Annotated in this window: 208 protein-coding genes, 4 pseudogenes and 1 other annotated feature (2 of these 213 running past the window's edge); of the genes and pseudogenes, 79 read left to right on the top strand and 133 right to left on the bottom strand. The window is 48.7% G+C overall.

The genetic code is table 11. The features are described 5' to 3' along the window. Together MKX64_RS23035 and MKX64_RS23030 are read left to right on the top strand one after the other, a co-directional pair. On the top strand, positions 1-422 hold the 3' portion of the coding sequence (locus MKX64_RS23035) for a hemolysin family protein (protein ID WP_095398453.1). The gene continues 892 nt to the left of window position 1, outside the view; the window shows 422 of its 1314 coding nt (coding positions 893-1314); the start codon falls outside the window, past its left edge; the stop codon is at positions 420-422. A gap of 169 nt (positions 423-591) precedes the next feature. Then, the gene (locus MKX64_RS23030; protein ID WP_095266529.1) at positions 592-1089 is read left to right on the top strand and encodes a hypothetical protein; all 498 of its coding nucleotides are present in this window, start codon (positions 592-594) and stop codon (positions 1087-1089) included. A 157-nt stretch (positions 1090-1246) separates the two neighbouring features. Here the strand turns inward: MKX64_RS23030 and MKX64_RS23025 are convergent, their stop codons facing one another. The 4 genes from MKX64_RS23025 to MKX64_RS23010 form a co-directional block, all read right to left on the bottom strand. Then, entirely contained in the window at positions 1247-2050 is an 804-nt protein-coding gene (locus tag MKX64_RS23025; RefSeq protein ID WP_095266528.1) for a DUF4367 domain-containing protein, read from the bottom strand. Next, positions 2031-2618, bottom strand: coding sequence for an RNA polymerase sigma factor (locus MKX64_RS23020; protein WP_095398451.1), 588 nt, complete (start codon positions 2616-2618; stop codon positions 2031-2033). Before MKX64_RS23020 ends, MKX64_RS23025 begins: the two co-directional genes overlap by 20 nt. Before the next feature lie 501 nt (positions 2619-3119). Beyond that, positions 3120-4349, bottom strand: coding sequence for an aminopeptidase (locus MKX64_RS23015; protein ID WP_341037569.1), 1230 nt, complete (start codon positions 4347-4349; stop codon positions 3120-3122). Positions 4350-4471: 122 nt separating this feature from the next. Continuing rightward, positions 4472-5704, bottom strand: a complete 1233-nt coding sequence (locus tag MKX64_RS23010; RefSeq protein WP_095398450.1) for an aminopeptidase — start codon at positions 5702-5704, stop codon at positions 4472-4474. Between the two features lie 138 nt (positions 5705-5842). Between MKX64_RS23010 and MKX64_RS23005 the strand changes: the two genes are divergently transcribed. Beyond that, entirely contained in the window at positions 5843-6112 is a 270-nt protein-coding gene (locus MKX64_RS23005) for a hypothetical protein (protein ID WP_095266524.1), read from the top strand. Positions 6113-6240: 128 nt separating this feature from the next. Here MKX64_RS23005 and MKX64_RS23000 read toward each other — a convergent pair whose 3' ends face one another. Continuing rightward, complete coding sequence (locus tag MKX64_RS23000; RefSeq protein ID WP_095266523.1) at positions 6241-7596, bottom strand: TrkH family potassium uptake protein; 1356 nt, start codon at positions 7594-7596, stop codon at positions 6241-6243. Positions 7597-7675: 79 nt separating this feature from the next. Here MKX64_RS23000 and MKX64_RS22995 point away from each other — a divergent pair, with 79 nt between their 5' ends. The 15 genes from MKX64_RS22995 to MKX64_RS22925 all read left to right on the top strand — a co-directional run bounded on the left by MKX64_RS22995 (position 7676) and on the right by MKX64_RS22925 (position 20373). Beyond that, positions 7676-8593, top strand: coding sequence for a DMT family transporter (locus MKX64_RS22995; protein ID WP_155617779.1), 918 nt, complete (start codon positions 7676-7678; stop codon positions 8591-8593). 142 nt (positions 8594-8735) lie between these two features. Continuing rightward, positions 8736-9470 (top strand): AzlC family ABC transporter permease, encoded by a 735-nt coding sequence (locus MKX64_RS22990; RefSeq protein WP_095266521.1) that lies wholly within the window; start codon positions 8736-8738, stop codon positions 9468-9470. Next, positions 9461-9787 carry an AzlD domain-containing protein gene (locus MKX64_RS22985; RefSeq protein ID WP_095266520.1) on the top strand — a complete coding sequence of 109 codons (327 nt, stop codon included), beginning with the start codon at positions 9461-9463 and terminating at the stop codon, positions 9785-9787. Before MKX64_RS22990 ends, MKX64_RS22985 begins: the two co-directional genes overlap by 10 nt. A gap of 182 nt (positions 9788-9969) precedes the next feature. Next, positions 9970-10686 carry a glycosyltransferase family 2 protein gene (locus MKX64_RS22980; RefSeq protein ID WP_095266519.1) on the top strand — a complete coding sequence of 239 codons (717 nt, stop codon included), beginning with the start codon at positions 9970-9972 and terminating at the stop codon, positions 10684-10686. 12 nt (positions 10687-10698) lie between these two features. After that, positions 10699-11922 (top strand): glycosyltransferase family 4 protein, encoded by a 1224-nt coding sequence (locus MKX64_RS22975; protein WP_095398448.1) that lies wholly within the window; start codon positions 10699-10701, stop codon positions 11920-11922. Between the two features lie 21 nt (positions 11923-11943). Beyond that, positions 11944-12108, top strand: coding sequence for a hypothetical protein (locus MKX64_RS22970; protein WP_176475565.1), 165 nt, complete (start codon positions 11944-11946; stop codon positions 12106-12108). Positions 12109-12223: 115 nt separating this feature from the next. Next, the gene (locus MKX64_RS22965) at positions 12224-12631 is read left to right on the top strand and encodes a hypothetical protein (RefSeq protein WP_095398447.1); all 408 of its coding nucleotides are present in this window, start codon (positions 12224-12226) and stop codon (positions 12629-12631) included. A 138-nt stretch (positions 12632-12769) separates the two neighbouring features. Beyond that, positions 12770-13108, top strand: a complete 339-nt coding sequence (locus MKX64_RS22960) for an antibiotic biosynthesis monooxygenase (RefSeq protein ID WP_341037565.1) — start codon at positions 12770-12772, stop codon at positions 13106-13108. Positions 13109-13347: 239 nt separating this feature from the next. After that, positions 13348-13746, top strand: coding sequence for a hypothetical protein (locus MKX64_RS22955; RefSeq protein ID WP_341037564.1), 399 nt, complete (start codon positions 13348-13350; stop codon positions 13744-13746). Positions 13747-13969: 223 nt separating this feature from the next. Beyond that, positions 13970-14443 (top strand): IS200/IS605 family transposase, encoded by a 474-nt coding sequence (tnpA, locus tag MKX64_RS22950; RefSeq protein ID WP_007128375.1) that lies wholly within the window; start codon positions 13970-13972, stop codon positions 14441-14443. Between the two features lie 223 nt (positions 14444-14666). Further along, positions 14667-15299, top strand: coding sequence for a TetR/AcrR family transcriptional regulator (locus MKX64_RS22945; protein ID WP_095397092.1), 633 nt, complete (start codon positions 14667-14669; stop codon positions 15297-15299). 25 nt (positions 15300-15324) lie between these two features. Continuing rightward, entirely contained in the window at positions 15325-16614 is a 1290-nt protein-coding gene (locus MKX64_RS22940; RefSeq protein WP_095397093.1) for an MFS transporter, read from the top strand. Next, positions 16615-18945: an ABC transporter permease gene (locus tag MKX64_RS22935; RefSeq protein ID WP_341037561.1), complete on the top strand. Its 2331-nt coding sequence runs from the start codon at positions 16615-16617 to the stop codon at positions 18943-18945. A gap of 10 nt (positions 18946-18955) precedes the next feature. Further along, complete coding sequence (locus MKX64_RS22930; protein WP_095397095.1) at positions 18956-19720, top strand: ABC transporter ATP-binding protein; 765 nt, start codon at positions 18956-18958, stop codon at positions 19718-19720. Between the two features lie 107 nt (positions 19721-19827). Next, positions 19828-20373 (top strand): hypothetical protein, encoded by a 546-nt coding sequence (locus MKX64_RS22925; protein WP_341037559.1) that lies wholly within the window; start codon positions 19828-19830, stop codon positions 20371-20373. Positions 20374-20461: 88 nt separating this feature from the next. Here the strand turns inward: MKX64_RS22925 and MKX64_RS22920 are convergent, their stop codons facing one another. Continuing rightward, the gene (locus MKX64_RS22920; RefSeq protein WP_341037557.1) at positions 20462-21394 is read right to left on the bottom strand and encodes an AraC family transcriptional regulator; all 933 of its coding nucleotides are present in this window, start codon (positions 21392-21394) and stop codon (positions 20462-20464) included. 195 nt (positions 21395-21589) lie between these two features. Between MKX64_RS22920 and MKX64_RS22915 the strand changes: the two genes are divergently transcribed. The 10 genes from MKX64_RS22915 to MKX64_RS22870 all read left to right on the top strand — a co-directional run bounded on the left by MKX64_RS22915 (position 21590) and on the right by MKX64_RS22870 (position 30362). Further along, positions 21590-22327 (top strand): SDR family oxidoreductase, encoded by a 738-nt coding sequence (locus MKX64_RS22915; RefSeq protein WP_095266508.1) that lies wholly within the window; start codon positions 21590-21592, stop codon positions 22325-22327. A gap of 168 nt (positions 22328-22495) precedes the next feature. Then, positions 22496-22819 (top strand): ArsR/SmtB family transcription factor, encoded by a 324-nt coding sequence (locus MKX64_RS22910; RefSeq protein ID WP_095266505.1) that lies wholly within the window; start codon positions 22496-22498, stop codon positions 22817-22819. Positions 22820-22916: 97 nt separating this feature from the next. Beyond that, positions 22917-24197 carry an arsenic transporter gene (locus tag MKX64_RS22905; protein WP_155617847.1) on the top strand — a complete coding sequence of 427 codons (1281 nt, stop codon included), beginning with the start codon at positions 22917-22919 and terminating at the stop codon, positions 24195-24197. Between the two features lie 32 nt (positions 24198-24229). Beyond that, positions 24230-24646: an arsenate reductase (thioredoxin) gene (arsC, locus tag MKX64_RS22900; protein WP_095266503.1), complete on the top strand. Its 417-nt coding sequence runs from the start codon at positions 24230-24232 to the stop codon at positions 24644-24646. A 110-nt stretch (positions 24647-24756) separates the two neighbouring features. Beyond that, on the top strand, positions 24757-25512 hold the full coding sequence (locus tag MKX64_RS22895) for a GNAT family N-acetyltransferase (RefSeq protein ID WP_155617773.1): 756 nt from the start codon (positions 24757-24759) through the stop codon (positions 25510-25512). A 279-nt stretch (positions 25513-25791) separates the two neighbouring features. Continuing rightward, positions 25792-27471 carry a methyl-accepting chemotaxis protein gene (locus MKX64_RS22890; protein WP_196426409.1) on the top strand — a complete coding sequence of 560 codons (1680 nt, stop codon included), beginning with the start codon at positions 25792-25794 and terminating at the stop codon, positions 27469-27471. Positions 27472-27606: 135 nt separating this feature from the next. After that, positions 27607-28209: a TetR/AcrR family transcriptional regulator gene (locus tag MKX64_RS22885; RefSeq protein WP_095266500.1), complete on the top strand. Its 603-nt coding sequence runs from the start codon at positions 27607-27609 to the stop codon at positions 28207-28209. Positions 28210-28212: 3 nt separating this feature from the next. Then, positions 28213-28959 (top strand): type I methionyl aminopeptidase, encoded by a 747-nt coding sequence (gene map, locus MKX64_RS22880; RefSeq protein ID WP_095266499.1) that lies wholly within the window; start codon positions 28213-28215, stop codon positions 28957-28959. Positions 28960-29178: 219 nt separating this feature from the next. Then, positions 29179-29466: a hypothetical protein gene (locus tag MKX64_RS22875; RefSeq protein ID WP_095397104.1), complete on the top strand. Its 288-nt coding sequence runs from the start codon at positions 29179-29181 to the stop codon at positions 29464-29466. Positions 29467-29621: 155 nt separating this feature from the next. Further along, on the top strand, positions 29622-30362 hold the full coding sequence (locus MKX64_RS22870) for a class I SAM-dependent methyltransferase (protein WP_341037552.1): 741 nt from the start codon (positions 29622-29624) through the stop codon (positions 30360-30362). A gap of 39 nt (positions 30363-30401) precedes the next feature. Here MKX64_RS22870 and MKX64_RS22865 read toward each other — a convergent pair whose 3' ends face one another. Genes MKX64_RS22865 through MKX64_RS22855 form a run of 3 tightly spaced genes read right to left on the bottom strand, consistent with a single transcriptional unit; the run spans position 30402 to position 32836 of the window. Next, positions 30402-31157 carry a hypothetical protein gene (locus MKX64_RS22865; RefSeq protein ID WP_341037549.1) on the bottom strand — a complete coding sequence of 252 codons (756 nt, stop codon included), beginning with the start codon at positions 31155-31157 and terminating at the stop codon, positions 30402-30404. Continuing rightward, positions 31141-32109, bottom strand: coding sequence for an ABC transporter ATP-binding protein (locus tag MKX64_RS22860; RefSeq protein WP_341037546.1), 969 nt, complete (start codon positions 32107-32109; stop codon positions 31141-31143). Before MKX64_RS22860 ends, MKX64_RS22865 begins: the two co-directional genes overlap by 17 nt. Continuing rightward, positions 32060-32836: a MerR family transcriptional regulator gene (locus MKX64_RS22855; RefSeq protein WP_341037544.1), complete on the bottom strand. Its 777-nt coding sequence runs from the start codon at positions 32834-32836 to the stop codon at positions 32060-32062. Before MKX64_RS22855 ends, MKX64_RS22860 begins: the two co-directional genes overlap by 50 nt. A 323-nt stretch (positions 32837-33159) precedes the next feature. Between MKX64_RS22855 and MKX64_RS22850 the strand changes: the two genes are divergently transcribed. Genes MKX64_RS22850 through MKX64_RS22840 form a run of 3 tightly spaced genes read left to right on the top strand, consistent with a single transcriptional unit; the run spans position 33160 to position 35550 of the window. Beyond that, positions 33160-34086: a DUF2268 domain-containing protein gene (locus MKX64_RS22850; RefSeq protein WP_330163952.1), complete on the top strand. Its 927-nt coding sequence runs from the start codon at positions 33160-33162 to the stop codon at positions 34084-34086. Beyond that, positions 34061-34807: a MerR family transcriptional regulator gene (locus MKX64_RS22845; RefSeq protein ID WP_155617769.1), complete on the top strand. Its 747-nt coding sequence runs from the start codon at positions 34061-34063 to the stop codon at positions 34805-34807. Before MKX64_RS22850 ends, MKX64_RS22845 begins: the two co-directional genes overlap by 26 nt. 35 nt (positions 34808-34842) lie before the next feature. Next, positions 34843-35550, top strand: coding sequence for a DNA alkylation repair protein (locus MKX64_RS22840; protein WP_330163951.1), 708 nt, complete (start codon positions 34843-34845; stop codon positions 35548-35550). Positions 35551-36840: 1290 nt separating this feature from the next. On the opposite strand, the pseudogene MKX64_RS22835 reads toward MKX64_RS22840, so the two are convergent. After that, positions 36841-36960: pseudogene (locus MKX64_RS22835) on the bottom strand (AraC family transcriptional regulator); the annotation flags it as partial. Positions 36961-37221: 261 nt separating this feature from the next. Between MKX64_RS22835 and MKX64_RS22830 the strand changes: the two are divergent. Further along, complete coding sequence (locus MKX64_RS22830) at positions 37222-37590, top strand: hypothetical protein (protein ID WP_095397110.1); 369 nt, start codon at positions 37222-37224, stop codon at positions 37588-37590. A gap of 168 nt (positions 37591-37758) precedes the next feature. Here the strand turns inward: MKX64_RS22830 and MKX64_RS22825 are convergent, their stop codons facing one another. Together MKX64_RS22825 and MKX64_RS22820 are read right to left on the bottom strand one after the other, a co-directional pair. Further along, positions 37759-38268: a hypothetical protein gene (locus MKX64_RS22825; RefSeq protein ID WP_095397111.1), complete on the bottom strand. Its 510-nt coding sequence runs from the start codon at positions 38266-38268 to the stop codon at positions 37759-37761. Beyond that, positions 38265-38552 carry an ATP-binding cassette domain-containing protein gene (locus MKX64_RS22820; RefSeq protein WP_255222916.1) on the bottom strand — a complete coding sequence of 96 codons (288 nt, stop codon included), beginning with the start codon at positions 38550-38552 and terminating at the stop codon, positions 38265-38267. The genes MKX64_RS22825 and MKX64_RS22820 overlap by 4 nt, the downstream gene beginning before the upstream one ends. 462 nt (positions 38553-39014) lie before the next feature. On the opposite strand from MKX64_RS22820, the gene MKX64_RS22815 reads away from it, so the two are divergent. Together MKX64_RS22815 and MKX64_RS22810 are read left to right on the top strand one after the other, a co-directional pair. After that, on the top strand, positions 39015-40493 hold the full coding sequence (locus tag MKX64_RS22815; protein WP_095397112.1) for an NAD(P)/FAD-dependent oxidoreductase: 1479 nt from the start codon (positions 39015-39017) through the stop codon (positions 40491-40493). A gap of 40 nt (positions 40494-40533) precedes the next feature. Continuing rightward, a complete protein-coding gene (locus tag MKX64_RS22810) occupies positions 40534-41148 on the top strand; it encodes a TetR/AcrR family transcriptional regulator (RefSeq protein ID WP_095397113.1) in 615 nt (204 codons plus the stop codon). A 375-nt stretch (positions 41149-41523) separates the two neighbouring features. Here the strand turns inward: MKX64_RS22810 and MKX64_RS24335 are convergent, their stop codons facing one another. The 5 genes from MKX64_RS24335 to MKX64_RS22790 all read right to left on the bottom strand — a co-directional run bounded on the left by MKX64_RS24335 (position 41524) and on the right by MKX64_RS22790 (position 44264). Further along, a complete protein-coding gene (locus MKX64_RS24335; protein WP_095397115.1) occupies positions 41524-41703 on the bottom strand; it encodes a DUF2197 domain-containing protein in 180 nt (59 codons plus the stop codon). A 235-nt stretch (positions 41704-41938) separates the two neighbouring features. After that, entirely contained in the window at positions 41939-42220 is a 282-nt protein-coding gene (locus MKX64_RS22805) for a hypothetical protein (RefSeq protein ID WP_341037540.1), read from the bottom strand. A gap of 225 nt (positions 42221-42445) precedes the next feature. Continuing rightward, positions 42446-42910 carry a DUF2691 family protein gene (locus tag MKX64_RS22800; RefSeq protein ID WP_341037538.1) on the bottom strand — a complete coding sequence of 155 codons (465 nt, stop codon included), beginning with the start codon at positions 42908-42910 and terminating at the stop codon, positions 42446-42448. Between the two features lie 166 nt (positions 42911-43076). Further along, the gene (locus MKX64_RS22795; RefSeq protein WP_341037536.1) at positions 43077-43640 is read right to left on the bottom strand and encodes a hypothetical protein; all 564 of its coding nucleotides are present in this window, start codon (positions 43638-43640) and stop codon (positions 43077-43079) included. Positions 43641-43796: 156 nt separating this feature from the next. After that, the gene (locus MKX64_RS22790) at positions 43797-44264 is read right to left on the bottom strand and encodes an HIT family protein (RefSeq protein WP_341037535.1); all 468 of its coding nucleotides are present in this window, start codon (positions 44262-44264) and stop codon (positions 43797-43799) included. A gap of 576 nt (positions 44265-44840) precedes the next feature. On the opposite strand from MKX64_RS22790, the gene MKX64_RS22785 reads away from it, so the two are divergent. Together MKX64_RS22785 and MKX64_RS22780 are read left to right on the top strand one after the other, a co-directional pair. Continuing rightward, positions 44841-45305, top strand: coding sequence for a VOC family protein (locus MKX64_RS22785; protein ID WP_341037533.1), 465 nt, complete (start codon positions 44841-44843; stop codon positions 45303-45305). A 342-nt stretch (positions 45306-45647) separates the two neighbouring features. Further along, positions 45648-47912, top strand: coding sequence for an alpha/beta hydrolase family protein (locus tag MKX64_RS22780; protein ID WP_341037531.1), 2265 nt, complete (start codon positions 45648-45650; stop codon positions 47910-47912). Positions 47913-48070: 158 nt separating this feature from the next. Here MKX64_RS22780 and MKX64_RS22775 read toward each other — a convergent pair whose 3' ends face one another. From MKX64_RS22775 to MKX64_RS22765, 3 genes are all read right to left on the bottom strand, one after another. After that, positions 48071-48553, bottom strand: a complete 483-nt coding sequence (locus MKX64_RS22775) for an SRPBCC family protein (protein WP_341037529.1) — start codon at positions 48551-48553, stop codon at positions 48071-48073. 103 nt (positions 48554-48656) lie between these two features. Beyond that, positions 48657-49418, bottom strand: a complete 762-nt coding sequence (locus tag MKX64_RS22770; RefSeq protein WP_095397117.1) for an SDR family NAD(P)-dependent oxidoreductase — start codon at positions 49416-49418, stop codon at positions 48657-48659. A 73-nt stretch (positions 49419-49491) separates the two neighbouring features. Further along, complete coding sequence (locus MKX64_RS22765) at positions 49492-49875, bottom strand: MerR family transcriptional regulator (RefSeq protein ID WP_095266450.1); 384 nt, start codon at positions 49873-49875, stop codon at positions 49492-49494. A gap of 235 nt (positions 49876-50110) precedes the next feature. Here MKX64_RS22765 and MKX64_RS22760 point away from each other — a divergent pair, with 235 nt between their 5' ends. After that, positions 50111-50866 carry an SDR family NAD(P)-dependent oxidoreductase gene (locus MKX64_RS22760; protein ID WP_095266449.1) on the top strand — a complete coding sequence of 252 codons (756 nt, stop codon included), beginning with the start codon at positions 50111-50113 and terminating at the stop codon, positions 50864-50866. Between the two features lie 448 nt (positions 50867-51314). Here MKX64_RS22760 and MKX64_RS22755 read toward each other — a convergent pair whose 3' ends face one another. The 4 genes from MKX64_RS22755 to MKX64_RS22740 form a co-directional block, all read right to left on the bottom strand. Then, on the bottom strand, positions 51315-51809 hold the full coding sequence (locus MKX64_RS22755; RefSeq protein ID WP_341037526.1) for a GNAT family N-acetyltransferase: 495 nt from the start codon (positions 51807-51809) through the stop codon (positions 51315-51317). Between the two features lie 308 nt (positions 51810-52117). Then, positions 52118-52912, bottom strand: coding sequence for an SDR family NAD(P)-dependent oxidoreductase (locus MKX64_RS22750; protein WP_341037525.1), 795 nt, complete (start codon positions 52910-52912; stop codon positions 52118-52120). 50 nt (positions 52913-52962) lie between these two features. Beyond that, positions 52963-53991, bottom strand: a complete 1029-nt coding sequence (locus MKX64_RS22745; protein ID WP_341037523.1) for a helix-turn-helix domain-containing protein — start codon at positions 53989-53991, stop codon at positions 52963-52965. Positions 53992-54163: 172 nt separating this feature from the next. Further along, positions 54164-54760: a TetR/AcrR family transcriptional regulator gene (locus MKX64_RS22740; protein ID WP_095266446.1), complete on the bottom strand. Its 597-nt coding sequence runs from the start codon at positions 54758-54760 to the stop codon at positions 54164-54166. A 321-nt stretch (positions 54761-55081) separates the two neighbouring features. On the opposite strand from MKX64_RS22740, the gene MKX64_RS22735 reads away from it, so the two are divergent. Then, positions 55082-55963 (top strand): ABC transporter ATP-binding protein, encoded by an 882-nt coding sequence (locus MKX64_RS22735; protein WP_341037520.1) that lies wholly within the window; start codon positions 55082-55084, stop codon positions 55961-55963. Positions 55964-55986: 23 nt separating this feature from the next. Continuing rightward, positions 55987-57600, top strand: coding sequence for an ABC transporter permease (locus MKX64_RS22730; RefSeq protein WP_341037518.1), 1614 nt, complete (start codon positions 55987-55989; stop codon positions 57598-57600). Positions 57601-57767: 167 nt separating this feature from the next. On the opposite strand, the gene MKX64_RS22725 is transcribed toward MKX64_RS22730, so the two are convergent. Next, positions 57768-58739, bottom strand: coding sequence for a LacI family DNA-binding transcriptional regulator (locus MKX64_RS22725; protein ID WP_244908233.1), 972 nt, complete (start codon positions 58737-58739; stop codon positions 57768-57770). 97 nt (positions 58740-58836) lie between these two features. Here MKX64_RS22725 and MKX64_RS22720 point away from each other — a divergent pair, with 97 nt between their 5' ends. Continuing rightward, entirely contained in the window at positions 58837-59664 is an 828-nt protein-coding gene (locus MKX64_RS22720) for an HAD-IIB family hydrolase (protein WP_095266441.1), read from the top strand. A gap of 359 nt (positions 59665-60023) precedes the next feature. On the opposite strand, the gene MKX64_RS22715 is transcribed toward MKX64_RS22720, so the two are convergent. Both MKX64_RS22715 and MKX64_RS22710 read right to left on the bottom strand, forming a co-directional pair. Then, the gene (locus MKX64_RS22715) at positions 60024-60371 is read right to left on the bottom strand and encodes an MmcQ/YjbR family DNA-binding protein (RefSeq protein ID WP_095266440.1); all 348 of its coding nucleotides are present in this window, start codon (positions 60369-60371) and stop codon (positions 60024-60026) included. A 70-nt stretch (positions 60372-60441) separates the two neighbouring features. Next, the gene (locus MKX64_RS22710; RefSeq protein WP_095266445.1) at positions 60442-60897 is read right to left on the bottom strand and encodes a DinB family protein; all 456 of its coding nucleotides are present in this window, start codon (positions 60895-60897) and stop codon (positions 60442-60444) included. Positions 60898-61774: 877 nt separating this feature from the next. On the opposite strand from MKX64_RS22710, the gene MKX64_RS22705 reads away from it, so the two are divergent. Continuing rightward, positions 61775-62176, top strand: a complete 402-nt coding sequence (locus tag MKX64_RS22705) for a tautomerase family protein (protein WP_095266438.1) — start codon at positions 61775-61777, stop codon at positions 62174-62176. Here the strand turns inward: MKX64_RS22705 and MKX64_RS22700 are convergent. The 7 genes from MKX64_RS22700 to MKX64_RS22670 form a co-directional block, all read right to left on the bottom strand. Continuing rightward, positions 62173-62955, bottom strand: coding sequence for a phosphotransferase family protein (locus MKX64_RS22700; protein ID WP_095397125.1), 783 nt, complete (start codon positions 62953-62955; stop codon positions 62173-62175). The genes MKX64_RS22705 and MKX64_RS22700 overlap by 4 nt on opposite strands. Before the next feature lie 1259 nt (positions 62956-64214). Further along, positions 64215-64688, bottom strand: coding sequence for a hypothetical protein (locus tag MKX64_RS22695; protein ID WP_095397129.1), 474 nt, complete (start codon positions 64686-64688; stop codon positions 64215-64217). 697 nt (positions 64689-65385) lie between these two features. Further along, entirely contained in the window at positions 65386-66186 is an 801-nt protein-coding gene (locus tag MKX64_RS22690) for a hypothetical protein (RefSeq protein WP_095397131.1), read from the bottom strand. 574 nt (positions 66187-66760) lie between these two features. Next, on the bottom strand, positions 66761-68587 hold the full coding sequence (locus MKX64_RS22685; RefSeq protein ID WP_155618690.1) for a UbiD family decarboxylase: 1827 nt from the start codon (positions 68585-68587) through the stop codon (positions 66761-66763). Between the two features lie 426 nt (positions 68588-69013). Continuing rightward, complete coding sequence (locus MKX64_RS22680; RefSeq protein WP_095397133.1) at positions 69014-69370, bottom strand: GNAT family N-acetyltransferase; 357 nt, start codon at positions 69368-69370, stop codon at positions 69014-69016. 215 nt (positions 69371-69585) lie between these two features. Beyond that, a complete protein-coding gene (locus MKX64_RS22675) occupies positions 69586-70095 on the bottom strand; it encodes a DinB family protein (RefSeq protein ID WP_155618691.1) in 510 nt (169 codons plus the stop codon). Positions 70096-70372: 277 nt separating this feature from the next. Then, positions 70373-70711 carry an MmcQ/YjbR family DNA-binding protein gene (locus MKX64_RS22670; protein ID WP_095397135.1) on the bottom strand — a complete coding sequence of 113 codons (339 nt, stop codon included), beginning with the start codon at positions 70709-70711 and terminating at the stop codon, positions 70373-70375. 372 nt (positions 70712-71083) lie between these two features. Between MKX64_RS22670 and MKX64_RS22665 the strand changes: the two genes are divergently transcribed. Then, positions 71084-72049, top strand: coding sequence for a tyrosine-type recombinase/integrase (locus MKX64_RS22665; RefSeq protein WP_255222918.1), 966 nt, complete (start codon positions 71084-71086; stop codon positions 72047-72049). Between the two features lie 198 nt (positions 72050-72247). On the opposite strand, the gene MKX64_RS22660 is transcribed toward MKX64_RS22665, so the two are convergent. Next, on the bottom strand, positions 72248-72823 hold the full coding sequence (locus MKX64_RS22660) for a cupin domain-containing protein (protein ID WP_155618734.1): 576 nt from the start codon (positions 72821-72823) through the stop codon (positions 72248-72250). 353 nt (positions 72824-73176) lie between these two features. On the opposite strand from MKX64_RS22660, the gene MKX64_RS22655 reads away from it, so the two are divergent. Next, entirely contained in the window at positions 73177-73821 is a 645-nt protein-coding gene (locus tag MKX64_RS22655) for a DUF421 domain-containing protein (protein ID WP_341037514.1), read from the top strand. A gap of 175 nt (positions 73822-73996) precedes the next feature. Here MKX64_RS22655 and MKX64_RS22650 read toward each other — a convergent pair whose 3' ends face one another. The 8 genes from MKX64_RS22650 to MKX64_RS22615 all read right to left on the bottom strand — a co-directional run bounded on the left by MKX64_RS22650 (position 73997) and on the right by MKX64_RS22615 (position 83425). Further along, positions 73997-75217: an IS256 family transposase gene (locus tag MKX64_RS22650; protein ID WP_341037513.1), complete on the bottom strand. Its 1221-nt coding sequence runs from the start codon at positions 75215-75217 to the stop codon at positions 73997-73999. 64 nt (positions 75218-75281) lie between these two features. Continuing rightward, complete coding sequence (locus tag MKX64_RS22645; protein ID WP_341037511.1) at positions 75282-76721, bottom strand: hypothetical protein; 1440 nt, start codon at positions 76719-76721, stop codon at positions 75282-75284. 49 nt (positions 76722-76770) lie between these two features. After that, entirely contained in the window at positions 76771-77727 is a 957-nt protein-coding gene (locus tag MKX64_RS22640) for a hypothetical protein (RefSeq protein ID WP_341037509.1), read from the bottom strand. Between the two features lie 855 nt (positions 77728-78582). Then, positions 78583-79254, bottom strand: coding sequence for an ImmA/IrrE family metallo-endopeptidase (locus MKX64_RS22635; protein ID WP_341037507.1), 672 nt, complete (start codon positions 79252-79254; stop codon positions 78583-78585). Next, on the bottom strand, positions 79191-79586 hold the full coding sequence (locus tag MKX64_RS22630; protein WP_341037505.1) for a helix-turn-helix domain-containing protein: 396 nt from the start codon (positions 79584-79586) through the stop codon (positions 79191-79193). The genes MKX64_RS22635 and MKX64_RS22630 overlap by 64 nt, the downstream gene beginning before the upstream one ends. A 668-nt stretch (positions 79587-80254) precedes the next feature. Next, entirely contained in the window at positions 80255-81385 is a 1131-nt protein-coding gene (locus MKX64_RS22625) for an NADH:flavin oxidoreductase (RefSeq protein ID WP_341037503.1), read from the bottom strand. A 27-nt stretch (positions 81386-81412) separates the two neighbouring features. Then, a complete protein-coding gene (locus MKX64_RS22620; RefSeq protein WP_212943043.1) occupies positions 81413-81796 on the bottom strand; it encodes a hypothetical protein in 384 nt (127 codons plus the stop codon). Between the two features lie 24 nt (positions 81797-81820). Continuing rightward, entirely contained in the window at positions 81821-83425 is a 1605-nt protein-coding gene (locus tag MKX64_RS22615; RefSeq protein WP_341037500.1) for an FAD-dependent oxidoreductase, read from the bottom strand. Between the two features lie 165 nt (positions 83426-83590). Here MKX64_RS22615 and MKX64_RS22610 point away from each other — a divergent pair, with 165 nt between their 5' ends. Next, on the top strand, positions 83591-84073 hold the full coding sequence (locus MKX64_RS22610; RefSeq protein ID WP_341037499.1) for a MarR family winged helix-turn-helix transcriptional regulator: 483 nt from the start codon (positions 83591-83593) through the stop codon (positions 84071-84073). A 16-nt stretch (positions 84074-84089) separates the two neighbouring features. On the opposite strand, the pseudogene MKX64_RS22605 reads toward MKX64_RS22610, so the two are convergent. The 14 genes and pseudogenes from MKX64_RS22605 to MKX64_RS22535 form a co-directional block, all read right to left on the bottom strand. Further along, positions 84090-84284, bottom strand: a pseudogene (locus MKX64_RS22605) (oxidoreductase); the annotation flags it as partial. A 437-nt stretch (positions 84285-84721) separates the two neighbouring features. After that, on the bottom strand, positions 84722-85540 hold the full coding sequence (locus MKX64_RS22600; protein WP_341037497.1) for an aminoglycoside phosphotransferase family protein: 819 nt from the start codon (positions 85538-85540) through the stop codon (positions 84722-84724). A 238-nt stretch (positions 85541-85778) separates the two neighbouring features. Next, positions 85779-86336, bottom strand: a complete 558-nt coding sequence (locus MKX64_RS22595) for a shikimate kinase (protein WP_341037826.1) — start codon at positions 86334-86336, stop codon at positions 85779-85781. 195 nt (positions 86337-86531) lie between these two features. Beyond that, the gene (locus MKX64_RS22590) at positions 86532-87161 is read right to left on the bottom strand and encodes a hypothetical protein (RefSeq protein WP_095397138.1); all 630 of its coding nucleotides are present in this window, start codon (positions 87159-87161) and stop codon (positions 86532-86534) included. Between the two features lie 350 nt (positions 87162-87511). Beyond that, complete coding sequence (locus tag MKX64_RS22585; protein ID WP_095397139.1) at positions 87512-89221, bottom strand: ABC transporter permease; 1710 nt, start codon at positions 89219-89221, stop codon at positions 87512-87514. Further along, a complete protein-coding gene (locus MKX64_RS22580) occupies positions 89218-90246 on the bottom strand; it encodes an ABC transporter ATP-binding protein (RefSeq protein ID WP_095266177.1) in 1029 nt (342 codons plus the stop codon). The genes MKX64_RS22585 and MKX64_RS22580 overlap by 4 nt, the downstream gene beginning before the upstream one ends. Positions 90247-90333: 87 nt before the next feature. Then, on the bottom strand, positions 90334-91452 hold the full coding sequence (locus MKX64_RS22575; RefSeq protein ID WP_095397140.1) for an extracellular solute-binding protein: 1119 nt from the start codon (positions 91450-91452) through the stop codon (positions 90334-90336). 42 nt (positions 91453-91494) lie between these two features. Next, positions 91495-92313, bottom strand: coding sequence for an MBL fold metallo-hydrolase (locus MKX64_RS22570; protein WP_095266175.1), 819 nt, complete (start codon positions 92311-92313; stop codon positions 91495-91497). A gap of 40 nt (positions 92314-92353) precedes the next feature. Next, positions 92354-93502, bottom strand: coding sequence for a GntR family transcriptional regulator (locus MKX64_RS22565; protein WP_155618696.1), 1149 nt, complete (start codon positions 93500-93502; stop codon positions 92354-92356). 654 nt (positions 93503-94156) lie between these two features. Beyond that, positions 94157-95035, bottom strand: a complete 879-nt coding sequence (gene rarD, locus MKX64_RS22555) for an EamA family transporter RarD (RefSeq protein WP_095397144.1) — start codon at positions 95033-95035, stop codon at positions 94157-94159. Positions 95036-95193: 158 nt separating this feature from the next. Beyond that, positions 95194-96066: a tetratricopeptide repeat protein gene (locus MKX64_RS22550; RefSeq protein WP_155618699.1), complete on the bottom strand. Its 873-nt coding sequence runs from the start codon at positions 96064-96066 to the stop codon at positions 95194-95196. 22 nt (positions 96067-96088) lie between these two features. After that, complete coding sequence (locus MKX64_RS22545) at positions 96089-97048, bottom strand: ATP-binding protein (RefSeq protein ID WP_095397146.1); 960 nt, start codon at positions 97046-97048, stop codon at positions 96089-96091. Positions 97049-97396: 348 nt separating this feature from the next. Beyond that, positions 97397-97900 (bottom strand): DUF3600 domain-containing protein, encoded by a 504-nt coding sequence (locus MKX64_RS22540; protein WP_155618700.1) that lies wholly within the window; start codon positions 97898-97900, stop codon positions 97397-97399. Then, positions 97890-98453, bottom strand: coding sequence for a sigma-70 family RNA polymerase sigma factor (locus MKX64_RS22535; RefSeq protein ID WP_095266168.1), 564 nt, complete (start codon positions 98451-98453; stop codon positions 97890-97892). The genes MKX64_RS22540 and MKX64_RS22535 overlap by 11 nt, the downstream gene beginning before the upstream one ends. A gap of 336 nt (positions 98454-98789) precedes the next feature. Between MKX64_RS22535 and MKX64_RS22530 the strand changes: the two genes are divergently transcribed. Beyond that, positions 98790-99743 carry an ABC transporter ATP-binding protein gene (locus tag MKX64_RS22530; RefSeq protein ID WP_095266167.1) on the top strand — a complete coding sequence of 318 codons (954 nt, stop codon included), beginning with the start codon at positions 98790-98792 and terminating at the stop codon, positions 99741-99743. A 1-nt stretch (position 99744) separates the two neighbouring features. After that, positions 99745-100578 carry an ABC transporter permease gene (locus tag MKX64_RS22525; RefSeq protein WP_155618701.1) on the top strand — a complete coding sequence of 278 codons (834 nt, stop codon included), beginning with the start codon at positions 99745-99747 and terminating at the stop codon, positions 100576-100578. A 105-nt stretch (positions 100579-100683) separates the two neighbouring features. On the opposite strand, the gene MKX64_RS22520 is transcribed toward MKX64_RS22525, so the two are convergent. From MKX64_RS22520 to MKX64_RS22485, 8 genes are all read right to left on the bottom strand, one after another. After that, positions 100684-101487, bottom strand: coding sequence for a nucleotidyltransferase family protein (locus MKX64_RS22520; RefSeq protein WP_341037488.1), 804 nt, complete (start codon positions 101485-101487; stop codon positions 100684-100686). A 30-nt stretch (positions 101488-101517) separates the two neighbouring features. Next, the gene (locus tag MKX64_RS22515) at positions 101518-102834 is read right to left on the bottom strand and encodes a DUF4179 domain-containing protein (protein WP_341037487.1); all 1317 of its coding nucleotides are present in this window, start codon (positions 102832-102834) and stop codon (positions 101518-101520) included. Then, on the bottom strand, positions 102785-103363 hold the full coding sequence (locus MKX64_RS22510; RefSeq protein ID WP_155618704.1) for an RNA polymerase sigma factor: 579 nt from the start codon (positions 103361-103363) through the stop codon (positions 102785-102787). The genes MKX64_RS22515 and MKX64_RS22510 overlap by 50 nt, the downstream gene beginning before the upstream one ends. A gap of 180 nt (positions 103364-103543) precedes the next feature. Then, positions 103544-104317, bottom strand: coding sequence for an ABC transporter permease (locus MKX64_RS22505; RefSeq protein ID WP_155618705.1), 774 nt, complete (start codon positions 104315-104317; stop codon positions 103544-103546). Next, on the bottom strand, positions 104318-105076 hold the full coding sequence (locus tag MKX64_RS22500; protein ID WP_155618706.1) for an ABC transporter ATP-binding protein: 759 nt from the start codon (positions 105074-105076) through the stop codon (positions 104318-104320). 13 nt (positions 105077-105089) lie between these two features. Continuing rightward, positions 105090-105440, bottom strand: a complete 351-nt coding sequence (locus MKX64_RS22495) for a DUF1048 domain-containing protein (RefSeq protein ID WP_095266160.1) — start codon at positions 105438-105440, stop codon at positions 105090-105092. 12 nt (positions 105441-105452) lie between these two features. Next, a complete protein-coding gene (locus MKX64_RS22490) occupies positions 105453-105800 on the bottom strand; it encodes a DUF1048 domain-containing protein (RefSeq protein ID WP_095266159.1) in 348 nt (115 codons plus the stop codon). Continuing rightward, a complete protein-coding gene (locus MKX64_RS22485) occupies positions 105797-106105 on the bottom strand; it encodes a PadR family transcriptional regulator (protein WP_095266158.1) in 309 nt (102 codons plus the stop codon). The genes MKX64_RS22490 and MKX64_RS22485 overlap by 4 nt, the downstream gene beginning before the upstream one ends. Before the next feature lie 409 nt (positions 106106-106514). On the opposite strand from MKX64_RS22485, the gene MKX64_RS22480 reads away from it, so the two are divergent. Further along, entirely contained in the window at positions 106515-107426 is a 912-nt protein-coding gene (locus tag MKX64_RS22480; protein ID WP_155618707.1) for an EamA family transporter, read from the top strand. A gap of 269 nt (positions 107427-107695) precedes the next feature. Here the strand turns inward: MKX64_RS22480 and MKX64_RS22475 are convergent, their stop codons facing one another. The 3 genes from MKX64_RS22475 to MKX64_RS22465 form a co-directional block, all read right to left on the bottom strand. After that, the gene (locus MKX64_RS22475; protein WP_095266155.1) at positions 107696-109147 is read right to left on the bottom strand and encodes an Msr family ABC-F type ribosomal protection protein; all 1452 of its coding nucleotides are present in this window, start codon (positions 109145-109147) and stop codon (positions 107696-107698) included. A gap of 522 nt (positions 109148-109669) precedes the next feature. After that, on the bottom strand, positions 109670-110386 hold the full coding sequence (locus MKX64_RS22470) for a class I SAM-dependent methyltransferase (protein ID WP_341037483.1): 717 nt from the start codon (positions 110384-110386) through the stop codon (positions 109670-109672). Between the two features lie 466 nt (positions 110387-110852). Further along, complete coding sequence (locus tag MKX64_RS22465) at positions 110853-111350, bottom strand: MerR family transcriptional regulator (protein WP_095266153.1); 498 nt, start codon at positions 111348-111350, stop codon at positions 110853-110855. Positions 111351-111528: 178 nt separating this feature from the next. On the opposite strand from MKX64_RS22465, the gene MKX64_RS22460 reads away from it, so the two are divergent. Further along, positions 111529-112380, top strand: coding sequence for an SDR family NAD(P)-dependent oxidoreductase (locus MKX64_RS22460; protein ID WP_341037482.1), 852 nt, complete (start codon positions 111529-111531; stop codon positions 112378-112380). Positions 112381-112416: 36 nt separating this feature from the next. On the opposite strand, the gene MKX64_RS22455 is transcribed toward MKX64_RS22460, so the two are convergent. The 5 genes from MKX64_RS22455 to MKX64_RS22435 all read right to left on the bottom strand — a co-directional run bounded on the left by MKX64_RS22455 (position 112417) and on the right by MKX64_RS22435 (position 119316). Next, entirely contained in the window at positions 112417-113025 is a 609-nt protein-coding gene (locus MKX64_RS22455; protein ID WP_341037481.1) for a WxL domain-containing protein, read from the bottom strand. A 72-nt stretch (positions 113026-113097) separates the two neighbouring features. After that, complete coding sequence (locus MKX64_RS22450; protein WP_341037480.1) at positions 113098-116367, bottom strand: hypothetical protein; 3270 nt, start codon at positions 116365-116367, stop codon at positions 113098-113100. Between the two features lie 59 nt (positions 116368-116426). Then, a complete protein-coding gene (locus tag MKX64_RS22445; protein ID WP_155618717.1) occupies positions 116427-117719 on the bottom strand; it encodes a hypothetical protein in 1293 nt (430 codons plus the stop codon). A 241-nt stretch (positions 117720-117960) separates the two neighbouring features. After that, positions 117961-118392, bottom strand: coding sequence for a hypothetical protein (locus MKX64_RS22440; protein WP_095397156.1), 432 nt, complete (start codon positions 118390-118392; stop codon positions 117961-117963). A gap of 564 nt (positions 118393-118956) precedes the next feature. Further along, complete coding sequence (locus MKX64_RS22435) at positions 118957-119316, bottom strand: GIY-YIG nuclease family protein (RefSeq protein WP_155618718.1); 360 nt, start codon at positions 119314-119316, stop codon at positions 118957-118959. Positions 119317-119550: 234 nt separating this feature from the next. Here MKX64_RS22435 and MKX64_RS22430 point away from each other — a divergent pair, with 234 nt between their 5' ends. The 4 genes from MKX64_RS22430 to MKX64_RS22415 all read left to right on the top strand — a co-directional run bounded on the left by MKX64_RS22430 (position 119551) and on the right by MKX64_RS22415 (position 123752). Further along, a complete protein-coding gene (locus MKX64_RS22430) occupies positions 119551-120432 on the top strand; it encodes a carbohydrate ABC transporter permease (RefSeq protein ID WP_095397158.1) in 882 nt (293 codons plus the stop codon). Further along, positions 120432-121271: a carbohydrate ABC transporter permease gene (locus MKX64_RS22425; protein WP_095397159.1), complete on the top strand. Its 840-nt coding sequence runs from the start codon at positions 120432-120434 to the stop codon at positions 121269-121271. The genes MKX64_RS22430 and MKX64_RS22425 overlap by 1 nt, the downstream gene beginning before the upstream one ends. 37 nt (positions 121272-121308) lie before the next feature. After that, entirely contained in the window at positions 121309-122571 is a 1263-nt protein-coding gene (locus MKX64_RS22420; RefSeq protein ID WP_255222920.1) for an ABC transporter substrate-binding protein, read from the top strand. Positions 122572-122822: 251 nt separating this feature from the next. Then, positions 122823-123752: a copper amine oxidase N-terminal domain-containing protein gene (locus MKX64_RS22415; RefSeq protein ID WP_341037474.1), complete on the top strand. Its 930-nt coding sequence runs from the start codon at positions 122823-122825 to the stop codon at positions 123750-123752. Between the two features lie 113 nt (positions 123753-123865). On the opposite strand, the gene MKX64_RS22410 is transcribed toward MKX64_RS22415, so the two are convergent. The 8 genes and pseudogenes from MKX64_RS22410 to MKX64_RS22375 all read right to left on the bottom strand — a co-directional run bounded on the left by MKX64_RS22410 (position 123866) and on the right by MKX64_RS22375 (position 135810). Next, complete coding sequence (locus MKX64_RS22410) at positions 123866-124366, bottom strand: cupin domain-containing protein (protein WP_095397162.1); 501 nt, start codon at positions 124364-124366, stop codon at positions 123866-123868. A 97-nt stretch (positions 124367-124463) separates the two neighbouring features. Beyond that, complete coding sequence (locus tag MKX64_RS22405; RefSeq protein WP_341037473.1) at positions 124464-126494, bottom strand: hypothetical protein; 2031 nt, start codon at positions 126492-126494, stop codon at positions 124464-124466. Positions 126495-126636: 142 nt separating this feature from the next. After that, positions 126637-127650, bottom strand: a complete 1014-nt coding sequence (locus tag MKX64_RS22400; RefSeq protein WP_341037472.1) for an S-layer homology domain-containing protein — start codon at positions 127648-127650, stop codon at positions 126637-126639. Between the two features lie 75 nt (positions 127651-127725). Continuing rightward, a complete protein-coding gene (locus tag MKX64_RS22395; RefSeq protein ID WP_341037471.1) occupies positions 127726-131649 on the bottom strand; it encodes an invasin domain 3-containing protein in 3924 nt (1307 codons plus the stop codon). A gap of 238 nt (positions 131650-131887) precedes the next feature. After that, positions 131888-134482, bottom strand: a complete 2595-nt coding sequence (locus tag MKX64_RS22390) for a LuxR C-terminal-related transcriptional regulator (RefSeq protein WP_341037469.1) — start codon at positions 134480-134482, stop codon at positions 131888-131890. A gap of 107 nt (positions 134483-134589) precedes the next feature. Further along, the gene (locus MKX64_RS22385; RefSeq protein WP_155618724.1) at positions 134590-134799 is read right to left on the bottom strand and encodes a hypothetical protein; all 210 of its coding nucleotides are present in this window, start codon (positions 134797-134799) and stop codon (positions 134590-134592) included. Between the two features lie 12 nt (positions 134800-134811). Continuing rightward, positions 134812-135288 (bottom strand): annotated as a pseudogene (locus MKX64_RS22380) (phage tail protein). A 42-nt stretch (positions 135289-135330) separates the two neighbouring features. Continuing rightward, a complete protein-coding gene (locus tag MKX64_RS22375) occupies positions 135331-135810 on the bottom strand; it encodes a GyrI-like domain-containing protein (RefSeq protein WP_155618725.1) in 480 nt (159 codons plus the stop codon). Between the two features lie 109 nt (positions 135811-135919). Between MKX64_RS22375 and MKX64_RS22370 the strand changes: the two genes are divergently transcribed. After that, positions 135920-136888: a helix-turn-helix transcriptional regulator gene (locus MKX64_RS22370; protein ID WP_155618726.1), complete on the top strand. Its 969-nt coding sequence runs from the start codon at positions 135920-135922 to the stop codon at positions 136886-136888. A gap of 90 nt (positions 136889-136978) precedes the next feature. On the opposite strand, the gene tyrS is transcribed toward MKX64_RS22370, so the two are convergent. Then, on the bottom strand, positions 136979-138226 hold the full coding sequence (tyrS, locus tag MKX64_RS22365; RefSeq protein WP_155618727.1) for a tyrosine--tRNA ligase: 1248 nt from the start codon (positions 138224-138226) through the stop codon (positions 136979-136981). 45 nt (positions 138227-138271) lie between these two features. After that, positions 138272-138481: a binding site (T-box leader), on the bottom strand. Positions 138482-138489: 8 nt separating this feature from the next. Beyond that, positions 138490-139029: a MarR family transcriptional regulator gene (locus tag MKX64_RS22360; RefSeq protein ID WP_155618728.1), complete on the bottom strand. Its 540-nt coding sequence runs from the start codon at positions 139027-139029 to the stop codon at positions 138490-138492. Positions 139030-139168: 139 nt separating this feature from the next. Here MKX64_RS22360 and MKX64_RS22355 point away from each other — a divergent pair, with 139 nt between their 5' ends. The 3 genes from MKX64_RS22355 to MKX64_RS22345 all read left to right on the top strand — a co-directional run bounded on the left by MKX64_RS22355 (position 139169) and on the right by MKX64_RS22345 (position 142932). Then, complete coding sequence (locus MKX64_RS22355; protein ID WP_155618729.1) at positions 139169-140305, top strand: zinc-dependent alcohol dehydrogenase; 1137 nt, start codon at positions 139169-139171, stop codon at positions 140303-140305. A 284-nt stretch (positions 140306-140589) separates the two neighbouring features. Beyond that, positions 140590-141330 carry an EcsC family protein gene (locus MKX64_RS22350; protein ID WP_155618730.1) on the top strand — a complete coding sequence of 247 codons (741 nt, stop codon included), beginning with the start codon at positions 140590-140592 and terminating at the stop codon, positions 141328-141330. 249 nt (positions 141331-141579) lie between these two features. Next, positions 141580-142932 (top strand): glycoside hydrolase family 64 protein, encoded by a 1353-nt coding sequence (locus MKX64_RS22345; protein ID WP_341037464.1) that lies wholly within the window; start codon positions 141580-141582, stop codon positions 142930-142932. Positions 142933-143001: 69 nt separating this feature from the next. On the opposite strand, the gene MKX64_RS22340 is transcribed toward MKX64_RS22345, so the two are convergent. Next, entirely contained in the window at positions 143002-144144 is a 1143-nt protein-coding gene (locus MKX64_RS22340) for an MBL fold metallo-hydrolase (protein WP_155618732.1), read from the bottom strand. Between the two features lie 278 nt (positions 144145-144422). Between MKX64_RS22340 and MKX64_RS22335 the strand changes: the two are divergent. Further along, positions 144423-145592: pseudogene (locus tag MKX64_RS22335) on the top strand (S8 family peptidase). A gap of 408 nt (positions 145593-146000) precedes the next feature. On the opposite strand, the gene MKX64_RS22330 reads toward MKX64_RS22335, so the two are convergent. From MKX64_RS22330 to MKX64_RS22320, 3 genes are all read right to left on the bottom strand, one after another. Further along, on the bottom strand, positions 146001-146645 hold the full coding sequence (locus MKX64_RS22330) for a response regulator (protein ID WP_230875707.1): 645 nt from the start codon (positions 146643-146645) through the stop codon (positions 146001-146003). A 4-nt stretch (positions 146646-146649) separates the two neighbouring features. Beyond that, positions 146650-147471, bottom strand: a complete 822-nt coding sequence (locus MKX64_RS22325; protein ID WP_341037460.1) for a sensor histidine kinase — start codon at positions 147469-147471, stop codon at positions 146650-146652. Positions 147472-147534: 63 nt separating this feature from the next. Next, positions 147535-148050 (bottom strand): redoxin domain-containing protein, encoded by a 516-nt coding sequence (locus tag MKX64_RS22320; protein WP_155618147.1) that lies wholly within the window; start codon positions 148048-148050, stop codon positions 147535-147537. Positions 148051-148191: 141 nt separating this feature from the next. Here MKX64_RS22320 and MKX64_RS22315 point away from each other — a divergent pair, with 141 nt between their 5' ends. After that, positions 148192-149607, top strand: a complete 1416-nt coding sequence (locus tag MKX64_RS22315; RefSeq protein WP_155618148.1) for a PepSY domain-containing protein — start codon at positions 148192-148194, stop codon at positions 149605-149607. A 25-nt stretch (positions 149608-149632) separates the two neighbouring features. After that, complete coding sequence (locus MKX64_RS22310; RefSeq protein ID WP_341037458.1) at positions 149633-150136, top strand: FixH family protein; 504 nt, start codon at positions 149633-149635, stop codon at positions 150134-150136. Positions 150137-150183: 47 nt separating this feature from the next. Here the strand turns inward: MKX64_RS22310 and ccmA are convergent, their stop codons facing one another. From ccmA to MKX64_RS22285, 5 genes are read right to left on the bottom strand one after another with little or no spacing between them, the layout of a single operon-like run. Further along, on the bottom strand, positions 150184-150918 hold the full coding sequence (ccmA, locus tag MKX64_RS22305) for a heme ABC exporter ATP-binding protein CcmA (RefSeq protein WP_341037456.1): 735 nt from the start codon (positions 150916-150918) through the stop codon (positions 150184-150186). Continuing rightward, complete coding sequence (locus MKX64_RS22300) at positions 150911-151732, bottom strand: ABC transporter permease (protein WP_155618151.1); 822 nt, start codon at positions 151730-151732, stop codon at positions 150911-150913. The genes ccmA and MKX64_RS22300 overlap by 8 nt, the downstream gene beginning before the upstream one ends. After that, positions 151729-152325: a nitrous oxide reductase accessory protein NosL gene (locus MKX64_RS22295; protein ID WP_155618152.1), complete on the bottom strand. Its 597-nt coding sequence runs from the start codon at positions 152323-152325 to the stop codon at positions 151729-151731. Before MKX64_RS22295 ends, MKX64_RS22300 begins: the two co-directional genes overlap by 4 nt. After that, the gene (locus tag MKX64_RS22290) at positions 152322-153653 is read right to left on the bottom strand and encodes a right-handed parallel beta-helix repeat-containing protein (protein WP_230875708.1); all 1332 of its coding nucleotides are present in this window, start codon (positions 153651-153653) and stop codon (positions 152322-152324) included. Before MKX64_RS22290 ends, MKX64_RS22295 begins: the two co-directional genes overlap by 4 nt. Beyond that, on the bottom strand, positions 153650-154021 hold the full coding sequence (locus MKX64_RS22285; protein ID WP_155618153.1) for a hypothetical protein: 372 nt from the start codon (positions 154019-154021) through the stop codon (positions 153650-153652). Before MKX64_RS22285 ends, MKX64_RS22290 begins: the two co-directional genes overlap by 4 nt. A gap of 244 nt (positions 154022-154265) precedes the next feature. Between MKX64_RS22285 and MKX64_RS22280 the strand changes: the two genes are divergently transcribed. Continuing rightward, a complete protein-coding gene (locus MKX64_RS22280) occupies positions 154266-154898 on the top strand; it encodes an SCO family protein (protein WP_230875709.1) in 633 nt (210 codons plus the stop codon). A gap of 58 nt (positions 154899-154956) precedes the next feature. Here the strand turns inward: MKX64_RS22280 and MKX64_RS22275 are convergent, their stop codons facing one another. After that, positions 154957-155388 carry a disulfide oxidoreductase gene (locus MKX64_RS22275; protein ID WP_155618154.1) on the bottom strand — a complete coding sequence of 144 codons (432 nt, stop codon included), beginning with the start codon at positions 155386-155388 and terminating at the stop codon, positions 154957-154959. Next, the gene (locus MKX64_RS22270; protein WP_330163981.1) at positions 155381-155737 is read right to left on the bottom strand and encodes a c-type cytochrome; all 357 of its coding nucleotides are present in this window, start codon (positions 155735-155737) and stop codon (positions 155381-155383) included. Before MKX64_RS22270 ends, MKX64_RS22275 begins: the two co-directional genes overlap by 8 nt. Positions 155738-155954: 217 nt before the next feature. Between MKX64_RS22270 and MKX64_RS22265 the strand changes: the two genes are divergently transcribed. Beyond that, positions 155955-156203 (top strand): LysR family transcriptional regulator substrate-binding protein, encoded by a 249-nt coding sequence (locus tag MKX64_RS22265; protein ID WP_341037824.1) that lies wholly within the window; start codon positions 155955-155957, stop codon positions 156201-156203. Between the two features lie 216 nt (positions 156204-156419). Here MKX64_RS22265 and MKX64_RS22260 read toward each other — a convergent pair whose 3' ends face one another. The 3 genes from MKX64_RS22260 to MKX64_RS22250 all read right to left on the bottom strand — a co-directional run bounded on the left by MKX64_RS22260 (position 156420) and on the right by MKX64_RS22250 (position 160239). After that, positions 156420-157508, bottom strand: coding sequence for a glycoside hydrolase family 88/105 protein (locus MKX64_RS22260; protein ID WP_155618214.1), 1089 nt, complete (start codon positions 157506-157508; stop codon positions 156420-156422). A 187-nt stretch (positions 157509-157695) separates the two neighbouring features. Then, positions 157696-158553, bottom strand: coding sequence for a formylglycine-generating enzyme family protein (locus MKX64_RS22255; RefSeq protein ID WP_445670852.1), 858 nt, complete (start codon positions 158551-158553; stop codon positions 157696-157698). 225 nt (positions 158554-158778) lie between these two features. Continuing rightward, entirely contained in the window at positions 158779-160239 is a 1461-nt protein-coding gene (locus tag MKX64_RS22250) for a sulfatase family protein (RefSeq protein WP_341037450.1), read from the bottom strand. A 265-nt stretch (positions 160240-160504) separates the two neighbouring features. On the opposite strand from MKX64_RS22250, the gene MKX64_RS22245 reads away from it, so the two are divergent. The 10 genes from MKX64_RS22245 to MKX64_RS22200 all read left to right on the top strand — a co-directional run bounded on the left by MKX64_RS22245 (position 160505) and on the right by MKX64_RS22200 (position 170111). Beyond that, positions 160505-161308 carry an AraC family transcriptional regulator gene (locus MKX64_RS22245; protein WP_341037447.1) on the top strand — a complete coding sequence of 268 codons (804 nt, stop codon included), beginning with the start codon at positions 160505-160507 and terminating at the stop codon, positions 161306-161308. 171 nt (positions 161309-161479) lie between these two features. After that, complete coding sequence (locus MKX64_RS22240) at positions 161480-162424, top strand: ABC transporter ATP-binding protein (protein WP_155618158.1); 945 nt, start codon at positions 161480-161482, stop codon at positions 162422-162424. Positions 162425-162426: 2 nt separating this feature from the next. Continuing rightward, complete coding sequence (locus tag MKX64_RS22235) at positions 162427-163164, top strand: ABC transporter permease (RefSeq protein WP_155618159.1); 738 nt, start codon at positions 162427-162429, stop codon at positions 163162-163164. Continuing rightward, positions 163161-163844, top strand: a complete 684-nt coding sequence (locus tag MKX64_RS22230) for an ABC transporter permease (protein WP_330163982.1) — start codon at positions 163161-163163, stop codon at positions 163842-163844. The genes MKX64_RS22235 and MKX64_RS22230 overlap by 4 nt, the downstream gene beginning before the upstream one ends. Positions 163845-163893: 49 nt before the next feature. Next, positions 163894-165003 (top strand): sensor histidine kinase, encoded by a 1110-nt coding sequence (locus MKX64_RS22225; protein ID WP_155618160.1) that lies wholly within the window; start codon positions 163894-163896, stop codon positions 165001-165003. Further along, positions 165000-165608, top strand: a complete 609-nt coding sequence (locus MKX64_RS22220; protein WP_341037443.1) for a response regulator transcription factor — start codon at positions 165000-165002, stop codon at positions 165606-165608. The genes MKX64_RS22225 and MKX64_RS22220 overlap by 4 nt, the downstream gene beginning before the upstream one ends. A gap of 287 nt (positions 165609-165895) precedes the next feature. Continuing rightward, positions 165896-167527 (top strand): spore germination protein, encoded by a 1632-nt coding sequence (locus MKX64_RS22215; protein ID WP_341037442.1) that lies wholly within the window; start codon positions 165896-165898, stop codon positions 167525-167527. Between the two features lie 2 nt (positions 167528-167529). Next, positions 167530-168627, top strand: a complete 1098-nt coding sequence (locus tag MKX64_RS22210) for a GerAB/ArcD/ProY family transporter (RefSeq protein ID WP_095397183.1) — start codon at positions 167530-167532, stop codon at positions 168625-168627. Further along, a complete protein-coding gene (locus MKX64_RS22205) occupies positions 168624-168833 on the top strand; it encodes a CLC_0170 family protein (RefSeq protein ID WP_095397184.1) in 210 nt (69 codons plus the stop codon). The genes MKX64_RS22210 and MKX64_RS22205 overlap by 4 nt, the downstream gene beginning before the upstream one ends. 39 nt (positions 168834-168872) lie before the next feature. Beyond that, positions 168873-170111 (top strand): Ger(x)C family spore germination protein, encoded by a 1239-nt coding sequence (locus tag MKX64_RS22200; protein ID WP_095397185.1) that lies wholly within the window; start codon positions 168873-168875, stop codon positions 170109-170111. 189 nt (positions 170112-170300) lie between these two features. On the opposite strand, the gene MKX64_RS22195 is transcribed toward MKX64_RS22200, so the two are convergent. Next, positions 170301-170684 (bottom strand): RidA family protein, encoded by a 384-nt coding sequence (locus MKX64_RS22195; protein WP_095266112.1) that lies wholly within the window; start codon positions 170682-170684, stop codon positions 170301-170303. A gap of 105 nt (positions 170685-170789) precedes the next feature. Between MKX64_RS22195 and MKX64_RS22190 the strand changes: the two genes are divergently transcribed. The 4 genes from MKX64_RS22190 to MKX64_RS22175 all read left to right on the top strand — a co-directional run bounded on the left by MKX64_RS22190 (position 170790) and on the right by MKX64_RS22175 (position 172877). Next, positions 170790-171131: a winged helix-turn-helix transcriptional regulator gene (locus MKX64_RS22190; RefSeq protein ID WP_095266111.1), complete on the top strand. Its 342-nt coding sequence runs from the start codon at positions 170790-170792 to the stop codon at positions 171129-171131. A gap of 256 nt (positions 171132-171387) precedes the next feature. Further along, complete coding sequence (locus MKX64_RS22185; RefSeq protein WP_095397186.1) at positions 171388-171861, top strand: DUF2975 domain-containing protein; 474 nt, start codon at positions 171388-171390, stop codon at positions 171859-171861. Between the two features lie 11 nt (positions 171862-171872). Beyond that, entirely contained in the window at positions 171873-172109 is a 237-nt protein-coding gene (locus MKX64_RS22180) for a helix-turn-helix domain-containing protein (RefSeq protein WP_095397187.1), read from the top strand. A gap of 3 nt (positions 172110-172112) precedes the next feature. Further along, positions 172113-172877 carry a DUF817 domain-containing protein gene (locus tag MKX64_RS22175; RefSeq protein ID WP_095397188.1) on the top strand — a complete coding sequence of 255 codons (765 nt, stop codon included), beginning with the start codon at positions 172113-172115 and terminating at the stop codon, positions 172875-172877. An 87-nt stretch (positions 172878-172964) separates the two neighbouring features. Here MKX64_RS22175 and MKX64_RS22170 read toward each other — a convergent pair whose 3' ends face one another. The 11 genes from MKX64_RS22170 to MKX64_RS22120 all read right to left on the bottom strand — a co-directional run bounded on the left by MKX64_RS22170 (position 172965) and on the right by MKX64_RS22120 (position 185985). Next, the gene (locus MKX64_RS22170) at positions 172965-173069 is read right to left on the bottom strand and encodes a DUF6254 family protein (RefSeq protein WP_230875711.1); all 105 of its coding nucleotides are present in this window, start codon (positions 173067-173069) and stop codon (positions 172965-172967) included. 103 nt (positions 173070-173172) lie between these two features. Then, positions 173173-173910, bottom strand: coding sequence for a hypothetical protein (locus tag MKX64_RS22165; RefSeq protein ID WP_095397189.1), 738 nt, complete (start codon positions 173908-173910; stop codon positions 173173-173175). Positions 173911-174176: 266 nt separating this feature from the next. After that, positions 174177-175277 (bottom strand): glycoside hydrolase family 11 protein, encoded by a 1101-nt coding sequence (locus MKX64_RS22160; RefSeq protein ID WP_095397190.1) that lies wholly within the window; start codon positions 175275-175277, stop codon positions 174177-174179. A gap of 239 nt (positions 175278-175516) precedes the next feature. Beyond that, the gene (locus MKX64_RS22155) at positions 175517-176020 is read right to left on the bottom strand and encodes a hypothetical protein (RefSeq protein ID WP_141235796.1); all 504 of its coding nucleotides are present in this window, start codon (positions 176018-176020) and stop codon (positions 175517-175519) included. A gap of 128 nt (positions 176021-176148) precedes the next feature. Beyond that, positions 176149-177243, bottom strand: coding sequence for a GerAB/ArcD/ProY family transporter (locus MKX64_RS22150; protein ID WP_155618163.1), 1095 nt, complete (start codon positions 177241-177243; stop codon positions 176149-176151). Between the two features lie 48 nt (positions 177244-177291). Next, positions 177292-178512, bottom strand: a complete 1221-nt coding sequence (locus tag MKX64_RS22145; RefSeq protein WP_196426426.1) for a Ger(x)C family spore germination protein — start codon at positions 178510-178512, stop codon at positions 177292-177294. Between the two features lie 41 nt (positions 178513-178553). Continuing rightward, positions 178554-180089, bottom strand: a complete 1536-nt coding sequence (locus MKX64_RS22140) for a spore germination protein (protein ID WP_155618165.1) — start codon at positions 180087-180089, stop codon at positions 178554-178556. A gap of 263 nt (positions 180090-180352) precedes the next feature. Continuing rightward, a complete protein-coding gene (locus MKX64_RS22135) occupies positions 180353-181492 on the bottom strand; it encodes a toxic anion resistance protein (RefSeq protein ID WP_155618166.1) in 1140 nt (379 codons plus the stop codon). A 35-nt stretch (positions 181493-181527) separates the two neighbouring features. Beyond that, positions 181528-183213, bottom strand: coding sequence for a vWA domain-containing protein (locus MKX64_RS22130; RefSeq protein WP_341037432.1), 1686 nt, complete (start codon positions 183211-183213; stop codon positions 181528-181530). A 13-nt stretch (positions 183214-183226) separates the two neighbouring features. Beyond that, a complete protein-coding gene (locus MKX64_RS22125) occupies positions 183227-183811 on the bottom strand; it encodes a hypothetical protein (protein WP_341037430.1) in 585 nt (194 codons plus the stop codon). 1271 nt (positions 183812-185082) lie between these two features. Beyond that, positions 185083-185985 (bottom strand): IS1595 family transposase, encoded by a 903-nt coding sequence (locus MKX64_RS22120; protein ID WP_341037428.1) that lies wholly within the window; start codon positions 185983-185985, stop codon positions 185083-185085. Positions 185986-186506: 521 nt separating this feature from the next. Between MKX64_RS22120 and MKX64_RS22115 the strand changes: the two genes are divergently transcribed. Beyond that, positions 186507-188825, top strand: coding sequence for a helix-turn-helix domain-containing protein (locus MKX64_RS22115; RefSeq protein WP_155618169.1), 2319 nt, complete (start codon positions 186507-186509; stop codon positions 188823-188825). 187 nt (positions 188826-189012) lie between these two features. Here the strand turns inward: MKX64_RS22115 and MKX64_RS22110 are convergent, their stop codons facing one another. From MKX64_RS22110 to MKX64_RS22090, 5 genes are all read right to left on the bottom strand, one after another. After that, complete coding sequence (locus MKX64_RS22110; RefSeq protein ID WP_341037427.1) at positions 189013-190029, bottom strand: glycoside hydrolase family 130 protein; 1017 nt, start codon at positions 190027-190029, stop codon at positions 189013-189015. A gap of 104 nt (positions 190030-190133) precedes the next feature. After that, positions 190134-192455, bottom strand: coding sequence for a glycoside hydrolase family 3 N-terminal domain-containing protein (locus MKX64_RS22105; RefSeq protein ID WP_341037426.1), 2322 nt, complete (start codon positions 192453-192455; stop codon positions 190134-190136). Between the two features lie 88 nt (positions 192456-192543). Then, on the bottom strand, positions 192544-194160 hold the full coding sequence (locus MKX64_RS22100; protein ID WP_341037425.1) for an extracellular solute-binding protein: 1617 nt from the start codon (positions 194158-194160) through the stop codon (positions 192544-192546). Between the two features lie 51 nt (positions 194161-194211). Further along, positions 194212-195123 carry a carbohydrate ABC transporter permease gene (locus MKX64_RS22095; RefSeq protein WP_095266095.1) on the bottom strand — a complete coding sequence of 304 codons (912 nt, stop codon included), beginning with the start codon at positions 195121-195123 and terminating at the stop codon, positions 194212-194214. Positions 195124-195139: 16 nt separating this feature from the next. After that, positions 195140-196129 (bottom strand): ABC transporter permease, encoded by a 990-nt coding sequence (locus MKX64_RS22090; protein ID WP_341037423.1) that lies wholly within the window; start codon positions 196127-196129, stop codon positions 195140-195142. Positions 196130-196528: 399 nt separating this feature from the next. Here MKX64_RS22090 and MKX64_RS22085 point away from each other — a divergent pair, with 399 nt between their 5' ends. Next, positions 196529-197809, top strand: a complete 1281-nt coding sequence (locus MKX64_RS22085) for a glycoside hydrolase family 125 protein (protein ID WP_095266093.1) — start codon at positions 196529-196531, stop codon at positions 197807-197809. A gap of 463 nt (positions 197810-198272) precedes the next feature. Here the strand turns inward: MKX64_RS22085 and MKX64_RS22080 are convergent, their stop codons facing one another. The 14 genes from MKX64_RS22080 to MKX64_RS22015 form a co-directional block, all read right to left on the bottom strand. Next, complete coding sequence (locus MKX64_RS22080; RefSeq protein ID WP_095397203.1) at positions 198273-199757, bottom strand: alanine/glycine:cation symporter family protein; 1485 nt, start codon at positions 199755-199757, stop codon at positions 198273-198275. 380 nt (positions 199758-200137) lie between these two features. Then, positions 200138-203269, bottom strand: coding sequence for a hybrid sensor histidine kinase/response regulator (locus tag MKX64_RS22075; protein ID WP_341037421.1), 3132 nt, complete (start codon positions 203267-203269; stop codon positions 200138-200140). Between the two features lie 190 nt (positions 203270-203459). After that, positions 203460-203855, bottom strand: coding sequence for an OsmC family protein (locus tag MKX64_RS22070; protein WP_095266090.1), 396 nt, complete (start codon positions 203853-203855; stop codon positions 203460-203462). Then, entirely contained in the window at positions 203852-204886 is a 1035-nt protein-coding gene (locus MKX64_RS22065; protein WP_095397205.1) for an ABC transporter ATP-binding protein, read from the bottom strand. The genes MKX64_RS22070 and MKX64_RS22065 overlap by 4 nt, the downstream gene beginning before the upstream one ends. Beyond that, positions 204870-205892 carry an ABC transporter ATP-binding protein gene (locus tag MKX64_RS22060; protein ID WP_095266088.1) on the bottom strand — a complete coding sequence of 341 codons (1023 nt, stop codon included), beginning with the start codon at positions 205890-205892 and terminating at the stop codon, positions 204870-204872. The genes MKX64_RS22065 and MKX64_RS22060 overlap by 17 nt, the downstream gene beginning before the upstream one ends. 27 nt (positions 205893-205919) lie before the next feature. Further along, on the bottom strand, positions 205920-206822 hold the full coding sequence (locus tag MKX64_RS22055) for an ABC transporter permease (protein WP_095266087.1): 903 nt from the start codon (positions 206820-206822) through the stop codon (positions 205920-205922). Between the two features lie 10 nt (positions 206823-206832). Then, the gene (locus MKX64_RS22050; protein WP_095397206.1) at positions 206833-207786 is read right to left on the bottom strand and encodes an ABC transporter permease; all 954 of its coding nucleotides are present in this window, start codon (positions 207784-207786) and stop codon (positions 206833-206835) included. Between the two features lie 100 nt (positions 207787-207886). Beyond that, positions 207887-209470, bottom strand: coding sequence for an ABC transporter substrate-binding protein (locus MKX64_RS22045; RefSeq protein WP_341037419.1), 1584 nt, complete (start codon positions 209468-209470; stop codon positions 207887-207889). Positions 209471-209989: 519 nt separating this feature from the next. Then, positions 209990-213304, bottom strand: a complete 3315-nt coding sequence (locus MKX64_RS22040; RefSeq protein ID WP_341037418.1) for a glycosyl hydrolase — start codon at positions 213302-213304, stop codon at positions 209990-209992. A gap of 239 nt (positions 213305-213543) precedes the next feature. After that, on the bottom strand, positions 213544-215187 hold the full coding sequence (locus tag MKX64_RS22035) for an extracellular solute-binding protein (RefSeq protein WP_095266083.1): 1644 nt from the start codon (positions 215185-215187) through the stop codon (positions 213544-213546). Between the two features lie 75 nt (positions 215188-215262). Then, positions 215263-216159: a carbohydrate ABC transporter permease gene (locus MKX64_RS22030; protein WP_095266082.1), complete on the bottom strand. Its 897-nt coding sequence runs from the start codon at positions 216157-216159 to the stop codon at positions 215263-215265. 16 nt (positions 216160-216175) lie between these two features. Further along, the gene (locus MKX64_RS22025) at positions 216176-217102 is read right to left on the bottom strand and encodes an ABC transporter permease (protein WP_095266081.1); all 927 of its coding nucleotides are present in this window, start codon (positions 217100-217102) and stop codon (positions 216176-216178) included. 44 nt (positions 217103-217146) lie between these two features. Continuing rightward, the gene (locus MKX64_RS22020; RefSeq protein ID WP_341037416.1) at positions 217147-220230 is read right to left on the bottom strand and encodes an alpha-mannosidase; all 3084 of its coding nucleotides are present in this window, start codon (positions 220228-220230) and stop codon (positions 217147-217149) included. A 232-nt stretch (positions 220231-220462) separates the two neighbouring features. After that, complete coding sequence (locus MKX64_RS22015; protein WP_341037415.1) at positions 220463-221647, bottom strand: GntR family transcriptional regulator; 1185 nt, start codon at positions 221645-221647, stop codon at positions 220463-220465. Between the two features lie 419 nt (positions 221648-222066). Between MKX64_RS22015 and MKX64_RS22010 the strand changes: the two genes are divergently transcribed. Beyond that, entirely contained in the window at positions 222067-224130 is a 2064-nt protein-coding gene (locus MKX64_RS22010; RefSeq protein WP_341037413.1) for a GxGYxYP domain-containing protein, read from the top strand. Between the two features lie 166 nt (positions 224131-224296). Here the strand turns inward: MKX64_RS22010 and MKX64_RS22005 are convergent, their stop codons facing one another. From MKX64_RS22005 to MKX64_RS21995, 3 genes are all read right to left on the bottom strand, one after another. Continuing rightward, positions 224297-224683, bottom strand: coding sequence for a rhodanese-like domain-containing protein (locus MKX64_RS22005; RefSeq protein ID WP_095266077.1), 387 nt, complete (start codon positions 224681-224683; stop codon positions 224297-224299). A 112-nt stretch (positions 224684-224795) separates the two neighbouring features. Beyond that, entirely contained in the window at positions 224796-225797 is a 1002-nt protein-coding gene (gene bioB, locus MKX64_RS22000) for a biotin synthase BioB (protein ID WP_155618180.1), read from the bottom strand. Between the two features lie 199 nt (positions 225798-225996). Continuing rightward, complete coding sequence (locus MKX64_RS21995) at positions 225997-227919, bottom strand: LTA synthase family protein (protein WP_155618181.1); 1923 nt, start codon at positions 227917-227919, stop codon at positions 225997-225999. A 201-nt stretch (positions 227920-228120) separates the two neighbouring features. On the opposite strand from MKX64_RS21995, the gene MKX64_RS21990 reads away from it, so the two are divergent. Further along, positions 228121-229035 carry an NAD-dependent epimerase/dehydratase family protein gene (locus MKX64_RS21990; protein ID WP_095266074.1) on the top strand — a complete coding sequence of 305 codons (915 nt, stop codon included), beginning with the start codon at positions 228121-228123 and terminating at the stop codon, positions 229033-229035. Positions 229036-229438: 403 nt separating this feature from the next. Here the strand turns inward: MKX64_RS21990 and MKX64_RS21985 are convergent, their stop codons facing one another. Together MKX64_RS21985 and MKX64_RS21980 are read right to left on the bottom strand one after the other, a co-directional pair. Beyond that, a complete protein-coding gene (locus tag MKX64_RS21985; RefSeq protein ID WP_095266073.1) occupies positions 229439-230500 on the bottom strand; it encodes a glycosyltransferase family 4 protein in 1062 nt (353 codons plus the stop codon). 13 nt (positions 230501-230513) lie between these two features. After that, positions 230514-230686 carry the 3' portion of a hypothetical protein gene (locus tag MKX64_RS21980; protein WP_155618183.1) on the bottom strand. 163 nt of this gene lie beyond the right edge of the window, so only the last 173 of its 336 coding nucleotides appear in the window; its start codon lies beyond the right edge, outside the window; the stop codon is at positions 230514-230516.

Here is a 230686-nt window from a genome sequence, read left to right as displayed (position 1 = left end):
GCGAGCTGCTGAGAAGAATGCAGCGCAGCAAGACGCAGATCGCCATTCTGATTGACGAATACGGCGGCACCTCCGGCCTGGTGACCCTGGAGGACATTATGGAGGAGATTGTCGGCGAGATTCAGGATGAATTTGACGAGGAGCGGGAAGGTTTCGAGCAGATTGGTGAAGACGAGTTCTCCATTGACGGATTGATGCTGATTGATGAAATTAATGACCGTCTAGGTCTCCATGTGGATACAGATGATTATGATACCATCGGAGGATGGTTGTCTTCCCGTCTTGAAGTATTATTGCCGCAGAAAGGGCAGTCCATCTTGTATGAGGATTGTCTGTTCGAGGTAGAGGAGACGGATAACAAACGTATATCCCGAATCCGGGTGACAAGACAGCAGATGCTGCAGGAAGAAGCGGGAGCATAGATTGCTGTAGATGGAATTGATGAGAAAGATTGACATTTTATGTCGATCTTTCTTTTTTATATTAAATTAGTTTCAATATTTATATCAAATAATGAAAGAATAGATACTTTTTCGTCGAATAAGGATGTTAAAATATGGATGTTCCTATTAATGAAAGAAGGGTGATGTTATGTCCAAAGTGCGGAATCATACACGCATAGTCTCATCGGTGGCTCTCAGTGTACTGTTGAGTTTATCTCTGACCGGAGGGGCGTTTGCGGATTCAGCTTCAGACTTAGCACCAGGCGCCTTGACATCTCCGCCGCCAGTAGAGGCGGAATTTGTTCCGTTCGCAGCATTGAACGCGAACCTGTATTTATCGCATGGATCTTCTACGATCCGACAAGCCGGATCCAACCAGGTTCAGGTTACTGCCAGAACCTATGCTTATCAGACGGTTAATTCAGTAGGGGTCAACTACAACCTCCAGCGCTGGACAGGCACGGAATGGATCAATATTGCCAGTTTCTCCGACAGTGTGTCCAGCAGAAGCTCTTACGATGGACTACGGACATGGAGTGTGTCCCCAGGGTACTATTACCGGGCGCATACCGTACACTGGGTGAACCATGGCGGGACTTACGAATCAGCTACATACTACACGAATTCTGTCCTTATTCCTCTATAATTTCAGATGGCATGAAGCAGCAGGGCTGCCCCTTCCGGGGCAGCCCTGTGTCTTTATATAATCCGATGCCTCTATGATTCAGGTAGCGGCAGCCTGGCTCGCTTACATATTGTCCGCTCTCGGTTCCCGATAATAGTTGGTGGCTAATGGAAGCTGCTTATTGGATATTGTTGGCGATCTTGACCAGCTCTTCCTTGCTCACATCCCCGATGATAAAGTACACCACTTCGTTCATCATGAATTTGAGGCTGTTATAACGCCCTTCGCTGAAGGCAGCCTCAATGCCGGAATCGAGCTTCAGCTGGCTCGTTACTTCACCTGGCAGTGCTACCGAAGCCGAGTTGTCCAGACTGTACAGATGCACATATAGACGTTGGTCACCATTCGCATAATGAAGCGCCAGATCATACACCGGCTCCTCCTGAGCGGAGCCAAGGGCGCTCATCTCATCCAGCACATATCCTTCAGGCATATACCCGAACTCGGGAAGCGGAAATGCCAGTCGTTCCTTGATCTGCGCTTCTGTCAGATGATGATACTCGGTTGTCAATTCCTCAACAAATACATCTTCATCCGACTGTCCGTGATGCTGAACCATATCCGGCGGCGGCGCTGTGACTGCACCGTGTTCAGGGGCCGGGCTTTGCCGTCCGAACATCATATTGACAACACCGTCCCCCCAATTCTTGATCTGCTGGTAAAAGGGAGTTACCGCCTGCGTCATAGTGGGCGGGGAGAATAGAAATGCCCCGATTGCAACGGAAGCCGCAACAATACCGGTAAGCCGAAAGCGGCGGCGGCGCTGCTTCTTACGTTTAAGCTGATCAAGTTGCTGCTTGACCTGCTGCCATGATTGCCGTTTCGATTCTTCATCTGCAGCTATTGAAGAACGAGATGCTGCGCGTTCAAATGCTTGATCAAACTGTTCGTCAAAGCTACCTTCATATTTTTCGTTGCTCATCCAATTCACCCCACTCTCTATACAGCATCTTCTTCACAGATTCCCTGGCCCGGAACAGCCGCTGCTTCACGATATCTTCCCGGATGCCGAGCAGTTCCCCGATTTCCCGGTAGGACAGGCCATGCTTCCAGCGATATTCAATCAGAATGCGATATTCCGGCTTGAGCTGGTGCAAATACTGCTCGATGGATTCCTCCAACATGTTGGACTCCACCTGTTGTTCTACATTAATGGAAGAAACAACCATTTGCTCTTCATTAATAAAAACACGCTCAACATCGATTTGGTTACGGTATTTTTTATTTTTTCTTAAATAATTCATCGTTGAGTTCTTCGCAACGACTCGAAGCCATCCCCGCATCTTGCTTTCATTCTCAAATTCCGGCTTGCTTGTAATCACTTTCAGGAATGATTCTTGAATAATATCCTCGGCCGCAGCATGATCTCGAACAATATACAGGATCTGTCCATAGACCAGATCATAAAATTCGTAATAGATTTGTTCTTGCAAAGCTTCGCTCAGATCAGCGAATTCTGCTGCGAGCAGGAGCTGTAATCGGTTGGACACTCGATAATCTCCTCTCTGGCGTTCCCATCCTATTTCTTTCATCATTTTACATCAAGTTGTGTGAAAAAGCCCACCTCATTCTTATTAGAAAGCAAAGAAGCTTATACCAACGGATATGGACAAATAGGGTGGATCATTATTGAAATTTGGTTTGGTGTTGTCAACTTGAAGAAGGAGGGAAACAGGCCGAGACAAGTCATAATGGAAGCGAGAAACCGAGTGGAGGTGAAAGGGCGTGCTAATACATCCAGAAACAGCATCATCAGATCGCCGGTTCGGGATCATAGCGGTGGATGCGTGGGGTGGAATCCATCCCGAAAGGGGAGAGGAGCGCAGCGGAACTAGGGCGGATGACCAAGCCGAGCTTGGGACAGCCCTTGCCCGAATGAGAACAAAGGGCGAAGGGCTGTCTGACGCTCATGCACGATACACGATATAGAGCGAATGTTAACGGACTCCGTCAGGCTGGACAGCAGGGCTTGCCCATGGAATAAGCGGGTTTTATGCCCAATTGCCGTCGATAAAGACAGGCTCTTCCTTGCCGTCACGGGTAATGCCGGTAATGTTCAGATCCTTCGAGCCCATCATGAAATCGACATGGGTAATGCTGGAGTTCAGGCCGTGCTCCCGCAGCTGTTCCGGCGTCATCGTTTTGCCGCCCTCCAGATTGAAGGCATAGGCGCTGCCGATCGCCAGATGACAGGAGGCATTCTCGTCGAACAGCGTATTGTAGAACAGAATGCCGCTTTCCGAGATCGGGGAGCGGTACGGCACCAGCGCCACTTCTCCCAAAAAGTGTGAGCCTTCATCCATCGAGATGAGGCGGGCCAACGTATCCTGACCTTGCTCGGCAGAGAAGTCGACAATGCGGCCTTGCTCGAACGTCAGAGTGAAATTGTCGATAATGTTGCCGCCATAGCTTAGCGGTTTCGTGCTCCGCACCGTGCCGTTTACACCAGTCTTCAGCGGAGCGGTGAACACTTCTTCGGTCGGGATGTTGGCAACAAAGCGCTCGCCTTTCTCGTTATGGCTGCCCGCCTGCGCCCAAATATGGCCTTCCGGCAGCTCGATGGTCAGATCGGTTCCCTCGGATACAAAACGAAGCTTGTGATATTTCTTCCGGTTGAGCTCATCGGATTTCTTCTGCAGCGTGTCGATATGCTTCTCCCAGGCCGCGACCGGATCATCCAGATCAGCGCGAACCGCATGGAAGATCGCATCCCACAGCTTCTCGACCTGCTGTTCCTTCGGCACATCCGGGAACACTTTGGCAGCCCAATCCGGGGATGCAAAGGCGATGCCGGTCCAGCTCATCTTGTCGGCCTGCTGGTACTGACGGTACTTGGACATCGCTTCACCGTATGTACGCTGATACGTGGCAATGCGCTCCGGATCAACGCCTTTCAGCAGGTCCGGATTGGAGGAGAGGACAGTCAGGAACGCAGCACCCTGTTCAGCAAGCTCAGTGACCTCCTGGGCGTAATGCGTTGGCGCTTCCTTGAAAGACTCATCCGGTGCGAGGTCATAGCGGATGCGGTTGACGATTTCATCGCTATAATTCACTTTGACCAGCTTGGCACCGGCTTCGTATGCTTTTTTTACAATGAGACGAACGAGGGGAGCGGCTTCAATCAGCGCATTGACAACCAGCGTTTGCCCTGGCTGCACATTGGCGCCCACCTTGACGCCAAGCTCCGCGTATCGTTCCAGCTTCTCTTCAAAACTTGCCATGTTCATTCCTCCGTTATCCTTTTTCTATAATTAACCTAAGGTCAATTCATATTGATGTCGGGTCTAGGAAAGCAGCCATCCAGACAGAAGCTGAATGGCTGCCGCACCCTAGAGTACGCTGTTTAAAATGCCCAATTTCCTTTCAGGAATACAGGCTCCTTCTGACCGTCTGCCGTAATGCCGTATATATCCATATCCGCAGATCCGATCATGAAGTCCACATGGGTCACACTGGTATTCAGGCCGCGCTCCTGCAGCTGCTCATGATTCAGTCCCTTGCCGCCTTCGAGACAGAAGGCATAGGCGCTGCCGAGCGCAAGATGGTTGGAGGCATTCTCGTCAAATAAGGTGTTGTAGTATAAAATATTCGACTCCGAGATCGGGGATTGATGGGGAACGAGCGCAACCTCACCCAGATAACGGGCACCTTCGTCCATGGACAGCAGCTGCTCCAGCGTTTCCTGGCCGGTCTCGGCGGTGAAGCTGACCACCTTGCCATTCTCGAAGGTGAGCGAGAAATTGTCGATGATGTTGCCGGCATAGCTGAGCGGCTTCGTGCTGCGGACAGTGCCGTTCACGCCCGTCTTGAGCGGAGCGGTGAACACTTCCTCGGTCGGCATGTTGGCGACAAAGGCATGTCCCTTTTCGTTGATGCTGTCCCCTTGCGCCCAGATATGGCCTTCCGGCAGCTCGATCGTCAGATCGGTGCCCGGGGCGATGTAGTGCAGCTTCTTGTACTTCTTGGCATTCAGCACCGCGGATTTCTGATCCAGTGTCTCCAGATGCTTCGTCCAGGCGGCAACCGGATCAGGCTGATCGACGCGTACCGTATGGAAGATCGCGTTCCACAGCTTATCGACTTGCTCTTCCTTCGGAACATCGGGGAACACTTTGGCGGCCCATTCCGGAGAAGGAACGGCGATCAGACACCAGCTGAATTTGTCAGACTGCTGGTAGGCGCGATATTGCTTCAGCGCTTCGCCGCGGGTTTTGTAGAAGTTAGCGATGCGGCCGGATTCAATGCCATTCAGAAGGTCGGGATTCTCGGAGAGCACATGCAGCACAGCCGCTCCGTTCTCGACGAGCTCGGTCAGCTCGCCCGCCAGCCACTTAGGCGCTTCCGTAAACACATCATCTGCGGCTTTTTCGAACTGAAGCCGCGTGATCGCTTCATCGTTCCAGATCACCTTGACCAGCCGGGCACCCGCTTCATATGCCTTGTTGGCAATTAAACGGATAAAGTCTGCAGCAATGACAGGCGCGTGAACGACCAAGGTTTGACCTTTCTGGACGCCCACACCTACCTTTACTGCCAATTCGGCATACTTGTCCAGCGATGTATAGAAATCGGACATTTGGTACCCTCCAATACGAATATAGATTTTCCACCATATTATACTAGATGAATGTACATATTAAAAACATTAATGACAGACGCGCAAAAGTGTTATATTGTGTCTTATGGGTATGAACTGTTGAAGGAGGATGAAAAGGTGTCACAGATTCAAATTGAACGTGCCGGGATGCAGCGGGATGATGAGGATCATTTTATCGGATACACGATCTTTGCCTATGAAGGCCATGCTGAACCTTATGAAATTACGTTCCACAGCAAAGACGGGCGCAACTGGGATTACAGCCTGAATTTTGCGGACGAGCCCGGTCTGGAAGAGCAGTTCCTGGCCGTAGACGAGCTGATCGAGAACAATGACGACCTGTTTGACGATTTGCTGGATGCAGCGATTGAGGCGGGAGATCTGTAGTACATAGCGGAGCGTGACCTGCATCAAACAATTGAGCCATAGATAGCGCAAAAACCGTGCCTTCCCCTTTAAAGGTGAAAGCACGGTTTGTTTGTGAGCTTATGGCCGTACCCGCGGTGTCTGTCTCATCATCCGATGATAATCTTGCCCTCCGGATGACGATACAGATCCTTATGGTTGTGGCGGCTTAACGCATAGGCCAGCGTTAACGGCCCGAGCCGTCCGAGGAACATCAGCGACGAGACCGTTACCTTGCCGATATCCGACAGTTCGGGTGTCAGTCCCATGGACAGACCAGCGGTGGCAAAGGCCGATACCGCCTCGAACAGAATGATCAGGAAGTCACCCTGCTCCGTGACCGACAGGAACATGGAGGCGCCGACCAGCAGCAGCAGCGACAGGATCGTCAGCGTAATGGATTTATAAACGACCGCCTGAGCAATCCGGTTGCGAAACAGGACGACATCGCGTTTGCCCTGAATCATTGCCACCACAGCGCCGATCAGGATCGCAAAGGTAGTTACCTTGATTCCGCCGCCGGTCGAGCCTGGCGCAGCTCCGATGAACATCAGGATGACCATGAAGAACTGGGAGGACTGCTGCAGCCCTGATATGTCAATCGTGCTGACCCCGCCGGAACGGGGGGTGATCGATTGGAACAGGGAGGCCATCATTTTGACCGGAGTGGATAGCGGCCCAAGCGTTCTTGGATTGCTGAACTCCAGAATAAACAGCAGAACTGCACCGAGCACGATCAGGGTGGAGGTAACGGTCAGCACCACTTTGGAATGCAGGGAGATTTTGCGTGTCTTCGGATACTCAATCAGGTCGAAGATGACGATAAAGCCGATACCGCCGAGGAAGATCAGCGCCATCAAGACCAGGTTCACATACGGGTCTGCCACGTAAGCGGGAAATCCGCTGAAAGGCCCGTGATGGAGACCCATCAGATCAAAGCCCGCATTGTTGAAAATGGATATGCTCTGGAATATGCCCAGATACATCGCTTCAGACAACGGCATGTCCATGGCAAAGCGGATGGTCAGCAGGATTGCGCCTGCGGCTTCAATAATGATCGAGTAAATGAGCGCTCTTCGAATCAGATCCACGATACCGGACATCTGGGTATGTCCCATCGCTTCCTGCAGTATCATGCGCTCCCGCAGGGAGATGCGCCGGTTGAACATCAACGCTACCCACGTAGCCGATGTCATGAAGCCGAGTCCGCCGATCTGGATCAACAGCAGCAGCACGATCTGGCCGAAGAATGACCAATGGGTGCCGGTGTCCACCACGACCAGGCCGGTAACGCTTGTCGCCGATACGGCCGTGAACAGCGCATCGACGAACGGCGTGGATGTGCCGTCCGAGGAGGCGATAGGCAGCTTGAGCAGAAAGGTGCCGATCAGCACGATCGCTGCAAAGCCGAGAGCCAGAAATTTAGGCGGGCTTAAAGGTTTGCGTAAATGGTTCTTTTTTTTCATGTCGTCAGGTCCTTTATTGATATTATTGCAAAAGCCATACTTTCTAATCATAACACGAAAGGTGAATCACTCAACTACCATGAATGCAGACAAACCGCCAATTCCTGTACCGATCCCTTTGATCATTGGGATTGTGGCCATTTCATTTTCTTCCATATTCATCAAATGGGCGGAGAGCCCGACCTCGATTCAGGCCATGTACAGACTGATTATCACCGCATTGATCATGCTCCCGTTTAGCGGCAAATACATCGCCGAGATCAGGAAGCTGACGCGCACGGACTGGGCACTGCTAGCCTGTTCAGGCTTCATGCTGGCGCTTCACTTTCTGCTCTGGATGGGCTCCCTCCGGTGGACCAGTGTGGCCAGCTCCACGATTATTCTTGCCCTGCAGCCGGTATTTGTAATGATCGGCGCGTATTTCTGGTTTAAGGAGCGGGTGCATATCCCGGCGCTGATCGGCATGTCGATCGCCTTTGCCGGGGTGTTCCTGCTGATCGGAAGCAGCGGGTTCGACGGGAGTCCGGGTCATCTGACCGGCGATCTGATGTCGCTTGGCGGTACCGCAGCGATCGCCGTCCACATGCTGCTGGGTCAGCTGCTGCTGAGGCGGCTGCCCGCGTACCTGTACAGCCTGCTTGTGTTCCTGTTCGCAGCAGCTGTGCTGGCCGTATACAATGCCGCGCTGGGCGTTCCTTTTACCGGCTATGCTGCATCAGAGTGGGGCATCTTCGCGTTGCTGGCATTCGTGCCCACCGTGTTCGGCAGCCTGCTGTTCAACTGGCTCATGAAATATGCCTCGGCTTCCACCGTGTCGATGAGCGTGCTCGGCGAGCCGGTTGGAGCCAGCCTGCTGGCCTTCCTGCTGCTTAACGAATCGATGAGCCTGCTCCAGGCGGCAGGAGGCGCGCTCGTGATGCTCGGGTTGGTGATGTTCCTGCAAGGGAACAAGGCAAGCAGGGCGGTCTCGCCGCTTCGGCAGGAAGAAGCCGGATAACGATATGGGGCGGGTGAGCATACCGCTGATTAGCTGATTGTGAGGACGGGGCGGGAAGTTGTCACTCATCGCCAGGCGTGCCATGTTATAATGAAGGCAGGTTTGGAGTATGGATAGACCAAGAGATTGTGAGAGGGATCGGATGGAAGTGAACACGGAAGTACAGCACAGCCCCTCGAAACCGATCGAGGGCAATACTTACTTGCAAGGGGTTAAGGACTGTGTGCCGACGCTGCTCGGCTATTTAAGCATCGGCTTTGCCGCCGGTGTGGTGGAGCGGACCGCTGGCTTCAGCTTGATGGAGATCGCGCTGCTGTCGCTGATTGTGTATGCGGGCTCCGCCCAGTTTATCGCAGCTGGTATGGTGGCGGCCGTCTCGCCCATAGCGACCATTGTCACGACGATATTTTTTGTCAATGCAAGGCATTTGCTGCTAAGTGCGGCAATTGCTCCTTATTTTGAGAAGCTGTCGGCTCGAAAAAGCTTTTTTATCGGTTCGCTGCTGACAGATGAAACGTTTGGCGTGGCTTCGACCAAAGCCCAGGAGCAGAAGAAGCTCGGCTATAAATGGATGGTGGGGCTGAATTTGACCGCCTATCTGAACTGGTGTGCAGCTAATGTAGCCGGCGGGCTTGTCGGCGACTGGATACCGAACCCGGAGCGATGGGGACTTGATTTTGCCTTGCCGGGCATGTTCATCGGCCTGCTCGCGCTGCAGATGATCAGCCGGAAGAAATTCGGCCTCGACCTGCTCGTTGCGCTATGTGCGGCAGCGGCCGTTGTACTGGCCAGCTTCCTGATGCCGCCGAGCGCGGCGATTATTGTGGCGATTCTCGTGGCGGCCACGGCGGGGATGGTGATGGAACGATGGAAGTAAGATGGCATATCTTTCTGCTCATTGTCGGCTCTGCCATCGTCACGCTGATTCCCCGGGTGCTGCCGCTCATGGTGCTCAATCGCCTGCGCATACCGGAAGCGCTGCTGCGCTGGCTGGATCATGTGCCGGTCGCGGTAATGGCTGCGCTGCTGGCCCAGGAGCTGCTGCTGGCTGACGGGAAGGTCGATCCGGGCCGAAATCTGCTGGAGATCGCCGCCGCGGTGCCGGCCTTTCTGACGGCGTTCATCACGAAGAGCCTATTCGCCACGGTGATTGTCGGCATCATCACAATTGTTGTTCTGCGTCTTGTGATCTGAATACTGGAGCTGTTCTCACATGCTTGCCGCATGATGGGGGCAGCTCTTTTATTTCGCATATTTGGACGAATGTCAGGGGACAGGGGTCCTTTCGGAATGTCTGGAGATTGCATAAGGTGTACTAGACCATGATGTTTGCTTGAGTGTAATCGAACCTGATAGGCAGAAGGAGGGGACAGGGGATGATGCCGACGGTAACGATCGTCATACCCTTTTATAATTGCCCATATATACAGGAGGCATTGGAAAGCGCCATTCACCAGACCTATCCCGCTGTCGAAATCATCGTTGTGGATGACGGGTCAACCCGGCATGCCGATCTAATTGCACCTTATACGCACCGGGTGTATTACTTGGGCAAGGCTAACGGCGGGACCGCTCATGCGCTCAACCACGGATTTCGGCATGCATCGGGTGAGTATATCGCATGGCTAAGCTCGGATGATAAATTTGAGCCTCACAAAATTGAAAGACAGATGGCATTCATGCTCACGCATGGATTGGACGTAAGCTATACCGCCTTTTCGGTTATCGACCAGCACAGCCGGATTACCGATCCGTACCGTCCGGCTCCGATGGCAGGCATGGCCGATCTGTGCCGGCAGCTGTCCTATTCGAATCCGATCAATGGGTGTACGGTGATCGCCAAAAAAGAATGGATCGCCGGTGTCGGGATGTTTAACGATCATCTTCCTTTTACGCATGATTATGACCTGTGGATTCGATTGGCCATTAACGGGGCGAAATTCGGGTATATGCCGGACTGCCTCACCAAATACCGGGTCCATGAGCAGATGGGCACGATTCAGCACCGGGCCAGAATTGCCGGTGAGTATCAAATGGTACAGAATAATTACCGCAATTTACTGCAGCATGTGGCGGCTCAACTCGGTGGTTAAGGGGGAGAACGTGTGAAGATACTGCTCGCAACCCACTGGCTGATCCCCCATGTCGGCGGCGTCTGGAATTTTATGGTCCAGCTGAAGCAGCACCTGGAGAACCACGGGCATCAAGTGGATATGATGGGAAACAGTCCGGATTACAAAAAAATTCACATCGTGAATCAACATGGGATGGAGCTGGCCAAGGAGGCGCTGCTGCCGATTCTGTCGGCTAAGCTGGCATCGGCGCAAGTCCCGGAACTGAACGCGCATCCGGTCATTACCAATTATGAGCTTGAGCGATACTTTATGGAGCTGTCGGCCGCCTATTTTGGCCTGGAGAGCTATGATATCATCCACACACAGGATGTATTTGCCACGCGTTCCCTCAGTCGGGTGAAGCCGAAGCGAACGCCGCTGATTGCTCATGTTCACGGCTCTGTAGCGCGCGAAATGATGGACCATTTCCGCAACCATCCGGAGATGGGAATATCGGAGGGGAGTCCTGCATGGAGATACTTTCCTTCCATGGAGTATCATGCAGCGATGGCAACGGACATTACGATTGCCGCCAATCATTGGTCGAAAAACATTCTCGTTGGCGAGTTCGGTGTCCCGGAGAACCGGGTAGCCGTGTTTCAGTATGGATTTGATGCGCCGGCCTTTTATGCCAAGATGAATGCAGGCACCCCGGTCGTGCGGCCCCCAGGCAAAAAAGTAATTATCTGTCCGGCAAGGCTGGTCTATGTGAAAGGGATTCATGTGCTGATCTCAGCGCTGGAAATTTTGCGGCATATGCGTGACGATTGGGTATGCTGGATCGTAGGGGACGGCGACTATCGCGGGCAACTGGAACTGCAGACGGTCAACAGCAGCCTCCAGTACCATGTATTCTTCCACGGGTCCAGAAACGATGTGCCGGCGATGCTGACTCAATCGGATATTTTTGTCCACACCTGCATTCAGGATAATCAGCCATATTCGGTTATGGAAGCCCAGATGGCCGGGCTGCCTTGCATCGTATCCAGTGCCGGCGGCCTGCCCGAAATGGTGCAGCATGGTCAGACCGGTCTGATCTCGCCGGTTGGCGATGCATACACGGTAGCACAGCAACTCAATCTTCTGCTCGAACGCGATGATTACCGGATGAGGCTCGGCCAGAATGCGAAGGCCTTTGCCATGAATCACTGGTCCATGGATCTGATGGTTCAGCGGATGCTGATGATGTATCATGGCGCGCTGACTCAGCGATAAAACAACATGGAGGGGAAGCTGATGAATCAGCAAGCATTTACCGTGATGAGCGATCTGTATAACCGGATCTTTCACCGGCAGGTATCCACGCCTGAAATTCTGGTGGACTACGTTGTATTCAATCGCATTCTCGCTTCATTGCCGAAAGATTACAAGCTGCCGGATACGGTCGTTTCTAACCCGTAAGGGGCTGGTGGGGTTACTTCTTCGCCTATCAAGGGCATGGGGGTAGCCCCTATCTTGTTACCTGCAGTTCAGGTATAATTTTCCTTGAAATTATAACTCTAAAGGATGGTGCCCTATGAATCTAATCACGAAGGAAGCCGTTGATCGATTTACGATAATGCATGATCAATACATATCAGACTGGCATGAGGCAATGGCGACAGGAGACACGACGGCTTTGGATCGGATGGCCAAAGCGTACTACGTTGCGTTTTTTGACAATCCAAGTGCGAAGCCCTTGTTCTTTAATGCCGAGGAATCCTGGAAAGGGATGCAGGATTCCGTAAACCAGCTGCTGGGCGGCCATAAAAACTTCGATCACCGCGTGATCAGGCTGAAGGACAACGAGCAGGCGGTCGTATTCTATGACCTGTCCATTACTTATAGGGATAATAAGGTAGCGCAATTCTTCACCATTGAAAACTGGCAGTTTATCGATGGAAATTGGCTCATCCAGAGTGAAATCCAGCAGCGCATCATCTAGCTCATCCATAATCTATGCAAACCAGTACACGCGTTTGACACCATACGATATATCGTTATATCATAACGATATATCGTATTAATTGATGACAGCAGAGATGATAGATAACATGCAGAACCAGATGAGGAGGCTTCATATATGCTTATTCAAACGAGAACGATGGTGGTGAAGAAAGGCTTTGCCGATCAAGTGATCGAGCGCTTCACGCAGGATAGCCCGATGGACGCGATGGAAGGGCTGATCGACAAGACCGTGATGGTGAACCGGAAGAAGCAGGAAGACGATGTGGAGGAAGTGGTGGTTGTCATTCGCTGGAGATCGGTTGAGGACTGGAAGAACTGGGAGAAGAGCGACGCCCATATTCAAGGACACCGGGAGAAGCGCGGCAAGCCGCAGCCCGAGTATCTTGTAAGCGTTAATGTTAATATGTACGATGTGAAAGCGGTCAAAGAAGGCCAGCATAAGGATCAGGCATAATTCGGAGTCATAAAGAAGAGACATAACAGTAAGGCTTTAATACGAGGCTTATAATAATATAATCAACCGGACCTTATGAAAGGCGCAGCTTCCAGATACGGAGGCTGCGTTTTTTTTGTTGTGCAGATCGAGGTGGAAAGACCGCCTGTTTTCCGAATTTCCCATCTAATAATTGGAATTAAATGCAACAAATTCTACAGTCTGGCCGTTTGAAGAGTAGTGAAAGGAGGAGATCAACGATGAAGATCTTTGCATTGCTGCTTACCGTTCTGCTGACTTTCAGCGGATGCAGTTCGATGGAGAGCGAAGGAGGCGCACAGCGGACCGAAATCATCGGCAATGTCACCGCCGAACAGCTGCTGGCCCGGGAGCCGGGCGCGGATATTTTTCAGTGGGAGGGCCTCGTTTACCTCAACGCAGAAGAGATCGAGTGGGTTCAGGAGGAGGAGCTGGAGCCGGGAGACCTCGTTGGAACGATCCAGCAAGTGTATGAGCAGAATCGTCCCTTTGTCGATGGCATGGCGACCGTCCTGCCGGAAGGCACGGAAATTTATGAATCCAAGCCGCATCTTGGACCGGTTCTGCTGGCCAAAAAGGGCGATACCTACATTAAATATTTGGCGCTCATCGAAGGATAAGTGAAGCCGGCATCAGCAATTGGCTATCCATATGATAAGCGGTCACCAAAGGATTTGACGCGATGTCAAATCCTTTTATTATGGCTTTAGCCAGTTGAGCTCGCGAAGCGTGCGAAACAAAAAACCACCCGCTATGCGGGTGGAGGGATCGAGGGTTTGACCAACAAGACCATTCCGATAAAATTGAGATGTTCAGGCTCAATAATGAAAGGAATGGTCTTAGATGGCAAACAAGAGCTATAGTTTAGCTCACACGAAGTGGATGTGCAAGTACCACATTGTGTTCACCCCGAAGTATAGACGGAAAGAGATTTATAATCAAGTGAGGAAAGACTTAATCGAAATTTTCAAACGATTATGCAAATACAAGGGAGTGGAGATAATCGAAGGCCACATGATGCCCGATCATGTACATATGTTGGTAGCAATTCCCCCCAAAATCTCAGTATCATCATTTATGGGATACCTGAAGGGGAAAAGCTCACTCATGATATTCGAGAAGCATGCTAGCTTGAAGTATAAATATGGCAATCGAAAATTTTGGGCGGAGGGATACTACGTCAGCACAGTGGGCTTGAATGAAGCCACCGTGGCAAAATATATCCGTGAGCAAGAAGCACACGACCAGGCAATTGATAAACTGAGTGTGAAAGAGTATGAAGACCCATTCAGCAAAAACAGTAGCAAGAAGAAGTAAACCAGTTTAACTGGTAAGTGAAAGTGACAAATTACACTGAGCCTGAACAATTTTATTGTCAGGCTAGCGTCTTTAGGCGCAGTTTGGCAACAAGGGGTTATACCCCAAGAGCAAACCACCCGTTTGACGGGTGGTTCTGATTTTACATTGCACGCAAGTCAGGATATAATGAATTCGAAATGACTGACCGAGGGTCGGTCAATGACTGAGGAGGAGGCGTGGTATGCGTATCGTTAAAGAGCATGATGTGCGCCGCAAGGAACTGCTGGATACGGCGGAGAAGCTCTTTACCACAAAGGGGTATAACGAGACAACGATCAACGATATCCGGGAGGCCATCGGCATTGCCAAAGGGACGTTCTATCATTATTTCAAATCCAAGGAGGAAATTCTGGATGCCATCATTGACCGCATCATTGAACAGGACTTGATCCGGGCGCGAGATATTGTGGCGGATCCATCAATCAGTCCGATGGAGAAGCTGTATCGGGTGTTGCTGGCTCAGCGCCCCTCATCCGGGGACAGCAAGGAAGAGATCACGCAAAGCCTGCATGAGCCCGAGAATGCGGAAATGCATCTGAAGACGATGATCCGCGCTATCGAAAGTCTGGCTCCGGTCATTACGGAAGTAATCGAGCAGGGGATTGCCAGCGGGGATTTCCATACGGAGTATCCGCGAGAGGTCGTCGATATGCTGCTGATCACCGGGCAGATGCTGTTTGACGAGGCGCTGTTTCAGTGGTCGCCGGAGGAGCAGCTCAGACGTCTGCAGGCTTTCATTCAGGCCATGGAGCTGCTCCTCGGAGCTTCGAAGGGCAGCTTCGACTTTATGTATGACATCTTAATGGGCGGGTAGATAGCCAGCGAAAGGTGTGAAAGGTATGGAAGGTGTGGAGAACCCGGGGAAACCGATACAACCTTCCCCGAGAAACTTTAACCTGATGGTGATCGGACAGATCATCTCCATCTTGGGATCGGCGCTGCTGCGCTTTGCGTTATCCCTGTATGTGCTCGACATTACGGGGCGGGCGGACATCTTTGCGACGCTGTATGCGATCTCGAATATCCCGCTTCTGCTCTCGCCGCTCGGGGGCGCCATCGCCGACCGGTTCAACCGCCGCAATCTGATGGTCATCTACGACCTGATCAGCAGCGCGATTGTGCTGGGATATATTGTGCTTATGCTGGGCGGCAGCACCTCGGTGTTCTTGATCGGAACCGTGATGGTGCTACTGTCCTTCATCAGTGCGCTGTATACGCCGGCGGTAACGGCAAGCATCCCGCTGCTGGTGGAAGAGAGAAGACTGGAGAGCGCGAACGGGCTCGTGCAGGCGGTGCAGGCGCTCTCCGGGGTCATCGCCCCCTTGATCGGCGGTGTGCTTTACGGATACATGGGCGTGCGCTTGCTGATTGTCATCAGCTGCATCGCGTTTGCGCTGTCAGCGCTCTTGGAGACGTTGATTCAGATTCCGTATGTGAAGCGTGCGCGTGACCGTGGAATGGTGCATATGCTGGCCGGGGACATGAGGGAGGGATTTGCCTATGTGGCGAAGCAGCCGCTCATTCGCAAGTCGATCATCCTCGCCGCCTTGCTCAACCTTCTGCTAACACCGTATTTTATCGTAGGCGGCCCGATCGTGCTGAGGATCACGATGAACAGCAGTGAAATGATGTACGGACTTGGCATGGGTCTGATTCAAGCAGCTACGATTCTGGGTGCGCTGATGATCGGTTTTTTTGCCAAGAGGATGAAGACCTACACCTTGTATCGCTGGCTGCTGGCCATCGCCTGTCTGCTCATGCCGATGGCGGCGGCGGTGTCGCCCTTGATGCTGGACCTTGGCTATTATCCTTCCTACCTGATGTTCATCGCATGCGCGATCGCGATTGCCATGGCGATGACGATCATCTCTATTTATATCATCACCAAAGTTCAGAAAGAGACGCCCAATGAAAATCTGGGCAAAATCATGGCTATCATCACGGCGGTCTCCCAATGTGCCGCTCCGGTCGGCCAGGTCCTGTTCGGCCTTGCCTTCGAGCAGTTCAGCTCCAGGGTGTACGTACCCACATTCTTTGTCATTGCGGCGATGCTCGGGCTGTCTGCGTTGACCTACCATATGCTGAAACGCAGGCCGGCGGTATCCCTGAGAAATGAGGAAACGGTATAAATGAAAATCAGAATACTGCGAAAAGACTTCTCCAGAAACAAAATCATAACCGCAACACTGTTTGTTTTTATCATGCTGGCAGCGATGCTCGTATCGGGTGCGGCCCATATTGTCGTCACCTTGTTCGGTTCCATTGACAGTCTGTTTACGCGCTCTCATGCACCTCATTATGTGCAAATGCATGCCGGGGAGCTGAATCAGGCCGACATCGACGCTTTTGCCAGCAGCAACGAGCTGGTCAAGGACCATCAGACAGTATCCATGCTCGGCATCAACGGCGCATATATTTACCTCGGGGATAACGAGTTATCCGAGGCGGGCAGCATCGTGGAGAACAGCTTTGTGATGCAGAATCACGCCTTTGATTATTTGCTGGATACCGACAGCAGCATCGTGCAGATGGAGGATGGCGAAATCGGTGTGCCGATCTACCATATGAAGCAATATGATTTGGAATTGGGCGATTCGGTCCGGATCGTCAAGGATGATTTCAGCAAGGAATTTACGATTGCCGCCTTTGTCCGGGATGTGCAGATGAACCCTTCCATTGTGACTTCCAAGCGCTTCCTCGTCAGCGACAACGACTGGACAGCGCTGCGGGATCATATGGGAGAGATTGAGTATTTAATCGAATTCAGGCTTCATGATCCAGACAGGGTCCATGAATTCGAAGCGATGTACCAGGCCAGCGGTCTTCCGCAAAAGGATACGGCGCTCACCTACTCGTTATATCAACTGCTCAACGGAATTACCGACGGCATTGCGGCGGCAGTCATCATGCTGATCAGCCTGCTGCTCATTGCCATTGCAGCGCTCTGTCTGCGGTTCACCCTGACCGCGACCATTGAGGAAGACTACCGGGAGATCGGCGTCATGAAGGCGATCGGAATCAGCAGCCGGGACATCCGAAGCCTCTACATGGTCAAGTATGTCCTGCTCGCGGTGCTGGCCAGTCTGTCAGGCTGGCTCATCTCCCGCTTGCTCGGTCATCTGTTTACGCAAAATATTGCGCTCTACATGGGCCTGGCACCGGCAAGCGTCTGGAACCACATCGTTCCTGCACTGGGTGCGCTGCTAGTGGGTTCAGCCGTTGTCCTGTACTGCCGTTTCGTGCTTCGCCGCTTCGGCCGCATCTCCGCTGTGGAAGCGCTGCGTGAAGGGGTGCTTCAGACGGGGGAGCGCGGGCGTCAAGCGTTTCGGCTCAGCCGAAGCTCGCTCGGCAATGTAAACCTGTTTCTCGGGATTAAAGCGGTGTTCAGCCGGTTTAGCATGTACGGTGTGCTCTGCTTTGTGTTTACACTATGTGCCTTCCTGATGATTGTACCGTTCAATTTTCTGAATACGATCCAGTCTCCGGACTTTGTGTCCTATATGGGTGCGGGGCGAAGCGACATTCGGATCGACCTGCAGCAGGGGGAAGAAATGGAGCAGCGCTTCAATCAGATTGACGGCTATCTTCGTCAGGATGCGGATGTCACGAAATACGCCTCGTTTGTTACCGCGGCCTACCAGGCGGAGAATGCGGAAGGAACTTACGAGAACATCAAGGTGGAACTGGGGGACTTCTCCGTCTTTCCGCTCCAATACGTGAACGGGACGGCTCCCGCGACCGAGGATGAGATTGCGCTCTCCACGATGAATGCCCAGGATCTAGGCAAGTCGGTCGGGGATACGCTGACGGTGCTTGCAGGCGAGCAGGAGCGAACACTGACCGTCACCGGCGTGTATCAGGATGTCACGAACGGCGGCAAGACAGCCAAGGGCCTGCTGCCCTATGCGCCGGATCAGATTTTGTGGTATGTGGTGAACCTCGAGGTGGCCGATGGCGTCTCTGTACCGGACAAAATAGAGGAATATCACGCGGCCTTCTCCGCGGTCAAAATTACGGATATGGACGACTATGTGTCCCAAACCTTAGGCGGGCTCATCGACCAGCTGTCGCTTTCGGTTGTGCTGGCTTACGGGCTTGGCATTGCGATCTCGATTCTGATCACCGCCATGTTCTTCCACATGCTGATCGCTAAGGAAGGGGCGCAGATTGCCATTATGCGCAGTCTGGGTCTTACGGCAGCGGATTTGCGGGTGCAATATATCACGCGGGCGATGCTCGTGCTGCTGATCGGAGTCGTGCTTGGCACGGCAGCGGCTGTCACACTTGGTCAAGGGCTGGCCGGTGCGCTTATTCCCGGCATATCCAGCATGCACTTTATCATTCACCCGCTAGCCAGCTTCATCGTCAGTCCGCTGCTGCTGGTGGCTGCAGTTACCGGCACCATGCTATGTGTCAGCATGTCGATGAACAAACAGAAGCTTACGCTGACGGCACAATAGGGAGGCAATTATGAACGTTATTTTGGAAGCCAAACAGTTGAATAAGGTCTACACCACCGGTACAAATACAAGCCAGCAGGTGCTGCGTGACGTGAGCATGTCTATTGGGGAAGGAGAATTCGTGTCGGTGATGGGTCCGTCCGGATCGGGCAAATCGACGCTATTGTACAGCATCAGCGGCATGGATCAGATCACTTCCGGCAGCATCCAGTTTGACGGCCAGGATCTGGCCGCCATGCGGGAGGAGGAATTGGCTGCCCTTCGATTGACGAAGATGGGATTCATCTTTCAGCAGAGCAATCTGCTGAAGAATCTGAATTTGCTGGATAACATCCTTCTATCGGCCTATGTGGCGAAACGGGAGAGCCGTAAGACGATCAATGAGCGGGCGCAAGCGCTGATGGACCGGCTTGGCATTGCCTCGCTGGCGGATCATGACATCACCCAGGCCTCCGGCGGACAGCTGCAGCGGGTGGCGATCTGCCGGGCGCTGATCAACAACCCGTCCATCCTCTTCGGGGATGAGCCGACGGGCGCGCTGAATTCCAAGGCAACGGGTGAGGTGATGAACATTCTTGCCGACATCAATCGGAGCGGCACCACGATTCTGCTCGTGACCCACGATGCGAAGGTAGCGGCGAAGACGGAGCGCGTCATCTTTATGACCGATGGGATGATTGCAGGGGAGCACAAGCTTGGCAAATATGACACCGATGCGGATCTGAAAACGCGCGAGCGTGAGCTTGCGGTATGGCTGTCATCGAAGGGGTTTTAAGGTGCGGCGGCGCGGACGGATGCAGTTCCGTTCGGGCCGCTTTGTCATAGAAATGGACCTGAAGCGCCATTGAACCGGTCCCGTGCCTTCCTTTATGATGGAAGGGTGTGTCGGCTCCGACAGTTGGGCTGGTCATCATAGTAAGAGATCGAAGCATATCCGAGGGGGTATCGCTGGACATCGAGCTTGTGCCCGCCAGGGCAGCATTGCTGTTATACGTGTGGAATTGTCAGCAAATCATCATCAGAGAGGCAGGAATTGGGACATTGCTTTCCTCGATCATTACCTTTGTTATTATCATGTTGCTCATTGTCATGCTGCTGAAGCTTGGCGTACTGCAATTGACAACGAAAAAGAACTACGTGTTCAGGCGAAAGGGGAAGGAGCTTTCGTTCCGCTATCAGAAATTTGACGGGTTCGAGTACCATTATTTCTGGTTCGGAAAGGGAGCAGAAGTGACGCTAACCTATGAGGTCACTGTCGAAGAAGGCGAGCTTGCCCTGGAATGGATCAGCGGCGGGAAGATCATCTGGCAGCAAAGCTTTACTTCGAACAGCGAAGGATCGTTTACAACGCAGCTTACCCGCCGCTATCATTCGGTGCGAGTGGTGGGCCGGCAAACGAAGGGCGAATGCCGCATCCGATTCACATAGCGGGCCGCCGCCGCGGCATAAATCTTAGCCAGCGATGGCGGCAGGAAGCTCATGGAACGCGCTTCCTGAATAGCCGGCTCAATCCTCATCATTCCGCGGAAGGGGTCGCGGCCATGACTTCCCGCAGCCGCTGCATGTCGCTCATCGGCGGCTGTCCGTACATGCGGGCATATTCCCGGCTGAACTGGGACGGGCTCTCATAACCTACGCTATAGGCGGCATCGGCAGCCTGAAGACCCTCAATCAGCATCAATCGGCGGGCCTCCTGCAAACGGACCGTTTTCTGATATTGCAAGGGACTCATCGCAGTGACGCGTTTGAAATGTTTATGAAATGCCGAAACGCTCATATTGACGGACTTGGCCAGCTGCTCGACGGAGAGCGGCTGGTCATATTCGCGATTCAGCACTTGGACCGCCTGGGCGATGTTATGGGCATGGCTGCCGATCATGGCGAATTGCGACAGGAGCGCCCCCTGACCATTCTGAAGCACCCGGTACACAATTTCGCGGGTTATGAGCGGAGCGAGAACCGGGATGTCCTCCGGCGTGTCCAGCAGCTGGAGCAGGCGGACAAGCGCTTCGAGCAGCGCGGATGACGTCTCATTAACGGTAATGCCGCGTGCAGCTTGGGAGCCTGATTCCGGGCGTTGCATTTCTTTTACAATATCCACAATCACGTCAAGATCAACCCCCAGCTTCAAGCTAAGGTAGGGAACCTCGGGCGAGGCTTCGATAATATGACCGACGATTGGCAGCTCGACGGACGTAATGAGATAATGAGCGGGGTCATAGCGATAGATCTCGCTGGCAAGCGAAGCGGTCTTCGCGCCTTGAGCGACGACACAGATTGAAGGTTTATAGACGGATTCCAGCGGTTCCGAGGGATGGACGGCATGCATCAGCGACAGCGAAGGCACCGCCGTAGGGTGGGTGCCGCTCGATGGCGTGTGGCGCAGGATGAGCTGTGCCAATTGCGCCAGCGCCAGCTGCTGCCGCTCGGGATCATTCAAGGCTTCCATTACAGAAGCACTCCTTTCGCACCGGGCATGGTTGCCCTTAGTTATTGGGTTATTGGAAAGCGGAATAGAATTAGGCAAGGATCGAACAGCTATAGGTTAACGGTATTCTTCTCCTCTGCATTACAATCAGGTTGCAAGCTTCAACGTTTGTAGTATACCATCCCGTGCAGATGATCGTAAAAGGAGCGAATGAATATGCGTTTACAAGGCAAAGTGGCTATCGTTACCGGGGCATCCCGAGGCATTGGAAGACAAATCGCCATACAGCTGGCGCAGCTTGGTGCAAGCGTGGTCGTCAACTATTCTGCGAGCGAGGGCAAGGCGGAGGACGTGGTGAATACGATTAGGCAAGCCGGAGGGGAAGCGATGGCCATCCGTGCGAATGTCGGACGCGTGCAGGAGATCGAGCTTTTATTCACGGAGACGATCCGGTCTTATGGGCGCATCGATCTTCTTGTCAACAATGCGGGCATTATGGAATGCCAGGCGATTGCGGATGTGACGGAGGAGATGTTCGACCAGCATTTTGACATTAATGTGAAAGGGACGTATTTCGCCTGTCAGCAAGCGATGAAGCATATGGAGGCGGGCGGCACGATCATCAATTTCTCCACCTCGGTATCCGGTGCGATGCTGCCGACTTACAGTGTGTATGCCGCGACGAAAGGAGCCGTTGAGCAGCTGACGCGTCAGCTCGCCAAGGAGTTCGGGCCGCGGGAGATTACGATCAACTGCATTGCGCCCGGACAAGTATCGACGGAGCTGTTCCTGGACGGCAAGTCGCCGGAGCTGGTTGATTCCTTCCGCCGGATGAACGCCTTCGGGCGGCTGGGAGAGCCGGAGGATATCGCTAATGCGGTGGAGCTGCTCGTGAGCAGCAACGCCCGGTGGATTACGGGGCAGACGATCCGTGTGAACGGGGGCTTCAACTAAATATATCGTTCTCTCGGCGTGAGGACATGGAAGAAGTCGCGATACCCGCGGCTTTTTTTATAATTTGAAGGATAAGGGTTGATAAAACGCTCGACTGCTATTAATATATAAGCATTCAATTATATGCTAATGTGTTGTGAAGGATTGGATAGGGAAGGAGGGCGTCGAATGGAGACGTTGCATGAAGCCGCCGAGAAGCTGAAATTGCTCGGTGACCGGACCCGATTGACCATGCTTACGCTGCTCAAGGACCGGGAATGGTGCGTGTGCGAGTTTGTGGAGATCTTTGACATGTCCCAGCCTGCCGTCAGCCAGCATTTGCGGAAGTTGAAGTCACAGGGACTCGTTCGGGAAGCGCGAAGAGGGCAATGGGTATACTACTCGCTCCATGTGGAGGACAAGCCGTATATCCAGGCGGTGCTGGATGCGATGCCGACCGGTTCGCAGGTGCTGTCCGCGATGGATAAGGAGATCCGCTGCGCCTGTGATTGATGCCTGCCCATGGACTGACCTGCACATGCTGCATATAAGCATATGATGATATATTGATTACAGATAAAGCGGGGGTTCTTCATTGTACTCAGTCCTTATGGCCAGTATTATTTTTCTGATTACGTTAGTGTTTGTCATCTGGCAGCCTAAAAACCTGTCCATTGGCTGGTCGGCGTGTGGCGGCGCTGTGCTGGCGCTGCTGTTCAACGTCGTTGATTTTCAAGATGTGTGGGATGTGACCCAGATTGTCTGGAATGCTACGCTTGCTTTTGTGGCGATTATTATCATTTCCCTGATTCTGGACAAAATCGGTTTCTTCGAATGGGCAGCGTTACATATGGCGAGTGCAGCCCGCGGCAGCGGATTGCGCATGTTCGTCTATATTACGGTGCTCGGCGCGATTGTGGCCGCCTTGTTCGCGAATGACGGGGCAGCGCTCATATTGACTCCGATTGTGCTTGCGATGGTGCGCGCGCTTCGTTTTGACGAGAAGCATGTGTTTCCGTTCATCATAGCCAGCGGATTTATAGCCGATACCACCTCACTGCCGCTTGTGGTCAGCAATCTGGTGAATATCGTGTCCGCCGATTATTTCGGGATATCCTTTATGACGTATGCCAGCCGGATGATCGTTCCCAATCTGTTTGCCTTAACAGCCAGCATTGTCGTGCTGTATCTGTTCTTCCGCAAAAGCATTCCGCGCTCCTTCGATGACACGCCGCTGAAGCCGCCGGCCAGCGCCGTTACGGACCCGAGAATGTTTCGCTTGTCCTGGATCGTGCTCGCTGTTCTGCTGGTAGGCTATTTTGTGTGTGAATTCGTGCATGTGCCGGTATCCATTGTTGCCTCTTGCGTCGCGTTATTCTTCCTGCTGATCGCACGCAGAAGCCCGGCTGTCTCCACGAAGGAAGTGCTGCAAGGCGCGCCATGGGCCATCGTGTTCTTCTCGATCGGGATGTATGTGGTCGTCTATGGGCTCCGTAATGCTGGCCTGACCGATCTGCTGGCTACGGTCATCCAGGGCATTGCAGATCAGGGGCTGTTCGCTGCCACCATTGGCATGGGCTTTATCGCCGCGATTTTGTCCTCGGTGATGAACAATATGCCAACGGTGATGATTGATGCGCTGGCGATCGACGCGACTACCACTTCGGCGGCGATTAGAGAGGCGCTGATCTATGCAAATGTGATCGGTTCCGATCTCGGGCCGAAAATTACGCCGATCGGTTCCCTGGCCACGCTGCTGTGGCTGCACGTATTATCGAGGAAGGGCGTGAAGATTGGCTGGGGAACGTACTTCAAAACAGGGGTAATATTGACGATTCCGACGCTGTTCTTCACGCTGTTGGGGCTGTATCTGTGGTTATCCATCCTATGAACTTAGAACATACAAGAAAAGGAGCAGCAGCAATGAAAAAAACGATCTATTTCCTGTGTACCGGCAATTCATGCCGCAGCCAAATGGCGGAAGGATGGGCGAGACAATATCTGTCCGGCGAATGGGAGGTTTACAGCGCTGGCATTGAAGCGCATGGCTTGAATCCGAATGCCGTCAAAGCGATGCGCGAAGTCGGCATTGATATTTCGGGACAGACGTCAGATATCATCGACTCGGATCTGTTGAATACGTCAGATCTGGTCGTTACGCTGTGCGGGGATGCCGCGGATCGCTGCCCGATGACGCCGCCGCATGTCCGGCGGGAGCACTGGGGATTTGACGATCCGGCGAAGGCTGAAGGAACCGAGGAGGAGAAGTGGGCAGTATTCCAGCGGGTTCGCGATCAGATCGGGGAGCGGATCCGGACTTTTGCCGATACCGGTCAATGAGGCGTTGACTGCGAGCGCCGGGCGTTAACCCGGTGCTCGTTTGCATGTGATAACGTTAGCGAATGGCCGTTATTTAGGGAACGAAGAAGATGGGAAGGGGAGGAAAGCGGATGGAACCCGGATTGGAAATCATTCGAAATCAGGTTCGGGAGAGCGGCTGCTATTGCATGAGAAGCATGAAGAAGCATCCCGGATACGAAAATAAAGTGAATTGGACGGAAAGCCAGCTCGATCACGGGCTGTCTTATGTGCAAATCAAGCAGGGGAAGAAGGTGCTGGGCTTTATTGAATATGCTCCTGGGGAGTCCTCTTGGAGAGCCGTGCATGCCGACGGCTACCTGGTCATTCATTGCCTGTGGGTCGGTGTACCGGGCATGGGGATCGGTTCCCGGCTGATTCAGCTCTGTCTCGAAGAGGCCAGGGAGCGTCGTATGAAAGGCGTGGCTGTCCTCACCAATCCGGATACCGGATGGGCGCCAAGCAAAGATATTTTTGTCAAAAACGGATTTTCCCAGGTTGAGCATGGCCCGTACTCCTTTGAGCTGTATGCTTATACATTTCCGGATGCATCAGCATCAGCGCCCTATTTTCCAACCGATTGGGATGCGCGTCTGCAGCGATTCTCACAAGGACTGACCATATTAAGGACGGATCAATGCCCGTATCTTGAAGTGGCGACTGACAATCTATTGGAAGCCGCGAAGGCGGCAGGTATTGAGCCTCACATTATACATATCGAGAGCCGGGCTCAGATGATGGCACTATCCCCGACACCTTATGGGGTTTTTAACGTGGTCTATAACGGGGAGCTGATTGCTTATCACCGCATGACTGCTCGATCGTTCTACAAGAAGCTGACAAGTTAATTGATGCTTGAATGCCGATACAGAAGTACTCAGACGATGAACGCAGTTTATCGCAGCCAATGGAGCCGAGATTATCTCGGCTTTTTTTGCGTGTTCAAAGTAGAAGAATCGTTATATTCTGCGTTCGAAACGCTTCAATGCATGGTTGTATTGTTCCGATATCTATAGTAGAACGATCGTCACAGCAGGCAAGGAGGGAGCTTATTGGCAAAGCGTTAGGGAAGGGTACCTGTCGCACAACTTCGCGTTATAATGCCGAAAACTACTGGAGGTAATGCAATGAAGAGTTTGCAACTGAAAGTCATGGCGGGATTCAGTGTGGTTACTGTATTAATGACGGCATTGATCATCATTAATGTATTGCAGATCCGCACGTTTAACAACGAAATTGATGTGCTTGTCGAACATGAGCTGCCTTTGTTAATTGCCGACGAACGTTTGCAGTATAATCTTTCTCAGCAAATTTCTCTGGCTAGAGGGTATCTCCTATTTGGAGACGATGCCTACAAAGCTGCGTTTCATCAACTGACGGAGGAGAGTACCGATCTACACCAGACTTTAACGGCTTTAAGTGAATCTGTAGCCTTGCAAGAGCTGATCGAGAAAAGTGTGGCCTGGGGTGAACTAATTGAGAAGGAGATCTTCGCTGCCCATGATCAAGGAAGAACCGAAGAGGCGATCCGTGTGCTAAGCAATGAGGGAACAAGCATGGGCACAGAGATCATGGAAGGGCTGAGCGAGCTCGTTGGCAGCAGAGAAGCGGAGATTGTGAGCGATGGACATGCGCTAATCGCAGATGGAGAGCGCATTATAGCCTTGACGATCGGTTTAACCATATTCGGAATACTCGGGGCCTTGACCCTTGCTTATATCCTTTCCAGACGGATCAGCAAGCCCATCCAGCTGGTTACGGAGCGCGGGAAGATGGTGGCGAGCGGCGATCTGAGCAAGCCGCATCTAGACATTCACTCGAAGGATGAGGTTGGGCAGCTTGCGGCCTCGTTCAACCATATGACCGATCAGTTAAAGGTGCTGATTCGGCAAGTGGCCGAAGGCTCCGAACAAGTGACGGCCGCATCGGAGGAGCTTACGGCCAGCGCAAGGGAAACGACGCAAGCGACCCATCAGGTTGCAGCCACGATCCAGGAGCTGTCCACCGGTGCTGAAACAACAAGGCATGGCACAACGGAAAGTGCGCGAGCTTTAGAGGAAATGGCCGCCGGTATCGGGAAAATTGCAGAAAGCGCAGCAGTTGTATCGGAAACGGTCGTCAGCGCGACCGCCCAAGCCAAACGTGGCAGCGAGCAGATTCAACAGGCGGTGGAGCAAATGGTGACAATGAATGAACGGACCGGGGATACTTCCAAGCTCATCACGCGACTCGGAGAACGTTCGGAAGAGATCGGCAGCATTGTCGAAGTCATCAGCGATATTTCCGAGCAGACCAACCTGCTGGCGCTTAACGCTTCAATTGAAGCGGCAAGAGCCGGAGAACATGGCTTAGGCTTCGCCGTGGTAGCCGGACAGGTGCGCAAGCTGGCAGAGCAAGCGAATGCAGCGGCCAACCAAATCTCCGATCTCATCAAAGAGGTGCAAGAGGATACGGCTCGCGCCGTTCAGTCCACCAATCAGGTGGTCCATGGCGTCAAGGATACGACCCGAATGGTGCAGCAAGCGGGAGAGGGCTTCGGAGTGATCGTGAAGGAAGTGGACATAGTAGCGGCTCAAGTGCAAGAGGTATCCGCATTGTCAGAGCAAATGTCCAGCAGCTCGCAGGAAATATCAGCCTCCATTACCGAAACGTCCAAGATAGCAGAGGCATCGGCCAGCAGCACGCAGAGCGTGGCCGCCATTGCGGAAGAACAATTGGCAGCAATGGAAGAGGTCACCTCTTCTTCCGAGGGATTAAGCCATCTGGCGACCGAGCTGCAGGATGCTGTGAAGAAGTTTAGAATATAGGGAAAGCAGAAGCCGTGGGACTATCCTGCGGCTTTTGTTTATTTTCCTGAAATGAAATGAAGTGCTTGAACCTAATTTGTAAATGGGATATAGTTTTTATATCGACATAACAGCAGGTCTAAAAAAGGAGGAGCCATGTCACCACGTACCAAGGAGCAGAATGAAGCCATCCGGGAGATGCGGATGCATCAAATTATGCAAGCGGCTGCGGAAGTTTATTTGGAGAAGGGTATTCAGCTGGAAATCCGGGATGTGGCAGCCAAGGCAGCCCTCGGCTATGGCACGGTGTATCATTATTACAAGAATAAATATATGCTTCTGGAGGATTTACTGTGGGATGCCCTGTATCGAGCGGAGTCCGCTGTAGGGGCGGCGTTGGCGGTGGAGGGCGGCGGTTTGCAGAAAGCCGAGTCATTCGCACGGCTGCTCCTGCAGCAGTGCATCCAGGACCCTTCCGTATTTATTTTGCTTAAAACGGTCGCCGATAACTTCCACCACTTCCCGGGCAACCGGTTCAGCAAGCTGCTAGCGGAATTTCAAGGGCGGATCTATCAGCCGTTTGTGGCATGGATCGGGGAAAGCAGCGTGAGCTCGTCACCGGAGAAAACAGCGAATCTGATATTCGGTTCTCTGGTCGGCTGCGCCGCGCTGAACATCCATCACGATCGGCGAGGCGAGCTGGATGCCGAAGGGGTTATGGATATGATTTTTTCAGGCATACAGCCGAAGGAGAGATAAGGTATGGTGATTCTGAAATCACGTGCAGAAATTGAAGAAATGAGAAGGGCTGGCCGAATTGTTGCCGCTTTTCATCAAGCCATCGCAGGCATGATCCGTCCGGGCGTCACGACGCTCGATATCGAATCGTTCGCCGTACAATTCTTGAAGGACAATGAGGCTAAGCCGTATACGATGGGGTATAACGGATACCCATATGCAACATGCGCATCCGTCAACGATGTCATTGCGCATGGTTTTCCAAGCGCTCAGCCGCTCAAGTCTGGCGATATCGTCACGATTGACCTCGTCGCACTGGCGGATGGCTGGGTCGGTGATTCCGCCTGGTCCTACGCAGTTGGCGAGGTGCCGGTAGAAGCGGAGCGTCTGTTGCGGGTGACCAAGGAGTGCTTATATCTGGGTATCGAGCAAGCGGTTCCTGGAAACCGGATCGGCGATGTGATGCATGTGGTTCAAACCCATGCCGAGCACAATGGATTTTCCGTCGTGCGTGATTTACTTGGCCATGGCGTCGGAAGGGAAATGCACGAGGAGCCTAACTATGCCCATATCGGGAAGCCTGGGAAAGGGTTCCGCTTGAAAGAAGGGATGGTGTTGACCATCGAGCCGATGTTAAATGCCGGGACAGCACGGATGACCATCGATGCCGACGGATGGACCGCCAGAACGGCTGACGGATCGCTGTCCGCACAGTACGAGCATACGATTGCAATTACTGCGGAAGGTCCGGTCATTCTGACCGAAATTTAATGGATGCCAAGGTTGGCATCGGACGGGATCATGAAGACCATGTGCATGATACTGGTTGAAGCATCTGAGGAACCATACAATCAAGGGCTATGCCGCCGTATCGTGTACACGGTGACACGTGATGGTCTTTTTCTTAAATAAGTAAAAAAGGATTAAAGGATTCGGGAAAATAATGATGAAAACTCGTGGGTAGAACAAAATCTAGAGGAGAGGCTGCAGATGAAATTTTCATTTGAAGTTGGACACGAAGAGAAGCATACGGTGGAATTCGAATTTAATCAATTCCTAGGAAACCTGAGTATTAAAGTGGACGGAAACGATAGAATCCGTGATTTTAGAACGCTCTCATTTAAATTGATGAAAACTTATGAATTCGAGGTTGGAAATGAAGAAAAACACCAAGTTAAGATCGAAAAAATCAGGAAGCTTATACTGGCAGGATTCAGAAAGACCAAATATAAAGTATACATTGACGGCATCTTAATCAAAGAATATGAAGGAAAATAAAGGCTGTGAATAGGAGTTATCAAAAATCCCAGCGGTTATCAGCTTAAGAGAAAAACCAGTTTCAAAAGGAGCCGCTCTAAATGAATAGCATCTTTGAACATTTCTAAACAGCTATTTAATGGGCAATCGATCCAACAAATCGGAGGGGCTTAATCGTGAAACAAAATAAATACGACGATGCTGCATTTTTTTCACAATATGAACAAATGCCAAGGTCTATTCAAGGGCTCGAAGCGGCCGGAGAATGGCATGTGCTGCGAGAACTGCTGCCTGATTTGAGCAACAAGCAGGTACTCGATTTGGGTTGCGGCTTTGGCTGGCACTGCCGCTATGCACGTCAGCAGCAGGCTAGCTCCGTTATCCGTGTAGACATATCAGATAATATGCTGCGCAAAGCCCGTGAAATGACAGATGATCCTCACATCTCTTACCAGCTTATGCCGATTGAGGATATCCAGTTTTCCCCTGCCCAATTTGATGTGGTCATCAGCTCGCTGGCAATACATTATATCGAATCGTTTGCTGCAATCTGCAACAAGGTATATGATCTGCTGAAGCCAGAAGGGAGGTTCGTCTTCTCTGTGGAGCATCCAATTTTCACATCGCGCAGCGAGCAGGATTGGCATTATGATGACGAAGGAAACCGTCTGCATTGGCCGCTCGATGATTACCAGGCAGAAGGCGTGCGCAGCACATCATTTTTAACGGATAACGTAATCAAGTACCACCGCACGATATCAACCTATATGAACGATGTCATGGAGGCGGGTTTTACGATTACTGCAGTAAAGGAGCCGACGCCTTCGGAGGACATGCTGGCGCAAATTCCTGGTATGCAGGACGAATTGCGACGCCCTATGTTCCTCATCATATCAGCCATCAAAACGCTGCGCTGAAGTAAGCATAGCAAATTACATTCTCCGATTCTCGCGTGTTCAATAATCCATTTTCCTGAATCGCCATAATCCGATTGCGCATGACACCATGATCCAGATTAGAAGAACCGTTAGCGCGCCGGCCCAGGATCCGTTAACTGCGTTCATCTCGAACAATGTATGCAGCGATTTTTCTGGAAATACGGACAATAGCAGCTCCGACACGTCTTCCGGGAACATCTTAACGAGGGCGGGGAGGAACATGACACTTAAGGCAAAGGATATTCCTCCGGGTGTGGACTGGAAATAAAAAGCACCCGCCGCACTCAGCGAACTGTAGAATAGCACCATGAGCATGGATCCGATGGCTTTGGCCAAAATTGCGGAGTCTAGAGACAAGGCCTCCATCTGGTTCATCGATATGATGAACTGATTGACTGCGAAGAATATCAAGATCAGGGCCGTGCTGATCAGCATGGACAGTATGGCTATGAACGAAAGCTTCGTGAGATAGTATTTGCTGCGTATGGGTGTCATGGCCAGGTTCGTATGAACAGCCCCTGATGCCAGGTCCTTCTTAACAAAAATAGCGGCAAAGATGATAAGCATAATCGCGGCTACATCCATCCCAAGTAAAGTAATATCGATCATCTCCATGCCTGTTAGTTCCGACAGTACCTTCCCTTGTGTAATCTCGATGGTGAACAGGAAGATCACCCCGAACAGAATACTGAGCAGGATGGTGGCAAAGATCATATACCGATAGCTCGGCAGGAACATCATTTTTTTGAAGTCAGCTTTAATCAAGTGCTTCATGCATGGTCACTCCCTTGGCAACATAGTCTGCTTTTCCATCGGTTATCTCCGTAAATACATCTTCAAGGGACGGATTAACCTTTGTTAATTCATGTAGAATGATTTGGTTATCGAGCGCGAGTCGGCCAATTTCTTTGGCGTCCAAATTTCTGACCTCAAGACCTGTTTTGCTCGGTTGGACACTCGCTTGTTTATCCAGCAAGACGCTTGTTATCTTGTCCAGGTCGTCAGCCTCGACATAAATATAGGAGCTTAAACTCCTTCGGTTCATTTCATCCATCGTCATATCCGCCAGCAGCTTGCCTTGTCCGATAATAACCACGCGGTCGGCTACGGCTTGAATTTCGCTCATCAAGTGGCTGGACACCACAACGCATTTCCCGCTCTCCGCAAGCTGCTTGAACAGCCCCCGCAACCATTTGATACCGTCTACGTCCATGCCGTTAAACGGTTCATCCAGTATGATGGTGTCAGGGTTGCCGAGCAGGGCGGTCGCCACGCCTAACCGCTGTTTCATCCCCAGGGAGTACGATTTAACTTTTTTATTCTGGACATTTTCCAAACCTGTGATCTGAAGCATTTCATCTACCCGTCGTGGATTCAGGTTAGCTGCGGTAGCAATGATGGATAGATGTTGCTTGGCTGTAAGGTTGTTATCCAATGCAGACGGATCGATTAACGTACCGACTCTTTTCGTCGGTTCAGGTAAATCTGAATATGATTTTCCATCGACGACAACGTCTCCGAGCGTAGGGCGGACGAGCGAAATGATCATTTTCATTGTGGTCGATTTGCCGGATCCGTTCGGACCCAGAAAGCCTGTAACTGTGCCAGGTGTAAGCACCAGATTCAAGTGATCGACCGCTGTTTTGGTCCCGTATTTTTTCGTCAGATTGGCTAGTTTAATCAATTGCATCACCCTTTTGTGTGAGATAGTAGTGATGAGCGCCATCGATATAATCCTTGGCAAAATTATACAAAAACAAATCTTCTTCCGGCCAATGATCGCTTTGTTCAAGTCCTTTGGCGTAGGCCGTCAACATCTTCGGGTCATCATTAGTCGAACGTTTGATAAATTCCTCCCACTTCCGGCCCAACTCAAACCCAGCCTGGCATGTATACGAAGCATTGTTAAGCTTATAGGCGGCCGCTTCCAAGATTAGCAGCTTCCATTGCCAATAAAAATCAATGAGCTCTTGATAATCATCCTCAGATGTATTCTCAAATAATTGCTGCGTCTGCAGATCGAACTCCGCATGTGCATAGTCGAGGACCGTTTGCTTGTTTAAACCGAGTACGAGTTTAATGATCGGTTCCAGATTTTGATCAGGGTCTGCCTCCATGGAGGCCAGAATGGCTTTAATGATCGTCTGGCTCATTCTGATCTCCATCTCCTGTCGTAGGAGTAGATCCGCTTGATTCTTTAGAATCTGTTTGATATCTGACGCGTGATCGGACTTCAGGATATGATGCTTGATCTCATTCAAGGGCAGGCCGATTCGCTTGAAGAATAAGATTTGCTGCAGCTTCATCAAATCGGCTTCTGTATAGTATCGTGCGTTTTTCTCACCGGCCCTTGTTGCGACAAGCAGGTTGATACGGTCGTAATATTGAATTGTTCGTACGGTAGTCCCGGATAATCTAGCCAGTTCACTTACCGTATATCGTTTTTCAGTCATGGGCGCTCACTCCTGATTCCATTAAATCATATTACGTTACGTCATATGCAAGGCCTTGATTCAACCAACGGATCGATGCATCTGAATACACCGCACGCGATAGGAATTTGAACCGACTGAATTGAGTTCAAATAGTCGGAAATCCATTGATTTAGCATGACGCTCCGCACATGGTTAATGTGAAAGTCGCTATCATAGCGGCTTTTTTCATTTGCAGTCTTTCTTTTCGTATATCGTGGGCAGTGGGAGAGACAAAGTGCTTGACTATGACGCTAGGTCATAGTGTTTAATTCACTACGAACACACAACAAGGAGTGATAGAAGTGAACATCCAAACATTGCGCTCAGACCTTATTTATCAAAAAGTTGCCCAGGCACCGCCCGAGGAAAAGCTGGAACTATTCAGAAACGAAATGCTGGCGCCCTTTATGAAACAATGGCAAATTCAGCAGATACCGTTCAAAGCGGAAGATCCGAATGGTTTCGACGTCATTACGTTTAATAATATGATGCATCGATCTCCGGATCAGATTACCCCGCGGATTTCGGCAGAGATCGAGATGATTTCGTCTGAATCGTTCTGGTTAGAATGTGAGCAGTCCGTGAAGAAGAGCCTACATCGATTTGTAGAGCATGATATTCACCTTCCCGTATCCGATTATTTGTTTACGATTCAATTAGGGAATCCGGACAGCCGTGCCTTAACGATAAACGAAGGATATAGCGGCTTTGGGGGCATTCCCGGGTTTATCTGGGCGACACTCTTGCCCAATGAGTATACGATTCCTCGAATGAAGGCTGCGCTGGCGCACGAATGCAACCATAATGTGCGGTATCAATTTATTCAGTGGGATCACACCGTTAATTTGGGGGAGCTCATGGTAAGTGAAGGATTAGCTGAAAGCTATGCTACGTTTCTGTATGGTGAGGAATGGCTCGGTCCCTGGGTAGCCAAAACAGACGCAGAAACACTGAATAGGCGCATCAAGCCAGTGCTCAGAGAGCAGTTACATGTAACCGGGCTTGATCAATGTGCTCCATACCTTTACGGTGACGAGATCGCTAAACTGCAAAACTTGAAACCCGTCAATATGCCCTATAGCGCTGGCTATGCTTGCGGATATTATTTAATCCAGTATTATTTAAGAGTAACAGGAAGAACGATCTATGAGGCCACAATAACACCTGCTGCTCAAATATTAGATGAAGTTAAAGGATTCTGGGATGAAGAAACCATTATTAGGGGTTAAAGATATCATTCAGATTACCGGCATTACAGCCAGGACCCTGCATTATTATGATCGAATTGATTTACTTAAACCGACGCATTTGACGGAAAAAGGGTATCGTCTGTATGATCGAAGCAGTCTGGAAAAGCTTCAAATGATTTTGTTCCTTAAGGAGCTGGATTTTTCCTTGAAAGAAATTGCGGACATTGTGAAGCTGACGAGGAAGGAACAGCAACACATTCTAAACGAGCAGCGCCACGTTGTACAATCGAGAATTCAACAACTAGAATCAATCAAGACAGCCATCGAAGAATACGTTTCAGGGAAGGATATCGGCAGTTTGCAGATTTTTAATCATTCTTCCGTGCTGCCTTTGCAAGAGCAATATGCGAATGAGGCGAGCTTCTTTTATGGCGAAACAGAGGCGTATAAGGAATATAATGAGCGATTGGAGCAATTGCCAGCAGACGAAAGAGGGGAGCTGTTTTCTCGCGTAGAACAAGTGTTTAAACAAATGGCATCCCATATGAACGCGTCTCCTGCTTCCGATGAAGTGCAGCGACTGATCCGAGAGTGGAGGGAGAGCCTGGAGCATCTCATGACTTGTGATTCAAATCTGCTAACCTGCATTGCCGATACGTACAAATATGACAGGCGGATGAGAGATTATCTTAATCAATATGGCGAGGATTTTGCAGATTTCCTGCACAGCGCGATTATGCAGTATATATCTCCATCGTGAAGCTCAAAGTTAAGTATTTAGGAGCGTGACAATAGGTGACCTATAAAGAAATTATACAGGCATTGGCTGACATGGGCAGTGAGCAGACGAAAAGCACGTATATTCGCCATGGGGCGAAAGAGCCGCTCTTTGGCGTCAAAATCGGGGATATGAAGAAGCTCGTTAAGCATGTAAAAAAAGACCAAGCGCTCGCTCTGCAGCTGTATGAATCCGGCAACTATGATGCGATGTACCTGGCTGGACTTAGCGTCAATCCGAAGACGATCACCAAGGAGCAGCTGCAGCATTGGGTGGCTGGCGCTAATTGGCATGCGCCTGCCGAATATACGGTAGCGAGAGTGGCCGCAGAAAGTCCGTATGCGCGTGAACTGGCGGTGGCGTGGATTGATTCGCCTGAGGAACTGGTCGCTGTGAGCGGATGGAGCACCTATGCCAATTATGTGTCGATTGCGCCAGACGAAGCGCTGGATATGGAGGAGGTACGCAGCTATTTGATCAGAGTGCGCGATACCATCCACAGCGAGCGCAACTGGGTCCGCTATGTGATGAATACCTTTGTGATTTCGGTCGGAGCATACGTTAAGGCATTAACAGAGGAAGCAAAGGCAGTCGCAGAGGCGGTCGGCAAAGTGCATGTGGATGTCGGCAATACGGCATGCAAAGTTCCGCTCGCAACGGAATATATCGCCAAAATCGAGGCGATGGACCGAGTCGGTAACAAGAAAAAGACCTGCATTTGTTAACCAGTAACAGCGAAAGAGGTGGGGGCCGTTCTATGCGGCACACCTTTCGCTGATGCATTAGAAGCTGCGGAATACGCAGGCGGTAAGCTGATGAGATGGATAATTCTGCCATAGCATACGACTGAAGACGGAGTTATTTTCATTCCGGAGGAGGTAATGGAGTATTGATAATCTAAGGTATAATCTATGAAGAAAAGCTGAGAGTAGGAGAAGCCATTCATGAAAAATAATAAGTATGTACGTACATTGAGAGAGAAATGGTAGTTCATTATCGCCACATTGGTAAGTTCACAGATTTTGTATTTAATAATGATGTTTTATACGTTTCCTTATTTGTCGAAGGAATCTAATCATTTGCTCCCATTAGATATGAGGGCATCCGGTTACAGTGTAAATGACGTAGAGCTCTTTTTATCCACAATATCAGACAAAGGAAGGGACTTTTACATAAATGTTCAATTACCGCTAGACATGGTGTATCCTTTGTTATTCTCTCTATTTTGTATTCTGATTCTGTCAAAGCTCACTCGTGGTAAAAATGCCGTCTTATCGTTAGCAGCTTTACTGATTGTCTTTATTGACTATGCAGAAAACTTGTGCATCTATTTGCTCTTAAAGAAGGATTCTGTTTCTTCGGACCTCGTTAGTAGGAGTAGTGTTCTTACCATTACTAAGAATATTGTCTATAATGCGTTCTTGATCATAATATTATTCTTAATGTTAAAAAACATAGTCTCATTTGTAAGAAATAAGATTACATTGAAATCACAAAGTTAGGTTGTGGAACGTTAATTGATGGTGGTATGGATCGATCGCGCTACGGACACCATAAGTGGTGGGCGGAGCAAAATCAATTATGAAGAAAAATATAAATGAGTTCGCATATAGTCTCTAAGTTCTTTTTCACAAAACTCGTATTTTGTACATATGTTATTAAATCCCTTTGTATTATTGATTTTACATGCATCTTCCTATTTCAATAGTTTTTTATACTCGGCTTCAGTTATAGGGTGCCCTTGGATAGGTCCCTCCACTATACTCAACCAACATATCGCGTTTCACTACCTTGAAACTTCATAAAATTACGTTAGTAGGTTCCTCCATAGGGCGGCATTGCTATAGACTTCGCTCTTGCTTATCCGCATCTAGTCAAAACTTATCCTAGTTGCACCCTCCATCAATGGCAATTCTTATCCTATAAACAAGATGTGGCAAGGAACATTCTTCCACTTACCTAACTGAAGACAAAGAACATAGTTAAAACATGTGACTTCTTATGCCTTCACTGACCGGCGATTGGTATCCATATTTCATGGCTACATCGATCATCCTTGCATCGGTTGTCTGCAGTTCAAAAGCCAATGTCAATCGTTGACTTCGGATGTACACAGATAACGTGATACCGGTGATTTATAGATATATATATCGAGCTTCACACCTATGTCCATTACCAGCAACATGATAGAATAATGTATTTAAGTTCCACATAATTGGTAAATCATACAGATGGATCTATTCCCTTTATTGATGATAATATACCTAATGTTGTGTACATAACAAGAACATTATGGAGGTTGCTTAATTGCAGAAAAAGAAAGTTTTAATTTTATTGGGAGGGCTATTAGTTCTCGTTGCCAGCAATTATGCGTATGTGAACCACACGTTGAACTAATGAAGAAGAAAAAAATTTCTAAAAGCATCATAGCCATTGTCGTTATATTGATTATTGCTTCAACCTTTATTTTAATTGAAAACTTAATCAGTAAGAAAGAAGTTGAGGTTAATTCGACTTACTATACTGGTTTTGTTTCAAGAGTACAGAAATTGGATGATACACTTGCTAAAACCAGTGAGATAGAGTCTAATAGAGAAATTGAGCAGATGTTTGATGTGTATACTTCCATTATTTTAGTGAATGACCGATTAACTCTCCTAAAAGAAAATACTAAAAGTTTCCCTGATATTAATGTTCTCATCAATGACTTTTTAATATTTAGGGATGAATATGGTTATCTTGTAAAAAGATCAATTAGAAGGTAATCGAGCAGATTCTGATGTACACATAAAAGTGGTCAAACAGATCAAGTTATTCCTGAATAGCTTGCCAAAAGAATACGAGCATTCTAAGGAATTTTCTGATCAGTTTAGTGCCGCTGCTGATCATATTAAGCCATTACTACATTTGAATTTCTAATTTATATAATTGGTTTATTTTTGCTGAATCTGATTTTTTATAGCTTCAATGAGCGTGCTCTTATTCATGCCTGTAATTTCGTCAATCTCACTGTAATCATTATCATCCCCACTAAATTCAATGCTTTCAGTTCCAGATATTTTAAAAGTTTTCGGAGCGTTATCCGAGTTGTATTTTAGAATGGCGGCGTCCTGATCATCTATTTCTATAATAAACGGAGACACAGAAGGCACATAATTATCATTATATTTACTCAAAAATAACACATACTGTTTATCAGTTTCAGGCTTCACATAATGAGGTTCAATGATATCTGCACTGTACTCCTTCCCCTCTATTGATGTGGTAAGTCTTTGGAAGTGGGGAATTCCTACCTTTATAATTTCAGTGAGATCTCCAAGTAAATTGGTGTCTACTTTAAAATTGTAAAGGTCTCCTTCTTTGTAATAAGGTTCTTTACGCATTTCCCACGCTTCCGAAGAGCGCTCAAATTTTCCTGTAACAATATAATCTGCATTTTTCACCAAACCCTCCACATCACCGGCCATGGCAGCGAGTACACATACCCAACATCGTCCTCTTTCAAATCGCGCACCGACGTACGATCCATTAACTTGATACTGCCGCTATCTGCCTGTGTCTCCCTACTTAAACAATTGAACAATGTGGTCTTTCCGGCCCCGTTTCGCCCAAGCAGCCCATATATCTTTCCCTGCTCAAAACGAAAGTCCCCGCCGGCCAACACTTGTTTTTTGCCATAACTTTCCTCAGGTCTTGAAGAATAAGTTCCATCAACTTCTCCCCTCATCTATCCCAACTTTCGATCGGTCATCAAATTATGATCTAATTACCTTTCGCACATCAAAACTATATCAAATAACTTTATGAAGGTGGTTGTAACAAACTATTAAAACTGTTCTGTCTTTAGGTATTGCAATTTCCTAATTTCAGCTGATATGGAGGATGTTCAAATCAAGATGAATCATTCGCCATTCCTCCATAAGTTAATTACATATTCTCTCCAAAATACTCGAAGGGATTGACAATCCGAAATAAATGACTTACTTTAAGAATGAATCATTCATTCTCAAAAACTCGAACTTTCTTTTAGCTTTTTTCAGGGTTACTTGCACTCAGCATTTTTGAAAGGAGATCATTTCATGAATTAATACTAACACGTCCATTTTTACTCCGTTCGATAGGCCCCATGGGCCATTTCGACAACTCTTTGAAATATCAGTCGTAATTTTAAATTAGGAGGAATGAATTTATGAACATGGAACGCGCGATTATTATTGGTGGAGGTATCGCCGGACTGCTGGCAGCCAAAGTGCTGTCTGAATTTTATGGCGAGGTTATCATTGTGGACCGAGACGCTTTTCCTGAGGAGCCTGAAAACCGTCCCGGAACACCTCAGGCCTTTCAGCCCCACCGGCTTACGCCTCGCAGCAGGATTATTCTAAACCGTTTATTCCCTGGATTCATTAATGAATTAATCAACAATGGAGCTCACCCCACTCTTGGGAAGACCACGCATCTTATCAGCCCTTACGGCCGGATGATCGCAGTCGAACAAAATCACGATGCGTCATTCAGCAGGGCCCTGTTCGAATGGGTCATACGCAGCTATATTCAGGGTATCGATAATGTTCTTTTGCTTGGCTTGAATGATGTGATTCATCTTCAAACGACAGAAGATCATTCACGAGTAACAGGCATTGTTATCAGGGAGCGTACCTCGGGTGAACGTCAGCAGATCACGATGGCGGCAGACCTTATCATCGACACGAGCGGCCGTTTCTCCAAAACTGTTCAATGGTTATCCGAGCTCGGGTATGAAGTTCCGCAGGCTGAGCGATTAAAAGTATCTTTGGGGTACAGTACACGACGTTATCGCATCCCTGTAGGGCGCAAGGAAGAGCTGGATGGGATTCGCATGGAAGGCAATCCTCGCGCGGCGTCACATGCAGGCGCTTTTTCAATCATTGAAAACGATATAGCAGAAATGGTACTCTGGAATTTGAACGGTCGTTATCCCTCCACCGATCCGGCATTATTCGAACAAGAAATTCGGCAACTAGGGAACCCATTATTGAATGAAGCGCTGCAAGGACTGGAACCGATCGGGCAGCCACGTGGTTTTCGGGTTCCGGAACTGACAAGGCAGCGATTTGACCAGATGGAGCGATGGCCTTCGGGATTGCTTGTCATGGGAGACGCATTCTGTCAACTTGATCCTGTTTACGGACAAGGAATGACGCTTGCGGCGATAGAAGCGGAGATTCTTGAAGCATGTCTTCACCAACAGTTGAGTCTCCCCAAACCTGACTTCGAACTGGAAGTCCTTAATCGGATACAAGAAATCATCGAGCCGGCCTGGTGGTTAAATGTCGTGTCTGACCTTCGCTGGGAAGGCGTGGAGCACATCGGTGCACAACCGATTCAAGGTTTGACGTTCGTGCAGCACTATTTCGAACATGTCCTTAAATGGTCTACGGAGCATGACAATTATGACATTTTCGGATTATATTGGCTCGTCAACTCCTTGTTCTTATCCCCGCAGGAACTGTTTAATGCGGATGTGGTCACATCCTTGCTGGCTGCGGGTGGTTCCGGTGAAGCTAAGCAATGGTTAGACCGATGGATCGAGGATTCGGATCGGCCGCTGCATGAACGACTGGAACAAATGATTCCTTCATTTGAGCGAGCTCCCTTCGCAACCATAGAGCAACTTATGCCATCATCATGATCATATACAGCAAATAAGTAGTAAAAGGAGTGCCTAATCCGTGACACCATTATCCGAAGAACAGTTGATTCAACGGCGAGAAACGCGAAGACAGCAAATCTTAGAAGCTGCCTTAAAGATATTTGCCCAACGCGGCTTGCATGGAGCCAAGATGAGCATGATCGCTGAAGAAGCCAATCTTAGTGCTGGCCAGCTCTACCGGTTTTTCGAATCGAAGGAAGAGCTGTTCGTCACCCTGATCCGGCAAGTTGCCGAGGAAACTGCTCGGGAGATGGAGAGGATCTACGAGATCCCTGGTTCCCCTTATGACAAACTGCGCATCTTTACTGCGACCATTCTGAAAGAGGAAAGCACACAATATCCATTCAAGCTGATCCAGCAGGCCAATTCGGCTGAAGATGTGCCGACTGAAGCTAAACAACTGCTGCAGCATTTTTCCGTGAAGCGCTATATTGATCTGCTGCTTCCTTTGTTCGAGGAAGGCCAGCAGACTGGGGATTTCGTACAAGGCGATGCCTGCCAGCTCATTTCCGCATTTTTGACCATACTGTCCGCATTGATTACACTCAACATGCCAATCGATGATGATCATCAGCTGCCAGATGCGGATATACTCATGCGAATTGTAGCGGGTCCGCGCGTCCAAGAGCGCTAAACTATACTCAGGAATTAAAAAGGTGATTGATCAAGTCCCGTGGGATCCTGATCAATCACCGAAACCTTTCCGGCCCAAGTGCCATCTTGGACTAATCGGTTACTAACGGATTGCCATTTCTCGCTCCAGTGTCGTTTTTCCTGAATAATTTTAGGAGATTGATCTTCTCCACCTCTCCAACTCGGCAGCCGGTACTGTAGAGAAACTCCAGCAGCGCTCTTTCCCTATCAACTTGTTGTCAAATTTTATTGACTTGATCTATGGATTAATCCACTCATTTCTTTAGCATTTACACCATTGACGGAGTTGCTTGGTTTAATTGTGTCGCGACGTTTTAGTGCATTATTTGAAGATAATCGTTGAGAACATCAAAAATTAAAAACGATTAATCCCGCGCATTAAATTCAAAATTGCTTCAATGCGTATTTTATCAGCACAATCTTCGCAACAAAAAACCTTAACCTTTCTTTCCTTAGCTTGTTTATATTTTAATGATCCTTCGTATACCCTGAATGTTTTTTTGCAATTATAGCAAAGTACATCATAGTAAAACATTGCAACCCCCTTGGTAAGACATCAATTCTTAGTTGATATATCGAAGATTGTAACCAGCTCTCTCGTATATTCCTTGCGATTCATTTATAATTTATAGCAGGTAACATATCGTATTATCGAAAAAGCGTAGATGCATCCGTACGATTCGCACAACGGAAGTGCGTTAGTCAATGAAACAGCGACAGCCGGATTGAGTAGCCGATGGGGTTGTTTTTCACTTTCCGAGCACTATCAACTAAAACAACTGCAGGTAATCTCCTGGCTCAGTTGAAAATTCAATTGCTAAGCCCGCAATCGCTATTAATACTCCATATAGGATATTAACTTTTTTTTCACTCAAGTTCGTTTTTTCAAAAACAGCAACTAACGATATCAGAATAACTAAATAAGCAATATTTTCAGCACCACTAACCAAGTTAGATAAAAACACCGAAATTCCTAGCGCAAATATAAACAATGGAATCCTTAATTTTACCTTCATCATTTTCACATCACCTCTCTTCTTGGTTGCACCCAACGCTATACCCTCTGTGAACTAGTAGAACGTCCTATAACGTTCTTGCATTCCTGACGTTCAAGCGGCTTAAAACGTTGCGGGTCGTAAGACTTAGCTGGTTGAATGTGTCGCCTGAATAAGCTTCTACGATATTGCTCTTGGCGACCAAGGAGTGTCAGCGACGAAGTATGAATGTAATGTTATCCGGTGTCACTGCCTTCCTGATTTACTTGCATTCATACTTTCCTACCATACAGAAAGGCTTGTTCTGAAATCATTCTCGTCAGTTATGTAGTTTATATTTGCATAGGCCTCTTTTTTGGCGTTAGAATATAGCCCTTCTACTAACTTGGCATTTTTGCAATAAATTGTTGTATAAGAACTATCGACAACTAATAATGCCAATTCGCAGTTACTACTGAGAAAATCATCGTAAGTTATAATTTCAATTGGTTTACTGCCTTTAGGAAAAGCTTTAAGGTCTTGGAATATTAAATAATAATCGTTGTTCTTAATGACGTTTCTTAGTGTTACACCATCCATACATTCAATTAACCCCGAGAAAAGTGCATCCAGTTTGCCATCTAATATAATGTATGACTCTTCCCCACCAATCCACCAATTATGATCTTCGACTTTAAAAGGTTTTAATATATCTTCGAGATATCTTCCGTATTCATTTGGAATTTCAAAACTAATTCCCCTTATCATCTACTCTTCTCCTTATTCTTTCCTGCAGCGATTTCAGATAACGTTTCCGAGCTCACGACGCCCGGCGAATGCCGGGTAGTATTCACAGCAACCACTTCTTCGAAGCCGCTTCTGGGACCGAGAGCGAATACCCGATGCGTGTTGTGTTAGCTGAAGTTCCTGACTCCTACGAGTTACTTTCAATTACATCTTCCATGAACCACTGATACATCTTTAGTTTAAACTTAATGGCAAGTTCTATATCCCTCTTAGAAATCCATGAAAATAATGGATTCTCAATAAAACCAATTAGATCAGCCTTTGTCCTCGCTAAACTCTTCAGAACTTCTGAATAGCTAAAATCAATAAATGTTAACTTGGTTTTTATGTTTGACTCGGGATCATCAGACCACACTCTAACATAATCATCAAGGTAAGTAATTCCTGGAGACGGATCATGCCCCATCCACGGACTTATTCTATTCCTTATAGATGTATAAACTGTCCCCCATTCTTCTAATCCGCAACAGCAGCTTGGCATTATATAATTCTCTTCATTCTCAAAAAATGCAACACCACCTGAAATTGCAACCGTATCTTTCTGCAGAAGTTCATCAAACGACGCATTCATGGACTGTTTTACATCAATGTTGTTGTATCCGAATAGATGCATTAAAAATAACTCAACATCGTGTTCAGAACTTTCGGGGGACAAACAAATGTATTCTTTAAGTTCTATCTCACTCTCCATCCAAACCGGACATTCATGATATGGTTCTGTAATTACTGGCTTTGTGTAAGAGATGGAAATGCACCTCCTTAGACTTGTTTTTATTCTCAGGATGAAGCGCGAATGCGTTGTTATACAAAGCATCCGCCTTCTTTGAGTCAGCTATAAAATATTGTTTTAATCCTTCCTATTCTCTTTGCTCTTGAATAAATATCTTATGCCTTTACCTGCGTATAGTTCATTAGAATATCTAGGAATTATATGTAAATGGGAATGAAATATATTTTGCCCCCCTACATGCCCACAGTTCCAACCCACATTATATCCTTCAGGTTTATATTTCTTATCTATATACTGTTTTACTTCATGTAATAATTGATAGGTTGCATTCCATTCTTCTTGACTTAAATCAAATAAGGTTTCACGATGTTCCCGCGGCACAATTATGCCAGCACCTTCTATTTCTTGTACTTTTAACAGCGTATAAATACAATACTCATTACATAATACAATTTCATGATCGAATTTGGATGTAATATTGCAGTAAACACAATCTCCCATGAATACACCTCGATTAAGTCTTGGTTTTTTTAGATGCTGTAATTTAGGTTTTTCGGATATTTCGCTTAACCTTGTTGTGTTCACAAACCCGAGAACCTTAAGCCCCAGAGGGGTCGCCGCGACCTTAAGGTTCCCAGGGATGTTCGCCTGGTTCCCGGCTCTGCCGACCACTTCGGGCGAACCAAGGAGCTGACAGGATCCACCGCGGAATATAATGTTAGCTGATGTTGTCACTTCTTCGATTATACTAACAAACTTCCCTTCGTACCTATTGTTATTTCTCCTTCATGATAGTTCTCAATGATGATTCCTTCATCAAATTAACAATTTGAATTTGTCTTCCATTCATTACTATTTCTTGTGATCTCATATGACTATATATACATGAATTTACAGATAAAACATTGATGCATTCATTGAGCAGCGCTCGAAACTTATTAGATTCATGGGAAACGCTAGCAGACAGCATAGTTTAAAAAAGATGTGCGCCTCCACCAGTTTGATGTAGGGCAGCTTGTTTCAGCAATACCATGATGTTGATCTCTCAATCTTACCATCGGTTCCCCTCTTTTTTCTTCAATATGAGACGGAAACGGTGACATACATCTGTCATATTTTATAAATTATATTACATTTATAACATGAAGGAGGTTATGTTTTATGTCAGCTATTGCCTATTTAAACTTTGATGGAATTGCAGAACAAGCGATTGAATTTTATTCGGAGGCTTTAAGCGCATTTGAAGTAAAAGTAGTGAAATTTGGGGATATCCCACAAGATCCAAACTACCCAATGCCGGAAAATGAGTTAAATATGATCATGGAGTCTTCCATTGAATTCGCAGGTGGGAAAATCATGATGTCTGACATCTTGCCTTCCATGAAGGCGGTAACAGGTGAGCTGGTGAAAGGGAATACGATTCTGATTAGTCTAGTCATTCACGATAAGCAAAAACTGGAAGAATACTTTAATCATTTGTCTGTTGGCGGCCACGTCATCATGCCATTATCCAGTTATCCTTGGTCTTCATGCTTTGGAATGCTAGTTGATAAATTTGGGGTCAACTGGAAGTTCAATAGCGACGCAGATCAGTTTCTTGATAACGTAATATCGAACAAACAGTAACTCGTGCTTAGAAATGGTCTTCCAACTGAAGGCCATTTTTTTAATATACCGATGGAGGCACGATTTATGAAAAAAAGCTATTCTACGCTAATCTTTCCGGATTTAGGTATATTAGGTGCATCATAACAACTGAAATGGGCATGATCGAAGTCCGCCTCCAGACGGAGGTTACCAATTCAATTTTGCCTTATACTTTTCAAAGCTGGCTCCCACATTTCTATTGCAACGATAATCCATTCAGTGGTAAATGAAGTCCCTTGAAAGACACTTCGTTTACCACTGAATTTATCCAGCGCTAAATCGTGTGAGCGAAGTGAACAGAATTCGAAAGGCGGAACATCCATGAAAATAATCAGTCCAAATACTCAAAATGGAGGTAAAGGAAGGTCGTTACCTAAGCTTTCTCTACCCAATGTCACTCCCCTTGACTCAAGTTGGAAGGGAGCCGTACTCGCTTTATCTTTCGTAACGTTATGCATTGTATTCGTGCAAGCGTATTATTATCTTGGATCACGGGGCATTACGGACTACTTCGTAGGTACCTTACTATCCCTGGTTGCAATCCTTATTGTTACGGGCATCATTGCCGGGCTGTTACATTGGGCGAAAAAAATACCTTCGCGTTATATATGGTTTATGACGGCTTCATTTTGTTTGCTGCTGATCAGCTTTTTAGGCCCCATGCCTCTAACGTTGCTTGTTCTTTTTTCCATCATCCTTACCTCTTCCCTACTTGGCACCTTGCTTTACCGCTTAATGAAGGGAGCATATCGCGATGCCGCAAGATGGGTCAGAGTAACGGCAGGCGGAGGCGCTACTGCGGTCTTCGTTTTGATCAGCGTGCTGGGATACTGGCTCACGAGCGATGGTCATGCTGAGCTTCAAGTTCCCTACCCACTGCAAACCGTCAAAATATCGGAGAAATACCAGACGACCATGGCCGATCCGGCGGAACCCGGAGCATTTCGCGTAAAATCCATAACCTATGCAAGCGATCCAACGTACCGTAAGGATCTTGACGTCGAAGGACGACTGACGACAGAATCCGTTGACGGTTCTGCCTTTGTGGGCAACTGGAGTTCCCGGCGGACAAGCACTTTTGGCTTTGGTCCGGAAGCCATGCCGTTAAACGGCACGGTCTGGTATCCTGATGGCGATGGCCCCTTCCCGCTAGTGTTAATTGTACACGGTAACCATCTAGCGACGGACTTTTCCGATCCGGGCTATGCCTATTTGGGCAATTTGCTAGCAAGTCGTGGATATATTTTGGCTTCGATTGATGAGAATTTTCTGAACATTTCACCGTACGACGATCTGTTTATTCTTGATGGATTGAAAGACGAAAATCGCGCTAGAGGTTGGTTGTTACTGGAGCATTTGAAGACGTGGGATGAGTGGAACTCCGTTGAAGGAAATCCGTTCTACGGCCAAGTCGACATGCAACATATCGCGCTGATGGGACATTCTCGAGGGGGCGAAGCCATTGCAATAGCTGCGGCTTATAATGAATTGACGACATATCCCGAGGACGCAAACATCAAGTTCGACTACCATTTCAACATTCGTTCGCTTATCTCAATTGCTGGTACCGACATGCAATACAAACCAAGCGGTCAACCGATTGAACTCCAGGACATAAACTATTTAGCCCTGCACGGCTCCAACGATATGGACGTCAACTCTTTTGTTGGAGCAAATCAATATTACCGTACTCAATTCTCAGATAACAGCGAATTCTTCAAATCTTATGTTTACATTTATGGTGCGAATCATGGACAGTTCAACACTGTATGGGGAAGACACGATGCTATAGGGGTGGGAAACATGCTGTTTAACAACGCCGAACTTCTCCCTGGTGAACAACAGTTTCGCGCGGCGGAAGTGCTGATCTCATCCTTTTTAGAGGCCACCCTCAAGCAGAATGACCAATACCGAATGGTGTTTAAAGATCTGGGATACGCCAGGGAATGGGTGCCTGAAACGATGTATGTTAGCAATTATTGGGATGGGAACACCACTATGATCAGCAGCTATGAAGAGGATTATGATCCCGGGACAACGACGTTGCCCGGTGGACGCTTGGAAGGAGAGTCACTTAAAGCCTGGATGGAAGACAAAGTGAAGATGGAACTTACGGATGACCAATACAGCGCAGTTTCCTTGGAATGGGATAACACGGCTGCACCATCCACTCCTGCCTACAAAGTCATTCTGCCCGATTCGGGTATCGAAATGTCTGAGAAAAGCACCATAGTATTTTCAATAGCAAACAATGATGCAGATCGTAAGACCGGTGAAACGGACGCGTTAGTCGATTTGACGGTATCTGTGGAAGATAAATACGGAAACGTCAGCCGCTTGCCGTTAAGCCACGTATCTCCTCTGCTTCCCATGTTTGAAGGAGTCCTCACAAAACGGCCGCTTGGATTCATTCAGACAATCAAGGAGCCGATCTTTCAAAACTTCACCTTTGATGTGTCTGACTTTATCAATGCGAACTCCAACTTGGTGCCGCAGGATATCAGAAAAATCAGCTTTGTTTTTGACCAAACCGCGAAAGGTAACGTTATGATTAAGGACATCGGCATTCGTAACAACAAACGCTAACAGCAAATGGCCTAATAAATAGATAAACGCGCATAACCCCAGATATCCCATCTTGACCCGCGTATTACGTCAGGTTCAAGATGGTTATTATTTTTAATCCCGACCTCAATAATGGCTCGAGCTAGCTATACCGATTGCCTTAGAATGATCTGATAATTTTAACGTTCCATATTAAATGCTTCACTATAGATTTTACGCAGCTTTGTTGCGTTATCGTGCCACTTAATTGGTTTATCATTGATGATCTGGTCCAATACATCCAGACACCTATGCCATCCTGCTGCGGTATTAACTGCCCATGAATCATCGCTAAAAGTATGGGTAAAGATCATTCGACACCCGCTACCCTCTTCCTGCAATGATATGTTTACCAGATCATCAACTTCACGGAAACCAAATATATAGGGCTTTTCTAACTCTGTAATGGTACCCTGATATGTCGTTCCTTCACCGTCATCGAAGGCAATCTTGCCACCAAGTCTGAGATCCACCTCCCCTGTTGCGAAAGGGTACCATTGGGAGAAGTAACTAGGCTTCGTAATGACAAGGAAAACAGCTTCTGGATTATGAGGGAAAAATCGTTCAAATCTTAAAGCATAACGACCGTTTGACTCATGTAGTGTACCGTATTCATTCATCATTTCATTCCCCTTCTTTTTATTCTTGAAGTATTGCTATCCACCACTAATTGTTCAAAAAACAATTACAATTTGTTTAGGGATTCGATCGTGTTTCGCCAAATGCTCAGATCGCCGGCATCACGTTGCCGCCGCTGACTGGGATATATGCTCCGGTGATGAAGCTGGCTAAGTCTGAAGCCAGAAAGACAACGGCATTCGCGATCTCCTGATCGGTGCCGCGTCGCTTGAGCGGCACACGCGCGATATAATCGTCGCTTTCAGCAATGCCGTTCGTGCGCTCGCGTTCGCTGATGGTCCAGCCCGGGGCTACCTGGTTGACCGTAATCTGATGTTCGCCGACTTCCTTCGCCAGCACCCGATAAACGCCGTCCATGCCCCTTTTGCCAGCTACATAAGCGGATTGAGACGGGAAGTTCTGCATGGAGCACTCAGTGTTAATACCGATGAAACGTCCGCCCTTCTTCTCGATCATGGCTGGTATGAAAGCCTTCGCCAGATAAACATTTTGCAGAACGCAGGACTCGAATTGACTCGTATAGTCCTCGGCCGGCTGCTCCAGCACAGAGGTCCACTTGTACTGTACAACCGCGTTCGCAACGACAATGTCTACCTGACCCAAGCTGGCCTCGACGTTTTGTTTCAGCGCCTCAATAGAATCCTGCTTTGTGACATCTGCCTGGACAGCAACGGCGCGTCTCCCGAGCGCCTCGATTGTGTTCTTCAGCTCCAGCGCTTTCGCTTCGTTGCTATGGTAATGCAAGGCAATATCCGCGCCGCATTCCGCAAGCGTGCGGGCGATGACACGCCCAAGCTCTCCCGTCGCCCCCGTTATCAAGGCTGTTTTTCCGGAAAGATCGATCTTCATAGTCGGTTCTCCTTTTCCCTAGCAATTATTGTCCAATATATTAACATACACAAGATAAGCGGTGTGAACGATGTCAAATTTTTATGCTAGTCTTTTCAAGCTGTGATTCTAATACATCATATAGAGCGAGTTTATAATTTATTTTGTCCAAATTAAAATAGAGTTCCCTTATACTATTTTCAATTTCTTTTTTATGAAGAAGCATCATCCTTTTTCGTTCCGAAATCGTCGAATCTCCCTCTTTATACAAGTTCACATACTTCTGAATTTGAGCAATCGGCATTCCTGTCGCCCGAAGTGCAGTAACAAAGTGTATCCAGCTTAAATCTTCTTCGTCATATAACCGTTTTCCATTTTCATTTCTCTTCACATGTGGAAGCAGTCCTTCCTTTTCGTAATATCGAAGAGTTGGAGCCGCGATTCCTGTCAATTCAGTTACTTCTCCTATTGTCCACATTAGTAAGGTTTCATCTCCTTTCCCTTAAAGTTTACTTTAAATGTTTTCTTGGCTTTTCAAAAAAATCACGCTAAATTTTTTGCCGTAAACAAAGGTTTGAAAGCGATGAAAGCACAGAATTTCTCTATTTAATTATATAATTATTAATTCGCCAAAAAAACCTTGACTTCAAGTGAACTTTATTTCTTATGATAACTGTGTAATAAATAATGATGCAAGAGAGGATGAAGTTACAATGAGAAATATCTCGATCGTCACTGGCGGCAGCCGCGGACTTGGTCGCAATACTGCCATCAGTATTGCACGTCATGGCGGTGATGTCATCCTGACCTATCGCAGCCAGGTAGAAGAAGCAAAGTCTGTTGTTGCTGAAATCGAAGCTCTGGGTCGTAAAGCAGTGGCGCTACAACTCGATGTTGGAAACATCGCCAGCTTTGCGGCCTTTGCCGAGACAGTCCGTTCGACCTTGCAATCGACTTGGGATCGCCCCACGTTCAATCATCTGGTGAACAATGCCGGTCACGGAGAAATGAGCGACTTCGCCGAGACAACAGAAGCTCAATTCGACAGCCTGTTCAATGTGCATGTCAAGGGTGTGTTTTTCTTAACTCAGGCCCTTCTGCCACTTCTCGCAGATGGTGGCCGTATTGTAAATTTCTCATCTGGTCTTACTCGCGTATCTTATCCTGGATTCTCCGCCTACTCTGCGGCGAAGGGAGCGGTCGAAATTCTGACCATCTATATGGCTAAAGAACTTGGTCACCGAGGTATTACCGCCAATACTATTGCGCCTGGGGCAATCGAAACCGATTTTCTAGGAGGCTCTGTACGCGACATACCTGCATACAACGACACGTTTGCCTCGATGACAGCACTTGGTCGAGTCGGTCTGCCCGAGGATATCGGTCCTGTAGTCGCCAACCTGCTTGAATCTGACAATCACTGGGTTAATGCACAAAGAATCGAAGTCTCAGGTGGGCAGAATATCTAATCGCAAATCGTCGCAGTGAGCAGCCCGCTAGGGAAATTTAGGTCACTAAGTATTGACGAGAAGTTTGCTACCCTAAACCCCCCTTGTTTTATAGGGGGGTTCTTGGTTGTCGACTTGAATTCATCCTACTTTCGCAGATAGTCTGCAGAGGGTACTCATCCTATTGGAGATTACTAAAGCTTTCACCATTTAACGCATTTTTTGTTCCGCTGTGTAATGCTCAACAGCATGCTTGAATGATCTTAATAAGAAGGCTCTCGCCCCTTCCGCTCAGGATCGCGGGGAATAAAAGCTTCGCAATATCGTTAGGATTGGTTACACCTTCGCTTGATGAGCATACATCCAATAAACGTATCGTATAGCGATAAAAAAATAAAAGCCGCTATAATAGCGACTTCTATCAGACCGTATCGTGTCCCCAGCCAACAGGGTGCAGCTCGTGAGGGTTCTAGGCCGAAGGGGACTGAATATCAAGTTTCATGGTCCATGATGTTCCGGAAATCCCCCAATAGACAAATCCCAGGTGTTGATATAACTTCACGGCGGAAGAATTATGGGGGTCGACGCTCAAGGAAAGCGATGGGTATCCATCGCGCTCTGCCTGTTTGATGATTTCATGCATTAAGATTCGTCCGATTCCGCTTCCTCGATATTCTGGGTGGACTGCGATGCCAAGCTCCGGTGTATCGTCATCGACGTACCCGTAACCCTTGTTTGTTGCGTCGAACAATCTGTACCATACCGCCCCCGCGAGATGACCATCCCGGAGAGCTACTAATGCCCGGTCTCCTTCTCTCCCCCAGCCTTCATGATATTTCTTAAGAGATGGTGTGTTAAGCAGCTCATGCTTCGCCGGCTTCCCCTCCAGGATGTGAATCGATTCGTAGTGCATATCCATAAAAAAATCAAACGCATGAGGTTCTAGCGGTTTAATCGTAATCATTCATATCACCTCAGCTCTGTGGGTTATCGTGCCTATTTTACCACAGGCTATTTGGGAAAAGTCGGTTTTAATTAAACGCTCCAGCGAGATGGTTGGTGGGTGCTGGAGCTGATGGCTCGAAATGGCACATGACTCTTTGTACTCGCTATTGAGCAATTCAGCTGGCAGTGAAGAAAGTCTTTGTCTGAGGCGTCCGGATTTGAATTCGTTGAATTGAATCCAAATGAAAATAGCCCCCCTGCTGGCCCAATGCCTGTGGGGGAGCTAACTCTCTTGTTCTGATGTTTTCTGTTAGTTAGAGCGAAGAATTAAAAGATTGTTGGTACCATGCCCCCATCCATGCGGATCGGGGATCCTTTAAAGGCGGAAGCCATCGGGCTGCAAAGGAAAGCCGTCAATCGGCCAATCTCCTCAGGTCTGATAAACCGCCCGATTTCGGATTGGGGAACGTTCCTCGTCATAAAGTCTTTCTCTTTAGCCTCGAAGCTCATCTCTTCGTTCGAATATATGCTCTCAATGATCTGCAGCACGTTCTCGGAGAGGGTCGGTCCCGGCAGGATCGTGTTCACTGTAACTTCAGCGCCGCGGGTCAACTTGGACAAGCTCTTGGATAATGACAACAGCATCGATTTGGTGACACCGTATTGAGGCATCTGTCCGGAAGGCATAACGGCTTCCTCACTTGCCATGAAGATAATACGGCCGTATTCGCGACTCAGCATGGAAGGCAAATAAAACTTGCTTAAGTGATTAGCGGCAAGAAAGTTCGTCCGGAAATACTTCTCCCATACGGCATCGTCTACGTCGTCATAGGACATGATCTCATAGATGCCCATGCTGTTGACGAGGATATCGACGTGGGGGAAATTCGCGAATAGAGCTTCTCTTTGCAACGAGTCGACGAGATCGGCGGTTGCATTTCGAGGTTCCGTTTCCGGGAACGCCGCTTGGATCTCAGTTACCGTGCGCTCAACGTCATCGTTGTTCCGACCATTGATGAGTACATGAACGCCTTCCCTGGCAAGTTCAAGAGCAATCGCTTTGCCTATGCCTCTCGTTGATCCCGTTACTAAAGCTGTCTTGTTCTTCAATCCCATATCCATCTTCCTGCACTCCTTATATCTTGGATAGGGATTATGATACATCGTTGTGCCTACTCGGTAACTAGCGCCGAGCGCCAATTCTCTTGCGCGGCGCGCCAATTCGCTGGAGTCTTTCCTGTCCATGAGCGAAACGCGCGATAAAATGAATTTTGATCCTCGTAGCCGACGAGAAATGCGACCTCCTTGATCTCCAGCGCAGGGTCGGCCAAGTAAGCGATGGCCATCTCCCGCCTCGTTGTCGCCAGCAACTGCTTAAAGCTTACGCCTTCTTCTGTCAGCCTGCGCTGCAAGGTACGATCGCTCATTCCGAGCTCCAAAGCTATGGTTTGAATGTCGAATCTTCCTCGAGTTAGGCATCGAGACAAGATCCACTTCACCTTATCGCTTATGGTGAGCTGACTCTGTCGTTCATCTAACGTACGCTCCAGGGCGGGAGTCAGAATCTTAAGAAGTTCTTCGTTGTACGATGTGAACGGACGGTTCAGATCTTCGCAATTCAGCGTTAGCCGGTTGCGATCTGACTCCGTCTGTACGCGACAGCCAAAATATTCTTCTAGGGCTTGAACGTCGCCCATAGGGTGCATGAACTCGACGGATCGAGCCTTGAGGTGATGGCCGGTGCCCCGGCGCCCGAGCTCAAGCAGATAGGCGAGCGTAATACCGACAAGCACCGGTGGTCCGGGTAGCTCGGCATGCTGCCACTCCAATTCAATCGAGCATTGATCGCCTTGTTCCAGAATCCTCAAGTTTTCCGGAGGGCACATTCGCTTATAACGCGCCATTCGGTTCAACGCGTCCCGGTAGTCGCGAGCGTGAAAGGTCGCCAAAGCATCCGGCGGATACTGAGCTGTCTCGTATGTGCTTGCAAGCTCGACGATTCCTGCAGCGATATCCCCGACTAGTTCGGCATAGGCTTGCCAGATCGAATAATATTGTGCTGTCGTGACTAACGGTTCGGTGATGACGGTTAACGGTAAACGTGCTTGGCGCGCTACATCCAGGGGTTCCACCCCGATCTTCCTCAGGCTAGTCCAGAAACCTGGCGCGATCTTGATATGGTCTGCGGAAGGATTATTCATGGCTGCCGACCTCCAAGGACAAAGTCAAATAACCATGATCCACGAAGCTCGTGGATCATGGATTCTACTGATTATAGCCTATTCGTACGGGACGAGGCTACCCCGTTCATTCATTGGTGGTGAGCTCGCAGCATGGGGATCTGCTGTTTCAACTGTGCCATAACGTAGTGCTTTATTTGCTCGGAGCAACCCCTTTTATCAGTAATTCCGTCCATTGAGCGGTATAAGGGAGAATTTTCGAGTAGATATGCGGGCTGGAGATCCCTTCAACCAGGGCCTGGAAATAAATCAGAAGAAACTCATCCGAGTATTTCAGATCAACCTTACCTTCTTTACGACCGCGGTGAAACAAATCCAACATGAGACTGTAGCTTTCCTTGACGTGGTCCTGCATCATCAGAGATAATCCGTCATCGTCCTTCTCCGTAAAAAAACTCATTAAATCCAAATAAAACTGCTTGTTGATCTTCTCCAGAAAATGAATTTTTATTTGACTCATGGCTATGATCGTTTCTTCGAACGGTTTATTTTCGGCCATAATTTTTCGGGCCTCATCCCTCATTTGAGTTATAAAATACTTAAACACCTCATGGATCAGATTTTCTTTGCTCCCAAAATACTTAAAGATTGTCGTTTTACCAACATTAGCATGTCTGGCAATGTCATCCATCGTTACTTTTTCGATGCCGACTTCAGTATTTATCAAGTTAAAAGTTGCCTCCAGAACTTGATTTTTCTTCGCTTGTGTCCTCTTTTCAAAACCATTCATTCCTTATTCCTGCTTTCTGACGATTATGAATAAAAAATTAAAGAAGGCTTTTAGTTCGTATTTCTCCTTCTTATTTATTATATAGCAAGTTTATGAATTATAAAATAAATATGAGTTCTAAACTTATGTTTTTTTACATTGACTATGCGGGAATTCGGGTGTATAACTGAAACTGTAAATGAACTTTGGTTTAAAACAAGGCGAATATTATATAATTAAGAACGTTTATAGGGTATAAAGTTCACTAATTTCGAGGTTAAAGCTTTGTTTTCAAACTGGAAAGCACGTTACTAAAACTGGTTAAGAAGGAGTTTTAGTGCTATGACAAACATTGTAGAAGTACAAGGCCTGCAAAAAAGCTTCGGGAAATTCAAAGCGCTGCATGACGTGTCATTCACGGTAAATGCCGGCGAAGTTGTCGGCTTTATCGGGCCGAACGGCGCGGGGAAATCCACAACGATTCGTACGCTCCTCGGGATCATCCATCGGGATGCGGGAGATGCCAAAATCTTTGGCAAGGATGTGTGGAAGGACAGCCTTGAGATTCATAAACGAATTTCTTATGTTCCTGGGGACGTGGCGCTTTGGGGCAGCTTAACAGGCGGTGAAATCATCGATTTATTTATGAAATTACATGGCGGCGGAGACTCCAATAAACGCGACTATTTGATTAAACGGTTCGAACTGGATCCTAAGAAGAAAGCCAAGGGCTATTCCAAAGGAAATCGGCAGAAGGTTGGCCTGATCGCGGCTTTATCCGTTGACTCTGATCTGTATATTTTCGATGAACCAACTTCCGGACTTGATCCGTTGATGGAAGCCGTTTTCCAGGACGAGGTCGAAAAAATCAAGCTTGCAGGAAAAGCCATCTTACTATCCTCCCATATTTTGAGCGAAGTGGAAAGACTGGCCGATAAAGTGGTGATCATTCGCCAAGGCAAAGTGGTTGAAACCGGAACATTGGATGAGCTGCGTCACTTAACTCGTTCTAAAGTAACGATGGTCACGGAAGGCAATGTGGCTCTCATGGCATCCGTGAACGGTGTTCATGATTTTAAGCAATCCGGCAATCAAGCGACATTCTCTGCGGATAACGAATGTATCAACGATATTTTGGCCGAAGCAGCAAAATTGGGCGTCAGGAAGTTCGAGTCCGTGCCGCCTACGCTGGAAGACTTATTCATGCGTCACTATGAAGTCTAAGAGCGGAAACGGAGGAGACGAAGATGCAAGAAAAATTCGCCCGTGCGCATATACTACTCGCCCAATATCTGAAACGTGATTGGAAAAAAATCATCATCTGGGTTTTAGGTTTAGGCTTGTTTTCTGCCGGATTTGTTCCGGCTTTTGAAGAAATCGGCAAAGGGCAAGGGTTGCAGGGAATGTATGAAACCATGCAAAATCCTGCCATGATTTCCATGGTTGGTCCGACACCGGTCGAGACCGGAGCAGCGTATACATTAGGCGCGATGTACGCGCATGAAATGTTGTTATTCTGCGGTTTGTTTGCAATGATCATCGCTGCGTTGCATGTGGTAAGCCATACCCGCAAAGAAGAAGATCTCGGGCTGACTGAACTTGTACGCTCTTTTCAAGTAGGTCGTCAAGCCAATTCGCTTGCGGTGATTGCCGAAGTCGTCATGATTAATATTCTATTAGCGCTCGTTATTGGTGGAGTCATGACCAGCTATGGCGTAGATACGATTTCGGCCGAAGGCTCCTTTTTATTTGGCGCATCCATCGGGATGGCCGGGATTTTGGGAGCCGTGATCGCTTTGGTTATGGCACAATTGATGCCGACTTCAACCGGGGCAACCGGTTCAGCGCTCGGAATTGTAGGCCTGCTATATATTTTCCGTGCAGGAACGGATGTGTCGAACGTTGATTTTTCCATGCTCAACCCTATGGGGTGGACTTATCTGACCTATCCATTTACGGATAACAACTGGGTCCCCCTAATGATGGCCGTAGGCTTCAGCCTCATAGCCGTGATCATCGCTTTTATGCTTGAAGGAGGGCGAGATATGGGGGCCGGTTATTTGCCAGAACGTGAAGGGCGAGAATCGGCAAAAAAATCATTGCTGTCCGTACCCGGCCTGTTTACCAGGCTGAACAAAAGCGTAATGATTGGCTGGCTGATTGCCTTCGTCATCATGGGAGCAGCCTATGGATCGATTTATGGTGATATGCAGACTTTTCTCGAAAGCAATGAACTCATGAGCCAAATGTTCACGATATCCGGCGCTTCCATCGAAGAATCCTTCACCGGGACTATTATGATGGTCATGATTGGATTGGTTTCCATTTTGCCGATTGCGATCGTAAACAAACTGTTCTCAGAAGAAACGCGGCGGCATTTAAGTCAGCTTTATGCTACCAAGGTGACGCGAGCTCAGCTCTATTGGACGAGTGTCATTATGGCCATCGTTGCTGGAATCATGGGCATTTTGCTGGCGTCTAGCGCTCTTGGCGGAACGGCCATTTCTGCTATGGGTGACCGCTCGTCCATGAATATGTGGGATTTTCTCGTGGCTGGTTATAACTTTCTGCCATCCGTATTATTCTTTACGGGACTTGCCGCTTTGGCTTTAGGCTGGGCCCCAAGATTAGGGAAAGCCGTTTATGCATATCTTGGCTATTCTTTTGCATTAAACTACTTTGGCGGTATTTTGGATTTACCGGAATGGTTTGCGAAGACAGCCATTCAGAGCTGGATACCGCGGATGCCGGTAGATCCGTTTGATACGATAACCTTTATCACAATCTCGGTGATCAGTGTTGCCTTGATGGTTATGGGCCATATGGGATATGGCAAACGGGATATGGTGGAAGGAGCATAGAAGGAAGAATAAACCTCAACAAGAAAGATAAAACCTCGAGTAGAAAATACCAAAAACCAGATTCCTACAACTAGGAATCTGGTTTTATCTTCACGAAAACATAAATCAATCATGCTTCTTACGACAGATATGTATCATTTCTGAACGACCGAGAAGGAATTCGTTCTTTAAGCAGAATTACGTATAATCAGCGAGGCCTTGTAGGTTTTCACTATAGGAGCGGACTGCATTCCCTTCAATCTCCGGATGAGACATTCTGTCAGATCCTTCACCATATCGGAAATGCAATGGGTTAATGTGGTCAGTTCCGGATTCGTCATCAATCCTACAGGATGGTTATCACATCCGATGACGGACAGATCTTGCGGTACGGATATCCCCTTTTGCTTTGCTGCTTTCAGTAAACCAGTAGCTACAAAGTCACTGCCTGTGATTATGCCATCCGGCAAATGATCAGTAATCAACAATTGTTCTCCCAAGGCATAACCATCCTCCATCGTCACCAGACCCGTATAACATTGCGATTTCGTACAAGCAAGTCCGAATTGTTTATGGGCTAGTTCAAACCCTCTCCATCTTCGCTCCTGCAATGGTGTCAGGTGATCCATACAGAAACATAAATGGCGGCGCCCCTTGGATAGCAAATAGGCTGTCGCCTGAAAGATGGCATCTTCCTCATCCAATCGAAAGACATCGAGAAACTCTCCGTCCATCGCTTCGTTGCATATGATTCCAATGGAAGAACCTATATATTCTTTAATTTCTCTCTCCGAGAAATGGGAATGGGCAATTACGACGGCATCCATTTCCCGACGTAACAATCGGGTATACACATCACGTTCATATGCGGGGGATAATTCGGTCTGATAGATGACCAGCTGATACCCCTCTGAGCCTAAAGATCGACTTAATGCACTAACAAGCTGACTGAAAAAGGGATGCTCCACATCCGGGATAAGCACACCGATATGATTGCTTGCCTGTAGTCGCAGCTGAACACCCTGCGTATTGCGGACATATCCCAGCTGCTTAATCGCGTTCTGTACTTTTTGTCTGCTCTCATCCGATACATGTGGATGGTTGTTTAATACACGTGATACCGTTGACTTGGAGAGACCGCTTATCCGTGAAATATCCATTATGGTGGGCAATATGATCACCTCATCTAAAGTATTGACCTGGGAACGTTCCCTGCAACTATGATATCGTTAACAAACTGTAGGAGGAATGACCCACATGAAAGTCATCTATACCCCCACTGTAACCGAATACCTGATATTTTTTGATTTTGACGAAACCTATTACCCGCATGAATGTTTGCCTGAACAACTTAACATGGTTAACGAATTGGAACAATACCTCCAGCTGCTTGCCAGAAATCATCAAGTCAAGATAGCCTGGGTCACCGGAAGCAGTGTTCAGCAAATCCAAGCGAAAATGAAAATAGCCGGGATGACGCAGCTCCCCCATTTTATCGCGAGTAATCTGGGCACAGAGATGTGGGAGATTAAGTCTGACGGACATTGGGTCACTGTTCCATCCTGGACAGAGATTATTAAAGCATCCGGATTCTCTCGAAGAGATGTAGAAGATTTAATTAGCGAATTAAAATCAACATACAACATCGTCCTTCACGAACAGACTCAATTTGGTCAATCCGGATATAAAATGAACTACTATTATTATCCGGTATCCGCAGCCAGAACCCCATACGATCTAAACGTCATCAGACACCTGGCCGCAAATCACGGGATCGGCATTAATATCAATATTTGCAATCCCAAGGCGGGTGATCCGGAGCACGCATATGATGTTGATTTTATCCCCACAGGAACTGGCAAGAAAGCGGCTGTGCAATTTCTGATGGATTATTGCCAGGTGCTTCCTTCCAAAACATGGGCCTTTGGTGACAGTGGAAATGACATCGAGATGCTTCGGATGGTTGCCCATGGGTATCTTCTTCAAAACGCAACGGCAGAGGCCAAGTCATACCACAACAACGTCGCCCCTTATCCTTATGCCGAGGGAATATTGCATGTATGCAGAAATTTCTTTGGCGAGTAGCTCAAATGGTTGCGTTGATCAGCTAGTATCCAATACAGATATTGCTATTATTGGCGACAAAAAACAAAGCGGCTGAATGCTATTGATCCAGCTGCTTTGTTTTCTTCAGGTTATTTTTACTAAGATTAAAGAATGGGGACAGGGCTAAATTATTGATGTTGTGTCATCGAACAAGGGGTGCTTATTGCCAAATGACTTTATCTCCGAGCTAGTATCATTGGTTTGTTCGCCCAGCATGGGTTACAAAAAAATATATACACGATCATATAAAAAAACATTTCCCATTGGACAATAAGTTCATTCTTGATTTTGGATCAGGTTTGTCTGTAATTCTGCGTTACGTTAGGCTCTAGGGTTATCTATGCATCTTCTTTGAACTTGCGTTTAGGCCTTGTGAGTTCATAACTATGCCTTACCATGTCATGAAGATCCTCTTCCGGAAGCTCGCCATCCAGGATCACGGTATTCCAGTGCTCTTTATTCATGTGATATCCTGGCTGGACTTCCTTAAAAGCCTGCCGAAGAAAATCGGATCGTTCAGGATCACATTTCAGGTTGACGCAAAGATGGCCATCTCGGTTAAATATCAAGGCAAAAATCTTTTGGTTCCCTTTATGGCGTATGGCCGTCCAGCCTTCTCCGAAAGGTTGATCTTCATACGAGCCTGGATAAGACAAGCCGTGTTCGATGAATTCTTCGATTGTCATGCCGATCTACTCCTTCCTCCCGTTCTTATCGACCAAGTCCGTATTCCGCGTCCAAAGAACGCTAGCTAGGCTAGAGCCTCGCAAATGTAATGTAATCGATCTGAACAGGCTCTGCTGATTCGAGCCGAAGTGCCCGGTTGATCTGTCCCCGGTGATATTGCCCGTGTAGGAGGACCTGCAACAGGATGTCACGAACTGATGTTTGGAATGGAACCCCACTCTGGTTCGTATAGTCGACCATCTCGTCCAACTCGGATTCCTTGAGCCCTTCCATATAGACACGATATTGCTTGGCATTATCCTCAAACATCGTCCGGATCTCCGTCAGGTTCGCGGCTTCCTCCCACAACACATATTGCATGCTGCCCTTGCCCTGCAATCGGGACAGCCAGACTTGTTCTGCCACCGCGACGTGCCGAACCAGCTTAAGAAGGTCCTTGTCCTTCGTTCCACTTTCCTCAAGCGCCTCCAATATCCGTCCGTCGGCCCAGTACATGTGCTCCATCATGCATTGGATTGTCTTCACTTCGGTCTCCTCCTGTTCACAATTATGATCATAATCATTCAACTGGATAACCATTATTCTGTGAATTCCTTGTTAGTGTAACTTAACGGGGAGAAACGGGAGAACTTCCTAATCAAACAACAGCCGAACTTGTTGTGGCCGGCTGCCGCGGATATGGTTTACCATTTCTTTTTCTTCTTCTTCCCATATATAGCTTGCTTCAGCATGTCGGTTCCGTCTTTTCTGATAAAAGGAATGGTTGCAATGCCTAACACGACGATATAGATAAGTGCAGCCGTAAAACAAGCTGAAGTGATTTTGGTGACGTGGAATAAGCTCGGCGTATCCGTATAATCGCAAATGATTTTCAATAGGAAGATGTTCAAGATTACAGAGAGCAAAGAAACGAATCGGGAAATGAACAATTTCCCTTCATTTTCAAGTTTCTGAGCACGAAGTATCAGCGACCAGAATAAGGATGTCCACATATAATATAGAATAACAATCACAGACCATATAAGTAAGAAAAAACCATAGATTACCATCAGCATAACCACTACGTCCCTCTGTTCCCTCTACGGTGTTTCCTCATTACTTGTTTGCTTCTGTACGTTCATTCATCTTTAATGGTTAGGTATCCAATGGAGCTTATGTATTGTTGCAGGTATATTGCCTGCTCTATCTTCACCTATTTCCTATTCACGTCATTTTACCGCAGTTCCGTTGTTATGATCAATATTCAAAGCCCGGCATTTTCGTTTTTCTCTTTCCCGCGTAGCAGGATAGTTCCATAATTTCGCGAAATACTCTATTGTGAAGAATGTTTTAGGAGTTCGTAGATCGATGTTGGGACATGACCACCAAGCTACTGATCCTTTAATAGAAGAGGTGAACTTCAATGGCACAAGTAAAGATTTATGGAATCTATGAGTCCTTAAAACCATGTCAGAAACAATTTTCTGAGATCCTGCATTCTTGTCTTATGGACGCATTGCAATTACCTGAAGAAAAAAGGTTTCAACGTTTCATTTTTATGAATAAAGATGATATTTACTTCCCTAACGATCGATCAGAAAGGTATACCATCATTGAAATAAGTATGTTCGAAGGCAGATCGGCTGAAGTGAAAAAGAAGTTAATCCGTTTGATTTTTAAGAGAGTCCAGGTGCTCGGGTTTGATGTTAATGATATTGAGGTCACTATTTTCGAGACACCTAGAAGTCATTGGGGAATAAGAGGTTTGCCGGGCGATGAGTTATCACTAAATTATAAAGTTGATGTTGAAAACCAAGCGGATTAGAAGAACTGATACAGCCCCTCTTGGAAGAACAAATACTCTTCCTCGGTGATCGTCAACCGGTCATATGCCTCCAAGAATATGTCTTTATCTCCTGTTTGATCAAATACACCCTGCTTGGGTCTAATAGCTAATGCGATATCAAATCGTGGATCGCCAAAGGCCGCTCTTGGCCAATCGATGATGCCAACAACTTTATTGTGCTTTATCAACACATTATTCGTGTGATAATCTCCATGAATGAACGTGTTTTCTATCGGTTGCAGGGGTGTATCCCTTAACCGCACTAGAAGCTCTTCCGTTCCAGCCACTTCATAATTCTTCAAGTTATGGCCTGCTTGTGTAAACATGGAGTCTAACCAAGAGATATCGCTCTGGCGGTGCAGATTAGCGGGGCACTTCGTATCGTGGATTTGTTTTAAACTAAGTCCATACTCAGCAATCACGCGCTCTCTATCTTTAGGATCAGGCTTCCCAGCTAAAAAATGCCTTAAACTAATGCCTTCGATATAATCCATGAGCAACCATCTTGACTTGCCTTGTTCATGAAAAGCATGCACCTTAGGTACGGGGATGCCGGCAGACGAGATACTTTGTAATGCGTTGTACTCCTCTAGCAACCATTCATTATACAGTTCATGCTCCGTTTTTTTAATAATGAATTGATGCTCACGGGTTTCAATTTTTATAACGAGCGATGTATGTCCTTGCTGGGGCAAGGATATCTTATGAATCGATCCGATTTGATCTAGCAAATAGATAGGAATATCCGTTACGTTCATTGTTCTCTCCTCTGCTTGTCGCCCTTTCAGCTATCTATCGGACACCGGCTAATATAATTTCTTGCGAGTCTTTCTCGCTACAATTCTTCTGGTTACATATAATGAAATGCCTATGGATATCAGAAGAGTTAGGAGACTCCTTAAATAAACATCTGAAATAATCGAAAACACAATCCCGCTTACAAAGACTTGAATGATGATGAGTAAAACAATGAAAACGGCTAATGCGTATAAGCTCTTCTTGATCTGCGGCAAAATATAGTTCCTCCCTATCTTCTTCCTGCGGTGTGTACGATCCGACTTAACAGCCATACTAATAATGAAAGGCCTATAAATAAAAAATAGGTATTAACGTTGAAATACTGATTGTTGATGTGGATGGATAGTCCCGAGGATATCGAATGAATATACTCCCAATCGACAGTTCCATACTGCTGCGCGTATATTTCGGCCAAGAAATCTCGATAGTTACGAAAGCTGATGATTTGAACATACACACCGATCACTTGATGACCAATAAGAAGCACGGACATGATTATGAGATTTTTCAACGTAATATGCGTATGACGAAATACTTTAAACCATTGAGATATCAGGACGATAAATAAAACGACCAAAGGCACAAACAGCAGTATGGCCGGATTCCCGTTACCCGAAATCGTACCTGGCCTTGTCGTCATGGAGTTTCCAAATATGAATATGAGGAACACAATAGATAGCGTAATAAGCAGATAGATTATAGTTCTCATCTTTCCTCCTGAATCTCTACAACAGTTCCTGTATCTGGGATATCCCCTAACCTATGAAATGACTTACAGAAAGAAAACAGTCTTAACAACGTTGCAAAGACTGTTTTCCAATCGTTCCTCTATGCAGTGCGATTAGCCACTCGCGTGTATATGTTGATCAATATATTAATGACAACCCCATAAAATATGAGAACCAGGCTATAATGCAGGTCTTCCACTATTCTCTGCACGCTGCCCATATTGGATAAGAAAACTAAACCATATCCCACTGCGATCGCAATCGAGAATGATTGTATTAAACTTCCCATGTTCTTTAGACGCTCACTCCATTCATATAATCATAAAAACTTATAACTATCACCTAAAATATTCTACATATGATGAATAGTTCCTTCTTCAATCGAACGTGCCTGCACCGTGTTATACGCAGAAGTAGGCCGTCTAAACGTGCTTCTGATCCCGCGTTCTTATTGCGCCGTAGCTCAAAGGGGCAACTTCTTGATCCTACCATCAGTCCCAATGATTAAACACAATATCCTTGATTTTAACAGGTTTCCAGTAATCAATTTGCTTAAGTTCGTCCTTATCCAGTTCCTTTGTCAGATCATCCGTCAGCAATGCTTCTAGGACATTGAATCGTAATAGAACATATTGGTTAAACGATGTGGTGTGATTCCAAAAACGTTCTCTATGCGCTACACCATTAAACCGATTATCCGCTATAAATTCGACATTTCCATCTTCGTACTTCGTGGCCATCGCTACGAATGGATAGTGTTTGTTCATTAGTACATATACGAATTGCTCATCCCCACGTAATTCCCCAACATAGTAGTTATGATGATATGTGCTTACCATTTCAAAGGTCTGGAATCCATGTTCCATCAGTAATTGATAGCACAGCTGTTTGAATTCTTTTTCTGTAACTGCAGCTTCCGAATCAGATCGGCCAAATCCAGTTATACCCCGGGGCAACTTCTGCATTTCATATGTCCTTTCATTTCTGATACGATCTTGCTGAATCGCCCTTGCTATTCTTCTGCTATATCTTTGCTCGTTCTGGTTGGGTTATTATATCTTCTCTCAAAGGTTGACCATCTAATCCATCCGACAGTTATTCCGATTAAGATAGCAACTGTTATAAAAGCAACAATATCGCTACGATCCATTTCCTTACTACTAGTCATGTACAGAGTTGCCCTGATTAGCGAGATAAAAAGTATACCGTAGGTTACCCAACGAAATATATATGCCCATTTACCTTTGCTTCGGATATTACTCCATTTTCCCCACTCCTGTTGATCTAGTGAGTTCACAATCTATTCCCCCCTAAGATTATATCGGTTTTTAGTTTTAAAAATTCAGGAAGGAGCTGTCCCTCAGTCATCCACGATAACTTTTGAGACAGCCCCTTTTTGAAATCTTGTTTATACTGATCTAATTAAAACGATGACGACATGCACAATAAATATGATTGCGGTCATTCCAACTGCATTAATCAATACGTTTTTAATATTAAACTTTTTTTGACTTAATTGAATTAAGACATTAGCAATCAACATAGCGCTAAACACACTTAACATTGTAAAACTACCGATATAGTAAAAATCTTGAAAACTAAGACCAGCCAATGTCTTGTACCTCCATTATGCTGAATCAGCGTTGACTACATTTTAAATCTTTATATCCCAACTGTCCATGTTTTATAAGTTACGCTTCCTGAAGGGCTTATTGTGAAACGAGTACGATAATGCCAAGTATTATCCTTTCCTGTTTTACTTAGATAGACGATAACTTCTTTGGTTCCAGCAGCTGGAACTGGAGCAGCTATAATATCTCCCCAAAGTGGTACTTCATTAGCTAACATCCAGGCCCCAGCTCCTAAAGCCCAATTTCCATAAGGGAATGGTTTTTGATTTCTGAACTTGTCCATTAATTTAGCCATATAAGGATTTTTTCCGGCAACTTTATAGGTTAGATAAGTACCGTAACCAGTAGTAAATGTTTGAGTGAATTTTCCCACGGCTGCATTAAACCAACTCTGTGTAGCTTGTTCTTGATAATAGTACAAATCAGGTCTCGTAAACACGGCGAACTGACCGTCCTTTATCGTATACTCTAAAGCAACACCATTAACAATGGTAATTTTGTTTGTAGACAATTGAACAGGCGCACCAAATCTTGAACATGCTAGTCCAATGTCACCTGTTAATTGAGGTGTATCCGGTTGGCTGTAGCATCCAATATCATCAGCAAAAGGAGTTGCTTTATCATTTTCGGCAAAGAAGCTTGCATCTGTTGAACCTGTCTTCTGGTTAGCTATTTTTCCTTCGTTAAGTTCAGTCTTTAAAACATGAACTCCTTGAAAGTTTACATCATTTCTAGAAACGCTATCTTCAGCGGAGACACTGCTCGGAAGTATAATTGAAGCAAAAAGTGTTGTAACAGCAAGTAGTAGAATTCCAGATTTCTTAAATTTCAATATAATCCAACCTCTATTTCATATTTACCCTTGCATCATTGATAATCAAGTACTCCTTTCGTCTATAATTAAGGGTCTAAATATAATAACAACAATAAACGATAAAAGTTTCTATTTTTTTCTTTTAAATCTAATAAAAGGTTTAATCTTATTCTAGATATATAATGATCAAATCAGGACCACCCGTCCAACGGGTGTTTTTTTGTTTCGCACGCTTCGCGAGCCCAACTGGCTAAAGCCACTAATAAAAAGAGCACCGACCACGGTGCTCCGTCTATCCTTTATTCTGCACTTATCACGAGAAGCTTCTGTTCAAATCCTCAGCGCTCTTCCTTTTTAGCTAGCCGGATCTGTTCAAACTGATCTATACTTATTCCCTTCTTTTCTGCAACATAAATTACTTCAACTATATCTGCCAACTCTTCTATTTGCTCATCATCATTTGCCTCATAGTATTCCTTTAGTTCCTCTTGAAGCTATAGGTTTTGCCCTTGCTTCCCCGTGGTTTTGCGCCCTATGTTCTTTGTCTTTCCGCCCTTGCGTACTTTCGCCAAGGGAGAGGCATTACGAGCGACTAGCCCAAAGGCCCGTCCGCTTTGAAAAATCGTTCAATGTTTCTCTCAACCTCGGCATCAGCTAAGAGCGGAGGCGCATGGTGTGGCTTGCTTCTCGCGTCAATGATGACATTATCGCAGCCCCAATGCTTAAATTCAATCGACTCATTGACCCCGTACAAATCATGGGACGGATTGCTGCGGGTAAAGGTGGTCCAGACAAAATTAGCAATAGACGCACTGGTGAATGTGCTGTCATCACAGACAACCATCATAGGGCAATCAGGAAGCCCTCCCTGCTCTATAACCGCATCACTCAGCTGCTTCATAAAGTCCGCGCATTGCTGATAATCGAGGAAAGGCTGTACCGCTTGGACTGCCACGATTCCTGGCAATACAAGACGGGGATTGGTGACGAGAGAATGCAGCTCCTGGATAGTCGCAGGAACCTCAGTACACAGCTCTCTTTTCTTATCTCCAGCTGCAGCAAACACTACCTTGCTCCCGGTATTTAACCCGGTACCCGAATAATCCAAAGTGTCGATGGTCGTATTCGTCTGAAAATGCAGGTCTCTTCGCAAATCGATCCGTTCCAGAATGTAACGGAAGAACGCAGCCTCATCATGCGTATCGAGCGGCTCCTCTTCCTGTGCAGCTATGAATAAATACTTGGCCAGGCTAAGCTGGTTCGTCCCCAAAATTCGATTAGCAATCGTTAAAATTTCCGCAGGCTGTTTGACCTTCTGGTAAGGAGTGTACCGTTCACTGCCAATAGCAAACAGCAGCGGATGTACACCGGCTGCATCAACAGCATGAACCTCTCTAACCCCCGGAATTTCCTGCTGTATTGCCCCTCCCGTCAGCTCATGTATAAGCGCACCAAAAGACGTATCCTCTTGAGGCGGGCGGCCGACGACCGTGAAAGGGAAAATCGCGTTCTTGCGGGCATATACCTTGTGAACCCTCATGACCGGAAAATCATGCACTAAGCTGTAATAGCCCAAATGATCCCCAAATGGCCCTTCCGGCTTCGTCTCATGGGGATATACTTCGCCAGTAATCACGAAATCCGCATCATGACTAATGCAATAACCGTCCACATAGCTGTAGCGGAAATGACGGCCGGCCAGCAGTCCTGCAAACGTCAATTCACTCAAGCCTTCAGGAAGCGGCATGACGGCAGACAGCGTATGAGCTGGCGGACCGCCAATAAAGCAGCTTACCTTCAATGGCTGCCCTTTCCTCGTGGCCTTTGCCTGATGTATACCAATCCCCCGATGAATCTGGTAGTGCAGGCCGACCTCCCGATTCATCTCGTAGTCATTGCCGCTAATCTGAATCCGGTACATTCCCAAATTTGCGTTCATAATTCCCGGTTTGTCCGGGTCTTCGCTGTATACCTGAGGCAATGTGATGAAGGCGCCGCCATCATCAGGCCAATGCTTGATCTGCGGCAGATCGGAGATCGATATTTCCTCAAAGTCCTCGGGGAGCCCGTTCCTCTTCAGAGGCAGCGCTCTTCTGGCGGCGAACCCGGTCCCCGCATATTTAAACGGATTCTTTAATGCCTTCATCGGGTCATTTCGAACGCCGATAACCGCTTGAGTCGTTTCCCATGTATGGCGAAAAATAAATTTGCTGCGTTCGATCGTGCCGAACAAATTGGACACCGCGCGATATTTGGATCCCTTTACCTTTTCAAATAATAATGCAGGTCCTCCAGCCTCGTACACCTTCAAGTGAATCGCTGCCATCTCGAGGTGCGGATCCACTTCATCGCGGATTCTCACGAGGTGCCCGTGCTTTTCCAAGTCATCTATACACTGCTCCAACCATTGATAGCTCATCGATGAATACCCCATTCTTTTCACTCTATATTTTCTTGTTCTATTATCTCATATTTTATGGAGTGGGGGCACATGAACATGGTGCAATTTTGTGTATTTCCTTCCGGTTCTCTATGGCTACTATGCCCTTTCCCGTGAGCATAAAAAAATCAGAAAACACTGCCTACTGTAGATTTCTAAAAAGGGGGCGAGGCGGTAAACCATCTAAATGGTACAAAGGTAATCCTAAGACTTCAGAGAGTTTACTGGAAAAAGTAGATTTCCCTGATCCTCCGATCCAATTATCATTATTCTTTTCATTCGTGTTCTCCTGGCTATTAATGGTTTATAATATCACTTTATTCACGAACCCGAGAACCTTAAGGCAGCTTCAACTGCTGTCCCGCCTCGTGAATGCATTGTTATATGATGTTAATGCCTTCCTTGTTATGCCCCCAAGATCATCCTTAAACCAGGTGCTTGAAAACTAAAGGTATTCAGCTTAATAAAGGTACATTCTTTCTCCCTAGCGATTTTTTCTATTTCCATTAACAATGTTGAGCCATGCCCTAGATGCCTTTGTGTCTCATCGATCCATAAAATATCAACTTCGAGCCAATTCCAACACAAAACACTAAGCACTCCACCAATGATCTGATTATCTGCGTCTTTAATGTTAAGATTAATCTCTTCATATCTATTCTTAATATCATCTGAAAGTTGACTAGCATTGAACTCTATAAGTTTAGTTCTAACATATTTGCTTTCTTCTTCTGTGCTTTCAGATATCATGTGATTGAACATGTTAATCCTCCGAGTCTATTTGGGCTCTTTTGTGGGACTTAAGGCGAAGAAGTCGCCGGGCGCGATGCGCTTAGTCGGTGCGGATGTGTCCGGCTGATTTCCCCTTCCACGCTACTGGCAAATACTTCTCAGATTCCACTTCTAACTTCTGCCGGACCAAGGCTCGAATGGCCCGAAGCTTAAACATTCGGAACAAACATTCATGTACTTTAATATCAGTCATATTTCCAAACAAGTTCTCCCCTTCTAATCTTTGCTGCATATATTATTTGCCCGGTGTGATAATGCATTTCTCTAATCATTGCTATCATAAGATTAAGAACCGTTGTCTCATTATTTACCTGGCTATATGTGAGAGGTGGACGATTGATAAACGGTTGTGATAACAACAATTCAGGGTTTGATTTGAGGTGTTCGAGATAGAGAATGATAATATCAAATGCTTCTTTTGTCATGTTGTAAACTTGATCTTTAGAATATTGGAGTCCACGCTCAAACTCCTTGTCTCTGTCCCTCGTGTCTGGAATATCATATAAGATTGTTTCTATTCTAGAATGAACACAACCTCGAATATGAGCAACTATATTAGTAATACTATTACTTTCAGAGTTAGGCACCCATGTTAAATCATCCTCTGACAATTGTCCAATCGCTTGGAGAGTCCATTTCCTCTCCGAGTTAAACTTAATCAACATACTTTCGATTACTTCATTTGCAATTTCCATGGGCAACCCCCCGACTAGCGATTTTGATAACCTTAATTTATGGTAGTTTCATATTCTATGTATTATTTTATATTTTTTGCTGATTTCCGATAACGTTCCAGGCATTCACGAATCCTCACTGGCTTAAGTGAGCGAAGCGAGCGGGTCCGATGGACTTAGCCAGTGCAGGGTTGTCCGCCTGCTTCTTCTTCCTCGAAAATCCTCGGGCAGACCAAGATAAGCAACAGCTTCCTGCAGCGTGAATGCAGTGTTATATGATGCCTCGGGCTTCGTCGAATCAGCTCTCAAAGTACACTTTTGTTAATTTCTTGGGAGCAACGATACCCCATGCATTCCTAATTAGATTAATTACTTCTTCGTTTTTTGCTGATTTAAGATCAATGTGCATGTAATTTAAGTTTGAAAATGAGTCCGGAATCTTGTATGTTTCAGGACTCATGCTTGTATATAAATGCCTTTCTTCTTTCGTCGTTTTAATTGTAATAGTACTCATATCATCTTGTATGACTACAAAGATCTTATTATTGATTCTAAATGAAGGTTTTCCCCAGTGCTCCACTTCTACTGTTCCAGGCAAAGATAGCGCAATTTCTCGTATTTCTTCTATTTGCATCATCTAAAACTTCCCCTTTATCTTTCCAGAGGTTTCGCATAACGTTCGTGTATTCATGACGTCCGACGAAATCGGATGTGTCTGCTGATATCCCTCTTCGAATTTCTTCCTGCAGGCCAAGGCTCCCTCAGGAGCCGATGCGTGAATATGGTGTTATATGAACCGGAAGGAGGTGCCGCACACCCTCCGAAATGCCGATAAACCCTTATGTATCAAGGTATTTGGGGTATTCTTAAATAGCCCTAACCTGCTGCAAATAACCCGGTTTTTCGTGAAAGTTATACGAAACCGTATATCCAATAGTTATACGAATCCCTTTCCCCTACTTCGTATATCCATTTCGGTTCGCATAACTCCTTAGGGAGGATATGCGAAGTGCAAAAGAATGATCACTTCTCACCAAGTGCTGACTGGCACGATGCCGTCCGGCTTTTTCTTCAAGACTGCAAATCTCGAAACTTAACCAACGCGACCATTCGTCGTTACCGCAACGGTCTGGAAAAGCTCCATCAGCACCTGGCCTTACAAAAAATGCAATGGTCCGACCTGGCCCCTGCGCTCCTGACCCATTACGTCATACCGAGTATGCTGGAGGAAGGGCTCTCACTCCGGACAGTGAATTGCAATCTGTGCATCTACAAGGAATTTTTCAAATTTCTCTGCGGAGAAGGACTGGCAGCATCCGATATTGGAGTCTGGTTAAAGCCGTTTAAGCTTCAACCAGCTACGGCTCATACTTTTACGGACGAGCATCTGCAACACTTATTTGCCTTACCGAACCGCTCCACCTTTACTGGCCTGCGCAATTACGTGATGATGTTGACGCTGCTTGATACCGGCATCCGTTTGAAAGAATTGGCCAAGCTTCAAACTTCGGATGTCTTGACGGAAGAAGCTTCCCTTCGGATTGTACAAGGCAAAGGTCGAAAAAGCCGCCTTGTCCCGATTCAACGGCTCGCCATAAACGCCTTGAAGCGTTATATGCAAGAACGCGGGGCGCTCGGGCACCAGTACCTTTGGATCACTCTGGAAAATGAACCCTTCCAAACAGGCGGCATCCGGATGATGATTTCCCGTTATTGCGCCGCTGCCAACATTCAAGGCATTCAATGCTCCTGCCATACATTCCGGCATACATTCGCCAAGAAATATATAATGAATGGCGGCGACATTTTCACGCTGAAAAGCATCCTAGGTCATGAGCGGATCGAAACGACGGAAATGTATGTGGAGCTGTTTGCGCGTGACTTGAACATGCAGCACGAGAAGTACAGTCCGATCGAGCATCTTGCCGAGGAACTCCCCTTCTTTCATGTAAATGAAAGCGAGGTGCATGTTTAATGAGCGGTAAGCGTCGGCAAAACACACTCGCAAGCATTGAGAATCCAAGTGTGGTAAAGCAGCAATTAAGCTTCGATGAATTGCTACAATCTTTTATTCTCGATTATATTACCTGCACATAAATAAGAAACCAGCCACCATTCTGCGGTAGCCGGTTCTCCTCTGAAACCAAAACCATATACACTAAACCAATAGATGCTACCAACTTCGCTGATGATGGGATGCCATAGCTTCAGCTTTCGTGGCATGGACGGTGCCGAACGGATGCTCTGGCGGAGCGTAGATGACGTATACCTTCAAGGGTTTATTTCCGGTATTGGTCAGATTGTGCCACTTTCCGGCAGGGATCATAATGGCATAATCCTTATAGGCTTCAGTCTGGTAATCCAGATTATTTCTAGAATCCCCCATCTGAACCAGGCCCTGCCCCTCTTCAATTCGAATAAATTGATCCGTATTAGGGTGGACTTCTAACCCGATATCACTTCCGACGGGAATGCTCATCACGGTTACCTGGAAATGCTCCCCCGTCCATAAAGCAGTACGGTACGTATTGTTCTGTTTCGTTACTTGTTCGATGTTGATGACAAGCGGTTCTTTTCCATAGTCCTTTATTTCCGTCCCATGCCAAGAGCTAAACCGCTCATTGACATAGTAGGGCGGATGCACCGGTGGAAAACCCGTAACATAATGAGGATAGCGATATGGCTGATATAGTTGCCAAGGGTAATAGGGATATGTTGGGTTCATGAATGCTTGAGGCACAGCATGCATCATTTTTTATTTCCTCCATTCTGAAATACTCCATCATATGCCTAATGTTAGAAATCGTAGCTTGCCTAGGCAAAAATGATTTTCTATGTGGATCATTTGCTTGGATAACCTTGCTTAAACACTGAAAAACAACTACCCGGCTGGTATGTAGCATGATTAAGATGAATCCAGCGATATTAATCCGGAGGAGAAACGCCTCATAAAGGAGGTGAAACGTATGACCAAGTATTCGAATGAAGAGATCAGAAGCATTGTCCAAAAATTATAAATAAATTCTCCACACTGGTATATCAAACAAGTTTGGAGGGTAACCTTTTTACTAAAAATGATTAATTGAACTTGGAGGTTTCTGCATGAAGGACCATCTCATTATTTTGATTAGAAGTTTTTCAGCATTCATAATCCTAATGCTAATAGCTAGAGCACTAGGAAAACAAACCCTCTCCAACATGAACTTTCATGATTTCGTAACAGCAGTCATATTGGGAGCTATAGCAGCCAACTTTGCATTTAACGAAAAAATAGAAGTTACCCACTTGTTAATAGCATTGTCTGTTTTTACAATTACTTCTTATATTTTATCAAAGTTACTCTTGAAATTCAGGAAATTTAAGATGTGGACAGAAGGAACACCCACCGTCCTCATTGAAGGTGGGTTAATTTTGGAAGACAATATGAAAAAAAATAATATGACAATGGATTCTTTGAACGAACAGCTTCGCCAGAAAGAGATTTTTAATATAGAAGATGTGGAGTACGCTCTCCTTGAGATCAACGGTAAACTATCTGTTCAAAAGAAAAAGGAACAGCAATTCGTGACATTAAAAGATCTACAGTTGAATGCAGGTAGCAATGCCAAACAGTTCCCAATTGAGCTTGTAATCGACGGGCAACTTTTAAACGACACTTTAAAAGCCAACCATATTCCCGAATCTTGGCTTTTGTCCCAACTGAAGGTACGTGGCAAAAAGTTAGAGGAAGTATTCTACGCCGTATAAGGCAGCAATGGTCAACTTTATGTGGATGATTATAAAGATAAAATTCAGCATCCAATTGATGTAGAATAAGCGTTAACTTTCGTTAATGGCTACCTGAGATCCAACGTAATGGGTCTGTCAATCTTTTTGTGTAAACCCATTTCAAGCAATCCCCCCGAGGGGGGATTTGGCGTTTCTAACGTAAGTAGTTGCTGACCCGATCCGGAAAGAAAACCGAAAGCTGGAGCAGCATCTGTCCCCAGTTTTGGACGCGGCCTGTCCATTTCCGGGTCACATCCATCGTGGCCAGATAGAGCATTTTCAGCAGTGCCTCATCGGTGGGGAAAATACTCTTACCCTTGGTCACCTTGCGAAGCTGTCGGTGGTAACTCTCAATCATATTTGTGGTGTAGATGAGTTTGCGGATCTCAGGTGGGTACTTAAAAAAAGTTGCCAGCTCCCCCCAGTTGCTGCGCCATGAGCGGATAATGAGCGGATACTTGGCGCCCCAGACTTCCTCGAAGCGGTCCAGTTCAAGCAGCGCTCCTTCCTCTGTTGCAGCCTTGTAAATGGGCTTCAGGTCAGCGGTGACTTTCTTCAGATCTTTGTACGACACGTAGCGAGTGGAATTACGGATTTGGTGGATGATACACTTTTGGATTTCGGTCTTTGGATAGCAGGCCGCAATCGCTTCGGAGAAGCCATTCAGATTGTCTACACAGATAATGAGAATGTCTTGAACACCACGATTTCGCAGGTCATTTAGGACACTTAACCAGAACTTACTGGATTCATTCTCCCCGATCCACATGCCGAGTACATCCTTGTTTCCGTCCAGGTCGATGCCGATCACCATGTAGGCCGCTTTGTTTACAATGGCCCCGTCCTGCTTCACTTTGAAGTGAATCGCATCCATGTAAACGACCGCGTACACGCCTTGAAGCGGCCGATTCTGCCATTCCTTAATGAGAGGTACGATTTTGTTGGTCACATTGGAAATGAGCGTAGGCGAGACTTCGATGCCATACAGGTTTTGCAGATGGTCTTGAATCTCTCGTGTGCTGACACCTTTGGCGTACAGGGCGATGATTTGATCTTCGATGCCGGTTACATTCTTCTGGTGCTTCTGCACAACAACCGGCTCAAACTCACCGAGTCGATCCCGTGGAACCGTAATTTCCTGCTCTCCGTATTCGCTGACTACCGACTTCTTGCTCTTGCCATTTCGGCTATTTGACGTCATCTTGGCTTTGACCTCATGCTTTTCGTAGCCTAAATGCGTATCGAGTTCTGCTTCCAGCATCTCTTGAAGCGTTTCAGCAAACCGTTCTTTCAGGGCGTTCTGCGCGTCTTGTGCCGTTACCAGCTTGTTCTCCTTAATGAAGGATCGTAATTGCTCTTTCGTCCAAAGTCCCATGTATTCTCCCCAACCTTTCTATTACTTTCCATTTTAATAGATTTGGGAGTTTACACAAACTATTTTACAGACTCGATTTAGCTGATAATTTTGACAAATGGATACCAACAATTGCATTTCTCATTTCAGCAAGCTGATTAAAGTCATTTTCAAATTGACTTAGATAGTTCTTGTTTTTCATGAGTTTCGACATATCAATTGCAAACTTCAATTTAAACTTCATTTCTTTGACAATACCTCTTATCTTAATGATATCCTCAGTGGTTTGCATAAGGTATTTGGGCTTGGAACTCTGTCTTTGGGGACCATTTACCAGTACTAATTTCATGTCCTTATATTTTCTCATTGCTTTTTCCAAAATCCGATATTGTGCAAAAAACTCCTCCTCGTTATACTCTGGTGTACGCAGTGGAGGTAGTAGTTCTAACGTAATCGGCGCACCATGCTTTACAAATGTATCGCATAAATTTTGAATAACTAGGTTCAGTTTCGCCGCGTCCTTCCAGAACACATCATTATCTTTGTCATATTGCAGTCTTAGAATGTAAGCACCTTTTGGATGCTCTTTAATGAGCCCTGTCGTTGTTACAAAAAACGATATGGAATTTTGTATATCTTCTGGATAATCCAGGTCTTTAGATTTGACAGGAATCAAAATGTTCATTGGCCCAACGATACTTACTCTGCCTGTAGAAACACAAAGATTCACATACTCTGGCCAATAATCGGTATCGTGAACATCCTCAAAAATCCACACATACATAATAAGCATTTCCAATTCGCCCTTTCGCCCATCAATAAATGGTCTGTGGCGATTGTCTTCATACATCTCATCAATGTCAAAAGGATTATTATTATATCTGTGATTGTACCGATTGATATAATAAAATTGCTCCTGCTCTCTATTGTAAATGAGTTCAACATATTCTTCGTAATAAGGTCTAATATAACTCTCAGCGAATTGGAATAAATTCACTTTATAAACGCGGTAAACCTGTTTAACCCAAGCAATCAACGAGCTATCCAAATATTTGAACCCAGAGATTGAAGGCTGTTCGTTGTCATTCTCTCTAATTTCTTCGGTTAGAACAATAAGTCTGTCTTTGTATTGTTCGATCCCTTTCCCTTTCATTTTGTGGCTGGTGCAAAATTTATCTACAGCGTTTTCATAATCCTCTTTGCAATTAAACAGATCCACATATTTGAGTTCATCTAACCATGATCTGAAGGTTTTATCGATTCGACTTTTCGTTCTTTTGTAATAATCAATAATAAAGTCTTTACTTCTTGGAAAACCACTACCGATCTCCTGTTCAATTTTCAGTGCAGACTGTTCAATTTTAATCCTCTCATAATCAAAGGCTTCAGGGTCAAGATACGTATTAAAATAATCCATCACATACTTAATTACGGTTGTCATATTCTCAGCGTGGTTTTGAAAATTAAACTCATTGAGTTTATCTTTCTTCTTCATTTTTGCGATATACTGTTCTACGGGAAGCATCTTCCTTTCTCCTTTCATTATCAGTAAACTACAAGAAATAAGAACTCTATTAAAAGAAAATAATTTGTTTGGGATGGTATAGATTTCCCTTTATATTTAGAAATCTCATTCTCCTTGTTCCTTCCTGATCTTGCTTGATGTATACCTTCGACTCGTTTACCCGAAATTTCGAATAGACAGCCACATGGTTAAGATTTGAATTAGACTGAATATAGTTGAGTATTTTATCATTTTGTATGACCAATTCTACAGCAATCAAATTAAGGATTCCATTTTCATCAGGGTCTGCCCAGGGGAACCGAAGTTTGATGACGTGAAACTTAAATTTCTCATTCGGTGGTTCAATTTCTTTTATGGTTCCTTCTAGGCACAGTGGGTGGGTAACCTTATTCCTTTTTATATAGGTATAACATGTCTTGAAATCATCGGAAGTGTAATAAAATCGACTCCATCGAATCGTCTGCTTACCATATTGCAAGGTTATAAATTCTCTGAGTTCATCATTCGTTTCTGTTAGCGAACGGAGTTGCATAATTTTCTGCATGGTCGAAAGATAGGAATTCAACTTCCCCTGGTTGGTATAGACTTTTGCTGAAGGTTTTGAAATCCGAGGGTCGGACTTTTCAGATTCAGATTTATCTTTGACTAATTGAATTAACGTTCTGAGTGACTCATCAATGATGTTGAGTCGAAAGCTATAGCTGCCCTCTTCAACAGCACGAAGAATGTTATCATCTGAGTCCCTCGCAATGAGCTTAACTTGGCCTAACGTATTGTATTTGCATTCATTCAAATGCGGTTTATCATTTGAAGCAAGACGAAAGTAAGGAGCTACCAAGACCGTTTTATCGACATACTTTTTCTTATATGCATCTACATAGATTACTGGAACACGGCAATCCTGGGTTTCGCAAAACAAGAAATCGTTCATTTCCTTATCAGCATTATCAATGCTAACTATTGTATCTTTCGTTTTATAATAAGCCTTGGGCATCTTTGTTCCCATCTAGTAAGCCCCCTTTTTTACTATAACATTCAGGTAACACTTAGATATCAGTTCTACAAAACCGGGCACGTTCCTTCAATAATTCTGTAGAAGCTCGAGTAAAATCAAACTGCAACTGTAACCTGAGTATATCCTGGCTGATAAAAACAATGATATGCGTGACGCGTGAAAAAGGAGAAGTAAAAAGGGCAGAGTTTTGCTGCACAAGGGTTTAATAAGTATTATAAGGAGTTCCTACGCTTAATACGATGTTATTTCCTGAATCAAGAAGGGGAGTGCAACGAATGAGACACTTTTTGTGCTGAAAAAGCTGAGCAAAACGACCATACTTGGGGGATATACTAACTCGGTCGTAGATGTAATTCATGATAAAGCAAATGATCATTCCCAGCGTTCTTCCGACAAGTTACCCTATGTATTTGCACCACACAAAAAGAGGCCTCTGGAATATCCTCTGAAGCCCTGAAAGGTTAATCGTCACGTTAACATCCATTAAGTTTAACTAGCTCTGCAATAACTTGAATTATTCAACCGTTTCCTTATCTAGCTTTTCAGGATTATACCCGAACATCTCCAAAATTAATTATAGCTCCAAGGATATGCATTCTTAAGAGCTCATTTCGTTGTTATACGGTGAGAAGCAATCCGAACCCTACAGCTGCCGACAAGTCCAAAACCGTCATTTTATGAAATAAGCATTTCGGGGGACATGTTACGGTAATGTGGTTACTTTGCCATACCAATAACAATACTTTTCTTTACAAATCAGAATGTGTCGCCCTTTTATCCTGTGTTTGAGCTCGATAATTTAAATTTACGGTCGCTTCCGGGTCTCTGACATTTAGTGCCCCTGAGTCAAGATTGCACAACATCAATATATTCTTGCGGAACGCCACTCTCATGGATAATTTGAAGCTCGTTCTTCACATTATTTTCGATTAACATTTGAATGCTTTTTCTCAAAACAACAGGTTCCGGCACCGGGATTGCATCGTCTAGTGGCTCTTTTATACGCATCCGTTTCATAGACATTTGTTTAAATAATGACATGTACTTGCTTTCCGTAATTAACCCCAGATCTTTGCACCGATATATCATTGCAGCAATGGATGCTTTCCAATATTTTTTTAACTCGACGAAGTGTAACAACGATGTAGAAGTAACAGTTTGAGCAAACGCCTCGGCTGGCAACAAAAAGGCTGAAGCAAAACGGTTCGCCTGTTCTTCAATTCTTTTAAATTCATCTCTAGAAAGAAGGTCATTATTAACATCTTCATGCATTAAACGATGACCTAATTCATGAGCTCCGTCCAATTGACGTCGAACTGCTGACTGCTTATCATTACCCAAAAAAATAAACGGTCTTCCTTTTCTATGTTGGCAGAAAGCGTCAATTTTTTCGCTGCTCATATGAATAGAAAAAACCATAATACCGTTCCGTTCAAGTAAGTTGACTATATTAGTTATAGGTTTATCTCCCAAGCCCCAATATTCCCTGGTCGCTTTTGCCAATTTTTCGATTGACAACGTATCCCAATCGCAATTGTCGAATTCCTTGATGTAGGCAAGTTAAGCGCGGGGAAGTCGATATAATTTCTTAAGTAGTCAAATATGTACCCCGCTAGATAAGACTTGTTTAATTGCATTTCTCTACTTTTTTTAGAAGCGGTAGCGTTGGCTCTGAAAAAGGTATTCCCCACGTAATGTTCACTTTCCCCGTAAAAAAAACTTTTCGGAAAACGAAGTTCGTGAATAAGGGCCATCATGTTCTCAGCCTTTGGAACGCTCTCGCCAAGCTCAAATTGCGAGATCGCCTGTTTGCTAACACCAATTCGGCCGGCCAGCTCCGAAATGCTCATTTCCCGCCATTCTTGCCTCTCGTAATCGTTTTGGATTAAAGATGCGTTCATTTCGTCGTACGTATTTTGGCTTATTCGCAGGATTTCAAAGAAGCACGGAGTACCGGATACATCAAACTAAAGGGCACCGACCCGTACATTTAGCAAGACCGGCCTCCATCCCTTGGACAGGCGTAACGAAGGAACGAGAGGGCAATGACCCGTTGAGACATGGGAGTGAGAACCTCCAGAGACGGCGTGGAGAATGCGTGCAGCATATGGAAGGATATGGATTCTGTAACCCTCCCCTCTATTTCCTCACGCCTTCATGTTGTCCTGGTCTCCAACTAGCTTTCCTTATCTATACTTCTGATTTTCGGCAAGGGTGAATTCCTGCGAATAAGGAGCATTCGTGAGAAAAATAAATCGTACTGAGGGAGCTTAATGAACTAGCTTAAAATTCAGTTAGATATTTATCTAATCGGTAATCGGAGCATGTTCTTGTAGCCTCAGCCCAAGGCACACAAATGTTGTCGCCCTGGGCATTTTTTCATATGTCCCATGCGTCCCGCTCCGGGCACAGACCGGGGACTACGTGAACGGCATCTGGCCTATGCAGGGTGCGAGCAAGCCATCTTCTCGGACGGCGTGATTGATGACATCTACCGCTATGCCAGCGGCAGTTATAACTAAACCAATGTTTTTAGAACTTCTCTTGAAAAGGGCAAAATTTCATTCATACGTTTGTCTCGCATTTTGACAGGCCACGCAGGATCAGCCAACAGAGCACGACCCACTGCAACCAGGTCAAATTCTCCTTTTTCCAGTCTCGTAATTAGATTTTGGATATTGGTGTTTTTTGTCTCTTTTCCTTGGAATAATGAACTAATAAGGTCTTGATCCAGGCCTATTGAGCCAACTGTAATGGTTGGTTTTCCCGATAGTTTCTTGACCCAGCCTGCTAGAGTTAGAGAAGAGTGCTCAAATTCAGGTTCCCAAAATCGACGAGCAGAGCAATGAAAGAAATCGACACCCGCTTTTACTAATGGGGTTAAAAAATCTGCAAGCTGCTCAGGAGTTTCTACTAATTTTGCTGTATAATCTCCTTGCTTCCATTGGGACAAACGAAACGAGATAGGAAAATCGGTTCCTACTGCACGTCGACAAGCCTCAATCACCTCTACTGCAAAACGAGTACGATCAACGAGGTTACCCCCATAATCATCTGTACGCTGATTCGTCTTTTTCCAAAAAAATTGATCAATTAAATAGCCATGTCCTCCATGTATTTCAATTCCATCAAACCCTAGTCTCTTTGCGTTGAAAGCAGCTTGTGCATAAGCTTCAATCACGGTATGAATCTCTGATTTTGTCATCGGTCCCGTTACTTTCACACCAGATACGGCAAGCCCTGAAGGTCCAATCGGCGGCACGTGTGGATTCGGTTGATCTCCTACATTACGCTGCATGCCAACATGCCAGAGTTGCAAAATGATTCGACCACCTGCCCCGTGAACCTCATCGACTACTTTTGTCCACCCGTTAAGCGCGTCTTCATCATGAATATTAGGAACATTAGGATCGTTTCCAGCAGCTGGATGATTGATAAAAGTGCCTTCTGTCACAATTAACCCGACATCATTTTCAGCTCGACGCCGATAATAATCTGCTACATTCTGTCCGGGAATACCTCCCGGAGAAAAACTACGAGTCATCGGAGCCATTACGATTCGATTTGATAGCGTTACATTACCGAACCTGAAGGGTTGAAATAATGACTCCACAGAACCAGCGGGTTGAATTTCTTTATTATTTTCCACAATAACAGTCCTCCTAAAAGAAATGAATTAAATTTTTGCTCCCAAAAACGGTTTATATTTCTCCAGATAAGCAAAAAGAAGATAGCCATTCAGGCAAACGATAACCAATGCAGGGAAAATGGAAGCAGTGTCCAGGAATAAATGAAATAAAAACATATTCACGGAGATGGGCATAAACAGAACTAAAGCAAGTGGAACGAAGCGATTGATCAGTAAGCTTGTTCCCACTAGCAATTTCATTATAAGTACGACCACCATGATATAACCGGTCTTGATCAGCGCATCCATAAAGTTAGTTGCTGGTTCTGCATAATGTGACTCTGGCGCGAGATTTAGCAATCCAATAATTCCAAATGCCAATAACATCAATCCAAATAAAATACGAATAACGGTTATAGATTTCTTCTTCATTCGATTCACTCCTTGAGTATTAACCTATGTTGGTTTTCTATGACATAAAATTTGTTGAAATACTTCTGCTAACATTTCCGCTTTATTTTCCATCCGTCCATTTGTACGCCAAGCGACAAAACCATCGGGTCTTATTAGTACGGCACCTTCACTGCGTATCCCATACGCTTCATTCCAATTATTGTCTATATCCGCTAACTCTCCATAAGCACTTATTTGGTATGCTTGTATTGGAATTTCTAAACGTATGGAAATATCTGATGCTGCATGCAGCCATTCTTCCCCTTTATCTCCTGTAAACAAAACGAAGTTTTTTCCCAATAAATCAATTGTTGAGATGCGTCTCCCTCGATAGCTGCACCAAACATGTGGAGCTCTTTTACCAGGTACACCATCTAATCGCAGTTCATCTAATCGAATCTCTATATTTTCTTCTGAGACTATGGCATCCGATTGGTATGAATAACCGATCGCAGGGATAAGGGGATGCACACGGCCCTCTCCATTTGCAAGATTCAGAACCGATTGATTCGCAGCAAATTGAGCTACTGGTTTGCGTTCCTGTTCATAAGTGGTCAACAAATCAGGATTTGCTCCATCGCGTAAAACAGCAGCTAGTTTCCAAGCCAAGTTGTGAACATCCTGTATTCCTGTATTTGCACCATATGCTCCTTTTGGCGGCATGACATGAGCTGCGTCTCCTGCTAAAAAAACAGATCCAACTTGATAAAGATCCGCAAGTCGTGAGGCGGCTTCCCATGGAAGAAGGCTTAGTATTACAACGTCTAAATTTGCTAAACCGATTGCCTTGCGTATGAGATCAATGCAACGATCCTGTGGAAAATCATCTACTGATTCTCCTTTTTCAGGATGGTAAACAACATGAAAACACCATCGATCTTTGTTATTAACAGATAGCAATACCCCCGGTGCTTCAGGATTCGTAATGTTGCATAGAATAAATTCGTTGCCTTCTACCAACTCCCTCAGATCGGCTTGAAAATAAATGTTGATATGATGCCCAAAAGAGCCCCCCTCTGTAAACTCAATTCCTAAAGCTTGACGCACTTGACTTTTGGCCCCATCAGCGGCAATCATGTATTCGGCATATAAGGTTTCGGTTTGTCCCGTTTTCCGATCTCTTATCACCGCTTGAATACCAGCTGTTGTTTGTTCAAAAGCAATGAGTTCTGTATAAAATCGGATATCCCCCCCTAGTTGTTGGGCTTTCTTGAGCAAAACGGGTTCTGACTGATCTTGAGAACATGCACAACCTGTAACTGGACTGATGTTTTTTACTTGTTCTCCGATTAATGTTTTTAATGGATGTCCATTAGGCGCTATTCGTTTGAGTCCGTTTAAATCTGCCTCCGCCAACACCTTCACTTCAATAGCGCCATTGCTTTTTCCCAGTACCTCTCCGGCAGCTCGAATCTCTTTTTCAATGTCAAGTTCTCGAAAAATCTCCATAGTACGGACGTTCATGCCATTGGCACGAGGATGAATAGAGGTGCCGGCATGTCGTTCAATAAGTAAATAAGAAATGTTTTGGTTTGCTAGACAAAGTGCTGCGGATAAGCCTGTCAAACCACCACCTACAATGAAAACGGGAATTTGTTTTTTAGACATCGTTGTTGAACTCCTTTTCAACATTTGTACTGTTCAAAGACGATAAGAAAGCCTAAAATATAGTTAGTGGTATAGTTACAGTGTGTATAGAAATAGTGTGTATACTCACTAAATGAATATAAAGTGAGTATACACACTAAAAAGCAGGGCGTCAAGGAGGATTTTATGAATACATCAAAAGTTTATTTTCCAACAGAACCACCAACACCCGAGTATCTGTTAGAAATATTATTTAAAACTACTCACTCTATTCATTCTCAGTTTGAGGCTCAACTGTCTGCACAGGATGTGCCTGCTTATTTGACTGGGCCAAGGATGCGATTTTTGAAATGTATTGAAGAAGCAGGAAAGATCAAAATGAGTGACTTGGCGGCAAAATTAGGAATCAAAAAGCGTACCGTAACTCAATTTGTTGATGCTTTAGAAAAAGAAAATGTTATCGTACGTATACCTGATCCGAATGACCGTCGTGCTACACTGATACAGATTACGGAAACTGCTGAACCTCTTATAAAAAAAACCGGGGAAGCCATGATCGAAGCGGCTGCAAGGGTATTGGCTTCCTTTCCTTCAGAAAGCCGCAGCCATTTGCTTTGTCTTTTGTACCAACTTGCAGATGTTAAGGAATCGAACGATGATATGAACTGACGACCTTTTGCCTTCGTTAATTCGGACTTGCCGTCGGCCGGACAATAATCTCATTCGCGTCAACCTCGACAGGCTGCTTTATGGCATACATAATGGAACGGGCAGTCGCAGATGCCGGAATGGCAATCTGGCGGTACTCTTTCATGAATTGGCGGGATTGCTCATCCGAGACGCTGTCGGCAAGTTCGGATTCCGTTACGCCCGGAGAAACGCAGCCTCAAGGAACCTTGGCACTTCGGATATTTACATTTTGATGCTGGCCATCCCATAAGCTGAAGCGTTTCGAAGATGGCCTTCCCTAGCTTGGAATAAAGTCCTTTCATAGCTTCTCTTGGCGATACATTCAGTTCATTGATGTTAAACGGATGGTCGATCACTCGCTCTTGAGGGGAATACTCTGCCGGAAGCCAGCTCACCTGACCCAACTGAATGGGTGGCTCAACAAATTGCTTTTCGTTCATCAGGTTCGGAGGTCTCGTTGTAGGTGAAGTGGTGAAATCAACAAGCAACCTGATTTAAACAGGAGATTTCGTATCCGGTGTATGGGGCTGGCAAACTTATGCAAATAGCAGCGTTGAATCTTGGAGGCATTTCGAGGGGTTAAAAAAACACTGCGTATAATACGGTGTTATACGCTGTATTGCGCTTCTATGAAACTGCCCTCAATCGTTCTTTAATGATTTTTAATAATTGCTCTTGTTCTTCTTTAGGCATCCATTCTACTAATCTGGCTGCAGCAACTGGCAAGATCCATCTATCGATATCAGCGTAATCAAGTCCTGATAGCTCTATATAATGCCTTACGTATTCTTTCTTCAATTTATCCCTTAAAAAATTAATAACAGAATTTATATGTTTCGAAGTGCCGTTGGGCATCGTGCCAGTACTGAGTAATATGACTGATCTGGCAACATCCCCTGCGGGATTACCATACATTCCTGTCATCCAATCAATAATCCAGTTTTCTTCGCCAACCATCACATTATCAGGATGATAATCTCCGTGACATAACCTATTGTTGTCATGAGGTAGTTTTTCTAAGTAGTCAATTATTATATTCTTTTCACTTTCTGTAAGAGCAGAAGCTGATTTAATATTATTACTCAATACATTTTTTTGCTGTCTTAGCTCCCCAACCACATGATGACCATGTAAATTATGATGTAATGTTGCTAACTTCCTTGAATGCTTATTAATTGAAAGAGGACTCTTTCCCATGATCTTAAGTAAAGAGACTCCTGATATTCGTCGAAATATTATACCCTTCCTATGATCCAACTGAATTAACTCAATTGGTTGAGGTGTATTAATACCTAAAGAATATACTAAGTTACTAATCTGAAATTCCTGATTAATTGCATCTTCAGGGAAACTCCTCTTGTAAAGTTTAATTATCATATTTTCATCTTCTTGATGCTCAAATATGTCTGCTGTCCTACCCTGACCAATTTGTTTCAAGTTTAACACCTCCGTAACCCACTACATTAGTTTTGCTAGCAATATTGCGTATAACGTTCTTGTATTCACGAACCCTCACTGGCTTAAGGGGCGTTAGCCCCGGGTCCGATGGACTTAGCCAGTGCAGGGTTGTCTGCTGAATCAACTTCCCCGAATTGCCTCTGCAGACCAAGGGTCGCTAGGCACGCAGCGTGAATACGTTGTTATAGGATGTCATCGCCTTCATGAAAAACTTACATAGCACTTATCATAAATTGAAATGCTTTTTAATCATATTTGCTACTTCGTCAGCACTTAGATTAGTGTTATTAATTTTCATATAGTTTTCCCTTGTAATTTCTCCTTGATATGAATTTAACCTATGATTTTCCAACGTATTTATTAGATCTTTCTCAGATTGTTCAACGTTCCTTTTACTCGGTTTTTGATCCAATCTAAAAGATGTTCTGTTTCTGACAATTCTTTCATCGATTTCTGCTTCTAACTCAACAAAATAGATCTCTGCACCTTTAGATTCAAAAATTTCACAAGTTTTCCTTACAAAATCCCAATCACCCTCAAGATCGAGTCCCCATACAAAAGTAAAAATTAGACCATACTGATTGCTTCGAGAAAATGATTCAAAAAACTCGTTCCTAACAATACCTGATAGTCTCCAGGTTTCACTAGTGAATCCAAAATAGGGTTGAAACAATTCTATTGACATATGATTGTGGGATAATTTCAATTCAGTTATTTTCGTCAACTCATAACCGACTGTCATTTTACCTACTGCCTGAGGGCCAAATATTAGTATGAATTTAATAATTATCACTCCTGTTTTTCAGATTTGCGCTGATTTCTTATAACGTTCTTGCATTAACGAACCCGAAAGGCTTAAGTGAAGCACAGCGCAACGGGTCGTAGACTTAGCCTTGCAGGGTTGTCACATGACTCAACTTCTCTGTCAAAAGCATCACCAGTGACCGAGGAGCGAATGCGACGATGCGCTAATGCGGTGTTAGGTGATGTCGGGCTCTTCAATGAGAAAGCTATCATCAACTTCTTGTCTTAGGAGTATTTGGAGTTTATCCGGTGGGTTACAGTGTGGATGGTTCATAAAGATTTCTTCTAGTCTGCCCGTCGGGCTATACCCTTTTGCATTTATCTCTTCCAAAAGGTACTGTTTTGATGATTCTATATGGCTATATTCACCGAAGTGAAGTAGCTGTGCACATTTTCTTTCTTGCCTGGAATTTAGAGATATAGACAAGTTTTTAACAAAATCATATCTTTCTCTGAGGTCAGTCATCGTCACCTCAAATAAATCTTCGGTTATATATTCAGGCACCCACATTGATACTTTATATTCATAATCCGAATCCCCCCAAGCTAATTCCAGTGGCATTCTGCTAAAGTTTTTACCCAAATCTCTTACCGTATAGAACTTTACACGGTTAATAAATCGACCAATCGTCCAGACCTCTTTATAATCATACATTCTATAAATATCTCGTTCCCCAGACCCAATAGATTCTAAATATATCATTTCTGGTATCAAATAATATTTGACTTTTTTGTCTTTTAATGAGTAATATTCTTTATTGGTTTTTCTGACATCTTCCCTAAAGACACTAGACCTACTAGACATTATTACAACCTCCTTGATTTTATGTTATAGCCCGATTTCACATAACTCCATATCTACGAACTTCGCAAATTAATCTTTTCATAAGAGTATTCGCGAAATTATTGAATTATCCTGCCCGTTAACTTAATACTAAGCTAATCGGCAATTGGACAAGTTCTTGCTCCTCGACATGTATCGAAACTTTCCAACAACACAATTCCGCAAACTGCCCATTAGTTAAACAAAAGCTACCGAACACGCTGTTACCAGGAGCAGTTCGACGTAGCAGCGTTATAAAACCAAAAAGCCGCTAATATAGCGACTTTAACGAGTCCGGGGTTTTATCCCTCGATGATTTTTTTTTAAATTCCTCAAGATCTGCTGTTTCTTCCATAAACAAAATATAACGTCACGGACGACATAATCATCAAGATCACCGAATAAACCAAGGTCAACGCTTTGGTATCCGCGAGCGCCTGCGCATCCGTGCTGTTCTTGATGACGACGCCTAACGGCTGGTACACCGGATGATAGAGGAACACGGTAACGTCATAATCAGCCAAAATTCCGTTGAAATTCAGTGCCAGAACCGCTAAGGTCGACGGTAGAATGATCGGCAGCAATACTTTTCTGAACGTATAGAACGGTTTGGCGCCCAGATTCCTTGCAGCGTCCTCCAGATTGCTGTCCAAGCTGAAGAAGGAGGCCTTGACCATTCGCAGGGTGAAAGGAATATGGATGATGACATACGCAATCAAGAGCATCCAGACGGTGCCAACCAGTACCGTATTCCCGATAATCAGCTTCGGCGTGTTAAAGGTGACGATCAGTCCGACCGCAATCAGCGTCGAAGGCAGAATCCACGGAATCAGCATTGCATATTCCAAGGCAAGCGCCCACTTGTTCTTATATCTATGCAATATTCTGGACACGGCCAGCGCCAATGCGACGACAATCACGGAGGCTGCTGCGGCATATAGAATACTTACCAGATAAGGCTTGAAGGCCGACATGGATGAAAACACTTGAATGTAATTATTCAAGGTAAAGCTGTTCAGATTCAACGTAGCGGTAGAGATACTAGCCGCATCGGTGAACGAAAAGATGATGATCAGCACAACCGGAACGATATATAGAACAAACAGGCCGTAAGCCAGAATATGAGCGGCGATGTTGCCGAATTTGCTCCGGATTTTTTGTTTGACCAGCTCCGATTTGACCTTGGAGACCGACATGAAGTTGCCCTTGCGTTCGAACCGGATCATTATGGTCAACAACACCAGCGTGGCCACTCCAAGAATAAGTGCCAATAGCGCAGCCAAGTCCCTGGACGTCATGCTTCTCGAGAACGTCAGAATCATCGGCGTAATCGTCTGGAATTCCTTGCCCCCGAGGATCAGCGGCGCAGACGTTGCAGCCAGGCCAGTAAGAAAGGTCAGGATCGTCAGTGCATAGATTGTAGGCTTCAGCACCGGAAGTACAACCCGCCTTAGGATATACCAAGTAGACGCCCCCATATTTCTTGCGGCCTCCACCGTTTGGAAGTCAATTTTGCGAATCGCATTGCTCAAGAATAGAAAGTGATTGGATGTGCAGGCAAACGTCATGACGAATAGCACCGCCCAGTAACCATGAAACCAAGTTGCATCAAATGAAGGGAACAAGTACACCAGGAGCTTGGTCATAAAGCCCTCTTCGCCATAGACGAATTTATAGCCGGACACGAGCACGACTCCGCTGTAAATCAAGGTCGTAAAGTAACCCAATCGCAAGATCTTCGCGCCTTTGATTTCGAAGTATTCCGAAATGAGTACCAGTGTAATGCCCACCACATTTACCGTAATGATGAGGGAAAATGCGAGAATAAAGCTGTTATACAAGCTTCGCATCGCGCGTTCGGACGAGAGCAGCTTCTCTGCCGCCTCCAGTGTGAATTGGCCATCCTTAAAGAAAATCTCGCCGTAAATATTCAAGTTCGGATAAATCAGAAAGGCAATAACAAACCAGACAATCAGTCCGTATAACAGGATCGAGACAGGGTTGATGGAAGCCAGCCGGGTGCTCAGGTTCCGGGCCTTCATGCTCCCCCCTCCTTCATCGGATATTGCAAAATATCGCAGACCGGGAGGTAGATGTCCACATCGTCGCCGACCTCGTGATGAAATAACCGGCTTTCTTTTTCGATCGTCTTTAGTTGCCCGCCGCCTTTAATCTCCAATACATACTTGCTGTATAAACCGTAAAATTCCCGGTCCGCGATCTTGCCTTTCAGTTGAACCGTATCGATACCCTGCAGGGGCAGCAGGCTTACCTTCTCATTGCGGATATAGGCGATATTGCCCGGCTGAACAACATCTTTAAGCGGGCTATTCTCGATCATCCCCGGATCGATCCGGTTAATATCTCCTATGAAATTGCATACAAACTCCGTTTGGGATTGATTGTAAACCTCCAGGGGCGTACCGACCTGCTCCAAGACCCCATGATTGAATACACCAATCCGATCGGACAGTGTTAACGCTTCTTCCTGGTCGTGTGTGACATAAATCGTTGTGATCCCGAACTTCTTCTGCAGTTGTTTCAGCTCGTTCCGAAGCTGTACCCGCAGCTTCGCGTCCAGGTTGGATAAAGGCTCGTCCAGCACCAAGATGCTCGGCTGCAATACGAGCGCCCGGGCTATCGCCACACGTTGTTGCTGGCCACCGGATAGCTCCGATACTTTTTTGAACAGCTGCTCATCTTTTAAATCCACTTTCCGGGCAATGTCCTTTACTTTCTGGTCCACTTCCGCCTTAGAGAACTTCTTGACACGCAAGCCGAAGGCGATGTTCTCATACACATTCATCGTGGGAAACAGCGCATAGCTTTGAAATACCATCCCGATCTCTCGTTTTTCGATCGGCAACCGGGTAATGTCGGCGTCTTTCAGCAGGATCTGTCCGCTTGTAGGCATAATAAACCCGACCAGACTGCGGAGGGTCGTCGTCTTCCCACAACCCGAGGGCCCGAGGAATGTGAAGAATTCCCCTTCCCGAATATGCAAATTAAGGTTTTTAACCGCATGAAATTCTCCGAATTTTATGTCAACGTTCTGGAATGTAATCATCTTATTCGCTTCCTTTATGTTGTACTTGAATGAACGGCTGCATATTGGTGTTCTCCATATGCAGCCGGTTTGACTCCATTCCGTGATTTATGGCATAATCTCGAGCTCAATCTTCTCTGCCCACAGATCCATGTTATCCGCAATAAAGGCCCAATCGAAATCTTGTGGTTTTAAGGAATTATACAGCTCCTTGACGGACTCGTTGGCTTGCTCGACCGCTTTCGTATTGGCAGGCATGGCATTGAACTCCACCGCAAATTCTCCTTGAACTTCGCTCGATCCGAGCCATTCGACGAACCGCTCCGCCGTTGCCTGCTTCTTCGTTCCGTTTATAATTGCTGCATGTTCCACGACCATCGGTACGCCGATTTCCGGACTGACAATGCCGGCTTTCACGTTATATTGCTCTTCCTTCTGCTGCAGGGTTCCGGAGACGAGCGCTCCAAGTGGTGTTTTGCCGCTGGCCAAATTGGCATAGAAGTCTTCGCCTTCGACCGCGCCAACGCCATTGTCATACAATTGCTGAATTTCATTCCAGCCTTCATCGGATATGCCGAGGTCACCATTCGGATCTTGGAATCTTGACAGAATCCCCGCAACGACAAGGCGAGGCGTATTTTGTCCTAGCAGCGTAGGAGCTTCGTACTTCCCTTTATACGCATCGTTCTTATAGAGGTCCGTCCAGTCCTTTGGCGCAGTGTCGGGCGTGAATTCGTTCGGATTGTACCCAAGCAGAATCGCTTGCTTCACAAGACCATGATAGTAGCCTTCCGGATCGTTCAACCCTTGTTCAACATCTCCGGCCCAGCTTGGAACAAACTTCGCCAGAACGTCTTCCTTCTTCAAATTCTCATAAAGCATGTTGTTCAGGCCGTATACAACGTCCGCGATCGGATTGTTCTTCTCGGCAATCAACCGGTTCGTCAAGTCAGCGCCGCCCGCGCCGACGATTTCGATATCAAAGCCCGCGCCTTTCGCTTTCTCGATCAGCCATTCGCCGCGGCCGTCAGAGTTCGCATTCGTGTACACGATCAGCTTCTCATTCTTGACCGGTTCGGTAGTTGAAGAATCCGACGCAGCCGGTGTTCCTGCCGGCGCTCCGGACTCCGAAGGGCCTCCGTTAGTACTGCTGGCATTGTTGCCGCCTCCGCAAGCCGATACAATCACACACATAATGAGGAGTAACGCCATGGATAGTTTTCTCATGATTCTTTTAACACTCCTTTGATCGATTCCTTTTGTTTGAATTTAAATGTTTAAGATCAACCCGTCATAAGCTGGCACAATACCGACGGGATCGAAGATGCGGACAAAATCCTCGTGAAGCAGCTTGGAATTATGACTAAAGTGGGTGACGACGATTTGTCCTTCAGGCTTCAGAATGTTTTCTTTATGGAACTCGCGCTGCGCCTCCAGCACTGTTTCCACACACATATGATTGCGGTCGCGGGAATTCCCCGTGTATCCGTGGGTGCAGTCGAGGATGGCGCAATCCAGATTTTTACCCTTTAGCCACGCCCACGTCGCATCCGGAAACCAACCTGAATCATGTCCGTACAGCAGTGTTTTTCCTTCCTTTTCAATCACGTACAACAGGCAGGTCTCCATGCGGTCATGATCTGCCAACAATGGCGTTACCCTTGCATTGCCCATAGCGAACGTCTCAAACGGGCGCACCAGATGGAATGCATACCTTTGTCCTTCGAATCGGCCGATGGCGGCACGCGTGTGGTGCATCACGGCGTCATTGCCGTAAATGTGCATCGGAAGCTCGAGGCCATGCGCAATCCCTTCCCTGCGGCATTCCAGATCCGCAGCATTGTAATGGTCCGAATGCGTATGGGTGACGAGCAGGTGCTCGATGGCCCCCAGATCAATGTTGTCCCGCAGCGCCTGCATATAGGAGTCCGGGGAATAGTCAAACTTGATGACATCGTCAATGATGGCGGAAGTTCGCGTGCGTATATTTTTGCCTCCAAGCTCCCGCGCTTTGCTGCAATGCTCGCAGCGGCAAAATGCATTGGGAAAGCCTTCTGCAGCTGCGGTTCCTAGAAAGTGAATCTTCAAAAGTCATTTCTCCTTGTCATGCAAACTGTAGCAATCCATTCTACGTCCTGAACAGGACGGATTGTCGTTCTACAATCGATGTTTGAATTTTAATGGTGATTGGATTCTCGTTGGAATTGCCAACGCGCTTCATCAGCAAATCCACGGCCGATCGGGCAAGCTTCTCGGTATCCTGCCTTACCGTCGTGAGCGGGGTCGGAATATATGCCGCTAACTGGATATCGGAGAACCCGACGATGGACAGCTTTTCAGGAACCGGAATCCCCATTTGCAATGCGGTGTGAATTGTCGAGATCGCGACATGGTCATCCCCGCACATGATGGCTGTCATCCGGGGGTTGTCCTGAATAAACCGCTCTTGTTCCGGATCGCGCTCATTAATGCGTCTGGTATCGCAAGCGACGGTTCGAAAATGAATGTTCTGGTATTGAACCGGAATTTGATGGTCGAGAAGCGCTTGAATATAACCTTGATACCGCTCCCTCCTACTTGTGATATGATCGATCGCGTTCGAAGTATATCCGATTTCGCGGTGCCCCTTCTCGATCAAATACTTGGTCATTTGGTAAGAGCCCATATAATGATCGTGGTATACGCAATCGATCTCCACTTCATGGAAAATGCGATCGATGATGACAAGCGGCAGTTTTTGCAGCTTTAACCGTAATACTTGATCGCTGCAGGTCTTTCGCCCTTGGGGAAATAGGATAATGCCAGTGATTCCTCCTTCGGCCAGCCTTTCCAGACAATGATCCTCATCGTCGCAATCCTTCGTCATTTTTAGAATGAGGTCGCAGCCGTGCTTTCGCACTTCAGCCTCGGTGGCGGCGATGATTCTGGACGTGTAATCGGACAGGTGAGGCATGATGAGCGCGATCTGCCCGAACCGCTTCTCGGCGGCCGGAAGCGCCGCGGTATCCTGGGAAGAAAATCCTCCTTGCGCCCTTCCGTCTTGCGGTTCAGCAAGGAATGTTCCTCTTCGGGGCAAACGGTACACCAGTCCCTCCTCAGCCAGCTTTTGCAGCGCTAACTTACTTGTCATTCGGCTCACGCCGAACAGCTTGGCAAGCTCGCCTTCCGATGGAACCGGATCATGCGGACGCAGCCTGCGGCTTTGAATAATCTCGATGACCTCATCGGCCACCCGGTGATAGAGTTGGTTCTGTTTGGTCACACGAATATCTTTCATCAAATATCCCTCTAATCGTTGAGTCGACTCGAATCCGCAAGGGATCTAATTTGAACATAAAGAATGTCACTGACATATTCAATGATATCTATGTAAAAGTCTTGTAAAATCTAAGTTAAATCGAGTTTTTGAGTTCTATAATCACAAAGTACATATCAGTGATATATGAAATTTAATGCGAATCCTTGCGATCAATGCTCACTATGCGAACGATCCCATTTCTCTGATCAACGAAAGAAAAACCTGCCGGTTAGGCAGGTTGGTTTAATAGAGCTTCAATTTATCGATGCAGGAAAATGTCTTTTGAGAATGGCCAATCATTGTTCGGTACCGATCTCATAGATGTTATGCAGGGTATGGATGTGCAGCGCTCGTTCATCATCTGACTCTGCGTTCATATACCATTCTACAAGCCTGTACCCAAACATAAGTAGAATCATCTCATAAACGCAGTTATCCGTTATATGTGAAATATCCGCATATTCCGAGAAGCCCTTGTAGTACGCCGGGATACATCGACGGTAGTATGCAACCATATGTTCAACATCGGCTTCGTCTGCGATAAGACTAGCCATTGTTCGGCTACCTGTCTAGAACATCACAACTAGCTTCTCGCCCTTCTCTGAGCTATTTGGGCGCGAAAAGGCGAGGGCTTCAGCTCGCCCTCGCCAGTTTCGCGCTGCGAATCGATGCGGTAGTGTATACTACGAGCGCTGTCCAGATGAGCGCGAATCCGATGAGCAGAACCGGCGACACCGATTCCTTGAACACAAATATGCTCAGTAACAGCATGATGGTCGGCCCGATGTACTGTACAAAGCCGAGCGTGGACAGTGTCATCCGGGCGGCGGCCCGTGCAAAGAAGAGCAGCGGCAGCGCCGTTACCACGCCGGAAAGGAGCAGTTCAATAAACATCGGCGCAGGCAGCGTCCACGCCGTTGTCTTTCCGGCAGCGGCCAAATAGATCCAGTAGCCGAGTGCGATGGGCAGGACGACAGCTGTCTCCGACAATAAGCCCACCGAGGCGTCTTGGGCGATCTTCTTCTTCGCAAGGCCGTACAAGCCGAACGATACGGCGAGCGAGAGCGCAACCCATGGGAACCGCCCGTAATCGATGGCGATGACGAGCACCGCAGCGCCTGCGATGGCAATCGCGAGCCACTGGCCCCGGTTAGGCTTCTCCCGAAGGAAGACGACCGCCAGCAGCACGTTCAGCAGCGGGTTCAGATAATAGCCGAGGCTGGTCTCGACAACATGGCCGTTGTTGACGGCCCAGATGAAGATAAGCCAATTCAAGGCGATCAGCAGTCCGCTGGCGGTGAGCGATAGGATGAGCGAGCGGTTAGCCGCCACCCGCTTCATATCCCCCCAGCGGCGCTGAACGGCAACGAGAATCCCCATGAAAACAAACGACCAGACAACCCGGTGCGACAGAATCTCGCCAGCCGGCACATCGTCAAACAACTTCCAATAAAGCGGGAGAACCCCCCACATGATATACGCAATAATTGCGTTGACTAACCCATTGTTCATCAATATGTTCCCTCTTCTCTCTCTCCTGTATCTGAACGGATTATACGCCTGAACCCCCGGGGAAGTAAAGTAGATATATGAAACCCCGGGGGCTTGATAGCTCGTATCTTAGCCTCCGGGGTTTCCGGCAGGAATGCGTTTATAGGGGAGGGAAGAACTCACACCCTTCTGCGTCCCCAGCCAAAAACTTTCACGTGTACCGTCGCTTTGGTCACCCAATAGGAGAGTACGTACAGCACAATGAACAAGATAAGCAGCGGCCTTAAGAAGAGCATAGCGACAATCCAGGCGATCAGAACTTGCCAATGCTTCAATTTGCGTAGAAACTTGACCGGCCATAGAATGATTTTGAATAACAGCTCATTATGCTGAAGCGCATCTAGAAACTCTTCCTGGTACTGTTTGTTGTCAGGCTCTAAGCGAACGGCATTTCGCATATACGTCTCTTTTAACTTGTAATCCCCCCGCTGGCCAGCCGCCAGGCCGAGAAAAAAATATACTTCGGACGACTCCATATTATGCTCGAGGGCGATTCTTTCGAGCCTTACAGATTCCTCAAAGTGAATGAGCAGCGCTTCCGTATAACTTAACACGGCCAAATATAACGGTACTTCCGGATGGATTTCAAGCGCCTGTAATAGTGCGGCTTTCGCTTGCTTGAGCTTCCCTTTCTTGTTAAACATATTCGCTTGCAAATAATAATAATGAGACTCATAGGGATCGATTCGGAGCGCTTCCTGCACCGCTTCATCGAAAGCCCGGTCCTTATCGGCGGCATAGTACACACAGACCCGCACATACCAGGCCAGCCTCTGCTCCGGCTCCCGGCGGAGCGCCTCATTGGACCAATGGAGTGCCTTATCATTTTCATCCATCAGAAGATAGATATTTGCGATCAACGCAAAAACATCCGGGTCCTCCGGTTCCTGTTTTATGAGCTGCTGGGCTTCCTTTAACGCTTCCTTATACCGCCTCCATTCGATAAGCTGTTGCACTTTCGCATAAGCGGAATAATCCTGTATGGTTTCCAAATGCTCAATCCTCCTGGTCGAATTATGATTTGACACCATGCTTCTTTATGTATTCCAACACGATTTGATAATCCTGATTGACATCACTGAAGGTCGCATAGTTTTTGGCGGTTGCAAACCAGTCGAGTGTGGTTGCCTTCCGGCCTTTTGCCGACCGCTTTAAATCATCCTGCGTAATGGGCTGAATTTCCCCTTTCTCAAAGGTTCGCTCCATCGCGGCATCTACAGCATCATGAACGAGCTGCTCTAAATCGGCTCCGGAGAAAAACTTCGTCTCGGCGGCAATTTTGGTTAGGTTCAGCGAACCGAGCGGCTTGCCTGACAGCTTAAGTTCCAGAATCGTTTGACGCTCTGCCTCATCAGGCGGCGGCACAAAAACAAGATGGTTAAACCGTCCGGGACGTCTCAACGCGGAATCAAGGTACCAAGGCGTGTTGGTGGCTCCGATGACAAACACATTCTCATTCTCCGCCTGCAGTCCGTCCAGCTCCAGCAACAACTGGTTTACCAGCATGCGGTCATGATGCTGACGCATTTGATGACGGCTGCCTCCGAGGGCATCAATTTCATCTATGAAAATCACGCACGGCTTGTTTTCCCGGGCTTTCTCGAATATATCGTGCAAATTATGCTCGCTCTGTCCGGTGTACATGGAAAGAATGGACTGAAGCTCAACATGAAAAAAATGAGCATCGATCTCGCCTGCCACCGCACGTGCCAAAAAAGTTTTGCCGCATCCCGGCGGCCCGAACAATAGCAGGCTCCCTCCGGCTTGTTTGCCGTAGGCGGCAAAGATCTCCGGCTGTTGCAGCGGCAATATGAAGTTCATTCTGATCTTTTTCTTGACCTCTTCCAGGCCCCCGACATCGGCAAACGTTTCCATGGGTTTCTCGGATTCAACAAACGATTGATCGTCTTTACTGAAATGAATGAGCTTTAGATTTTTCCGCCGATATTTCGCCAGTTCATCATGGTCCGACATTCTGTTCTCTCCTCTGCAGCATTTTTCTTAAGAATATCATATTCCCATAAATTAGGGAGCCACTATAACAGAAAAGAGGCTGAAAATATGACGAAGCATGTCACTTGTATATCGATTTACCTACACATTTTTTCACATATACGTATTTCCACATAAAAACCCCCCAGCAATATGCTGAGGGCTTCCGTTCATACCGATATGTTGACCGGCGTATCATCGTCCTTATTCAAAATCTGCTTGTTGGCTTGCTCCAGCTGCGCGTCCTCAAAACTCACTAGGGGATCTGTCACGATAGGACAACATGAAGGGACCTCATCCACATCGGACGGGTCCCTGCTAGATTGTGTCTTACGGCTCGGTGCTACCGGTAATCTTCTCAAAGTACGGTGTAAGCTTCGCGCTGAGCTCATCCCACTGCTGTTGTTCTTCGGGAGTCAGCTTCTCTACATCTCTGACTCCATTTTCATTGGTAATCTTCAGCTTTAACTGCATCAACTGCTTGGTCAGATCCGTATATTCCTGGAATTCCTCTTCCGTAAGCTTGCCCTTGGCCACTTGAAGCATGGCCTCAATCTCTTGATATTCTTCCTGAGTCCCTCCGTGCTGTTCAATGGTTTCAACAGAACCGAAGATCATATCGGCTAGATAAGGCGAAGCGAATACAGCAGACGGAACCAGGATAGCCATTCCAATCACGCCTGCAAGTATGCGTTTTTTCATGGAAAATCGACCTCTCTTTTCGTTCACATAATGTTGATAAGATTGCCGGACTCGTCCGTACAGCTCGGGTGGGCAGTTCATCGACGCTGACACCTGGCGAAGCTCTTCCCGCAATTCCTTGTCAATGGACATACGCATCTCCTCCCGTCATTTCGAATCGTTTCCGGAGTTCTTTCATTGCCAGATGATGTCTGGATTTCACGGTGCCAACCGGGATCTGCAGCATGTCTGCGATTTCCTCCAGCGCATAATCGTGATAATAACGCAGGATGACAACGACACGCAGTTTGTACGACAACTGGCGAACCAGACTGAACAAATCATGCTGCATTTCGGACTGCAGCACCGCTTTATCCGTCCATACGAACTCTTCACAAGTCATCTGACGATTGCGCTCAAACAGGCGAATCCTCCGCCAGGCCTTTCTTTTCCAATCCTGGACAAGACGCACCGTGATCCCGTGCAGCCAAAACCGGAAAGGACGGCTCGGATCGTAGTTGTGAAAAGACCGCCACATGCGCATGTACACTTCATTCACAATATCCTCTATGTCCTGTTTGTTATAGACCAGAAAAGCAACCGTCCGATAGACGTCCTCGTGCGTTGCCTGATAGACAAGCTCAAAGGCCGACTCATCGCCGTTCGTCGCCTTTTCCAGCCATGGAAGTAACTCTTTATCATTCATGGGGGCCCCTCCTGAACATGTTACAACTCTTAATTCGCTCTCACGGGGAAAAAGGTTCAGTAAATGGATAAACTTTTATAACTATACTTCAAAAAACACCGCATACATAGCAACTTAGAACGCAATTTCTCGCTTGGCGATAACCCGGAGTCGCGTTCTTATTGTCCGAAAACACCTTATCCGTCCCGAGACCGAGACGAAAACCGTTCTGCCGCCCGTCACTCCGAAGTGGAGCATACGATATCTTGATATTAACGAATAAGAATACATACACTCTCCGGAAGCAGTCATGCAGCAGCAAAGCCATATCACACGAATGGAAAGGAGTAAGAAACGATGGAGATGATCTATCAGTTAGAGCATGTGAATAAAACGTACAAAAAAGGAAAAGTTGTTGCGAATCAGGACATCAGTTTGGACATTCAGCAAGGGGAAATTCTCGGTCTGCTCGGTCCGAATGGAGCTGGGAAATCGACGCTAATCAAACAGATGGTAGGCCACCTTGCTCCCTCATCAGGTACGGTACGCTATAGAGGAGCAAGTGTACAGACACAAACCAAACGAGTTGCGCAGGAGGTGGCCTACTACTCGCAGGAGCCTCACGCCCTGACCAGTTTGAAAACCTGGGAAGCCTTGTATTTTACAGGAAGGCTGCGGGGACTGACCAAGGAGTCGGCCCGAAAACAAACCGAGGAATTGCTGGAGCGCTTTGGCATGCAGGATCTCCGTCACAAGCTGCTGAAGAATGTGTCGGGCGGACAGAAGCGTTTAATCGGGATTGGAACCTGCTTGATCGGCTACTCCCCTGTCATGATCCTGGATGAACCGACCAATGAGCTGGACCCGAAAAAGAGAAGGCTTGTATGGGATCTGATTCAAGAACGCAATCGCCAAGGGGTAACGGTCATTTTGGTGACACATAATGTGCTGGAGGCTGAACAGGTTGTAGATAAAGTAGCTGTAGTCAATCACGGCAGGCTGCTCGCCATCGATCACGTGAGTGTCTTAAAGCAAAGAGTCGATCAGCGGATGAAGCTGGAGATTACGACATCCTTGGGCGAAAGCGAGCATGTTAGCCAATGCTTAAGCGCCCTGGGACAGTGGACCCAAATCGGTGAAAATCGAATCCGAACGCTGATCGAGAAGCAGGACGCCAGCTATGCGATTGAATTTCTGAGCAAGCATCATCTACCGATTCAGGAATATTCTTTGGTCCCGCCGAATCTTGAAGATGTCTATTTTCATATCGATGACGAACAGCATAAGCCAGATCAAGCGGAGGTGGTCTAACATGGAACAGCTGAAACCCTCCATACAAAGCCAGAATACGCAGCTGCAGGAGGCTGTTATTCTCCAAGGGCACGAGCAGCAAAGTTTAATCCAACGCAGAATAACCGAATGGCTGATTCTGGCCCGCATTCAATTTACGATCATCCGCGAGGCATGGGTTTGGATATTCATCATGGCATGCATGTTTCCACTAACCACCCTGCTATTTCTCAAATTTTTCACCGTCGATCCAACGCCGGCCGTCATGACACGCATTATTACAGGGAACATGCTCTTCGGCCTTATCGTCATGGGACTCAATTCGATGGCTCAGGAGATATCTTGGCAGAAGCATCAAGGCCACTTCACCTATTATTCGTCCCTGCCGATCGCCAAGGTTAACTTCATCTTCGCCAACCTGCTGCGCGGTTTGATCATGAGCGTGCCGTCTTTTATTATCCTGGCGATGATCGGTCAGCTTGCTTACGGCATTCAATTCCATTACAGCTGGGGGCTTGTCCCTGTACTGCTGCTCACCGTCTTTAGCGTTGTCGGTGCGGGCGTCCTGATCGGCTTCTGGTCGCCTAACCACCAATTGACGAATATGCTGGTCCAGGCGTTGATGATGTTCATCTCGTTTCTGACGCCAGTCATGGTAGATATGGATCAATTGCCCGCGATCCTGCAGTGGTCCGCTTATATCTTTCCGACCACTTATGCCGCCGCTGCCATGCGGGAGGTGCTGATTTCGGGCTGGTCCGGCTCTGTCGCCTGGAACACATTTGCACTTTTGCTGTTCTCGCTGATATCCATCGTATTGATTTTGAAAAAGGTAGATTGGCGAGTGGATAAGTAGTAAATGAGGCTTCTCTTCCTCAAGCGAGTATATGATTACTCTCCCCCTCCTGCCCTCTAATAGGGGCATGGAGGGTTTTTGAGCAAAAGACAGCTTCTCATTTATTCAATTGACCTTACTCGCTTCACGTTCAAAATTCACCCTCGCCCACTCCCCTTCGTTCTTAAACAGCTCAACGACAGCCTCACGACTTGCCGGCGGTTCATCGATCCAACTTAACAGAGTACGAATGATCGGTTCTTTGTCCGGAAAGTGCTGCAAAAATACTTCACATTGCTCCAGAAGTCTTGTCGTCCAAATCTGAGACCGCGCCATCACCATGGAATAATAGGTTCGAATCAGTTTACGAGCGAAGCCCTGTGTAATGGATTGGAGCTCTTCAACAGAAGCCGTTTCTACCCTAGTAAGTGTCCGCGCGAGGGATTGACCAATATCGCCATTGAAGGAAATGGCAATCTCGGATGTAAGTTTATACGGACCAAAATGTCTGCCTATATCCTCCCCGTACACACAAACACAGAGTTCTCTAAGGAATGCATTCTCGTAATAATTTGATGGATCCATTGTATAATCGTAAAATGCAGCAGCGATGCCTACATCACGTACAAGATAACGATACGGCTCGGACAGGTCTCCGGACAGTTGCTTTAGTTCTGCCAATTTCATCGAATCCTGCTTGCCATAAAACATAGCGATGAGATCTAAATCGGATTGAACTTCAACCGCTTCACCTCTGGCTACGCTGCCGTACACATAAACACTGTGCAATTGCTCCTGGAACACACTTTTGAGACGCTCGACAGCTTCTTCGATGCAATGTTGATACTTGCTGTCTATTTTGTTTATGCTGACATCGCTTATAATACATCCACTCGGATCCAAACCATATCCTGCTGTTAAAATCATCATAATGCCTCCCTCCCTCTATACACCGTAAGTTTACTTGATATGGACCGGGATGGATACTTTATGGTCATAAGTTTTTATATAGTAGAATCCAGGCAACAGCAATTGCTCTGGCTTGTCTGTAGTGTTAAATGAATAGGTCTGCTCCCATAGGATGTTGCCATTGTTCAGATCCCAGGGCCGTGAATTGGAAATCGACGATACGGGCACAATGCTCCCCCCGGCTTGTATGGATAATTGGTCCTTATCCAGGATTGTAAATTGTTTGCTGGCAATGACGATGTCATAGCCTCCATCGGTCTCGGTCACGCTTCGTATCCATAATTTTTCGTCACCTATACGAATAGACTGATCGGATGGTGAAGCAAGCGAAATGGGTTTCTCTACTTGCTGATAACCTTGGAAGTTTGTGAGTACAAGCTCAAGGGACTCCAATTGATCGGTTGGAAGCACATCATAATCCAGTTCAAACCCTGGAAGTTCTGTTTCAGCGTGACGAATCGACCTCATTCCCCAAGACTTGACTTCGGTCCCATTGACGAATAGCTTGGTTTTGCCTGTAAACCTAGGATGGCCGTCTATTTCCAGGTCATAATAGCCTCTTACGATCGTTGAAGATGGCGACGCCGTTATGAAGTCGAAATGAACGGTTCCCAGATCAACTGGAACCGAAATGGACAGTTTTTGTTTAATAATGCTCTTCATCGCTTTATTCGCTTCAAATTGGAAGGAGATGGGATAGGTTATCCGTTTCTCCGAATCCTCCCACCTGCTGAATGTAGCTGTTAATGTTCTGGAGAATGGACTAACCGGCTCGAATTTATATATTCCCTTATACTGCGATCCGTCAGGGCTAAAGGTGCCTGACCCTTCTTTCGGATCGGAATCCGTCAGAAAGCCTTGCAGTGCATCCACGTTGTAGCGAAATGAACGATCATCGGGATCGAATACGGTGCCTTGTGGCAAATCAATGGAGTAATACATAATGAATGCATTATCATCCGCAATCACTCCATTCACGGTAATGGCGGTACCGTCATCAAACGTTTTACTTTTATTCACTGACTGGCCATACCCGTGTTCTTCCACTTCTGAGAAGCTGAGCGAAGTCAATGCGTTTCGATCCAGCAGCTTCGCGCCGTAATAAGCAAAGGCCGGATACTGGTATATGCCGGCAATCAGCATAAGTGCTGCGGCTGCCGATGCAACCCATGGCAATGCTTTGCTTCTTCTCCGTTTGACCGGCACATTCTCAAGTGCATGCCGAAGTCTGCCCTCAAGCTCTGGCGGGGCTTGTACACTAAGAAAGCTCTGCTTGTGTGCTTGTAATTTCTTCTCGATCGTTCTCATAACGATCACCTCCAATCAAGTCTTTGAGCTTCTTCAGCCCTTGTGTCATTCTTGATTTGATGGTGCCAAGCGGTGCACCGGTCATGTCTGCGATCGTCTGATAGGACAGATCGTGAATATAACGGAGCTCGATCACTTCCCGCTGCTTAGCATTCAGATGGGATAACAATTCCTGCATGTTCATGGCAGACTCGGAATAGCGAAATGGATTATCGTCCGTCATTCCCGCAAGCGATGCTTCCTCTTCTCCTTGCATAGGCAGGTACCGCGTTCTATTGCGCAGTAGCGTTTTGCACCGGTTGACCAGAATGGTTTTGCTCCAACTGTAGAAGGCTTCGCCATGAAGCAATTGATCGATCTTTTCATAGATCGTGACAATCATATCTTCCAGGGCATCCATCGCATCATGCTCGTTTCCCATATAGGAGTATGCAAGACGGTAATATGCATCCTGATCAGCCAGAATGAGCTGCAATAAAGCTTCCTTGTTTCCTTTTTGGGCTTGCTTGACAAGACGGCTGACTTTCATGATCCCCCTCCTTTCATAGATAAGAGATGTCAGAGGTTCTAAAAGTTCATTTCGTAATAAAAAACACCACAACCAAGAAGCAGGGAATGAATGCCCTGCATTCCCAAGGTTGTGGATGGAGTAAAGCCAAAGCCGCCAATAGGTTGATTACCAATCTTACCGATCACTCCGGGACAAACCTTAAGCGGATGATGTTCGTTTATAAGCCCTAATGGCGAAAATATACGCAACAATAAGAATACCCAGACACCAAGCGAGCGCAATCCAAATGTCATTGCTGACGGGTTGGCTGGCAAGTAGAGCGCGTATCGCACTTACAATGGGGGTTACTGGCTGGTTTTCCGCAAAGACACGCACCACGAGCGGCATCGATTCCGTAGGCACAAACGCCGAACTGATGAATGGCAGGAAAATAAGGGGATAGGAAAATGCGCTTGCACCTTCTACCGATTTTGCGGACAATCCGGCAATAGCCGCGATCCAAGTCAAAGCGAGCGTGAACAGCATGAGTATACCGGCTACGGCTAACCAAGACAGTATCCCCGCCGATGAGCGAAAGCCCATAAGGAGTGCTACGAGAATAATAATGAACACGGATAAGGCGTTGGATACCAGAGATGTCAGCACATGACCCCAAAGCACGGCGGAGCGCGCGATCGGCATAGTATGGAACCGCTCAATAATCCCCCGTTGCTTATCTAGAAACAGACGATAAGCTGTATAGGAGATCCCGCTGGCGATTGCAATCAGCAGAATGCCAGGCAGTAAATAATTCACATAGTTATCCGTGCCTGTGTCAATTGCGCCACCAAACACGTAGACGAACAGCAGCATCATCGCAATTGGAGTGATGCATACCGTGATGATGGTGTCCATGCTACGAAAGACATGGCGGATGGAACGTCCGAGCATCACGCCCATATCACTGAAGGAGCGGTTCTTTGCCGTTTCCATTTAGATCGCCTCCTTATTGCCGACGATGGCGAGGAAGATCTCCTCTAAAGTCGGCTGTTTCTCAACATATTCCACCTTCGCTTGTGGAAGCAGCGTTTTCAGCTCGGCGAGTGTGCCATTCGCAATAATCCTGCCTTCATGAAGAATGGCAATTCGGTCGGCAAGCTGCTCGGCTTCTTCCAAATACTGCGTCGTCATGAGGATTGTTGTGCCATTGTCGGCAAGCGCCTTGACAATCTTCCACACCTCGATTCGTGCTTCAGGATCGAGTCCGGTCGTCGGTTCGTCGAGGAAGATGATCTGCGGATTCCCCACAAGGCTCAAGGCGATATCCAGTTTGCGGCGCATCCCTCCTGAATACGTAGACGGCTTGCGATGAGCGGCTTCTGTCAGTCCGAAGCGCTTAAGCATATCATCTGCCACCTGATGCGGATTCTTAAGATGCCGCAGCTTCGCGATCATGATGAGATTTTCCCGTCCGGTCAGAATCTCGTCTACGGCAGCAAACTGGCCGGTTAGACTGATGGACTGGCGCACATGGCCAGGACGTGACGCCACATCATTTCCATTGACAACCGCAGTGCCTCCGTCCGGTTTAAGCAGCGTACAGAGAATTTTGACGATCGTCGACTTGCCGGCCCCGTTGGAGCCAAGCAGTGCGAAAATCTCACCTCGCGTCACTTCAAAATCTACGCCTTTTAGGACTTCAACATCTTTGAAAGATTTCCACAGTCCTTTCACTTCAATCGCTTTTTCCATGCCGGCAGCCCCTCTACTTTGTTTTTTTCGACACCTTTTGTATGGCTTTATGAACTTCCTGATTAACAGATTCCTGATAGAGATCAGCGTAGGTTTTGGAATCCTTGATGAGGTCGTCGCAGAACGCCGCGACATCACGGCCTGTCACTTCAAGCACGTCTTTCCCCATAGCCGCTCCTTCTTCAAAAAGATCGACGATCCCCGAGAGCAGCTCCGTCCCTTCGGTTAACTGCACAGGCCCGACCTTAAACAGATACTTCTGAATCTCTTTGTACACAATCTGATAATCCCGCGGGAGCGCTTTGACACGAGCCACATGTGCTCGCCATTCTTTTCTGCCTTCAATCATCTCTCGTATTCTCATGGTTTCCTCCTCCTATTTCCCTAATTTCTTGGCGACATTATCGTTGAGCTGCTTGCGCCACTTGTCACGGTAGGACGCCGCCCCTTCTTCACCAACCAGCGCTGAACAGAAGCCTTTAATATCGACCCCGAGAACCTCCTGGACGCGCTGACCTTCGGCTGCTGTTTCCTCGAGCAGGCCAAGCACGCCGTCAAGAATAGGCATGAGGTTACGACCCGTGAAATTGGAGTGTGGCCAAAGATTGACGTTGATTTCTTCCCATGCGGCTTGATAGTCGGCTGGCAGCTCTTTGACCCGTAATTCAAAGGATTTCATTTCTTTTGTCATGTCACTGCCCGTGATCATCTCCCAGAAGTTCATCGCTCTCTCTCCTTTAACTCATTCATTTTTGATGATAAGAACGCCCATTTTTCCCAGAACTTTCGCAGCTCCTCGCGCCCCGCATCATTGAGCACGAAAAACTTGCGCGGTGGACCCATATCGGATGGCTTCTTCTCGGTGTCCACAAGGTTGTTCTTCTCCAGCCGCACCAAAATGGTGTAGACGGTTCCTTCCACAACATCTGTAAAGCCAAGGGCATTCAACCGCCGTGTGATTTCGTAGCCGTAAGTTTCTCCGCGGTTTATAATTTCAAGGACACAGCCCTCAAGCACACCCTTAAGCATTTCGGTTAGGTTCTCCAGTACAATCACCTCTGCTATTCTGTATGACTGGTATTCAGTATTACTTATTACCACTACATAGTATCACTAAGTAGTTGGTTTGTAAACAGCATTTGCCTTCATATTCATTATTTATTTGTACGCATGATACGACACGGTGAATCGATGTGCTTGCCTAATGATAACGATCATCGACTCGTCCCCGAGTTCCAACCGTGATGGAGTCCCCGTAATTTTAGAATTGACAACATTCAGGCCATGCTACTATACTGTTACCGAGTCGAATACTTAAAACCGATTGCGGATGTGGACTTTTCTGGAGAGTAATCTTCATTTTCGCCACACAAAGGCCTTGCTGGTCATTTGTGTGGTTTTTTGCGTTTGGTTCACGATGAAGGAGGAGAATAGATTCATGAAATTGTGGCACTATGCATTGATTGTTTTTCTTGGAGGCTGCTGTTACGGCATATTATCCACGTTTGTTAAACTGGCGTACGCGGCCGGTTATACGGTTTCGGCAGTCACTGGAGGGCAGTACTTATTTGGCGCTGTGCTGGCATGGCTTGCAGCACTGTTGACCAACAAGAAGAGATTAACCCGTAAACCAATCATCAAGCTGTTGCTGTCCGGAATTCCCTTTGGATTAACCGGCATCTTCTATTATCAAGCTTTGCAGACCCTTAATGCGTCACTGGCGATCGTGTTCTTGTTCCAGTTCGTCTGGATCGGAGCGCTGCTGGAGTGGGTTTTCCATAAGAAAAAGCCGACAAAGAGCAAATTGATCTCCATCGGATTGCTGCTCGCGGGCTCTGTGTTGGCCGCCGATCTATTATTTCAGGACCAGATGGCGGTGTCATGGCAAGGAAGTCTATGGGGCATGCTTGCGGCGTTCACCTTCTCCACATTCATTTTCTTAAGCAGCACCGTCGAGAGAACAGCCCCGCCCATGTTAAAAAGCGCCCTGATCTCCACTGGCGGCGTAATGACGGTGTTCATTGTTTTTCCACCTACGTTTCTAGTGGATTGGGATGTGTTCACCGGCATGATTCCTTATGGATTGGCACTGGGAATATTCGGCGTCGTGCTGCCGCCCCTTCTGTTTGCGATTGGAATGCCGCATGTTGGCTCAGGGCTCGGAACCATTCTCACCTCATCGGAGCTACCGGTTGTCATTATATTGTCTTCCCTGGTGCTCGGAGAAGCGATTAGTTTCACACAATGGATAGGAGTTGCCACGATCCTGGTCGGGATTGCCAGCAGCAACATTCGCTATGATCATTTGGGCAAGAAATGGTTTAAGATACCGAAGACTTTACATCGATGACTGACCCCAAGTGAATGATACAAGAAGCAGCCGCTCATCAGATGGCGTAAGCGTGATTCGTGACGCAATCTGGGAGCGGCTGCTTATTGATGTTTTATGGGACTAAGGGACGTTTGTCTGCCCCAATTTGAGCAGGGTTAGATTCTACTCACTCACTTGAAACCGTGACCTCATGCGGTTGATGATCCGTTGTCCTGTGTTCGCCTCTGTAACCGTAACGTCCCACATCACGACATTGGTCATCGGATTAGGATCTGAGTTCACAATGGTTACACACGAACAAGCCCGCCATCCTTCACTTCATACACCTGATCGGCGACGCCCTCAAGCAGGCGGGCATCGTGGGAGATAAAGAGGATCGTGCCTGTGTATTTTCGCATCATCGTCTCGAGCGCTTCCACGGCTGGAATGTCCAGAAAATTACTCGGTTCGTCCATGAGCAGGATATTATAGCGTCCAAGCAACAATTTGGCCAGCTGGAGCTTGATAATTTCACCACCGCTTAATACCGACAGCTCTTTGCGAACATCCTGCTGCGTGAACCCCATGGAGGCGAGAACTGATCGAATGTCGGAAACCGGGTAATCACAGTTTTCCTGCATGAATGCCATGACGTTCTGATTTCGATCGAACTTGTAACCGGTTTGGACAAAATAGCCGATTTCCGCCTTTGGCGATAACGTAATACCGCTTTCCCGATCGCGGATCATGTTGAACAACGTCGTTTTGCCGGCGCCGTTTGCGCCCTTGATCGCAATCTTGCCTCCTAGCGGGAATTGGAAGGATACATGGTCGAAGATCACCTTATCCCCGAATCGCTTGCAGATGTCGTGCCCTGTAATCGGAAATGGATGATGGAGCTCCAGCGCTTTATTCTGTCGAAATTGGACATTTCGCACAGCCTCGGGCGGAGTGACTTCACCAAGCGCTTCGATTCTCCGTTTCGTATTTTTGGCGGCGTTATGAAGCTTTTTTTGCTTGCTGCCTTGGGATTTTTGATGTCCGAGACGTCCGCCGCTTTCCGATCTGCTCTTTCTGCCCGATTCCTTACGGTCAAGCTTCCGTGCCTGATTCTTCTTCTCGATCATAACCTGTTCCAGCCGCTCCCGTTCTGCCACGTATTGATTATATTGGGCTACCTGGGCTTGTCGTTCCTCTTCCTTCAGAACCAAGTAGTCGGTATACCCTCCCCAATATTCCGTGATCTTCCCGTCTTTTAGCTCCCAGATCTTATCAACAACCTGGTCGAGAAAATAACGATCATGACTGATGATGAGCAGCGCACCGGAATAATGTTTAAGCTGGTTCACGAGGAAGTCGATGCCTTCGCGATCCAGATGAGATGTCGGCTCGTCGGCAAAGATGCCATGCGCTTCGCCCGACAGTGCCTGTGCAATTTTCAATCGTGTCTCTTCCCCGCCGCTCATGGTCTCGGCCTGCACTCGGTCAATGCCTAATTTGCCAACGATAGCGTAATCCTGTACATCTTGGACGATTACCTCATCCAACTGGGGGAGATAAGTGAACGTGCCTTCCCTTGCAATCTTGCCGTGCTGCAGAGGCATTTTGCCGAGTAACGTTTTGAGCAGCGTGCTTTTTCCAGCTCCGTTGGCACCAACCAGGCCGATTCGGTCATATTCATACAACTCCAGCTGGTCGATATCGAGCACAGTACGTCCCAAGTATTCCACATAAAGATCCTTTGCTTTTAACAATAACATTTATTTTTCCTCCTTCGAAAATCGCAGTTTCCGTCGTTCCGTTCGCAGGTTGACCTGCGATTTAACAAAGGGAGGATTATATAAAGAAGTACCAGTGTAACCTATGCATTGTCATGCCTCCTTTTCACATCAATGACTTTGACGTTTCAATTCCAACATGAAAGCAATAAAAAATGCAGATCCAAGTCCACATGTGGGCTTGAATCTGCATGGGTTACGTGCCAGAACAGAGCGAAATAAAGCACAGCAAATATGCCGTCCGGGTCGCAATCCATGTCCTCATACGTAAAAATAAGCAGCTCAAAAAAAGCCCACCTGAGTGGAAATCCGCTTCTTTATCGCATACTTACCATAAACGCATGGAGTGAACCATTGATTGCAATCCCCCTCTTCTTTAATAGCCGTATCTTAACATTGGCATTTGACAGCTGTCAATTGATAAGCTTTCCCAATCCATTATTGCAAACGGCAATACCTGCCGGGATTCGAAGCTTGATCCGTTCAATATTCATGTACAAGCGTTCATTTGATGCAATGAAAAACAAACGATTTGTGTTCAGGCGTCGCTTGTTTCAACTCCCAATCGCCATAAGTTGTGACTCGCGTAAAACCTGCCTTTTTTAGCGACTCGGTGAGCTCCTCCTGATTCCGGAACCTGATCTGCATTTTTTCATGAATCAACACTTCGCCTGTCCTTGCATGTTTGACGGTTTCATAAAAAGTGAAGATATCTCCCTCAAACCCTTCATATTTCGTATGAATTTCAAGCGGATCTCCGGTTGCCATATCTTTGGCTGCATCAGGAGCCGCATCCTTCTCCCACGCTTCCCAAGCCTTAGCTAACGGGTTTCGTGTATCAAATATATAATGTCCCCCAGCTCTCAAGGAGCGGTATACATCCGAGATCGTCTGCTCCCAGCTCTCGTCGGTCAGAAATACCTGGGCAACATTGGCTGTCATGATAACGGCATCATAAGCATTGGTTTGCAATATCGTGCTATCCCCAATAATCCAAGTGACATGGTGTGCATCGTCCTTGGCTTTGGCCACTTCTATCGCTTCCGGATTGGGGTCAATAGCTGTAATGTCATAGCCTTCCCGAGCAAGATGCATCGTCCATCTTCCTGTGCCGCAGCCTAAGTCTGCAACCCTTTTCACATCCAGGCTCTTTAGAAGGGCCAGGAAAAATTCATCGTCTCTTCCCCAGTGATTAACCTGGTCGTATACCAACGGAATCATATGAGGTGTCCACCCGCTTTCTCATCGTTCATGATTACAACCATGATAAAAGCCGAATGCCGTGAGGTCAAAGGAATGATCAATTATAAATGTATTCTACCTGCCGCTCTGCCTGCCAGCTTTACGCACGCACATCAGCTTGTGTTCACCACATTATTGCTGCCTGCCCCAGGGCCTAATCCTCGGCCCTCTGAACGAAGGGGATCCTCATACCTGTAGAGGACATTCCCAATCGTACCCGCTGCTCCTGTCAGTAACAGTCTCCGTTTCATTCGATTCATCCCCTCTATCGCTTCATCATTATACGATTACTCTGCTGTTAGTCATTACCCTTTAGAAGTAGGATATATGCGATATTTTCGCCGCCACTTGGTTTAATAGGGGGGAATCTTTATGAATTAGAGCACTAGAGATCTCGGGAATCATCTGAATGCAAGGGGTCTCTACTTGGATAAGCTATGCTCATTTACTTCCCAGCCTTGGCCGGTACTGAAAAATAGGTCATCTGAACAGCGGACACAGGCTTAGCTACCGGTTCTTCCACCGCTGACGGTGACGTCAACGCTGCATCATTCCCGCTTCCATCCGAGCAATTTCGGCGATACCGTCCCTCTTCCAGCTTCATATCAATAAAATCGACGACCTGCTGCAGCGAGGCAATCTGGCTGACGATATTCTCCCGATGGTTCCTTAAACGTTCCACCAACTCCGGGAACTCCCCGGGATCGGCATCGATGGCTACCCCCAAGAATGGACGCATCTCATCCAGTGGCATCCCTGTCTTCTTCAGACAGGATAACAGCTGGATCGTCTCAATGTCCTCCTGCCGATAGATGCGATGTCCATTTTCTTTCCGCTCCGCTCGGGGGAGCAAGGAGATTTTTTCATAATAACGAATCGTATCCTCAGAGATGCCTGTCAGCTCGGCCGTTTGCTTGATCGTAAATACCTGTTGTGCCTCCATCCGATTCCCTCCTAAAAATTATGTTATGTGCAATATATCTTGGAGCTGGCTCTAAGTCAACTCTCTTCTCCCTTATCCGCGAGAACTACATTTCACTTCTTGACTTGGAGTCGACTCCAAGTTCTACAATGTGTGAAATCACGGGGAAATGTCCCGATTTTAGGAGGAAGAAGAGACCATGAACACTCACCAGCAAGGATTTACCGCACTGATTACAGGAGCTAACGCCGGGATCGGCTTGGCGTTAACGAAGAAACTACTGTCCGAAGGCTGGCAGGTGGCCGCCTTGAACCGCTCAGCCTTTTCGCCTGAGGACTCGTTCATCCAGCAAGCGCTCTTGAGCAAACAGCTTCGTCTATATCAAGTCACAGACCTTACGGATTACGCCAGCTTGAGAACCACACTGCATACCATTCAAACCAGCGAGCAGCAGATTGATATTATGTTCAATAATGCCGGCGGCAGCTTCCCGGAGCTGGCTTATTCACCACAAGGACGTGAGAAGCATTATGAACTGATGACGGTAGTACCGTATATCATTCTGATGGAGCTAAAGGATCTACTAAAGCACGGCCGTTTGAAAACGGTCATTAACACCTCATCTGCAGCGCTTCGAATGACGAAGAAGTTTAGTCTGGAAATTCTGGAGCAGCCCAGGACCTTCCGCAAACTGATCGGACCTTACGCCAGTTCTAAGCTGGGGCTTTCGCTATGGACACACGCCATTGCCCCTCAGCTTGCCCTGGATAACATTAAGATTCGCAGCGTCGATCCCGGGAGCAACAATACGATCCGAAAAGGGAAAACGTCCGGACTGCCTGTTCTGGTCCACATGTTAATGAAGCTGTTCTTTCCTCCTCCAGCCCATGGTGCGGACAAATTGTATGAAGGCGCTCTTGGACAACACCGGGATAAGACGGGGGTATTTATATCCAACAATCGGATGATGGAGTTGAAATATATCGATCAAGCGCCTCGTATTTTGGAGAGAATGCATGCGATTTACAAGCACGAATATTTGCAGACATAAAAACAAAGAGGGCGAACTCGCCCTCCTTGGGAAATATTAAATGCCGGAAGTTGCTTTATAGGTAAAGCGTGCTTTATAAGAGCCTTGTAATACCCCAACCTTCGTGCCATCCTGCTTGCTAATCGTTTGAGGCAATTTGAGATCATAACGAACCTCGAACTGATGCGTTCCTCCGCCGAAGGACGGTCTGGCTTGTATAATGGCCTGCGATGCATTCGAGAGAACAAGTTGAGACACCAGCGTCCCCTGTCCTGAACCAAAATGGATAGGAGCACCGGTTACCGGCCCTTTATACGCTGTCGTTACCTCAACCGCTGATGCGGGAATGTAGAATTTTTCCAGGACACCATTGATTACTTTCTCGATTTCAAAATCGGTAGAGCTCATACTGACCGTATAACCAGCGTCAGTGCCTCTTCCATCAACGACCGTCATCATTGTCTCCGCTTGTGATGACTGAGCCTGTTTGACATCCAGGCGTATGTCATCAAATTTCAGAGGCGTTTGAAAAGCCCTTAACCCCGAGCCGACAACCTCCAGCTTTTGTTCCGACACGTCAGCTGCAAAGGTGGAAGTACCCAGAGAAAGCAGCAATACAGACATGCTCATAGTGCCAAGCAGCATCTTCTTATACCGACTTATCATATTATTTCCTCCATCGTTTCTTTTTCAGGAATGGTTAGGCAGGTTGGGCATGCGCTCATTCCCCTCCTGCAATCAAATTCCTTTGGCCAAAGAGAAGGTGAACAGGGATCTGTATACGCCCACTCTCAAACCGACTCTGTCTCCTGCCTGATGTGCACTTCCCGCTCCTGCCGAGACGACTTCCACCGAGCTAGGGACGCGGAATGTAAAATCCATAGGAATATCGTAGTAACCCATTCCCTGGAATGGTTCGGCTTGTGCCAAGGCTTGTTTTTGAGCACCCAAAATATAATTCCCTGTTCTAGCAACTTGATCTGGTGAACCGGCAAGAACTTTTGCAGATTTCACATCCACACTCAGAGACGAAGATGGAATCTTAACTATGAGATCCGAGGTGCTTAAGCCGGTGTCAAGAACTGGATCACTCACAAAGTCGGTGATCGACAAGGAATACGTCCAGCCATCACCTTGGCCTGTACTATCTTCAAGCAGCGCACTCGTGACAGTGTTGATCATCTGGTAATCATGGACGGTCTGGATTTCGATGTTGTCCAGCAGCAAACCATGAAACTGTGAAGAAAGCCCCCCGCCTATGACGTTTAGAATCGCTTCCTGATCCGCTGCCGTTACCTCGGTTCCCCAGGTTGGGTCTACACCCGGACTCGGATTCGGATTAGCGCCATTTAAGGCGGGTGTGATATATTCTTTGTCTGTCAGAATATATCCCGTTGACGGATCCAAGACTCTGATTTTGATCGGAAGATGAGCCCCGACGTCAATCGGACCAACATATTCATGATAATTTCCGCCATGATCGAGAGAGTATTCTTTCATCCAGTTGCCTGTTGGAAGATTGGAGAAATCAATCACCAGTTTATCGTTCGCGTCACGAAGGAATGCAGGATCATAGACTACGCCGGTGACCACAAGCGTCGTCTCGGCACTGACATTCACCCCGTCTGTGACACGCGCTTTATATACGGAACCAATGACGTTAGGAATCATGAAGGTGTACTTCCGCTCCGTAGAGTCGGGATCAGACGATGAGCCCGTATAATGGTTGAAAATGTCAGGCTCGTCCACCCAAAGGCCGTGATCATGCTGGAGCTGGAGGAACCCTTGGGTTGGATTAAAGCTAAATGATAAGGACCGCTGATCGTTCGAATCGACATCACCCAGATGGCCAATAGGTGCCGTCAGCACGCCTGGAGTAGCCGGTGACACATTGATGTTATCAGTGACCCTTGCTAGCTCGGCTCCGAAGGCATTAAAAATGATTGCAGAAACCGTATGGTTACCATTCATTAACTGGATCGGCGATACGTAGTCGGATACCCGGCCGTTTACCTCCACTTGAACTTGTACCCGGCTCAAATCAATCGCTCCGGTATCAACGGTCACAACCCCATCTTGCTCAAGCAATTTAGGGTAACCCACCGGAATCTCGATTGGATCATTGCTGATGTTCATAATGAGTGGATCACTGAAGATGATATTGGTGCCGGTATCTAAACCTGCTCGTGCATGAATCGTCACAGATCCGACGGAAGTGACTACAATCGGATGAGTGTAGTTCACCCAAGTGACGCCGTTGTCCATAGAATACTCTTTTATCGTTGCTGAAGCTGGGTAATCCAGGGTGACGACAGAATTCTCGAATTTATCGTAAGAGAGGGACTCTATAGGCTTGTCTATCATTGCTGGCACAGGCGTATAGCCGGACGGGTAGATGCCAGTTACTCCATTCTGCATAACCGGGCTGGATCCTTGGAAGTAATACAAATTACCATCTTCTCCGATTCCGTATACTTCATTTCTAGCATCAGTCCCCGTATATGTTGGAGGAACTTCCAGCAGCCCGACATAACGTACATTGTTTATTTTGCCGTATTGTGTATTCGAAATAACATAGACCTCACCATTGTCACGTAGCGCATATAAATGGTTGTAAGAAGCAGCAATGTCGACTATATCTTTGACTTCATTGTCTGTTCCTTCGATTGGAGTAGGAACCGTAAGCTTCCCTCGAATTCCGGTTAAGGGACCGATATTCCCCGTGCCCAAGTTGGCTGGATCATTCCCGTTGCTACCCAATGCGTATACCCTGCCGTTGTCCTGCAAAATAATGACGACCGATGAAGAAGTATGCGGTGCAACTAAGTATTTGACAACACTAGAAGCAATTAAAGTTTTGCTCGCGTTATAGTTTCCGGAACTATACCCCATATTTCCAATTGGAATCCCCCATGACACAAGGTCCCCATTAGACTGCAATTCGAAGAACGTGTTATCTAATCTTGTTGAAAGAGACGCATTCCCTATAGCTTTAAAATCAGTTAACGCTCTGGTTACATTTTCTGCGTTGGAGACTGGAAGCGGGTATAGCTGTGTTGAGCGAAGTTCGTCGTAACCGTATCTGCCCAATTTTGTCATATAAGGTGCCGGTTGAGCAGAGTCAGTTAACGTATAGTAGGAGCCGTTAATTTTAAAATATCGCATGTCCAATAAGGGTTGGATAGTTTGGTTCGCTGAATAATCCTGCCACAAAGCATGTCTGCCAACATCCTTATGCAAGTATCCCATTTCGAAATCATCCGCAGATGTAAACGCTGGAAACATCCTAGTTATGTTAATCGGCTTAGCATCATGAAAGGAATCCGAATTAAAAGCTCTTCCGATCTTATATACTTGTCCATCCGTGACAAGAAGCACATTGTTATAATTGAGTTGAATAAATTTCCTTACACCCGTCAATGGAGTGTCCGTATCCGGGTTAATCACCTCGGTCGGGGCGGTTTTATCTGACTTTGTGCCGGTACCTAGCTGTCCGTTGGTTCCCCCACCAAAGGCATATACGCTGCCATCCGCTTTTAACGAAAACCAACTCATCGTTTGCAATTGCATGCTCGTATGTTCCCCACGACCATCCAAGTATGCAAAGTCAACGACGTTCGTATCGCGGAGTGTTAAAGGGTTATTATTTGTACGAATCAATAGGTCTCCATTGTTCATCAGCTTGATCTGCATGTTCGTTGTAAAACCATTGTGTGCGCCAGCTGTAAAGATTCGTTTGGCATTATGGTCATGTGTAATGAATTTTGAATCGACGGGCAGATTACTCCCGGTATTGACCCCAATCGTTCTTCCATCGCTTAAATGAATTTGTGTCTGAGTACCTTTGGAAATTTGATCGTACTCATAGGTTGTACCATCAATATTCCCATAACCAGCTCCCTGAGCTGTATTCGTACCCTGGAGCAGAAGCGCAGGAGCGAATAATACCGCAGCTAGCACAACGGAAAGTGTCCGTTGAAAGGATGATCGCCTTTGTCGTTGAACCATGAACCCAACCTCCAATTTCATTTAAATGTACTTTCGAAACCCCAATGTTTTTTCATTCGTTAAGCTCCTTTCATTACATTGTCATCATCCCCTTTCAGGTTGTGGGATAGCTCCATTGCCTGACTTGTATTAAGCGTCTGATTCCATTTCGGCTCTTCCCCTTCCGCTATGTATCCAAGCTTCACCACATAGAGGGTGAATGTTGTACGATCAAGCTGTACTTTTCTCCTGGTCCTTTCAAAGGAATAGCCTTTGTTCATATATCTGCTGATCCGTTCTTCAAGGTCCCCCTTCTTCCGTTTGACCAGTAACCATAACAACAGGAGTACAAGAATGGATATCAGGATGACGCCAGCAATAAGAACAGATCTCAACCAATCTGGAATCCCGCCGTCGACTTCGATTTTCCCCGCATACTCCATTAATGCCTGTGCTTCATTCTTTGCCTCTGGAGTAACGGTAAACTTAAACATCCTCCACGCTTTTTGACCCGCATAATTCGCCTCAAAGTAGGCTTCATACTCCCCAGGCATCAGGAGCTTGCCCCTGGCGATGCTGACCATGCTGGCTGTGGTTCCGTAATAGATCGAACCGGCTTCATAATCATTGCGGTATATGATATTTTTTGAAGTGTCGCGTATCTCCAGATAACCGGTGGGCTGCTCCAAAATCGTGCCCGTATTCTCCAGAGACACTGTGAACCGCGATTCCCCCGATGCAATATAATCATGCTTGAAGGAATGAATCGCCAATCCGTGCCGGGCCTTCTCGAGTTCGTAGTCCATGACAATCCATAGTCCGCTTTGGTTCTCAATATCCGGTGCGACTGTTGTGTTTACCATGTTGGTCTCAACGGCTGGTCCCTGAAACTCGTTATATTCCGACACCGCGACAACGGCAATATGCTGTCCGGGCTCCAGGTCATCGGGAATGGATGCTATGTATGTATACTCTCGCATCTCATTCGGGCCAAGGGTAATGTCCTTGGGGCCCTGAGGATGCAACCAGGCTCCAGCATGGGTCACCCCCGCATTATACGACTTGAAATCCTTGCCGCCGTTTTGAAGCGGGATCGGATCAGTGGCGTATATTTTCAAGCTGAGCTCAGTATTCTCCAGATTTTTAACATAGAATTTGTAATCCTTGGTTTCCCCGGGCATAACGTCTTCACGGTAATAACCAAGTCCGTTCCGGGCTTCCTTGGCGCTGGGTGCAAACCAGAACGATGCCTTCGGAGCCTGCTCCGGAATTGCAGCCTGGCTTGCATAAGATGGCGAGCTTATCAGTGAAAGAAGCCACAGCATAAACAGCACCGTTAACCCACATGTAAGTAACAAAGATTTGGATTTCATTCCATTCACCTCTCGACTAAGTTCAGTATTCATAAGCAATCCATCCATGGACAACAAAAAAAGCACCCCCGACACAGGCGATAGGCCCATGCCAGAGGTGCTTCCTCTATTCCGTATGTAATTAAGCTTATGATACAACATATTTCCATTCATTCCAAGAGTTTAATTTTCATAGAACGACTGTTTTTCAACAAGCTTCTGAGTACCTTAGTGCTCCGTAACTTCGTGAAAATCCTTCCCTTTACGCTTTTGCCGACCTTTTACTAGAAAGCTCGCCAATAAAGGCACCGATCAGGCTGGCCGCATACACGATAAGGACACAAGCGTAGCCGAATGCTTCATACGGCAGCGTCGGCATGAAATGTCTCAGTCCATATACTGGGCCTAGAATAATAATCCCTACAGGCACTGCAATGATCCAGGCTTCGACGAAATACATGAGGAATACACCAATGATCGAGATAAGGCCGTATACAGAGCTGAATCTGATAAATAGAGAAGGCTTTCTGTCCTGTTGACTGGTATAGAACGCCCATGCCAACCATACAAGCAGAAACAGCCCGGTACTTAGGACGTGAACGGCAGAGGGAGCATTGCCTTTTAAGTAAGCGTTAAAATTAATGATGGTAAACGGGACGCTTAACAGCACGGCTAACAGCAATTTCATCGTCATGGTTAGACATCGTGAGGCCTAGCCCGCTATTTACGAGCTCCCCCACATCTCCTTTATTTTTTCATGAACTGTGCTGGCCTCTTGGATGTGCGGCCTCACCTCTCGCCAGCCACTTCTGTTGCACAATATCCAGACAGCCATACCTCATGAAGTGTTATATCCATATTATCGCTTACTGGGTTCTCTTCATCAACCACATTCTCCATTATATCCCTATATGCAGAAAATGCTTGTGCCATGCCTTATTATAGAAGTTCGCCATATGGATGTACGTCAAGTTAGTGACCATCGGGCTGGGCCAATGTCGTTAATTCAGCCATTAAGGATTTTAGGCGATGAATGCTGTCCATTCTGAATAGCTGTTGACTGAACGAAATAAAAGCTGTTCATTCGCGGTTTCCTTTGATAATGGATCGTGGATGGAGACAAAATTATCCTTGTGGTTTCCCGGGGACATGTCAAATTCATCTAAATTTCTTCTGGAAACATACGATACGATTTTAACCACATTGGTCCAACCCTTCATTAAGGTTTAGAAAATGGCTGCTCAGTCATTGGTCTGCTTCATTTCACCTGGGGCTTATTGTAACCGCGATCCCCATAAGGCTGCAACTGCTCTAGCCACGGCTTTAGCATTTGCTTTCTTTCCCAACGTATATCGGTCACTTCGTCGATTTCTTTCTGCTCCAACACCTCGTATTCAAACGCATCGCCCCCGAGTTCATTCCAGTCCTCCTGAAGCTGTGCATTCGCAAATCTGCCCATATCCAGCTGCATTCGCAAGGTGAACCATTTGTTCTTCAAATTGGGATAGCTGTCGATGTAGATTTTGCCGTTGATTTTATTCTTGATTTGGATGACTCCCATATAAATCTTGATCTGCTTGTATTCCTCAAGAAGCTGCTTCCGCTTATCTTTATCCATGGATACTCTCCTCACCCTCATGAATTTACTAAATTACTAAATTACTAAATATAAGATTCACTTTATCCTGGATTTTACCGTTCGTCAACCCACGAATAGGTCAACAATTCTCCCGCTCCACAGTTTGGATACCTCTATCTGAAGGACAACCATATTATGGTAGCTGGAGATTCAAACAATTTATACCCGGTTTATTTAAGGTTGTTAGCTTATTTCATGAAGGGAGAGGAAACGATGATCCGAAACAAAAGATCTCAATTACTGCAGCAGTATCTCTACGTCGGACCTACTGCCCTGTTTTTTCTATGTATGGTGCTGGTTCCCTTCTTTCTGGGGATCTATTATTCATTCACCAGCTGGAACGGAATATCCAGTCATGTGGGTTGGAACGGAATCCAAAACTACGTACATATCTTCACCCGCGACTATTCCTTCCTGAACGCATTCTGGTTTACAGCCAAATTTACGGTTGTTGCGCTTCTACTGACCAATCTGCTTGGCTTTGCGCTTGCCTATATTCTGACTCGCAGGCTGTTTGCCCGCAACACCCTTCGGGCGGTGTTCTTTATTCCTCACGTCATCGGGGGACTGCTGCTCGGATTTATCTGGCAGTTTATTTTTGTCCAGGGTTTCTCTTCTATCGGGGAGCTGACGGGGTGGTCCTTCTTCACCCTTCCCTGGCTCGGAACGGGCACGACAGCCTTCTGGGCAATCGTCATCGTGTTTGTGTGGCAGAATGCCGGCTATTTGATGGTGATTTACATTTCCGCGATCAACAACGTCCCGTCCTCACTCATTGAAGCGGCCAAGGTGGATGGTGCAGGCCGATCCCAATTGCTGCGAAAGGTCATTATTCCACTCATTATGCCCGCGGTTACCGTATGTCTTTTTCTCACCATCTCCTGGTCCTTCAAGCTGTTTGACCTGAACCTGTCTCTGACGGAAGGCGGCCCGTTCAAGTCCACGCAGACCGTATCGCTTAACATTTATGAGGAAGCGTTTACGATCAGCCGGTTCGGGCTCGGTTCCGCCAAAGCGATGATCTTCTTTATTATCGTTGCTATTATTTCTCTTCTACAAGTTCGAGCAACGAAGAAAAAGGAGGTTGAAATGTGATGGATTTTACCGCGCGTAAACGCAATGGCTCACGGATTGTGACGCAAATCGTCGTCATCCTGCTCGCGATTCTGTTCCTTGTGCCCTTCTATTTCCTGGTCGGCAATTCATTCAAGGGCTATGGCGAGATACTGTCCAATTCCGCATCGTTCCCTGGCTCCTTCAACGGGGACAACTATACGCAGGCCTGGCATGCCACGAACTTCTCTTATGTTTTTATGAACTCGCTTGTCATTACCGTGGTCAGCAACGTTCTTCTTGCTCTGCTCTGTGCCATGTGTGCCTATAAAATGGTTCGCAACGACAATCTGTTCAACCGCGTGCTGTTCGTTGCCTTCGTCGCGGCGATGGTCATTCCGTTTCAGGCGATCATGATCCCGCTCGTGCAAGTCATCAGCGGCATCGGACTGATGAATACCCGGATTGGCCTCATTGTCGCTTACCTCGGGTTTGGCGCGCCGCTCACCGTGTTTCTGCTGCATGGATTCGTCAAATCCGTGCCGATCGATATTGAGGAAGCCGCTACGGTCGATGGAAGCAGCCCGAACGGCATCTTTTTCCGGGTAGTGCTGCCCTTGATGCAGCCGATTATTGTGACTGTCATTATTCTGAACACACTCTGGATCTGGAACGATTATCTGATGCCTTCCCTCATTCTTCATGATCCGCAGCTCAGAACCATTCCAATCGCAACGTATATGTTCTTCGGTGAATATACGAAGCAGTGGGATTTGGCGCTGCCCGCCCTTGTGATGGGAATAACGCCGATCGTAATCTTCTTCCTGGCCATGCAGAGATACATTATCGAAGGGATTGTGCAGGGCTCGGTCAAAGGTTAATCAACGACAGCTACTTTCGTAAGGGAGGATGACATTCATGAATAGATGGAAAAGAGCGCTGCTGGTGCTGCTCCCCCTGCTCATCGTCGTTGCGGGAGGCTGCAGCCAGAGCAGCGGAACGGCCGGTGTCGTTACGGTGGACGTCTTTCAGTTCAAAGCCGAAATTTCACAGCAGCTGGATGAGCTGAAAGCAGAATTCGAGCGGGAGCATCCGAACATCCGCTTGAATATCCAGACGGTCGGAGGCGGAAGCGACTACGGCGCTTCCCTGAGAGCGAAATTCTCCTCCGGCGATCAGCCTGACCTGTTCACGCTTGGCGGGGATCATGAGCGGGATATGTGGCTGGAGTATCTGGAAGACCTGTCGGATCAGCCTTGGGTCGCTGATGTGAAGGAAGTCGCGCTGGATCAGATGACGGTGGATGGGAAGCTGTACGGCATGCCGATGAACCTGGAAGGCTACGGCTTTATCTATAACAAGGATCTGTTCGAGCAGGCTGGCATAACCGAGGAGCCGCAGACGCTCAGCGAGCTGCGGGAGGCTTGTGAGAAGCTGCAGGCCGCAGGCATTACGCCATTTGCCAATGGCTATCAGGCATGGTTTGTGCTCGGGAATCATTTTGCCAACGTGGCTTTTGCCCAGCAGCCGGATCCGGAACAGTTTATTGCCGAGTTAACGGAAGGAACAGCCACCTTCATGGGCAACGAAATATTCCAGCAATGGATCGATCTTCTGGATCTAACGCTTGAATATGGCAACCCGAATCCGCTCTCCATGGACTACAGCAGTCAGGTGTCCACCTTCGCTACCGGACAAGCGGCCATGATGCAGCAGGGCAACTGGACGCAGGTGCAGATTGATGGTATCGATCCGGATCTGAATCTGGGCATTCTGCCGATGCCGATTCACGATTCCGATACGAACCGAGGCATGATCTATGCCGGAGTTCCCGGCAACTGGGTGGTTAACAAAAACTCCAAGGTCAAGGAAGAGGCAAAAACATTCCTGAACTGGATGGTCACCTCGGAAATGGGAAAACGATATATTACGAGCGAGTTTAAGTTTATACCTGCGCTGGACAGCATTGAGGGCACCGAAGAAGGTCTCGGCCAGCTCGGGGTCGAAGTGCTGAAATATGCCGATGCAGGCAAAACACTGAGCTGGAACTGGACCCGGCTGCCGAACGGCATGCCACAGGAAATGTACAGCAGCATTCAGGGCTATATCGGTGGCAGTTTGACGCGTGAAGAAATGCTGGAGCAGTTTCAACGCAACTGGGATAACCTGAGTTTCCAGTAACACCTCGAACGTCTTCCGAGCTACGGCTTGGGAGACGTTTTAGCATTTTCCCAGGACGAATCGTCCCGGAACCTTTTCCGAAGATGATCAAAACCAAGTTGGTTGAAATTAGAGGATTTTCGACGTATGGGCAAATTTTCCTGTAAAACCTTTACACCAAATAGTAAAATAATACTAGGTAAAGAGTCTTGTATACATATATAGTAGATAGACCTTACTGACTAGATTCTACTCAAAAGGAGAGTAAATAAATGAAAAAAAAGGTAGCAATTATCACGACGCTGCTGCTAACACTCATTTCCCCCAGTGTTTTGCCAAGTGTAAACGCAGCACCCGTAAGTAAGCAAGTGGTCGTGGATGGACAGAGGGTTATTTTCGATCTAAACCCTATTATTGTTGACGGAACTACACTAGTCCAATTCACGCCTGTATTTAAGAAGCTGGGCATCACCTCCACCTGGAATCAAGAAAAAAAGCAAGTTGTTGCAACCAAAGGCAGTACGAGAATTATTCTTAATGTTGGAAACAAGACGGCTTATGTCAACGGCTCTCCTGTTAATCTTCAGGTTGCACCTACCGTTGTAGCGGGGAAAGTATTCGTTCCACTTAGATTTATCAGCGAATCCACAGGTGCTTCATTAAGTATTAGAAACAATGGTAATGTTATTGAAGTCTTTAGTGGGAATGGTAGATCCATTTCGCAGCCTGCAGCACAAACAACCAAATCTGCCCCTACATCCGTACAGGTTAGAAATTATCTGGACCAAAATTACGGAGCCTTAGGATCGGGTCGCGATTTATATGATGTATATTATACTTCGGTTGTTCAAAACGAAACCATACTCGTAGGTATTTTCTTTGATTTTGTTGATTATATGATCCTATTGGACAATGCATTGGACGACTCCTATATTTATAAACTGACCAAACCTATCGCAAAAGATCTTCAAGCTAGATACGGGTCATCATACGATGTCAATCTTCTTTTATACCTAGAGTTTGAATCTCCTTTCTATACATCAACCTTTGGTATTGATAACATCGAACCTTTAAGTAATGGGAATTACCAAATTCTGAAACCAAGCTTCTATTCAGCGTTTTCCGCGGATTCAGGAGAGGCAGAAAGTTATTTCATTGATTTTGATGGCGAATTGTATCCTATGTATTATTCAGCATATTAAAAAATTAACAGGGGCAGTCCGCAATAGGGACTGCCCCTTTCTTCAAGAAAATCTCACCGCTCGATCTCACATTCCGTTATCCGGCCCATCTGCATCTCCTACTCCCACCTGCTTCATTTCACCCATTTATGCAGCAACGGCCCATCCTCTCCGAACACCGGGTCCATGCTTGGAACCGGCACGCTGCGAATCTCCGTGATCGACTGCGTCCGATCGGTCGGATTCCGTTCTCTCATGTTTGGTGTCGTGCCATTCGGATAAGCGCCAACAACGGCAAAATCAGGGCTTGCCTCAATCAGCATATGCGCTGTGCCTGCAGGCAGCACGATTACGTCACCGACTTGAAGATCAAGCCGCTCTCCGGCGTCACCGCCGACCAGAACGGTCGCATTGCCAGACTGAACACCAAGGACCTCGTGGGTATTGCTATGGTAATGGTGGTAGTCGTAGATGCCACCCGTCCAGCTTCCAGTCCATTGATGGCGGCTGAAGGCCGGCTCCAGACCGTCAGGACGTTCAGCGAATACTCCTGGATAGACCACCACCGGCAAGTCCGGGTTGTTCGGAACCTCTCCATCATCCTGTATGAAGAATGATCTGATTTGTATATCCACATGTACCCTCTCCTCTCATAGGAATGATGTACTTGTAGTCCAGTACCCGAACCCAAGCTAGATTAAACCTACCGAATGAAAAAGGTCACTCCTGGCCTCAATCGGAAGATTCTTGGAGCTTCACCTCTTGAATGGACCAAGCCACGCACCAAGGGCGCTGATTCTGCTTATCCTTCGGAATCCAGTAACAGGAATCGATCTGTTCTGCATCTGGCACCAGCATCAGCATGCGGAGAATCAGTTTTCGGACATCACCCGGATGACCGGCACGAGGATAAGGATAATCGAGCTTCACCCCTATTTTCTCAGCAACTTCCGAGCTATGGGACAATTCATACTCAAAGCTGGTGTTCCCCCCCATGCTTAATATACCCGAGTAGCCGGCCGTAATTTCTCCGGACACGGTACTGCTGGTAATGTTCACGGATGATGTCTTCTTCTCGAAGAAGGCCGAGGTTTCGCCGGGAACCCAGCTGACATCCAGAGCAAGACTTTGCTTCACATCCGCATAATGAGGTACGGACGGGAATCGCTGCAAGAACGTGGTATAGTCATGGGTGTTCGGCTGGTTCACATAGGTATGGAGGATCGGAAGCACATCAAAGTCGATATCTGCTTTGGATGTATGAAAAACATAAGTGCGAACCCCGAAAGGCTTTTGCATCTTCCAGTCATACAGCTCGTATGTCGTTCGAACAATATGCGGTGTCAGATATACGTAAGTGACGGAATTCTCTCCCGGAATGGGAACGATCGTCTTGTCAATGTGCCGCGTAATTTCAGAGATCTCCGAGCTGTGGTCAGCTTGCTGAGCAGAAAACTTCACTGAAGCCTCCGCTCCGACTGGGAGACTGGGGCCTGCTTGCATGTACGAGCCCATCTGAAAACGGGTGGAGATGGCAATCTGCTCCGTGGATGAACGCCCATAATAGAAGGTAGAACCGTATTCACTCCTCGTACTTCCATTGGTCACGTATGGAGGTGCTCCTTCAATAACTCCGACAAGGGCTCGAAAATCATCCTTGACCTTCTCTTCTTCTCGATTCACGAATCTCATAACATCCGACTTGTAGCGGCACAGAACGAGATTGCTTCCCCCTTGTTTCACGAAGTTTTCATCATTATAGTTCATATACAGCCAGATTTCTTGCCGCATCTCTCCGTTTGTTCCGATCGGAACAAAGTATTGAAACGCCCCCATATAGACCCATGTTGGATACTTGGTGTGTCCATGCGTTCTTGTGAAAACTTTGCTCCATTCGCCGGTAAGGATGTTATATGTTTTCATCTGGTTATTTTTGTACCCGGCCCAGCTGTGTGGACGATGCCATCCATTGATGAACAGCTGTACCGAAGGATCCTGCACACCGTCCTCTACCGTCCCCGCCTCGATCGCGAGAAAGTCAACGCGTCCGTCCTGCTCCTCGTGATGTTTGTCTGCAATTTGTCTTAAACCGCTGCCTGTACCGGGATTTACACCGATATCAGAGCGAAAGATCGCGGTCCACAGATTGGCATGCGTGGTCACCACGCCGACCATGATATCAAAGTAACCGCCGGGATGAGCGTATGCGCATGCACATACGTGCTTTACGTTTTTCCAGGCGGTGTTCGCATCGATCCGCCACACGCCGTTATCGTCCTGATATACGATGCCGATTCGATTCTCCGAATTCGCATGATGGGCACCGAGTAGAATCAAACGGCCATGAACCGAAAGGGCTGCGAACTGGGTTCGCCGAATAAAGGAATACGGAACCTGTACCGAAGGTGACCAAGCCTTGCCGTCTGTTGATGTAACATAATGGATATGTCCGTCCTCCGTCCAGAAGACATACAGAATCCCCAGATGCACGACGCTCGCAAGATTCGATATCTCACGGTGTCCGTTGACGTTATAGCCGAGCTTGTCGTAAGCAATCCCGTTCGCCTCCAGACATTCCAGCACTTCCTTATCCTTCTGCGGCTTCAGCCGGACTCGGGTATAGAGGATTTGATCTCGGTTATTGCTTGAAGAACGCTTGTGGTAAAAAAAGAACGCACTTTCGTTAAAATAGGTCCCGTTAACGCCTGTGAACTGCAGACTCGCCTCGGGGATCCGGTGGTTGGCATATGTATTGGACATCATTTCACCTTTCTTTAACCATTCATTTATAGTAACCCTTTCATTTTAATAAAATCTGGATTTGCGCGAATCTATCTTTAGTTAACATTCCTGTTCTCTTGGCGTAAAAAAAATCAGCAGGCATGCATGCCTGCTGATGTATAAACTATTGATCTGTCTCCATGACACCCGTGACTCGCGCCAGCAAGACAGCTAGCTCCGCCCGCGTCGCATAACGCGCAGGCTCCAGCTTGTTATCCGGTGTTCCGGCCAGGAGGCCCGCATTTCTAAGCTGGTCGATTGCACGCTCGGCCCAGGCCGCGATCGATGACTGATCCGCATAAGGGTTATGCATCTCCTTCTCGTTCGCTTCATAACCCGCAGACTGGAGTGCGCGAGCCAACATCACGAACAGCTCCTGACGTATGACATGAGCATCTGGACGAAATGTCCCGTCCGCGTAGCCTTGAATCCAGCCGGCCTCATAAGCGGAGTGCACCTGCTTGGAATACCATTGACTAGCTACGTCGCTGAATGGCTCAGAGGTTCCCTTCTCCGTCCAGCCAAACATTCTCACCAACATGCTGGCTAGCTCCGCCCGAGTGACTGGACGGGCCGGTTCATACTTACCTTGACCGGTACCCTGTACAATAAGCCTGCTCGCCAGCTGTTCTGCCGCGCCTTCGGCCCAATGTCCGCGCATATCCACAAAAGACGGGGTCATCTCCAGCAATGCATATAATGGAACGGTCCTTAGAGTAAGCTCCTTTGAACCAGGCTCGAAGAGATGTGTAAATGCATAAATGAACTCATCGGTTGCCTCGTTCACCGTAGCGACTGTCACCTGGTGATTGGAGCCACTGATCCCGCTTGGTCGAAACTGTACGAGTGCCTGGACTGGGACAAGCTGCTCGGTGTTCCCCCCTTTGCCCACGGTTGCCATCGACAGAGAGAAAGCTCTCCCTTGTAAGGTCGCACCCAGCCTGAAAGCCATGCTCTCCACCTTGGATTGATCCTTGTCGCTCGCTGCCCGAATGGATAAGATAATCTCGTCCGAAGAGCCTGACAATGTATCCCCTATTTCTGCAATCGGCAGCACCATCGTTCCGAGCGGTGTGTTCCATGTCACAACCATGGCATCGTCGATCTTCCGGAGTTGATCCAGGGTGGTTCGCTTCATGTGCAGCGTCCACTCCCGCTCCCCTTCCGTCGTGTCAATGACAATTTCCCCCGACTTGAGGTCCGTCGCGTTCAGTCAAATAAGCTGGCGTTCATTTCCATCCAGCTGCAGTTCAAACATCAGGGCAGGTTCCGGAGCCGGTATTGGAGCCGCCGGGAGAGACGCAGGAGAATCATTTCTAGGTGCCGGCGGTGGTATAGGAGATGGCGAAGGCAATATCTCCACTTTAGCCACAGTCTGCAGGCCTTCAAAGCTTATGATGATCTCCGTGCTTCCAGGTTTAAGCCCAAGCAAACGTCCTGACACGTCAATGGCAGCAAGGCTATTATCCTTCAGGACATAGTCGGCTTCCAGGCTTACGTCCCTCTTCGTTCCGTCGGAATACTCGGCAAATACCGCAATCTGTGCATGCTCCCCTTCTTTTACCGTGTACCGCAAAGGATCTAGCACCAGGTTGGTTGGCACTGCAAACACCGTGACGGGGGCATAAGCTGCAATCGGGCCGGACTCGGCCTGATAAACCGCCTGAATCACCGTCGTCCCGGTTTGAAGGCCTGTGATATACCAGTAACCGTCATCTCTTCGGGCAACTTGGATCATACCATGATCATAGTGGAAATCAGACTCGGCGGTTCGGTCCCATGCTGAATCGCCGTAGGTTACCTCCACAACGGTTCGCACGGATTCTCCAATCTGCACACGATAGGCCGATGGCATCAACCATATACCGTCGCTGAAGGCCACTTGAACGCTTCCTGGTATGGCCTCGCCGTCAATCCAGGCTTGAATATCCGCGATTCCTGTTTCAGTAGAGCGCAGCTCGGCCGTATAAAGGCCCGGGCTCGCATAGGTTACTCCGGTCACCGTTCCTAGCGAGGATATAAATTGAACGGTCCCGCTTGCAGGATTTCCGAATGCATCGCTCACATGAAGTGTAAGGAGCGCATGGGAAGACCCGTTAGCAGGCAGCGCTGTCTGGTCAACCAGCAGCCTCGATGCATTCACGTCCGGCTGACCCGGCAACCATTCTACATACGCTTTGGCAGAGACAGGAGAACCGTCAATCCGGGCAGTAACTGTTGCCAGACCTGTCTGGGTTGACGTTAATCGGGCGGTAAATCGGCCCTCTCCTTCATAGACCGGGGCAGATAGGCTGCCTAAAGAGCTGTTAAGCTCAACTGCAGGCAATGCTTGTTCGTCGACAATTGGATTGCCTGAGTCGTCCTTTAGCTGCAGTGTAATCTGTGCCGTCTCCGTGCCATTTGCAGTTAATCGTTCCCGATCGCTAACGATAGTGGAAGCTGCGAGCGAAGCTTTACCCGGAATGAATTCAACCTCTGCTTCGGCAGCCAGCTTGGTATCGTTAATCGTTGCAGTAATGGTAGCCTTGCCCGCTTGGCGCGAGCGAATCTGCGACGTATATCGTCCATGACCTGTATAGACAGGCTCGGTAAGAGTCCCGAGGGTGGAGGCCAACTGGATCCTTCCGCTATCGGTTGTCAATTCATTACCGAACGCATCCTTTAGCTGTATCGTCACTTCTGCAATTCCGTCATCCGTAGATACCATACTACGATCGACCGACAATGTAGACGTACTTGCTGCAGGAGGCCCCGGGAGCAGCTGAACCTGTACAGTGCTCAGGAGGGGTAATCCATTCATACTGCCGGTTATTTCTGCGATACCAACCTTGGTACCCGCAGTCAGAACAGCTGTATATGTACCATCCTGATGATCCTGCACCGGGCTGAGCACCCCAGCCGTTGTGTTCAGCACGACATAGCTCCCTCCGGAGTCCAGAAGATTATGAAACGCATCCTTCATCTGCAAGTGGATGATTGTTGAGTCGCTGCCGTCCGCTGTGATTTCTCCCAGCTCTGCGGTCAGTTCTGAAGTTTGGCTCGAGGCCCTGCCAGGTACGAATACAACCTGAGCGGAATCATTCAGAGGCATCCCATTCACTTCAGCACGAACCGTTGACGTCCCGGCCGTCGTGCTTGCATTAAGCATGCTGGTATAGGTTCCATTGCCGTGATCCCTAACAGCCCCTAAGGTTCCGCTGGAAGCATAAAGCTGGACCGTATCGCCGCCCGTCTCCAGCGGATTGCCATAGGCATCTTTCAAATGGACGGTAACCATCGTGCTTCCCATACCAACAACAATATTGCCGGCGCCAGTCTCGATCCTTGACATGTCTGCCGAAGCAGACCCAGCCACGTATTGAACCGTCGCCGTTTGACGGATCGCAGCACCGTTTACGGAAGCTGTAATCTCAGCCAGGCCTACTGTCGTTGGTGAAGTTAATGTCGCCATGTACGTACCATTTCCGTCGTATTGTACGTTCCCAAGCGCTCCTGCTGTCGTTGCGAGCTGGACTGCGTGTCGTCTATCGTTAACCACGGTGCCGCTGGCATCCTTCAGTTGTACCGTAATCGTGGCTGTGCTTCGTCCATCTGCGGTTATGGAAGAGGGACTAGCCGTCACCGTGGAATGGTCGATGGAAGGCGGCAGCGGTACCATAATGACATTTAAAGCAACCGGTATGGGATATCCGTTTAAGGTTCCTGTAATGACCGCAGTGCCCGCTGTGTTCGATGATGTTAGATCGGCGCTATACCTTCCGTCTCCATGATCGGTTACGGGCCCGATCTCGCCGAGGGAAGTATGAAGCTCGACCGTTCCCTCGCTCCTGCCGATGGACAAGTAGCTGCCATCATAGAGAGATACTGTGATTCTTGCTTTACTGGTGCCGTCTGCATCAAGCAGGCTTGAGCTCGAGTACATTCGTGAGGTAGCCGGGTAGACCTGTACAGGGTTAGTGTAATACTTGTTTACAGAACTAGAGGATATTCCCAGTTCTCCGCTGACGGTCCAGCCATGGCCCCAGAGCGTTCCGTCCTTTTTGACAATAAGGCTGTGAAGGTCTCCGCCTGTAATCCGTTCGCCATCTTCAAGGAAGCGAGTGGCGACAGAATAACCGTTGTTCTGCAACCCCCACCACCAGACGGAACCGTCCTTCTTAATCACCATGCTCAGTCGATCACCGCCGCCCAGCTGCGCGACATCCGTAAGCGGCACCGAACCGGTTTGCAGCACTTGCACCGCCTTGCTGCTCGTTCTCATGCCAGTGCCAACACCTAAGTTGTAATTTTCATTATAGCCCCAGCTCCATACGGTCCCGTCTGCTTTCAAAGCAAGGCCTCCAAGGCGGTGATGAGCAATCTGGATGATGCCAGTTAGGGGTTGATTCGTGACATCGATCACCTGAACGGGATAGATCGAATCGGTATCTGATCCATTACCGAGTCCATTAAAGAAGTTGTTTCCCCATGCCCATACGGTCCCGTCATTCCTCAAAGCCATCGAGTGATATTCACCAGCGGCTACGGCTTTTACATTGGTGAGATAAGAACTGCTGGAAGCTTTGAGCTGCACCGCGCGCTGTACGGTTCCGTTAATCGAGTTATCGGTTAACACACCTCCGGCATTCTCTCCCCAGCCCCATACGGTCCCGTCTTCTTTGAGAGCAAGTGTATGCGCCTTGCCTGTCGCAATGCTTTGCACCTGATGTAATGGCGTACCGTCTGCCTGAGTGACTTGTTCGGCTGCGCTTTTATTATCCGTCGCGCCGTTTCCGAGTCTGCCATAGCTTCCTTGACCCCAGGACCATACCGTCCCGTCATCAAGCAGTGCAACCGAGAAATTGAAACCGCCGGCAACCTGTCTGGCGCCGGTTAATGGAGCTCCATCTGATTTCGCGACTTGCACAGGACGAGACGAATTCCGGGTTGTTCCATTCCCCAATTGCCCAAATTCATTATTTCCTAATGCCCATACGTTCCCGTCCCCATCGATAAACATAGAGTGGCCGTTTCCTGCCCCAACGTCTCTTACTGCTGTGGGAAAGCCGGAAGCTGCGAACGCGCCCGGAATCGGGATATGCGTCATTACCAGCAAGAATGCAAGCAAGACAGCGAGTGATTTACGTAGAAACCGCAAATAAAACCTCCCCTTCATCATAATTGCTATGGCTTATAATGAGATTGAAAGGCGTTTCGAACACTTACACCTTCCGATCCTATTCGACATACTATCAAAGAAGCAGCATGCCAACAATTAACTAAAGTTAACTTTCGGATGTAATGTAACCATGACACAACAAAGCCACAGCTCCGGGAAGTTTGGCATCCCTGTGCCGTGGCTTTCATTAATAGAGTCCAAGTTATCTATAATTTACCTATTTCTGGATAATCGATGAAACTGGAGGGGCTGGCGTAGTGGCGAGGACAGCCTGGGTTCGGCTGCGCACGCCGAGCTTGCTATATATGCGGTTTAAGTATACCTTAACCGTGCCGAGTGTTAATCCCAGCTCATCCGCGATGTCTTGATTCGTGTAACCTAAATGCAGCAGCTTGACAACTTCGGTTTCCTGGGGCGTTAGGGAGTGCCCGGTTACGGTTGGATAAGGCCCCGAGTTCCCAGCTGCTGATTCCGCATCCAGGACGGCCGCCAGCGTACGAGCATAGGTTTTCAGTTCTGGTTGATCATCAAATGCAGAAGCAGCCAGCATCTCCTCCAACAATTCCAGAAGCCATACTCCTTCATCCGCGAAGGTGCGAATATAGCGGAATGGCTGGACACGCGCAAGGGCGTGATATATTCGCTCGAATGCATCCTGCTTCTTCCCTTGAGCCACATCTGCGCAAGCTTGGAGAACCATGATGGATACGGCAATGTTGACCATGCCGGATTCTTCAGCCTGGAGCAACAGTCGTGTCAGCAGGCTGCGGGATTCATCGATCCGCCTTTGGGCAATGAGCAGCCTGACCAGCGTGAGCGTCTCTTGAACTGAGCCAAGATGAACCCGCTGATCAGGGGAAATATTCATGTCCTTCATACGTGCCTCAGCGCGGTCAACAGCGCCCTCCTGGATATCCATATCCGCAAGAGCAGTCCATAACGGTTGGCACCATACCCCCTTGGATGCTCCCTCCAATCGATCAAGGGTCTGTTCAATCGTGGCTCTTGCCCCTGCACGATCTCCTCTGACAAGACTTAGTCTGGCCATCGTCAGCCGTACCGGGACGAACAGCCCCGCAATATTTAAGTAACGGCTTCCGGCCGTTATACGGTCCAGCAGTTCTTTACACTGATCCAGTTCGTTCCATTCATAGTAGCCCTCCACGAGCGCCTGCAGGACATATTGACACATGAGCGAGTCCCCCCACCCATTCTGTTCCAGAATCGATGTGATTTGCCACCCCAATGCTGAAGTCGTATCAGTCAAAGCCCCTTTCAGGCCAAAGGTTGTATATCTGACGAAAGGTTGATTGTGATTGTAATTGAACTCAAAAAATACCGGATCTTGCGGCAGGCGTTGCTGGATGGAGTCCGCAAAACGAAACCAATCCTGGAACTGGCCGGAATGAAACGCATGGTTGGCTTTGACAAAAAACAGCCCGCTTACATTTTCCAACTGCTCTTCATTTGAGGAAGAGTGGTCCAGCTCCGCCTCCATTGCTGCCATCATATCGCGAGCATCGTCAAACTTGCCCATAAATGTACGGACAAAAGCGCAGATCAGTCGCAGCTTGCCTGGCAGCGTGAAAGATTCCGGAAAACGATCAAACCATTCCTGAATGAGCCTGAACTCGCCGCGCATAACCAATTCGTGAAGATGTTGATCCAGTAACCCGGTTGCAAGATCATACGCCTCGGCCTCGAATGCAAGATCAACCGCCTCCTCGTACCATCCGATGCGTGCGTACGCATGGCATGCCTTGCGTTTCAAGAAGTTCCACCGCTCGGGGGATTGGTTTCTGAGCATTGCTTCGTAGAAATCGCCAGCCAGATGGTGGTAACGATAATAATCTCCACCGGCAGGAAGCAGGAACAGGTCTCTGCTCTGCAAATCGCTTATTTTCTCTTCGGAGTCCGAAATCCCCGTTACGGCTTCACATAGCGGAGTGTTGAACCGCTTAAGAACCGACGTCTCGAGTACAAAAATCCGGGTTGATTCGTCCAGTCCGCTCCATACCTCACGAAATAAGTAGTTGTCGATATATTTGCCCATATCCTGAGAACGAATCCATTCTGGCCATTGCTCGCTCGGCCGCTGCAGCAGTGTGATCAGTACCAGCTGCAGCCCAGCAGCCCAGCCCTCCGTACGTTCAACGAGGGAAATCACCCACTCCCTGGGCAGAGCTCGACCCAGAACGGATACGCACAGCTCTTCAGCATGATCGGGTGTAAAAGCCAGCTGATGCGCTCCAATTCTTTGCATTTTTCCACTGATGTGCCACGTCTGCAGTCCCTTCAGCGGAGGCTCGGTGCGTGATGCGATGACAACCTGTATCCTAGAGGGCAGATGGTCCAGCCAATAATTAAGGCTGTCATGAATCTCGTTACGTGTGATCAGATGATAGTCATCCAGCGCCACGCTAATCGGACCAGCCACCTCATACAACTCATTAAGGCATTGGTCCAGAAAAGGTCGAACCGAATGCTCGGAAAATTCCGCAAGCATAGACAGCAGCCGATCACTGGCACCTGCGGACAGATGTGGTTGAAGCGTATGTACGAGATATCGCCAAAATCGGTGCAAATCGTTATCATGCTCGTCAAGCGAAACCCAAGATATCCGTTGTTTGCTGCCGTGTACGATTTGCGTCATGGCCGTCGTTTTGCCACTGCCGGCGGGAGCGACAATCAAGGTAATTCCCTGCGTTGCCACTCCCCCAAGTGATGAGTGGAGATGTGATCGATTTATCCAGTGTTTACGGGGGACCGGGATTTCCAGCTTGTATTTCATAATGCCCGTCGTAACTCTCATGGCTTTCGCCTCCGTTTAAGGAACCACCTGCTCGAAAGGATGAGTTCATTGAAGTAAGGGCAACCGCTTCACCCTTCACTTTATTGTTGCGAATGAATGCCGAAGGGTCAAGTGCGATTTTTTCTCCGTTTACTGATCCAATATACGATTACAGAGATGATGATGAGCAGTGCGCCGAGGCCAAATTCAGCTGCTACTAGAAATCCGGCACCCAGCGCTCCCATGCCTTCGATTCGTCTCGCCTTGAACAGGTGATATCCGCCCATGCCGATGAGCATAAGACCAAAACCTTGCGATACATAAAATGCTAGCTTCATGAAGGTTCCCCTTTATTTCTCGCTTTCATATTCTCCCTTTATGACAAAAAACGAGCCCCGGACGGTTCCGGCTAATTTCGATTTCTGCCTTGCAAACTTAAACTTCCCTTCCAGCTCCTACGGTACCTCCATCCCTTCGGATAGTTTAAAGCCAACCGCCCGTTTCTTAGGATCATCCACCGTATACATCACATTAAGCGCAAGACCATCCTCATAGAAGACGTACGCAAATTTGATATTGTTCACCTGGAAACGCGAGGTTTCCAGAGGAGCAGCCGAGAACACAATCCCCCGCTCTTCCTGTAAAATCCGGTTCACATACTTCAGGGTTTCCTTGCTTTCGCTGGCAGGCACAACGGTAAATTCATGCTTATACTTATTCATGAAATAACGGGCTTCGTTTGCGCGTAAACCGGCAAGCGCCTCGGCTGCCGGGGATGATTCCAAACCAACCGTAGACACGCTTTTAAAATCGACCGTATAAGCCATCCTCATTCCTCCTATACCGTGGCTTCCTTTTTTATTTCCTCTTTATTTCCTCACAACAGGAATCCACATTTCCCCGTAGAACACCCCGTTGTGCTGCCCCATCTCCACCGTTGCGTTAGGTCCGCCAACATAGGCGATATGCTGTGCTTCCGGCAGCGCCTGTCCAAAGGCAATGCCTGTAAGCTTATTGCTAAGTTCTTCCCCTGTCTGAGCTTCCCCTTTAACGATCAGATATTCTCCCTTAGGGAATTGAATCACCCGGGTCGCTTCCGGCAAGGATGCATCAGTCATGACACCGGCATAATACATCATCTTGTGATTGACGGCCTCGTTCACGGCAAAAATGTAGTCGTTGACAGCGACACTCTTGAGCTTATCCAGCCTTCCATCCTCCTTAATCGTTTGCCAGAAGTCGGACTTCTCCTTATTAATGCCGGCATAATCAGTGTAATCGCTTTTCAGCTCCGTTCCGATGCCCAGTACGATAAAGCTGTCTTTTTCCTCGATTGTATAAGTAGCCATTATGAACCCTTCTCTCTTCGTTTATTGATCAAATGCTTGGAGTGTGCATCTGATAGGTTTATAATACCGTTAAATCATGTCAGAAAATGATACTGTTTAGGAGCCTCTCATGAAAAAAGTTGAACGCATTAACACCATCATGCGCTATATCAATAATCGTGCCCGTTTTACGATTTCCGAAATCATGCGGGAATTCAACATTTCGCGCTCCACCGCAATCCGGGACATCCGAGAAATTGAAGCAATGGGCATGCCGCTGGTCGCGGAAGTTGGGAGGGATGGCGGCTATTTTGTCATGAACAACTCGGTCCTCCCGACCGTCCGTTTCACCGACAATGAGCTCAAGGCGCTGTTTATCGCCTTCATGGCTACAAGAAACCTGCAGCTTCCTTATTTAAAGAGCCGTCATTCTTTGGCTGAGAAATTACTCGGACTGATTTCGCAAAACCAGCAGGACGACCTGGTTCTATTAAATCAGATCCTGATGTTTGAAGGAACCAATCCACATCATCCCGACTTGCTCGACCTGTCGGATCTGCCCCATCCCATGCTAGAGAACCTCATCAAAATGCTTTTGACAGACAGGCATCTCTTCGTATCGGTTGAAGTCGAGAGCGAAATCAGGTCCTACCCGATCTATGTGCTGCACTTATATCGTGAGAAGAGCGTCTGGCTCATCGAAGCCTTTGACCTGGAGGAAGAACAGCAGCGGATTCTTCCTGTCGATTATCTCACGGAGGTCACACCGTACCAGGGCAAAAGGAGAATAAGCAAGAAAAAGATAGCGGAGCAGTTAAGCCGGCAGGCAGAAACGAGCAACCTGGTTCTGGATCTTGGGCCTAAAGCGATTGCCCAGTTCAAAAAATACCACCCTTTCAAGTTTTCAATTTCGTATACGAATCCATATCAGACCTCGGCCAGCTTGAGCGCGTACATTCATGTCGATGATTCCGAAGCATTGACCGAGATCACCAACTGGCTGTTATTTTTGGGTGATGATGTACAGATCCGGCAGATGCCGGAAGAAGTCGCAACAGCATTGTGTCACAGAATAAACTCTTACTCCCTTAAGACGTAGAAAAACAGCTTCAAGCGATATTTGTTGTCCTGATCTTGAGCTTAATTTAGAATAGAAAAAACCGCGGAATCCGCGGCTTCTTAATCATGTTCAAAGTGTCTTAATTTTCACCATCTTACGCTTGCCTACTTGTAATATCAATCCATCCGTGATGACCACTTCTAGCTTGATGTCTTCCACTTTCTCATTGTTTATTTTAACGCCTCTGCTTTCAATCATTCTACGCGCTTCACTTTTAGATTTCAGCAGGTTGAGATCTACCAATAAATCAACAATGGATGTTTTAAAAACCCCTTTCCATTCCACTTCCGTCATTTCCTCAGGTAGTTCCCCTTGCTGAAAAACTCTAACAAAACGTTGTTCTGCATTCTCGGCAGCTTCTGAACCGTGGTACATTCTTACTATGGTTTTAGCTAGCAGCATTTTTGCATCTCTAGGGTGCAGGGCACCTGAATCCAATTCATTTGCAATTTGCTGAATTTGCTCTGGGGTGAAATCCGTAATCAGTTCAAAGTATTTATCCATTAACTTATCAGGGATAGACATGGATTTTCCATACATGTCGTCAGGGCTTTCATCAATGCCAATGTAATTCTTCTTCGATTTAGACATCTTCTCTGTCCCATCTAGCCCCTCCAGCAACGGCATGAGCAATGCAACCTGTTTTTCCTTTCCCAATTTTTCTTGAAAATGACGGCCCATAAGCACATTAAAATGTTGATCTGTTCCTCCAAGTTCAATATCGCATGCTAACACTACAGAATCGTATCCCTGCATCAATGGGTAAAAAAATTCGTGCAGAGAGATCGGTTTTCCCCAAGCAATTCTCTCCTCAAAATCATCTCTTTCCATCAGTCTGGCTACAGTTATTTTTCCCGCCAGTTGGATGACATCCTCAAAACTAAGCTTGGATAACCATGTTGAGTTATAATGCAATTCCACTTTTTCCATATCAACCACTTTTCCGAATTGTTCGAAGTAAGTTTTGGCGTTATGCTCTACTTCCTCAGTGGTTAATGGTTTTCTGGCAACAGACTTGCCAGTTGGGTCCCCGATCTTCCCTGTAAAATCTCCAATCAGCAACTGGATGATATGACCATTGTCTTGAAATTGCTTTAATTTCTTTAGCACTACGGTATGACCGAGATGGACGTCTGGAGCAGAAGGATCCAGTCCTAACTTGATTTTAAGGGGGCGATTTTCCAGGACTGATCTAGCCACTTTCAGTTCTAACTCTTCAGTAGGTATGATGTCAGCCACACCCTGGACGTACAAGTCCATCTGTCTTTTTACTTCCTGTAACTGCTTCTTGCTCAGTTGGTTCATGACTTCGTTCATTTCCTTATTCCTCCATTTATATAAAAAATAAACACCCCATCCCCTAAAAGGGACGTGGTGTTGCACGCGGTACCACCCTAATTGAAGGATCATTATCCTTCCACTTTACGATTTAACGGCTCGCCCGTTCTTTGCACCATACAAAGAAAGCTCAAGGAATGTATTTCGTATTATCTATGTGTCGATTCTCACCAGCCATCGACTCTCTGGATACAGGGAGATAACTACTACTTGATTTCCTGTCTGCGCTTTTGAATATAGGTTTAGAAATGATTCGATCGAATTACGATACGAAGTAAATTGCTCAATATTTTTTGTTCATCTACGGTTAGTTCAGAAAAAACCTCAACCTCTCCCTTGTGAAATAACGGGTACAGCACTTCCATGATTTCTCTGCCTTTTTCCGTCAACACAACGTAAGTAAGCCTTTTGTCTGTGGCATCACTTTTTCGATAACATAGATTTTTGTTTTCCAATGTTTTCGTGATATTGCTAACGGTAGCTTTAGAAACCCCGGCAGATGTGGCTAATTTCCTCGTCTCTACCGCTTCCCATATCCACATATCATATAGCATGGAGAAGGCAGTCCAAGAGAGGCCATATCTTGATAAAACCTCTTGCTCCATCTTATTTCTTAAACCTTGAGCAACCCGATATACATTTGTTGCCGCTGCAATGGCTTCAAGATTTAACGAATGGATCGGGAGTTCAGTTAAACGATTAATTGTATCCATTTCTTCAGGCAGCAGTTCGCCCTTATCATTAATTGAATGAATAATCCCGCCCCCTTTTTCGATATTCATTAGCTATGAAACGTTAGTCATGAAACGATGATAGCAAATAAAAAGAGATGTTGCAATCAGAAAATCAGCGAAAACCGGATAGATCATCTTAAGATCTGGTTATACCTTAGTAAATGTCAAAAGAGGAGTGATCACACCCATGAAAGCACTAACGTATCAAGGGAAGCGTAACGTCAAGGTCAAGAACGTACCGGATGCAAGACTGGAAACGAAGGATGATATTCTGGTCAAAGTCACCTCTACCGCGATTTGCGGCTCGGATTTGCATCTGTTTAACGGGGAAATTCCGAGGATGCGCGACGATTACATTATTGGCCACGAACCGATGGGGATTGTTGAGGATGTAGGTCCAGCTGTCACCAAAGTCAAGAAAGGCGACCGGGTCATTATCCCGTTCAATGTTGCGTGCGGTCAGTGCTTCTTCTGTCAAAACCACATGGAGAGCCAGTGTGACCATGCCAACGAAACGAAGGATACGGGCGGGTATCTGGGTTATTCGGATTCCTACGGCGGGTTTGCGGGCGGCCAGGCCGAGCTGCTGCGTGTGCCATACGGCAACTTCATGCCGTTTAAGGTGCCGGAGGATGCGGAAATGGAAGACGAGAAACTACTGTTCCTGTCGGATATCGTCCCGACCGCGTGGTGGGGCGTGGAGAGTGCCGGCGTCCAAAAAGGAGATACCGTCATTGTGCTCGGCTGCGGCCCGGTCGGCCTGCTCACCCAGAAATTCGCCTGGATGAAAGGCGCATCCCGGGTCATTGCAGTGGATCACATCCCCTATCGCCTGCAGCACGCCGAGCGGACGAACAAGGTTGAGGTGTTCAACTTTGAGGAAAGGGACAACTTCGAAGGCAATATGAAAGAGATTACCCGCGGCGGTGCGGATGTGGTGATCGACTGTGTGGGGCTTGATGCCAAGAAGAACCTGCTGGAAAAGGTGGGGACCGCGTTGATGCTGCAGGGCGGATCCTTGGGCGCCTTTGAAATTGCATCCAAGGTGGTCAGAAAGTTTGGCACCATTCAGCTCGTGGGCGTGTACGGTTTAAGGTACAACATGTTTCCGCTGGGGCATCTGTTTGAACGGAACATCACGCTGAAGATGGGCCAGGCGCCTGTCATCCATTACATGCCGGAGCTCTACCAGATGATGAAGGAAGGCAAGTTCGATCCCACTGACATCATTACGCATCGTCTTCCGCTTGAACAAGCCGAGCACGGATATGATATTTTTGATAACAAAAAAGAGAACTGCATCAAAGTCATTTTGAAGCCTTAAGCGAAAACGCCGTTCGAAGGCCAGGAGTCACTGCGAAGTGGCTCCTGGTTTTTTCATCTGCTCATGAGGTGGTGTTCCTTCTGGTGACCATCAGAAGCGAGTCCAATGATACAACAGGACTGTTTCGAAAAGCCAGAGAAATGGCTTACATTGTTACAAGGAAAATCGATGCTGGACTTTAGTCGAGGTCACCGTCCTCCTGCGGTCTGTTTCGCCGCATGCACCCGATCCGTTACAATATAAACCAAATGTAATCATTATGACGGTTGTAGGAGCGATGAATCATGAATTACGAACATAAAGTGCGGAAGGAAATTGACACCTGGGAACAACAGATGTTTAAATCGCCGGGATGGTTGGAGAAAACGTCCAAAAACATCAGCAACCGCATCAATCTATTCATTCCTTCCAAAGTGCACAACATGATTACCACGACCATCCGTTCCATTGTACGCACGGCGCTGTTCGGTGCGGAGTATACGCCTGGCCGTCCGGTGGGGCGCGCGCTGGATCTGGAACAGGCTGATCAGGAGGCAAGAGAACGGTTTGCCCAGTATCAGAAAATCGCCGTGGCGGAAGGTGCTGGTACAGGCGCTGGCGGCATCGTGCTGAGTATGGTGGACTTTCCGGCACTCATTGCCATTAAAATGAAATTTTTGTTTGAGCTTGCCCATGTCTATGGTTATGATACCAAACATTTTGCCGAGCGGGTGTTCATCCTCAAGGTATTTCAAATGACATTTGCAGGACAGAACAGCCGTGCCGAGCAGCTGGAGGCCATCAAACATTGGCATCTTGAGAAGGACCGATGGAAATCGGATGGCGAATATTATAAGAACATGGACTGGGAGACGTTCCAGATCGAATACCGGGATAGCATGGATTTTCGAAAAATGCTTCAGATGCTGCCAGGGATCGGCGCCTTCGCTGGTGCGTGGGCGAATTATACGATTCTGGAGGAGCTGCGCGAATACGCCATGAATGCTTACCGTCTGCGCTGGCTGCAGGAACAAACGGGACTTTGAACGGCTCAAGGTGCGGCCGGCTAATCACAGGGTTAGCCGGCTTTCCTTTACGATGAAGCTTGTCCCATCCGGACCCGAAATTTTGCACCCTATCCCGAAATTCCAGCAATACGAAATATTGTAAAATATCATTACAATCTACTTTGTAAACGCTTTAAATCATGCTGAGCTTCAGCTAAGGAGTGATGTTATCCACGTACCTGTTCTGTCGAACCTGATTTTCAAATTGAATGACAAGGAGGAAATCTGATGATCCGCACAAAAATGTCGTCCCTGCTGCTTCTGTCACTGCTGCTCATCTGTTCCACGCTCTTCACCCCAAAGGTCGAAGCTGCTGACTACACTCAGGGTGTTGATGTATCTGGAAGCACCGCCACAATCTGGTTCAAATCCACGGTCAACACAAGCTGGGTGGATGTACATTACACCGTGAACAACGGCGTGCAGCAAAACCTCAGAATGACGTATAACGGCGGTCAAGCCCGTTACGAACAAGCCATCCCCGGCATCGCTGCCGGCAACGTCATTCGGTATTCGTTTACTTACAATAACGGAATCCCTGCATACGACACTGGCACCTTTACTTACACCGTAGGTACAACACCGTCGCCTGCCCCTTCTTCCGGCTCGATCTATGACATCCATCCGTCCTCGATTCCGATGCCGCCAAGCGGCGCTGTTTCGGTGAAAATCATGAATGGAACCAACGGCGCGTATGCTGACTCACAAATCTATTGGGGCGTGCTTGGCATCAATCCGGCCAACGGACGCTGGAGCTACCTGGACCTGAGCGGAAATCTGATTCCGATCTCCAGTGCACTGAATGATGCGCCGGGCCATTTAACGAAGAACGGGATCAACTATGCGAACATTTATCACAAGGTAAGTGATGCCAACTGGGTCACTTTGCCTCAGATAACATCAGGCCGAATGTTCCTGAGCGTGAACACCCCGATGTACCTGAAAACGTTTGACGATGGCTTTGCCGGTCCGGACCTGAACAATCCGACAGACCCGAATCGCGATATTATTTTTGATTTCGTTGAATTTACAATTGATCATGCGGGATACCATGGTAATACGACCCGTGTCGATGGGTTCGGTTTCCCGATCCAGCATCGCCTGGTGAACATATCCGGTTCCTTCGATCAGACTGTGGGTGAATATGAATCTGAAACCCGCAGCGGCATTTTCGCCAAGTTCCAGGCCGAGGTTCCTGCAGAATTCAAATCGCTCGCTACGGTTCAAGCTCCATACCGCATCGTTGCGCCGATTCACGGTTCCTTTGCCCAGGGCGGAGCGAATGCCAATTATTTTGCCGGATACTCCCCTTACAGTACGCAGGATATCTTCCGCTGTGATGGCGCTTTAACAGATGCAGCGACCTGTGCAGCGATCAATCGTCATGTGTATACGAGCAATGACTGGAACAACGTGTCCAATTACTATAAAGGTACACCGGCTAACTATTACGCCAAATTCTGGCATGACCACAGCATTAACGGCCTGGCCTACGGATTTGCGTATGATGATGTCAATGGCCAAGCCGCTTATCTCGAAGTCGGCGACCCGAAAGGCTTGATCATTCGCGTTGGCTGGTAATCTCTCGAACTCCGGTTATGCCCATATTCCTGTAAAAGCCGCGGAGCTCCGCGGCTTTTCGTATGAAGGTTATTCTGATTCCCGGATCGATCCATTCACTCTCCTGTCGATGCCTCTCCACCACACAGATGAAGTGTCCGGATCGAATACGGAAGAAGACAAAGTAACAGGTTCTCCGATTCTGGGGGTGACAATATCCACTTGCTTCTGCCGAGCTGCCCGGATTACCCGCTCAACCGGTTCATTCCAGTCATGGAAAGCGAGCGTAAATCCGGCCCAATGAATCGGAAGCAGGCGCCTTCCTCTCACATCCAGATGTGCCTGCACGGTCTCTTCCGGCATCATATGAATATGGGCCCACCGTTTATCGTACTGGCCGCACTCCATAAAGGTAACATCAAATGGCCCGTACTTCTCGCCAATCTCTCGAAAATGCGGGCCGTACCCGCTGTCTCCGCTAAAATACACCCGGCTCTCACGCCCGATGATGACCCAGGACGACCACAAGGTCGAATCCCGGTCAAACAGGCTGCGCCCGGAGAAATGTCTCGCCGGCGTACATACAAGCTGAAGTCCATCGAGTGCCGATGAATCCCACCAGTTGTGTTCGGTTATGTTCTCCTTCGGTATCCCCCATCGCTGCAAATGGCTCCCCAGGCCAAGCGGAACATAGAAGTGCCGCACCTTCCCCTTCAGCTTCCGGACCGAATCGTAATCGAGATGATCATAATGATCATGCGAGAAAATAACGGCATCGATAACCGGCAGCTCTTCCAGATTGATCGGAATGTCCTTGCTGTATCGCTGGTTGCCCAGAACAGGCAGCGGCGACGGCGATTTTCCGAACATCGGGTCCAGCAGGACCGTGCTCCCTTCCATTTCAAGCATTAGTGCCGAGTGACCAAACCAGGTGACGCGGATTCCTTCTTTCTGCGGGATGCTTGCGGGATCCACCGGTTTCATCGGCAGCGGGGAAGCCGGGTTTCGGTTCGGGTTGCCATAGAGATAGTCCTTGAGGATGGACATAAAATCCGCTGCGCCCATGCTCATGGAGGTGGGAGTTTGATTTAGAAACCGGCGATGCTTGAAATTTGAGAGCTGCTGAAATTGAATTCGCTGCGCTCTCGGAACTTGTTTCCCAAAAGGCGGGTAATAGAGTAAAAAAAATGCGATGAATACGATGATCGCTGCGCATATCAGTAGAATGATCATACCGTTCTCTCCCTCCGTGCCCCATAACTGAATGAATGTTCGTTTATTATATATGTGTATTAAACGAATGTCGGCCTGCAAGGTGATCGCTCTCCCTTCAGGTCTCATGCAACGATCATAAAGGATCATTTTATCCATCGTCAAGTGGCTGGAATCCTCATGCTTCACATCGGCTGGTTGTCAGGCCAATTATCCGGATCGTCCATACCACATCTGGCCAAGCGACATATGAATATTCCGTACTCTAGTTTCTATCAAAACTTAGGGAGGAATTTCGTATGTGGTTATGGATTGGGGTATCAGCCGCAGCATTGATTGTGCTGGGGTTCTTGCTCTATCGGCTGTACAGTCAACACGCTGACCGCCAGTTCCCTCCTCACGTCGCTCATGAGCTTGTCGTTCGGTTTGCCGAGGGCATCACTCAGGAGCAGATCGATGCCATTCACAAGAAGGCCCGATGTGAGGTTGTAGAAACCAGCGAAGACCTCGGTTACACCCGAGTTAAGTCCAAGCGCAGCATGCGCAGGCTATTGAAGCATTACAGCAAGCTGAAGGAAATACAATATGCAGAGCCCAACATTTTGTTTAACGCCTTTTACACGCCTAATGATCCTTACTTCGCTTCTTACCAGTACGGTCCCCAGAAGATTGCAGCCCCGGAAGCATGGGAGGTGACCCAAAGCGCCCCGGATGTGGTCGTTGCTGTTCTGGACACTGGGGTCCAGCTGGATCATCCTGAACTCGCACCCAAGCTCGTTAACGGGTACGATTTTGTAGACGGAGATGCGGTGCCATATGACGGGAACGGCCACGGCACCCATGTCGCAGGCATACTAGCAGCGGCCACGAATAATGCTCGCGGCATTGCGGGGGTCGCCCCTCTTGCTTCCATCATGCCTGTTCGGGTGCTCGACAACAGCGGAAGCGGCACGCTGAGCAGCGTGGCCAGCGGCATCATCTATGCTGTGAATCAGGGTGCACGTGTGATCAACCTTAGCCTTGGCTCACGCTCCACGGCGCAAACGCTTCAAAATGCAATTCAATAAGCTTGGGATCGTGGTGTCGTCGTCATAGCTGCTGCAGGGAACGAAAATACCAATGCGCCAGCCTACCCTGCTTATTATCCGAACGTCATCGCTGTCGCTTCGACGAACCAGCATGATGCCCGCTCCAGCTTCTCGAATTATGGTAACTGGGTCGATGTCGCTGCACCGGGTGATCAGATACTGTCCACGTACTTGCGGGGGAATTATGCTTACCTGAGCGGCACTTCCATGGCAGCCCCCCATGTCGCCGGCGTCGCCGGACTGCTCGCTGCGCAGCAGAGAACCCATTTGCAGATTCACAATGCGATAGTGGAAACGGCCGATCCGATCCCGGGCACGGGGACGTTATGGAGACATGGCCGGGTTAATGCTGCCCGGGCTGTACACATGCCCACATCCTAGACCAAGCCTGGTTCACATCTTCCATCTCTCCGCCGAATGTCGCTTACCAAATGATGAAATGTCAGAGCCTCAACCTCTCGAGGGTTGGGGCTCTTCCTCGGTATGAGCAATGCATAATTCGGAACGCATCATCCTGCCGATCCAAATCGCTGCTAAATGTTTTTCAGCTTCAGTTCATATTGGCTGTGTCTGATGTACGTATCGGGGAAGTTATAGGATAGGATTCGATTCAAGATTCCATCTCCCGAGAGTAATATTCTTTCGTGGTCAAAGGAGGAATTACACGATTGTCAAAAGCAGAAAATGATTACCTCCCACACGGAGAAGAGGTTGTACATTTATGGCACCACTGAAATTCAAGGTGAATTTGTCATCGACCGATAGCTGGTTAGGGGTGTTCATCCCTCATTATTTGCCTACCCAACCATGCTCATATGCATACCGGGCGATCTGAACTCGATTAGCCAGATGTAGCTTTTGAAGAATATTCTTCAGATGATTTTTTACGGTATGCTCGGAAATGCTAAGCTGGCTTGATATTTCCTTATTGCTCATTCCATTCGCTACAAGAACCAGGATTTCGCGTTCCCGTTCGGTTAATGGGTGTTCCTGCAGCCTATCTGCACGCAAAGGGGACATTTCCTTCAATATCCGGAAGGCCAGCTCACGTGTCACCGGCGCTTCATCGATGGCAACCGCCTTCAAATACTCATGCCATGCTTCCGGTTCCATGTTTTTCAAAAGATAACCCTGGGCCCCCTTTTTTAGCGCATCAAACAAATGAGCAATATCGTCTGACACGGTAACCATAACAACCTTGACGTAAGGATATACTTCTTTAAGCTTCTTAGTCGCTTCCAATCCGCCCATTCCCGGCATTTGAATATCCATTAGAATCAAATCCGGCATAAAGCGCTCACTTAAAGATAAGGCTTCTTCCCCGCTTCTGCCCTCTGCAATCACTTCAAAGGCAGGATCACTCTCCAGGATTAACCGGACTCCTTCTCTGGCCATTTCACTATCGTCGATGATCAACACACGGAATTTCGACAATTTATCATGTCTCCTTTCGAATTTGAACCAGGGTTTCCCCATTTTGTCGTGTAATGTTCATTTTCCAGGACATTGCGTTGGCGCGATCGCGCATCATTTTAATTCCGTACTGATTGCTCGCGATCATATCTTCCGGCTTTAACCCTTTTCCGTTATCAGAAATCTGGCACAACCACCCCGTAACCGTTGCATATGCCTCAATTCGGACTTGCTTCGCCTCTGCATGCTTGTGAATGTTGAGCAGTGCTTCACGAATGATCGCAAATAATTCCACTTTTTCTTTAGAAGACAACAGAGATTCCGGAATATCCCAGCATGTTTCGAATTCCATAGTGGTTTCCTGCCGAAGCTCATCGATAAGACTTTCTATCCCCTGCAACCATGGGTTTTTATTTACATCAGCCTCATGCCTTAAATTGGCGATGGCTTGTCTGACATAGTCGTTAGTACGATGCACGCTCTCTTTTAATTTGTGTAAAGGAAGCTCGTTCCCTTGATCCATTCGATCCAATTGTGTTATTTGCGCGTTAATAAAAAACAGAGATTGCGCAATGCCGTCATGCAATTCCCGCGCTATTTTTTCCCGTTCCTCTAAAACGGCTCGTACCGCTTTCGCGCGATTAAGCTCTTCCTGGTTATGCTCAATCAAAGAAAATAATTGTGTAAGAAATAGTAGGGAGACCAGAAGTACAATAACAGGGGCAAGCCAATTTCCAAGCTCCATCGAAATATACGGTAGCAAAAATTCATGCCGTACATATTCCCAGATCCCGATGGTCAACGTGGGTATCGTAAGAATTAGCCATTTGATTTGTTTATAGCTCATAAGACATTCTCCTTGTAGGGAAGATAAAAGATGCATGTTCCTTCATTTTAACCCACACAGTGATTAATCTCCCTTGATTTGGTCCATTAAGTATAAAATATCCTCCATCTCTGTCAGCTCCCCCTCGTGTCTTTCCAGAACGGTACCGTCTGCATCAACCACGACAGTGAGTGGCATTCCAACCACTTGATATTTTTGTTTGATTTTCAGATCGCTGTCTAACACAACCGGAAATTCAAGCTCATACCGATCCACGAATCTTTGTATTGTTTCTTTGTTCTCACCAACATTGATAGCAAGCATTTCCACACCGGTAAGCCTATATGCCTCGTTCAACAGCGGTAGCTCATTGACACATGGATTGCACCAGGATGCCCAGAAATTAAGTATAACTCCCTTCCCTTCGTAATTCGTCAGATCAATTTCTTCCCCCTCCAAGTTTAATGATGAGAATGCAGGAGCAGACGCTCCTGGAACAGCATGACTACGTGGCGAAACGTAGAAATGCGACACAGAGTATACGGCTCCCATGACGAAAACAATCAGCAAAACATAATGAATCCATCGGCGAATTTTCATATTCAATCCATCCTCCTCGCTCACAAATTAGACAACCCCTCTATATTATTGACTCTAAAGAGCCATAGAAATAGCAGCCTAACTTATTTATAATTTACCGTCGAAGCAGATGATATTTAGATTTGATAAGAAGGAGACAATATGAACGCGTTTGATACCCCAACATCCAAGCCGTCATCGACTCATTCTCACAAACCTTCAACCTCCAAGCTGTTCACGTCCTTGAATCAAGCCGTCTGGAGGTGGCATTTCTATGCCGGCATTATTTTCGCCCCGTTCTTGCTTATTCTTGCTATCAGCGGGTCCATGTATTTGTTCAAACCGCAGATCGAAGGCTATCTGTACAAGGATATGCTGATGGTTCAAAACGTTGGAACAAACGCTATGACAGCCGACGCCATCATCGGAAAGACCTTGAGCGGATACCCCGGCACCACGATTTCATCCGTTACAATTCCCGATGATCCGGAGTTGACCGTTAAACTGACAGCCATCCGCAATGGGATATCCACCACCATGTATGCGGATCCTTACACAGGGAATATCACCGGGATCTTGAATAGCGATGAGACCTTCTCTGCCTTTTTCAAAAAAATGCACAGCGAGCTTGTCATCGGGGGAACATGGGCGAACCGATTGGTTGAGCTAGCAGCCTGCTGGGCTGTCATTCTGGTAATTACCGGCCTTTATCTATGGTGGCCGCGGAACAAATCTGCAATATGGGGCACGATTCTTCCGCGTCTAAGTAAACCTGGCAGTCGTCTATTTTGGCGTGATCTTCATGCCGTCCCTGCTTTCTGGCTTTCCCTATGCATGTTGGTTCTCATAGCAACGGGGCTGCCATGGTCTGGGGTGCTTGGAAGCCAAATCGACAAGCTAGCTAATGCCACAAACACCAATTATCCGCCTTATGCGCTAAGTTTTATGGACAAGCCGGTTTCGGTTACCGTGACCAAGGATGTTGCCAACGATGTACCATGGGCAACGGAGAATCTTCCGGTACCCACATCCGCATTCGGCGATTATGTCCCCCTTGCGGTGCAGGATGTGGTTGAGATTGCCGATAAACAACAAGTTAATCTACCGTACACCATTTCCATGCCTCAAGGCAAAACAGGCGTCTATACGGTCTCCACCTCCCACACCAAGCCGGGAAATGATGCCACACTGCACATCGACCAATACAGCGGCGCCGTGCTTACCGATGTTCGTTTCAAGGATTACGGGCTGATGGCCAAAGGAGTTACCCTCGGCATTGCGTTACATGAAGGACGTCTTTTTGGTCTGGCCAATCAAATACTCGGTCTTATTACGTGTATAGGCATCATGCTCATGGTCGTCAGCTCGTATTTCATGTGGCGCAAACGAAAACCCCAAGGCAAACTGGGAGCTCCGGCAAGACCCAAAGATCGTCGGATTACGATTGGAGTTATGATCATTATGCTTGTCCTAGGTGTTCTGATGCCATTAGTAGGGTTATCTCTTATTATCGTTCTCCTGCTCGATTTACTTATCATTCGCCGAATTCGCGCGTTGAAGCATTGGTTTTCAGCTTAATTCGGCATAAAAGGAGAGAGCGTTTATGAAATCATCGTTTCGTTTCAACATTGCCGTGCCTGTAATCATTCTTTTTGTGATGACTGCATTCGTTCTTAGCGGATGTACCGCTAAGAACGAATCTACGGACGAGCATGGTATCCTCCCTCACTTAACCGTAGATTTGCAGCTTCCGGCCGATCTAGCGGTCGGATCGATTGGACGTTTTCAAGCTAAGGTTGAGCAGACGGGAGCGTCTGTAGCAACAGCACAGGTAAACTTTGAATTTTGGTCGGAAGAACACGCCGATGGATCGGTCTTCGTTGCTGCTGCCGAGTCAGGCAGCAACGGTATTTACACCGCCGATTTCCGCCCTGAAAGCGAAGGTGTATACAGAGTTCGATGTCACGTAGTGTCGGGAACGCTGGAAGCTATGCCCTCCAAACGCTTTGCAATTGGCGAAGATGCCATACTGCGTCTAGAACAGCTGGAACATCAGTCCCCAGCTGGGCTGGATGCAAACGAATCTGGCGGTGGCCATCACCACTAAACCGAAGCAGGCAGTGTGCCCTTATGCGGGGTCTGCTGCCTGCTTCGCTATGAGTGATTGCCAGCGGTTATCCCAAACAGTTCTCTAAAAGCCTCATGCATGCCCACGGCTCCGCCTGTCTGTCGAATATCATCTATTTTTCCGTCCAGCACTACGTTCCCATCTCGTAAAAATACGATTCGATCCGCCAGCGCCTCGGCAATTTCCAATTGGTGAGTAGAGAAGAGGATCGTTTGGCCGCTTGCGGCCGCCTGCCGGACGAGCGTGATGAACGTATCCATCCAGTATGGGTCAAGGCCATTGGTAGGCTCGTCCATCATGATAAGGGGCGGCTCCGCCAGTAATGCTTGTGCGAATAATACTCGTTGCCTCATGCCTTTCGAGAAGGAAGCCACGGGTTTGCTGTCAGTATCTGATAGACCGACCATCGACAGCACTTCCTTCGCGCGAGCCTTCCCATATCCCCGAAGCCTTGCCCAGAACAGCATGGTTTCCAGTGCCGTTAATCCCGGGCTAAAGCGGTAATCATCCGGCATATATCCGATGTCTCGGGCATAGTCTTCTCGGTTATTCTGCCATGCTTGACCGTTTACAGTGATAATTCCTTTTGTTGGCTGCAGAATCCCTGCGAGCATGCGCAGAAGCGTGCTCTTTCCTGCACCATTACCTCCGCACAATGCGACCACTTCGCCCTGAGCAATATCAAGGTGTACTTTTTCAATGACGACTTTTCCTCTGAAAGACTTATGAACCGAATCGAGTCGAACCAGGTAATCATTCACGACCTCTCCCCCTTTCCCATAATCCATAAGCTATAGCCAAAGCAGCAGCAATCCAGACGAACATGACACTGATAAATACGGGAGTGCCCCAGAAAGAGCGAATCCATAGCATCCATTTATAGTATTCCGGGCCAAGCATCGAGCCTCCTCCTAATTTGACGACGGTGAATAAGCGTGTCAATTCGGCAGGATTAAAGATAGTTAGTATTGTTAGCGCCGGTTTAATCCAGAGATAAGGCAACATGCCCAGTAACGCAATGAGGAGTGACGGCCATGCAATGATTGTGAAGAACCAGACGCCTACTGCGATCGTGAGCGCTTGCCATCGGTTGCGGGCGAGCGTGCCGATCAACATAGCGATTCCGAGATAAAACAGAGACAAACCGGAAGCCAAGATCAGTAATTGCCTGTACGTTAATAGATCGAATCCACTGCCCAGTAACCAGCCTGCAGCCCCGGACAGTCCAAATCCGAACGCGACTATGGATAGAAGTACGACCGACAGTCCAATATATTTTCCACCCAGAAATGCCCATGTTCCTAGCGGATACGTCGAGAGAAGCTCCCAGTTGCCCTCCTCCTTCTCTCCGGTCAAGGAGAATGAACCTAGCATAAGGGCCATTAGAGGCAGCAAATATAAAACCAAATTTAACATGGTGCCGCTAATCCCGGAATATCCCCTCACATAATCCTGTGCATTGATCATCAACAGACTTAACATGAATACGGCGAATAGGGCCATGAAAGAATAGGCCCAAGGATTTCGAAATCCGATTTTCATCTCTCTGACGGCGACATAACCCATTTGAATCATGAACCATGTCCTCCAGAAGCGGGTTGTCCCGCTTCGTTGGAATGCTCTTCCTGCTCATCAGGGGCATGCTCAGACTGTTCATCATGGTGCTTATCATGTCCATGGCCGTGAGTTCCTACCATATCCATCATCTCACGATTGACCTCCCATGAATGATTAGTGAGATCTTCTGCCGTCATGAACTTGCCCGTGCCTTGTTCCTCAATAAAGGCTTTGGCATCCACTTCTTTCTCGAACGATACGACTCCATATGCCATTGGGGTTTTGTAGGAAGGATCATAGACGTAATAAGCTTTCTCATAACGGAGCCATTGTTTGGTGTTATAATCTCGTACGAAGGCGGCTCCGATCGTATCCGTTCCATTCTCTTTTTTCCATGTGTTTAAACAACCGATATCGTCGAATTTAAGCGATTGCCCGTCCTTAGTAACAATTTGTGTTGCATACTCGTCGTCCTTAATCGCCATCTTGCAGATGACGCATACATCGGTCTCCTCGTTTATAGCCTGTGGCTCATATTTTTCTCCTCCACATGCAGATAAAAACAGCAACATCGCTATCACCCATACAGATCGTCTGAGTCCTTTTCTCATATATTTCGTCTCCTCATCCATATAAATAATACGCCTGTACTCACCAATAATATAATTCCGGCAATTCCAGTCATCGCTGCACCTTCAGGATCTCCTGCAGACGTTTCGTTATCAGGCGGAACCATTAGCGGGGCCGTGTCGGTTGTCCAGCGTTCCCTCTCCGTTTCGTAGAGGCCCTCCAGAAACACCATACCCGGCGATTGAAAAAATAATTGGAATGCCGGTCGTTTCTGTACCAAGCCTTGAAAAAACGGGTTGATACTGTATGATATTTCGCTTTTTCCGTCCCGATCTGTATCGATGCCCCGGAAATTGTCCCAATAGTTCTCCGAGATATTATTCTCTTCACTGCCGCGAGCCTGGGCGTCTGCCACATTAGCAATAAACTGGTTGCGTTGAATTGTATTGCCACTCGACTCAATCAGCTGTAAGCCAACAAAATTAGAACTCACTCTGTTATTCTCCAGAATATTGCCGGTCGATAGTTCCACATACAAGCCAACTCGATTTCCGTAGGCCGTATTGTCCTTTACAGTAGACTCGTGCGTGTCATACAGTAAAATCCCTTGCGAATTCACATTTTCGCTCTGTTTAGTGAACATATTCCCAATCACGGATACATGACTAGCGGTCATTATCATCGCACCGGTCACATTCAAATGGCTATCATTGCGCTGGATGATCGTACGATGGGTATACATACAGTGGACACCATATCGGGACTGTTCGATCACGTTGCCGACAACCAGGGTGTCGTCACTGCCTTCCATATAAATGCCGTCATGTACATTGCGAATCGTATTATCCGTTATGTTCCACCGATGACCGTTGAATATATCCACGCCATTGCCTCTGTCGGCCATTCGTATTCCCTCTGCAATCCCGATGATTGCAGAATTGTCCAGGGTGCCCTCATCTGCATCCCGCACCATAATCCCGTTTCCTGCAGTTCGGATGCTCAGGCCCTCCAGAATAGCATTATGACCTGTAACGAGCACTGTCGGCTCTTCCTTCACCTTCTCATCAATGATGTGAAGACCACTAACCGTTGTATAGTCAGCATGAATCGTTAGAACTGGAAGGTCATTCGAATTTCTCAGTTCTACAGGCACTTCTCCCTCTGACCGAATGGTCAACGGTTTGTTAATGATAACCGGGCCATGGTAAATACCAGGCTTAAGGAGAATCGTGTCACCTGGCCTTGCCTGGTCCACAATGGCTTGCAGGTTTAGCCGCTGGTCTTCCGCACTTGCTGAACTGCCGTTCAATAAGAAGAACACAGCCCCGAGTATGCAAAAAAAAACCCGTACGTTTCGAAATGTCATCATTTGATTTCGACCTGCTTCTTCTTAGTGATATGGATATCTTCTGCATACAAGTGGATAAAGACAGCTTGAACTCCTTGATCCGGGAAGGTGAATGTGCCGCTAAACGCACCATTTCCTTCATGAACTGCGTCAAGGAGCAGCGGTTGATCTCCGACCCGGATATCAAAAGTAGCCCGCGCTTTGTCTGTCACTGTCATTCCAGTAACCGTGGCTCGCAGTTCCACCGGATGACCCGCCTTGACTGTCTCCGGCATCGTGGACAACTCAACATCGACAGCTTCCAAATCAACAGGCTCTTCTCGAGAACAGGCGATAACGATAATCAACACAGCAAATACAGCCAAGAGACGAACGAGTTGGGCCTTCATACGATCACCACCTTTCCTTGCCAATACTTATCTTTCAGATTGTAGCAAGATTCAATGTTTCACCCTATAACTCGAAAGAGCTATTTTAGTGAGGAAACATCGACAGCTTTGTGTCGTGGAAATAAATAACAGTGATAGATGAAGCCCTGCGCCTAACCTGTAGCCCTAAGGAGTCATGGAAAGACTTCAACCTTTCCGATACAATAAAGTCGCCATTGACTAACAGATCGGAGGTGAAGCCACATTGGGCAATGCTCGTAAATTGTCCGGGCGCACATATGCCTTTGTTTTTGCATTGATTTGCATGATTGCTGTCGGATACTTATTGTTCGGTTTCTATTTTCGGCAAGCTGCGCTGCCGGTGAAAATGAATTCACCTGAATTTACTTTATTAGATATTCATGGACAAACCGTAACAGAGAATGATTATGATGGAAAAGTACGACTAACCTCCTTCATTTTCACCCGATGTCCGGACATTTGTCCTGCTACGACCATCAATATGGTCGCACTTCAGAACGAACTACAGAAGCAGGGAACGTTTGGCGATGAAGTCGAATTTGTTTCCATCACTTTTGATCCTGATAACGACACGCCTGAGGTGTTGAAGCAATACGCAGAACGGTTAGGCATCGATCAAAGCGGATGGTCGTTACTTCGTGGGGAAGAAGAGAAAGTAAAAGAACTGGCCGCGCAGTATAACCTATCTATAGTTCGTCTGGACGATGGATTATTTGCACATTCCATTACCTCCCTGTTGCTAATCGATGGACAGCAGCGTGTCCGTGCTATTTACCGAATGGGTGAAGATATGGAGAATGAACAGATTTTGAAGGACATCGACACATTATTAAAAGAGCAGCAGAAGGACTTATAAGTCTCTCTGCTGCTCTGTCAATTCAGGAAGGCTAGCCTATATGACAGGATTCCCTCCTTCACAATGATTCCTGTGTGGTGGTTGACTCTGAGCGAAGAGCCATCCATAAAGATATAGCTATCAAAAGAAATGCTGCGAGTGCCAGCATCGGGATGGTCAACCATCCGAACCAATTAAGGTAGTCATCTAGGCAGGATACAGGCCCACACGCTGCAAAATCCGAATTTCGAGGAAGCTTCTGAATGATCACGTGATATGTTGAAACCCCTCCCCCTATGACAACCAGAGGCAGAATATAAGGAAGGATCTCTGTCCGCTGACGATAAGCAGCGATTCCCAAAACAATAACTAAGGGGTACATGAATATTCGTTGATACCAGCATAATTCGCATGGAATGAAATGCCAGACTTCACTTAAAAACAAACTGCCACTAGTTGCTGTCAGTGATACCACCCAGGCAAATAATAACCACATTCCCGTTTTATTCATTTTGCATTTCTCCCCTTTCCTGACTTTGTTCCATCAACCAGCGGGTTATAGAAGTGATCTCTTCCTCTTCCAGACGATTACCGAAAGAAGGCATGCCACCTTGACCATCCGTCACAATTCGGCTGATTTCTTCCTCCGAAAGCCTGCTTCCAACTGTTTGTATATTTGGCCCAACTCTTCCTTGAAGCTGATTGCCGTGACAGGATAAGCAGTTTTGCTTATAGACAGGGGGAAGGTCATCTTCTATAAAGGCTGCCGTTTCATCACTCCCAACACTGCTGCACGCGGTTATTAATCCTGTGGTCAATATAGCGAAGGCATATATTAAGCGGTCATATTTGATCTTCACTCAACTCCATCTGATATAATCTTGACTCTCTCATTTTCTCTTAATTGTTATGTAAATGAAATGACTCGTTAGGGCTATACAGAAGTGATTCATTAACCTCATTGAACCGAGAAGATGGGAGTGACACAGCTACACTTAGCCATCAGATTAAAGCACTTGAAGGCGGCCCCCCTTTATTTGATCGAATAGCCAAGAAAACAGCAATTACAGAAGCAGGATTAAGACCGATTCGATCGATTCCATTATCCATCTCATTGAAAGTGGTGCTGGAGGATCTATCCTTTCGGAAACTTTAATCAAGCAGTGGAACAGACCGGGAATTAAGCTGCTTCGTATAGTAGACGTTCCCTTAACAAGACAAGTCGGACTTATATATCATAAGGAGAAATACAGGGCGCAAGCTGTTCTCAAGTTTACCGAAATCCTGAAGGATCACATTCATCAATTCAACTTCAATACGGTGTGATCCACCAATTTAGAGGCGTTCGTCAATCTCAGTATCGTTTATACAAAAAAAAGTCGCGATTCTCGCGACTTCGTTTGCGTCATTTGGTTTGTGTTCCGCTAGCAACCTGACCGCCCCCATTGCTCAAGGAGCGCTTTATACTGACGGTGTCCAACGTGCGGCGATTTAGACTGGACTATTTCAATGCAGTCCTTCTAGGACCAGCCCTTATATTTTCTATGGAGATTGGTCCGCTTGATCGCTGCTATTGTTGTGCTCCCGATCCACCTTCGATTCGACAAGCTCGATCACCGCTGCCAGGAAGGCAAGCACCAGCCCCTGCCCCCATCCTTGCGCCCATTTTCGGTCAATGCCAAGATAACCTTCGATATCCTTCATGACCGCTGTTCCCCCGGACACGTTCAAGACCCGTCCGTTGTCCGCAATATTGGCGAGTACACCGCCCAATGCTTTGCGAACGTATTTCGCGTGCAGCGGGTTGCCCTGCATGACCATTGCAGCCGCGATCCCTGCTGTGGCGGACACTTCTCCGTATGCTTCCGGGTAATCGAGCACAGTGCCCCACAGGCCGTCCTCATGCTGAAGTCGTTTGATCGCTGCGAGCTGATCGCGCAACGAACTCCATATATGCATCATTGGAGGATATAGATAGCCTTCCGGAAGACCCCGCGCGGCGCGCGACATCGTATAGGCTGCCCAGGCATTAGCGCGTGCCCAATGAATCCCAGACATATGATCCTGTGTGACATGGTTGTAGCCGTGGTACCACAGACCGGAATGTTCATCTTGCAGGTAATGGATGTGACGTTCATATTGATGCAGCGCGTCATGGATGAGCTCTTGATTACCAAGATGCACCCCGACACGCAGTTCCAGGTATGCCGCCATGAACAGCGTATCGGCCCAGCACTGCTGCGGAAAATCATTGTTAGACGACACCGTATGCTGGAGAACCCGATCCCCGAAACGCAAAGCATGCAACTGCAGATAGTCCATCTTGCTCAGCACGATATCCAGATATTGTTGATCTTTCGTCTGTTCATACAGGGTGAGCAGCATATGCCCCATTGCGCATGTGTTCACCGTCCACTTCTCCGGTATGCCAGCTTCTACATATTCCTGAACCCACTCCACCATCCGCTCCAGGTAGGATCGATCGCCAGTTACATCAAACATTCGGCTGACACCATAGAACGCAACGCCGCCTGGCCAGTCCCATGTCAAATCCATCCCGAACGTATAATCTGCAACCCGCTTTGCCGTCTGCTTTAAATCTTCGGCCGTCATTTCCAGTTTCAGATTCATCATTGTCCTCCAATCGTTATAGAGCCCTGCTTGCGAAAGGAACTCAGCGTAATCGTTACCCACCCATAACCTTGAATTCTCTTAATTATATGTTCGATAAACTAGCAGATTTGACCTGCATGCCATCAAAAAAGACTCCCTTCCCCTAGGGGACGAGAGCCTATGCTTGCGTATCAATTCAATTCAATTAGCCTTTTATCCCTATATCCCTCACAACGCGGAAGCCGCAGTTCCCTGTTGAGCTGTCTGGCGTATTCCCGCTTCGAGCCGCAACCCGGTACCGATTACAATAGGATCGGTGGCACAGATACGATCCGCCGCGCATGGACCTTCTGCCGGTGGCCTCTGAGAAATGCGGATTTACGGCAGATGTCTGTCGATGATAGGACGGACTGAACCAATCGCTGCACCATTCCCAGACGTTGCCGGACAGGTTGTATAGTCCGTAGCCATTTGGTGAATAGGCATCCACCGGCGCAGTACCGACATATCCGTCGCTGGCGTTGTTTTTGACCGGGAATTTCCCCTGCCATATGTTGCACTGAAACTTTCCATCCTGCTTGAGCAGATCCCCCCAAGGATAGGTTCTTCCTTCCAGCCCGCCACGTGCTGCATACTCCCACTCCGCTTCCGTCGGAAGCCGTACGCCGGCCCATCGGCAATACGCCATCGCGTCATTCCAGGAGATGTGCACGACCGGATGATCCATCCTCGCTTCGATATTGGAGTCCACGCCCTCTGGCGCCGCCCAGTATGCCCCTTCCACGACCAGCCACCATGGCGTATCTTGCGGCACCTGTACTACCTTCGCTTTGGTCTGCTCTGATACAAACATTTCAAACACAAACGACCACCCGAACGTCTCGGCCTCTGTCACATATCCGGTTGCCTCAACAAATCGTTGGAACTCTGCGTTCGTTACAGCATAAGGCGACATTTCGAACCCGTCCACCGTCACCCGACGTGCTGGGCCTTCGCCATCGCTTGCAAACCCTTCTTGCGAATCTGTGCCCATCATAAACGTGCCTCCAGGAATGGCGATCATGTTGGTATGAAGATCCGAGGACACCTTACGATCACGATGTCCTTCTTGCCATATGACGGATTGATCCTTCGTATCGACTTCTGTCCGCTGCCCCGCGGATCTCGAACCGGCGCAGCATGAATGTTCTTCTCTCATGTTTGTCTCCTTCAACCCTTGGTACAGACGATGGACAACGATGCTGGTGCGAATGTTCCCGCTTCGATGATCGATACTCTATCATACCCTCTATACAAACTCCTGAGGGTGACGTCGCATCAGCTCCGGCACCGCTTCGCCCCGGCCCGTATTCTTCAAGCGCTCGATATATTTCGGGAGATGTCCCTTCGCATGATAAGGCCCTCCCTCTTTCATGACCGTCCACAACGGATCCACGTCAAACGGCATCGTGGACATCATCTGATCATGCCATTCGTTCAGCAGGTAGACGGCCTCCCTGCAGAGATCCGGTCTTTGAGAAGCCAGATTGTGCTGTTCATGAGCATCTTCGGTGATATGGAACAGCATCTCTTTGTCGAACAGGTGAAAGCCGTCGTGATACGTCCGAATGTATAGCCAATCCCCAAAGCGAACGCTCCGCTGACAGACATGGGCACACTGGGACACTACGAGATACTCTCTACCGCTGCACCCGCCGCTTCGCAAGCTTTCGGCATAGCTCCTTCCATCCCAGCTTGGCGCAGGTGCCATATTCATGTATTCAGCCATCGTAGGCAGTAGGTCGAGATGATAATGCAAACCGCGATCTGTATGTCCCTTCACAATACCCGGGCCACGAATGATCATTGGAATGCGGCAAGTGCCCTGATCCGCTGTTCCGTGTTCGCCATAAATCCCAAGCTCCCCCATGTTCTCGCCGTGATCTGCAGTAATGATGACAACCAGGTCATCCATGACCCCTTTATGTTCCAGCAATTCGAAGATGGCACCGATATGCTCGTCCATGTGGCGAATGCCGCAATCGTATCCGTCAATCATCCTGCGAAGATCATCCATCGACTGAATCTCGCCAGGATGCCGCGGATAATCAGGGGATATATCATTATTATACATATTAATTTCGTTGGCTCCATGCGGCCCGACTTTCTTCCGGTGCTCCTCAAGCACCTCCTCTGTTATCCAGGCGGGCAGTGGATCGTGTTCAAAAGGATTCCCTAGCGATTCGGGTGCACGGTACGGTGTATGTGGATCCCAGAAATTCAAGTACAGCATCCAATTGTCCTCATCCGCATGCCGCTCCAGCCAGTCCAGGGCAACCGGTGATACTTCCTCCGCAGATTCCATGCCGCCTTTACCTGTATTATACATTTCATTGAATCCCGCGTAGAAGGTCCATGCTGAATGGCGTTCTCCGAACGGGCTGATCAATGCGGTCTTCATGCCGGCTCGGCGGAACAACGCTGGAAAACTATCCGAAGCCAGCTTGTCGCGAAAATCCCGGGTCTTGCCCTCGTGCCGCACATTGGCTGCTGTGCCTCCATGGCCAACAACGCCGTTATGAATACCGAATCTGCCGGTCATTAACGCGGTTCGTGAAGGAAAACAAGGTGCGTCAGAGGTATAGTAATTGTCAAAGCGCACCCCTTCTGCAGCAATTCGGTCAATGTTCGGGGACGTATTGCGATGATAACCGTAGCAGCCAAGATGATCCGGTCTGGTCGAATCCAGATCCAATAATAATACTCTCATAGGCACACTCTTCCTTCCTCTTCTGAATTCACGATATTAGTTGAAAGACTACTCCATGAACAGATGTAAGCATTCGCACCATGCTATATCATTGCTTGAAATTATAGTCCGCGATTTATGCAGCGTCGATGTACATTTCATCTTTTTGTTGTACGATTCCCATACGATTTCATTCCGAAAGATGACTGAAACGAACGATTACCTACTCAGAGCTTGCAAGGTTATGCTAGGCTTAAGGTATAAAATCACTGCGAGGTGCTCAAATTTGTTCCAATTGATGAGCGTAAATTTTGACGATAACATCCCGAATTGGCGGACGCAGCTGGAGACGATTGCGTACAATGTCCTTGTTGTGGTGAAGAGTGGCAAGGTGAGGTACGAAATCAATGAAGAAGAAGTGATTGCGGAACAAGAAGACGTGCTTTTTATCCCGCAATCAACCAGACGAAGCGGCGGTAATTGGAACGATACCGAGCATCAGAAGTTTACCGTTTTATTTACACTCGATCACCCAGAATCCACGGGCATCCCGTTTCTGGATGAGAGACGATTTATGAAAATGAACCTGTCCCATATCCAATATGCTTACCGCCGATGTGAGCGCTTGTACGAGGAAATGCGGGGTGGAAAAAGCTACCGCACGTTGATCTGCCAGGGCATTATGCAGGAGCTGATCGGCATGCTGGCCCGCGAGCTTGACAAGACGGAGGTAGCACCGAACAAGCGATACTACGCGGACACCATCAAATCGTATCTGCTGGAGCATTACCGCGAACCTGTCGAAATCGAGTCGTTATCCAGATTAGTCCAGCGTTCGCCGGGCTATACGGCTGCCCTTTTTAAGGAGGTATACGGCCTTTCTCCCATTCGCTATATGCACCAGCTGCGCGTGCAGGAAGCGTGTCGCCTGCTGCTTCATTCGGATATGAGCATTGCCCACATTGCCCAGTATTTGGGTTATTATGATACATCTTATTTTTATCGCATGTTCAAAAAACAGACAGGCTTGTCGCCTTCCAGCTACATACACCAAATGGATCTATCGGATGAATCCATTCTGTTCACGTAAGTTCTTTCTCAGTATCATGGTCCGCGGGGTTCTGGACCGGTATAATCGGCCATCGCCATGCTTCTATGCGTTACCGAACTTCGGGTTTGATTCCGTTACAAATGTAACTATGAAAGTCCCTGCTCCCTTGCCATAATGTTGTTAATCATGCATATGAGAGGAGAGAAATTGATGGCCGTTGCAGCAATGTCCGATATCGTGAAGCGGTACGGGGACCATCGCGTTCTGGATCACGTCAATATGGAAATTGGAGAAGGTGAAATTGTGGGGCTGCTCGGACCCAATGGCGCGGGCAAAACGACGATGATTCATGCCCTGTGCGGGCTCATCAGAGTCGATTCCGGAACAATCAAACTGTTTGGCGAGCATCTGTCCGGAACGATGCTGGATATAAAACGGAAGATTGGATTGGTAACACAGGAGATTACCGTGTTCGAAGACTTAACGGCCCGCGAGAATCTTGCTTTCTTCGGAGGTATCTATGGATTGAAGGGAGCCGAGCTGAAGCGGCGGATTGCGGAGACGCTTGAATTCGTCGGACTAGAGAAGCAGGCGAATAAGAGCCCCAAGAAGTTTTCCGGAGGAATGAAGCGAAGACTGAACATCGCTTGTTCTATCATTCATGATCCGAAGCTTCTGATTATGGATGAGCCCACCGTTGGCATCGACCCGCAGTCACGGAACCACATTCTTGAATCCGTGCAAACCCTGCAAAGCCGGGGCACGACCATCCTCTATACGACCCACTACATGGAAGAGGTGCAGGCGATCGCGTCCCGGGTGCTCATTATGGATCAAGGTCATGTTATCGCCCAGGGAAGCATTGAGGAACTTGTGAGAAACCTGCATCACGAAGAGAAAATCAAGCTGGAGGTTATGGAGGTTACGGACGACCTTATCCGTGCCATTGAGCAGCTCGGCGGAGTCAAGCGGGTCAACAGAAGCGGATCGAAGCTGCAGATTATTTCACAGGCTGGGGCTGGAAATCTGGATCGCATCCTCTCCTTAGCCAAACGCGCGGGCGGCGTTATATCGATTCATGCGGATCAGCCTTCACTTGAAGACGTATTTCTCACGCTGACAGGAAAACAATTGCGCGACACCAAGGAGGATTGAGGATGCTGTTATTCAGAATGACCTACTTCTCCCTGCTCCGTTTAATTCGCGAGCCAATCGGCCAGCTGCTGCTCTTGGTCCTTCCGCTGATTATCATCAGCGTCATCGGCACGGTGATCACCGGTCCGATTGAAGGGATGGACGGGGTGCCGAGCATCGATTGGATGACAACGATTACAATCTTTACGGTTCAGTTCTTCGGCGGCACCTATCTTATGAGTTTATTGAACGATGATTTGCTGCAGACGCGAAAATGGCGTACGTACTCGCTCCCGATCCATGTTGCGTTCTACTCATCTTCGCTTATCCTGGCCTGCGCCTTATTCAGCACGCTTCAGGGCTTCGTTATGGTGTTGTTCACGAAATGGGTGTTCGGGGTGCAATGGGGTTCTCTCGGGTGGGTGTTGCTCGTACTGGCGGTCTTTTCCTTATTCGCGCAGTTTATCCATCTGGCTTTGGTACTGTCGATCAAAAGCTTTAAGCTGTCTGAACGTGTGTCCGAAATCATCGGGCTCGGCCTGCTTGTCTTAACGGGGTTAATGTTTCCGCTGCCGGACCATGCATTTTTTAACTGGATGTCCTCCTACGGCAATCCGGTAATGCTTGGACAGCGGGCTGTAACCGGGATGCTGCCAGAGGGCGATGCAGCGAGGGCAGGCGTATCCTTAGCCTTGCTCGCAGGAATCACTGCGTTCTTTATGATCATCAGCTTCATTCTAGGAAGGAGGAGGCTCGGGTGACGATTTTCGCCTTTGCGCTAAAGCGGAGCATTCGCAGCTGGGGAAACTTGCTCTTGCTGCTCGGCCTGCCGATGGTGGTCATCCTGCTTCCCCGGGGTTATGACGGCTATCCTTTGGGGTTTCAATTTTACGGATTACTGCAGCTCTTCTTCGCCTCTAAGCTGGTCCATATGATTATGGAGGACCGAAAGAACAAAATACTGAATCGGATCGGCGTTGCACCGATTACACACGCTGCCTACACTGCTCAAAATCTGCTGGCCTTCTCCCTGCTGCTCATCGTCCAGTCCATCCTGATCGTTGGAGGCGGATGGCTCTACCATGGCCCGGATCTCGGGAATCTGCTTCAATTATGGATGATCTTCTGTTTCTTCGCCTTCACCGCCATCAGCTTCTCGCTTGCTTGGTGTTCCTGGTTCCGTCATCCCGATGCTTCTGCTGCCGTCATGCTCGGCATCATTTCCATCATGGCGGTGCTTGGCGGGACTCTGATCCCTCTCGAGGTCTCGCCGGAACCGCTGCAGCGCATAAGCAAGATCGTCCCCACATACTGGCTGCACTATGGAATCGATCTAGCGGCAGAGAACAGGCCTTGGAAGCATCAGCTGACACCGCTGCTTATTCTGATCCTGTTTACGGCTGCCTTCCTGTTGATCGGAAGCCGTAGAAGGCTCGCTTAGGAAGATATGATACGATGTAGGAAATAAGAATGCTTTCCAGGAGGTGCTTATGCACAGCTATAGGGACCGTTGGGAACCGATGAGCATGGCCGATATGATATGGAGAAGCCTGGCACTGCTGCTGCTGGGCTTGCTCTGGTTTATCGGCGACAACGGGCATGAAGGGTTGATCCTGCTGCTCGTTCTGGTCAATATGACATTGGCTAGATGGCGCTTCTCATGGCCGACTTGGACAACGCTGATCGACCTGGCTGTATGCACCGCCGTTATGCCGCTGTGGCCAGAGGCCTCTTACGGCTTGGCACTCCCCTTGTTTGAAGCCATGCGAGCCTATAAACCGTTGTTCGTTCTGCCCATTGCGGTCGTTGTGGTCGCTTTTGCTAAGGTGGAGCTCTTGTTATTGGTTGTCCTGATCCAGGCAATGTTCGCTGGAGGCATCCTCCATTACGGATCCAAGCAGCTTGCATCTTACCGGCGTGAGGCAGACAGTGAACGACGTGACCGGTATGAGCTCGAGAGCCTCAAGGAAGAGCTGCTGCTGGCAAACATGCAGACCGCGCATTTCGCAGAGCTGACGGAACGCAACCGGATCTCGCTCAAGCTGCATGATGATGTCGGTCACGAATTGACCGCCGCCCTCCTGGCGCTTCAGGCGTACGAACAATTACGAAAGGAAGGGGACCTTCAAGCTGGCAGCATGCTGGAACAGGCGATGAACCGTCTGAGAGCCAGTTCACGGCAACTGCGGGAAACCGTGCATGATTTGAAGCCGGCACGAGCTATCGGAGTCGCCCATCTAGAGGAAATCTGTCGAAATTTCCAAGCGTTTCCGGTCAAACTGCACGTTTATGGGGATACTTCCGAAGTACCAGCCTACCTCTGGATCATTCTCGCCTCGTGCTTGAAGGAGGCACTAACAAACATCGTACGCCACTCGAAGGCTAAGCATGTCGAAGTTTCCTTGGACAGCAGTGAACATCTCATTCGCTTGAGCGTGCATAATGACGGGGTGACGCCGGAAATCACGGTCGAGCCAGGCATCGGACTACGCAACCTCAGACAACGGGCGCAGGCTGTAGGGGGAAGCATTTCGATGAATCATAGGAATGGATTTCAGCTCATATGCGTATTGCCAATAAGAAAGGAGCGATTGACGTGAAGGTGCTTATAGTTGACGATGATCCTCTCGTTTGTCAAAGCCTGGAGCTGCTTTTGAGCCGGGAGAACGATATGGAAATTATCGGAACGGCCAATGACGGGGCCGAAGCCATTCAATGCTGCGAGCGTCTTATGCCCGATATGGTCCTGATGGATATACGCATGCCGGGCATGGACGGAATTCAAGCAACGCGAACAATCAAGAACCGCTGGCCACAGGTACAGATCATGATGCTCACCACCTTCCAGGATGAGCATAATATTCGCCTGGCCATTCTGGCCGGAGCGGAAGGATATATGCTGAAATCGACGCATGTTTCGAATATGGCCCAACAGCTGCGCGCACTGGCATCGGGTGTATCCATACTGGATGCTAAAGTTTTTAAAACGTTGACGGGACCAAGCAAGGAAGAGATTACCGAACTTACTCCCCGCGAGTCCACCATTCTCGAGCTGGTCGCTTTAGGCTGCTCAAACCGTGAAATTGCGCAGCAGCTGTTCCTCAGCGAGGGAACCGTCCGCAACACATTATCCTTGATCCTTGATAAGCTGGAGCTTCGAGACCGGACCCAGCTCGCCATCTATTATTGGAAGCGATCGCTATAGGTGCATCCTTGCACCAAGCGTGCTCTCTAGTCCAATTCGAAATAAGTAACCCCGCTAACTCGCTAAGCATACGAATGGTATTTTTGCTTAAGAAATAACAGCCCCCCTCCCCTTCTTCCTTGGTTCATAGAATCGAATAACTTATAGCTCAAATACCTCTCTTTTTCCCGCGATGTGCAGTGACTTTCATGAGGAATCCTCGGTTTAACGAGCGATCATTGATAAAAATATCACACTGTGGAAATACTTAGGATGAACATACTCTGATGCCAGGGAGTGATCATCAAATGTCATATTCCAAGTGGATGGGCTCCCAGAAGTCTGACAACAACCATGCCGCCACGGATGCGAACAAAAATCAGGAACAAGAGCGCCCAATCACCTCCAGCCTCAGGGAAACGACCGACAGCATCCGGAAGCTGCTGGGGGATAATGACGATTTCAATACGCATGAATTCCATGTATTTGGCCAGTTCCAAGCGATGATGTATTACTTCACCGATATGACGGACCATACTATCATTAACAATACGATATTGAAGCCGCTCAAGTATGGGCCTCGCCATATCGATGTGGAGAACATTCCGATTTCTCAACTAAAAGATACGCTTATCAATGATACCCTTTACCACAGTGAGGGGTATGCGGAATCCAGTCTTTCCATCATCACGGACAGCATCCTGCGCGGCCAAACGGTGATTGCCATTGAAGGGCTGCCGGAGGCTTTTATCTTCGACACGCGGAAAATATCCCATCGCTCGATCGAACAGCCGGCTACGGAGCAAGTGATCCGCGGATCACGCGAGGGATTCATCGAATCGCTTAGTACAAACATCTCTTTGCTCCGTTATCGTATGCAAACGACCGATTTCCGAGTGAAGTCGATGGAGATCGGAGCGAGAACCAAATCCAAGGTAGCCATCTGCTTCATGGAAGGCGTTACCAACCCCGGCATAGTCGAAGAAGTGAAGAAACGGCTGTCCGCCATTGAGATTGACGCCATCCTCGACTCAGGTTATTTGGAACAGTTTATCGAAGACAACCACTGGTCGCCGTTTCCGCAAATTCAATATACGGAGCGTCCTGACAAAGTTGTGGCCAACATTCTGGAGGGCAGGGTGGCGATTCTGGTAGACGGTTCTCCACTCGCACTGATCGTTCCGACCGTATTCAGCCAGTTCTACCAGACGGCCGAGGATTACACGGAGCGGTTTCTGCTCATGAGCGGCATCCGGCTCTCCCGTCTTGTGGCGCTTGTGTTCTCCCTTGTATTTCCTTCGCTGTACGTAGCTATTATATCGTTCAATCCGGAGCTGATTCCTACCGAATTTGCGGTTGCCGTAGCGGGCGGACGCGCAGGCGTCCCCTTCCCTGCAGTCGTCGAAGTGCTTGTGATCGAAATATCGATGGAAGTGTTGCGGGAAGCGACCATTCGCTTGCCGCAGCAGGTCGGCGGCGCATTGTCCATCGTCGGTGTGCTCGTCATTGGACAAGCGGCGGTCGCGGCCGGTTTTGCAAGCCCGATTACGGTCGTCATCATCGCGCTGACCACAATCGGTTCGTTTGCGACACCCGCCTATAATGCGGCCCTTGCGCTTCGCATCCTCCGCTTCCCGCTCATTATACTGGCCGGCACATTTGGTTTGTATGGAGTGATGGTCGGCCTCATTCTGGTTACGAACCATCTGCTGTCCCTCCGCTCGTTCGGTGTGCCGTATCTGAGCCCCTTCGTCCCTGGCAACTTTCAGGGCATGCGGGACTTGCTGACACGTGCGCCGCTGTGGAAGATGAGAAACCGGCCATCGTTTCTATACACGCTCGATCAATCCAGACTGGGGGATACAAAGAAAGACCAAGTCAACCACGCAAGCGAAGACATTATAAGTCCCGTGCAGCCTGATGGAGAAAAGGGGCAATAAGTATGGACCAACAACGTCAAATTACCGTCTTGCAAGCTTCGGCCATTACAATCAGCACCATCGTCGGCGTCGGTGTGCTCTCCCTTCCGCTCGCTGCGGTTCGTGCAGCCGATGCGGGGGCGCCGCTCGTCACTTTGCTGGGTGCGGCGCTATCTATCCTGGCCTCCATGCTGATCGTATGGCTGGGCATGCGTTTTCCCAATGAATCGTATATCGAATACAGCGAGAAGCTGATTGGAAAAGGGCTGGCCAGAACGATTATCATCATCTGGATTCTCTACTTTGCCATCCTGAGTTCGCTTATCGCTAGAGAGTTCGGCGAGGTGGTCATCACCGCGGTCCTGAGGAATACGCCGCTGGAAGTGACCGTGATCGTTATGCTGCTGCTGGCTGCCTTCACATCGCGTAAAAATATAATGACCTTTGCCTATATTCACACGTTCTATATTCCGTTCATTCTGGTTCCCGTCTTGCTGATCGTCGCTCTGTCCCTTAAAAACGCAGACGTCGTCAACGTGCTTCCGTTATGGGGAAATGAGCCGAGCGGGATTGTCAAAGGCTTCTTCATGCTCTCCACCATGTTCCAGGGATATTTCATCATGATGATGGTCATTCCCTCTATGCGCAGTCCGAAGAAGGCGATGCGTTCCATCTGGTTGGCGATGCTGATTACTAGCATTTTGTATGTATTGGTTGTAAGCGCGACGGTTAGCGTTTTTGGTGCCGAAGAGACCAAGAAGCTGCTGTGGCCAACCCTCGAGCTAGCAAAGGATACCTCGCTGCCTGCGAATATCCTCGAACGCCTGGATGCGGTATTTCTCGCAGTCTGGGTGACGGCGGTGTACACCTCCTTGTTTTCCTGCTACTATTTCACGATTTATTCCATCGGCAAGCTGTTCCGTCTGCAGGATCACGGGATGCTGTCCTTTTTCATTTTGCCTTTCCTGTTCTTGTTGGCGATGCTGCCGCAAAGCCTGGTCCAGTTGAATGAGATCAATGCGCTGATTACCCAGTTCGGGGTCGCGCTCACGATCGCTTACCCGGGCCTGCTGTTGCTCGTATCACTGCTGCGCAAAAAAAGGGGGAACCAGAAACGATGATCGGAGAAATGTACAGCGGCTACTTGTATATGGCTATCGCCATTTGGATATTTTCAGGGTTGTTCAATCTCGGAGTTGACAGGACAAACTATGGTCAGTTCGAGATGAAGAAGGAACAGAAAGCCTCAACCGTCCTGGGCTGGATCAACCTCTCCCTTGGCATTCTGACCTTCACGGGTGCGATGATCATCAAACTGCTTGTCTAGCTGGAGCAACACGGTTCAAACCGAGACTGGAGGAAATTCATGAGTAACCATGCTTACACTCGCGCCAATATGAGAAGATGCTGCGCCGCTCTGCTCATTCTTTCCTTGCTGACCGGATGCTGGGACCGGATGGAGCTGGAAGAACGCGCGGTCGTACTCGGAATTTCCGTGGACACGGCCGGGCCTGAAGCAGCGCAGCAAGAAGATGAAATCTCCCATCTGCGCGGTAAATATCCCGTGCCGCCCCAGGATATGATCCGGGTGTCTGTACAGATCGCCCTGCCCGGGCAAATTCCGCTTGGCCCCGGGGAAGGCGGAGGCGGCACAGGCGGGAAGTCGGAGGATACCGTCTGGGTTCTCGACGTTGTGGGCCATACGCTCGACGATGCCTTGATGAGTCTGCAGCAGCAAATATCGGGAAGACTTTTTTTCGGGCATCTGCGTGTCATTGTCGTCTCTGAGCAGTTCGCCAGAAGAGGCCTTGAGAACTTGAATGATTATTTGCATCGTAACCCCGAGGTTCGGAGAATGGCCTGGCTGATGGTGTCCAAGGGCAGTGCCAAGGATCTGATGGAAGCTGCGCCCAAGCTAGAGCGTGTGCCTACCCTTTATCTCGCTTCTACACTTGACGATGCGGTCAGACACGGCAAATTCCCGGTGAACTATATCGGAACCTTTTGGAACAACTCATCGAAGAAGGGCCAGGAGGGCTTCCTTCCCTATATTCAGATCATGGAAGGAGAAAACGTCCAGATCAGCGGGATGGCCTTTTTTAAAGGGGCGCAAATGGTCGGGGTAACCAAGCCGTTTGAAATCGCCGGATATTTGGTTATTAAAGGCATCAGCCCTGCTGGATACCTCGGGATTCTTCAAATCCGGGATTCGCAGGTCGTCACCATCCATGCCACAAACCGTGAATCCACCACGAGGGTGGAGATTCGGGACGGCAGGCCCCATTTTATTATCACAGCCATGACAGAAGTGAATTTGGAAGAGAAGAACGAAGATATCGTCCCGATCGATTCTTCGGCCATTCTGGAAGAGATCGGCCGAGAGAACGAGAGAGCGATCACAGAACTTGTAGAGGGACTGGTGGAGAAAACACAGCAGCAAGAATCCGATATATTTGGTTTTGGCGAGTTGCTCCGGGCTCACAAACCGTCTTACTGGAATACCCATGTCAAGACAGCCGAGCAATGGCGAGAGATCTACAAAACGGTTACGTTCGATTACAACATCACGTCGAAGGTCCGCCGCGTAGGCATGAAAGCCAATTAAACACCCGCCCGCCACCGGCTTCCTGCGGATGCTTCACTCATAGACCTCGCCAGATTGTCCCCTACAACATCTATAGCGAAACAAAGAGTGTTCCTATGGCCACTTCCGTTGGTCATAGGAACACTCTTTCTAATGATCACTAACATACGATCAGTGCCTCGTTCTCCGGCTACTCCTTCGACCCTTGGATCAGTCTGTATGGGCGACCGCACGGATTTCGACCCATTGCTCTGGGGACGCGAGGTACGTCACGCCGATGAGGCTTCCAGCCGGACGGTGCTCTCCTACGTACTCTTTAAAGAGCCGGATCACAGGGTCGAAATGCTCCTCGGCATGGGTCAAATAAATTTCCACATAAGCGAGATTGGATTTCGTGACACCAAACTCCGCCAGCACGCGATCCAAATTATCCAGCGTCTGCCGGGTTTGCAGCTCGATATCTCCCTCGCCAACAAACGCACCTTCCTGATCGTGAGAAAATTGCCCCGAAATGTAGATGTTGCCGTTCACACTGTACCCTTGCGAGATGCCATGATCCCATAGATCATGGTTATAAGTTTTAACATTAGCCATCAGATTCTCTCCTTTACTTCAAAGTAAGGCTAGTATAAACTGAGCACAACTAAAAAAGTAGTACGCACATTAATGATAGGTACTACCCGAAAGGATAGTGTAAAGATGAGTTTGGCGGACTATAAAGGTGACGGCAATATTCAAGAAACGCCGTTTGGCTATACGTTGTCTCTGATTGGGGGTAAATGGAAAATGCTGATTCTTTATCTCCTGGCAGAACAGCAGCCCGTTCGATTTAATGAAATGAAAAGACGTCTGGGAACGATCACCTATAGAACGCTGAGTTCCCAACTGAAGGAGCTCGAAGCGGACGGTCTGGTGAAGCGGACCGAATATCCGCAAGTGCCGCCCAAGGTGGAGTATCGGCTCACCGAGAAGGCCGAGACGTTGCTGCCCGTGCTGGAACAGTTATGTGAATGGGGCGCTCGAAACCAGCCAGCGCGGTAAGGTTCCACTCTTCTGCCCTCCTCCATCGCCATGAAAAGCCGTCATCGTGACGGCTTTTTCATGGTCGGCTTCTTATGGGATGATCCCCCCTCCACCAGCAATCCATTCGCAATCGACGAATATCCCCTCAATAATCTGGTATCCTCCTATGTCAACAAAACAACAATAATATCATAACAATCAATATATATTTATTGATAAACGATAAATATCATGCTACAGTAAGAAGCGAAAACGACCGAGTGAGGTGCTTGTAATGAAGCGAGAAACGCTTTTTTTGAAACTGACTGTGTTTCTTATTGGAACCCCGATTGCGTTGCTATGTGTGTGGGGATTGCCTTCCATCATGAAAGACGCAGCGGCCTATTTTCCGGCATACTGGCTGTATCCGGTGTTGGCCGGGATGTATATCTCCGCGATCCCGTTCTTCGTGGCGCTAGTCCAGGCCTATAAGCTGCTTAATTATATCGACAGGAACGAAGCGTTTTCCGACTTGTCGGTGCGGGCATTGAGAACGATCAAATATTGCGGGTTATCCATCAGCGGATTGTATGCCGTGATTTTGCCGTTTTTATTTTTCATGGCGGACATGGATGACGCCCCAGGGCTTTTGGCGATTGGCATAATTATCGTTTTTGCTTCTTTTGTCATTGCTGCCTTTGCTGCACTGCTCCAAAAGCTGCTCCAAAATGCCATCGATATAAAATCCGAGAACGATTTAACAGTATGAGGTGAATCGAGATGGCGATTATTATTAACATTGATGTCATGCTGGCCAAAAGGAAAATGAGCGTGACCGAGCTGTCTGAGCGCGTCGGAATCACAATGGCGAATCTTTCCATATTGAAGAACGGGAAAGCCAAGGCGATCCGCTTCTCCACCTTGGAGGCGATATGTGAAGCGCTGGATTGTCAGCCTGGTGATATTATGGAATACCGAAGCGATGCAAATTCTGATGCCGCCGGGCCGGACGAATAAGTCATGAGAGCGATCCGGCAACTGGTTCGATTCGGCTGGGAGCAGGCGTTATCCTGCGTGTTCCCGGTCGTCATCTTTGCCTCACTGGCTCTCACCCAGCTCATCTCCCTCCCCTTGCTGCCTCGCTATGACTGGCTGCTTGTCATCTGCCTTCTGATGCAATGGTGGATGCTGCGCTCCGGGCTAGAGACCCGGGATGAACTCAAGGTGATTACACTGTTTCACCTGATCGGTCTTGTGCTTGAGGTGTTCAAGGTGCATATGGGCTCTTGGTCGTATCCGGAAGAAGGATATGTAAAAATATTCGGGGTGCCTCTATACAGCGGGTTTATGTATGCCAGCGTAGCCAGCTATCTGTGCCAGGCCTGGCGGCGCTTGCAGGTGGAGCTGATCTGCTGGCCGCCGTTTTGGATCGTGGTGACCCTGGCGGCTGCCATATATTTAAACTTCTTCACCCATCATTTCTGGGTGGATATTCGCTGGTGGCTGTCGGCGCTGGTCCTTATCGTGTTCTGGCGATCCTGGGTCGCTTATGAGGTGAACGGCACGCGTTACCGGATGCCGCTAGCGCTTTCTTTTGTACTCATCGGATTCTTCATTTGGATTGCCGAGAATATTGCCACCTTCTTCGGAGCCTGGGAGTACCCTAACCAGACCGAAGCCTGGAGTCTCGTCCACCTGGGCAAAGTCAGCTCGTGGCTCCTGCTTGTCATTGTCAGCTTCCTTATCGTGGCAACGCTGAAACAAGTGAAGGATAAGATTCGCTAGACAGCGCAAACAAGCTCCTGACGGCATAGTCGCCGCAGGAGCTTGTTCTTCGTGTTACCCGTCGATCCAAGCAGTATACTTCTCAACCTATTCGTTCGATAATTCCTCTAACGATTTGATTTTTCCATGGGGATGCTGCTCTTGCTTGCGTGACTTCCAGGCCGCCTCTCTTCTTCTCTTCTGGTGAGCCATACGTGCTTCCTCCTCTGGAATTGAGATGTATACCACTCCCTTATGTTGTCAATCTTGACAGCAGTTCATGCACGCCGAAGGAAGAGGCAGACTGCGCCGATGGCTAGTCCCTTGTCTTCACCGACGCCATCGTTTCGTTGATGATGCGTGCCATCGCGTCCACAGCAGCCATATCGGATCGGTAGCCGATCCGAACAATATGCTGATCAAATGCGTAGAAGATCACCCCGGAAAATACGTCACTGTCTGCATATTGATTCTGTTTCCCCTTAAGACCATTTTCCGATGCAATATCAATAAACTCATCGTTAAACGCACGCTCATGCTGCTGCAGCTCCTTGGCCGCTGCTTCGTCCAACGTCGTATGCTCCAGCACCTCATACGTGACGGTGGCTTCTCCGGACAGGTCGGTTGTAAACGTGACGGTTCCACCCTCAACCGAAGGCTCTCCCATCGTGGTGCGAATGGCGAAACTCAGCCCGTACGGCTCTAACTCATATTCCCTTCCCTCAAAGGAGACCGTCTCGTGTTCCACAGAAGTTTCCAGTTGGACAATATCGCCCTTGACCAGAACAGGTCGAACGGTGTCATCAGGCGTCTGATGGACCGGCTCGGTCTCTTCCGCGCCTTCATTCTTCATCGTTTCATTCGCCTGATTAACGATGCCTGTAGGCACGGGAGGCTCCTCTTCCTGCTGTTGCGCTGTCCCTGCTGCTCCTGGCGTCGGCTGGACTGCCGTTTCTTCCGGATCGCTCTTTCCTGTGCAACCGGCGATCAGTAAGGTGGCCAAGACCACGGTCGTGACTGCAGTCAGAAGCTGGCTCCATCGTGGCTTCCTCAATAGTTCTTCTCTCTCCCTTCATCTCATCCTGATTGTAGGTTCTTACGGTTAAACGTTGGCAGTTCATGAATAGTTCCATGCTCCAGGTTGATCATATCAAAAAAATCCCGGCAGAGAATCCCCCGCCGGGATGAAATCATTATTGTTCATATTCAGCTTCCACTTAACCAGAGTTGGCCGCCCTTGTGGAGACAGCCCTCCCCCTACAGCACCCCGTATGATCGAGAGCTACCGCTTGATGTTGTCATGTGCGATAGACCGATAGGTCAGCGGATCTCCAAATAGTCAATGAAAGCGTCCCAAGTCCCGTCATCCGCCGTAACAATCAGCTCAATCTCCTGATTGCCGGTGCCATGACTCACATTGTTAAGTGTATAGACCGCGGGATAACTTCCGCCAAAGTAGAAGGTGCCTTTCGTCTGACCGCCGATCTTCAGATCGACTCGGGCCATGTTAGCATTGTTTGACGCTCCTCGCAGCGAGAAACTATGCGTGCTTGTGGCAAAATACTGCGTATACTTGACCGAATCGTTGTTGGCGTACAGGGCCACACCATTGAACGGCGAGCTGATATTACCTGTGTACTGCCCGCTTTTGGTCATGCTCTCAGCTTCGACTCTCGTCACCGTTCCCGGGTTCGTGCCTCCTCCCGGATTACCACCGCCCGGGTTGCCCCCGCCGATGGTCAATGTATTGCTGTACACATTCGCGCTTCCGCTGCTCTGATAGCCCTCTACCGTCATGGCAACTTCATACATTTTCCCCATCGGCATGCCGCGGCTTTCCCAGGCTCTGAAATGCTCGCTGACCGAGATCGTGCCGCTCGTTCGCTTCGACGTCCGGACACTCCAATACTGCTTGAACGTCGCCGTTCCTTTAATGGATGGCTGGTTCACCCGGGTCGTCTCATAAATATCGTACGTGCCGCCATCCACGTTAATGGTTCCTTTATGGGTGCCTGTCGGACGGTATGTTCCCCAGCTGTCGACAATGTAAAATTCAACGAGCGGATCCACCGTCCAGCCGTATACGGTCAAGTACGCATTACCGTTCGGCTGGAAGTTCGCGCCATAGGTGATCGACATGTTCCCGATTTGCTGATGGGTTTGTGTCTCGTTGAACTTTTTGCCCTTGCGGAACAGGATGTTGTTGATGTTGCTCCACTGGGCGCTGAACGTACCGCCGCTGTTCAGTGTCATGCTGCCGGAACCGCCGCTGTCCTTCCAAAATTCATAATCATAACCGTCATGCGTCCCAATCTCGTTAGAAGTGATCGTGGTTGCGGCATGCGCACCTCCTGCGGGCAACAACAGCACAAAACAAAGCAGTACGGCAATATACCATCTCGTTTTCTTTCTCGTCTTCATGAATTCCTTCCTCCTCTTTAAATCGATTGTCACCCGTCTGACTAGGATGCTGTTCAGCATTCAGCAAGGCTGCTGCGAACGGTCATACCTCCTTTCTACTTCTTTATTGTAAACGATTACAATAAGTAATTTATCAAAATTTACCTTATTATTCCATTCTAAAAATTAAGGTCATACCTTGAAAAATTCAGGTATTGCTGTTTTGAATCCTGGATTGCGGGGAGCGATGCTGTTATATGTTATTCGGATTTATCCAGCGGCCAGCGGTATCCCCGTTTAAACAAGAAGTATCCAAGCGCAGCCACAATCGGAATCGCACCTAGGGACATCCCCATCATTATTCGCGAGTTGGACTCAGAAAGTCTGGCCGACATCCGGATTTCCTCTATCCCTCCCCCGGCGCACACGACGCGATCAAATACGGAATAATCCCCACGATTCGTAAATAGAAGAACGGCCTCCGTTCCGTTAATGTCAGTGACCGACCGCTCTTGATCCAGCTGGATCTGCTCCCCATCTAACGTGCAGTTTACCGCATCCACTTGTACATCCGAAGGGATCGCCCACACAGCTACCGTTCGGGAAGCACTGGTTGGCGAGAACGAATCGCCGGGCTCTATCACTTTATGAATAAATGTGCCTGGAGGTTGCGCTTTCTGATAGGCCATAAATGCACCAAAAGGCCCCGTAATGATTACAGTCAGACAAGCCAGTGCAAATAAAGATATCGTTTTCCTTGTCATCGTCATCCATCCCTTCTGTCCATAACCGCTTTAAGCTTCGATCATAAATTCATCATGATAAGGAAGCCTAGCGATTTCCTTCCGATTTCTTGTTATGTACGAATGAACCGTTGCAAGGTTGCATTATTTCAAGATTGCTGCTTTCCCCACTTGCGCCGGATTCCGATAACAACCAGCAGGATCAGTGGAAGTACGACTTGAAAAAAAGGCGTTACATAAGTTACAACGACCTTTATCCCAAGCCATATATGGTGAGGGTAGTTGGGGGATATAAAAGCGATCGCATATAAGCATACGCTTACGACCACCGTCCACATTTTATAGGACCACCCTGTTATTTTATGGAGCCCCATCACAGCCCCCATAAAAAACGCAGCCATTTTCGAGCCCAGGCCGAGCACTAATACGAAGACAAATAACACGTCAAAACGTTCGAAGGTTTCTGCAATTTCGATAAGCTGAACCACCTGCAGCAGCGGTAGAGTACTATTGATTGCCCGTGTCGGACCTAGGACAAGGACATTGATCTGGTTTATCAGGATCAGGCAAATTGCTGTAATCAGGTAGGTGATGATCACACTTCTTCCTAATTTCCTCTTTTTCTTAACTAAAGGAAAGAAGAGCATAAATAATAAGGTTTGGCCAAACGGAAAAGACACAATTTCGGGTACGGCTGCTGACCAGACAGGCTGGAATCCATGTTCCAGGACCGGCAGCATAATCTCGTAACGTATTAGCCCGGATGAGACAAGGAGAGTATAGATGGTCAAATAACTCAAAATCATGATGGGCAAAAAACCTGCGCACGTCAAAATAACGACATACGGTCCATACCTTACCGTATTTGCTACTACAATTAACGTGATCAAGATGATCGCCATCAGCGGCGTACGATCCAACAGGGTCAATATCGTAAGCTCCCCTAGATCTCTTAGATTACGGGAGGCCTCGTATGTAAAATAACCTACAAAGGCTAAGTTAACCACCGTCCCGATAACTTTGCCGAATTGTTTTCTGCAGACGCCATATAAATCGAGCTCCGGATGGGTGCGGTGAATGAGAAGATACATCATTAACAGAAACAAACCGATCAAGGCGGCCACACTCATAGCCAACCATGCATCTCGCCCGGCATCCGCCCCTAGAAAGAACAACGTTGTGCTTCCGACTTCAAATACGGCAAGGTAACATACCAGCTCGGTAATTCTTATGGATTGTTTCATGTCCGGATTCCTTTCTTGTTCAAACATCCATTTCAACAAAGAGCATGGCTAGTTTTCGTCCGGTTCAAAAGCTTTCTGAGACATCCCCGTCTGACTGATGGAAGCCGTTACCTGCAGCACAAGCCTCGTGGACGGTATTCCTTCTGTTTCCCAGCGTTCCTTCATTTGACTCCATTCCTCCGGATATTTGCGATGAATATAATCGGCAAAGTGAGGCAGGTCGACATGCAATCTTTTGCAGGCTTCCCAGCCTTGCAGCATATGTTGTTTAATCACCTCTTGAATTTCTTTCTCTGCAGCATGGAGGTTGGACAAATTGGACAGATCAGTCGGACAGGAAGTCTCCGTGACCCTTCCCTTTACATCAACCGAGACTTTAAACGTATATTCATCGCCTTCCTTCATAAGCTTTACCTTCGTATTGGCCGCATTCGTCTGATAGGATAGCAGCCCCGGTTCGTTTTCACCTGGACAAGGAAAGGATAAGGTGCTGAATTGGACTTTGTCCGTCAGCCACGATATACCAAAGCTCTCATCCTGTGTTAACAATCCGATCCAGCGGTCCTTTTGAAACGCCGCCAATCCTGTTATTCTAAGCTTTGTAGGCGTAGAGGTTTTATTTAATTGATCCATAGATTCCACTTTATTTGATGAGAACTCCTCCACTAATTCAATCTGAGGAACACCTGCTGCATGGGACTCAGAAACAAGACTTCGCGTTAACTCAAACATCTTGATGGAAGGATAGTTGTTGTTGAACTTAGCCGTCTGCCTGGAAATGTTGGCAATCGCTGAGCCCGGCAATCGTTCCGGTGGAATAAGCTGCTTTAACATTTCACTCGCCAGTCCATTCGTTACCAACACATTGACATTCTCCCGCAAGTTCGGATTTCTCCAGTAGAAGTCGATAATGTCCCTTATTCCTTTACTGGCTGCCTCCTTGCCAAGGATAAGCACATCGGCATGGGGAAAAAACAATCGTCTAGGCGTCTCTGTATAACTTACATCAATCGCTTCCCGAAGGGTTGGGCCTTCTGATGAAAACACATGCACCGGAGCGCCTGCCCCCCCTGACATCCCCCCACCAGCTGCGTTGGATGATATCGTTGAATGATTGATTAACTGATAGCTGACGATCCAGCCATTTTCGCCCCGGTCAATCCCGAGCGCTGAAATAAGTCCAATTTCATTCAGTTCTGTTCGATTCCAGCAGCCTGTCAGGATGACCATCAGGAGAAGGAAGAGATACAGCACAGCCAGTCTACGCATATAGACCACCCCTTTTTTCATATAGGCAGCTTTTCTAACCTTTACTTCTGTCTTGCCTGATTGTGCGGTTTGATATCATCCGGTCTTGTCTTCAGAAACGGCCAAGGTACACGAATAAACACGTCTCTCATATCCGAGAAGCGCAGCGGAACGAAGGGTGAAAGATAAGGGACGCCGAACGAAGTCAAGGAAACCAAGTGAACATAGATTGGAATGATGCCCGCCAAAATGCCGTATAACCCGAGCGTTCCAGCAAACAGCATCAACACAAAACGAATGATGCGGATCGCTGCCGCCATGCTGAATGCCGGGATTGCAAAGTTCGCAATCGCTGTAAAAGATACCACAATAACCATCGCGCCTGAGACAAGTCCCGCCTGCACGGCTGCCTGCCCGATGACCAATGCGCCCACAATGGAGATTGCGGGCCCAATGACCCTCGGCATTCGGACGCCGGCTTCGCGGATAATTTCGAAGGTCAGCTCCATCATGATCGCTTCAACCAGCGCAGGCATCGGAGCGCCTTCCCTTTGTGCCGCGAGGCTGATTAATAACGTGGTCGGAATCATCTCCTGATGAAAGGTTGAAATGGCGATATAGAGTGACGGTAACAGCAGAGATACAATGAAAGAGAACAGCCGGATAACACGTAAAAAAGTAGTGAGGTCATATCGTTGATAATAGTCCTCACTCGATTGGAGAAATCTGAAAAAAGTGACCGGAGCGAGCAACACAAACGGAGTGCCGTCCACGAGAATGGCAACTTGCCCTTCCAGCAAGCTGCCTGCTACAGCATCGGGTCGTTCGGTGTTGAGCAACGTAGGAAATGGAGAGCCCGTTTTATCTTGAATAAACTCCTCGATATAGCCGCTTTCTAGTACACTATCTGTTGTAATCGATTGCAGCCGGGAGGTGATCTCCTGGACAATTTTCTGATCCGCGATTCCTTCAATATAGGTCAATATCACTTTCGTATTGGTATACTTGCCGATAACCAGTGTTTGTACCCGTAAGTCAGGTGTTCGAAGTCTTCTTCGGACGAGTGACAGATTCGTGGAAATATCTTCAGTGAACCCGTCCTTTGGTCCCCGAATGACGGTTTGTGAGCTTGGCTCCTCGATAGATCGCTTTTCTAAACTTGTTATGGAAGCTGAGAACGAACTTGTTAAACCGTCAATTAATAGGACGGCTTTCCCATCCAATACGGTTGAAATCACAGCATCGACGGTATGTAATTGCTTGAGTTCGCCTCCTGGCACCACCTTTTTCATCAGAGCTGGAATATCGGGCAATCCGTCGGCTTCCATGGATACAGTCAGCCATGACTCGCTAATCTGATTCAGCTGATTAACATCAATAAACCCTTCGATATAACATACAGCCAATTCCGGCAAAACATCGTTTCCCGATATGGTTCTGATTACAAAATCCGAACTGTTCCCCATTCTCTGACTTAGTGCCTCTACACACTCCTGAAGTGATGCACTTATCTCAACCGGCATATTGTCCTTCGCCTGCACTGTGCTGCTGCTTGAATTGCTATGCTTCCTCATTTTTTTCAGTAGTCGGCTCATCATGACAGTCCCTCCATATGCTTACACCGTATTATGAGAAGTTGTCCTCTAAATTATTCCTTTTAAAGCACATATTCTCTGTGCCCGAAATAGCCGGAATTACAAAAGTAAGCTATCGGAGTCGGCAATACACAACAAAAAAACCTGATGAAATTCGCGAGCGCATCGGCTCGGCACTTTTCATCAGGTTATACTATCAGGTTATACAATACGCAACTTCATGATCAGTCTGCGTAAAGCTTAATCGGGTTATCCCCAACTAAATGTTAGCCTGCGATCTTCTTTCCTTTTTCAAGACGAATAATTTGTTCTTCGCCGCTGTCCGCCAGGTTTCTGAACTGCTCAATTGTCTCGCGCATCTTCGGCAATGCTTGCTGCTTGAAGGTGCTGATTGCTTCCATGGCCTCGAACGTATCATCAAAGGCCTTTTTCAGCACGTCGACCGACACGCTGCTCTCAATCGCTTGTTTCTGAATGGCAACCCCTTGCGACTTCAGCATCTTCGCCGTGCCTTCAATGAAAGTGTTCGTCGTTTTGTTCAGTGCTTCAATTTTATCCAGCACAATCTTCTGATTGTACAGCGCACTGGCCACCGTTACTGCCACGCGCAGTGCGGATACCGTAACCGTCTTGGCCCGATCGACACCGCGAATCAATTCCTTGTTGTTGCGGATTAACACTTCAAACGCCAGATATCCCTGTTGATTGACTGCCAGCATTTGCTGCATATCCATTAGACGCTGGCGGAGCGGGAACAGAATCTCTTCTCTTACAAAACGAATTTTCTCAGCATCCCCGCCGCGTTCTTCCTCCAGCGTTAATTCCCGCTCAATATGCTCATCCATGAACATGCCTAGCTGAATTTCTTTCTGCAGCTGCTTGGTCAGATCACGCAGGAATTGTTGTTCAATCTCCAGCGTCGTATTATCGTTTCTCAGCGTTGCCTTGCCTTTATCCAGCGTTTCAACAATCTCGGAGATCACTTCATCGGCTTTCTTGAACTTCACAAAGTAAGCACGAACCGGATTGAAGAGCTTGCCCAGGAAACCGGTCTTGAGAAAATCGATGCCGCTCGGGTCCAGATCCTTCAGATGGAGATGAAGCTCGGTGAGTCCTTTCGCAACCGGCCCGCCTTCATCACCGCTCTTCGACAGCTTGCCGACCGTTACTTTGAGCAGGGAGTTTTTATCCGATGATTGGCGCATCGTCTCCATCCCGAAAGCGTCAATGCTCGTTAGAATGCCGCGGCGCTGTTCAAGCGAATCCAGGTCAATGTTCATCAAGGACTTTACGTTTGTCTCAGCCTGCGTCATCAGCTGCTGTACTTCTTCATTAACCGGAGCGACCTGTTCTTCCAGAACCGTCTTGATCTCATTCTCATTAGGAACACTCATTGTAAATGCCATAATTACGCCTCCCTTAGCTTTTGGTTTGACATGCGTTACATTTGCACGTTCAGCAACTGTCCAATTTTATAAACAACATCATCGGTGTCCGCATTGATGTTGGCAGCTTCATTAATGCTTGAAATTTTCTGAAGCGCATCAATATTCGCATTGTAGCCGATCGTATAGATTGGAATGCGATAGGCCTCAATCAACCCTTGCACCTGCTTGAGGGAGTTGCCCCGATTTGTCTCGCCGTCACTCAGTACAAATATGAGCGGTTTCGTATTGGGATTCACAGCCATTTCCTCTTCCAGCATCTTGATCGCGACGACAATGCCGTCGAACGTCGCCGTATTCCCTTCCGGAGTCAGGCTTTCAGCCGCACCGACGAAGAGTGACTGCTGGTTCGTATCGTATTTGGCGATCGGAAGGTTGATTGTAACATCATCCGAATAAGACACCAGACCGATGCTGTTCTGGGCGCCCAAATATTTCTGGCCCTGAATCAGCGATTCTTTCAGGCGTGTCATAGGCTCGCCGTGCATACTGCCCGACACATCGGTCACGAACACCGCCGCGATTGGCATGCCCGCATTTTTCTTGTCTTTCCACAGCTTCTGCGCTCTCGTAATGACGCCGCCATCCACTGCGTTCGCTTCTGACTTGTAATCTGCCAGTTGGTTAAAACCGTATTTACTTGCGCTGTTTTGATACTTGTCTTGCGCTGCGAATTCGGCGAATTTCTTCATAATCTCTTTCTTGTCGGCGGATACATCGCCAAGGGCGTACAACGGACTGTCATGTCTGACACCAAACGGAACGAACTCATAAGCCGAACGAATGCCCGCTTCATTGAAATAGGTTTGATACTCAAGAACAAAAGCGTTCAAACGTCCGGATTCAGCAGCTTCCCTCATTTGCAGCGTCGTCGACGCGATGAAAGGCACATTCGCCTGGAATTGCTCGAACCCTTCCACAGCTTGATTGCTCAGCAGATTATCACTGTCAAATACGCTAAGCGCCGTAATCAGGAAATTCAGTCCTGTCGAACTTGCAAATGGATCGGTATAGCCCATGGCCAGTTCATTCGCTGAAATAGCTTCCAGCACAGTGTTTATGTTAATTTCTCCGTATTTGCTTTTCAGCTCATCGTGTTTGCCCTTCTCGATGACGATGCCGGGCACGTTGCCGTTCAGGCTTTCGGAGATGCGTTCGGTCTTGATGCCGCCTGCTTTAATCATCTCCATCCACAGTTCATTGGAAGGTGTAAAGGCATCCGGTACATATTTACCGGACTTGATGTAATCCGTCGCCGTTCCGGACGCGATGCTGCGAATCATGACCGATGCAGGCTTTCCATTCACGGATATATTTGCTTTGTTGAAATCAGTCGCCACCTCATTCAACCACCCGTCCACGCCTGAGCCGGATTTCTCTGTTGAAGAGAAGATCTCCACAAATTGCGGAGTGCTGTTCCTAACCGAAACCGGGAACTTCTCGATGTCTGGCAGCGATTCGGCTACATCTACCGGATTTAGATCAATCTGCCCCATGACAGGCTGGGCCGTTCTAACGTTAATTTTACTGTACAGCTTATCCAGCCGTTTGGCTGCTTCCTCAGGTGTGAGGGGCTGACCGCTTCCGAGATTGGAGGTTGCGCTAATCCCGAAATAGACAGCGATGAATACGACAACAACAATGGCGGCAAGTCCGCCGACTACTCTCCCCTTACCAGACATTTCATGACCCCTCTCAGTCTTTATACAGTTTCGTTTGCTTAATGAGCGCATCGATTTCTTTCATGCACGACATATTCTCGATGCTTTCCAAATCAAGGCTCCCCAGACGTGCAATCTCGAGCAGAAGCTTGTCGAGCTTCAACAAGATCTCCTCATTGGTGTTGAGCGAGTCGTTGACAAACTGAAGATACTCGTTGTACACCTGCATCTTTTCCTCGATAATTTTGGCGGACAGTTTTTTATTCTTTTTCAGATCGGCAATAGCGGCAAAATCCGATACGCTGAATACGCCAAGTTTGTTGAGTATGCTTTTGATATTTTTGTAGAACAGATCCTCCACTGCGTGTACCACAGAATAGAACTTTTTGTAGCTCAATTCGGAGGCATCGAATCTCTGCTCCAGCACCTCAAGCAGCTTCATTTTGCGGTTCTTCATCCGCTCCAGCTGGTTTAAAGCCAGATCCACATCATTTCTCAGAACCTGGATCGAACCGTAGCTTTTCATGGCATCAACGTAATCTTCGTGGGTCACTACCTCTTTTTTGGTTTTCACAACAGGCTTGGGCTTGAAAAGGTATGTATAACTTCCATAGATCAACGCTATGAAACTCCCTGCCAGAAATGCGGCCCCGAAAGCAACAACTAATGGACTTTCCGACGAGAAGGACACCCCGAGGAACCCTCTGGACCACACCAGGATGTTTGCTACAATTACCACCGCGATCAGAAGAATAAAATTTTTGAACTTCGGCTCAACCAACACTCATCACCATCTTCACCCATCGTTTCAACCACGCTTTCATGTTCAGTTTTGTTAGCAAATTATAACATGACTATCCATAATTTTCTTTGCATTTTACTCGAAAAATGGGATTAAATGCCTGCTTTTGCTCAAAAAGATAGGTTTTGATTGAAACGATGCTCATGATCCACACTGGCATGTCATCTGTCACTGGTCACCGATCATGTCATGTCACGTACCATAGTCACTTTTTACAGAGATTTCTACCGCCACCTCCCGACTAGCCTATTTGCAACGGTTCACTGCTTTTTCCATTGTTATGAAATTTTACGTAGGATCATTCATTTGGTTCCAGTGTTTTGGCCGCTCAAGCGACGCAGGTAACTTGGTGTGGTTATCTCCCTTGGCGGCATTAATCTGATTCTGCGTCAGAAAGATGCTGCTGGACAAATCCGAGGCCTAAGCACGCAGGGCTGTCCTGCATTCTTATCCATCGGAAAACCATCTAAGGTAGTAAAACGTAAAGCTACACAACAAAAGCCGATACATTGTTCACAATCCGCCCTCAAGCGCTCTTGAATCCTCATTTTATTTACCTCCGAGCAACAAAAAAGCAGCCGCAATCAATTCGATTGGCTGCCTTGAACTGTATTCTGACAAACCCGTACCTTAATTTTACCATTAAAAGATGGAGATGTGTGATCACAATATGACTAAACGTAAATAATTATGACAATGCCAACATCGCATTCATGTCTTCCTCAGCCGATGTAATCAGCTTAAGACCGAACTTCTCGACCAGGAAGACTGAGCATTTTTTGGAGGGGGGAGATTCACATTCGTCTCGCAGTTGCTTTGCATCATTATCCCTTTGGATCAGGTAACACAGAAACAGAAATACGAGCATCAGGGGAAGCTTTTACGAGATCTTAGAACAAGAAATCGATGCACGAGTAATCAAAGCACAACAGATCAGCGACGCAATCCAAATCAGATCAAAAGATAGGGAATTTGCAGCACTCCCCCTTCCATCTCCAGCAAAGCCTGCACTCGCACTATTCAGATGCACGCTCACCATCCAGGTGATCCGTATCATCTCTATGACTCTTACCGTTCCCACACTCATATCAGGCAACAGCTGCAAGGGGTTGAATCGGACGATGTCCAATCAGTTGGTGGTACGAAATCCTAGGAATCACCATACACTTCTGCAGCAATATCTGCCCCATCGTTTTCTCCAGTTTGGACAAGTGCAGCTGTCGACGGGCCGTGAACTCATTCAAATACGCCTGCAGATGTTTCTGCCCCAGCGCGCCATAAGTGCTTTTTAGTGATTTCCATGTCTCTCTCACTATGTTCCGCAAAGGCGCATACAACCGAAAAGCTTGAGAGAACAGCTCCACGTCTGATGAATGGCTATCCACGTGCTCGCTAATGAACGCGGTTAGATCGCGACGCGCAGCTCTTGTATCGCTTCCTCGCTTCTGCGGCACTAAGCGGAATCTAACCTGCTGCGGTTCACCGGACTCTGTGACCGTGCAGCCAGCTACGACCGCTGAGGCATGCGGGTGCGAAACCGTGACTCGGGAGGGATTACGCCCATACTGATCGCTGTTCACCTTAACGTCACCATAAAGCAGCTCCCGGGCATCGAACTCCCCAACAGCATAGCGAATCTTGTGCAGCATTAACCACGCTGTCTTGTAAGTGACCTCGATCACTTGACAAAGCCGCATTGCGGAGATGCCGTCCGGGAGCAGAAACAAATCCAGAGCCATGAACCACTTGAGTAAGGGCACCCGAGTACCTTCAAAAATCGTGCCCACCAAAGCCGATGTCTGATGTTTGCAGCGTCCACACTCGAACAAGGGAACACGCCGGGAGTTCAGACGGCTGCACCCGGTGTGATCACAGCGCGGGCAGACAAACCCGCTTGGCCACTTCATGGCAATCAACGCCTCCATGCAGTCTTGCTCGCTCTGATAACGGCTATAGAATGGTTGAAGTCCCGTCCCGGTATGGATGGTCATATCCGATTCCCCCAAAAATTATAAATTTTCGCACATTATTCCTTTATAAACATATCGAATTCTAGAAAAATCAGGAACATACGTTCTTCTTTTGTTTCTATTATACCAAACGAATGTTCTTGTTTCAATTCATATTTGTAGAAAAAACCAATTTATTAGTTGTTTTATTCGAAGCAAGCTTGTTCTCTCTCGTTCCCCTTCCCTCTTAACAATCACAGTCAGCGACTCTTCAATACGCCTATCCTTCGTCACCAACCTCACCCCTGATCGAGAGGGATAATGGTGCAAAGGTAACAGATGGCAATAAGTACAGCAGACAGGATCGGTGAACGCTGTTAATTTACTACAATGAGATTCACTCGGTTTTGGTAGAGGCGGCACAATAAAAATTCTCAGTTTCTTCCCTAGATTTTCACCAAATCCAATCATTATAATGATATAATCTTTGGAACAGCAAATGTTGGTTGTTGACATTTGATGAACACAAGACAAGAAAGAATGGCAATGGGGGGTTCATCCAAATGACAATTCAGAAGCTCAAATCATTCATCCTATCCGGTTTCCGAATGAACTGGAATCACTTCAAGTCGAAACTGCTCCTAAGGTACGCGCTCTCTTATATTTTGATTTTCCTGATTCCTCTGACGGGGGTAACGATTTTTGTTTATGATAGCGCTGTCAAAGACTTGCGTTCCGAAATCGAACAATCCAACATCAACCAATTAAATCAGGTCAAGACCACGATTGACTCCCGTATGGAAGAGCTTCAGGAGATAGCTGGCAGAATCGCATATGATCGGCGGCTAACCCCTTATATGGTCCGCGATTCTTATCACAGAGTTGAAGCGATTCAAACATTAAACAATTACAAGGCCAATAGCAGCATTATCGAGGACATTTTTCTGTACTTTCATGACGATCCGGTCATTTACTCCCATCGCGGTCTGACGAATGTTGACATTGCGTTCGATTCTTTCTATCGATACGAGAACTGGAGATTGAATGATATCGTGCTTGCGCTGAATAACACGAATCAGATGCTCATACGACCAGCGGAAAAAGTGACGATCAACAACTCGCTCCACGAGACGATGCTGACGGTTATTGCACCGATTAAACCGAATGATCCATATCCTTATGGTAGCGTCATATATCTTGTGAAAGAATCCAACCTTACCGGTGTGATGGACTCCATCCTTAGCGATTTTACTGGAAGCAGCTTTATTTTCAATCAAAATAGTGAAGTGCTGACCGCCAACAACCACGGCGTCACTCTGTCTCAAGAGCATCTCGGAACACTTGCTGCGCTTGATGCCGGCATTCACAACCTCTCCTTGGACCATGAAATGTACTCGGTTGTATCGGTGAAATCCCGTGATAATGGTTGGACTTACATGACCATTATGCCAAGCTACCAGTTCTTCAGCCGTGTCGCGCACGTTCAGACTCTGATACTGCTGGTGTTCGGAATCGCTGTCGTGACTGGTGTGCTTGCGGCCTTTGTACTGGCTAGACGACAATATCATCCAATCAAGGATCTGATGGAGTTCGCCAAGCTGAAGGTTGGCGATGCTTCAGAACCGAAAACGCGCAATGAATGGGAATGGATTCGTCAGACCATTCACGACTATAGCGCCCGCATTGATATGCAGGAGCCTTTTGTGCGAAACCAGTGCATGCTATTACTGCTCAAGCACGGCAAGCCGGATGATCCTGAAATCGAGCGTATGATTACGGGGGCTGGACTGGAATATCCGAAAGAACAGGGCATTTATTTCTCTGTCATTCTGTCGTGGGAAGATGATGAAGCCGGGGAAGCGCTGGATGACCGCCAGCAACTGCAGGAGATTCTAGGCCATGTTGAACTGCCCGGGCTGAGTGTACATATTTATGGGGTGGAATTTTCCACAGACAATCAATTGGCGCTGATCATTTCGATTCCGGACCCTGGTGAATCCTCGCTTAAATTCCGGATAGAGCAAATCATTCGTGCGATTCAGGCTCTCATCTCTGAAAACACCCGACTTGACCCAAGCATCGGGGTAGGGACAGCCTACCAGGATCTCGCGCAGCTCAACCAATCATTCATTGAAGCGGCTACAGCGCTGGAGCATCGGATGGTCGGCAGCAGCCGAATTACTTATTTCGACCAGTTGGCAGAGCAGAATTATCCGGTCGCCGAAGGATTATGGCTTCCCAGAAAGTCGTTGCTCAAATTGGAGCAGAGCCTTAAACAGGGCAATGAATCGGTGGCTGTACAGATGATCACCGAGATGATGGACACGATCCGGAGCGAACCGTTGCAGATTCAACTGATGCGCTGTATCTGCTTTGATCTCTTGAACGCCCTGCTTCGAACCGCCTCCGAGATCGGCATGAACAAGGTGTTCAACCATATCTCGGATTATACCTCGTTTGAGACGCTCGAGGAATTCGAGGACAAGCTGTTGTCATTGACAGCGGATATTTGTCAGACGGTTGAGCGGAATCATGAGCAAGCCGCCCCGGCGCTGATTGAGGATATTGTGGATTATGTAGATCAGCAGTTTGCCGATTATACGCTTAGCCTGGAGCATGTTGCTTTAAAATTTTCCGTTTCGACTTCTTACTTGAGCCGCAGTTTTAAAGATAAGACCGGGATCAGCTTCTCGCAGTATATCTGGAAACGCCGCATGGAAGAAGTGATTCGCCTGCTTGTAACTACGAGCGCTCCGCTCAAGGAAATTATCGAACAGGTCGGTTACTTGGATGCACCAAATTTCATCCGGAAATTCAAGAAAGAAACTGGGTTGACGCCCGGTCAGTACCGCAAACAGCATCAGCATCGCTCAAACAGCTAGCGTATAGTCCGCATATGGGCTCTATAGGGTACGTATAGGGTCTATAGGATACACATATGGCCAACCCGGCCGCAGTCATGCAGCCGAAGCACCGTGCAGCTCCCAGGCGCGCAGTGCAAATATGTAAAGACAGGGCCCTTGGAGACGCATTCTCCAAAGGGCCCTGCTTATTTCTGATGTACCTCGCTTATTGTGGTTCGTTCAAAATATAGTCCACGAGCTCATCAAGCGGCACTGTGGCCAGCGCGATGGCCGTGTCCGTTACACCGTAATAGATGTAGAGCAGTCCGTCCTTCACCACATTGCCAGTCGGAAATACCACATTCGGAATCTGATAGCCGAATTTCTCGTAATACGTTTCCGGCTCCATAATGAAATTATGCGTCCTCGCAATAACTTTCTCAGGATTGTCCAGGTCCAGCAGCATCGCCCCCACGCGGTAGACAATCTGGTCATCGACCCCGTGGTATAGAACGAGCCAGCCTTTGTCTGTGCGTACAGGAGGCGTTGCTCCGCCGATTTTTCTCGATTCCCATACCGGGTTTTCCGCCTTGGCCAGAAGCTTTGGCTCTTCCCAGTGAATAAGATCCTCCGAATACGTGATCCACATCGCTGCACTGTCGGTACCATAGGCTTCCCCTACGTATTCCTCCGGACGGCGCAGCAGCACATATTTTCCATTGATCTTCTCAGGGAATAAAATATTGTCACGATCATTAATATCCAGCGGTGTCGTATCGGCAACAAATTCCCAGTCGATCAGGTTATCCGATTTCAGAATGGAGGAACGAGTGAGCCAGTGCCCCTCCTCTTCTCCCCATCCGTCCGGATATTTCGGAATTGAGCGCTCCGGTATGCCTGCTCCGGTTGGATAATAGCTCATGGCGCACGGCCTGAGAGCGTAATTCATATAAAAGGTGCCGTCGATTTTTACAATTCTCGGGTCCTGGACGCTACCGTATGGAAATCCAAGCATGTCCGGCGTTACGATCGGCTCTTCCTTTACATGCGTGAAGTTCACGCCGTCTTCACTTTCAAGCAGTCCGAGAAAGTTTTTGCAAGGTGTCAGCGAGCCAGCGGTTCGTTCAATCATGTAGAACTTCCCGTTGTCGATAATGACGGCCGGATTGAAGACCGTAACTTTGCGCCACTCGTACTTGCCGGGGACCACAATCGGGTTGTTGGGGTGTCTTGTTATTTTCATAGACGATGTATGCCTCCACATTACGTATTCATCTGGTACGAATAAGCCCAATGCTTAAAGCTTAAATATGAGAGATAATCTAGGAGGAGCGTGGCAGGAAAACGCTATGCTCGCTCGCCTTTTTCCCAGGATGTAGTTACTTTCAGTGTTGCTGACATATACGATTCGGAATGAGGACCGACCAGAAGACTGAAATCGCCCTCCTCGACGATGCGTGTCAAATCTGCAGATACGAATTCGAGCTGCTCCCTGCCCACGCTGAAGGACACCTTCTTCGTCTCCCCTGGCTGTAAGCTGATCTTGTGAAATCCCTTCAATGACTTCTCGGGCCGGGTTAGCGAGGCTGCCATATCCGTGATGTACAGCTGGACAACCTCCGCACCTGCGGCATCACTGATATTGGTTACATCAACCGTAACCACGGCTTCTTCATCGGCCGAGATCACGGCAGGTTCCACCTGAAGATTGCTGTACTCGAATTCACTGTAACTCAGTCCATAGCCGAACGGATATTGAGCGTTGAAGTCCGTCTCCAGGTATCGCTTGCCCCGTGTGCGGCGCTTGTAATAGTACACCGGAAGCTGACCAACATGCTTTGGTATGCTGATGGTAAGCCTCCCGGAAGGGTTCACATCGCCGAACAACATGTCGGCAACCGCATGTCCGCCCTCCTGTCCCGGGTACCATGCCTCCACAATTGCATCTGCATGCTCCACGATCCACGGTTCGGCAATCGGCCGGCCGTTGATATAAACGACGATCAGCGGTTTGCCCAGCTTGTGCACCTCCTGGACGAGTTCCAGCTGAACACCAAGCAGATTCAACGTCGAGCGGTCTATGCCTTCTCCACATTCCATGTCGTTCCACGGGTCATCAGTGACGAGAGATGCCCCTGTCTTCAGATCAATGGTTCCTTCGCCAAAATCCCGCGCGCTGGAGCCGCCGATGACCATGACCACGGCGTCCGCTTTGGCTGCGCACTCCAGGGCGAGCGGGAAGCCTTCCCGCGAATCGCCTTTTATCCGGCAGCCCGGTGCGTACAGGACGCGCTCGGCCTCGCCTCCAAGCTTAGCGCGAATGCCTTCCAGCACCGTGACGATGGCTCCTTTAGGCTGCGGTGAGGTATAATCGCCAAGCTGATTGTAAGGAGCATCGGCATTCGGCCCAATGACCGCGATACTGCCGATCTCTTTGCTCAGCGGAAGCGTACGCGCATCATTTTTAAGCAGAATGATGCTCTCATCCGCCACCTTCTTCGCCAACTCCCGGTGTTCGCTGCATCCGATCACCTGGCGAGCCCGGTCCGGATCGACAAACGGACGATCAAATAATCCTAGCGTGAACTTCATCTCCAGCACCCGTGCCGCTGCACGGTCCAGATCGGATTCGCGAATCAGCCCGCGGTCAATTGCGGAGAGGAGATGCTGCTCGAACATTTCTCCAGACATCTCCATGTCAATGCCCGCAATCAGCGCTTGTGCGACCGCTTTGTCTGCACGATCGGCTGTGTTATGACCGGATACCAGCATGCCGAGCGCACCGCAGTCCGTAATGACAAATCCGTCAAATCCCCACTGGTCGCGCAGCACGTCCTGCAGTAAATATCGGTTGGTGGTGCAAGGCACACCGTCAATTTCATTGTAAGCGGTCATGACAGAGCGGGCTCCCGCCTCGACCGCTTTGCGGAATGGGAGCAGGTCCACCTCATGCAGCTCGCGCGGCCCCATGTGTACGGCGGCGGAGTTTCGTCCGCCTTCTGAACTGCCGTAAGCGGCAAAATGCTTCACCGTCGCCAGAATAGCGTCATCCCTGTCCAGCCCATGTCCTTGAAGCCCTCTAATCGCCTGAACGCCCATCTCGGCCACGAGATAAGGATCTTCAGCGAAGCACTCCTCCGTCCTGCCCCACCGGGGGTCCCGGACCACATCCAGGACCGGTGAGCACGTTGCGGCTCCTCCTTGACTGCGAGTTTCCAATGCTACCGCCCGGCACATTTCATGATATAGTTCCGGGTTCCAGGTGCTCCCGATGGCAAGAGGAACCGGGAACACAGTTGAGCCGATCGCCATATGTCCATGCGAGCATTCTTCACCGAATAGGATCGGTATGCCAAGCCTGCTCTCCTGTATGGCATAAGCCTGCATCTGATTAATTAGCTTCGCCCCTTCTTCCGGAGACAAGCCTGTCTCCAGAGTTACCCCGGTCCAGGGATCAGCACGAAGCGTACCGTACAGAGAGCCTATCCCTCCTTGGGCGACCCTTGTCTTAAATGCCTCCGTCATCTCGACGCTGCCATCCGCCTTACGCTCATAGCACGTCCAGCCGAATGGCTGGATAAGCTGTCCGGCTTTCTCTGCCAGCGTCATGCGCCCCAGCAAGTCGCGAACACGCTCTGCTGTAGGCAAGGTTTGATCTCTGTATTTCATGTAGAAGCACCTTTCTATTGTCTGTTGAACGTTTGCATGAACCAAAGGGAATAAGTCAGGTTCAACTTGTATAGAACCTCATTTAAATTTAGTTCGACTTCCAGCGGTCATAAGCACCTTGGTAAATTTCAACCACCCGATCGGCACCCATCTTCTTCATCGTGCTGATATAGTTATCCCAACTGGAGAGCGGCTCTGCTCCGGTAACGAATTTCGCTTCCATCTGTTTCACATAGGTGCTCAGATCCGAATTCAGGCTGTTGATCTCCGTCTGCTCTTCGACGGTAAGGAACAACGCTGGGAACGGTGGTCTGGCTCCACGATTAAGCAGGTTCTCGTGCGTCTCTTGCTCTACCCACAGGTCAAAGTCAGTTTTCAACCCTTTATTGATATCATCCGTATTGACGGTTGGAGCCGGGATGCCGTAGTTTGGCGTTAACGTTGCACGGTAATCTTCCATCTCCATGCCGTCTGGAACTGGCAGATAGCGTTTGACACGGTTCGCTTCATCTGTGTACTCCCACAGCATGCCCTCCGGCCCTTTATTGAAGAAGAGTGCGCCTTCATAGGAATACAGATAGTCCACCCAACGCATCGATGCCTCTGGTGCAGGGTTAGTGACCGAGATGGCAAAAGCGCCTGTTGTAATGCCTCTGTTCTTGGCAATGGCCGGTTTATCTACCATATCACTCTTCACCGGAATGAACATCGGGTCTTTGGTCGAAGGCTCTCCGCCTTTCGTCATGTAGGCATGCCAGTCGGAGAACAGAGCAACTTGATTGTTCTGTGCTTTGGCTTTTTTCTGCTCGGCGGTCTGGGAGAAGCTTTCATGATCAAGCAGATCCTCTTCCCACAGACGGTTCATATACACAAGATATTCTCTGAACCCTTCTTCAATCGGGGTATAACGTACAACATCCTCATCATCAACGTAGATTTCGTCCTCATAAACACCGAATGCTCCGAGCAGCCAGGTGCGGATATCCCGAACATTAGTCGTCGCTGTAGATACCGAAGAAATCGGAATTTCATCGGCAACGCCATTGCCGTTCGGATCCTCTTCTTTCACGCGTTTCAGGAACGTATACAGCTCCTCGGTGGTCTCAGGCAACTTGTCGATGTTCAGCGCTTCTAGGAAGTCGCCGTTGTACCACAGCGGGTTACGGTACCAATGCTGGCTCAACTCAATGACAGGCAAAGAGTAAATATGGCCGTCCGGTGCTGTAATCGATTTGCGGATTTCCGGATTCTCGTCCATGAGCGCCTTGAAGTTTGGTGCGTATTCTTCAATCAGGTCCTCCAGTGGAACGAGAATTCCCTGCTCGCCATAGTTCATCTGCTCGGCAGGCGTCAAACCTGCAGCATAGAACACATCCGGGTAATCGCCGCTGGCAAATACGAGATTCTTCTTCGTATCAAAACTGTCCTTCGGCGCATTTTGATATCGGAAGGTGATGCCTGTCTTTTCAGCCATCTGTTGCAGAACGACCATCTCCTGCCAGTTCTGAACGCCGACATCCGGCGCCATCATCGTGAGTGTAATCGGTTCATTGACAATCGGAAAGCCTTCCTTATTTACAGCTGCAGCCTCCTTTGAATTCTTCTCGGCCGAGTCCGTACTGCCGCCCGAACTGCATCCGGCGAGCAGCGACAGGACAGTCAGTCCCGTTACGACCAGCTTCCACGGTTTACTAGTAATCTTCATCGATGAATCCTCCCTTTCGATAATTAAGCTCCAATTATATGAATGCTCTCCCTAGCCTTTTACAGAGCCGATCATGACCCCTTGGACAAAATAGCGCTGCAAAAACGGGTAGAGAGCAACAATTGGCAAAGTAGACACAACAATGACACCATATTTGATCAGTGATGCTGTCTCGGCCTTTGAATTCATCGCACGAGCGGCATCTCCGCTGAGCGCGGCACCGGTCGTTTCCGCTGTCATCTCCTGAAGAACGAGAATCTGCCGCAGCACCATCTGGAGAGGATACTTGGCTTCATCATTGAGATAAATCAGAGCCGGAAAATAACTGTTCCAATGGCTGACCCCATAAAACAAGGCCATGACAGCAATAATCGGCGCAGACAGCGGCAGAACGATCCGGATGAACAGCTTGAGGTTAGTACAGCCGTCCATATAGGCCGCCTCCTGAAGCTCTTTCGGAATCGTTGTCTGAAAGAAGGTGCGGGCAACGATGATGTTCCACACCGAGGCAGCGACAGGAAGAATAAGTGCGCCCATCGAGTTGATCAGCCCCAAATCCCTGACCACAAGATACGTTGGCACGAGCCCGCCGCTAAAGAACATGGTAAACAGAATAAATCCGAGGAACGCTTGGCGGCCGACCAGATCCGATCTGCTGAGCGCATAAGCTGCGGGCAGCGTCACCGTCAGATTCAGCAGCGTGCCGATTCCGGTATAAATGATGGTGTTCAGATATCCGTTCCAGATCTTCGGGTTGGCGAAGACCAGCTGATATCCAGCCCAGGTGATCTCTTTAGGAAACAGCCACATTTCCCCTGTATTCACCTGCTGCGGGCTGCTGATGGACGCACTGAGAATATAAATAAGCGGATACAGGACCACAATCAGCGCAACGATCAAATAGAGATAGACACTGACAAGAAAGAGCTTGTCTCCCTTCGATTCCTTAATCGAGGTAACCAATGATACTTCCTCCCTTCTACCACAGGCTGTTCTCGCTGGTGCGTCTGGCAATTCGGTTGACGGTGACCAGCAGAATGACATTGATGACGGAGTTGAACAGGCCTACGGCTGTCGAGAAGCTATACTGTGCGTCGACCAGACCGGCTCTGTATACATAAGTCGAAATGACATCCGATGACTCCATATTAAGCGAGTTTTGCAGCAACAGTATTTTCTCAAAGCCAATGGTCAGAATGTTGCCCATGTTCAAGATTAACAAAATAGTGATTGTCGGAAGGATGGCCGGCAGGTTGATGTGCAAAAGTCGCTTGAACCGACTGGCTCCATCCACAATTGCAGCCTCATGCTGCTGAGGATCGACTCCCGAGAGCGCCGCCAAGTAAATGATGGTGCCCCAGCCCGTGCTCTGCCATACGCCAGACAGTACATAGACCGTCTTGAACCAGGCCGGATCCGATAAGAAGTTCGGCGCATCGATACCGAACCATTCCATAAATTTGATCAGAATACCCGTGGATGGCGACAGGAAAGCAATAATCATCCCGGCCATAACGACAACGGATATAAAATGAGGCGCATACGTAACGGTCTGGACAGTTTTTTTGAAGGGACCATTGCGGATTTCGTTAAAAGCAAGCGCCAGAATAATCGGGAGCGGAAACCCGATGATCAACTCGTAGAAACTGAGGCTGAACGTATTCCAGAGCAGATCCCAGAAGTAATAAGAATTGAAGAAACGCTCAAAGTGGGCGAAGCCCACCCATGGACTGTCCATGATTCCTCTGCTGGGGATAAAATTTTTGAAGGCAATCTGAATGCCGTACATCGGCCCGTAGTGGAAGATAAGAAAGTACAGCAAGCATGGCGCCAAGAATAAATAGAGCTCCCAGTTCACCCAGATTCTTTTTCCGAGTGACGTCTGATTCTTATCTTTATTGGATGGTTTGTTTCCACGACGGATTAAACCGCTTCCAGAGATTGCAGCTAGTAGTCTTTCCCCCTTCATGCTCCCCCTCCTTTCGTAATGATCTATTGATGTCAGGTTATCTGGTCACTCACGAACCTCCACGTCAGGGTGACTCACAGGTAACGCTTACAAGTCAAAGTCTAGTGAATACATGCTGACATCGTAAATGTGTAAGTTGTGCATTGTCACCTCACCGTGCGCGGTGATGCGCTGTTATCCTGCTTTTTTGCATCGAAACTTCCAGTACCGTTCCCCCGTGTCATTGTCCGGAATGTGTGAGTTATGAACCCTGTAAAGAGATGCATAAGCTACATATTGTGCTCCATGAAGGATTGTGCGAACATGTCGTACGAACATCCAAGAAGTCGAACCAATCAAACAAGTCTGCACTCACGCTTGTGCAACGTGTGAAGCTACCATTTCAGGAGGAGATCGCTAATGAATCTGCCAGCATCCATCACCCAGCATTTGAACGAAGCCGATAAACGGCTGGAGCATCACCCCAAGCTGCAACAACTGTACAGAAACTGCTTTCCGAACACACTGGAGACCACCACGAAGCTGCTTGATGACGGTACGACCTTTGTCTTCACGGGAGATATTCCGGCAATGTGGCTCCGCGATTCCACAGAGCAGGTCCGGCACTACATTCCATTTGCCAAAGACGACCCGGAGCTGCGCCGCATACTGCGCGGATTGATCGCCAGACAGATGTTCTATGTCAATATCGATCCTTACACGAATGCATTCAATGAAACAGCAAACGACAGACATTACATGGCCACCGATGATTGCAATCTGAGTCCGTGGATGTGGGAGCGGAAGTATGAGCTCGACTCCCTCTGCTTTGTCGTGCTGCTCGCCTATATGTATTGGAAGGAAACGGAGGATGCGAGCATTTTCGATGATGCTTGCTACCAGGCACTGACCTCCATCGTGCATGTTATTCGGACAGAACAGCGGCATGCGGAGCAATCGCCTTATCATTTCATCCGCCAAACCGACAAGGATACGGAAACGCTGCAAAATAACGGCCGCGGCATGCCGGTCAACTATACCGGAATGAGCTGGTCCGGCTTCCGTCCGAGCGACGACAGCTGTGAATTCGGATATAACATCCCTTCCAATATGTTTGCGGTGGTCATCCTGGGGCATATCCAAGACATCATGAGCGAAGTATACCGGGACGAACGGCTCGCTGCTTCTGCCGCCAAACTCCGTAAAGAAATCGACTTCGGCATTCGTACGTACGGTATCGTGGATCATCCGAAGTACGGCAAGATTTACGCCTATGAAACCGATGGCTACGGCAACTACAGTCTGATGGATGACGCGGGAACGCCTGGACTGTTATCCATTCCGTATATCGGCTATACCGATATCAGCGACCCGATCTATCAGAACACCCGCAGATTTGCGCTCAGCTTCGATAATCCGTTCTACTTCGAAGGCCAATATGCCAAAGGAATCGGCAGTCCGCACACACCCGGCGGTTACGTATGGCATATGGCGCTGTCCATGCAGGCGCTCACAGCTGACAACGACGAAGAGATCAAGATGCTGATCGATATGCTCATCGCAACCGATGCAGACACTGGCTATATGCACGAAGGATTCCACCCTGACGACCCGAAAGATTTTTCTCGCGAATGGTTCGCCTGGTCCAACAGCCTCTTTGCATCGTTGATCAAAATGGCGATGGACAAGGGGCTTGTCTAAACCCCCAATCGCACACGTTTTCTTGGAGAAAATCTGGCCCCTTTTTGAAAGCAAACAAGCTCAAGCACAGGCATGTAAAGCCTTAGGCTTGAGCTTGTTGTATGCTTTATTCGTAATCGCTGTGCTGTCTATTAAGTATACACGATTCTGCTGCTATGATCATAGACTCGGGCAAATCCATATTTACCTTCAGGACCCATTGCACCATTATCCCTTTCGCTCAGGCAGCACTCCCCCCGCTCCCTCCCTGAATGAAGGGGATAATCGTGCAAAGCTGAATTTAGGTCACCCGAACGTTAGATGATTTCAGTCTGCCAATGTTGTGAAACGGCTAAAACGCAGCGATCCGTGTCCATAAATAAATATCACCTGCTACACCACAACAGAAAAAGCCGCTTAAACCAAGCGGCTTTCATCACAAGCAAATTCATACGGCACATCATAGGCCCTAGAGCATGCTTCTCTACAGATTCAGTGTATTGCTGTTCTTCGGCGGTGTCTGAGCCGCAGCTTCTGGCACGTACTCCTTCTCCCAGAAGTCGGCATTAGCAATGCCCACCTTCACAGGATCGAATACCGGGTCCTTGCCCTCTTTCTTCTGCCGTTCATAATCGCGCAAAATCTTGAGCGCCGGTCGGGTGAGCAGCAGGATCGCGATAATGTTCAGCCAAGCCATGCTGCCTACCCCGATATCGCCAAGGCCCCAAGCCAGATCGGCAGTTCGGATACAGCCGAAGAAGGTTACGCCCAGGACGGCAAATTTCAGCACATACTCCATCCAGATTCGTCTGGTCTTCTGATTGATATAAGCCAGATTCGTTTCAGCCATATAATAATAGGCCATGATCGTAGTGAAAGCGAAGAAGAACAAAGCGATCGCAATGAACGGTGCCCCGAATCCAGGGAAGATCGTCTCAATGGCTTTAATGGTAAAGTCCGGCCCGGATTCCACACCGGGAAGATTGGTAACGATCGGATCCATTCCGTTAGGCGCTACGTTGTACATGCCTGTTATGAGAATCATAAAGGCGGTTGCAGAACACACGAACAACGTATCGATATAAATCGAGAACGACTGTACAAGCCCTTGCTTGGCCGGATGTGACACCTCGCTCGCAGCAGCCGCATGCGGGGCCGTACCCTGTCCTGCTTCGTTAGAATAAACTCCCCGTTTGACACCCCAGCTAATCGCTGCCCCCAATATTCCTCCAAACGCAGCATCCGCGCCAAATGCACTGGAGAAAATAAGGCTCATAATAGCTGGAACTTCGGACAAGTTGGCAATGACAATAATGAGCGCCATAATTATGTAAGCAATGGCCATGAACGGCACGATCACTTGGGCAACATTAGCAATCCGCTTCACGCCTCCGAAAATAATAATCCCAAGAACCAATACAAGCAGCGAGCCAATGACGGCTGGGTGAATGCTAAAAGCGGAATTCATACTCGAAGCGATGGTATTGGCCTGAACTCCCGGAAGCAGCATACCCGTTGCAATGACAGTTACGATCGCAAACAGGATGGCGTACCACTTCATATTCAGCCCTTTTTCAATATAGTAAGCAGGTCCGCCCCGAAACTGTCCATTCTGCTTTGTCTTGAACACCTGACCAAGCGACGCTTCGACAAAGGCTGAGCCGGCACCGAGAAACGCAATCAGCCACATCCAGAATACGGCTCCCGGCCCGCCGGAGGCGATGGCCGTTGCCACACCGGCGATATTCCCCGTCCCTACTCTCCCTGCAAGCGCCATCGACAAAGCCTGGAATGAGGAGATGCCTGCCTCCGAGCTTTTGCCCTGGAACATCAACTTGACCATCTCTTTAATGTATCGGACTTGCAGGAACCGTGTAGCAAGCGTAAAAAACAAGCCGGCACCAAGACACAGATAAATCAGTGCATTGCTCCAAATCAGATTATTTAACCATTCAACAGCTTTCTCCATATTCTGCCCCCTAAGGTTTAAAATTCAAATTCATTTGGAATCAACTTAGAAGTCATTTGGTATTACACTACTTTGTTTCGTCATGAATCACAGCCTTTGTGCCAATCTCACTCCATCCCCATTACGTGTCATATTCTATTACATATTTCTAAGTCATAGAACATTTTTTATCATTATAATGTTAATATGCTATATTCTGTCAAGGTATATTTCATTCCAGTCCATTTCGTATGTCAGATTATTTTCCATATCTTAATTTCTCTTTTTCATCTTAAGTTCCCCTCTTCCGTAGCCCCAACCGCTCTTCAACGCAAAAAAGCGAGGGATCCCATTCCCCCGCTTTCCTGAAACGCCTCGCCAAATGGCAGGCCCAGCACATGCTACACCATCATTTCAGATCGTTCATGATCATTGGACGTTGAGCCGGATCGACCTTCTTTCGGTACGGTAAAAGAAACAATTGTGCCCAGTCCCACAGCTCCCTTCACCTTCAAGCCCGTCCCGTACAGCTGCTTCAATCTTCGATCGGTATTCGCCAGACCAACGCCTGAAGAACTACCGATTCCATCTTCCGGATTCAGCGCCTTCCGCAGCGTATTGGGATCGATGCCGACTCCGTTATCTTCAACCGAAATCTCCGCCCGGTCCCCGCGATCAATCACCCGTATTCGCACCGTGCCTCCCCGGGAGCGCTGCAGAAGCCCGTGCCTCAGCGCATTCTCAACCAATGGCTGGACGGACAACGGCGGGACGTTCAGCTCCAGATGCTGGTTTACCTCCCACTCGATCTGAATACGGTCGCCAAACCGCTCCTTCTCGATGTACAGGTAGGACTGAACCAGTCCCAGCTCTTTTCGCAGCGGAACGAGCCGGTTCAGATTGGCAAAGTCAAAGCTGGACCGCAAGTAATCTCCGAAGGCGAGCAGCAGCCTCTGCATCCGCTCGGTATCCACCTCGGCAAGTGCAGCTACCGAATTCAGCGTATTGAACAGAAAATGCGGCTGAATCTGAGCCTGGAGCCATGCCGCTTCCAACCGGGTTTGCTCGCGAGCGGCACGGGCTACCGCTGTGAGTGCTTGCACTCTAACCCGCAGCTCCTGAGCGTCCACCGGCTTGACGATGTAATCATTCGCTCCTGCGCGGAACCCCGCCTCAATGTCTTCCGGCCGGTGTCGTGCTGTGAGCAGCAGAATCGGCAGCTCTGAATGTGAGAACAGTGTGCGAACGGACCGGGTAACTTCATAGCCGGACATTTCCGGCATCATCACATCCGTGATGATCAAATCCCACGTCTCATTGAGGAGAGACAGCGCCTTGGCACCGCTTGTCGCGGTCACGATTTCATAGGCATCTGGTGCGAGCGCACTGCGCAGCACATACAGATTGACAGGGTCATCGTCAACCGCCAGTATGCGCGGCCTTTCCGGCGCCTCTGCTCCGGCTGTCTCAGGCGTTCCCTCCGTCTGAACCTGGCTAAGCAGATCTCCCTCATCCATTCGGACTGCCGACACCGGAGTATCGGCTCCTGGGGCTTCTGCGACTTCTGCCTCCGTAGGCGCTACAGGCAAGGTAAAGCTGAACACCGAGCCCGCGTTCGGAGTGGAAGTCGCGGTCAGCTCGCCGCCATGAAGCTCAACCAGCTGCTTGCTGATCGTCAGACCGAGCCCGAAGCCAGAGGCGCTTCTTCCATGCTCCTCAGCCTGTTCATAAGGCTCGAAAATCCGGCTCAGCGTCTCTTCGTCCATGCCGACCCCGGTATCTGTTACACGAACAACGACATTGCTGCCCTGCACTTCTGCTTCGATCGCGACGACACCTTCACGCGTGAACTTCACCGCATTGTGCAGAAGGTTAAACATAATCTGAAGCAGCCGGTTCTCGTCCGCCAGCACCGGGGGCAACGATTCCGGTATCCGGTTCTCAAACCGAATAGGCTTGCCCTCCGTCAGGAAACGAACCATGTCCAGCACGCCTGCTGCCTCTGCTTGAAGAAGAACCGGGGCCGGTTCAATCCGGATTCGATTCTCCCGCAGTCTTGTGAGGTCGATCAGGTCACTGAGCAGAATATTCATCCGTTTGCCAACCGACACAAGCAGCTTGAGCCGGAAATGATTCTTCCGGTCCTCGGCTCTTCCGCCGCTGTCCATGACGGTCTGCGCCATATTCATAATGGCATGCAGCGGATTTCTCAGCTCGTGTGAAGTATGGACGAGGAATTCGTCCTTGAGCTTGTCTGCTCGCTGCAGTTTCTCTGCAAGTCTGGCCATCTCGGAAGCATTGCGGAAATAGCGCTTGAACCAGAACAGCGCGAAGGATATGAACACGGCCAACATATCAAAAGGATAGTAGCCTATATCAAGCAGCAGCGAATAATTCAGAATCCCCCAGACCAGATTCGAGACCAGCGCCACCGATCCAAGCAGCAAATAAATCGTATCGGGCAGGCCTCGTCGCACCGCCAAATACAAGATGAACGGCGTGATCACAAACGAGATCACCATGAGGAGCGTATGCAGCACGTCGGCATAGGTGTACAGCTCCACCGGCAGTGCCAATACAAGCACCCCGAAGACAATACATACTATCAGATGCCAGCGCGAGTGGCGCATAATTGGAGATTCTGGCAGCAGTCCTCTTATAAAAGGAAGCACCAGCGCCGCTACTCCCAAATAGGACAAATAGTAGATTTTATGAGACGTTACATAATCGACCCCGAACCACGCGGGCAGCAGACGGTCAATGTCAACTGCAACCGTGGCCGCACCGCTAATCGACAGCAAGGAAAAGATCAGCAGCGGTTTCTCCCGGGCTCCGATAAAATAAAGAACCAGCGCATATATCGCGTGCATCAAGACCAATAGGAACACCGTCGCCTGGGCACCCGCCGAGAACCAGTAAGCCCTGTTCATCGCATCGTTCGTTCCGAGCTTGATCGGCTCTGTCAGTCCTCCCATTACACGGTCGTTGTAGTTCGCGGTTTGCAGAACAATGTCGAGCGTCCCTTCCTGTTCCGGAAGCATGATGGAGTACGGCACATTGCTCGCTGTATAGGAGTCAGAATGCTCCGCCGGCTGACCGGACTGCTCCATCAACTGTCCGTTCACATACAAAGCCGAGGATGCGGAGATCCCCGGCACGCGTATTTTCAATTCAGGCAAGCCTTCGGAAGGCATCACCACACGCAGCCGATACGTCCCATGCCCGAAGACAGATCCTGAAGGCATCTCACGCTGCCAGCTGCCTGGAATTGTAGCGAGGGCTACGCTGTGATCGCCCACTGCAAACGAGCCGTCCGGCGTTGGTGTGATCAGCTGCATCGGATAAAATTCCCATTCTCCGACAAGGGTCAGAATCGGCCTGTCAGCGGGGGCCCAATCCCGCAAATCCAGGACACCGCTTTCTGCATGCACCTGTGTTGAAGTGGTCTGTATATTAATCCAGGTAAGGCGAACCACCGTCAGCATAAGCAAAAACAAGCCAATCAGGGCCGCAATTTTTCTTCTCTTCATCATAAGGCTACTCATTCGACAAAAAGTGGTGTAATTCCTCCTAATGCCTCACAAAAAAAATGGTCATTGCCGCTGAAAACAGGATGATTGATCCACAAACGGCAGCATGCGAGTGTAAATACGCATATTCAAGCAAGATGACGGTGAATCTTAGGTGCTATTCAGCTCCAGGTCACGACCTAGGCCCCTTCTCCTATCCCCGCTCTACCAATTCAACGACAGCTTCGCCTTTCAACGTATTGCTGATGGTGCATGCCCGCTCGACGACGGTCTTGAGCTTTTCCTTGTAGTCCGGCTCCAAAGTAGGCGGCAACGCAACCGTCACGTGAAAATGAGCGAAACGGTTCTTTCTCCGGTCCTCATCCTTCGTGGACGTCACTTCAATATGAATCGAGTCTTTATCATACTTCACCCCGTCGAACGCCATCATCTTCTGAAGAGAGATGGAGATGCAGAGGGCCAGGGAAGCCTCCAGCAGTTCCCTTGGATTCAATCCGCCATCCAGATCCGGGCTGTGTGTGCCGACAAGCTGCATGCCTGCTCCGTTATAAATATGGTCCTGACCGTTTACGATTTTTAATGTTGTCATCCTTCTATCTCCTTTTCAATAGGTTGTTCCGTGTTGAAATAACCGGGTGCGGCATAATGGCAGGCCGCTTTGTGGTGCGGCATGATTTCCCGCAGCGGCGGTGTCTCTGACCGGCACAGCTCGGTTGCCCAAGGACAGCGGGTGTGGAATACACAGCCGCTAGGCAGCGCCAGCGGAGATGGAATCTCTCCCTTGAGAATGATTCGCTCCTTTAGCCTGCTGCGTCCGAAATCCGGCACCGCCGAGAACAAAGCCCGGGTGTACGGGTGCAGCGGTTCACGGAACAAATCATCTGTAGGTGCCTCCTCCACAATTTTGCCTAGATACATAATGCCGATGCGATCTGATATATAGCGTACCACGCTGATGTCATGTGTGATGAACAGCAGGGTTAGCTTCATATCCTGCTGAAGCTTCTTCAGCAGATTCAAGATTTGCGATTGGATCGAGACGTCCAGTGCGGAGACCGGCTCATCACAAACGATAATTTTAGGATTCATGATCAGCGCTCTGGCGAGGCCGAGTCTCTGGCGCTGTCCTCCCGAGAATTCATGCGGAAACCGAAAAGCATGCTCCGGCCGCAGCCCTACCGTCTCCAGAATTTGGAACACCTTTTCCTGGCGTTCTTCCTTGTTCCCCAGTTTATGAATGATCAGCGGCTCCTCCAGAATGCTGCCGATCCGCTTTCTAGGATTCAAGGACGAATACGGGTCCTGGAACACAAGCTGTACTTCCTTGCGGAATTTCTTCAGCTCGTCCTTGGTCATCGCATTGAGCTCCCGGTCGCCGTACAGCACCTGGCCTTCAGTTGCAGGTGTCAGCCCCAATATTGTACGCCCGGTCGTGCTCTTGCCAGAGCCGGACTCGCCGACCAGCCCATAGGTTTCACCTTCAGACAGCTCGAAGGAGACATCGGTGACGGCATTGACATGGGCTTTGGTGCCGAACAGCTTGCCAAAGGATCCATAGACCGGGAATCGCTTATGCAGAGATTGGACGCGCAGAATGGCTTGATCAGTTGATTGAGTCACGGGTGGTTTCACTCCCCTCCAGCCGGTTTATGGAGGCATAATGCCAGCATTTGACCTTGTGTTGTTCATCGGCGTGCCTCATCGGCGGCTCTTCAGACCGGCATTTCTCATCTGCAAACGGACATCTGGTTGAGAAACCGCAGCCCTTCGGAACATCCGTCAGAGAAGGCACCGTTCCTTCAATCACATGCAGCTTGTCATTGCGGTCTCCGTCCAGTTTGGGAATCGATTGGATCAGTCCTTGTGTATAGGGATGGAGCGGCTTGTCGAACAGGCTTTTCGTGTCCGCTTCCTCCACAATTTGTCCCAGGTACATAACCTTAACGCCCGTGCACAGCTCGGATACGACACCCAGATCATGCGTAATGAACAGCACGCCCATGCCGAGCCGTTCGTTCAGATCGGTAATAAGCTCCAGAATCTGTGCCTGAATCGTTACATCGAGCGCCGTAGTCGGCTCGTCGGCAATAAGCAGCTTCGGCTCACAAGCCAGCGCCATCGCAATCATGACGCGCTGCTGCATGCCACCGGACAGCTGATGCGGATACTCGTTCACCCGAATCTCCGGTGACGGGATCCCGGTTAACCGCAAAATGTCGATCGCCTGCTGGTAAGCTTCCTGTTTGGATTTTTTCTGGTGGAGACGTATCACTTCCATAATCTGATTCCCGATTGTATACACCGGACTCAGAGAGGTGAGCGGGTCCTGGAAGATCATCGAGATATCGTCACCGCGGATCGCTCTCAGCTTGGACAGCGGCAGCTCCAGCAAATTCTCGTTCTCGAACAGAACCTCCCCTTCGTAGGCAATGCTATCCGTATGATCAAGCAAACGCAGAATCGACTGGGACATCACGCTTTTTCCGCAGCCGGATTCACCGACAATGCCGATAATTTCGCCCTTGTGCATCGAGAAGCTGACGCCGTTGACCGCCGTTACTTTCCCGCGTTCGGTATGAAAATGGGTTTTCAGATCTTTGACTTCCAATAGAGGCGCTTCGCTCATATCAATACCTCCAAGCTCTATAAATCATCATTTACTCTGTTTCTGCTTGACGCGAGGATCGAGCAGGTCACGCAAGCCATCGCCCAGCAGATTGAGACTGAGGACGGATAATACTACCGCTGCGCCAGGGAACACAACCATCCACCAGGCCTTGAAAATAACCAGCTTGCTTGCCTGCAAAATATTGCCCCAGCTTGGTTCCGGTGCCGGAATGCCTGCGCCGAGAAAGCTGAGCGCCGCTTCGGATATAATCGCCTCCGCGAACACGAAGGTGGCCTGTACAAGCAGCGGAGACAGCGTGTTCGGCACGATATGCAGCCAGATAATCCGGGTGGCGCTTGCTCCTTGCGCCTGCATCGCTTCAATGAACGTCTGCTCCCGGACGACCAGCGCCGAAGAACGAACCACTCTGGCAATATTCGGGGTGAACACAATTGTCAGCGCAATAATGACATTGAGCGCAGATGCGCCGAGCGCTGCCATCAGCGCGATGGCCAGCAGAATCCCGGGTATCGCGATCAGTCCGTCACAGATACGCATCAGAATGTGATCAAGTGTCCGATAATACGCAGCATACACCCCGATGATCAGTCCCAGTGACGAGGAGATGAGCGCCACCGCCAGCCCGACGCCCAGCGATACCCGGGCTCCGTATAACAGCCTGGTCATGAGGTCTCGTCCGAATTCGTCCGTTCCCAGCACATGGGCGCCACCCGGTTCGGATAAGCGCTCCACGACCTTCATCTCATACGGATCATAGGGGCTGAGCATCGGACCGAACACGGCCAATATAATAAGAATCGCCAGCACCGAAGCGCCGATCAACAATCCGTAATTAGAGCGAATACGACGGAAAGCGAGTGTGCGCTGCTCTTTTTTCAGCTTTTTGCTTACTTCTGCGATTTGCTCTTTATTCTGTATCGTTGCCATCCTCTTCACCTCACTTCTTGCGATCCAGGCGAACGCGAGGATCGACAGCGCCATATAACAGATCGACCAACAGATTGATCGTAACATACATCAGCGTGACCACCAGCACGACGCCTTGAATGACGGCAAAATCCCGCCGGGCAATCGAATTCAGAATCAGTTGCCCCAGGCCCGGAATATTAAAGATCGATTCCACGACGACGGCCCCGGTCACAAGTGTTCCGAACGTCTGCCCGATGACGGTCAAGATCGGCAGGAAAGCGCTCCGGAACGCGTATTTGAACAATACCTTCATCTCATGCAGACCTTTGGATCTGGCTGTCTTGATGAAATTAAGGTTTAGCACCTCCAGCATGGAGGAGCGGGTCATTCTCGTAATGAGTGCCGCCTGGATCGTTCCAAGCGAAATGCCTGGAAGGATCAAATACTTCAGATGCTCCCAGAAGCCGCTGCTTAAGGGCGCATAGCCGGCCACCGGCAGCCACTGGAGCTTGACGCCGACAAACAGCATCAGGAACAGCCCGAGCAGGAAGCTCGGCAAGGCCATCCCGAGCAGCGACAGTCCGGTCAGGGAATAGTCCGCAAGTGAGCCCCTTTTGTAAGCCGCGATAATGCCGAACGGTATCGCCAGCACAACAGCGATAATCTGGGCCAGTATGGCCAGCGACAGTGTCGGGAGCATATGCTCGGCAATCGCCTCGCTGACAGGTTGATGCATGAATATCGAATCCCCCAGATCCCCTCTTAGCACATTGGCGATCCAGCTGGTGTACTGCTCCACAATCGGACGGTTCAGTCCCAGCTCCTCATTCAGCCGCTCAATATCTTCTTGTGAAGCTTCCATTCCCAATATGGCCGCTGCCGGGTCACCCGGCGTCAGATGGATGATCAGAAAGATGGCAATGCTCACAACAGCCAGTACAGGAATAAGCGACAACAGTCTTTTGGTTATATAAGCCAGCACGGGCAATCCCTCATTTTATAGATGGTCTATGAAACTATAATGGCAAAAGAAAGAGGGTGCTGCCAGTTAACAGAGTAACTTGGAACACCCTCTATTCCATTTACTTCGGTATTTTGGCATTCCAGACAACAGGTGCTTCAAACAGTTCAAAGCCTTCAAGTGATTTGGATGTCGCCACAACCCCGTTGTAATGCCCGATTACCGTAGAGGAAGCATATTCGTACAGGAAGAGCTGCAGCTTCTCCCACTCCTGCTTCGCTTCTTCTGGCGTTGCTGCCCCGCGAATGGCGGCCAGGCCTTGCTTGACCGTCTCATGATCCAGACCAGCCCAGTCCGGCGTTACGGCAAGCAGCTGCGGCGGCGTGAGCTGATACCCGGTGCTCGCCACGAAGATGTCCCATTTGCTGCGGTCATTCTTCGTTTCCAGGAATGTAGGGAAATCAAAGTTATCCACTTTGACATTCATGCCGATTTTGCGAAGCTGCTCCTGGATGACCAGCGTCGCCGTGTACATTTCGTTGTAATCCTTGGTCGTCAGCAGCGTAATCTCTTCGCCGTTGTATCCCGCCTCTGCAAGCAGTTGTTTCGCCTTTTCCGGATTCGCCTGGTTGTAATACTCGGCCCCCGCATCCGTGGACCATTGAACCTGGTTCGTGTTCAGATAACCAGGTGCAAGAGAATACAGCTCCGGTTTAGCGAAGCTCGCCAGCATGATCTCTTCGTTGTCAAAGGCGGCGAGAACAGCCTGACGAATCTTCTCGTCTGCAAGCGGCCCTTCGTTGGTATTGAAAAATGCCGTCAGTGCGCCGCCCGGAAGCGCGTGCAGCGTCACATTGTTATCCATATCAAGCTCATCATAGTTTTCAATCGGAATGCTGTCAGCGACATCATATTGTCCTGTCTTGATGCCTGCAATCCGTGTCGAATGGTCGGTTACGAAATGAAAATACAGATTCGGGGTCGGTGCTTCCTTGCGTCCGTCAAAGCCGTTCGGTTCGCCGTCCACCGATTGATATTCCTCATTCTTTACCAGGTGAATGTACTGGTCCTGCTTCCACTCCTGGAACTTGTAAGGACCAGTACCGATGTATTCCTTGATTCCGTCTGCCGGAGCAGCATCCACGATTTCCTTCGGCATAATGGCCGGGAACTGAGCCTGTGAAGCGATCAGAATCAGCACATCGGACGTCGGTGCTTCTACCGTCAGCTTGACGGTATAGGTGTCTACCGCTTCAAAATTGGCATTTGTCAGCAGCACTTTCGCGCGGGATGAAGTCGCCAGCCAGCGATTCATCGAGGCCACAACATCCTCTGACGTCATCTCTTTCCCGTTATGGAACTTGACGCCCTGACGCAGCGCGAACGTATAGGTCAACCCGTCCTCACTGCGTTCGACGGATTCCGCAAGAGCTGGCACTGGCTCATACTCCGCATTCAACGTATACAACTGCTCGAAGATGTTGCCCGCAATATCCAGTGCAACAGCCGATACCGTCATTGGCGTGTCGAGCGTAGGAGGCTGGGCGGTGATTGCAATGTTCAGCTCCTCCCTGTATTCCTTCGCTTCCGCCGATTCATTGTCGGCATTTCCTTCTTGGTTTGCGTTCGTTCCTTCATTACTGCCGCAAGCTGCAAGCAGCAGAACAAGAATCAATGATAATAGCCCTAACTTTGATGCCTTCATGACAATCCCCCCGTTGTCGCACAGATACGATGCTGAATCATATGCCATGCGCTTAACATAATAAATAAATGTTGCCCCTGATCGCATTCCGTTCAGGTTGCTTTAAACCTAAGTTATAAGGTTGGTTTAATAAGTTATGGAAATACTAATCGATTGTTCAGGGGTTGTCAATGTTATTAATTGTGCAGTATAGAAGGAATTCCCTTGTTTGTTACATCCCGTGTTGGAAACGGCATGTTAGGCGGAAAATGACGAGAATCTGAACCCAAAAAAATCAGTCAGGGACGGTCAACGTCACCTGACTGATCGGCTCTCTCTATGGCATAACCAAGGATTAATTTAAGCTTCGTTTTGGTTTCATTCATGCGTTCACTCAGGGGATATATTCATGCATCTTGCATGCATCATGCTATGTTTTCTTCCTTGGTTCCTTTCATGTGTCATTCATGCGGTTCATTCATGCGGTTCATTCATGTGGTTCATCCATGCGCTTCTATTTGACGTCGAGTCATTGTGCGCTCAATCCCGTTCCATAGACCGTTCAATCCGGTCCCTTTCCATGTATACGATCCGCGACGAGCCGGTGATGCCGGAAGGCAGCGCCCGCTTACCGTATAGATTCTCCAGCGTATTGGCTGCCTGTATTCTGAGGGTAACCGCTTCCGATGCCCCCTCTTCCATTCCCTCGCCAATAAACCGTGTAATATCCCACCGGTACGGGGGCCACAGCCTGATGCCGGCATCCTGATCGTTCACGAAGAGGCGCGCCGTCTCGCGAATATCATTAACCTCCAGCCATACCTGCTCTTCTATCCCCGGCCTTGGCAGTTTCAGCTGCTGCGAATAGCAGGCGGTTCCGGCATAGAAAGGATAACCTTCCGCACACCATTCGCCGGCGACCTGCCTCGGCTCCACGGTCAATGCCGTTCCATGAACAGCGAACGGACCGATCAGGAAGGCGGGGAAGGAGATCGCCGGCATCGGCTCCAGCAGGGATACCGTCAATATCTCGAGTTCATTTAACCCCGACTGCAGGCTAGACGTAATCTCGACACTGTGATAGTAAGGGTCCTGCCAGGAAGATGGCCCCAGTGCAGGCTGACGCACACCGTTCACGAAAATTTCGAGATTTCGGCGCCGCTGAAGAAAGCCGATATGGGAAGGAACATTCTGATGCACGTCATCCAGGACCAGTTCCACCCCTCGGTGGCGCGATGGTGATCGGCCGGGAGCTTCGGAACGGGCGTTAAGCCATTCGATCAGCTCTTTTGTCATATGGAAGGTTGTATGATAGGTGTTGACCTGACCGGGCATCGTTGCATTCATCTTCGATTGCCGGTCGTTCAAGGTCACCTGCCAGCGGTCGAGCAGCAGCACATTCGGTTGATCCGCCTCGTAATGCCACAATGGCTCCAGCTGGATCTCCTTGCTGCGCTCCCCCGCCCTTCTTGGCATTCCAAGTACATCGCTCCTGTCGAACCGGAGGGCAGCGGTTCCTGAAGAATCGGCTTTACTTCCAGCTTCTCCTCCGTCATCAACCGTATCCTCGCGCTCCTTCATGGAGAAGACTCGCAGTTCCCCGGGCGAAAAGGTCAAAACCGCATCATTACGCACAGCGCGCACATCACCATGCTCCAGCCGCCATTCCTCGATTATCCTCTCGCCGGCCGCGCCTTTCTCCTGTCGATGATCAAGCCGGATCGCAACCTCTTGCTCCGACCAATTCATCATCCACGCATACCGCCTGCCAGACTCCCCTCGTTCTACGACAATCAGATCCTCCAATCCGCCTTCAAGCATCGTATAGGAGAACAGCGGCTGCTGCTTCAGCAACGGCTTGAGCAGCGCGCACAAGCTTTCGAGCGGATCCGCATCCTGGTTATCGCGTTTGGCCTGCTCCAGGGAGTAAAAGAGCGTGCTTCCATCCCCGATGAAGCGGCGATCGCCATGACCGCCTTCCCCGAACAGCTGCTCCATTACGCGCTTCAGCTCCGGATCGTTATGCTGGGACTCGCTGTCCTGCGGAATGGTTCCGACGGCAATCAACGTCCCGCCTGATTGAACGAACGAGAGCAGCCTGACGGCAAGCTGCCGGGACATGACGCGAATACATGGCAGCACCAGAAGCGGGTAGGTGCCCCCGCGCTCGGCGAATCGGAATCCGGGCCGCTCCCTGCCGATGATGTCGGCAACTGCCAGCTGACACTCATCGACATAGTCATAATCGATCGCGCTGCGCAGCAGCCGATCCGACAGCAGCTGGAACAGCGTATCCGCATTGGGCTTTCGCTCCGATACGCCGGAGGCGAACATATCCTGATACACGGTCCGGATCGGAGAGAGCAGCAGCACCTCCGGGCTTCTGTTTGTCCGGGCTCCAAGCAGGCTTAGCCGTCCAATGTAGTCGGCAAAGGCACGATAATGCGGCCAGTGGGGCGCATGCTTGAACTCGGTCGGCGGAAAATCGGTCTTCCGATAACCGGCAAATGAATAGTAGAACGCATGCGGAATGAACAGGTTCACGCCTAAGAATGCCATGAAATTGGCGTCCAGTCTCCGCTGTCGCATCGAGTACGCATGGCCGCTCGCCCCGAACGACTCGCATATAACGCGCGCCTTGTTTTCCAGCTGCGCTACGGAGGCTGCTGTTTTCACCGAAACGATCCGGTGTGGATTATCTTTACTGCCGATACCGGCGGTCAAGTAATCCACACCAGCATAATGGAACTGCTGAAGCACCCGTGTCTGATTTCCCTGAGAGCGTGCCTGACCCCACACCGGCTCTTCCAGCGTATGTCCGATATACAGCAGGCCATTGCGTTCGCACCATTCTCTGATCGCACCATGGTATCCTTCGACATACCAGCGGGTGATCGTGTCATAATACTGCTGTCTTGCGGTCAGACTGCCGTCCGTCAAATGATAAAGCAGCGCCCCCAGCAGAGGGATAAGATCGACGCCGTTATCGGCCAGATAGCGTTCCTCCATTCCCCGCGTCCAGGCGAACACGATCCCGGGCAGCGTGGCCTCCACATCGCGAACCTCCGTCCGGATGGCCTCTACACCGAAGAAGCCGTCATGAATCATCAGACCAGGCTCATCGGTGAACACCCCCTTGATCGTGGAGCTATAATGCTGCTGAAGCTGCAGCAGCGGCTCATAGGAGAGCCGGATGAAGGTTTGCACCGCTTCGGGATTGAGCGTGTCCAGGTAGTACCCTCCGGCAAAAGTCATCCCCTCCGCAATCTCGCATGACCAGCAGGCCAGCACGACATAATCGCCTTCGCTTCCAGGGGTCCAGACATCGCCTAGCTGCTCCGTCATTCGAAGCGGCTCCGGATGCAGCAGCCACTCTCCGCCCTGCTCTTCTGCCCGGTAGGCCAAGATCGCAATCAGCTCATTGTGATCATACGGCTGAAAATCAAGCGTCAGCGGTTTCGGCCAGTCAGCAGCGCTGTAACGCCGCTCTTCGATCCTTAGGTAGCGCATCCGGTACTCCGGATGCTGCCGGGTCAGTTTGCCGCCAAGCGTTCCGCTTGGCCAGTTGTCTTCATCGTACAGCCAGACGTCCATCCCGCGCTTGCGGCATTCCTCGGTGCAAAAAGACAGCGCATCCATAAATTCAGACGACAGATATTCCGCCTGCATGCCGTGACGGGCGTGCAACACCACACCCCCAACCCCTTGCTCATGCATCGCTGAAATCTGTTGCTCAAGCTCCTGCCGCTCCAGCTTATGGTTCAGAAACCAGAAAGGCTGCGGCCGATAGGTAGCAGCCGGGTTATTAAACTGCCGAATGATGTCATCTGAAGCCGGCAGTGTGTTGGTCATCATTATCCCTCGCTTTAACCGATTATTGCTCGTATTGTATCATACCTTTCCCGAGCTAGAGCCTGTCATATGTCACATTTTGGATAGAGCGTGGCGCTAAGCCAAATGGGTTGATACGGGCTGGGCGCATGTGGTCGACCGACCGCTGTTATGCAGCGAAACACCGCGCGCTGCTCCCAGCGCGCGGTGTTTAAGCCCGGCGTTTCAGGTGTAATGCTGGATGGGAGCGCTGCTTCTGCCCGTCAGTTCGGCATCTGCAGCGTTACAACCTCCTTGCCCTTCAGATTTTCATTCACATATTCCATCGCATTGTCATAGCCCGTCTTCTTCATCTGATCCCGCAGATCGTTAAGGATGCGCAGTGCGGCTTCGTCGGATTTGGCAAACACCGCCTCCGTCCAGGCATCACCGGTCCGGTCCAGCGAAGGCTTGAGCATCTCCCAATCCGGAGATTTGGTAATTACATCGCCCGGATTATAAGCGCTGATCACCTGTATTCCGTTCGGACGGAGAATGGCGCGAGCGTTCTCCATCGCCTCTGTCCGTTTCTGATCTGCCCATATATCGCCGCCTGCGGCAGAATTGATCCGATCGAGCCCTGTAAGCGATTCCAAACCAATGCCGATCCCGACATTTTTGCGCTCCTTGCCGCTTGCGTCTTCCGCAAACTTGTCAAACCACTCCTGAACTGGCTTCGGTGTCCCATCGACCATTTCCCAGTGAACCCCTTCAACCCCGTATCTCGTCAGCAGGAATCCTTCATCCGAAGCCAGGAAATCAAGCAGCTCAAGCGCTTTATCCACGCATTCGCCCTGGCAGTTCTTCGTAATGGCGGTCACGTTGTTGCCCTGAATGGCCAGGTCGACCGGACGATCCGGTGCGGCTCCCGCGCGATCCAGCGGTCCAAGCGGAATGTAATCGCTACCAGGATTGGCTGTGACATACTCTTTAGAAGCGTCCAAGATCGCCGGATAATGAGCGGCAAGCACCGCAATTCGGCCCTGGTTGATCTTTTCCTTCGCAATCGGATCCGTCTGTGTGAATACCTCAGGATCAAGCAGACCTTCTTCAATCAACTTGCGATAGAACAGCGTATATTCCTCATACTCTTGTCTGAAGAAAACATGTTCCAGGTTGCCGTCGCCCCGGTCTACATAGTTGCTGCCAAAAAACATCGTGTTGCCGATGCCCACCGCCCAGCCATTGCTGAACCCGCCTAGCGGAAACACTGGCTGACCGTTCTCCTGCAGGTTGGCATCCTTGATCTTTCTTAAAAATTGATAGAAATCATCCTTCGTGACTACCGATTGCGGATCGACACCAACGGCCTCGGCAATGTCTTTGCGGACGTAAAAGCCGTACAGCCAATCCATGCCGTCCTCGTTCGTCGCCGGCTGGTTTTGCAGCAGCAAATACTGCTTGCCGTCAAAAGCGTCAAACGCTTTCTCATACAACGCTGGCGGCACGTTCTCCTTCGCAATCGATTTCTGCAAATTCGGATAGTTGGCAAGCTTATCGGAGATATCAACGAGCTGTCCCTCATTCGCAGCTTTAATGATGCCATCCAGTTCACCGCCCCAAGCGGGACCGGTGTAGATATCCGGCAGATCCTGCGTGGCGAAGATCGTGTTCACCTTCTCTGCTTCGCTGCCTTTCGTGTACTCCCATTCAATGGTGATGCCCGTTTTCTCCCGGATTACCTCTTCAATCGGTGTAATCCCTTGGTCAGAGCCGGTTGATCCGTTCCAGTTGTGCAATACTTTCAGTTTGTAGGAATCTCCGTCCTGCCGATTGTCACTGCCCGAACCTGTACAGCCGGCAAGCAGTCCGCCGAGCAATACGGTCGCGATCAGCGCCGCTGCCCCTTTATGCCAAATCTTCGTCAATTCAATCCCCTCCCGGAAGTGAATATGTAATCCAAGCGGGCTGTCCCCGCTGAATATCGTTTTGAAGTCTTCATATTACCCTTTCACCGAACCGATCATAACGCCTTTCACAAAATATCGCTGCAGGAACGGGTAGATACACAGAATAGGAAATACCGTAATAACGAGCAGGGCCATGCGTAAGGATTCCGGTGTCGCTCCGGCTCCGCTCACGCTTCCCACCGTCTGTCCTCCCTGCTGCGCAGCCCGCTGCATCGAGTTTGAGAGCGCTTCCGCTTCACTCAACATTTCTTGCAGCAATGTCTGTACAGGGATCAGATCTTTATTGGATACATAGTAAGCGCCGGCGAACCAGTCATTCCAGTGAGCAACGCCGATAAACAAGGAGATTGTGGCCAATACCGGACCGGACAAAGGCAGAATGATTTTGAGGAAAATTTGAAAATCGCCATATCCGTCGATCCGGGCAGACTCTTCGAGCTCTTCCGGAATGCCTTGCAGAAACGTTCGGATGATGATGATATGCATGAAGTTGTAGAGCAACGGAAAGATGTACACCCAGAACGTGTTAATCAGTTGCAGCTTTTGAAGTGTGATGAAGAATGGAATGAAGCCTGCGCTAAAAATGGTCGGCAGAAAAATATAGAAGGTAAAAAAGGAACGTCCCGGCAGCGTTCGTTTGGATAAGGCATAGGCCATCAGAGTGCAGAGCGTTACGTGCAGGAATGTGCCAAGCACCGTTCGCATCAGCGTGATTTGATAAGCTTTCCAGATGCGGGCATTGTCAAATACTTGGGCATAGTTTTCCAGCGTAAACTTCCGGGGCAAAAAATAAATGGCGCCCTGCATGGAATCCTTCCCGTCATTGAGCGAGTAAGCCAGGATGTAGATGAAAGGATAGATCATGGCAAAGCCGACAAGCGTCAGCAAAGTATAGTTGACCACAGAGAACACGGACCAGCGGCGGTTCATAACGTCAGCCACCTCCTTAGAACAGGGATACGTCGCTGATTTTCCGGGCTATGCGGTTTACCGTCAGGATCAAGATGAGACCGATGACACTTTGGAATAAGCCCACTGCGGCTGCGTAGCTTAATCGTCCTTCTCGGATGCCGGAGTTGATCGCATGAACGTCGAGCACACTGCCGATGCTGGCTGTAGCAGGACCGTTCAGGAGCAGAAGCTGCTCATATCCGGCGCTCATCAGATTGCCGACAGCAAGAATGAACAGAATGATGGCCACATTCCGGATGCCCGGAAGCGTGACATGCCACATTTGTCGGTAACGGCCTGCGCCGTCGATTTTGGCAGCTTCATACAGCTGCTGATCGATTCCCGCAATCGCCGCCATAAAAATAATGGAGTTCCAGCCGATATTCTTCCAGATTTCAGAACCTACAATTATCTGATAGAACCAGGTTGGATTGTTCAAAAATTGAATCGGGTCCGCCCCGAAGGCGCCCAGCAGTTCATTGACCGGCCCGCCATAAGGTGTCAGCAATCGCTGCATCAGCGTAACGACGACGATCCAGGATACGAAGTAAGGCAAGTACGATAAGGTCTGAATCGTTTTCTTGAATCGGATCTTCCGCACCTCATTCAGCAGGAGCGCGAGAATAATCGGCATCGGAAAGCCGATAAGCAGCTTCAGCAAACTGATAACGACCGTGTTCCGGATGATGTCCCCGGACTGATAGTAGTTAAAGAATTGCTGGAAATACTTGAGGCCCGCCCACGGGCTTCCGGTAAAGCCGCCGCTAAAGGTATAGTCCCTAAAGGCAACCTGAATCCCGTACAGGGGCACATACGAAAAGATAAAAAACCAGATCAGACCCGGCAGCATAAAAAAATAGAACATCTTATGCTGCCAGACCCGTTTGATCCACCGCCTGCTTTCCTTACGACTCTTGATCATGTTTCCCACCTCCTTTCAGGCAGGGCGGTGAATCATGGTTAACTTTAACGCTTCCGCTTCAGCCGGAGCGTATGAATTTCGAACGGCTTGAAGGTCAGATGAACAAACGAAGCCCCTTGTTCCCCATCCTCTTCCACATCCAGACGCGCCTGCTCTCTTTCCAGCAGATCGGCACTCCATGCTTCCTCCAGCGCCATTGCGACCCGAAGCACGGTCTGTACCCGCGTACCGGATGTTTCATACAGACGCAGGATGATGTCCTCGCTATCCTCCGCTTGCTTGACCGATTCCACCATCACCAGCGGATGGCCGGTCTGAAGGAACGAAGGCGCTAACACAGCATCTGTCTTCGGATTCTGGGCTTCCGCCGGATGTCCAGCTTTAGCGCAGTCCATCGTCCGAAGCGGCACGTTAAGCTCCCAGCCTTTCTTGTATACGCCGGCCTCGACATGGTTGCCAGCATGCGGATACAGGGAATAGGTGAACGTATGCTCCGCCAGGTCTGCTTCGGGATCCGGATACGAGCTGCTGCGCAGCAGATTGAGATCCAGCACACCATTCAAGGCCCGATGGCCGTACTTGCTGTCATTGAGCAGCGCTACACCGTAATCCGGTTCGGACATGTCGATCCATTGATGCGCACATATCTCGTCTTTGGCAAAATCCCACATCGTATTGCGATGGGTTGGCCTGCTGATGCTGCCAAACTGGATTTCGCATGTGACGCTGTCCGTACGAATATCGAGCGGGAACGACGTCCGCAGCATCTTGCCGCGCTCCTTCCAGTCAACCTTCGTCCGGAAATCAATGCGTCGGCTGCCCTCTGTCAACGTCACCGTCTGGGTGAGCACCGATTCCCCGATACGGAACTCGAATGCCAGACCAGCGGCAGGCCCTTCGCGATGCTCGCGAATATGCTGCAGCGTGAGCCGTGTTCCGCCGGTGACGGCATAGTCATGCCGGAAATCCCAGGCGTCGCCACGATCATGGTAGACCTTCAGTTCATTGCCTCTCAGCCCCGGGGCAATCAGCTCCCGGTCTTCAGCCAAATCCCGGATGGAGACGATCGCTCCCTCCTCATCGAAGATGATCTTCACGAGCTCATTCTGAAGCGTCCGTTCGCTTGCAGACGTATGCACCGTGCCGAAGCGCTCCGACGGATCATGCGCTTGTGCCTCTTCTGCAAGAAGTGCGTAGCCCATCGATGGCACGCGCACCTTGGTCCATTGCCCTTCACTCGTCTGAACCCATTCCTCGCGCTCCCAAGGCAGGGAGTTGAACACGGCAATCTGCGGCTGACCATGCTCGCCCTGCCCCTCCTTGGCGATATGCGCCGAAAGCTTGCGATAAGTCTCCTCTATCAAATGCTCGGTCTCCCCAAGCAGCTGCTCATACCGCTCCAGTGACTCGTCATACACACGCTTGATCGACGATCCCGGCAAAATATCGTGGAACTGGTACAGCAAAACCTCCTTCCAGATTCTCTCCAGCGTCTTCGCCGGATACGAATGCCCGAGAGCGGACGCGGCCAGCACGGAAGCGAATTCCAGCTCACGGAGCGCCTTTTCCAGCTTGCGGTTGTACCATTTATTCCGCCCCTGGCTCGTCAACGTCCCCTGATGCTTCTCCAGGTACAGCTCCCCGCGCCACGTCTCGAAACGGCCGCTCTCCTTCTCCAATCGTTCGAAGAACCGCCAGGACGGCTCCTGCTTGACCGGGGGCAGGCCCAGCAGATTCTTCTCCCGCGCAAGCCGCTCCAGATGCTCCTCGCCCGGGCCGCCGCCGCCATCGCCGATGCCGAACAGCAGCAGGCAGTGCTCGGATACATTTTTATCGAGGTAATCCTTCTCCGCTTTCGCCAGGGACCGAGGCGCAGCCGGACTGTTGTATGTGTCCTCCGGCGGCATATGCGTCAGCACCTTGGAGCCGTCGATGCCTTCCCAATGGAAGGAATGATGCGGATGGCGATTGTACTCGCTCCAGGACAGCTTCTGGGTCATCATATAGTCCACGCCGGCTTTGCGAAGAATTTGCGGCAGACTGGCGGTATATCCGAACACGTCCGGCATCCACAGCGACTTGACCTCCATGCCGAATTCCTGCATGAAATACCGCTTGCCGTACAAAATCTGGCGCACCAGCGCCTCACCGCCCGGCACATTGGTGTCGGATTCGACCCACATCGCGCCCTGCGGCTCCCAGCGGCCTTCCTCAATCCGCTCCTTGATGCGCGCGTACAGCTTCGGGTGATGCTCCTTCATCCACGCATACAGCTGCGGCTGACTGGCACCAAATATGTAGTCCGGATATCGCTCCATCATATGGAGCACCGTCGAGAAAGTTCGTGCGCCCTTGCGGATCGTTTCCCGAATCGGCCACAACCAGGCCAGATCAATATGCGCATGTCCGACAGCGCTGACGCGCAGCACAGGATCTCCGCCCTGCAGGGAAAGCGGCCCCTGCAGCAGCTCCTTCGCCTGCCCGACCTTGTCTTCGCTCATGTCGGTCAACAGCAAGGAGGCATCGTACAGTGCCTGCAATATTTTCGCCCGCCGCGCGCTTCCCTCCGGCAGATGCTCCGCCGTCTCCAGCAGCACCTCTGCGTCATAGTACAGGCTGCGTATATCTTCGCGGCAGGTGGCGATGACCGCTTCCTTCAGCGTTCCGCCGCGATACCTCCCGAACAGATCGTTATTGCCGCCATCGGCCCACAATTCGAATGTGCCGCCGGAAAGTTCCAAGCTGCGGGTATCCACCACCCGTTTGCCTGGAAGTCCAAGCGAGAAATCAAATTCCGAATTGACGGTCGTAAGCCCCTGGATCGGCGTGCCCTCGCGGTCAACGAGGCACAGCTCACCGTTCACATCCAGCAGCAAGACGGTCGGAGCCTCCTTCTCAAGCTCCGGAATTGTCCCCTGGAAGCGGAACCAGGCGCAATCCCACAGGTCGCCCCAACGCTCCCCTTGTGTCAGGCTGAGCGGTGTTCCGCTCATGCGCTCTTCATATGGTACGGGCTCCGGCGTGACCCAGGCTGTTACCTCAAGATCGGCAATCGGCTTGTAAATGGCTTCGCGGAGCTCGGTAATCATGTGTTTCAATGACGAAATTTTAATCGGTTCGTATGGCATAATGGCTCTCCTCTCCGGTTTCTCTTTTGTATTCTCTCCCGTGTCTTTGCCTATGCAGTAAACGTCTCATAACTAGGTGTTGACGTTAACCATTCGTTTCCAGCACATATTCAACGACATGTCAAATGCTCCATCTGCTATAAAATATAATATACCGAATGAATATATTCAATATATTTTTACAAATAAAAAAGCCCTCCCGATCTGGATCGGGAAGGGATGTAAATCGTGATTATTCCGGCTCCTCCGGACGTGGCCCGCTCGTCTGCCGGATCACGAGCTTCGGTTCGCTGAGCATTTTGCTGTAACCCTTCATATCGCCGTGGCCGGACAGAACTTCCAGCAGCTTGCTTGCTGCCCGGAATCCCATATCCTTCTCATACTGATTCACATGAGTGAACATGCTGAATTCCTCCACAATGGAGGTCGGATCGTCAAAGCTGACAATCGACACATCCCTCGGCACCTCAAGTCCGGCCTGTTTGGCCATCTGGTATATCTGGACTCCGAGCCTGCCGTTCAGGGAAATATAAGCGGTCACCATTCGATTGCGGATGTAGCGATACAGCGGATGCGCCTCGGCATCCTTCAGCTCGGACAGCGGCTTGAAGTCGGTGATCATATGCGCGGGATTGATCAGCGCGCCTTTATCCTTGAGCGCTTCGATATAGCCTTCGATCCGCTCCTGGACAGTAACGGTCTGCAGCGGCGAATCCGAGCAGATGGCGATCTCCCGGTGCCCGAGCTCCCATAAATGGTCAACCGCCAGCTTCGCGCCCCGCCTTCCGTCAGATGCGATGTAATGGGTCTCCACGCCGGGCAAGTGCCGGTCAATCAGCACAAACGGAAATCCGGACAGCTTCATGCCGAGAATTTCCTCGTTGTAGTTCTCCTCGTCCACAGGGAAGATCAGCAGGCCTTCGGCACCGAGCGCCTTCAGCTCCTTGATAGCTTCCTTCTCCCTCGCCAGACTGCTGTAGGTCAGCATAATCATGCTCCGGTATCCCGCGGCAGCGAGAGCCATTTCAATACCGTTAATCAGCCGGATGGCAAAATAGTCCTGGATGTTCGGCATAATGATGCCGATGAGCTTCGTTCGCGCCAGTGAGCTTCGTTCCTCTCCGACCTTCACAGCCGTCGCGGTTGCTGAAGCCATCTGGCCGTTCGAGCGGCCTGCCGCGAGCATATCGGCGTCTTCGGTCACGAAACTGCCCTTGCCAGGGACCCGGGCGATCAGCTTCTCATTGGCCAGGCCGGTCAAGGCATTGGCCACCGTGATTTTGCTGACCTGGAACTGCTCCATCAATTCTTTTTCCGTCGGGATGCGGTCGCCAGGCTTTAAATTTTCCGTCTCGATAATGTGACGAATATATTCCTGGATTTGCTGATATAACGGAATTCGATCATTAGCACTCATTAAAATCACCAAATTATTCTTAATATTTGTAATATATAATATATCCTTCATTCGCTGATCGCAATATAAAGCGCGGACTCGTTGTCCTGCGGCTTAGCACAATGATCCCTTTTGATCAGGCTGCATCCGGAACCAAAGGGATCATCTTGCTAAGCGGATTGGGGCAAGGACAAACCCGAAACGGGAGCCGCTCCCCGTCTCATTCATGTCAAATGATGCGGAATGAACGCCCATTGTGCCAGCTTATAGGAAGTTTTGTCAAAGTCCTTGAAAAGATATATTTAAATATATTTAATATGTCTTGAACGGAGATGTGTCTATTGGCGATCACGAACAGGTATGCCAAGAAAGGAGGCTTTCGTAAGCAGAGGCGCGTTTGCCCGTTCCTATTATGAACTCACGCGAGGAGTGATAGCGTCATGGTTCGCAAATTTACAGCACTATGTCTGACTTTCCTGTGCACGTTCTCGTTAACTGCCGGAACGGCTGTAGGCTCAGCATCATCCTCAACCCCCGAGCCGGCCGCAAAACCGAATTGGCCGCCGAATCAGGAGCTTCCGACATTTAAATCTCCCAAAAAACTGGATGTCGCGGATGTATACGATGCGCCCGGCGATATCAAACTGCTGTTCGGAACGCTTCAAGGCATTGTGAACCGGAGCGAGCCGCGCATCTATCTGATCGAGAACCAGGAGGAAGGACGGTTTGCCTGGCTGAACGATCTGGACGTCCCTTATAAGGTGCATGACGATTACTGGAATATATTTGCCGCCTACAAACAGGAGGTCAAGGGCATCATTGTGTATGATCCGCAAGTGCCGGATACCATCAATGTCGCCACTACGCTGGCCGGGCTGAAGGATGCGGTCGTTGCGAGTCCCGAGCTAGCCCTCAAGCTGTCCTCCGCCCCCTACAACCTGAAAGTGCTTGAGGATTTGCGCGGAAAATTCAACAGCCGAATGAAAGCGTATACATGGCAGTTTGAGCATCTGTGGAACCAGACGACTCACCGGATGCTGATCGGCCTGTCGCCAGACACCTCCATCCGGATACCGCCGGGAATGCCGGCGTCCTTTGTGACGATTGCGGAGGAGAAGGAGCAGATTCGCGACGCCAGCAACCGCGCTGTCTACAATCTGGATCTTTCCGGTCAGCTTGGCGGGGAGCATGTTTATCTCCGCTTTGATGACGCCTTCCCTCAGGACGGCTGGGGTCCGGCCGTGCATCAAGTAACCGTCAAGGCGGACGGACAGGAGATCGCCCAATTCGTTGTGGGTACCTCGGATGAAGAATTGTATTTGTACGATCGGCATAACTCCAAGTTTCTGGAAGGGCATGGCGGACACCGGTTTGCGGATAACGGCAGCTATTTTGTATACGAATTCACCCCTCCTGCGGGAACGACACAGCTGATTGCCGAGGTGGACATGTGGAATCAGTATAAAGTTTCTGCAGGCCACATCCGTCCGCTTTCCTCGGAGAACAAAGAACCGTACGCCTATTTGCGCGACTACGCCGTTGCCAACAAGGCGATGGTCTTCTGGCTGGATTCGAACGTGCCGGAGCAGCAGGCGCTGTTCGAGCAAATCATGGCCGATGTCGAGCCGGGAACGCCTTATCTCGGATGGTTCAGCAATGATGTGGAAGGCGAGTTCAGCTCGGTTGAAATTGCGTCCAGGTACGGCGTATATGTGCTGGCCGCTGACTGGTTCAGCAATTTGACCGTCTTCTCCGGAACGAAGCCGAAGTACGCGCCGCTGAAGCCTGCAGCCGAGCCGAAGCTGGAGAACAAAATATATGTCACCTACGTCGTCACGGAAGGCGACAATTTCCAATACAATCAGCACCGCATGCGCGTCATGTGGGATGATCCAGCACGTGGCCAAGTGCCGATAAACTGGACATCCAGCCCGCTGCTTCATGAAGGCGCGCCGGCGCTGCTCAATTACTACCGCAGCACGGCTACGGAGAATGATTACCTCATCGCCGGACCGTCGGGTGCAGGGTATTTCTATCCGAACCCTTGGCCGGACGAAAGCTTTGCCGCCTTCCTGCGGGATACCGAGAAGTATATGAAGCGCACCGACATGACAATCCCGTACGTGCTGAACCGGATTGACAGTGAGAATGTGCCGCTCAGCCCGCAGAAAGCCGCCGCCTATGAGCAACAGTACAAGGCGCCGGGCATCTTCATCAGCTACGAAGACCGGTATGGAGTGGAAATTATCGGCAACAGCCTTCCGGCCTCGACCGTCCGTGGAATCAGCACCGCGCAGGACGGCATCCGGGTGCTGGAAGAAGCCAAGGCGCAATGGGACGGCAGTGAGCCGATGTTTATATCACTCGGTTTGCTTGCCTGGAGCATGATGCCTTCGGATGTGGTCGAACTGACCGATGCCTTGGGCGATGATTTCGTGGTCGTGCGCGCTGACCATTATTTCTCCCTGATCCGGCAAGCTTACGGTTTGCCTAAGGTCAAGTAGACCTGCCCTGTCAGTCTGACGGTCTGTGCTGCGTTCATACAGCTCATGGCCGATATAAAAAGGGAAGCCCCGGTGACCTTTCACCCGGAACTTCCCTTTTTGCCTGTTGCTTATTCTTGTTGCGCCTGCATCAGGTCCGTGTTAACGGCATGCCTGAAACACGCCTTCAGCCCAGTGTCGGTGTCTTGAAGGATGAACAGGATGTGCACTCCTCAACCAGAAATGCCAGCGAGGTGAAGCCTGCTTTCCGCAGTTTGCGGGCTGCGATGAAGCCGTCTGACCGCTTCGGTGTAACAATGACGATGTCATCCCCCGGTTTCAGCACCGTATCCCAAACATAAGGCAGTCGCCCCAATGAAATATTGATCATGTCGCACTTGGGATTGGCCATGAATTCGGAGACATCCCTGACGTCAACCAGCTTTAAATCCGGACGCTCGACTCTCGCCGCATGCAGTTCACTGCAATTCATCATACGCAAGCCAGGTACCGGCACATAGCGGCGATACACATAGACGGCTGCCACAGCCAGAACCGCCAAAGTAATCAGCATCACGGATTCCCCCAATAATCTGTATATAGTCTATACTACGCTTATTATCAAGATGGGTGAAAGTCCCTCCCGGCTATATACTAGGGTCATCCTCTCGAAATGTCAATATCGATTATAGCGCGCATTCCTCGATTTCGAATCCAAGATCTTCGATCATTTGCCAATCCGCATGCTGATCCTGACCGGCTGTCGTTAAGTAATCCCCGATAAAAATAGAATTGGCGGCATACAATCCGAGCGGCTGCAACGATCGGAGGTTCACCTCGCGTCCTCCGGCGATGCGGATTTCCTTATCAGGATTCACAAACCGCATCATCGCCAAAATCTTCAACGCCTTGACCGGCGTCAATTCGCGCCGCCCTTCAAGCGGCGTCCCGTCAATCGGATTCAAAAAATTGCACGGAATGGAATCCGCCCCGAGCCGTTTCAGCTCAAAGGCAATCTCCACCTGCTCCTCCTCCGTCTCCCCCATGCCGAATATCGCACCGGAGCAAGGCGACATGCCGGAAGCTGCAGCTTCTTTCACCGTCTCGACGCGGTCGTCATACGTGTGCGTTGTCGTAATTCGCCCGTAGTTATCTTTTGACGTATTCAGATTATGATTGTACCGGTGAACCCCAGCCTCAGCCAGCTGTCTGGCATGCTCTTCGCTCAGGAATCCGAGGCAGCAGCATACCTTCAAGTCGGTTGTCGCCCGGATCTCCTTGACTGCCTCAACCACATGCGCGATTTCGCGATGCGTCGGCCGGCGGCCGGAAGCTACAATGCAATACGTGCCTGCCTTGCGGCGAATGGATTCCCTTGCGCCCTCCAATATCTTGTCCTTGGTAAGCCAAGCATATTTATCGATAGGCGCCTCGGATCTGATCGACTGTGAGCAGTATCCGCAATCCTCTGGACAGAGCCCGGACTTGGCATTAACAATCATATTAAGCTTGACCTTGGTGCCAAAATACGTTTTGCGAATGTGAAAAGCGGCCTGCATCACCTGTAACAATTCATCATTCGGTGCTCGCATAATGCGCTGCGCCTCCTCTTTGCCCACCTCATAACCTTGAGTAACCCGCTCAGCCAGAGATAGCCAATCCACTGCGTTCCCTTTGATTATTGTCATATGTATCGCCATCCTCCCGTGCAAACTATATTTGTTAACCTCGAATTAGATTATTTAGGTTTACATTAGATTCAATATAGCACACGTCCACTGCGACAGCAATCGTTGCCGAGAGACTGCAACGATATATAAAGTCATAAAAAACCGCTCTGACCCGGCTATTTGCCGATCAGAGCGGTTTCGTGAACTTAATTGTATTTCAGGACTTGGAGGCGCGGTCTGGCAGCAGCTTTACATAATCATCCGACAGCTTCATCAGCTGCATAATATAGTCATAGTCGCTGCGATAAGGGCCAATGTCTTCCACTGGCTCCAGCGTGTCCAGCCTCACGGCTGTGCCATCCTCAAACCCGTCCCCTGGAACGAACATAATCTCGTTATTAAAGAACGATCCTGTCGGAAGGTAGTAACGCATGCCAACCACATTCCGGTCGATATTCAGCAAGTCCTGACCAAAGGCGGTCAATTGCTCATCCTCCAGCCGTATGCCCAGCAGATTAGCGATCGTTGGCAGCAGATCGACCTGACCGCCAACCTGATCAATGACCTGGCCGCCCTCGATGCCCGGCACATGCATGATCAGCGGAATATTGAAGCGGCTGATCCGCTCATGATAACGGATGCCAAGCACGGATGAAATCTGCTCGGGGCTCGCTTCTTTCTGATTGATGCCGAAGTGGTCGCCATAGACAACAAGCACCGTGTTGTCCCAGAGTCCGTTCTTCTTCAAGTCCTCAACGAGAACACCCAGCGCATAATCCGAATAGTTGACCGATTTCAGGTATTTGCCGAGATGTGTGCCTTCCAGCTCTTCAGGGAGCGCAATCTTCACAAATTCATCCTTCAAGGTGTAGGGTGAATGGTTGGAGACCGTGATCAGATTCGTATAAAAAGGCGTATTCTGCGCATGGAGCTCTTTTATCTTTCGCATGCCGACGCGGAACAGCTCCTCATCCGATGGACCGAAGTCATTAAAGTGATCATCCTGAAAATAGGGCTTGTCGTAGTATTGCTGGAATTGCAGTGCCGGATACAGCTTGCTCCGGTTCCAGAAGTTGATATCGTTGACATGAAACGTATTGGTTACATAACCAAGGCGATTGAGCAGGCGGGGCAGACTGGGCAGCTCCTTGTTGCCATAGCCTGTGGACATCGCAATCGTGCCGGTCGGGTAGATGGACGTATTCACCGCGAACTCCGCATCGGAAGTATTGCCCTGACCGATCTGCTGGAATATGTGAGGGAAGTACAGCCCCTCCTCAACTAGATGGTTCATGACAGGGGTCAGCTCTTGACCGTCAAGCGTAAGACCGATCGGAAATGTCTGCAAGGATTCCATCTGCACGACGAGCACATTTTTCCCTTCAGCTATGCCATAATAGGCCGGTGCCGCCCCCTTCTCGTCCCGGTAAGGATACTGATCCTGGAGCTGCTTCACTTGGGCGATCACCTCCTCGCGATTAGCCTTGGCGAGCATGCGGTTCTCTCGTTGGTTCCGGATTGCAGCCTCCACCTGATAATTCATGAAGCCCATTTGCTCCGCGCGGGCAATCTCATTCTCGATCCCCCAGGCGCCCCGCATGATCCAGCCCGACAGCAGAACGGTCACTACGAGCATCCCGGCCATCCCCGTTTTCCATACGAGACTGGATGTTCTCAGGCCCGAATAGCCGGGCGACAAACGGAACATTAGGCCCCTGCGGAATCGGGCCCGGAGCTTTCGAACCGTCCATACCGCTGCAATAACAATCACATCGGCAAAAAACAGAAAATGCGCCGGCCTGATCAAAGCCTGGACACTGCCTTTCACCTGATTGACCTGCCCTATCCCGGATAACGCCGTGTAGGTCGGAATCGAGCCGAAGTACACGTTGTACACCGCTGCGGCGAACAGCATCAATGAAAACAGAAGATTAAAGCACCAATAGATCGTCCGCTTCCCTTTATTCGGCAGCACCAGCTCCAGCAGGCTCAACACCGCCAGAATGGATAGAGCATCCGGCAGCACCCGCCCCCACATCATCCCGCCGAACAGAAAGCTCCGTAACAGGATAAGCTTCACCAGCAGCAGGATGAACACGCCGATAAACCACCGTATATGATCTTTCCGAAGTAATTCCATCCATGACTCCCTCTTTTTTGTAAACTCAATGTAAAAACGCAACCTCTATTATAGCAGTTTTGTATAGGGCGATCTAATCGCATCGAAATGTACGGTATATCGCAGCCCATTCCTTCGGCCCGGAGGGACAGCCGCTCATGCAATCCCCTTGTCCCTCACGTAAGATAGAGCATCCTATCTTAAGGCTGGAGGGTTATAGGCATGAAAATGGTAGTTACCGGTGGTGCCGGATTTATCGGCTCTCACCTGGTGGACGGCCTCGTGGCCCGAGGCTGCGAGGTCCATGTCATCGACAACCTTACAACCGGTGATCCAGGTCGCCTCCATTCCGAGGCGATTCTGCATGTAGCGGACGTAAACTCCCAACAGACGACAGATTATTTGGCGCTCTTAAAGCCCGATGTCGTGTTTCATCTGGCCGCCCAGGCGGACGTGCAGCGTTCGATTGCAGATCCTTACGAGGACGCCGATACCAACGTTTTGGGGACCATCAACATATTGGAGGCCTGCCGGAAATCCAAGATTCGCAAGATCGTGTTCGCGTCTACTTCAGGCGTATACGGAGATTTGGAAAAAGAGCAGCTGACCGAGGATGACCCGCTCTCCCCGATTTCGTATTACGCCTTGTCCAAAATGGTTGGCGAGCAGTATATACGTCTCTACAGCCGCTATTTCGGGCTAGAGTATACGATATTGCGATATGGCAACGTATACGGCCCCGGGCAAACGGCCAAGGGCGAAGGCGGGGTCGTTGCGGTATTCGGGGATCGGCTGAAACGCTCGGAACCGTTCACGGTATATGGGGACGGTAATCAGACCCGGGACTTTATTTTTGTCAAAGATGTGGTAGAAGCCAATCTCGCGTCGATTGACCAAGGAAACGGACAGACGCTTCATGTCAGCACGGGCCGCAGAAGCAGCATCAACGAACTGGTATCGCAGCTAACCGCCCTGCATCCGGAGCCGGTTGACGTCCGGTACTTACCGCCCAAGCAAGGCGACATCCTGCACAGCTGTTTGAATAACGACAGAACGAAGGCGGTGCTGGGCTGGGACGCGGAAACTTCGCTTGCCGAAGGAATTGCAAAGACGTATCGCAGCTGGTTTCAAGCCTAGCTGATTCCAGCGACGGGGCTGTTCCTTACGGGACAGCCCCGTCGTTGTTTGCAGCAACGCGTATACAAGTCCGGCAACACCTGCGCACAGCTGCTCTCTTCGAGAAATATAGCAACGTGTGGCCAATTTTTCGAGTTGCCGGATTTCCTTGGTTTCGTGAGCTTTGTCAATCTGTACAATCTTCTTGGGCGTCCTGGTGTTCTAGTAGTGTTTCCAAAAATCCGGACGAACGAACCCCGACTCCGCCATAACAGAGCCGCGACACTTATCGCCTTATTAGGGCAGCTGGTGATCAGCTGCGCATGGCGGCTTGTCCAGGAAGCCAGAGCGGAAGCTCTGCCAAACGGTGCAAGGCTGACCCTGTTGCTCATGGAGTCAGCCTCATGGATGCGGATATTTTCCGTTACACCGAATGGATCATGTTGGCGAAATTAGCAGCATACACGTGCGGATTGAAGGCTTGCTGCACATGCTGCATCGCACCGGCACGGATCTGCTCGCGCAGCGCAGCGTTATGCATCAGCTCAAGCCCTTCCTGCACCGCATGCTGTATATTCCCGAGCGTATAGAACTTGCCGGTGGCATTATGATAAACAGAGGTCGATACGCCGTCCGAATCGGTAGTGAGCACCGGACAGCGGCAGCTCATCGCCTCCAGCACCGCGTACGGGGCTCCCTCCACCTTGGAGGTGGAGCATAGAAAACCGCCGGAATCACCGATGACGGAAAAATAATACGGCATTTCGCCATTAGGCACATTCGCTCTTACCGTCAGCCGGTCCTGAAGACCGAGCTCGGCAATCAATTGCTGGAACTGTTCACGTTCGGCCGGAACGCTCAGATGGTTGTCCTCAAACATCCACATTCGCAGGTTAGGCACATGTTGACTTAATTGGTGGCCGATGTGCAGAAACTCGCGCCAATTTTTGTTGTCCTCGATTCTGCCCAGCCAGGCGATGACCGGATATTCCGGATGGATGTACGAGTTATACGTGAAGTACGTCGTATCAAAACAGTTGTTGAAATTGAATTGGGGCTTATGCGGATACAGTTCCTGAAACAAAGCAGCAATATGCGGCGTATTCGGATTCAGCAAGGCCGAGGCATACTGGTTGATGTACGGCATGGCTGCCGTCAGCTGCGCCCGGGCCACCTCCTTCGGCCCGTAACCCTGGATCTCTAGCACAAACTTCCCCTTGAATCCGAGCATGCTGAAACGGGCGAAGCTCGCATGGTCTGTCGTCACCACGATGGCATCATACTGGTTTGAATCGAGAATATGCTTGATCTCAATGTCATTGCGGCTGATATAGACCGGAAAATCAACGGAATTCTGGATTCCCGCTCCCCATCCGTAATAGAGGCAATGCCCTTCGATGCCAGCCAGACGAAGCGCGCGGCAGCGTTGCCTGTTCAGGGTTTCGACACCACCGCTTGGCACATAGTACACAAACAGCACTTTCATGATGTTCCCCCCTTTATTCGATAATGCTGAAATTCGGATTGGAGAAGACTGCGACCAGCTGCCCCTGGTTTTTGGCTTGGACCGTAATGACCGTGGAGTGCGAGTAGTTAATGTTGGTGACCAGCAGCAGACTGAAGCTCAGATTGTGATTGGCCACCTCCGGAATAACAACGGTTGCTCCGACAC

Origin of the sequence: Paenibacillus sp. FSL M8-0334 (assembly GCF_038000405.1) — a bacterium.
Classification (GTDB): domain Bacteria; phylum Bacillota; class Bacilli; order Paenibacillales; family Paenibacillaceae; genus Paenibacillus_AQ; species Paenibacillus_AQ campinasensis.
This window is presented reverse-complemented; position numbering and strand designations above follow the sequence as displayed.

Coding starts and splice junctions, on each gene's coding strand:
- MKX64_RS23030 (WP_095266529.1), top strand. CDS start 592: ATGTCCAAAGTGCGGAATCATACACGCATAGTCTCATCGGTGGCTCTC.
- MKX64_RS23025 (WP_095266528.1), bottom strand. CDS start 2,050: ATGAGCAACGAAAAATATGAAGGTAGCTTTGACGAACAGTTTGATCAA.
- MKX64_RS23015 (WP_341037569.1), bottom strand. CDS start 4,349: ATGGCAAGTTTTGAAGAGAAGCTGGAACGATACGCGGAGCTTGGCGTC.
- MKX64_RS23010 (WP_095398450.1), bottom strand. CDS start 5,704: ATGTCCGATTTCTATACATCGCTGGACAAGTATGCCGAATTGGCAGTA.
- MKX64_RS23000 (WP_095266523.1), bottom strand. CDS start 7,596: ATGAAAAAAAAGAACCATTTACGCAAACCTTTAAGCCCGCCTAAATTT.
- MKX64_RS22995 (WP_155617779.1), top strand. CDS start 7,676: ATGAATGCAGACAAACCGCCAATTCCTGTACCGATCCCTTTGATCATT.
- MKX64_RS22990 (WP_095266521.1), top strand. CDS start 8,736: ATGGAAGTGAACACGGAAGTACAGCACAGCCCCTCGAAACCGATCGAG.
- MKX64_RS22985 (WP_095266520.1), top strand. CDS start 9,461: ATGGAAGTAAGATGGCATATCTTTCTGCTCATTGTCGGCTCTGCCATC.
- MKX64_RS22980 (WP_095266519.1), top strand. CDS start 9,970: ATGATGCCGACGGTAACGATCGTCATACCCTTTTATAATTGCCCATAT.
- MKX64_RS22970 (WP_176475565.1), top strand. CDS start 11,944: ATGAATCAGCAAGCATTTACCGTGATGAGCGATCTGTATAACCGGATC.
- MKX64_RS22965 (WP_095398447.1), top strand. CDS start 12,224: ATGAATCTAATCACGAAGGAAGCCGTTGATCGATTTACGATAATGCAT.
- MKX64_RS22960 (WP_341037565.1), top strand. CDS start 12,770: ATGCTTATTCAAACGAGAACGATGGTGGTGAAGAAAGGCTTTGCCGAT.
- MKX64_RS22955 (WP_341037564.1), top strand. CDS start 13,348: ATGAAGATCTTTGCATTGCTGCTTACCGTTCTGCTGACTTTCAGCGGA.
- tnpA (WP_007128375.1), top strand. CDS start 13,970: ATGGCAAACAAGAGCTATAGTTTAGCTCACACGAAGTGGATGTGCAAG.
- MKX64_RS22945 (WP_095397092.1), top strand. CDS start 14,667: ATGCGTATCGTTAAAGAGCATGATGTGCGCCGCAAGGAACTGCTGGAT.
- MKX64_RS22940 (WP_095397093.1), top strand. CDS start 15,325: ATGGAAGGTGTGGAGAACCCGGGGAAACCGATACAACCTTCCCCGAGA.
- MKX64_RS22935 (WP_341037561.1), top strand. CDS start 16,615: ATGAAAATCAGAATACTGCGAAAAGACTTCTCCAGAAACAAAATCATA.
- MKX64_RS22930 (WP_095397095.1), top strand. CDS start 18,956: ATGAACGTTATTTTGGAAGCCAAACAGTTGAATAAGGTCTACACCACC.
- MKX64_RS22920 (WP_341037557.1), bottom strand. CDS start 21,394: ATGGAAGCCTTGAATGATCCCGAGCGGCAGCAGCTGGCGCTGGCGCAA.
- MKX64_RS22915 (WP_095266508.1), top strand. CDS start 21,590: ATGCGTTTACAAGGCAAAGTGGCTATCGTTACCGGGGCATCCCGAGGC.
- MKX64_RS22910 (WP_095266505.1), top strand. CDS start 22,496: ATGGAGACGTTGCATGAAGCCGCCGAGAAGCTGAAATTGCTCGGTGAC.
- MKX64_RS22905 (WP_155617847.1), top strand. CDS start 22,917: ATGGCCAGTATTATTTTTCTGATTACGTTAGTGTTTGTCATCTGGCAG.
- arsC (WP_095266503.1), top strand. CDS start 24,230: ATGAAAAAAACGATCTATTTCCTGTGTACCGGCAATTCATGCCGCAGC.
- MKX64_RS22895 (WP_155617773.1), top strand. CDS start 24,757: ATGGAACCCGGATTGGAAATCATTCGAAATCAGGTTCGGGAGAGCGGC.
- MKX64_RS22890 (WP_196426409.1), top strand. CDS start 25,792: ATGAAGAGTTTGCAACTGAAAGTCATGGCGGGATTCAGTGTGGTTACT.
- MKX64_RS22885 (WP_095266500.1), top strand. CDS start 27,607: ATGTCACCACGTACCAAGGAGCAGAATGAAGCCATCCGGGAGATGCGG.
- map (WP_095266499.1), top strand. CDS start 28,213: ATGGTGATTCTGAAATCACGTGCAGAAATTGAAGAAATGAGAAGGGCT.
- MKX64_RS22875 (WP_095397104.1), top strand. CDS start 29,179: ATGAAATTTTCATTTGAAGTTGGACACGAAGAGAAGCATACGGTGGAA.
- MKX64_RS22865 (WP_341037549.1), bottom strand. CDS start 31,157: ATGAAGCACTTGATTAAAGCTGACTTCAAAAAAATGATGTTCCTGCCG.
- MKX64_RS22860 (WP_341037546.1), bottom strand. CDS start 32,109: ATGGCGCTCATCACTACTATCTCACACAAAAGGGTGATGCAATTGATT.
- MKX64_RS22855 (WP_341037544.1), bottom strand. CDS start 32,836: ATGACTGAAAAACGATATACGGTAAGTGAACTGGCTAGATTATCCGGG.
- MKX64_RS22845 (WP_155617769.1), top strand. CDS start 34,061: ATGAAGAAACCATTATTAGGGGTTAAAGATATCATTCAGATTACCGGC.
- MKX64_RS22830 (WP_095397110.1), top strand. CDS start 37,222: ATGAAGAAGAAAAAAATTTCTAAAAGCATCATAGCCATTGTCGTTATA.
- MKX64_RS22820 (WP_255222916.1), bottom strand. CDS start 38,552: ATGAGGGGAGAAGTTGATGGAACTTATTCTTCAAGACCTGAGGAAAGT.
- MKX64_RS22815 (WP_095397112.1), top strand. CDS start 39,015: ATGAACATGGAACGCGCGATTATTATTGGTGGAGGTATCGCCGGACTG.
- MKX64_RS24335 (WP_095397115.1), bottom strand. CDS start 41,703: ATGTTTTACTATGATGTACTTTGCTATAATTGCAAAAAAACATTCAGG.
- MKX64_RS22800 (WP_341037538.1), bottom strand. CDS start 42,910: ATGATAAGGGGAATTAGTTTTGAAATTCCAAATGAATACGGAAGATAT.
- MKX64_RS22795 (WP_341037536.1), bottom strand. CDS start 43,640: ATGGAGAGTGAGATAGAACTTAAAGAATACATTTGTTTGTCCCCCGAA.
- MKX64_RS22785 (WP_341037533.1), top strand. CDS start 44,841: ATGTCAGCTATTGCCTATTTAAACTTTGATGGAATTGCAGAACAAGCG.
- MKX64_RS22780 (WP_341037531.1), top strand. CDS start 45,648: ATGAAAATAATCAGTCCAAATACTCAAAATGGAGGTAAAGGAAGGTCG.
- MKX64_RS22775 (WP_341037529.1), bottom strand. CDS start 48,553: ATGATGAATGAATACGGTACACTACATGAGTCAAACGGTCGTTATGCT.
- MKX64_RS22770 (WP_095397117.1), bottom strand. CDS start 49,418: ATGAAGATCGATCTTTCCGGAAAAACAGCCTTGATAACGGGGGCGACG.
- MKX64_RS22765 (WP_095266450.1), bottom strand. CDS start 49,875: ATGTGGACAATAGGAGAAGTAACTGAATTGACAGGAATCGCGGCTCCA.
- MKX64_RS22760 (WP_095266449.1), top strand. CDS start 50,111: ATGAGAAATATCTCGATCGTCACTGGCGGCAGCCGCGGACTTGGTCGC.
- MKX64_RS22755 (WP_341037526.1), bottom strand. CDS start 51,809: ATGATTACGATTAAACCGCTAGAACCTCATGCGTTTGATTTTTTTATG.
- MKX64_RS22750 (WP_341037525.1), bottom strand. CDS start 52,912: ATGGATATGGGATTGAAGAACAAGACAGCTTTAGTAACGGGATCAACG.
- MKX64_RS22745 (WP_341037523.1), bottom strand. CDS start 53,991: ATGAATAATCCTTCCGCAGACCATATCAAGATCGCGCCAGGTTTCTGG.
- MKX64_RS22740 (WP_095266446.1), bottom strand. CDS start 54,760: ATGAATGGTTTTGAAAAGAGGACACAAGCGAAGAAAAATCAAGTTCTG.
- MKX64_RS22735 (WP_341037520.1), top strand. CDS start 55,082: ATGACAAACATTGTAGAAGTACAAGGCCTGCAAAAAAGCTTCGGGAAA.
- MKX64_RS22730 (WP_341037518.1), top strand. CDS start 55,987: ATGCAAGAAAAATTCGCCCGTGCGCATATACTACTCGCCCAATATCTG.
- MKX64_RS22725 (WP_244908233.1), bottom strand. CDS start 58,739: ATGGATATTTCACGGATAAGCGGTCTCTCCAAGTCAACGGTATCACGT.
- MKX64_RS22720 (WP_095266441.1), top strand. CDS start 58,837: ATGAAAGTCATCTATACCCCCACTGTAACCGAATACCTGATATTTTTT.
- MKX64_RS22715 (WP_095266440.1), bottom strand. CDS start 60,371: ATGACAATCGAAGAATTCATCGAACACGGCTTGTCTTATCCAGGCTCG.
- MKX64_RS22705 (WP_095266438.1), top strand. CDS start 61,775: ATGGCACAAGTAAAGATTTATGGAATCTATGAGTCCTTAAAACCATGT.
- MKX64_RS22700 (WP_095397125.1), bottom strand. CDS start 62,955: ATGAACGTAACGGATATTCCTATCTATTTGCTAGATCAAATCGGATCG.
- MKX64_RS22695 (WP_095397129.1), bottom strand. CDS start 64,688: ATGCAGAAGTTGCCCCGGGGTATAACTGGATTTGGCCGATCTGATTCG.
- MKX64_RS22685 (WP_155618690.1), bottom strand. CDS start 68,587: ATGAGCTATCAATGGTTGGAGCAGTGTATAGATGACTTGGAAAAGCAC.
- MKX64_RS22680 (WP_095397133.1), bottom strand. CDS start 69,370: ATGTTCAATCACATGATATCTGAAAGCACAGAAGAAGAAAGCAAATAT.
- MKX64_RS22675 (WP_155618691.1), bottom strand. CDS start 70,095: ATGGAAATTGCAAATGAAGTAATCGAAAGTATGTTGATTAAGTTTAAC.
- MKX64_RS22670 (WP_095397135.1), bottom strand. CDS start 70,711: ATGATGCAAATAGAAGAAATACGAGAAATTGCGCTATCTTTGCCTGGA.
- MKX64_RS22660 (WP_155618734.1), bottom strand. CDS start 72,823: ATGCATGCTGTGCCTCAAGCATTCATGAACCCAACATATCCCTATTAC.
- MKX64_RS22655 (WP_341037514.1), top strand. CDS start 73,177: ATGAAGGACCATCTCATTATTTTGATTAGAAGTTTTTCAGCATTCATA.
- MKX64_RS22650 (WP_341037513.1), bottom strand. CDS start 75,217: ATGGGACTTTGGACGAAAGAGCAATTACGATCCTTCATTAAGGAGAAC.
- MKX64_RS22645 (WP_341037511.1), bottom strand. CDS start 76,721: ATGCTTCCCGTAGAACAGTATATCGCAAAAATGAAGAAGAAAGATAAA.
- MKX64_RS22640 (WP_341037509.1), bottom strand. CDS start 77,727: ATGGGAACAAAGATGCCCAAGGCTTATTATAAAACGAAAGATACAATA.
- MKX64_RS22630 (WP_341037505.1), bottom strand. CDS start 79,586: ATGAGCATTTCGGAGCTGGCCGGCCGAATTGGTGTTAGCAAACAGGCG.
- MKX64_RS22620 (WP_212943043.1), bottom strand. CDS start 81,796: ATGAAGAAGAAATCTATAACCGTTATTCGTATTTTATTTGGATTGATG.
- MKX64_RS22615 (WP_341037500.1), bottom strand. CDS start 83,425: ATGTCTAAAAAACAAATTCCCGTTTTCATTGTAGGTGGTGGTTTGACA.
- MKX64_RS22610 (WP_341037499.1), top strand. CDS start 83,591: ATGAATACATCAAAAGTTTATTTTCCAACAGAACCACCAACACCCGAG.
- MKX64_RS22590 (WP_095397138.1), bottom strand. CDS start 87,161: ATGTCTAGTAGGTCTAGTGTCTTTAGGGAAGATGTCAGAAAAACCAAT.
- MKX64_RS22585 (WP_095397139.1), bottom strand. CDS start 89,221: ATGAAGGCCCGGAACCTGAGCACCCGGCTGGCTTCCATCAACCCTGTC.
- MKX64_RS22580 (WP_095266177.1), bottom strand. CDS start 90,246: ATGATTACATTCCAGAACGTTGACATAAAATTCGGAGAATTTCATGCG.
- MKX64_RS22575 (WP_095397140.1), bottom strand. CDS start 91,452: ATGAGAAAACTATCCATGGCGTTACTCCTCATTATGTGTGTGATTGTA.
- MKX64_RS22565 (WP_155618696.1), bottom strand. CDS start 93,502: ATGAAAGATATTCGTGTGACCAAACAGAACCAACTCTATCACCGGGTG.
- rarD (WP_095397144.1), bottom strand. CDS start 95,035: ATGAACAATGGGTTAGTCAACGCAATTATTGCGTATATCATGTGGGGG.
- MKX64_RS22545 (WP_095397146.1), bottom strand. CDS start 97,048: ATGTCGGACCATGATGAACTGGCGAAATATCGGCGGAAAAATCTAAAG.
- MKX64_RS22540 (WP_155618700.1), bottom strand. CDS start 97,900: ATGTCCATTGACAAGGAATTGCGGGAAGAGCTTCGCCAGGTGTCAGCG.
- MKX64_RS22535 (WP_095266168.1), bottom strand. CDS start 98,453: ATGAATGATAAAGAGTTACTTCCATGGCTGGAAAAGGCGACGAACGGC.
- MKX64_RS22530 (WP_095266167.1), top strand. CDS start 98,790: ATGGAGATGATCTATCAGTTAGAGCATGTGAATAAAACGTACAAAAAA.
- MKX64_RS22525 (WP_155618701.1), top strand. CDS start 99,745: ATGGAACAGCTGAAACCCTCCATACAAAGCCAGAATACGCAGCTGCAG.
- MKX64_RS22520 (WP_341037488.1), bottom strand. CDS start 101,487: ATGATGATTTTAACAGCAGGATATGGTTTGGATCCGAGTGGATGTATT.
- MKX64_RS22515 (WP_341037487.1), bottom strand. CDS start 102,834: ATGAGAACGATCGAGAAGAAATTACAAGCACACAAGCAGAGCTTTCTT.
- MKX64_RS22510 (WP_155618704.1), bottom strand. CDS start 103,363: ATGAAAGTCAGCCGTCTTGTCAAGCAAGCCCAAAAAGGAAACAAGGAA.
- MKX64_RS22505 (WP_155618705.1), bottom strand. CDS start 104,317: ATGGAAACGGCAAAGAACCGCTCCTTCAGTGATATGGGCGTGATGCTC.
- MKX64_RS22500 (WP_155618706.1), bottom strand. CDS start 105,076: ATGGAAAAAGCGATTGAAGTGAAAGGACTGTGGAAATCTTTCAAAGAT.
- MKX64_RS22495 (WP_095266160.1), bottom strand. CDS start 105,440: ATGAGAATACGAGAGATGATTGAAGGCAGAAAAGAATGGCGAGCACAT.
- MKX64_RS22490 (WP_095266159.1), bottom strand. CDS start 105,800: ATGAACTTCTGGGAGATGATCACGGGCAGTGACATGACAAAAGAAATG.
- MKX64_RS22485 (WP_095266158.1), bottom strand. CDS start 106,105: ATGCTTAAGGGTGTGCTTGAGGGCTGTGTCCTTGAAATTATAAACCGC.
- MKX64_RS22480 (WP_155618707.1), top strand. CDS start 106,515: ATGAAATTGTGGCACTATGCATTGATTGTTTTTCTTGGAGGCTGCTGT.
- MKX64_RS22475 (WP_095266155.1), bottom strand. CDS start 109,147: ATGTTATTGTTAAAAGCAAAGGATCTTTATGTGGAATACTTGGGACGT.
- MKX64_RS22470 (WP_341037483.1), bottom strand. CDS start 110,386: ATGATTCCGTTGGTATACGACCAGGTTAATCACTGGGGAAGAGACGAT.
- MKX64_RS22465 (WP_095266153.1), bottom strand. CDS start 111,350: ATGGAGGCACAACAGGTATTTACGATCAAGCAAACGGCCGAGCTGACA.
- MKX64_RS22460 (WP_341037482.1), top strand. CDS start 111,529: ATGAACACTCACCAGCAAGGATTTACCGCACTGATTACAGGAGCTAAC.
- MKX64_RS22455 (WP_341037481.1), bottom strand. CDS start 113,025: ATGATAAGTCGGTATAAGAAGATGCTGCTTGGCACTATGAGCATGTCT.
- MKX64_RS22450 (WP_341037480.1), bottom strand. CDS start 116,367: ATGGTTCAACGACAAAGGCGATCATCCTTTCAACGGACACTTTCCGTT.
- MKX64_RS22445 (WP_155618717.1), bottom strand. CDS start 117,719: ATGAAATCCAAATCTTTGTTACTTACATGTGGGTTAACGGTGCTGTTT.
- MKX64_RS22440 (WP_095397156.1), bottom strand. CDS start 118,392: ATGACGATGAAATTGCTGTTAGCCGTGCTGTTAAGCGTCCCGTTTACC.
- MKX64_RS22435 (WP_155618718.1), bottom strand. CDS start 119,316: ATGGATAAAGATAAGCGGAAGCAGCTTCTTGAGGAATACAAGCAGATC.
- MKX64_RS22430 (WP_095397158.1), top strand. CDS start 119,551: ATGATCCGAAACAAAAGATCTCAATTACTGCAGCAGTATCTCTACGTC.
- MKX64_RS22425 (WP_095397159.1), top strand. CDS start 120,432: ATGGATTTTACCGCGCGTAAACGCAATGGCTCACGGATTGTGACGCAA.
- MKX64_RS22420 (WP_255222920.1), top strand. CDS start 121,309: ATGAATAGATGGAAAAGAGCGCTGCTGGTGCTGCTCCCCCTGCTCATC.
- MKX64_RS22415 (WP_341037474.1), top strand. CDS start 122,823: ATGAAAAAAAAGGTAGCAATTATCACGACGCTGCTGCTAACACTCATT.
- MKX64_RS22405 (WP_341037473.1), bottom strand. CDS start 126,494: ATGATGTCCAATACATATGCCAACCACCGGATCCCCGAGGCGAGTCTG.
- MKX64_RS22400 (WP_341037472.1), bottom strand. CDS start 127,650: ATGAAGCGAACCACCCTGGATCAACTCCGGAAGATCGACGATGCCATG.
- MKX64_RS22390 (WP_341037469.1), bottom strand. CDS start 134,482: ATGAGAGTTACGACGGGCATTATGAAATACAAGCTGGAAATCCCGGTC.
- MKX64_RS22385 (WP_155618724.1), bottom strand. CDS start 134,799: ATGAAGCTAGCATTTTATGTATCGCAAGGTTTTGGTCTTATGCTCATC.
- MKX64_RS22375 (WP_155618725.1), bottom strand. CDS start 135,810: ATGGCTACTTATACAATCGAGGAAAAAGACAGCTTTATCGTACTGGGC.
- MKX64_RS22370 (WP_155618726.1), top strand. CDS start 135,920: ATGAAAAAAGTTGAACGCATTAACACCATCATGCGCTATATCAATAAT.
- tyrS (WP_155618727.1), bottom strand. CDS start 138,226: ATGAACGAAGTCATGAACCAACTGAGCAAGAAGCAGTTACAGGAAGTA.
- MKX64_RS22360 (WP_155618728.1), bottom strand. CDS start 139,029: ATGAATATCGAAAAAGGGGGCGGGATTATTCATTCAATTAATGATAAG.
- MKX64_RS22355 (WP_155618729.1), top strand. CDS start 139,169: ATGAAAGCACTAACGTATCAAGGGAAGCGTAACGTCAAGGTCAAGAAC.
- MKX64_RS22350 (WP_155618730.1), top strand. CDS start 140,590: ATGAATTACGAACATAAAGTGCGGAAGGAAATTGACACCTGGGAACAA.
- MKX64_RS22345 (WP_341037464.1), top strand. CDS start 141,580: ATGATCCGCACAAAAATGTCGTCCCTGCTGCTTCTGTCACTGCTGCTC.
- MKX64_RS22340 (WP_155618732.1), bottom strand. CDS start 144,144: ATGATCATTCTACTGATATGCGCAGCGATCATCGTATTCATCGCATTT.
- MKX64_RS22325 (WP_341037460.1), bottom strand. CDS start 147,471: ATGAGCTATAAACAAATCAAATGGCTAATTCTTACGATACCCACGTTG.
- MKX64_RS22320 (WP_155618147.1), bottom strand. CDS start 148,050: ATGAAAATTCGCCGATGGATTCATTATGTTTTGCTGATTGTTTTCGTC.
- MKX64_RS22315 (WP_155618148.1), top strand. CDS start 148,192: ATGAACGCGTTTGATACCCCAACATCCAAGCCGTCATCGACTCATTCT.
- MKX64_RS22310 (WP_341037458.1), top strand. CDS start 149,633: ATGAAATCATCGTTTCGTTTCAACATTGCCGTGCCTGTAATCATTCTT.
- MKX64_RS22300 (WP_155618151.1), bottom strand. CDS start 151,732: ATGATTCAAATGGGTTATGTCGCCGTCAGAGAGATGAAAATCGGATTT.
- MKX64_RS22295 (WP_155618152.1), bottom strand. CDS start 152,325: ATGAGAAAAGGACTCAGACGATCTGTATGGGTGATAGCGATGTTGCTG.
- MKX64_RS22290 (WP_230875708.1), bottom strand. CDS start 153,653: ATGATGACATTTCGAAACGTACGGGTTTTTTTTTGCATACTCGGGGCT.
- MKX64_RS22285 (WP_155618153.1), bottom strand. CDS start 154,021: ATGAAGGCCCAACTCGTTCGTCTCTTGGCTGTATTTGCTGTGTTGATT.
- MKX64_RS22275 (WP_155618154.1), bottom strand. CDS start 155,388: ATGAATAAAACGGGAATGTGGTTATTATTTGCCTGGGTGGTATCACTG.
- MKX64_RS22260 (WP_155618214.1), bottom strand. CDS start 157,508: ATGAATCTGAAACTGGAAATGACGGCCGAAGATTTAAAGCAGACGGCA.
- MKX64_RS22255 (WP_445670852.1), bottom strand. CDS start 158,553: ATGATCGCCATTCCTGGAGGCACGTTTATGATGGGCACAGATTCGCAA.
- MKX64_RS22250 (WP_341037450.1), bottom strand. CDS start 160,239: ATGAGAGTATTATTATTGGATCTGGATTCGACCAGACCGGATCATCTT.
- MKX64_RS22240 (WP_155618158.1), top strand. CDS start 161,480: ATGGCCGTTGCAGCAATGTCCGATATCGTGAAGCGGTACGGGGACCAT.
- MKX64_RS22235 (WP_155618159.1), top strand. CDS start 162,427: ATGCTGTTATTCAGAATGACCTACTTCTCCCTGCTCCGTTTAATTCGC.
- MKX64_RS22225 (WP_155618160.1), top strand. CDS start 163,894: ATGCACAGCTATAGGGACCGTTGGGAACCGATGAGCATGGCCGATATG.
- MKX64_RS22215 (WP_341037442.1), top strand. CDS start 165,896: ATGTCATATTCCAAGTGGATGGGCTCCCAGAAGTCTGACAACAACCAT.
- MKX64_RS22210 (WP_095397183.1), top strand. CDS start 167,530: ATGGACCAACAACGTCAAATTACCGTCTTGCAAGCTTCGGCCATTACA.
- MKX64_RS22205 (WP_095397184.1), top strand. CDS start 168,624: ATGATCGGAGAAATGTACAGCGGCTACTTGTATATGGCTATCGCCATT.
- MKX64_RS22200 (WP_095397185.1), top strand. CDS start 168,873: ATGAGTAACCATGCTTACACTCGCGCCAATATGAGAAGATGCTGCGCC.
- MKX64_RS22195 (WP_095266112.1), bottom strand. CDS start 170,684: ATGGCTAATGTTAAAACTTATAACCATGATCTATGGGATCATGGCATC.
- MKX64_RS22190 (WP_095266111.1), top strand. CDS start 170,790: ATGAGTTTGGCGGACTATAAAGGTGACGGCAATATTCAAGAAACGCCG.
- MKX64_RS22185 (WP_095397186.1), top strand. CDS start 171,388: ATGAAGCGAGAAACGCTTTTTTTGAAACTGACTGTGTTTCTTATTGGA.
- MKX64_RS22180 (WP_095397187.1), top strand. CDS start 171,873: ATGGCGATTATTATTAACATTGATGTCATGCTGGCCAAAAGGAAAATG.
- MKX64_RS22175 (WP_095397188.1), top strand. CDS start 172,113: ATGAGAGCGATCCGGCAACTGGTTCGATTCGGCTGGGAGCAGGCGTTA.
- MKX64_RS22170 (WP_230875711.1), bottom strand. CDS start 173,069: ATGGCTCACCAGAAGAGAAGAAGAGAGGCGGCCTGGAAGTCACGCAAG.
- MKX64_RS22160 (WP_095397190.1), bottom strand. CDS start 175,277: ATGAAGACGAGAAAGAAAACGAGATGGTATATTGCCGTACTGCTTTGT.
- MKX64_RS22155 (WP_141235796.1), bottom strand. CDS start 176,020: ATGACAAGGAAAACGATATCTTTATTTGCACTGGCTTGTCTGACTGTA.
- MKX64_RS22150 (WP_155618163.1), bottom strand. CDS start 177,243: ATGAAACAATCCATAAGAATTACCGAGCTGGTATGTTACCTTGCCGTA.
- MKX64_RS22145 (WP_196426426.1), bottom strand. CDS start 178,512: ATGCGTAGACTGGCTGTGCTGTATCTCTTCCTTCTCCTGATGGTCATC.
- MKX64_RS22140 (WP_155618165.1), bottom strand. CDS start 180,089: ATGATGAGCCGACTACTGAAAAAAATGAGGAAGCATAGCAATTCAAGC.
- MKX64_RS22135 (WP_155618166.1), bottom strand. CDS start 181,492: ATGGCATTTACAATGAGTGTTCCTAATGAGAATGAGATCAAGACGGTT.
- MKX64_RS22130 (WP_341037432.1), bottom strand. CDS start 183,213: ATGTCTGGTAAGGGGAGAGTAGTCGGCGGACTTGCCGCCATTGTTGTT.
- MKX64_RS22120 (WP_341037428.1), bottom strand. CDS start 185,985: ATGACCATCCATACCGGGACGGGACTTCAACCATTCTATAGCCGTTAT.
- MKX64_RS22115 (WP_155618169.1), top strand. CDS start 186,507: ATGACAATTCAGAAGCTCAAATCATTCATCCTATCCGGTTTCCGAATG.
- MKX64_RS22110 (WP_341037427.1), bottom strand. CDS start 190,029: ATGAAAATAACAAGACACCCCAACAACCCGATTGTGGTCCCCGGCAAG.
- MKX64_RS22105 (WP_341037426.1), bottom strand. CDS start 192,455: ATGAAATACAGAGATCAAACCTTGCCTACAGCAGAGCGTGTTCGCGAC.
- MKX64_RS22100 (WP_341037425.1), bottom strand. CDS start 194,160: ATGAAGATTACTAGTAAACCGTGGAAGCTGGTCGTAACGGGACTGACT.
- MKX64_RS22090 (WP_341037423.1), bottom strand. CDS start 196,129: ATGAAGGGGGAAAGACTACTAGCTGCAATCTCTGGAAGCGGTTTAATC.
- MKX64_RS22085 (WP_095266093.1), top strand. CDS start 196,529: ATGAATCTGCCAGCATCCATCACCCAGCATTTGAACGAAGCCGATAAA.
- MKX64_RS22080 (WP_095397203.1), bottom strand. CDS start 199,757: ATGGAGAAAGCTGTTGAATGGTTAAATAATCTGATTTGGAGCAATGCA.
- MKX64_RS22075 (WP_341037421.1), bottom strand. CDS start 203,269: ATGATGAAGAGAAGAAAAATTGCGGCCCTGATTGGCTTGTTTTTGCTT.
- MKX64_RS22070 (WP_095266090.1), bottom strand. CDS start 203,855: ATGACAACATTAAAAATCGTAAACGGTCAGGACCATATTTATAACGGA.
- MKX64_RS22060 (WP_095266088.1), bottom strand. CDS start 205,892: ATGAGCGAAGCGCCTCTATTGGAAGTCAAAGATCTGAAAACCCATTTT.
- MKX64_RS22055 (WP_095266087.1), bottom strand. CDS start 206,822: ATGGCAACGATACAGAATAAAGAGCAAATCGCAGAAGTAAGCAAAAAG.
- MKX64_RS22045 (WP_341037419.1), bottom strand. CDS start 209,470: ATGAAGGCATCAAAGTTAGGGCTATTATCATTGATTCTTGTTCTGCTG.
- MKX64_RS22040 (WP_341037418.1), bottom strand. CDS start 213,304: ATGATGACCAACACACTGCCGGCTTCAGATGACATCATTCGGCAGTTT.
- MKX64_RS22030 (WP_095266082.1), bottom strand. CDS start 216,159: ATGAACCGCCGCTGGTCCGTGTTCTCTGTGGTCAACTATACTTTGCTG.
- MKX64_RS22025 (WP_095266081.1), bottom strand. CDS start 217,102: ATGATCAAGAGTCGTAAGGAAAGCAGGCGGTGGATCAAACGGGTCTGG.
- MKX64_RS22020 (WP_341037416.1), bottom strand. CDS start 220,230: ATGCCATACGAACCGATTAAAATTTCGTCATTGAAACACATGATTACC.
- MKX64_RS22015 (WP_341037415.1), bottom strand. CDS start 221,647: ATGAGTGCTAATGATCGAATTCCGTTATATCAGCAAATCCAGGAATAT.
- MKX64_RS22010 (WP_341037413.1), top strand. CDS start 222,067: ATGGTTCGCAAATTTACAGCACTATGTCTGACTTTCCTGTGCACGTTC.
- MKX64_RS22005 (WP_095266077.1), bottom strand. CDS start 224,683: ATGCTGATTACTTTGGCGGTTCTGGCTGTGGCAGCCGTCTATGTGTAT.
- bioB (WP_155618180.1), bottom strand. CDS start 225,797: ATGACAATAATCAAAGGGAACGCAGTGGATTGGCTATCTCTGGCTGAG.
- MKX64_RS21995 (WP_155618181.1), bottom strand. CDS start 227,919: ATGGAATTACTTCGGAAAGATCATATACGGTGGTTTATCGGCGTGTTC.
- MKX64_RS21990 (WP_095266074.1), top strand. CDS start 228,121: ATGAAAATGGTAGTTACCGGTGGTGCCGGATTTATCGGCTCTCACCTG.
- MKX64_RS21985 (WP_095266073.1), bottom strand. CDS start 230,500: ATGAAAGTGCTGTTTGTGTACTATGTGCCAAGCGGTGGTGTCGAAACC.